The organism is Dyadobacter sp. HNCC25DJ183 (genome assembly GCF_056895175.1).
This window is the reverse complement of record NZ_JBXHAP010000009.1, coordinates 57,672-288,357: the sequence shown is the minus strand read 5'-3', so window position 1 is coordinate 288,357 and position 230,686 is coordinate 57,672. Positions and strand designations below refer to the sequence as shown.

The window sequence follows — 230,686 nt, the reverse complement described above, 5'->3', positions numbered from 1 at the left end:
AACCGGTGGTTTTCCGTACTCTTAGAGCCTTTCCGGTCCTGAATATTGGTACCTATATCATGGCGATTTAGTTCTGAAATTTTCATGCAAAAGAGTCCTGCAGTTTAAATCGGAGATCTGATTCCAGGACCATCAGGTATGTAATAAAACGAACGTTTTTGTAAATAACTGGTTTTCGCAGGTTTTATGCTTAAATCATTGTTTGTATTTTTATATAAAATAACAAAATGTATTAAACCTGATTTTGTTAAGTATTGTAAATAAATCATTGCTGCGCAAGGGTTTCAGCACAAGAGCAGAATTTAGACCTGCAACTTGATGCTTTGATAACGGAAGGTTGTAAGCTAGTCTTTACCGCTAAGATCTTCGGAGTAAATGCGAGTAAGCCAGACTTCGAAAAAGTTGTTAGAATACGCCCGACCTGGTGATGATACTAGTAGTGCAACGGGCAATCCGTTTTTCAATTTATATGAGTGTTGGCCGAACACGAAAGTAACATATACACCAGCAAACAAAAGCAGGACAAGGGTCAGCCCAGGCGAGAGCGAAATCCGGAGGCAGAGCTGAAAGGTAGTGAGCGTTACCATAAAATAGCTTCGGAAGTAGAAGAGATATATGAGAAGACAGCCGGAGTACGGATGAAATTTGAGAAATGTTCAAAATAAAAAGCCAACCTCCATATCTATAAGGATAATTGGTTTAAAATCGGAAAGTGTCACATGTAATAGATTTGATCTATGACCACGTGCGAGCAAATTATACGGTGGTTTTTCTGTACTCTTGGCCTTGGTGATCTTCCTTCCCTCTTAGTTCTCAAATAGCTATTTTCTCCACCTTTAATTTACAGATTAGTGGTACACCAAAACAAATTACTGGATGATTCAGACGGATACGTTAAACTGTACTATTTAGAATGGTAATTAGGTATGTACTGGGTCGAAATTGTCAATGCAGGCCTCAAGAAGAAATTCAGTTGCAATAAAATAGATGCTCAGGAAAGTTTTGTTTCGGCGTCGTGCACACCACTTCCCTAAAAAAGCTATTGCAACTTTTATTGCAACCAAAAGAAAAAGGACTTAGCTTTTTTAGCTAAGTCCTTGATTTTCAAGTGGGCCCACCTGGAATCGAACCAGGCACCTACTGATTATGAGTCAGTTGCTCTAACCGAATGAGCTATAGGCCCTTGTTTACTTTTTATTCTGCCTGGGATCGAAGCGGATCGCCGCCCCGGCAGGCACCTAATGATTATGAGCCTCAGTGGAACTGCGGCCGCCGCGCGGTCAGTTGCTCTAACCTACCGGCCAAACGTTTTTTGTGAGCTATAGGCCCGGCCAAACTTTGGTTTGGAGTGCAAAAATAGCTAAACCGTGCAATTCTCCAAACGATCATAGCAAGAATAACTGCTTTTGTCCGTTGCTTCTTTTATTACTTTTGGGGAAAAATTGGCTTTGAATAAAAGAAAGATAATTAACGATCCCGTTTACGGGTTTATCACTATTTCGTCTGATCTGCTCTATGACCTGGTAGATCATCCGTTTCTGCAACGACTTAGAAGAATCAAGCAGCTCGGGCTTGCCGATATTGTTTATCCGGGTGCATTGCATACGCGCTTTCATCACGCACTTGGCGCAATGCACCTGATGAGCCAGGCGCTCAAAGCCTTACAGGAAAAAGGACACCTGATCTGGCAGTCGGAGCTTGAAGCTGCGCAGGCTGCTATCCTCCTGCATGACCTCGGCCACGGACCTTTTTCGCATGTATTGGAAAGCGTAATGCTGCCCGGTGTGGAGCATGAAGCAATTACCCTTTCGATGATGAAGGAGCTCAACAGGCAAATGGATGGAAGATTAGATATGGCCATTCAAATGTTTGAGGGCACTTACCCGCGCCAGTTTTTTCACCAGATGATTTCCAGTCAGCTCGATATGGACCGGATGGATTACCTCAATCGCGACAGTTTTTACACCGGGGTTATCGAAGGTTCCATTGGCGCAGACAGGCTGATCAAAATGCTTGATATCAGTGGCGACGAACTGGTAGTAGAGGAAAAAGCACTTCTGAGCATAGAAAACTTCCTGCATGCGCGCCGCCTGATGTACTGGCAGGTATATCTCCACAAAACACTCCTGAGTGCGCAGGCAATGCTGACCCAGATCCTTTTCCGTGCCCGGGAATTGACTGCTAATGGCACCATTTTGTTTGCTACACCTGATTTTGAAAGGTTTTTGCACAACAGGTTCAAAATCGAGGACTTCGATTCCGAGCCGGGTTTAATGCAAGCTTTCAACGGATTGGACGATAATGACGTATGGGCTTCTGTGAAAGGATGGAAAACACACGAAGACCTGGTTCTTTCCGTTTTATGCAGAAAGTTGCTGGACCGGGATTTATTTAAAATCCAGTTTTATGATCAGCAGCCTGGTGAAGAAGTGCTGGAACCGCTGCGGAAGCAGTTGCGCAGCGCGGGCGTAAGGGAGGAAGAAATGGATTATTTTTTGATTGAAGGTGAAACCACCAACTGGGCTTACGCCAAAGAACAAGACCCTATCCGCGTGAAAATGAAGAATGGGAATTTGCTCGATATAGCCGATGCATCGGATATTCCGACCATCGAAGCGCTGACTAAGATTGTACGCAAGTACTATGTATGTTGGGCTAAAAATGTATCTTTGCGTGGTTAGCAAGGATCATATCAAGAAGGAGCCGTCATACTAATTTACGCAACATACTCGAAACACATTAGCCGAAAAATATGAAATTTACTGTCAGCGAGATTGCCCAAATGCTTGATGGAACCATTGTTGGAGATGAAAAAATTACAATTGATTCGGCTGCTAAAATTGAAGAAGGGCGTCCGGGCTGCATATCTTTTTTAGCCAACAGTAAATACGAAGCTTACGTTTATTCAACCGGATCTTCCGCGGTTATCGTTAACAAGGACTTTGCTCCCAAGAAAGAAGTTTCGGCTACATTAATCTACGTCGAAAACGCTTACACTGCATTTACAATTCTTCTTGAAGAATATCAGAAACGCCTTGCAAAGAACAAGTCGGGTGTAGAACAACCCAGCTTTATCGGTGAGAACAGTCAGGTAGGCGCTGACGTTTACCGCGGCGCTTTCTCCTATATTGGTAAAAATTGCATTGTTGGTGATAATGTTAAAATCCACCCGCATAGTTTTCTTGGTGACAATGTGACGATCGGGGATAACACGGTGGTCCATCCCGGTGCTCGTATTTATCAGAATACAATTGTTGGTAAAAACTGCGTGATCTCCGCCAATGCGGTAATTGGCAGCGACGGGTTCGGCTTTGCGCCGCAAACCGACGGAAGCTACAAAGCGATCCCGCAGCTTGGCAATGTGATCATTGAAGACGATGTAAGTATCGGGTCCAATACGACGATTGATTGCGCTACAATGGGCTCGACCATTATCCGGCAAGGTGTCAAAATAGATAACCTGGTGCAGATTGCCCATAATGTAGAGATAGGAAAAAATACCGTAATTGCAGCACAGTCAGGTATCTCCGGATCTACGACGATCGGGGAACAATGTGTGATAGCTGGGCAGGTAGGTGTAGTTGGTCACATTTCGGTTGCAAATAAAACCAAGATCGGCGCACAAAGCGGACTTGGCAAATCGGTTAAAAAAGAAGGACTTTCTTTCTCAGGATCTCCTGCGCGGGATTTGAACGAACATCTGAGATCCATGGCGCTGGTAAGAAGGCTGCCTGAAATAGAAGAACGATTGAAAGACCTTGAACGGAAGCAGGAAACCTCTGACTTTCAATAGAATACTGCCGGTACCCCAACAAGCCTTTATGCAGAAAAGGATTTTATATAATGAACGAAAAACAACAAACCATTTCTAGGTCAGTATCCGTCACCGGAGTGGGTTTACATACAGGTGTAGTTGCGACGATGACCTTTGTTCCCGCGCCAGCTAACCACGGATACAAGTTCCAACGCGTTGATTTGCCAGATCAGCCCATTGTAGATGCCGATGTTGACAATGTAGTGGACCTTTCCAGAGGTACTACCATTGAGCAAAACGGAGCCCGCATTCACACAGTTGAGCACACGCTCGCTGCATTGGTAGGCTTACAAATCGACAATGTGCTTATCCAGCTTGACGGTCCCGAGCCTCCGATCATGGATGGCAGCTCCATTAAATTCGTGGATGCGATCATGGATGCAGGTATCGAGGAGCAAAACGCGTACCGCAATTACTTCGAAGTTCCTGAATACGTACACTATATCAATAAAGAAAATGATACGGAGCTGGCTGCATTGCCGCTTTCGGATTACAGGCTGACTGTAATGGTGGACTACAACTCTACCGTAATCAGCAGCCAGCATGCGTCTTTAAACGATATCACACTTTTTAAAGATGAGATAGCAAAATGCCGCACGTTTGTTTTCCTGCATGAGCTCGAAGCCCTATACCGGCAGAACCTGATCAAAGGCGGCGACCTGACTAATGCGATCGTGATCGTAGACAGGGAAGTACGCGACGGCGAGCTGGATCATTTGTCACAGCTTTTGAACAAGCCGAAAGTCAGTGTCAACAAATCAAAAGGCATTTTAAATAATGTTGACCTGCATTATCCCAACGAAATGGCCCGGCATAAGCTGCTGGACCTGATTGGAGACCTTGCACTGGTAGGCCGCCCGATTAAGGCGCAGATCCTTGCTGCGCGTCCGGGTCACGCGGCCAACGTTGCACTTGCCAAAAAGATCAAGAAACTAATCAAGTCCGGAAAAGGGGATATACCTCAATACGACCCCAATAAAGCACCGATATTTGATATCAATCAGATCGGGAACCTGCTTGCGCACCGCTATCCATTCCAGATGATCGACAAGATCATCGCATTGGACGAGAACAGCGTGGTGGGTGTTAAAAATGTGACAATCAACGAGCAGTTCTTTTTAGGACACTTCCCGGGAAATCCTGTTATGCCTGGCGTATTGCAACTTGAAGCAATGGCGCAAACCGGCGGGATCCTCGTTTTGTCAAGTGTACCTGATCCTGATAATTACTGGCCCTATCTGATAGGCATCGACGCCTGCCGCTTCCGCCGTAATGTTTTTCCCGGAGATACCGTTATTTTCAAATGCGAGTTTACATCTCCGATGAAAAGAGGTATTGTAAAAATGAGTGGCCGCGGCTATGTAGCCGGCCAATTGGTATGTGAAGCTGATATGATAGCAAGCCTGGTAAAGAAAAAATGACACCAACCACCTTAGCATACATTCATTCTGACGCGAAAATCGCTCAGAATGTTGAAATAGAACCATTTGCTATGATCCACGCCGATGTTGAAATCGGAGAAGGAACATGGATTGGTTCGCACGCCGTCATTAATTCCGGCGCAAGAATTGGTAAAAATTGTCGTATTTACCCCGGAGCGGTGATTTCTGCTACTCCGCAGGATTTGAAATACAACAATGAATATACACTCACAGTTATTGGTGACAATACAACGATCAGGGAATATGCGACGATCAGCCGCGGGACCGAAGAGCACTGGAAAACAGTAGTAGGCTCCGACTGTCTGATTATGGCTTATGCACACGTAGCGCACGACTGCCGGGTTGGAAGCAATTGCATTATTGGTAACAATGTGCAAATGGCCGGGCACGTACATGTGGGCGACTGGGCTATTGTAAGTGCATTAAGCGCTGTTCATCAGTTTGTGAAGATCGGAGCGCATTCATTTGTGTCCGGTGCTTCGCTCGTCCGCAAGGATGTTCCTCCATTTACAAAAGCAGCTCGCGAGCCGATTTCTTATGTAGGTATCAATTCAGTAGGGTTGCGCAGGAGAGGATACAGCAATGAAAAAATCGTTGAAATCCAGAATATTTACCGGTACATCTTCATGAAGGGGCTGAACAATGCCGAAGCATTACAGAAGATAGAGCTGGAATTGCCGCCTTCAAACGAGCGGGACGAGGTGATCAACTTTATCAGAAATTCGGAGCGGGGCATTATGAAAAGTCCCTTCCAGACAAACGGAGCAAGTGAGACAGAAGCTTAGAATCTGAATGATATTAGTTTAAAGGCGCCTTCAAGGCGCCTTTTTTTATTGTATAACCAACACAGAATCACCTTCCCGCACGGTACCAAGCGTTTTTGCTACCGCATTCTGGCCGAAGAGGATTTTGTTATTGACTTTCCTATAAGTGGATAGCGTTTTCAGCGGCTCAGCGCCTTTCTCTGCTGTTGCCGGATTGATGGTTGTGAGAATGCAGCGCGCGCAGGGTTTTACAATACCGAATTCGAGATCTCCGATCCGGATCGCTTTCCATTGGTCTTCTTCAAATGGAGTACTCCCGGTAATCACCATATTTGGTCTGAAACGTTGCATGGTAACAGGCGCGTCAAGTCTGGAGTTAAGATCATCCAGTGAAGCCTGCGAGATGATCAGGAATGGAAAGCCGTCAGCGAAACTTACGTTTTCATCGTTCCTGGCATATCTGGGGTCTGCTTTGCGCTCAGTTTCTTCGGGCATTTTGACAAGTTCGAGCTTTTGTCCGAACTGCTCGCTTAGCCACTGATCCGCCTCGTCGCTTACGGTAACAGCTTCTACTACATCATCCCAGATCGTCACCGTTCTTGGTTGCTGGGTGACAGGCAGATAGGGTACTGTCAATACATTTTCGGGCTCATTCCTGTTCAATATTTTCAGGCCCTGATCAGTTAACTTAACATCAATCAATGCCATTTTGGATAAAACACGTTGGGTTAAGAACTTCCCGTTTTCATCGATGATCATCCAGCGACGATCATATTCGAGTCCGCGCTCTTCGGTCCTGGCTTCCGGCAGTCTGATCCCGCCCAGGGATTTAACGGGGTATATCCAGATTTCTGACAATTGCATCATTTGATTCAGTACTTTTTCGATAGCTAATTTGCAGGTAGTGAAAGGGGACCTGGGTTCAGAAATCCATTCGCGCGAGCGGACTTACCGTTTGGTCACAAAAATCATTTTCCAGGAACTTGAAGTGCGCGGCAATGGCGATCATCGCCGCATTGTCGGTACAGTATTCAAACGCTGGAATGTAAACGTTCCAGTTCAAGGTCTGGCCCAGCTCGGTTAAAGCTTTCCGAAGTCCCGAGTTGGCAGAGACGCCGCCCGCAATCGCAATTTCCCTGATTCCAGTTTCTCTCGAAGCTTTCTTGAGTTTTTTCAACAGGATATTAACCAATGTAAACTGAATGCTGGCGCAAATATCCGGCAGGTTCTCACTGATGAATGCCGGATTCTCCCGGACCTGGTTTTGGAGGAAATACATAAAGGAAGTCTTGATCCCGCTGAATGAGAAATCAAGCCCCGGCATTTCAGGCAATGGAAAGGAATAAGCGTCAGGGTTGCCGGCAGCGGCATATTTGTCTATCAAAGGCCCACCCGGGTAGGGTAATTCGAGCAGCTTCGCAGTTTTGTCAAAAGCTTCGCCCACAGCATCGTCGCGTGTTTCTCCGATGATCTCCATCTGCAATGGTCCCGACACTTTCACGATCTGCGTGTGGCCGCCACTTACGGTAAGGCAAAGGAATGGGAATGCCGGTTTTGGATTATCGATAAAATGCGCAAGTACGTGCGCCTGCATGTGGTTGATCTCAATGAGGGGAATGCCAAGCCCGAGCGCCATGGACTTAGCGAAAGAGGTACCAACCAGCAGGGCACCCAATAAGCCCGGGCCGCGTGTAAAAGCAATGGCATCCAGGTCTTTTTTTGTTACTTTTGCATCATTCAATGCTTTATCTACCACTGGTAGGATATGTTGTTGGTGTGCACGCGAAGCTAATTCCGGTACAACACCCCCGTATTGTGTGTGAATAAGCTGCGTAGCAACAACATTGGAGCGGATTTCCCCGTTTGTAATTACGGCTGCGGAGGTTTCGTCACACGAAGATTCAATGGCAAGAATATTCATTCTATTGAGTTATTCACAAAATTAAGCATTAACAACAAGATAAGCAGTATCGCCTGCGAAGCTGTATATGTTTAAATTCCTGAAGGCGTTAGGCAATGGTTTGACCGTGGTGATTATCTTCGCGCTTCTGGCGCTGGGTATCCTTACCATCGCATTACAGCTTCCTTCGGTACAAACCTGGGCAGTACAATCCGCTGCCGACCGGGTTTCTTCAAAACTCGGCTATCCCATTACTATTGAGAAAGTTAACATCAAATGGTTTGATGTTGTATCGCTTGAAGGAGTATCTGTAAAGGATAGCAGCCAGCGTGACATGATCGACGTGGGCCGCATTGATGTAAATCTGGATTTACACAATATTATTGAAAATGCCGCGCGCGAAATCCGCCTGGATGAAGTAAATGTGTTTCAGCCCAAAGTGCAGCTGGCCATCGTGCCGGAGTCGGGTTACCTCAATATTGACGGATTTATTGAAAGAATAAACGAGCTCACTGCTCCCGCCGTACCCCGACCCGCGAATGCACCCGAAAACAACACGCCTTTTATCATTGGCAAATCGAAGGTGATAGACGGAACGTTCAGTTATGACGATCCGAGAAGCAAGCGCGACCGGCGGAAAAGGGTTTTTGACTACTCGCATTTCAAGCTTCAACATCTTTATGGCGACCTGAAAAACTTTCTCGTTCAGGGAGATACCATTTCATTTTTGGCCAAAAACCTGAAAACGGTGGATATGCAAACCGGCCTGGAAATGCATGAGCTGGATACCCGCTTTTTGTTTTGTCAAAAGAAAATGGAATTGAAAGAGCTGGATGCGAAAATTGGGCATTCGCGGCTTAAAGACGAGGTAATTTTCTTTTACAACCGCTCGGGAGAACTGGGTGATTTCAATCACAAGATCCGAATGAAAGGGCATTTGATAGGAAGTCACGTTGATTCCCGCGATCTGGGACTGTTTTCCAGTTACATCGATGCTTTGAATGAGAGCTGGGATATTTCAGGGGATTTTAACGGGAAGGTCGACGATTTCATGATTACCAACACGGATCTGCGGTTCGGGAAGAGCAGCAGGCTGGTAGGAGATCTGGGGTTCAAAGGTTTACCGAAGATTGATGGCGTTCAAATGGATATCAGGCTTTCACTTTCCAAGATAGAGCCGACGGATCTTGTGCAGTATTATCCTGAATGGGATATGCACCCGAAACTCGAGAAATTCGGATTGACGCTGCTCGACGGGCATTTCAAGGGTACATTGGAAGACTTTTCCGTAGGTGCAAATGCGTCTTCTTCCATGGGTGAAATCGCGGGCGACCTTGTTTTTCATATTGATGGTCCGAAAACGACGACTTACTCGGGCGAGGTGAAGACCAATCGTTTTGAGCTGGGGAAGTTGCTGGAAGAAGAAGAAACCTGGCAGCAGCTTGATTTTTCGGGCAAGATTTACGGTAGGGGACTTGAATTGCGGTTTGCTTCCACGGACATGAATGCAATGGTAGGCAGGGTAGGTTTCAGGAACTATGATTACCGGAACATCCGTCTCAAAGGAAATTTGCAAAACCAGTACTTCAATGGGCTTGTGAGTGCCAGGGATACGAACCTCGTTTTGAACCTGGAAGGAGAGTTTGACCTGTCCAGGGCGCAAAATTCATTCGATTTGCAGGGTGTGGTAGAAAGAGCAAACCTGGCGCAATTAGGTTTTTCCAAAGAACCGATCACGCTCCGTACCCAGCTGAATGTAAATGTGTCGGGTAATACATTTGACGAACTTACCGGCGATGCCAGATTGCTGAATACCTATTTGTTAATGACAAATCAGGAGCGTAACCTGGTCATGGATACGCTTACTTTCTCTTCCCGGCAAGAGGAACAAAACAGGATTTTAAAGCTTGAAAGCGAATTTCTGACGGCCAAAGTAGAGGGAGACTTTCTGCCTACCCAGTCGTGGAGCGACCTGAACAGGTTAATGGACGAGTACAAGCTTTACTTTTTCGAGAACCAGGCAAATCGCCAGCAATACTACGCCAGCAAGCCCGTACAATCTGTTCAGAAAAGATACCAGATAGATTACGAGCTTGAAACCAGGAATTTGTCCCGCTTTCTGGCATTCTTAAGTCCGGATATCTACGTTTCAAGAGGCGCCAGGCTGGAAGGTGTTTTTAGAATGGATAATACCGCAATCCTGACTTTAAATGCAGTTTCAGACACTTTGCGGTACGGGACTAACCAGTTTGTGAAGTCAGAGCTGGACGTAACTACATCCAAGTTCGTGAACAATGCGGAGGTACTTGCCTCCATTCTGGTCACGTCCGATAAGCAGCAGATGAGCGTGCTTGTTCCGACTGAAAAGCTTGAATTTGAAGGCACCTGGGATGAGGACCATATCGATTTTAATGGTGCATTACATCAGGTGAAAAGTACGAACCAGGCTAATCTCGCGGGAGAGATCAGGTTCTTGCCGGCAGGTCTGGATATCGGGTTTAAAGATTCAAAGCTCAATCTGCTTGACGAAGAATGGAGCGTTCCTTCGCAAAGCCTGATTTCCATTGTAGGCAGGGATATTACCTTATCAAATGTCGGGCTAGTAAGCGGCAAGCAGCGCATCTTTTTGACTGGTGTAGCTTCCGAGAATCCGGAAAAAAGCATGCTGCTCGATATCAGGAATTTTCGGTTAAACAGTCTTAATCCGGTACTGAATACCAAGCTTGCGGGAATCATGGACGGTTCTGCGCGGGTAAAAGATATTTATAACAGCGTGATCCTGGACGCGAGTTTTAACATCGAAAGTCTGGGTTATGCACAGTACGAATTCGGGAATTTGTCGGGAACCGGCGACTGGGACCAGATTACAAGCGAGTTGCAGATCGATGCACAGCTTAGCAAGAATGCGCGACGGGTTTTCAATCTTGTAGGTTCATACAGACCAAAACTGACGGACAATACCCTCGATCTCAAAGCAATTTTCAACCATATTGACTTCAAGGCACTCGAACCATTTGCCGAGGGGCTGGTATCTGATATTGGCGGCCGTGCGCAAGGTACCGTGCTGATCAAAGGTAAGGTAGACGCACCGGTGCTGTCGGGATCATTGATGGTGGAGCAGGGCAGGATGAAGTTCGATTACCTGCAATCGGTGTTTACTTTCAATGACAAGATCAATTTTACCGAAAGTGAAATCACGGTCAATAACATGGTTGTGACGGATACTGATGGCAATACGGCGGCAGTGCGGGGCGGGGTTTTTCACGACGGGTTTAAGTACTTCTCGCTCGGCTTCAATGCGGACCTGAGGAATTTCAAAATTTTAAATACCAATGTAAAAGACAACGATGTGTTTTACGGAACGGCTTATGTTACCGGGCCGGTAGCAGTTTTCGGGCCGATTGACAACCTGAATATTGAAGCGAATGTAACCAGCAACAAAGGCACCAAGATTTACATTCCTCTCGATGGTGCCACAGAAGTAGCTACCCAGGATTATATCCAGTTTGTGAGCAAAATGCCCAAACCCGACAGTACAAGCACCACTACACAAGCGGACTCCATTACCCGGAGCCAGGTTGCGGGTGGTATCAAAATGGATTTCAATTTCAATCTCACTCCTGACGCAACCTGCGAGATTATTTTCGACCGGCAAACAGGCGATATCCTGCGCGGAAACGGATCGGGGCGATTGAACCTGAACATAGATACCCAGGGCGATTTCACGATGGCGGGTACTTACGAAATTGAGCGGGGAGAGTACAACTTCACCTTGCAAAATGTGATTAACAAGAAATTCAATATCAAGCCCGGCAGCCGGATTGTATGGTCAGGAGATCCTTACGGTGCTATTCTGGACGTAAAAGCAGGCTATACCCAGCTGGTTTCACTGGCTGGCGTGCTGCCTAACACAAGTGCTTCCAGTACCAACAACAATGATGCATTGTCGCGCAGGTACCCGGTGGAGGTGACGATCGGCCTCTCGGAAAGGTTGATGTCGCCGCTGATCCGGTACGATTTGAAAATATTGGACAATCCGTCGCTCAACAGGTACCGCGGCGAGCTGGAAGCTTTTCAGAACAAGCTGAAATCTGATGAGCAGGAGCTGAGCCGGCAGGTGAGCAGTTTGCTCGTGGTTAACCAGCTACTTCCCGAGAGTAGCCTGGCGACAGTAGGAAGCCAGAATTTCCTTGGAAGCAGCATCAGCGAGCTGGTATCCAATCAGATCAGCCGCTGGGCTTCGGGTATCAATGAAAATCTGGAAGTAGGCGTGTCCGGGCTCTCACTCGACCAGAATGCATTGAATAACCTGCAACTGCGCTTTTCCTATCGTTTTCTGAATGATCGTTTCAGGGTTACCAGGGACGGGCGGTTTACGTCAGGCGCACAAAGTCAGACAGGGACTACTGCCTACGATGCAGCGAGCCTTTTGGGGGAATGGACATTGGAATACTGGCTCAACAGCCAGGGCTCAGTGCGGGTGAAGGCTTACAACCGGAATGTTCAGAATCCGCTTTCACTGAATAACACAGTGACAACTGGCGGGGTGAGCATGCAGTTTACACACAGCTTTAACCGGTTCAATGCAATGCCAAAACCTTCGGTAAAGATACCTTACGTAATCCCGGCTGATTCTACCCGCCAGGATACTACGGCGAAGAAGCTGATTTCGGAGAAGAATTCGACGCGGTGACCCCTCTTATTCTCCCCTATACCGCACAGCCAATCCGCTGAGCATATATCCTTCACTTTTTACACTTGTATAGTACTTGTACTGCACATGGATAATGGCGTCGGCCCCGATCTTCTGGGCTTTCATCACCAGCCGCGCAGTCAGCAGCTCCTTTGTTTTGGCATCGTTGCCGCGGTACATCATTCTTCTGTCCTGCGTTTGTTCTCTCGTCAATGAATCTTCACTGCTGATTTCAACCACGCCGATCTCCGTATAAGGCCGGTCGACAGTCTGATTTTCGTACAGTACCTCGATGGGATATTTGGTGTTGGTAGAAATGGGAATGCCGCTGGAACAGCTCGACAAAAAGGCTGCTGATAAAAGACTGATAATGCTAAAAGCTGCTTTAAAGGGTTTCATTCTTAATGATTTGAAATAAACATATACACACAAAGGTGGCCAAAATGTTGCAACCGGATCCTCTTACCTTTTATCAGAAAGCCGTTGTTTCATGAAATATTCTGCATTATTTTCAAGCATTGTAAATCTAATTCAATTCACTCTGATATGGTCATGAATTCTAAAAGAAAGGTGGTCGGCTTGCTGCTGTCCACGCTGCTGTCGGCTCCATTGCTGGCACAAACCCTTCCAAAAGGTGTCACGAAAGTGACCTCCGTGGAAGGTATCACAGAGTATAACCTGGAAAACGGATTGAAAGTATTGATGTTCCCCGATCCTTCCAAGCCGACCATCACCGTGAATGTTACATACCTGGTGGGCTCTCGCCACGAGGGATATGGCGAAACGGGAATGGCGCATTTGCTGGAACACCTTGTGTTTAAAGGTTCACCCAAGCATCCGAATATCCCGCAGGAGCTCACCGAACACGGCGCACGCCCGAATGGTACTACCTGGTACGACAGAACCAACTATTTCGAAACGTTTTCAGCTACCGAGGAGAACCTGAAATGGGCGCTCGATCTGGAATCTGACAGAATGGTCAATTCCTTTATTGCTAAAAAGGATCTGGACAGTGAGTTCAGCGTGGTGCGCAATGAATTTGAATCCGGGGAAAACAGCCCGTTTAATGTATTGATGGAGCGGGTGATTTCGTCGGCATACCTGTGGCATAACTACGGGAAGTCTACGATTGGAAACAGGTCTGATATCGAGAAGGTACCGATCGAGAATTTGCAGGCTTTTTACAAAAAATATTACCAGCCCGACAATGCGGTTGTAACTGTTGCGGGGAAAATCGACGAGGCGAAAACGCTGGCAATGGTCAACGAATACTTTGGCAAAATAGCAAAACCTGCACGTACCTTGCCAAAATCGCATACGGTGGAGCCAACTCAGGACGGAGAGCGTTTTGTGGAACTGAAAAGGACAGGCGATGTGCAGTTGCTGATGGCAATGTACCACATCATGCCAGGCTCGCACGCTGATTATCCTGCTATGGAAGTGCTGACCGAGCTGCTCACCACAGAGCCGAACGGGCGGCTTTATAAAAACCTGGTGGATACCAAAAAAGCTTCTTCGGAATTCGGTTTCAGCTTCCAGTTGTATGATCCGGGCTTTGTGCTGTTTGGTGCCGAAGTGTTGAAAGAGAAATCCCTCGACGAAGCGAGGCAGGCTTTTGTGGCTACCCTGGATTCAACTGCATTGCTAAAACCGTCTGCCGAAGATGTGGAGCGGGCTAAAACCACAATCCTGAAAAACTGGGATCTGGAATTTCGTAATTCTGAAAGGGTAGGGTTGAGTATCAGCGAATCCATTGCCACCGGCGACTGGCGGCTTGCATTTTTGTTCAGGGATAATATCCGTAAAGTAACTCCTGACGATGTATTCAAGGTTGCGCAGTATTATTTCAAACCTTCGAACCGCACATTAGGAACATTTACGCCGGATGCAAAACCCGTACGCGCAGAAATTCCCGAGGCGCCCAAAGTGGAAGACCTTGTGAAGAACTACAAAGGAGAAGCGGTGGTAGCCGAGGGAGAGGCATTTGATCCTTCTCCAATGAATATCGAATCGAGAACAACCAGAGTTGAAAAGCCGAATACCATTGAAACTGCATTGTTACCCAAGAAAACACGCGGTAATGTGGTAGCAGCCAGGATCACGCTCCGCTATGGCGATGAAAAAAGTCTGATGAACAAGGCTACGATTTCGGATCTGACGGGATCGATGCTTGATAAGGGGACAAAAACCAAAACGCGTCAGCAGATCAAGGACGAATTTGACAAGCTGAAAGCGCGTGTCAGCTTCTTTGGCGCGAATAACCAGGCAGGTGCGAACATTGAAACAACCAAGGAAAACCTGCCGGCTGTATTGAAGCTGGTTGCCGAAGTTTTGAAAACACCTGCATTTGACGAAAGCGAATTTGAAAAACTGAAACAGGAAGAACTTGCGGGCATTGAATCCCAGAAAAGTGAGCCGCAGGCGATCGCATTTAACCAGTACCGCCGCATTACAAGCCCTTATCCTAAAAGCGATATCCGCTACGTAGGTACATTTGATGAAGATATTGCGAATGTCAAAGCTGCTAAGATTGAAGATATCCGCCAGTTTCACAAGGATTTTTACGGAGCAGGGAATGCATCTGCAACGGTGGTGGGCGACTTTGATAAAGCTGCGGTGGAAAAGATCATCAATGCAGAATTCGGAACCTGGAAAAGCGCGAAGCCATTTACACGGATTGCTTCACCTTACCAGGCTGTAAAAGCCGAAAACAAGGCGCTTGAAACGCCGGACAAAGCAAATGCGATGTTTGTAGCAGGAATGGGAATGCCGCTGCAAGACACGGACCCTGACTATCCCGCATTGATTATGGGTAATTACATGCTCGGAGGCGGATTTTTGAACTCTCGCCTGGCAACCCGCATCCGGCAGAAAGACGGGTTGAGCTATGGTGTAGGATCGCAATTCTCTGCCAGCTCGCTTGACAAAAGCGGCACTTTCATGTCTTACGCCATTTATGCGCCTGAGAATGCGGAGAAGCTTGAAGCTGCATTTAAAGAGGAAATTGACAAGGTGTTGAAGGAAGGTTTTACAGCCGAAGAGTTGAAGGCTGCTAAGTCAGGTTACCTGCAATCGCGTCAGGTAGCACGTTCGCAGGATGCATCTCTGACCAGCACACTGACCAATAACCTTTATCTCAACCGTACCATGCAGTGGGATGCGGATTTTGAGAAAAAGATTGAGGCACTGACTCCCGAGCAGATCAAAGCTGCATTTAACAAGCACATTGATTATAACAAGCTTGTCATTATTAAAGCAGGGGATTTTGAAAAAGCTAAAAAAGGAGCTCCTAATCAAGGCGCACCAGGTAAAATGGGCGGAAGTGAGAAAAAGTAATGCAACCTGAAAGTTGAACAGAAAACCGGCAGCAAAAAGCGCCGGTTTTCTGCTTTACTAGGTGTACATGTTTAACTTTGCGACATTATCTACAAATCAGCGGTATCGAACCCACTTCTTATGAAATCAATCTACGCCATTGTTCTTGCATGTTTTCTGGCTGGAACAAGCCAATATTCCGCACAAGGTCAGACTAAGTCGAAAACAGCGCCACAACCTGCAAAACTTGCGCGGCCAAAGCTGGTAGTCGGCATCGTGGTGGATCAGATGCGCTACGATTATCTGTACCGATACTACGACAAGTACAAGGAAGGCGGATTGAAAAGGCTGATGAATGGAGGCTTCAACTGTCGCAATAACCACTACCACTATGCATTGACGGTGACTGCGGCGGGACACTCTGCGGTGTACACGGGATCAATGCCTGCTATCAATGGGATCATTGGAAATGAATGGTATGATAATGCAGCGCAAAAAGGGGTTTATTGTACCGATGATAATACAGTTGCGACTGTTGGCAGCAGTAATGTTACCGTTGGGAAAATGTCGCCGCGCAATTTGCTGGTGAGTACCGTAACTGATCAGCTTCGCATTGCTACCAACTTCCGCTCAAAGACAATAGGTGTGGCTATTAAAGACCGTGCTTCGATTTTGCCGGCCGGCCACGCCGCAAGCGGTGCATATTGGTTTGATTCAAAAACGGGCAATTTCGTGACAAGCACTTACTATATGCCCGCATTGCCGAAATGGGTTACCGACTATAACAGCTTAAAAAAGCCGGCGGAATATGCCGGAAAAGGCTGGTCAACACTTCTTCCGGTTGATCAATACAGCCAGAGCAGCAAGGATGAGGTGGTTTGGGAAGGTTTGATCACCTCCAATAATAAAACCACTTTCCCGCACGAACTTGTCGGGAATGCAGGCGATGCATTCGGTCCGGTTACTACTTCGCCCTGGGGTAATACGTTGACAAAAGAAATGGCGATCGCTGCTATTAAAGGCGAGAATTTAGGAAAAGGGGCAGATACCGATTTTCTGGCAGTGAGCTTTTCGTCGCCCGACCGCATTGGTCACATGTTCGGTCCCAACTCCGTGGAGCAGGAGGATAATTACCTGAAACTGGATATGGAGTTTGCCGAGCTCTTCAATTTTCTGGATTCCTGGACAGGCAAAGGCAATTATACCGTTTTTCTGACAGCCGATCACGGCGCAATGGACGTTCCGGCTTTTTGGCAGGAGCACAAACTACCCGCAGGTCTTTTAAGCGCAACTGCATTGACGCGCAGCATTGTTAAAGCAATGAACGATGCTTACGGAGAGGCGGACTACATCGCTGCATTCGAAAACTACCAGATCTATTTCAATAAGGCGGTTTTGAAGAAAAAGAAAGTTACGGTTGAAGATGCGTATCAGCTGCTGCGAAATACGGTTTTGTCTGCCGATGGAATAGCCGATATCATCAATCTCAGGGATATCGGAAAGGCGCCTTTGAACACTTATCAGCTTGAATTGTACAAGAACAATATCAATGCAAAACGCAGCGGGGACTTGCAGCTGATCCTCCAACCGGGCTGGTTTGCTTCCAGCTTTGGTACTGGTACTGACCACGGCACACCTTACAATTACGATACCCACGTTCCTTTCCTGCTTTATGGCTGGGGCGTGAACAAGGGTGAAACTCTAAAACGCACCACTATCGCCGATATCGCACCGACAATCGCTGCATTGCTGCACATTTTGCCACCAAGCGGAAATGTCGGGAACCCTGTTGAAGAAGCATTGAAAAAGTAGAATCAAGCGGCTGAAAGTTGAAGTTCAGTTATATAATAGTTTAATCTAAATCCTTATAGTGTGAAAAAAGTAGTTCTCTGCCTGTTGGTAGCATTGGGCGCAAATGCCCAAACTGCCAAGAAAAGTGCCGCAACAAAGCCGGCAACACTTGCCCGCCCCAAACTGGTTGTAGGTATTGTGGTCGACCAGATGCGGTACGATTACCTTTACCGGTATTACGATCAATATACAGAAGGTGGTTTCAAGCGGATGATGAATGAAGGTTTTAACTGCCGGAATAATCATTATCCTTATGCATTGACAGTTACAGCGGCTGGTCACGCTTCGGTTTACACAGGTTCTGTTCCGGCAATTAACGGGATTGTTGGAAATGAGTGGTTTGATCCCATTAAAAAACAGGAGGTATATTGTGTAGAAGACAGTACGGTGAAAACGGTGGGCAGCACTACCGGCAGTGTAGGCAAAATGTCGCCAAAAAATCTGCTTACCAGCACTGTTACAGACCAGCTCCGCATTGCTACTAACTTCCGCTCTAAAACAATAGGTGTCGCTATTAAAGACCGTGGCTCTATTTTGCCTGCCGGCCACACTGCGAATGCAGCCTACTGGTTTGATTCCAAAACGGGTAACTGGGTTACCAGCAGCTTCTACATGGAAGATCTCCCGCAATGGGTAAAGGATTATAATGCGAAGAAAATGCCTTCGGAATACTTGAAAAAAGGCTGGGAGTTGTTGTTACCTGCTGAAAGCTACACACAAAGCTCACCGGACGACGTGGCTTGGGAAGGTAAATTGCCTGGTGCGAAGAAGCCTGTTTTTCCTTATGAGCTTGCTGGCCTGGCAGGGGACGCTTTTGGTGTGGTAACAGATACCCCCTGGGGGAATACGATCACGAAAGAAATGGCGATAGAAGCAATCAAGGGAGAGAAGTTAGGTAAAGGTGCAGATACAGATTTTCTGGCAATCAGCTTTTCTTCAACAGATAAAATAGGACACAGGGTTGGGCCTAATTCCATTGAGCAGCAGGACGATTTTCTTCGTCTCGACCGTGAATTCGCTGATCTTTTCAATTTTCTTGATGGTTGGGTTGGGAAAGGCCAGTATACCGTGTTCCTCACAGCCGATCACGGCGTGGTGGATGTTCCCGGCTTTGCAGCAGAACATAAGCTGCCTTCCGGATTGGTAGATCGCAAGCTGCTTACCAAAACCGTTACCGAGGCATTAAATGAAGGATTCGGAGAAGGTAAGTATGTGATCAGCACGGACAACAACCAGCTGTACCTGGATCATGAATTGTTGAAGAAGAAGAAAATAAGCGTGTCGGATGTTTCGAAGGTTGTAAAAGAGGCGGCATTGACGGTTCCCGGCATCGCAGATGTAATTGATCTCAGCGATATTGGCAAGGCACCTTTGAACACTTATCAGGCCGAGTTGTACAAGAATAATATCAATGCAAAAAGGAGCGGCGATATTCAGGTGCTTTCGCAGCCCGGCTGGTTTTACGGAACTGCAACCGGTACCTCCCACGGAACTCCCTACAACTACGATACCCAGGTACCCTTCGTGCTTTTTGGCTGGGGGATCAATAAAGGCGAAACGGTAAGAAGAACACACGTTTCAGACATCGCCCCCACTATCGCCGCACTGCTGCGCATTCTCCCAGGAAGCGGAAATGTAGGGAATGCGGTCGAAGAGGCATTGAAGAAGTAGAATGTACTTCGGTTGTCGGCCGTCAGCTTAAGTGAATAAAGCTGATAGCTGACAGCCGACTGCCGAAGTTCCCCTAGCTTTCCTCCACAATCAGAACAATTCCTTCTGTTCTTTTAATAACCACTTTGCTGCCTGCCGGGATTGAGTTCTGATTACTGGCAAGTGCTTTCCATTCTGCTCCCCGGTAGTATATCTTTCCTTCCCCATTCAAAGGAATATCTTTAATAACCATGGCAGTCTCGCCTATGAACTCGGTGTAGCCTGTATCACCTGTCCGGTCGAGGAGCCTTCTGGCGTGTTTTCTGAGAACCAGTAGTGAAACGAGGGAAATGGCAGAGAATGCAAGAATCTGACTTTCTGTTGTGGGTAAAACGCCGAGCAGCGTGAGTAATGAAGTGGTTAATGCACCTATTGCAAAAAATACGAATACGAGTAAAATACTGACCAGTTCTGCGAGCAGCATCACCAGTCCAACAATAAGCCAAATTTGGGGCAGCGACAAATCCATACTATTTTTTCTGTTCTGATTTGACAACTGTTAAAGCTGTGGCAATGAGCGATCCCACATCAGCAAGGTTGGCGGGAATAATAAGGGTATTTCCTGCTTTGGCCAGCTTACCGAATTGTTCCACATAATTTTCAGCCACTTTCAGCTGCACTGCTTCCGATCCGCCTTCTGTCTTAATAGCCTCTGCTACGAGCCTGATACTTTCTGCAGTAGCTTCCGCTACCGATCGCAGGGCGGCAGCTTCACCTTCCGCTTCATTGATTTGCCTTAATCTCAAACCTTCTGATTCCAGTACAACCTTTTGTTTTTGTCCCTCAGCCACATTGATAGCAGCCTGCTTTTCTCCATCTGACTGCAGAATGACAGCCCGGCGCTCGCGCTCAGCCTGCATTTGTTTTTCCATTGCATTCAGTACGCTTTGAGGAGGGGTTATATTTTTGATCTCATATCGTAAAACCTTCACGCCCCAACCGGTTGCCGCTTCATCGATGGATTCAACAACAGCCCGGTTGATCGTCATTCTTTCTTCAAATGTTTTATCAAGATCCAGCTTTCCTATCTCGCTCCTCATGGTGGTTTGAGCAAGTTGGATAACTGCAAAAGTGTAGTCTGCTATACCATAAGCCGCCTTCTTCGGATCAATCACCTGAATGAAGATCACACCATCCATGCGCACCTGCACATTATCGCGTGTGATACATATCTGCTCGGGAATGTCGATCGCCGATTCTTTGAGGGTGTACTTATATGCGATCCGATCAAAAAACGGGATAATGAAGTTGATCCCAGGTTGAAGTACTGCGTAGAATTTACCTAATCGTTCCAGGATATAGGCAGTTTGTTGAGGAACTACCTTGACTGTCATCAAAACAGTCAGCACGACGAGAACCAGCAATACAATCAGTGAAGTCATAGCAACTTAGTTAAGGTTTATTGCGAAAATAGCCATAACCAGATAGGGTTGCAATGCTTCTTTGATTAACGTGGCAGAAACTTGCCTGCCGGTTTAATAAAAGGATAGGTGGTGACAGAAATATTAATCTTTCAATATTTCTTTTGAAATTACCATTTTCTGAATTTCACTTGTTCCTTCTCCAATGGTACAAAGCTTGCTATCGCGATAGAACTTCTCAACCGGGTAGTCCTTCACAAACCCGTAACCGCCGAATATCTGGACTGCTTCGTTGGCAACTCGCACGGCAGTTTCAGAAGCGTGGTATTTGGCCACAGAACTCTCCAATGTCACTTTTTTGCCTGCATCTTTCAATGCGCCTGCATGAAATGTGAGTAATGTAGAAGCCTGAATGTCGGTGTGCATATCAGCGAGCTTGAATGCAATTGCCTGGAAATCACAGATTGCCTTCCCGAATTGCCGGCGTTCCCTGGAATAGGCGAGTGCAGCTTCATAAGCACCCAATGCTGTACCCACCGAGAGAGCAGCAATGGAAATCCTTCCGCCATCCAGTATTTTCAGAGATTGTACAAATCCGTCGCCGATCTCTCCCAAACGTTGTGAGTCAGGAATGTGGCAGTCCTCAAAAATCAGCTCAACCGTTTCGGAGGAACGCATTCCAAGCTTATCTTCTTTTCTTCCGGCCGAAAACCCCGGTGTTCCCTGCTCGATGATGAATGCGGTTGCGCCGTGTTTGTCACCGGGCTCGCCTGTTCTGGTAATTACAACGGCCACATCGCCGGTCTTCCCGTTTGTGATGAAATTTTTGGAACCGTTCAATACCCAGCCGTCGCCCTTTCTCACGGCTGTCGTGCGCATATTACCAGCGTCAGAGCCGGTATTTGGCTCTGTAAGGCCCCACGCTCCGACGAATTCGCCGGTAGCAAGCTTCGGTAAGTAGGCAGATTTCTGCGATGCGTTGCCAAACATCAATATATGATTTGTACAAAGCGAATTATGCGCCGCCATGGACAATCCAACCGACGGATCTACTTTGGAGAGCGCAATAATGGCAGTCACATATTCCTGATAGCCTAATCCGGAACCTCCATATTCTTCGGGTACCAGCATACCCATTAAACCCAGTTCACCCAGGTTTTGGAACAATTCTCTCGGAAAATACTGCTGTTCATCCCAGGTCCTGATGTATGGTTTTATATGCATTGCGGCGAAATCCCGCACTGTTTCTTCTATTAAATGGCAGGTTTCGTTCCTTTCAGCCTGCGTGCTCTCCAAATTAGGTGTGTCCATGCGTGTTGTTATTAAATTTTGTATTTACCAATGATAACGAGATTTCGCCCCATTCACTAACCACTAACGAACAAATCGGCAGGGCCGCGGTGAACATTCATTTAAAAAAATTACTTTTGCAACCGGTTGCGTTGGCATTACTTAGATAAATACAATAGATTGCATTAGTATTTTGCTCACGATATACGTTATATAACAATTTTTACATTTTATGAAAATCGCAGTTGTAGGAACAGGTTATGTTGGTTTGGTTACGGGTACCTGCTTCGCCGAAACAGGCAACCAGGTGACTTGTGTCGACATTGACGTTAAAAAAGTAGAACGGTTGCAAAAGGGAGAGATTCCCATTTATGAGCCAGGACTTGATGTGCTTTTCGACCGAAATGTCGCAGAAGGCCGCTTGCTATTTACGACTAACCTTGCCGAAGGGATTAAAGGTGCGCAGGTTATATTCCTTGCTTTGCCAACACCTCCGGGAGAAGACGGATCCGCTGATTTGAAGTATATCCTGAAAGTGGCTGACGATCTCGGCCCTATTCTGGAACAATATGCAGTAATCGTTGACAAAAGCACAGTTCCCGTGGGAACAGCCGAAAAGGTAAGTGCTGCGATTGCAAAAAATGCTAAAATTGATTTCGACGTTGTATCCAACCCCGAGTTCTTAAGAGAAGGTGTTGCGGTTGAAGACTTCATGAAGCCGGACCGCGTTGTGGTTGGTACTACTTCTGATAAAGCGAAGAAAGTAATGGAGAAACTATACGCTCCATTGGTAAGACAAGGTAACCCGGTGATCTTTATGGACGAGCGTTCGGCCGAGATGACCAAATATGCGGCTAACTCATTCCTGGCAATGAAAATTACCTTTATGAATGAGATCGCGAACCTTTGCGAGAAAGTGGGTGCGAACGTAGATGATATCCGTCGTGGTATCGGTACTGACAGCCGCATTGGAAAGCGTTTCCTTTTTGCAGGTATCGGATATGGTGGAAGCTGCTTCCCGAAAGACGTTCAGGCGCTTGCCAAAACTTCAAGGGATTTCAATTATGACTTCCGCATCCTGAAATCAGTAATGGATGTAAATGACGACCAGAAGAAGAAATTGCTTCCGATGATCGAAAATTATTTCAACGGAGACCTGAAAGGAAAAACAATTGCGGTTTGGGGATTGGCTTTCAAACCATACACAGACGATATCCGCGAGGCGCCGGCGCTTGAAAATATCGAAGCGTTACTGGAAGCAGGTGCGAATGTAACTGTTTACGATCCGGAGGCGATGAACAATGTAAAAGGTATTTTGGGAGACAAGATTACTTTCTGCCACACACCTTACGCGGCGCTGGACGATGCAGATGCACTTGTGATTTTCACAGAATGGCCGCAGTTCCGTACACCTGAGTTTGAGAAAATGGGTAAGTTGCTGAAAAATCGGGTAATTTTCGACGGAAGAAACCTTTACGAGTTGGATCAGATGCGTGAAAATGGTTACACTTATTACAGCATCGGACGTGAGAAGGTAGTTCCAGCCTGATCAAGAAGTATTTTAATTTAACTTATCTCATTTTTAATGAAACGTGTATTAATCACCGGGGCCGCAGGTTTTTTAGGCTCACATCTCTGTGAACGGTTTTTAAAGGAGGGAATGTATGTGATCGGAATGGATAACCTGATTACAGGCGATATGCGGAATATTGAGCATTTGATGCCCAATCCGAATTTCGAATTCAACCATCATGATGTAACCAAGTACGTGCACATTCCTGGCGAGCTGGACTACATTATGCACTTCGCTTCTCCCGCCAGTCCGATCGATTACCTGAAAATCCCAATCCAGACGCTGAAAGTAGGCGCGATGGGTACCCACAACCTGCTTGGGCTTGCACGTGTGAAAAAAGCGCGTTTCATTATCGCTTCCACTTCGGAAGTATATGGTGACCCGCTCGTGCATCCGCAGACGGAAGATTATTGGGGACACGTAAACCCGATTGGTCCGAGAGGCTGCTACGACGAAGCGAAAAGGTACCAGGAAGCAATTACAATGGCTTACCACCGTTACCACGAGCTTGAAACCAGGATCGTACGGATTTTCAATACTTATGGTCCGAGAATGCGATTGAATGACGGACGTGTATTGCCTGCATTCATTGGTCAGGCGCTTCGTGGCGAGGATATCACTGTCTTCGGGGACGGAACACAAACCCGGTCTTTCTGTTATGTGGACGATCTGGTAGAAGGTATTTACCGCCTGTTGATGAGCGATTATTCTTTGCCGGTCAACATCGGTAACCCTGGTGAGATTACCATCGGCCAGTTCGCTGAGGAAATCATTAAGCTTACAGGAACTGACCAGAAAGTGGTTTACAAGCCGCTTCCGCAGGATGATCCGAAACAACGTCAGCCTGATATTACCAAAGCAAAAGAGATACTGGGCTGGGAGCCTAAAGTTTCCCGTGAGGAAGGACTTCGAATTACTTACGATTACTTCCGCAGCCTTCCAACCGAGCGGCTTTACGAAGAATCCAATCACCGTGGTTTCGAAGGATTCAGCGCTACGAAATAGATTAAATGAAAAAACCCGCTTCAAGCGGGTTTTTTCATTTATGTAGATCAGGTAAAGTGGTTACACTTCCATGATCTCTTTTTCTTTCGCATTGAAGATCTGCTCTACTTTTGAAATGTAGCCGTCAGTCAGCTTTTGTACGCGGTCTTCGCTTATTTTAACCAAATCCTCCGCAACACCTTCTTTCGTCAGCTTTCTAAGTGAATTATTTGCATCCTGGCGAATGTTACGAATGTTGATCTTCGCTGTTTCAATTTCGTTTTTAGCGCGTTTCACCAGCTCTCTCCTCCGCTCCTCGTTCAAAGGTGGTACCGAAATACGGATCATTTCCCCATCATTTGAAGGCGCAAATCCAAGGTTACCATTACGGATCGCCTTTTCGATTTCATTGATGATCTTCTTTTCAAAAGGGCGGATTGCGATGGTTCTTGCATCCGGCGTGTTGATGGTAGCCACATTCTGCAAAGGAGTCATTGAACCGTAGTATTCGATCTGAAGGCCTTCCAGCATTTGTGGCGATGCTTTTCCGGCGCGTATTTTACCTAATTCGATGATGAGGTGTTTGATAGCGCCTTCCATGGTATCCTTGGCGTCGTCAAGATATAATTCTATTTCTTCCATTGGTTTTTAAAATATGCGGTTCAGCTAGTTGGATATAAGCGTTCCTACCTCTTCTCCCATGACCAGATCGTACAGGTTGCCGGGTTTGTTCATATCAAAAACAATAATTGGCAGGTTGTTCTCCTTACAAAGCGTGAAAGCCGTAAGGTCCATTATTTTGAGGTTCTTGGACAATGCTTCGTCGAAACTCAGCGTGGAATACTTTACGGCAAAAGGGTCTTTTTCAGGATCTGCAGTATAGACACCGTCTACGCGGGTTCCTTTTAAAACCACCTCTGATTCGGATTCAATGGCGCGGAGACCTGCCGTGGTGTCAGTAGTAAAGTATGGATTACCTGTTCCTGCACCAAAAATAACGACCCGGCCTTTTTCAAGGTGACGAATCGCGCGGCGGCGGATCAAGGGTTCACACACCTGTTCCATTTTGATTGCGGACATCAGGCGGGTGTGAATGCCGTGTTTTTCGAGTGAGCTTTGGATCGCCATTCCGTTGATAACTGTTGCCAGCATACCCATGTGGTCGCCCTGAACCCGGTCAATCCCGGACTTTTCAACAGAGGCGCCGCGGAAAATATTGCCGCCCCCGATTACGATCGCGATCTGAACCCCGACATCAGCAATCCTTTTAATTTCCTTTGCGTAATTGTCCAGAATGTTGAAATCAATCACCTGGGCCTTATCGCCACCATTAAGCGCTTCACCGCTTAGTTTAAGTAGTAAACGTTTGTATTTTGGTTCGGGCATGGTATGATATCGGTGTTTTCGGCCGTAAAAATAAGCGGACTGAGTTCAGAATACCAAGTAATTTATTGAAACTCCAATAATACCTGGTTTTTTTCAACTATTTCCCCCGGTGCTACTTTCAATGACTTGATTATGCCGTTTCTGGATGATTTGATCACATTTTCCATTTTCATGGCGACCAGTACAAGCAGGTGGTCCCCCTTGCTGATCTGGTCTCCTTCGGCTACTGCGACGGATTGGATCAGTCCCGGCATAGGGGCTTTGATATTGTTGATTTTCTGGGAAGCGGTGCTTTGAAGACCCATTCCCTCCAAAAGCAGGTCAAGCTGGTCTTTGGCGGATGTGAAATATTCCACGCCGTTGACCAGCAGCCGCGCGGACTTTTCCGCTGCATTCCTTTCAAGGATCTCAACATTATATGATTTGCTGTTCCAGATGATATGAAAACGACCCTGGGCAATGGATACGATATCTCCGTCAAAGAGCTTGTCGCCGATCAGCCAACCATCGCCTGTTTTTTCAACTGCTACCGATCTGTTTTCACCGGTATTAGAGGTATTCCCATTTGAAGCATTGTTGGCAACCGAGACTTTTAACATACCATTACGCTGTAATCGTTGGCGATTTCTTTCAGTATAAAATCAAGTTCATCAAAGGTCATTGCCTCCACCAGCCGCATCCGGTAAGGTTTGAAATGATCCAAACCTTTGAAATAGTTGGTATAATGACGGCGCATTTCGAATACACCTGCCACAGGTCCTTTCCAGCGGATAGAAAATTCGAGGTGACGGCGGCAAACATCCACGCGCTGCTCCATCGTAGGCGGGGCCAGCTTTTTACCCGTTTTCATATAATGTTTGATCTCATTGAAGATCCAGGGGTTCCCAATTGTTGCGCGGCCGATCATGATACCGTCAACGCCAAAACGGTTTTTGTATTCAACTGCCTTTTCGGGAGTATCCACATCTCCATTGCCGAAAATTGGGATCGTGATGCGCGGATTTTCCTTGATCCTGGCGATCAGCGACCAGTCTGCTTCGCCTTTGTACATCTGCACGCGCGTGCGGCCGTGAACCGATAGTGCTTTAATGCCGATATCCTGCAACCGCTCTGCAACCTCCTGCACATTCTTGGTATTTTCATCCCAGCCCAGCCTCGTTTTCACAGTTACCGGCAAATGCGTTGACTTGATCACCGCTTCGGTCATCTTAACCATCTTCGGCACATCCTGTAACAATGCAGCACCCGCGCCTCGGCAAGCCACGTTTTTAACGGGACAACCATAATTGATGTCAATCAGATCAGGATTCACACGCGATGCTATTTCAGCGCAGGATCCCATAGTCTCTACATCACTGCCGAAAAGCTGAATGCCCACCGGCCGCTCGTATTCGAAAATATCGAGTTTCTGCACGCTTTTTGCTGCGTCGCGGATCAGCCCTTCTGACGATACAAATTCTGTATACATCAGATCTGCCCCGTTTTCCTTGCACACTGCTCTGAAAGGAGGATCACTCACATCTTCCATGGGCGCGAGAAGCAATGGGAAATCGCTCAGTTCTATGTTTCCTATCTTGACCATTTCTGTTTGATTGCCGTTTAAACAGCGATTTTACTTAACAGTTTAAACCCTCTTGTTTGTTAAGCGTTTATTTTTAAATTCATAATAAACTGTAAATTTACACCAATTATGCAAAATAGTAATCAGGATCTGGTGGTTTCCCGGGCACCTACTGTGTGGGGCAGTTTGTTGGTTTTGACCGGTTTTGTGCTCATCGGAATGGCGGTGGGGAATATCCTGGCCGTCGTGATCCTGGCGCTGTTTTTCTCTTCCGATCAGGTAGGTGTAACCGTACTTCTCAATCAACTGATTACTACCCCTGCGAAAGTTCATAACGGTTGGTACGCATTAATGGTTTTGCAGGGGACCGTACATTTCTTCTCTTACCTGCTGCCTTCGGTACTTTTCTGGATTTATATTGACAAGAAACCGATACGTGAGGTCAATACCCGGCAGCATCCTTCGCCTGTTATCTGGCTGTTCGCTTTTTTGCTGGTACTTGTATTTATTCCCCTCAACAGCAAGTTTATCGAGTGGAATGCAGCTATGAATTTGCCGGAAGCACTGTCCGGGCTTGAAATCTGGATGCGGCAAAAGGAGGATCAGCTTTCTGTGATGACCGCCTTTTTGACAAACTATAAAACATTCAGCCAGCTCCTTATCGCATTGTTTGTGGTAACGCTTCTGCCGGCAGTAGGAGAGGAGGCGCTTTTTCGCGGTGTAATACAAACGAAACTGCTTAAAGCAACCAACAATCCGCATGTGGCGATCTGGGCTTCTGCCGCAATTTTCAGCGCGATTCATTTTCAGTTTTATGGATTTTTACCAAGAATGATGCTGGGCGCATTGTTCGGTTACCTGTTTTACTGGACAGGCAACTTTTGGGTTGCGGTACTGGCGCATTTTGTAAATAATGGATTTGTGCTGGTGATGATGTACCTGCACAACTTGGGCATGATCGATATCAACATAGAAGAAACCAAATCAATGCCGCTGCTGCTGATTACCGCATCTCTGTTTTTGTCTGCGGGCATTCTCAGGTATATCAGGCAGCTGGGTATGACGGGTGCCGGTTCGGGACGAAGGGGATAATTTTAACTATATTTCAAGAAAATGGATGAGAATTGGATAAAAGCATATCAAAGCTCGCAAATGATCAGGGCAGAGATAGCAAGGGAAATACTCGAGCAAAATGGAATTCCGGCAGTAATTGTCAATAAAAAGGATAGCAGTTATCCGATTTTTGGAATGTGCGAAGTGCACGTTCCTGCCAGTGAACTAGACCGGGCTCAAACGATATTAATGAATGAAGACACAATTAAGCAATCTGAATAACTTACAGCAAAGAACTATAACAGGCTTAGCCGGTGTAATTGTCATAATTGGTTGTATCCTTTACAGTGAACTCACTTTCCTACTGCTTTTTTGTTCCATCAGCTCGCTGACTCAGCTCGAATTTTACAAGCTGCTGGGACTCGATGGAAATCAGCCACTTACATATTATGGTACGTTCTGTGGCACAGTTATGATGTTACTTGCGTACTTGATAGAGCAGGACATTGTTCCGTTTGAAAATTACTTCATTATCAGCCCGCTGCTGTCAATGATCTTCTTTATCAAGCTTTACAAGAAAAATGATCTGAAACCATTTACCAACATCGGTTTCACCTTCTTAGGGATCATTTATGTAGCCCTGCCTTTTTCACTCATTATTGTGATGGCTATGCGCGGCGGACGGTATAATTACGAGATTGTTTTGGGAAGCCTGCTGTTATTGTGGGCCTCTGATATTGGTGGGTATTTTGCAGGGACCAAGTTTGGGAAAAGGAAATTGTTTGAGCGGATTTCGCCCAAAAAATCCTGGGAAGGCGCTATGGGAAGTGCCGCATTCGCTGCCGTTATCGCGTTTGCTTTGGGGCATTATTTCCGTACCTTCGAACCTTGGAAATGGTACTGTATCGGGGCAATAATTGTTGTTCTGGGCACTTACGGCGACCTGGTTGAGTCGCTCTTCAAAAGAAGCATCGCCATCAAAGACTCCGGCAGTAGTATCCCTGGCCACGGAGGATTTCTCGACCGTTTTGACGGACTGCTGCTCTCTGCGCCATTTATTGTTACCTTTTTAAAGTTATTTTCCTGACAATTGAGGCTTTATCAGGTAGCGGGGCAATCCCTTACCAGGCGGCTCGTTTTAAAATCAGGAATGAAATTTTACACGCACTTCTAACAAATAAGGTCTGTCAGTACTGAATATGAAACTTTGAAGACCGCAACATATTACTCCAACGGTTCCAAAGTATAACCTCGAAAGAATGAAACGTAGTTTTTTAATATTGCTGTTGGTAATTGCAGGACTGGTATCGGGCCGCGAGGCGTTTGCACAGGGTGAACAGAAAGCCATTACCTTCTCGGGTATGGTAGTCGGTGGAAAGCAAACCGAAATCCTTCCGGGCGCAACGATCTTTATAGTGAATGCAGGACGCGGTACACTTTCCAGAAGTGACGGTTCATTCACGATTAAGGTATTTCCCGGCGACAGCATTGTTTTTGGCTATGTAGGGTATAAAAATCAATATCACATTGTACCGAGGAACTACAACTCAGATATTTACTCAGCGATCGTAGCATTACGTGAAGATGTCGTAACACTTACAGGCGTAACGATTTATCCTTACTCGACAGAAGAAGAATTCAAAAAAGCATTTCTTGAGTTGAAGTTGCCGGATCAGGCGGACAGGGATGCACTTGCTAAGAGTACCGACCCCGATTATATCAACAGAATGGCGGCCCAGGTACCCAATAATGCACAAACCAACTACCGGTACTCCATGGACCAGTTGATGTTTGGACGTGAGTCTGCCGCAGGCAAGGGGTTTGCAACTACATTCCCATTCCTGAACCCTTTTGCGTGGGCTAACTTTATCAAGTCGGTTAAAAAAGGAGATTTGAAACAAAAAGACTGGCGCAAAGACCTGAATGCTGCTCCGAGGGAAAATATCACCAAGCAGGATTTTATCCCGCCTTCCGAATCTGAAAGCCCCAAGAAAAGCGGTACTAACTAGACAGTACCGCGTACATACTTTTTCAATTCCATTTTAGCTCCGTCAAAAACGGCATAATGCTGTTGCGTAACCCATTCGCCTAAATTAATGTAGCGCGAACGTGCATTTACCTGCATATCAAGCGTGAGGTGGCGGTGGCCAAAAATGTAAAAGTGGTGCGGGTCTTTCAACTCAACCTCTTTGCAATATTGAAAAAGCCACTCATTATCTTCCCCCAAAAAACGCTCTTCTCCTTTATTCACATTTGCCAGGCGGCTGCGCCGGGACCAGGCAGTAGCGATCCAGATCCCGAAATCGGGGTGGGTTATCCTGAAAATCAGCTGGAAAAAAGGGCTCTCGAAAATGCGCTTTAAGAATTTATAAGTACTATCGCCCGGCCCAAGTCCGTCTCCGTGACCTACCAGCACCTTCGTAGTCCCCAGACTAGTCACAAAATCGAAGCTCACCGGGTTCCGGTAAATGGAAGCCCCGATTTCCTGTGTAAGGTACCCCGACATCCACATATCGTGATTTCCGGTGAATATGATGAGTTCAATGCCTTTATCGCTTAGTTCCGCCAGCTTTCCCAGCAACCTTACAAAACCTTTTGGAACAACCGTTTTGTACTCAAACCAGAAATCGAAAAGGTCGCCGACAAGGAAAATAGTCTGCGCATCGTGCTCGATAGAAGCAAGCCAGCTGACGATCAACTTTTCACGCTCGCGGCTGCTGGCAGGTGAAGGAACACCCAGGTGATAGTCGGACGAAAAGTAAATGCGCTTTCCCGGTTGTAATAAAATGGTCCTTGTTTCGAACTTCATGGAATCAATGCAAATGCGGCGCAAGTTACAACGTTCCCATTAAATCAGAAGTGCGTGCACGCTGGACGCTCCATCAAAACGGGTAAGTGCCTGGTTTTTCTTCCGGGCTCTTTTTAGATTGCATACTTTAAACCAGATTTTGAGATGAAAAAGATTTGCAAGGTTCTTGCCTTCATACTGATTATCGCGTGCGCACAGCAAAACGCATTGGCACAAGCTCCAAAGAAAATCGCGGCAGACAAGCAGCGTGCATTGCAATGGAAGCCCGAAAAGGGACAATATTATTTCAGTCACTCACTTGTATTCGACTATCAGAATAAAGCCGATAAAACGAGTGGCAAGCTGAAAATTTACCTGGACCCTGTCACCGGCGCTATGTGTTTCAAAAAGGAGAGCAGTTTTGGTGAAGGTGGAAAAGCATTCGATTTCGTGATCGGATTTCCTGATGGAAAGTACATTTACTGCGGCAAAGACGATAATGGTAAAAAGATCAGGATCAATGAATTGGTGAAAGAATTGAAACCGGATGCGGAAACAAAAGCCGAGCAAAAAGAGAACTTTACAACCTATTGCATTCCGACAGGAAACAAACGCGTTGATTTCGGCTTAACGAGCGAGGAATATGATATCACCTACGCAACTTCCGACAACAAAGACAAAGTGTGGCTCACGCAAACACCTTTCAGTGTGTATCCATTGTACGGAATGGAATTTGTGGAAGGCGCTGTAAGCCTGCCTGTTACATTCGATTATATGCACCTGCTGCAAAGTAATCAGCTGGTAACGGAGATTAGTTCGAAAGATCTGATCCTCACACTGGTCAGCCTGGAAAAAGATCCTTTTCTGGCGGTAACGAAAGATTACCAGGTATTGAAGGTGAATGATTAAAGTATAAACCTGGATTTACATCATTTTGGACACAAATCCAGGTTCTTACATTTATGCATTCTCAGCAAGCTCACGTTCAGCTTTCACTTCTGAAAGCGGCCGCATGTTTGCCGGAATCTCGGGCTCCTGGTCTTCCTCGGAAGTGTACGGGAATACATCCAGAATGGGGGTGAGGTTAATATCTGTAGTTTCGTAAGGGATCAGGAAGTTGCGCATACTTTCATTGATCCGGTCAAGCGCCTGCTGGATGCCGTCTGCATTCACCAGCATGTAGTTCACGATTTTCTTCTCTTTTCCGCTTTTTTCATCAACTGAAAAGTAAATCACCTTGGCTTTGAACCACTGCTCGCCTTCTTCGTAGGCAAACAGGTCGGCCAGGCGCATTCTTGTAATGCTGGTCACACTGAAATCGCTGGCGCCGGTCACAATCTGCTTGTAAAGTCTCGCCTCGGATTCCGTGTAAGAAACAGCATCCACGAGATATACTTCGTTAATTGTTTTCAAGCTTCCAGCCTCATCTTCTTTTTGATACCTGATCTTTCCTAAATACCAGCTTGCCATAAATTTCTTTCGATTGAATTAATAAAGTCTGCAAATGTAGAGGCTTGTGCGAACGTGGCAAAAAAATATGGAGCTAAACTAATAATGCAAAAACGCAGTATGCGTTCTGATACCTACTGTTTAACTTGCAAAAAAATTTAATGATGAAAAAGAACTTAGCTGTTGGGCTGATATTGATAATTGCAGGCATTTTATCCTCTTGCGGAGTCGGCAAGCAGGTTTCCGAAGCCAAAACTTTCGGTGAATGCAAGTACGATATCCGGTCTGTTGATAGTGTTTACCTCGGCGGCATTGATGTACGTGAATTCCGTAATATCCGCAGTTTCAATGATTTTGATCTTGCCAAATATCCGGGTCTCGCATTGGGACTTCTAAGAAAGAATGTTCCCCTGGATCTGCGTGTCAATCTGGATATCACCAATCCTACCAAAAAGCGTGCAGCGATCAACCAGCTTGAATACAAGGTTTTATTGTCGGATAACGAAATTTTCAACGGGTATCTCAGCCAGCTGATCGAAGTAATGCCGGGTACCGGAAGTACGAGAGTTCCCGTAAAACTGAATGCAAATGCGTACCAATTACTGACAAACGATAAAACACGCGACCAGTTTGTCAACATGATCTTGTCACTAACCGGCAAGTCAGACGCAAAACCGACCAAATTCACCGTCAAAGTGAAGCCTACGCTGGATATTGCTGGAAAGCAGGTCGACTATCCCGGCTACATTACATTTGAAAAAGAGATCACAAGCCAGATGATCACAGGGGTGAAATAACCTCCGGTATTGGCAACAACAATCAGACACTATTTTGAAGTTATTTTTAGATAATCCTCACTTATCAGCTTATTTCGGCCTTGTAGTTGCCCTTTTTCTGCTTTTTGGCGCCACGTTTATTGCACCCAAACTGGCAATCGGACGAAAGTGGCTGGCGATCATCCTGATCTTTGTACCGGTTATCTACTTCTTCCTGATACTGGATGCCCACCTGGTCAACATTCCGTTTACCGACGATTTCAACCTGCTTGAAACAGTCGACAAACTCCGAAAAGCGCCGGATTTTCTGACTGCTGCCAAAGCACTTTTTGAACAGGTTAACCAGCATCGCTTTGCGTTCGAGCGCATTGTGATGCTGGTTATGGTGTTTTTTACGGGTACCGTCAACATCAAAGCCCAGATTATCATAGGCGACCTGTTTTTGCTCGGGATTCTTTACATGCTTTTCCAGGCACTCAAAAAGGAGTCCATTCCCTTTTACTATTTCATACCGGTACCCTATGTGCTTTTCAATCTGGTATTTTGGGAAAATGCTTACTGGGGAATAGCGGCGCTTCAAAATACGCCACTCATTTTTTTCGCATTCGTCACTGCCTATGCAGTCGGCCGCGGTGATAAGAAAGGTTTTTACATTGGGTTGCTGGCTGCATTGTTAACGACCTTCACAAGTGGGAGTGGCTTGCTGACGTGGATTATCGGATTTATTATTCTGGCATTCCAAAAGCGCTTTCGCTTGCTGCTGGGCTGGGTGGCTGCGGCAGCTGCATTTGTTTTATTCTATTTTCTGTTTGATTACAATGTGATCCCCGCCAATGGTGACAAGGTTTGGACGCATCCTGTTTTCAACTTCATATTTGCGCTGGGCTTCTGGGGAAATGCCTTTTTTCTCGATGTCCGCCACCCGCTCGTTCCGCAGTTTCATTCAGATCTGATCGCCTGCATCCTGCTTGGCGGCTTCATTTTCCTGGTATTTATCGGCTGGTCGCTCCGTGTTTTTATTAAAAGGCAGCTTGTGTGGAGTGACTGGTTTTTATGGGGGGCAATGATGTTCTCAATGGGAACCGGCGCTATGTTTGTGATCAGCCGGCCGATCAACACATACCTGATGTATGGCGGAAATGTGTTTTCCCGCCGGTATATGATCTTTGGTATCGCGCTGCTTGCTACTGCTTATTTGTGCTTTATTATTTTGATGAAAAATAAAAAACAGCTGTTGAACGTAATCGCGGTACTTTCTGCATTTACCTTTGTTTCGCTTAATTTCATTAGCTACTATTTATCAATCGTGCAAGTCAGGAAAATGCACGACGATCTGGTAATTGATAGTTACTATTGGAAAAACTACAATACTTTCCTGACTGCCGGCGACCGGTTTGGTGATATCCCATTCTGGAACCACCCGACAAGAATGAAAAATCTGGTGAGCTCCCTTGAAGCCAGCGGACTGACCGACTTTTACCAGTTCAACACCATACCCGCGCCCGGGCGACTCCTGACAGAAACTGCCGATACTACTACCAAATTCCAGGGAACATTCGATGCCACTTTTCATTACAGAAATACGGATAACAATGTACCTTCCCGCTATTATCAGTTTACGGCTGTCCGGGATGAAAATTCGCCCGCACCTTCGTATTTTGTACTCGCATCTGCCCGATACAAAGTTGTGCTGCCTGCTGTTCCTGTTCCTGATCAAGCTTCGGAATTGCTGAAAGGCGGTAATTATTACAGCAACAGCTACCGATATTCGCTGTTCAAGTCGAAGTTGCCCGAGGGTATTTACGACGTCTGGCTGATGTACTCCGATCCGTCGGCGACAAACAAATGGAAGTCACTGCCCACCGGAAAACGGGTGAAGATCAATTAACCGCATTAACAGTCTGGCTATGCAGATACTTACCTACAATTTGAATGGGATCAGGGCAGCCCTGAAAAACGGTCTGATTGAATGGTTGAGCCAAAATCCGGCTGATATCCTGTGTTTCCAGGAAGTAAAGGCGACTCCTGACGTAGTTGATTTATCAGGCTTTGAAGCACTGGGTTACGAGCTTATCGGCTGGCATTCTGCGGAAAAGAAAGGGTACAGCGGCGTAGCGATTTTTTCAAAGATCAAGCCCGACCTGGTATCAGCAGGCTGCTCCATTCCGGCGTATGACCGGGAAGGCCGGGTACTCCGCGCCGATTTTGGCGACGTAACGGTGCTCAACTGTTACTTTCCGTCAGGTACCAGCGGTGAGATCAGGCAGGCTGTTAAAATGACTTTTCTGGCTGATTTTTTCATCTGGGCAGAGGAGCTGCGGATAGAGCGGCCTAATCTGATCATCTGCGGAGACTATAATATTGCTCACAATGAAATCGATATCCACGATCCTGTCCGGAATAAAAAGAACTCCGGCTTCCTTCCCGAGGAACGCGCGTGGATGACAAAATGGTTTGGCAGCGGCTACACCGACGCATTCAGGTTTATGAACCCCGATTTACGCCAGTATTCCTGGTGGACTTACCGCGCCGGCGCGAGAGGGAATAACAAAGGCTGGCGTATCGATTATATTTCCGTAAGTAATAGTCTGCAGGATCGTATCATCGCCAGCCGGCAATTCAATGATGCCGTCCATTCAGATCATTGTCCTGTATGGTTGGAAATTCGTTAATACCCTTGGTCCTTTCAAGCCTGCCGTTCCATATTTCCTTCACTCATTTTTTCGTATTTTTGATCAAGCAGCATTTACTCAAATCGTTATGAAACTTGAACTGCCTATGACACTGAAAATGGGAGACTTAATGGACGAGGAGCAATTCTTTCAGCTTTGTCAAATGAATGACACACTAGAGCTCGAAAGGGATTCGCAAGGAAATATTATCGTTATGTCTCCAACAGGATCGTTTACAGGTGGATTTAATTCCAGAATTCTCACTGAGGTTGGTATTTGGAATAAAGAGAATCAGATAGGAGAGTTGTTCGATTCTTCAACTGGCTTTACACTTCCCAACGGGGCGGTGCGCTCGCCGGATGTTTCCTGGATCCGGGAAGAGCGGTGGAATGCATTGACACCGGAACAGCAGGAGAAATTCGCGCCTATCTGTCCGGATTTTGTTATTGAAGTGCGCTCGCTGTCGGATGATTTGAAGTACCTGACCGACAAAATGGACGAATACATGGAGAATGGCGCACAACTTGGCTGGCTGATCGACAGGTTTGAAAAGAAAGTTTACATTTACCAGGCCGGTGCGCCGGTGATCATACGCGAAGGATTAAATGTTAAATTGTCCGGTGAACCAGTGTTGCCGGGCTTTGAGCTCGATCTTGCGGCTGTTATAAAGTAGTTTTTTCTCCCCTAATCAATTCCTTTTGTTCAAATATTTCCTCGTCTACAAACCCTTCGGAATGCTGTCGCAGTTCACACGTGAAGGCGATCATCCCACATTGGCGGACCTTGATTTTGAATTTGCTAAAGATATTTACCCTGTCGGTCGCCTTGATGCAGACAGTGAAGGTTTGCTGCTGCTCACAAATGACAACTTCCTTAAAACAAAGCTTCTAGAACCGCGCAACAAGCACACACGGACCTACTATGTACAGGTAGAAGGTAACATTACCGCGGAGGCTTGCGAGCAGCTTAGCCGCGGTGTGACGATCAGTATCAATGGAAAAGCATACAAAACACTTCCCGCAAACGCGCAGCTGATCGAAGAACCTCCGCTCCCAGAACGAAATCCGCCGATTCGTTTCCGTAAAAACATACCTGCTACCTGGCTCGCGCTCACACTTCGTGAAGGCAAAAACAGGCAGGTGCGAAGAATGACTGCCGCCGTCGGCTTTCCCACGCTCAGGCTTGCGCGCTGGTCGATCGGGAAATTTTCGCTGGCCGACAAAGCCGGAAGTTTTCCTAAGTCCGGGGACGTATGGGAAGTTACGGCCAGTGAAGCCCGGCGCTTCTATGAATGAACAGTTTTGAAGGCTACAAAACCCTGCGCTCAGACTTGGCAAACCGGATAGAAGGCTTAATTTTGTAGATACCTGTTCTTAAAATAAGGCTGATAATTGGCAAAGGCACATAAAGAAACCCCGCTTAACAAACAATACAATCAGATCAAAGCGAAGTATCCCGGGGCATTATTGCTTTTCAGGGTCGGTGATTTTTATGAAACTTTCGGCGAAGATGCAATTCGTGCCTCCAAGATCCTGGGAATCGTTCTTACACGCAGAAACAATGGCGGCGCACACGAAGAGCTGGCCGGTTTTCCACATCATTCATTAGATAACTATTTACCCAAACTCGTACGCGCAGGCGAGCGCGTGGCTATCTGCGACCAGCTCGAAGATCCCGCTACGGCCAAAGGTATAGTGAAAAGGGGGGTGACCGAGCTGGTTACGCCGGGCGTTTCCTACAACGATAATGTACTCGATACCCGCCGGAATAATTACCTGGCAGCAGTTCACTGCGGCGACAATAACCTCTACGGCATTGCTTTCCTGGATATATCGACGGGGGAATTTATGACCTCGCAGGGAAATGCGGCATATATCGACAAAATGCTGCAGGGTTTCTCGCCTTCGGAAGTACTCTTCTGCAAGAAATTTAAACAGGAGTTCAGTCAGCTTTTTGGTGGCAAATACCATACTTTCCAGTTAGAGGATTGGTGTTTTGGTTTTGATTATGGCTACGAACAGCTTACCTCGCATTTTCAGACAACAACCCTCAAAGGCTACGGGATAGAAACATTGCCCCTGGGTATTGTGGCGGCAGGTGTGATCCTGCATTACCTCAAAGAAACCGAACATAAGGAAGTAGCACATATCGGCCGCATTACGCGGCTGGAAGAAGAAAAGTACGTTTGGCTTGACCGTTTTACAGTCCGTAACCTTGAACTCGTTTATGCCCAGCAGGAAGGCGGCGTTCCGCTGATCCAGATTCTTGACCATACAGTGACTCCGATGGGAGCGCGGTTGTTTAGGAAATGGATGGTTTTGCCACTTAAAGAAAAGCTGCCGATTGAAGAAAGGCTGAATATCGTCAGCCACTTTCTCAAACATGAAAGTGTGCACGAGTCTATTCTGCAGAACCTGAAACTGATCGGCGATCTGGAACGTCTGATATCGAAAGTGGCTGTGCGAAGGATCAATCCGAAAGAGTTGGGTCAGCTTAAAAGATCTTTGAACCAGATAATTCCGATTAAAGAGAGTTTATATAAGCTTCTTGAAAAAGAAAAGAAGAAGGCGAAAAAGGATGACGCTGGTGAAGTTGTCTTGCCTTCTGAACTGGAAGTGCTGCTGAAATATGCCGATCAGCTTGCCCCTTGTATCGAGCTGGTTAACAAAATAGAAACGGAGCTCCGCGAGGATGCACCCGTGCTTTCCAATCTTGGAAGGATGATTAAAAAAGGAGTGGACGCCGAGCTGGACGAGTTGCACGCGATTTCGTATGAAGGCAAAGATTATTTGCTGCAACTGCAAAACCGGGAAATAGAGCGTACCGGGATCAGCTCGCTGAAAATCGCTTACAACAAAGTTTTTGGTTACTACCTGGAAGTCACTCACGCGCACCAGAACAAGGTGCCTGCCGAGTGGATCAGGAAGCAAACGCTCGTGAATGCGGAGCGGTACATTACCCCGGAGCTGAAAGAGTACGAGGAGAAGATCATCAATGCAGAAGACAGTATCGCTGCCATTGAATACCGGATATTTAGTGAACTGATCACCGCAGCTACTGAGCAGGTGAATGCAATTCAGAAGAATGCATCTATTATTTCCGCACTGGATGTACTCAGCTCCTTTGCAACCGTAGCACGGAAAAACAACTATGTTAAGCCGCTCATTACCGAAGATAACCGTTTGGACATTCGTGACGGCCGCCACCCGGTGATTGAGCAACAGCTGCCTGTAGGCGAAAGTTATGTGCCCAACGATTTGTACCTGGATGATTCCTCCCAACAGATCATCATCATTACCGGCCCCAACATGGCAGGTAAGTCGGCGTTGCTACGGCAAACGGCGCTCATTGTTTTAATGGCGCAAATGGGCTGCTACGTACCAGCCAAATCTGCTTCGGTGGGACTGGTTGACAAGATATTCACGCGCGTGGGAGCCAGCGACAACCTGAGCCGCGGCGAGAGTACATTTATGGTTGAAATGACCGAGACAGCCAGCATTCTCAATAACCTGAGCGACCGAAGTTTGATCCTGATGGACGAGATAGGGCGGGGGACTAGTACCTACGATGGCGTTTCCATTGCCTGGGCTATCACGGAATACCTGCACAACCAGCACGATTGTCGTCCCAAAACCCTGTTTGCAACACATTACCACGAGCTGAACCAGCTATCCGAGGATTTTCCGCGCATCAAGAATTTCAATGTAGCGGTGAAGGAAGTAGATAACAAAGTCATCTTTCTGCGAAAACTGAAACCCGGCGGAAGCGCGCACAGCTTCGGTATCCACGTGGCGCAAATCGCGGGAATGCCGCAGCCGATTGTTCTTCGTGCCAATGAAATCATGCAGCACCTTGAAAAAGAGCACATGACACAGGAACACAAAAAGAAGATCAAGGAAATACCCAAGAACAATTTTCAGCTCAGCATTTTTGAGCCGGCAGACCCGAGAATAGAGGAGCTTAAAGAAAAGCTTTCTATGATCGACGTGAATACATTGTCTCCCATTGAGGCACTTCTCAAATTGAACGAATTCCAAAAGCTTGTCAAAAAGTAACAACCTTAATCTACCAATTATCTAACCTACAAATCTCCTGCTTCTTTTATGTTATGAAAAATTCAACGCGATTTCAATTGATGGCCATGATGTTCCTCCTCTATTTTATATGGGGATCATGGTATGGGCAAATGAGTAAGTACATGTTTACCGCCCTCAATGCTACCGGGGCACAAGTGGGAAATGCCTATGCCGCTTTTTCAATTGCGCAGATTATTGCTCCATTCTTCGTCGGGATGATCGCCGACAGGTATTTCGCAGCGCAGAAGGTATTGGGAATATTGAGCTTAGCCGGGGCTGTGCTGCTTTATTTTCTTACAGGTGTCACAAATGCTGACAACTTTTTCGGTATCATCCTCCTGTATTGTATTTCTTTCGCGCCGATGATGTCACTTACCACCTCGATTGCCATGCAGCAGGTGACAAATTCTGAAAAAGACTTTCCTGCAATCCGTGTTATGGGAACAGTTTCCTGGATCGTTGTTTCCAATATCATTGGCTTTTACGGGTTCGGTGATAGTGTGATGATCTTCAAGATCTCCATGGTAGCGTCCGCATTACTGGGCGTTTATTCATTCTTTTTGCCTAATACCCCTCCGAAGCCAAGCGTGAAATCGTCTTTTTCCGATATCATGGGACTGGATGCGTTCAAGCTTTTTAAAGACCGCTCGTTCGCGATCTTCTTTATCTCGTCGCTGCTCATTTGTATCCCGCTGTCGTTTTACTATGCAATGGCCAACCCATCGCTTACTGACTCGGGTATGACGAACGTTGAAAACAAAATGTCACTTGGACAAGCTTCCGAAGTTGTGTTCATGTTGCTGATCCCGCTTGCTTTCAGCCGCCTGGGTGTGAAATGGATGCTGGTAGTAGGTTTGATCGCGTGGATCGTGCGCTTTATCGGATTCGGTTTCGGTGATGCCAACAGCGAGTGGCTGCTTTATCTTGCAATTATCCTGCACGGTGTCTGCTATGACTTCTTCTTTGTGACAGGACAAATCTATACTGACAGCAAAGCCGGTGAAAAGTACAGATCTTCTGCGCAGGGCTTGATTTCCATTGCTACCTACGGGATCGGAATGGGGATCGGATCGTGGCTGGCTGGTTTGGTGGCCGATATGTACACGGTGGAAGGTGTGAAAAACTGGACGAGCATCTGGATGGTACCTGCTGCCATCGCGGCTGTGGTGCTGGTTCTGTTTGTTCTGTTCTTTAAGGATAATAAAGTAAGGGCTACTGCTTAGAAGGCAGTAGGTCCCAATGCACAAAAAAGCCCGCTAGCTTCAAGCTGCGGGCTTTTTTAATGCCATTATTAATGATTAATACCAGCTATCATCCTCGTCACGGTCTCCGAAGTGACGCTTGCTTCCGCCGCCGCCTTTCTTCGAAAACTCACCTCTTCCGTAACGACTGTCGATCTTAGCCTTGTTTCCTTGTCCGTTCCTGTCGCTATGCCCGCGGTCATTGCTGCCTGGCTTACGATCCTGGCTGCGGTACCTGTCATTGTTTCCGAAGCTGCTTCCACCGCCAGCAAAGCCACCGCCTCCGAAACTAGGTCCGGCAGCTGGTTTTTTTACTTCCTGATCGTCGTCGTCTTCGTCATCTATGCCACCAGTGCTGGTTTTTTCTCTTGCACCTGTGCTTCTGTTGTCGGTATCGTTGGGTCTTGGCCGGTTAAAGCCTTCTCTCTTAAAGTCAGATCTTGGGGCCGCGCTTCCTCCATAACTTCCGCCTGGTCCGCCCGGTCTTTGCTCTCTCTTCTGGGATTCGTTAACAACTAATGCCCTGCCATACATTTCCGCTCCATTCAACGAGTTGATTGCCAATCTCGCTTCGTTCTCATCGGGCATTTCAACAAACCCGAAGCCTTTGCTTTGACGTGTGATTTTGTCAATGATAATTTTCGCGGAGCTCACTTTTCCAAATTTTTCGAAAGCTTCACGCAGTTCGCTCTCCTTTAACTTAAAAGAAAGACTCCCAACAAAAATGTCCATGAAACGCCTGTTTATATTTGATTTTTAAGGTTATAAATATATTTATTTTAGCTGATAAGCGACAACATTGTTCTTCCCGAAAGTAGGCACGTAAACGACTTTTTTAGCAGCGTCGTAACCAATATCCGCAGAATTCGTTTTATCCGCGCTGGTATCGAGCAATTTCTCTGTGGTACCGTCTGCTTTTACATAATAAACCATTCCAGCCCAGCTCGATACAATGTACTCGCCTGGTTTTACCTGCTCTATTCCATCCGTACTTTTATCCATTCCTTCCGCAATAACGGAGATCTGTTTGGAAGAAGTGAGCTTTTTAAGTGAACCGCTGTCGGCAATAAGCAAATCTGTTCCTACTGCCAGCAATCCGTTTGGTCCGTTAAGTCCCTCGTAGTAGGTAGAAACCTGTCCGTCTTTGATCAAATGGACCTTCTTTGTGCTGGAATCTGAAATGTAAATATTGCCTTTCGAATCGATTGTCACATCGTTCAGGAACTGGGCGCCTTCAACAGTATGTTTCTTAACGATTTTACCCGACTTGATGTCAATTTCAACTACTTCCGTCACGTCTGCTACAAAAAGCCTGGATCCGTAAATGCCCATTCCTTTGGGTGCATTCAAGCCAGATACCCAGTCCGTAGCTACGATCTTTCCGTCAAGGCCCACTTTCGCAATACCTCCTTTACCATCTTTCTCCGCCGGCTTGCCGTCAATCAGTGCGACGTAAAGCAACTTATCCTGCTTACTGAAAAGTACAGATTCAGGAATAGGCAGCTTGGCTTCGGAAGACCAGATCTGGGTAAGAGAATGTTGCGCCTGGGAAGAAAATGCAAGTGCAGAGACTAGAATGGCACTTAAAGTGAGGTTTCTGGTTTTCATTTGTTTTAATTGACAAAAATGAACTAAGGTTTATATTAAATCAACCTTATCAAGGATGAAAGGATGGTTATTTACTTCTTCCTTATCCATTTTACGATCATTATACCAAAGCTAAATAAAAATGCCCACACTGATTAGTCTGGGCATTTTTTAAATTTTTTTCAAAAAAATCGGTGATGCTTATAACCGCCTCACTTTCTCTTTTTTCCTTTCTTCTTTTCTACCACCGGCGCAGCCTGCACTTTCGTGAGATCATTGATCCTGATATTCCTGAATTTAAGAGGAGAACCGTGACCCAGGAAGCCCAAATGCCCCGAAGTTCTTGCAAGTCCGGGATGTTCTTTATGGTCTGGCGTGCCGTTTTTACTTGCTTCCGCCAGGTCGCCGTCGACGATCACGGTTCCATTCAATGTAACCCTGATCTTGGAGCCCTGAACGCGCACTTCTTCGTAGTTCCATTCGCCCATCGGCTTCAAAAAGCCTCTTTTTGCAGGAATAATCCCGTAAGCGGATCCGTGGTACTGGTACTCTTTCAAATCTTTATAAATATCCGCATCGTTGTCCAGGATCTGGATTTCGGTACCTACGTAAGCTGCATCTCCCTGCATTGGCGTTCTGATACCCAGCCCGTTATTGGCGCCGGGAGTCAGCTGGAACTCAAAGCGGAATTCGAAGTCGCTGAACTCGTCTTTTGTATACAAATTCCCGCTTCCGCCTTTCTTAGGATCTACGACCAGCTCGCCGTTTTCAATGAAATAGTCGGTTTTGTTTCCTACCCATTCAAACAGGTTGGCTCCGTCAAAAAGCACTTTAAAGCCTTCCTTTTTCTCTTCGGCCGGCAAAACAAATTCGTTTCTCGGGATCTCACGCACATATACATCGCGGTAGTTGATCTGGTTTCCATGTGCCTGCAATTCGAGTTGTTCTTTGGCAAAAACAGGCAGGTTGCGGTCCCAGTAATTTTCGAGAACCACATTGTCGACTACATTTTCTCCATTCAAATCAACCGAAACGCGGTCGCCGATCATGGTAATGTGGAATGTATTCCAGTCTCCGATTGCATTATCCGCCAGCTTTGAAGGCTTGCTCGGGTTTTTCTGATTGTTATACAAACCGCCTGAACCCACCTGCGCGCCAACATCCACACGCGAAGTGTCCCAGATCTGAACCTGTGGGGTACCTCTCAGGTAAATGCCCGCGTCACCGTCTTTCTGGATTTTCCAATCCACATACATTTCAAAATCACCGTATTGTTTCACAGTGCAAAGGTTATCGCCATGTCCGGAGAAAACGAGTTCACCGTCTTTGGCATACCAGCCTTTTTTCATGATTTCATCCGCCTTGGCCTGTTTCGCCTTCAAAGTATCAGCGCTCATTTTGCCGCGTGCTACCGGATTTTCAACCAGCCCTTTCCAGCCTGACAGATCTTTTCCATTAAACAAAGACACAAATCCTTCACCGGCAGGCAGTTCAGACAAATGCTTTTTAATGGCTTCCAACTGGTAATCACCATCCTTCAATGCTGAAATTGCCTTGGTAATAACATCACGTACTTCGGTGCCATAAAAGTTTTTATTGGCCAATGCAATGCTCGTCACCGCTTGTGCAGCCGACTGGCGGGTTGCGGGCTGATCCAGGTATTTTCCGGCAAACAGCAGTGCATTGAAAGTCCGGTATCTTGCCAGCTCTTTCAAAATCGCCTCTTTCTGCGCGTCTGTCTTGGCTAAGCTCATCGCATCACGCAGCATTAACACTTTCACAGTAGGCGTTTTGGGAGACTTGGCAGCGGCGGATATGTAACCCGAGAATGCAGCTTCGAATTCAGCATTATCCGAAGTCTTTTTCGCGATAGCCAGCAATTCCCTGGCAGCACTTGCATCCGACCATGCAGCCAGCGAGCTGATGGCCATCTTTTTCATTTCTGCGTCCCCTTTTTCGTAAGAAGCCACAACAGACGATAATGCTTTTTTGCCGCCGATGGTTGCCAGCACAGGAAGGTAATTGGCCTGTTTGCCCGCAGACGCAGCTTGCATTTGTTTCAGAACCAGCTCAGTCTGGGAGTTGGTATCACCAGAGCCTTTCACTACCGCACTGATCGCCTGCTGTGTTGCTGTAATATCCGCGGGTGCTGTTTCAGTATTTAAAAGTGAAAAAAGCTGAGGCAGGTCTTTCGGTTCGGCAAGTGATTTTAGCGCTTCGAATGCCGATTTGTGTACGTCAGGATCTGTACTTTTTAATTGCGCCCATACAACCGCCAGTTTCGAGCTGGCTGCCCGTGCAGCCAAAACGTCGATCATCGCTGCCTTGGCAGGGTTGGGAAGTGCAGGCAATGCTTTGGCGATCTGATCCGTTAAACTGGCACCTTTAATGGTAAGCAGGCTGCTTTTTATAGTTTTGATCTCAGCCGCACTGGCTGTTTTGGATACATTGATCAAAGCTGGAACGCTGCTTTCCTGGCCGATTTTCCCGGCGGCCCATATCGCTGCACTTTTAACCCTGGTATCTTTTGATGTCAATGATTTCAGAATGGTGGGCAATGCGTCCTGTGAACCTGCGTGGCCAAGCATGGTAATAATCTCTGCCTGAACCTCCGGCTGCGCGCCCTTCATAGCTGAAAGCCAGGAAGCAGCTCCGTTCGCCATTAAATATTTCTGACCAAGCTTCAATGCCGCCGCACGGTATTCGGGATCAGTACTTTTCATTGCGCTGACAAGCGCAGGCACTGATTCGCGCTTTTTGCTATCCGCGTAAATTTTCAAGGCAGATGATCTTGTTGCTACCTGCTTGGGATCAGGCGTGTTTTTGATCAGTGCAAGTGCCGCTTTCTCAGCAATAGGCGCATTGCCAGTTTTTGCAAGATTGGCGAGGTATTTCAGGTAAACTGCGGTTGCGTCGCTTTCGTCGTAACCATACATCACTTTTTGCGCAGCCAGCATCAACAGCTGTTCCGAAGAAGGTACCGCAATTTCCGACAGGGCGTATAAACTAACCTTTCGTAATGCGAGATCTCCATTTGTCGCTGTTTTCTCGATTTCAGGAGCGGCTTCTTTGAATTTGGTATCACCTAGCGCCTCAATGATCGCGATGCGGGCTGCGCCTTTTGCATTGCCAAGTGCCTGGAACAATGCGCTGCCGGCTGCATTCGAGCCGTTTCTTGCCAGTGCACGGGCAGCCGGACCTGATAGTCGCTCGTCGCTGAGGTAAGATTTCAATGCCTCAACAGACTCATCTTTTCCGACTGTTTGCAGCTGATAAATCAGGAAGTTTTTGCTGTCCGGATCGTTAACCTTTCCGAGTGCTTCACTGTAAGCTTCTGAGGCCGCTTTTCTGGCAGTTTCCTTGCCAGCTTGCGAAGCATAGTAAGTAAAGCCGCCGAGTGCATACTGGATTTTGGTATTATCGCCTTTGCCGAGCGGAGTCAGCATGGAGGCAATCTGAACCAATGCGGGTTTGCCAAGCTGTTCGAGTTCCGTCATGTTTTTCTTCAACCCGGCCTCATTCTGAGCAGGTAACTTTGAAAAAATGACTTCGATCTGATTGGTAAGTGAGGCATTGGTCTGTGCGATCGTCTGCGAAGCAAGCAGGGACGATGCAACAATGGAGTATATAAATTTCTTCATGTTAGAGAAGCCGGTCACTCGGGCCGGCAGCATATATGATATTGGTTTCAGGAATCAGGATTTCGAAGTACCGTGTGTCAAATAGTCCACGGTCCCCGCATTGGCTGGTTGATCAGGCGGTTTGCTCCTTCATCGTCAATGAACTCCTGTTTTTCAGGGTCGAATTTCAGTGAGCGGCCCAGGCGAAGCGCAGCCAGTCCCATATTCACGATCGTGCAGGAACGGTGCCCGTTCTCCTCATTCAGCGCAAACTTCTTGCGGTTTTTGACGGCATCCACAAAGTCGGTAACCTGTGGCTCAGGATCCGGGAATGCGGCCAGTTTCTTTTCAAGATCCGGTATATCCGACTTGAAGTTCGGGTACAATTTGCCTTTCGGACCTTCGATATAGGCTACTTTCTCGTCCTTCGCTTCTCCGTCCAGAATGATCTGGCAACCATCTTCATAAGTATAGGTAATGCGACGCCAGGTACCTACTGCCTCCGTATGCTGCTGAGGTGCATCCACTTCCACGCTCACCGGGCTGGTATCGTCTTTGCCAAGGAAATACTGGATCGGGTCAAGGTAATGCTGGCCCATATCGCCAAGTCCGCCACCATCGTAATCCCAATATCCGCGGAAAGTCTGGTGAACGCGGTGCTCACTGTACGGTTTGTAGGGTGCAGGTCCGAGCCACATCTCGTAGTCGAGGTCTGCTGGTACGGGCTGGGGTGCGTTATTTGTTTTTCCTACCCAATAAAATTTCCAGTCAAAACCGGTATGCTTGCTTACTGTAACCTTCAATGGCCAGCCCAGCAAGCCGCTCTGTACCAATTTTTTAATAGGTTTAACTGGCGTGCGCATTCCGTAGAAATTATCTTCAAAGCGGAACCACGTATTTAGCCTGAAAATCCTTCCATGCTGCTGAACTGCCTCTACCAGTCGCTTTCCTTCGCCAATGGTACGCGTCATCGGTTTTTCACACCATACATCCTTGCCTGCACGCGCTGCGTCTGCTGCGATGATCCCGTGCCAGTGCGGCGGGGTAGCTACGTGTACAATATCCACTTCGGGAAGCTGGATCAGCTCGCGGTAGTCCGAGAAGGTTTTTACGCCTTTGTCGACCATGCTTACAGCAGTTGCAAGATGCTTTTTATCCACATCGCAGAGTGCTACTACTTTAGTTCCGGCATAAGGAATGTGGCCGCAGCCCATGGAGCCGGTACCTACAATAGCCTTGGTGAGCTGATCGCTCGGGGCAATGAAACCCTTGCCGAGCACGTGGCGGGGAACGATAGAAAACGTCGCTATCGTCGCAATGGAGCCTTTGATAAAGTTCCTTCTGGATGCAGAAGTACCTTTCTGTTCTTTCATTGATTAAGGTGATTTAGGAAGAAAATATACAAGTAAGGGGCTTCAATTTAGGTCAATAATCAGAAGAGACCAAAACTGCCGCCGGCTTTATAGGAATACGAACAGTATTTACCGGAATGTGAAAAGTCGGGTTTTTCAGAGCGGGATATTGCCGTGCTTTTTACGTGGCAGCACGTCCACTTTATTTTCGAGCATTTCAAAAGCCACGATGAGCTTTTCCCGGGTTTGTTCAGGGTAAATGACCTCGTCGATATAGCCCCGGTTGGCTGCGAGGTATGGATTTGCAAACTTTTCGGTGTACTCTGCTACCTTCTCGGCCAGCTTTTCCTGGGGGTTTTCAGACTGGGCAATATCCCGTTTGAAGATAATCTCCGCCGCGCCGCTTGCGCCCATCACGGCGATCTCTGCACTTGGCCACGCGAAGTTCATATCTGCACCAATGTGCTTGGAGTTCATCACATCGTAGGCGCCGCCGTAAGCTTTGCGTGTGATAACCGTAATGCGCGGCACTGTGGCTTCGCAAAACGCATACAGCAGCTTTGCGCCGTTTGTTATAATCGCATTCCATTCCTGGTCTGTTCCTGGCAGAAAGCCCGGTACATCTTCCAGTACCAGCAGGGGAATGTTGAAACTATCGCAAAAGCGCACAAACCGGGCTGCTTTTGTACTCGCGTGGATATCCAGCACACCGGCCAGTACCGCCGGCTGATTGGCGACAATACCAATGCTCCTTCCTGCGAGCCGGGCAAAACCCACTACGATATTCTCGGCAAAATGCTCGTGTACCTCCAAAAAGCTGTCAGCATCGGTAATTTCGAGAATGATCTCGCGCATATCGTAAGGCTGGTTGGAGCTGGGCGGGATGATGTTGTTCAATGTCGGCCTCACTTCATTTTGCACATCATAGTGCAGCCTGGGCGCGTCGTCCTCGCAGTTTTGAGGTACGTAGCTCAGCAGCTTCTTAATCGCCAGAAGGCATTCAACCTCATTGGGAGAAACAAAATGCGTTACGCCCGATTTGGAAGCGTGCGTCATCGCGCCGCCGAGTTCTTCGGAAGTTACCTCTTCGTGGGTGACGGTTTTAACCACATTCGGGCCTGTAACGAACATGTAGCTCGTATTTTCAACCATTAAAATGAAGTCCGTGATAGCAGGTGAATAAACAGCTCCGCCCGCGCACGGCCCCATTACCGCTGATATTTGCGGGATCACGCCCGAAGCAAGGGTATTTTTATAAAAGATATCGGCATAACCAGCCAGTGAAAGTACACCTTCCTGAATGCGTGCGCCGCCTGAGTCATTCAATCCGATCAATGGAGCCCCGTTCTTCATCGCCAGGTCCATCAGCTTGCAGATCTTTTCGGCATGCGTTTCTGATAATGAACCACCAAAAACGGTAAAATCCTGTGCAAAAACGTAGGTTAAGCGTCCATTGACCTTTCCATATCCGGTTACCACACCGTCACCGAGATAATGCTCTTTGTCCAGACCAAAATCGGTGCTGCGGTGCGTTACAAACTTTCCTATCTCCTGAAATGTACCTTCATCCACCAGAACCGCGATCCGTTCCCTCGCAGTGAGCTTGCCTTTCTGATGCTGGGCCGCGATCCTTTTTTCACCTCCACCCAGGTCAGCCTCAGCATTTTTCTTGTCTAACAATTCTTTTTCTGAATGGGAGGCTAAATCGGATTTCATGTAATACAGGCGATATAGTTACATTTGTTTTTGAACGGATTATAAATATAGCGGCATTTTACTGATTCGGGAAATTCTACTGACTTATGAGGGCGACTGGATGCCGGGCTTATCTGCTTGCATTATTTTTTCTGCTGATTCAATGGGCTGCACATGCGCAGCCAGCTGGCGGAAAAAGCCGGCTTGACTTTCTTGTTCTGCCATCGCAGGCAAAAAGTACCGCACTCGGCACGCATCATCTCACAGCTTCCGGTAATGATCCCGCCCTTTTTCTCCAAAATCCTGCATTACTGGATTCTTCCAAAAACGACAATGCATCAGTAAACCTGATGCCTTATCTGGCAGATACAAAGTTCCTGAACCTGGCTTATGCACATCGGTCGGGCAAAGCTGTAAATGGTACCTGGGCGGTAGGATTGCAATACCTGAACTACGGTACAATGCAGGAAACAGACAATCTGGGGAATGTAATAGGGGAGTTCAGAGCAGCTGATTACGGGATTTCGGCAGGATATGGACACACCATGGGTGCTTTTTCAGTTGGGGGTACCTTAAAGCTGGTGGGTGCTGCCGTGGAAACTTACCAGACCTGGGGCGCTGCTTTTGACTGGGGCGCATTGTTCAGGCATCCGCAGGAAGATTTTACCGTCGGGTTTGTCGTTAAAAACATCGGGTTTTTAAAACAAAACTACAATGGAGCTACCGAGCCTGTATTGCCGCTCGATATCCGGGTGGGCGCTACCTTCAAACCCGAGTATATGCCCGTCAGGATCTCGCTTACTGCGCATCATCTCAACAGGTTCGATATGGTTTATAACGATCCCGCGCTTTTTTACACTTACGATATCAATGGAAATAAGCTGCCAAGAAAAGTCGGTATCGCCGAAAAGCTTGGCCGGCACCTGTCACTTGGCGCTGAGGCTTTGGTACACAAAAATTTCAGGTTGTTACTGGGTTATGATCACTTGCGAAGACAGGAATTGAGGTTATCCGACAAGGCTGCATTGGCGGGTTTCTCCTTCGGCTTCTGGCTCAGGGTCAAACGGTTTGAAGTCTCTTATGGTCGTGGGCAGTATGTGCCGGGTTTTGGCAGCAGCTCGCTTTCCATTGTAATGAATGTGAAAAAAGGCTTCGCAGACTAGTTCGCAACAACAACTCCCTTTTCCAGTTTCAAAAATCGGGTTACGCAGGAAGGAATTTCGTGTGCGTAATGCGACACATAGATCAAAGTCCGGTCGGGCGTATCACAAACTGCATCTACAACGGACTTGAAGTAGTCGATCGCATCGCTGTCAAGTCCCTGGCAGGGTTCGTCGAGGATCAATAGGGGCGGGTTTTTAACAAGCGCCCGCGCCAGCAGCACCATTCTTTGCTGACCTTTTGATAATTGTGAAAAATCCTTTTCCACCAGTTTTCCTACGTGCAGCAACTCTGCTACCTGATGTACCCTATTAATTTGTTGCTCCGTCAGCTTCTTGAAAAACACGCCTGTTGCGTCGAAAAAACCCGAAGCGATGGTTTTGAAAACGGTTGTGTTGCGAGGGAAATACAGATGCAGCTCCGGCGAAACGTGCCCGATCTTCTGCTTGATATCCCAGATAGAAGCGCCTGCGCCACCTCTTTTCTTGTCAAAAAGATCAAAATCATTAGCAAAACGCTGTGGGTTATCTGCCGTAATGATGCTCAATAACGTTGATTTTCCTGATCCGTTCGCGCCTGACAATGCCCACTTTTCTCCTTTTGCTACTTTCCAGTTTACATTGTCCAGGATCAGGTCGGAGCCGTACTTAACCCGGATATTGCGTAAGTCAAATGCATGCCGGAAGTCTGTAAATGTAGGAGTGCCCAATGCCGCAAGACTTTCGGCTGTGGGTTTGGGCTGAGATGGTCCGGAGGTATTTACATGAAATTCTGCAACCGGCTTTTTAGAGGCAATTTTACCGGCATTCAATTCCAGTACGTGCGTAATGCAGCGTGGGATCTCGGTTGCGGTAGTCGCCATAATAATGGAGATACCTTGCTGCGAAAGCTGCGTTAACGCATTGCGCAGCACTTCCCTTGAATGTACATCCAGGCCGCTGAATGCATTGTCCAGCAACAGTATCCTGGGCTTTTTCAAAAGCGATTTTGCAAGAAGCATTCGTCTGGTTTCGCCATTCGAAAGCGTTACGAAAGGATGATCCAGTAAATGCGTGAGGGAAAGCAGTTCTGCAACCCTTTGCAGTTCTTCTTCGCTCACGGAAGAAGGTTTCAGCTGCACTGATTTTTCATCGATCGTACCCACGGGTTTGAGCTGATCTGTCAAAACCGCCCGCAATGTAGGTGCTCGTTCAGCTTCGTAGGCGTGGAAACGCTGCTGGTAATATTCGGCGCCTGCATTTACAATACGGTTGAAAGAGTAGTCATTGGAAGCAAGTTCCACTGTTTCGCGTAGTGGCTCACTCCATCCGTAGCTGATCTTGCCGGAGAGTACCGGCCATTTGCCCGCAATCACTTCAAGCAGAATCGTCTTACCTGCGCCATTAGGTCCGGTAACCGCCCAATTTTCACCGGTTTCTATATTCCAGTTAACAGCTGATAAAACTTCGGTATCGTATTTTCGAACGGAAACGTCTTGAAGAAGAACTACGGACATGAGCAATTGCGTACTTGATTGGTGCGCAAAGATTACAACTTTGGCCGTAAATGGAAACAAAAAAAGCACTCCTGGCGGAATGCTTTGCGGTTTATAGCCTGCGAATGAATGCTATTGGTGCACTTCCAGATTGAACTCCTTGATCATTGCGGTCGTGAATGCAGACAGGTCGTCGGTAGTGCGGCTGGTTACCAGTCCATTGTTGGTCACCACTTCCTGGTCGATCCAGATAGCCCCTGCATTTTCCAGATCATGGCGGATTGAAACGTAGGAAGTGAGCGTGCGGCCGATCACCACATCCGCGTCAATGAGGATCTGCGGACCGTGACAGATAGCTGCCACAGGTTTTCCATTTACAAAAAATGAACGCACAAATTCAATCGCTTTCTGATTGATTCGTAAAATGTCCATTCCCATTACTCCGCCGGGGATCAGGAGTGCATCATAGTATTCAGGCCGCGCTAGCTGCAGCGGCACATTTACCTTGTATTTTTCACCCCAATCGAGGTGGCTCCATCCCCTTACATTGTCTTTATTTGGGGAGATCAGGTGGGTTGTTGCTCCCATTTGATCTAGGACTTTTCTGGGACAGGCCATTTCGACCTGTTCGAATCCGTCTGCAACAAGAATTGCGACTTTTATTGAATTGAGCGGCTGTAACATGGAATTTTGATGTGGATGAAAGGGTTAGATTATTTAACTATTTAATTGCACAAAAATTATGCCAATCTGGTTATATGCCTTTCAATCTGATTTCAATAATTGGGCGTCGCTCCTGCTACCCACGTGGGGAAAAGTGCGTTCGCAGTTCGCAAGGGGCACAAACAACAAGAGCGACCCGAAAGTCGCTCTTGCATTTTATAACTATTCCTGGATTTAGATCTCTACGCCACCTACGTTTTCAAAGACTAGTTCACCCTGTGCATTCAGCTCCATCATGATCACTGCATCCTTGGCAACCTCGCCACCCAACATCCCTTTTGAAAGCTCATTCAGGATCCTTCTCTGAAGTACACGTTTCAGTGGGCGGGCACCGAATGCGGGGTCAAAACCGTCTTCACCAAGCTTGGTAAGCGCTTCATCCGTAGCTTCCAATGTGATTCCCTGCTCTTGCAGCATCCGTTGAATTCCTTTGAACTGGATATCCACAATCTTACGGATGTTTTTCATTGTCAGAGGTTCAAACAGCACAATCTCGTCTATCCTGTTCAGGAACTCAGGTCTTACCGAAGCTTTCAGCAGGTCAAGAACCGCCTGTTTTGCTTCTTCCACCACCAGCGTATGGTTCCAGCCTTCGTCTTCGGCAAATTTTTCCTGTATCAGGTGGCTGCCAATGTTGGAAGTCATGATAATGATCGTGTTTTTGAAGTTTGCAACGCGACCTTTGTTATCAGTTAACCTACCTTCATCCAGTACCTGCAGCAGGATGTTCCACACATCAGGATGTCCTTTTTCGATCTCATCCAGCAAAATCACGCTATATGGTTTCCTGCGGACTGCTTCGGTGAGCTGGCCACCTTCGTCGTAGCCCACATATCCCGGAGGCGCACCCACCAGCCTGCTTACGGCGTGGCGTTCCTGGTACTCGCTCATATCAATGCGCACCATTGCATTCTCGTCGTTGAACAGGTACTCTGCAAGCGTTTTTGCCAGCTCTGTTTTACCAACACCGGTCGGTCCAAGGAAAAGGAAGCTACCGATCGGGCGTTTGGCATCCTGCAAACCGGCGCGGCTTCTTCTTACTGCATCAGATACCACCCCGATCGCCTCTTCCTGTCCGGCCACGCGCTGGTGCAAATGTGCTTCCAGCTGGAGTAGCTTCTCACGGTCGCTCTGAAGCATTTTGCTTACGGGAATACCAGTCCATTTCGCCACTACTTCGGCGATATCTTCGGGCCTGATCTCTTCCTGCATCAGGCTTTCTGCATTCTCGGAATTTTGAAGGTCGGTCAGTTTTTGCTGTACTTCCGGGATGCGGCCGTAACGTATCTCCGCTACTTTTCCGAAATCCCCGGCGCGTTCTGCCTGTTCTGCTTCAAGGCGCAGCTGTTCGCTTTGCTCTTTTAGCGCCCTGACTTCATTTACCTTGCCTTTTTCATTCTCCCATTGTGCTTTCAAAGTATTCCGTTCTTCACTGAGATCGGCTATTTCCCTGTTCAGCACAGTTTCTTTATCCTTGTTATTTTCCCTCCTGATCGCCTCGCGCTCAATTTCCAGCTGCATAATGCGGCGGTTCAGCTCGTCGAGCTCTTCAGGAACGCTGTCCATTTCAAGCCGCAATTTGGAAGCAGCTTCGTCCATTAAGTCGATCGCCTTGTCAGGCAGGAAGCGGTCGCTGATATACCGGTTTGAAAGCTCCACAGCAGCAATAACGGCATCGTCCTGAATGCGCACACCGTGGTGCAGTTCGTATTTTTCCTTGATACCCCTCAGAATGCTGATCGCGTCAGGGATATTAGGTTCGTCCACCATTACTGCCTGGAAGCGGCGTTCCAGCGCTTTGTCTTTCTCTACATACTTCTGATACTCTTTCAATGTAGTGGCGCCAATTGCGTGCAGTTCGCCTCTTGCCAGCGCGGGTTTCAGCAGGTTGGCTGCGTCCATTGCACTTTCACCGCCACCGCCTGCACCGATCAGGGTATGTATCTCGTCAATGAAGAGCACGATTTCTCCTTCGGAGTCGGTTACCTCCTTGATTACTGCTTTCAGACGTTCTTCAAATTCACCTTTGTACTTGGCGCCGGCGATCAGTAGACCCATATCCAGGGACACAATCGTTTTCGATTTAAGGTTTTCGGGAACATCGCCCTGCACAATCCGCTGGGCCAGACCTTCTACGATCGCCGTTTTACCAACACCGGGCTCACCGAGCAGGATCGGGTTGTTTTTAGTACGTCGACTCAATATTTGTAAAACGCGCCTGATCTCTTCATCGCGGCCGATAACCGGGTCGATCTTGCCAGCTTTGGCCAGTTCGTTCAAATTTTTGCTATACCGTTCCAAAGACCGGTATTTAGCTTCTGCATTTTGATCTTTCACGGGATTGTTTTTTCCTCTAAGTTCTTTAATCGCATTAATCAGCTTCTTCTCCTCAAACCCAAGCTCCTTCATCATATTTGCCGTGGCATCTTTTCCGCTCAGGATACCGAGCACCAGCAGTTCTATACTGATGAATTCGTCGCCAAATTCTTTAAGGTAATTCTGTGCTTTTCCACTGGCTGCGGCCATATCATTTCCCAGATAAGGCTGGCCTCCACTCACGCGGGGATAACCGTCTAGGATCTTTTGAAGGCGGTTGTTCAATACTTCCGAGCTGATGTTCAGCTTGTTGAGCAGGAACAGCGACGTATTAGGGTCCTCTTCCAGAATCGCTTTCAGCACGTGGCCGGTTTCAATCGCTTGCTGCTGATTGCCCTGGGCCATTTGTGCAGCATGCTGAATAATCTCCTGCGCTTTGATGGTATATTGGTTAAAATTCATGGCGTTGATTTCTTTGTAATTGATACAACCTGATTACGAAAAATCATGTGCCGGAACTTAAAATCGGAAATTTTGGCATTGAAAATGTTAAACTCTGTAAAAAGCAGACATTCTGTCAATGTAGCTGATGTTTTGCAGGTAACAAGCGCTTTAAACTGTGTCAATACCAGGGCAAAATAAAAGCTGCCTTTTGAGGGGCAGCTTTTATTTTATAATCAATGATTTAAAGGTCAGTTTGCGTTTTCAGCAGGTCTTCGAGCGTTTCCCGCCTTCTTACCAGTTTGGCCTCTCCATTGTCTACCAGCACTTCGGCCGGCCTGACACGCGCATTGTAATTAGAGCTCATCGTCATTCCATAAGCGCCCGCATTCAGGAATGCAAGTACATCGCCGGGGCGCACTTCGGGCAGCTCGCGATCAGTTGCAAATGTGTCGGTCTCGCAAATGTAACCTACTACATTGTACTGCTTAGGCTCGCCGTTTGGATTGGAAAGATTCAGAATGTGATGGTAAGATCCGTACATCATCGGGCGGATCAGGTGATTAAGTCCAGAATCTACATGCACGAAATTGCGCGCAGGATCCTCCTTCACTACTGTCGTTTTCACCAATAGATAGCCTGACTCACTCACAAGAAATTTCCCGGGTTCAAACCACAATTGGAGCTCGCGGCCGTATTCCTTGCAGAAGTTCCGGAAACGTTCTGAAATGTTTTTACCCAAAAGCGCCATATCCGTCACCGCGTCGCCGGGCAGGTAAGAAACCTTGAATCCGCCGCCCAGATCTATTACCTGCAGATCAGGGAAATGCTTGGCAGTTTCAAAAAGAATGTCAGCTACTTTCAGGAAAGGTTCTGCGTCCTTGATATCGGAGCCGGTATGCTGGTGCAGACCAATGATTTTGATATCGTATTTCTTAACAACTTCAAGTATCTGATCGAGCAGCAAAACGGAGATACCAAACTTGGAATCCGTGTGTGCTGTCATGATTTTCGCATTGCCGCCCGCAGCTACATTGGGTTTAATGCGAATCAGGCAGGGTTTGGTGTTCCCGTAAGTTTGCCCGAACCATTCCAGCAGCGGGATACTGTCCACATTGACAATAGCACCGGCGTCAACTGCCGCTTTGACTTCCTCAAATGGTACACCGCTCGGAGTAAAAGTGACCTGGCTGGCTGTGTAGCCGGCTATCAATCCCATTTCCAGCTCTCCCGGTGAAACCACATCGAGTTCTACGCCGATTGATCGCATCAGGCGAAGGATAGCGAGGTTGGTGTTGGCTTTGCAGGCATACTTGATCTTCATGTTGACGCCCGCAAATGCCTCCTGCAATTCGCGCGCTTTCCGGCGGATTGTCCCGCCATCATATAAGTAAAGCGGACTTCCGTAAGTGTTCAGAAGTTCTGCCGGATCAATTTCCTGAATTGAAAATGTATTTTGTTCTGCGACTTGCATTGAATGAGCTATGGAAAAGGATTTCTGATTGGTGTAGTCGGGGCGGTTATTTGCAATATATATCAAGATAAGCGGCCATTTCCTTTTGAATGGACTCTGCTTCCTGTTTTGCTTTTTGTGCAAAATCCCTATCGTTGCCTGCGTAAATGATGCTTCTCGATGCATTGACGAGCAAGCCGCAACTGCTGTTCATTCCAAATCTGGAAACTTCTTCCAGGTTTCCTCCCTGCGCGCCTACGCCAGGCACGAGCAGGAAGTGATCGGGAACAATGGTGCGTATTTTCTCAAATTCCGCAGCTTGGGTGGCGCCTACCACATACATGATCTTGTCTGGTCCGCCCCATTCCTGCGAGGTTTTCAATACCTGCTTAAACAATGCGGTGCCGCCAACTTCCAGTCGCTGAAAATCAGAACTGCCTGAATTGGAGGTTAATGCAAGAAGGATAACCCATTTATTTTCATATTCCAGGAACGGGATTACCGAGTCGCTGCCCATGTAAGGAGCTACTGTCACCGAGTCGAAGTTCAACCCGGAGGAGTTTGGGTCAAAGAATGTCCGGGCGTACAAGCCGGAAGTATTCCCGATATCCCCGCGCTTTGCATCTGCGATTGTAAAGTGGGATTCCGGAATGTATTCCAGTGTTTTTTGCAGGCTTTCCCATCCTTTTGCACCCATTGCTTCATAAAAAGCAATGTTTGGTTTGTAAGAGACACAGTAGTCAGCAGTTGCGTCAATGATCTGTTTGTTGAATTCAAATACTGGATCAGCGCTTTGGTGAAGGTGTGAAGGGATCTTGCGGATGTCAGTATCCAGGCCCACGCAGAGGTAGGTTTTCTTGGATAGTATCTGCTCGGACAGTTCGTTATAGGTCATGTTTCGGGAAATATTGCGGCGAAATTACAACGTCTGACAATAGATTCATAAATTTGCCTGACAATAAGCTCGCATCCATAATTACTAAGAACAAGATTTTCATGCATATTCGAGAAACATCCATTTCCGGTTTAGTAGAGATTTTCCCACGCATTTTCGAAGATGAAAGAGGGATGTTTTTTGAGTCTTTCAACAAACAGGTTTTTGAAAATCTGGGATTGCCGACCCACTTTGTTCAGGATAATCAATCATTCTCGAAGAAAGGTGTTGTGAGAGGTTTGCATTTCCAGAATGAACCGTTTGCGCAGGGCAAGCTGGTGAGGGTGATATCAGGGATTGTTTTGGATGTGGCTGTTGATATCCGTCCGGATTCCCCAACTTTCGGCCAGTATGAGATATTCGAGCTTCGCGGCGATAAAAACAACTTTGCCTACATTCCGGAGGGTTTTGCGCACGGGTTCGCTGCTGTGGAAGACGCGATATTCAGCTACAAATGCACCAACATATACAATAAGCAGGCAGAGTCAGGGATATTGTGGAATGATCCGGACCTGAACATCAACTGGGGTGTCAGCAACCCGAATGTATCTGAGAAAGATCTGGTATTGCCTACACTCAGATCGCTTTTTCCTGATAAAGTGATCAGCGCCTGATCATTTTTCAAATAGTTCTTCCAGCGCTTTTGAAGCAATTTTTTTAGCTGAGCTTGGGTTCTGTCCGGTAATCAGCCGCTCATCCATTTCAATGAATTCCATAAATGGGATCATTGATTTGGTATAATGCGCGCCGCCTTCTTTGAGCTTGTCTTCCAGGTAAAAAGGTACTTCGCTGACAAAGCTCATCAGCGTTTCTTCCATATTTGAAATGCCTGTCAGGTATTTATCGCGGATCAACTCCGTTCCGTCCGAAAGTTTCACATTCAAAAGCGCACAAACGCCGTGGCTCACCGCCGCAATCATGCCATTATGTTCGTAGACGGATCGGATAATGGCCTGTAATGCAGCATTTTCGGTGAAATCCCACATTGCTCCGTGACCGCCGGTGAAGTAAACAAGACGGTAGTCGGAAGTATGGACCTGCTCGGGGCGAAGTGAATTTTGAAGTTTGTCCCGAAAGTCTTTATCGTGCCAGTAGCGCGCATTGCATTCATCTTTCAGGTCAAAGCTCCTTTCATCAATAGGAATGTTGCCTCCCGCCGGACTGGCAAAATCCATCAGAATGCGCCTCTTTACCATTACATCATAAAAGTGCGTCAGCTCGCTCAGCCACAATCCGGTCTTTGTCGGCTTGGTGGGATAGCTTGCGTGATTTGTACAGATGATCAGGACTTTCATGGCGGCAGCGTGGATGGTTACTGCGCGAAATATACTAAATCCCTGTAAAGCATCGCAGGATTAACCAGTGATTTCAGGAAGATTGGCTAGGATAGTAGCTGGTTTTTATAAGCAAATGCAACTGCCGCTGCTGTGCTTTTTGTACCTGTTTTTTCGAGGACACGAAGCCGGTGGCCTTCCACTGTCCTGACGCTGATAAACAGCTTGTCGCCAATTTCCTGGGTTGACAATCCGTCGCAGATCAATTGCAGTACCTCTTTTTCCCTGGATGAAAGTGCTACATTGCAGGCGTTGGGGAACAGCGGATGTTTGTTTACCTGCCTGTTGACCATTTTCCGGTGCATTGCTTTCGATACAAAGTCGTTGTAATAAAAGCCTTCCTCGTCAACCCGGCGGATTGCTTTTTCGACTTCATCCGGACTTGTGTCTTTCAGCAGGTAGCCTTGTACCCCTTTTTCAAGCATGTGGATTACAAAACGGTCCTCATTGTACATGGACACCACGATCACCTTGATATTCGGAAATCTTTCGAATGCGGCTTCGGTAGCTTGAATTCCGTCCATGACCGGCATTTGCAGGTCCATGAACACAATGTCGGGTGTATTGGCTGGCAGCCGGTCGAGCAATTCCTGACCGTTTGCTGCTTCAAGTATAAATTCAAAGTCGGGAATGCCGCTCAGCATGGATATAAATCCTTTTCTGAATAATTCGTGATCGTCGGCGATGCCCAGTTTAAGCGTTTTCATATGGGTTTATGCATTCACTTTTTCTCTGCGGAAGGGATGTAGCGGCTCGGGTTTGTTTTCTGAAATCGGCATAACAGGAATGCGTGCGCAGGCACTTGATCCTCCTGTTTCCGGTTTTTCGTAGTGGACAGTACCATTTACAATAGCCAGCCGGCTTTCGATACCTAATAATCCCAGTCCCGCCAGGTTGTTTTCTTTGATCTTTTCCGGGTCAAACCCTACTCCATTGTCAGTAACACGCAGCCCGATCATTTTATCGTCAATATCAAGAGAAATTTCGATACTCGAACAGCTCGCATGCTTAATCGCATTGTTGACGAGCTCCTGCATAATGCGGTACAATGTCAGTTCGAGCTTTTGCCCCTGGCGCGGAAATTCGGCTGTGCTGGACTGGAAGGAAATGACCAGATTATTATCTTCTTCTAATTTATCAATAAACTCCTCGATCGCTTCCAGCAAGCCGAAACGTTCCAGCGTAGTAGGTACGAGGTCGCGGGTAATCCGGCGCACGTGCAGGATCGTTTCTTCCACAAGCGACTGCGACTTTTTCATAATCTGCTCCTGCTTCTCGTCATGCGAATTGCTAACCAGCTTGCTCAGCTGATTGAGACTCAGCTTGGTTAAAGAAAGCATGGTGCCGATATCGTCATGAAGATCCTGGGCAATGCGCCTTCTTTCTGTCTCTTCTGAATTGAGCGCGGTATCGAGCAGGAGCCGATTGTAATTTTTTTCTATTTCGCTGATTTTCTTTTCTTCCTCAAACCTTCGTTTCTGGTAGTACATGACGAATGAGATCACAAAAAATGCCATCATCAGCATTGCAATCAATGCTATTAGTAATGCTAGTTTCAGTTCTTCATTGTTCTGCATGCTGCGGCTTGGGAAACTGTGCTATTCCAATGCTAAAAAGAATGATACTTACGCTTTCAAACATATAAGGCACGTAAGTAAAGAAACCAATTTCCAGCCACTCTTCCCATTTGGAAGAGTAATGAAGTACTGGCGCAATAAAAAGAAAACTAGAATAGTAAATCAATAGTCCTGAACATACCCAAAAAAAAGGATAGATCAGCAGGTTTGGGATTTTTAGTGCGCGTATGGTTTTATAGAAATAAAGTAAAACCCAGAATAACATTAAAAGGCTTTCAACTGTTGTCGAGTACAATACCATCCTGTGATTATGCATATCGCTCAGCCAGGGATTTGTACGTAATGTATCCCACACAGAGAAAGCGGTAAACAATGGAATTGATATCAATACCCATTGCTTAAATCTCCTGGTTTCCAGTTCTTTATAGAACAGCAGACTGGAAAGGAAATACCTGATCGGAACATTGAAGTTGTACAGCATCACCGTATTCTTTTTATGTGAAGCCCAATCAAACATTAGAAAGTCAATCATGAACTTGACGATCAGGTAAATTCCGAGGATTAAAAACGTATTGTCCCGGTAAGCTTTTCGCTGCCAGATCAGCACGATCGGCAACAGTGTCAGAAACACAGGAATACTCGCCAGAGGTTGCCTCTTAAAATAGGAGATATAAATCTCTAGCATTGAGCAGCTGTTAAAGAATTAACATTGACGGGGACAGATCGGCCCGCCAACCATCACTTCTTTTTCTGCTGCCATATCTTTCAAACCGCCCGCATGCATGCTTTTGGTCAGGTCCCGACCGTCGGCGCCTACGGGAACGATTACCAGTCTGGCAGTCGATTTCTTGGCTCCATTGCCTCTTACAAGCAGCTGTTCGTCCAATGCATTATCGTCTTCGTCCCGCACCCCGTAATACACCCTGAACCCCACGCAATTGTCACCGTGCAATCCGATGAGCTCATTGAACGTGTGTATTCCAAAAAACTCCGCTTTCACAAAATTCTCGCCTCTTCCTACTATCTCGCGCTCCCTGCTCAAATGAGGTTTGGTCAGTTCAAGCGCGCGTTCAGCTGAAATAAGTTGTCCTTCTTTACCGGTAAATTTTTTGACATCCATAAGAATAATTACTAGTGAGGATTAAAGATTATTTAACATTCGTAAATGTAGACACCGGACTTATCAAGACCAAGCTGTGCATTTCCTATTGATTTAACGGTAGTGTAACTAAGTGTCTGTTAATCAAATGATTTTCGATTATCGTAAATGAAAACACGTAATATTACCTGGTGGATCGGGGAGGATTACCAAATCTGCATTGTAATGTTACCTGACCTGAAAATCAGGGTATTTCACGCTAAAAAAGCAGCTTCTACTAAGATACATTTGTAAAGCGTTAGGAAATGCTTGTCCGCAAGCTTTTCTCATCAGGATTAAAGGGTTAGGTTAATACATTCGAAAGCCGCGAGGGATTTCCTTCGCGGCTTTTTTAGTTATCTTGAAAACCTCAATCACTGATCAAAATGAAACCTACTGTTTTCATAGAATATTGTCCCAAATGCGGCTGGCTGCTTCGCGCTGCGTGGATGGCGCAGGAGCTGCTTACCACATTTGCAGAGGATTTGCATGCAGTAACGCTAATCCCCTCGGAAGTGGCAGGCCGCTATACCGTGCACCTGGACGAAACCTTGGTGTGGGACCGTAAAAGGGAAGGTCATTTTCCAGAGCCCAAAGAGCTGAAACAGAAGATAAGAGATATCATCGCACCCGATCGCGGATTAGGTCATAACGACCGGTAAAGGGGGTATTTCGGACATATTGTCGCTGTGAGGTAAAGCTGACTGCTATTTTGGCGGGTACAGATTTGTTACTCATTTTTTACATTGAGAAAAGCCAGTTGAAAAATATAGTTAAAGTGTTTTGGAATAACAGGTTATTGAGCTTTATCGGCTGTCTGATCTATAAAATTTATCCGTAACTTAATCTTTGGCACGCAGTTTTTCGTTAATGCTTAAAAACTTGTGAACCTAAAACGCGATAGCTATGGAAAGCAAACCGAAAATACCACAGGAGATGTTGATGAATATCGATTTTATCAATACAATCAATGGTGGAATGAGCGAGCCTGCTATAAAGCTTGACAAGGGATCAGAAGGGTTTGAAGTAGTTGTGAAAATTCCTGGCATCGAGGTTGAAGATCTCCAATTGGAAGTAGTGAAGGGGAAGAGAAATACCAATAACCTAAAACTTTTTCACTTGTTACCCATATTTTCACAGGATAACCTTCCCGAAGAAGAGCAATGGAAGACTGTTCGTTTCATCAACACATTCGTCATTCCGGATGGGGTAGATATTGAACATATCTCAGCAAAATATGATGATACCCTGCGTCACCTTGTCCTCTTTTTACCCTATGGAAATGAGCAGGGCGATTATCATCGCAAAGTAGATATTGAACGGTGGTAAGAAACTGAAATTTGTATTAAATAAAGTCACCTGGCAGTTACACTGCTGGGTTTTTTTATGTCCCGCAGGCTGGAAATGCCTAAATTCAGCTTGTATAATGTTGTAGTATTTATCAGAAAGGCACTTTTTGGAAGATTTGTTATTTTAATTGCATTATGCCTACAATAAACATAAAGATATGATAAAGATGAGTTAAAATCTTATTAAATGGAAGCGGGTTATCTTTATCTTAGCACCGATCTTTTTAATTTACCCTCTACAAAACTCAGCGTTATGAAAAAATCAAACATCTTCGCGTACATTGAGCTTACCAAGCTCATGGAAGAGCTTAAAGCGCCCGCAGACGGAATGCTTAAGCAAAAGTTGAAATCCCAGTCCGCTTATTTCAATATCATTGAACCCAGATATTTCTCTGAGGACCTGATTGGCGAATGGGAGTCAATCCTGAGTGTTATCAGGCAAAAAGGAGCTAAAACTGATGGTGACGGAAAGATAATTTCCAATGCAGTGAGCAACACCATTGATCATTTGAGCGAAAAAGAATGTCAGGCATTGGTTGATAAGATCGCAGCCGTGTATGCTCAGGTGAAGAAGGAATTTCAATAAAAGAATGGCGGAGTAATCTATTAAGTACTTACTCCGCCATTTTCGTTAGTTAACGGTGCCTCCGTTCCAGACATCTTTACCGGGCTGTACAAAAGCCAGGCTACCGTCGCGGTCTTCGGCCATTAATATCATTCCCTGACTTTCCATTCCCATCATCTTACGCGGGGCAAGATTCGCCAGGTAGAGTACCTTTTTACCAATTACTTCTTCCGCTTTGAAGTGTTCTGCGATGCCGCTCAGGACTGTGCGCTTTTCAAGTCCGATATCCACCAGCAGTTTGAGCAGCTTCTTGCTTTTCGGCACATTTTCAGCTTCCAGGATCGTCGCGATGCGGATGTCCATTTTGGCAAAATCATCAAATTGTATCTCTGGCTTTACGGGAGTTACGGTTTTGCTTTCCAGCTCATTCATACGTTTTGCATCGTGCAGTTTTTGCACCTGCTTTTCTATGATATGGTCTTCAATCTTTTCAAAAAGTAACTTAGCTTCCAGCACAGGTTGTCCCGCCGGCAGCAGATCGGCTTTCCCTGCATCCGCCCAGGTGCCTTTCAATCCCAGCTGCTCACTGATCTTGGCAGCAGTAAATGGCAGTACCGGTTCCGAAACGATTGCGAGCGAAGCCGAGATTTGCAATGCAATGTTAAGAATGGTATTGACGCGCTCGGGATCTGTTTTGATCACATGCCACGGCTGAGTATCTGCCAGGTATTTATTTCCGAGCCTGGCGAGGTCCATAATCAATGTAAGTGCCTCCCTGAACCTGTAATTTTCCATTGCCTCCGCAATGCGTGCAGGGAATGCTTCCAGCTCTTTCAGTGTATAAGTGTCAATTTCTTCCAGTGCGCCACGGGCGGGGACTTTTCCTTCACAAAACTTGTGGGTAAGTACCACTGCACGGTTGATGAAATTTCCATAAATACCTACCAGCTCACTATTATTGCGCGTCTGGAAATCTTTCCAGGTAAACTCGCTGTCTTTGGTTTCGGGTGCGTTGGCTGTGAGCACGTACCGCAAAACGTCCTGTTTTCCGGGAAGTTCTTCCAGGTACTCGTGCAGCCACACTGCCCAGTTGCGGGAAGTTGAGATTTTATCGCCTTCGAGGTTCATAAACTCGTTGGCGGGCACATTGTCTGCAAGAATGTAGTTTCCTTCTGCCATTAACATAGCAGGGAAAATAATGCAGTGGAAAACGATATTGTCTTTCCCGATGAAATGCACCAGTTTGGTTTCCCCGTTTTCTGCATTGCCAGGCTGCCACCATTTCTGCCAGCCTTCTTCGGTGCCATTTTGTTGGATAAGCCAATCTTTGGTAGCAGAGATATAGCCGATAGGTGCTTCAAACCAAACATACAGCACTTTTCCGTCCGTGTCGGGCAGCGGTACCTGTATGCCCCAGTCCAGGTCGCGTGTCATGGCTCGGGGTTTAAGTCCGTCTTTCAGCCATGACTGGCATTGGCCGAATACATTGGTTTTCCATTCTTTATGCTCATTGATATAACCTTCGATCTGAGGCTGCATCTTATCCAGGGGCAGGTACCAGTTTTTGGTTGCTTTCAAAACCGGACTTGCGCCAGACAATGTCGAGCGCGGGTCTTTTAATTCCAGCGGGCTCAGGGTAGAGCCGCACCTTTCACATTGGTCACCGTAGGCATTGGGGTTAGCACAAACCGGGCAGGTACCAACAATGTACCGGTCCGCCAGGAACTGCTGAGCTGTCTCATCGAAGTATTGCTCCGTGACTTCTTCTACGAATACCTCTTTATCGTACAGGTCTTTGAATATCTGCTGCGATGTTTCGTGGTGGACTTTCTTGCTGGTGCGTGAATAAATATCAAATGAAACTCCTAGCTCTTTGAAAGCGGAGTCTATCTGATTATAATATTTGTCAACAACCTGCTGAGGTGTAAGTCCCTCTTTTTTGGCCCGGATCGTGATAGGGACCCCATGTTCATCGGTGCCACTGATAAATGCTACATCCTTTCCATTGGAGCGGAGATAGCGAACGTATATATCTGCCGGTATGTAACAACCCGCCAAATGCCCGATGTGTATCGGTCCATTTGCATAGATAAGCGCTGCGGTTACGGTATATCTGGCTGGATTTGAAATTTGCATTAGGTAAATATTGAAGTATACTGATAAGTGGGTAACCAAAGGCCGGTGCCCCTTTTTGATCTGCTAAATTAGCCAAAAAAGCTTGCAGTAGAGAGTAGTGGGATGCTCCCCCGGAAGGAATTTTTTTGTCCTTAACATTTCAATCCCGAACTTCGGTCGACATTAAATGACCAATCATGAAAGTTCTTATAACCGGTGCGACGGGTTTGGTTGGCAGTGCTGTTGCCCGTAAGTTTCTTCAAGACAAGCATCAGGTAACTGCATTGGTCAGGCCGGGTACCGACAAAAGCCTGCTTGCTGACCAAATTGAGCAGATCACCTGGGCAGAAGGCGATATCCTTGATCTGAGCTCACTCGAAAAAGCCATTGCAGATGCTGATTTTGTTGTTCATACCGCCGCAGTAGTATCCTTTGTCCCTGCCGACCGCAAGATGATGTATAAGGTTAATGTGGAAGGTACCGCCAACGTAGTCAACGTATGTTTGAAATACCCTGTAAAAAAACTCTGTTACGTCAGCAGCATAGCGGCAATAGGCAGGCCGGACCCAAGGAAAGCAGGGGCGGGAGAGGAAGTGGTACTTGACGAGAATCACCGCTGGGAAAATTCTCCTGAGAATTCTGAATATGCCAAATCCAAATACCTGGGTGAGCTCGAAGTGTGGCGGGGGATTGCCGAAGGTCTGAATGCAGTGATCGTTAATCCGACGCTGATCCTGGGCGGCGGAGACTGGAACAAGAGCAGTACGCAGATATTCAGGTACATATATCAGCAAAAACCATTTTATACAGATGGACTCGCTAATTACGTCGACGTTGAAGATGTAGCAGAGGTAATTGTCAGACTGATACATTCCGACATAGCAGGTGAAAGGTTTTTGCTCAATGCGGGAAGCATTTCTTACAAAAATCTGTTCTTTATGATTGCCGACGCAATGCACAAAAAACGACCTTCATTCCGGGTGGGTACCGGGCTGGCAGGGGTGATCTGGAGGGTTGAGGCAGTGCGTACCTGGCTGCTTGGAACGAAGCCGCTAATTACCAAGGAAACAGCGCGTTCGGCAGCAAGAAAGGTGACTTACAGGAACGATAAGATTAAAAATGCACTCCATTTTGACTTCCAACCGATCGAAAAAACGGTGCAGCGGGTGAGCAAAACTTTGCTCGGGAAGATTTGAAATGCGGGGAATTATTTTATATCTTTCTTTCATTATCATAGTGGTGCGTAAGCCCAAAATTCTAATCTAGCGGTCCGTATGATGGAGAAAAATTTCGGGGAAAGAAAGGATTACATGAAGGAGACATTGCTCAGGTTTGAAAGAATGCTGAAAACCAGCGAGCCGGTTTTTTTTGATTTGGATACGTACGAGAAGGTTACCGTACATTATATAGAAAAAGGAGATTGGGATAAAGCGTTTAAAGCTTGTGAGTTGGGATTGTCGGATTACCCTTATTCCCTCGATTTGCTATTGAATATGGTTCAGCTCCATGCCAACAGAGGCGAGCATGAACTGGCTCAGGAAATTCTGGAGAGAGCTTCCCTTTTTCATCCGGGCGATATTGAAATATCATTTATGCAGGTGGCCATTTCCAATATGATGGGCGAGTATGAAGAAGCCCTCGAACTCCTGGAGAACCTGCTGCACAGAGTAGAAGACAAAGACGAAATATACTTTCAGATCGGGCAGACTTACCAGAACTGGGGTAAATACGAGGATGCGATTAAGTTTTACAAAAGGTCGCTCAGAAATAACCTGAATAACGAGAGCGCATTGTATGAGCTGGCACATTGCCTCGATCTGGTAGGGCAGCTTGAAAGTCACCTTGACTACTATAACGAGCTGGTTGATCGGGATCCGTTTTCACATCATGCCTGGTACAATCTCGGGATCGCATTCAGTAAGCTGGAACGCTATGAAGATGCAGTGAATGCATACGAATACGCGACGCTTGTCAAGGACGATTTTGCTTCCGCTTTTTTCCAGTTGGGTAACTCTTACATGAACCTGGAAAGGTATGAAGACGCCAAAGCGCAATATCTACGCGCCATTGAACTGGAAGGCGAGCAGCCGGAAACCTGCTGCTGTCTGGGTACCTGCTACGAAAAGCTTGGCGAGTACGAAACAGCGATCAGATACTACCGGCAGACCGTTAAGCTGGACAGCCAGTGGGATGACGGCTGGTATGGGCTGGGTATTTGTTTCAGTGAGTTAGGCAGATGGTACGAAGCGGTGGGTTTTCTGCGCAAAGCGATCCAGATTACAGAGCTGAATCCTGATTACTGGCTTGCACTTGCTGAAACGGAGTTCAAGGTAGGTAATGTGATTTCTGCATTTGAAGCGTTTGAGAAAGCGGCAGAAATAGAGCCTTCCAATCCCGATATCTGGCTCAAATGGTCGCATGTGCTTTTTGAGCAAGGTAACTATGCACGTGCTTGCGACCTGCTGCAGGCAGCAATCGACGAAATGCCCGAAGAAGCAGATTTGTATTACAGAATGGCAGTATACCAGATACACGCCGGACAATACCGCGAAGCTTTGGTGAATTTGGAAACCGCATTAACCCTGGATTATGAGGGTCACGTACAACTTTTCGAATTCTTTCCTGATCTTGAAAAACAAAAAGCGCTATTCCGGATTATCGAGCAGTACCGGGAGAAATAAGACCTTTTACAAAATTCCAGCATAAAGCATGGTCAGCTGTGCCGCAATCTGTTTTGCATCAAACTGCGCGACATGCAGCTTTCCGGCTTGAATGAGGTCAGACCTTAAAGATTGGTCAGTCAGTAAACGATTCAGTTGCTGGCTGACCTCTTCTGTTTTCAGGGGATCAGCATACAAACCACCTTTGCCACCTGCTTCTTCCAGACAGGAGCCTTTCGCCGATAAAACCGGAATGCCACTATGCAATGCTTCCAGAATCGGGATACCAAAACCTTCGTACACCGAAATGTAGGCGAATACAGTAGCTTGCTGGTAAAAGGCAGGTAAATGGTCCGAAGGAATGTTATGCAAGACTTTTACACGATTTTGAAGCTTGCTGCGGGCGATACTTTCATTAATTTTGGCCAGATACGGAGTTGCTTTTCCGATTAGTACCAACTCAAAATTCTTTGCATTCGATTGTGCAAATGCCTCTACCAGTCGGTGCTGGTTCTTTCGCTCCTCCAGAGTTCCTACGCACAGCACATAGGGTTTGTTCAGCTGATATTTTTGCAGGATCTCCGCATTTAATCTGTCATCGGAAGGTTGTCTGAAAATGGAACTGCTATCCTGGTAAATGACCTTGATCTTGCCTGGATCTACCTGGTACAAGTCGACCAGATCGCGTTTTGTCTGCTCACTTACAGCAACAACCTCATCAGCCCGCGCACAGGCAGAGCGGAATTTATGCCGGTATATCAGCCTGTCAACAGGTTTAAAAAGATGTGGTAACCGCTCGAAAATCAGGTCATGTATTGTTACTACCGACCGGATGTCCCGCGCTGACAAACCCTGAGGAATTTCATTGCTTAACCCATGAAAAAGTTCCACCCTTTCCTCACTCAATTGCTTTGAAATGCGTGAATAACGCCAGTAGGAGGATAGTTTCTGATCAATCCACGTATCAGGAAAACGGATTGATCCTGAGGGGAATGCGGGGAAAAGATCCTGCGTGTTCCTGGGAGTATAAGCCAGGTATTCATTTGTTTTTTCGTAGCGCAAAAGGGCTTCCAGGATGAACCTGCTGTAATTGCCGAGGCCTGTTTTGTTTGCGAAAGCGCGCTTGGCGTCAAATCCGATATGCATAAGTGGGGATGCAAGGGTTTCCGGGCAAAAGTCTGTAATTTTGTTTATACCGCCGAAAATTATTGGCGGCTATTTTGTGTTAATCAGGAATGAAGAGAAATAACGTTCGTAAGCGGGGCAACCCGGAATCATCCTCCCTTTCACTTACCGAAGAATACCAGATACATACGCTTGCCAACGGAATCAGGATAGCGCATAAGCAGGTTCCGCATACGCAAATCGCGCACTGCGGGATCATGCTGGATATAGGTAGCCGCGACGAATTGCCTTTTCAGCAAGGTTTAGCGCATTTTTGGGAACATATGGCTTTCAAAGGAACCGAAAAGCGTAGTTCTTATCATATCATCAACCGGCTCGAAAATGTGGGCGGTGAGCTCAATGCTTATACAACCAAAGAGAAGATCTGTTTTCATGCATCTGTTCTCGATGATCATTTCGAGAAGGCAATGGATCTGCTTACAGATATAACCTTCCATTCCGTATTCCCCGACAAGCAGATTGAGCGTGAACGGAATGTGATCCTGGAAGAAATGTCCATGTATGTTGACTCGCCAGAAGACGCGATTCAGGACGATTTCGATCAGCTCGTTTTCCCCGAGCATGCTTTGGGAAATAATATACTGGGTACTGCGGAGACGGTCAATTCTTTTGGGCGGGAGCATCTCCACAAATTTATCAATGATAATATAGACACCGAGCGCATTGTGGTGTCGTCGGTGAGCAGACTGCCTTTTTCAAAAATTGTAAAGGTCGCTGAGAAATACCTGGGTGACGTGCCGCATCGGAAAACAACCCGCGTACGTACCCCGCCGGCCGCTTATGTGCCGGTTCAGCAGCAGAAAGAACGTGCTATTTCGCAGGCGCAATGTGCAATGGGGCAACCCGCTTATGCGTTGCTGGACGATAAAAGATTGCCATTCTTTATGCTGGTAAACCTGTTGGGCGGCCCGGGAATGAACTCCCGGTTCAATCTTTCACTGCGTGAAAAGTATGGTTTTGTGTATTCAATCGAAGGGAATTACACACCCTACCTCGATACCGGATTCATGGGGATTTTCTTTGGCACCGAGAAGAAGCAGCTTAACAAAAGCATTTCATTGATTCACAAGGAACTGAAACGCATTCGCGAGGTGCCGCTTTCTGTATTACAGCTGCATCAGACTAAAGTTCAGTTAATGGGTCAGCTGGCGATGTCGGAAGAGAGTAATATGAGCTTTATGCTGATGATGGCGAAAAGTTTGCTGGATACCGGGCGGGTGGATTCACTGCCGGAGATATTCGCAGAAATCGGGCAAATCACTTCTCAGCAATTGCAGGATATAGCGCAGGAAATGTTTAATGAGCAGAATTTCAGCTACCTGACTTTTTTGCCTGAATAACTGTTTAGATGAATGAGAAAAGAGCCGCTGCACAATGGAGCGGCTCTTTTGGTTTATATCAAAACCGGCTCTTTTGCTTCGACCCTGTAATATAAAGTAGAAGCATTGGCAGGATTCAGGATGTTCTTGGCGGCTGTATGAATGTCGGCCGGCGTGAGGTTCCGTATAATTTCCGCATCTGCATTCGCCCAATCCACATTGCCTGCATTAGCGGCAAAGGCCAGGTTCATTGCCCGGTTTAGCAGTTCCACCTCAGAAAACGCGATAGAGGCTTCGGACTGGTTTTTCACTTTCGTCACCTCTTCTTCCGTTGCCCCATTCTCAATAATTTCATGTAAAACCTCGTTGACCGCATTGTCAGCATCTTCCAGTGTTACACCGGGATTAAGGTTCCCTTTGATCATCAAAAGACCTGGATCCAGGGAGGAGGTTACACTCGCATTGATACTATTGAAAAGCGATCTTTCCTTCAAAAGCTTTTGGTACAATCTCGAAGACTTACCACGACCCAAAACGTCACTCAGCAGGTCGGCAGCGTAAAATCCGTCTTCATATCTGCCCGGCATGTGAAACACCTTGATCAGCGAATTGAGAGGGACAGCAGCTGACGTTTCCAGAAAACGTGCCTCTGTCTGTACAGGTTCTTTTGGGATATTCCGCACGTAGGGCGTGCCGGCGGGAATATTGCCGAACCACTTTTCAGCCAGTTGCTGCACCTTCTCGAAGGTAACAGCGCCGGCTACAACCATGATCGCATTGTTGGGTCTGTAAAAGCGAAAGAAGAAGTCTTTCACATCGTCCATTGTTGCCCGCTCAATGTGCTCGATATCTTTTCCGATCGTAGCCCAGCGGTAAGGATGTGCCTGGTAGGCAAGCGGCCTCAATTTAAGCCACATATCCCCGTAAGGCTGGTTCAGGTACCTTTGTTTGAATTCCTCAATCACTACTTTGCGCTGTACTTCAAGCACATTGGGGTCGAAAGAAAGGCTCAGCATTCTGTCGGATTCCAGCCAGAATGCCGTTTCCACATTCTCGGCGGGGAGTGTAATGTAATAATTGGTAATGTCGGGCGAAGTAAATGCATTGTTCTCGCCGCCCACATTCTGCACCGGGATATCGTAGTTGGGAATGTGCTGGGAGCCGCCAAACATCAAATGCTCAAATAAATGTGCAAATCCTGTCCGCTCTTCGTCCTCATCACGTGAACCTACATTGTATAGGATGTTAACAGCCGCCATCGGCGTCGAGAAATCCTCATGTACAAATACTTTCAGGCCGTTGTCCAGCGTAAACTGCTTATAGCGAATCATAATAGTCGATCTGACGAAATTTTTTTGCAGGTACAGGCGGCTAATTTAGACTGCCACAGAAACCCATCACCTGTAATTAGGGTTATAAACAAAGCTAACGTTCAGCTGGGATACCACCAAACCATTTGAGTTAATAGTCTTACCATGCAAAACATATTACGCATACTGTTTTTGTTCCTTTGTAGTTCCATTTCTTTCGATACACAAGCACAATTACTCAACGATCCCGCAACTTTGAAAAATGTTCAGAATAGTCTGGACAAAATTTATAATTATGAGTTTGACGAGGCGGAAACTTTCATCAGCCTGGTAGAAAAGAAGTACCCCGATCATCCCGTCTCCCACATTCTCGATTCCTTTATCCTGTTCTGGAAATACCTTCCCATTAAAGATAACCCCGCGAAATCAAAAGAATACGTCCGCAAGCTGGACCTGTGCCTGCAAGCAATTAACAAGAAGTACGGGAAAAACAGCCTTGATCCGGAAGCTGTCTTTTACACGATGGTTGCCAGGGGTTACCTGGCAATGATGTACAACTACCGTGGTGAAATGATGAATGCAGCAGGGGAGGGGAAAAAGGCTTATAACGCATTTGTAGAAGGGCTCAAACTGATCAGCAAAAACCCTGAGTTCTACTTTACGTCAGGGATGTACAATTACTATGTGGAGGTATATCCGGAGGAGCACCCGATCGTAAAACCTGTTCTGATTTTCTTCAAAAGCGGGGATAAGGCGCTGGGGTTAAAGCAAATGGATCTGGGTACTAAAATGGGTACGATCACCAAAGCTGAGTCTTGCTTTTACATTTCCCACGTGTACCTGAAATATGAATCAAAGCCGGAAAAAGCGGTGAGTTACATGGAAAAGCTGGTGAGCCTTTATCCCAAAAACCCTTTGTTTTTAATGAAGAATATCGAGGCACAGCTGCTTTCCGGGCGATACGATGTTGCCCGGAAAGAGCTTGCTGACTTTAAAAAATATAACTCAGGATTTTACCCGCTCGCCTTCCATTCATTCCAGGGATTACTCGATGAAAAAGCCGAGCGGAATGATGCGGCGGCTCAAAGGGAATACTTACTCGCGCTGAAAGCGCCGCATGACGCCCAATACACCAAAGAGTACCATGCATTTGCTTATGCGGGGTTGGCCAGGATCGCAGCGCGCGCAGGCAACAAGTCGAAAGCAAAGGATTATTATAAAAAGTGCCTCGAAAAAGCCGAGTATCGCTCCGTGATCAAGGAAGCAAAAGCTTTCAAATGATTTATTTCGGGAAAAGACTTTTATCCAGACCCGGAATAATTTTCAATGCGTTTTTATAGTAAAGCTTTTTCAAAACTTCATCAGAAAGCCCCATTCCGTACATTCGCCAGAATGCGTGATACTTTTTGTGATAGGGGAAATATTCGTCTTCGGTTTCAAGTACCCTGAAATAAGTCGCATATTCCGACGGTACCCAGCTGTCTTTTCCAAATAACACCCGGTCCTGGTACTTTTCAAAAAACTTTTTCGCAGTGCGGGGCTGTCTGCCCAATTCCGCAATAACAGCGCCTATTTCAACATACATATTTGGAAACACGACCATCAGGCTGTCCAGCTTTTTCAGGTTGTTGGGATACCAGCCCATGTGCGCGTTGATAAAGGTCGTTTTCGGGTTTTTTCTGAAAATATGGTGTTGTTCCGCAATTAATGAGTCAAATGGAACAGGATCATTCGGGCCGCGTCTTCTTCCGGGGTGTGTTTTAAGTTCGAGCCAGCGTTCATTGTAGCGGTCCATCGGATCCCAAAAAGAAGGGACATCGGCTGTGTGGATCAGAACAGGGATACCCAGCTCACCGCATTTCTGCCAAACAGGCTGCAATCTTGGATCACTTACTGCTACCCTATTCCCCTTGTCATCTTTAATGCCGCTAAAACCCAGGCTTTTGTAAATCTTCAATCCCTTGGCGCCCATTTTTACATCTTCTTCGAGCTGCTTTACTGCTTTCGCACTCCAGTCTGCTTCACCGAAACCTTTGAACTGCAGGTTTGTGAAAACAGCAATGCGTTTAGGTTCGTTTTTAGTGATATTTTGCAGAGCGCCTTTGAGTGTGGCTGTTCCTTCGCTCCATTCCTGTGACCATCCGCGTCCACTCAGATTGACCATAATACCCATGTTCAGACTGTCCATTTGCTTTACCAGTGCTTTCAGATCCTGAGTCGGCATTTGATATTGGTGATTATGAACATCAATAAACGGGAATTTCGCCCTTTTCAAGGGATGCTCTTCCACTTTCAAGGTTGAAATGGGATCGTACTCTTCAAAGCCAAGTGGCTGGGTTACTTGTGAAGGTTCCTGTGCTTTACAGCTGAAAATGAACGCAATGAGGGAAAGCAGAGTAAGGGAAAGGTTTTTCATCATTAAGTTACAGGGATGGAGTCAGATTTAGGTTTGAGAATGTGTTTTTTGAATAGATCAATGCCACGCAATGCGCGGCGATACCTTCTTCCCGTCCCACAAAGCCGATATGCTCGGAAGTAGTTGCTTTGATGGAGATATCTTCCTCCGGAATTGAAATTACCTCTTGCAGGCAAGCTTTCATGGCTGGAATATGCGGGTTCAATTTTGGATTTTGCAAGACAACGGTCACGTCTATATTCCCCACTTCAAAACCTTTCTCTCTGATCATTTCCACGACCTTGGAAAGCAGTATCTTGCTGTCAACCCCTTTCCATTGCGGATCCTTATCTGAAAAATGGTAACCGATATTGCGCATATTAGCTGCTCCCAGCAGGGCGTCGCATATCACGTGACAAATGATATCTGCATCAGAATGCCCTTTTGCGCCATGAGAATGCGGGATCTGAATACCACCCAGCCAAAACGGCCGGCCTTCTTCCAATTGGTGAACATCGTAGCCTTGACCTACGCGAAATGGAAACATATATTTTAGTGAAAATGGAAAATAGTATTTGGTATTCGTAAACTATCGAAGCTTCAAAATATCAATATCTTGTTCAATCCCTTCAAACCTTGCGTCAAAACGGTCAAACCTGTTCATCATTGCTTCCATAAAATGAGCCAAAGTATCTTTGGTCACCATGGTATCTTTGATAACTTCTATATCGGTTGAATTCTTTCTTATAACCTTGATGATATCAAGCAGTGCTTCCTGAAAGCCACCTTGCCGATCACTAAGCTCCATCTGGTTTTCGATCAGTTTGCCCATTGAACCTTCCATTCTGTCCAGTTTCGATGATGTGTGTTTATACCCATCTTCGAGCTGCTCCTGTCCGTTTTCGAGCCTCTCCTGGCCATTTTCAAGCCTTGACTGCCCGATTTCAAGTCGTGCTTGTCCATTTTCAAGCCTAACCTGGCCGTCTTCAAGCCTGTCCAGCCTGAGTAACATGTCCGCGATTAATTCTTCCAGATTACTGATCCTGTCTCTGTCTTTCATGATAATGTGCTTTAAACAAATATAATAATTCTTTACTATCCTATACGGGAAAGAGAGGTCTTGGTAACGGAGGCTAGCTCTAAATTTTTCAAAAAAACACGGATACAGTTGGTGTTTCAAAAATAAGGGCGCACAAAAAAGCCGGAGTACAGGCTCCGGCTCTAATCGAAATACAATATTCTTTCTACCTGGTTTGTTCAACCTGCAATTTCAACCTTTGCAGCTCCTCTTCCTGACTTACTGTTTTGAAGTAGTAGTAAAGCCCGGCGATCAGGAAGATTTTTGAGAGTATGAATACTGCAATGAATGCGGGCCGCCAGAATTTATGGACTTTAATGTGCGTGTCATTTACTTCAACGTCCAGGTACTGCCGGTCTGGTTTCTCGGCATTCGAAAATTCCTGACGCGCTTTTTTGTTACGCGTACTCCTCAGCCTGACAACTTCACGAACTGCCTCCGGTGGTGCTACGGATTCTTTTTCGAAATATTGATTGATACCAGCTTCCAGCTCAACGACATATTCTTCCAGCATTTGGTCGGATTCAACCATTTGCCTGACCTGCGTTTGCTCCTCCTGGTTTGTGAGTCCGAGAAGATGTGCTTCCAGTATTCCGCTTTCTATAAATTCCTGTGTTTTCAATGCGCTAAGCGTTGCCGTTTGTTTTGAAAAAATCGTGGAAGCTGCGAAGCACTTCCGATTTCGTGATGTTTAATTTAACTGCCACTTCATCGGGCGTAAGTCCGCGGCGAAATGCCAGGTCGAATATAACCTGCGGCGTCGGTGTGCCTGAAAAAGGGGCATTGTCTTCTTCGAGTGCCGTCAGCGACGTCAATTTCTTCTTTGCTTCCACTGCCTTTGCGCGTGCCAGCTTGATAATGCAGGCTGCGTAGGAAAACGGATAGCTGTTGCAGGATTGAAGCAGGGGAGATGCAAATACACTTACCAGTACTTCCTGCGCCAAATGCGGTTGTGGAATGATTTGTAAGACAATGCCGTAAGCCATCGCACCAAACTGATCGTAAACTTCGAGCGAACTCAGGTTCCTTTCAGGCTTTAAAACAGGTTGCGGCCCCGCTGCATTGCTTATCCTTTCTAATTCATTCATACTCTACAATTAATTAAACGAAAAGTATTCAATCCTGACTGTAAAAAAAGCCGTGCTGGAAAGAAATAAGAAGGCGCCTTTTACTTGTAATAAGATAACAAGTTAAGGTAAATGTAATAGAATAACATCAATATCTCCAATTTTAAGTCAAAAGTTCTGGCTGGTATTTACGGCTCACGGATGCTTACCTCAGATTGGCTGATCAGCTTGGTTGATAGGCTTTTCGTTGTATACCTTTGTAGTATGACAGATCAAATTGCGGTTATTTTCGATATGGATGGTGTAATATGTCACACCAATCCGTACCATTCCAAAGCTTTTCGTGAATTTTTTTCAAAGCGCAATCTCAGTCCTACCGATGCAGACTTTGCTGCGCATATGTATGGTAAGAGTAACAGCTACATTCTCAGCCATTTTCTTGAAAGGGTAGTGGAAGGGGAAGAGCTTTTGCAGCTTGAAGATGAAAAGGAAAGTTTGTTCCGGAAAATTTACGAGCCTTTTGTAGAGCCGATCAGCGGCTTCGTTTCATTTATTGAAGATTTGAAAAACAATCAGGTCAAACTGGGCGTCGCTACTTCTGCACCGCGGGCTAACCTGGATTTGATTCTGGGCAAAGTACAGGTTATGGATTACCTGGGCTCTGTACTGGCAAGCGAGAATGTGACAAAGCATAAACCTGATCCCGAAGTATACCTGGCTTCTGCCAAAAACCTGGGTGTGCGCCCGGAGCAATGCGTTGTTTTCGAGGATTCGTTCTCGGGGGTTTCTGCGGCGATCAACGCAGGAATGCGCGTTGTCGGGGTTTTAAGCTCACATACTATCGAAGAGCTGCCACCCTGCAATCTGTATATTTCAGATTACCACGAAATGTATTTTGCAAAAGTGAAGGCGCTATTTACCTGATATCAGAATGGCCGCATTGCTTTTACGAAACGGCCTTTGAAGTAATTGGAAAACAGATTGTCTTCTCTCACGCCGCGAGAAGTGGATGCGTGAATGAAAATGATTTCCTGCGGACTTCTCACGTCGGTTACAATGCCGGCGTGGGATACGTAGCCTTCTTTTCCGGCTTCCGGTACAAAAAACAGCCAGTCGCCCGCTTTCAGATCTTTCAATTGACTTACCTCTTGCCCGAATTCCGACTGCTGCCAGGAAATGCGGGGTACTTTCATCCCAATCTCAGAATACACCGAACAGATCAGGCCTGAACAGTCTATCCCGCTCTTGTCATTTCCTCCCGAACGGTAAGGTGTACCTGTGTAAGTTCTGGCTACCTGTACCACCTGAGGGATTTCGGCGGCCGATAAGCTGCCCGGAGTGGAATATGCCGGTTTTGCAGCAGGTCGAGCAGCGGTTCTTGGCGCTGGCTTTCTTGCTGGTGCTTTTGGTGCGGGTTTACGTGAGGTTAAAGTTCTTCTCCCGCTCGTTTTAGCATAGCCCGGTTTCTCAGGTGTTTTGCGGAGGGTATCACAGGAGGTCAGGAGGTTGAGGAATAAAAAGGAAAAGAGAATGGACAGCGTAATTTGCTTCTTCATGCGTAAGCTTTGAATGGAAACAATGTTTAACCAAAAATAGCAAGAAAATATTCTTTTGAGCAGCCAAAGCCGCACTTGCCGGCGGGGAACATCTATATGTAACAACTGTTTCCCAAGCGAAAAATTGTGGCAAATGTTATGTCACTGGCTGCTTTGTAAGTAGTTTTGTTATTGACAGAAATACACATTCAAACCAGATTTACCTCGAATGAAAATAATTTGTGTGGGGCGGAATTATGCAGATCATATCGCGGAGCTGAACAATGCAAAACCTGATGCTCCTGTAATTTTTCTAAAACCCGAAACTGCTCAGCTGCGCCTGGGAGAGCCATTTTTTTACCCTTCATTTTCCAAAGATGTCCACCACGAAGTGGAGCTGGTGGTCAAGATCAACCGCGTTGGCAAAAATATAGAAGAGCGGTTTGCACATAAGTATTATGATGAAATTGGTGTGGGTATTGATTTCACGGCGAGGGACTTACAGTCAGAATTGAAAAGCAAGGGACTGCCCTGGGAGCTGGCAAAGGCATTCAATGGATCAGCGCCGGTTTCGGAATTCGTGCCTGTGTCCGATTTTGAGGATATCCAGAACATCAATTTCAGTCTTGATATCAATGGAGAAATAAAGCAGCAGGGCAATTCGTCGATGATGCTTTACCGGATCAATTACCTGATTTCGTTCGTATCCCGCTATTTTACATTGAAAAAAGGCGACCTGATTTTTACAGGTACGCCCAAAGGTGTGTCTGCCGTGCAGATCGGGGATAAGCTGACTGCATTCATAGAGGGCAAGAAGATGCTTGAACTATTCGTTAAGTAAACCGTATTCTTCAAGTTTATCGGCCAGCTGCGCCGCAATCACCTTCTTTCATGCATTATTGTTTCCGGACAATCGTCCGCATCAGCTTTTTTGCTTTGGGTTTTGCCATTTTTGGCGGGGCTGGATTTGCCCAAAAACTGTCCTACCAGAAAGATTATTACCAGTTTCCGATCCGGCCGGGACTTCCTAATTCGCTTGCAGGCGGACTTGGTGATCTCCGGAGCAACCACTTTCATGCCGGTCTGGATATCCGCACGGAGCAGCGCGAAGGATTGCCGGTTTATGCCGCGGCAGAAGGTTATGTGTACAAAGTAGGTATACAGCGGAGCGGCTACGGCAATGTGATCTATCTCAGGCATCCCAATGGACAAACAACCGTTTACGGCCATTTGTTGAAATTCAGTGAGCCGCTGGCCAGCTACGTCCGGGAAGAGCAATATAAGAAGCAGACTTTTGAGATAGAGCTGTCTCCGGAGGAAGGTAGGTTTGCTGTTAAAAAGGGCGAAGTAATCGCTCTCTCAGGAAACACTGGCGGATCGGCGGGACCGCATTTGCACTTTGAAATCCGCGATTCCAAAAACAATTATCTTAATCCACTGTACTTCGGGTTTAAGGAGATCAGGGATGTAACCCCTCCCAAATTCGTCAACCTCGCCATTCGTCCGCTCGATATCAATGGAAGAGTGAATGGGCAATTTGACAGAAAGGTATATGCGCCTGTAAAGCTTGCTGACGGATCATATCGCCTGAAAGATCCCGTAAGTGCGACAGGAATGATCGGCTTTGATCTTGTAGCACATGATCAGATGACAGGAACGGGCTTCCGGTACGGGCTGCAATGCATTGAGATCAGAATGGACGGTCAGGAGGTTTTTTCTTACAACATCGAAATTTTCCCCAGTACCTCCACCAGGGACTACAACAACCTGATCGATTACGAAACCGAACAGGCGACAGGGCAGCGGTTTCTGAAATGTTATGTTCCTGACGGGAATACTTTTAACCTCTACAAAACCAATGCGTTTCAAGGTAAGCTGAACATTACCGATACGCTGAGCCACGAGGTGAGTATCAGAATTTCAGATTCTTATGAGAATGCTTCCGAGCTGCTGTTTACCATTAAAGGCGAGCCCAGTAATCCTCCTTTGCGGGTAGATACCACAGAGGTGCGCCCCGAGTGGGTTCAAACGGACGTCCAGGAAAATACATTGGTCGTGAAAGCGAAGTATTACCGGAGCACGCTCCCATTTGCGACCTATTTTGTTGATGGTAAGGAAGTCAAAAAGGAGCCGGACCTTTATGCCAGTGACGCAGCTGTTTTTCTGACGGATTTAAGGAAATACCGCCCGGATTCTGTGAAAGTGGCCAATACTACTGTCAAAACTTACCTGAGAAGCCAGATTTTTCCTGCAGTAGCCTCTTCCTACAAAGCGGAAAAGTGGAGTGTGAACTTCAAGAACACCAGTTTATTCGATACCCTCTTCCTGACCGGGCAGCAGAATTTCAATGCTTTGACAATCAACAACCGCGGCACTGCATTGAACGATTACATTTCAGTCGCATTCACGCCCGAGAAAGTACCTGAGAATAAGGAGAAAACGAGAGTTTACAGGTATCTTAATGGAGATTACCGGTTCCTGGGCGGGACATGGAACAATGATCAGATTGAATTTGACACCAGGGAACTGGGTACTTTCGTGATCATGGCAGATACAATGCCCCCGAAAGTACGCCTGACCGAACATAGTAAAACGCGCATTACCGGTTTTATCAGCGATCCTACCTCGGGTATAGAAAGCTTTAATGCTTTTGTAAACGGAGAATGGGTGCTCTTAAACTACGATTATAAAAAAGCATATATATGGTCTGAAAAACTGGACAAGACCAGGCTTTTCGAAGGCGAGCTTGTGCTGGAAGTAAAGGACAGGGCGGGAAATAGTACTATCTTGCGAACAGAAATTACCGAACCGGTTGTTATCCGTAAGAAGGTAAATAAACGTAAAAAGTAAACTATGGCAATTGAGGCAGGAGAACCCGCACCCGCATTTTCAGCAAAAGACCAGGATGGTAACGAAGTAAAACTTTCGGATTTCAAGGGAAAAAAACTGGTTCTTTACTTTTATCCAAAAGACGATACCCCAACCTGCACAACGCAGGCCTGTAACCTTCGGGACAACTACGATGTGTTGATCAAAAAAGGTTATAGTGTGCTCGGTGTCAGTGTCGATGATCAGAAATCACATTTAAAATTCATCAAAAAGCATAACCTGCCTTTCTCGCTTCTTTCCGATACCGATCACCAAATGGTGGAAGCTTATCAGGTTTGGGGCGAAAAAACGAATTTTGGACATACTTATATGGGTATAATCCGCACTACTTTCGTCATTAATGAAGAAGGTGTCATCGAGGAGGTAATCCAGAAGGTAGAGGCCAAAAATCACGCAGGTCAAATTCTTGGTAAAACTGAATAATTATAAGTCATTTTGCCAGTCCGATTAAGCTGACATTTGCCTGGCTAAGTCACTCATCGCGAGGACGGCCGGATTTAACATAGTCCAATAGAAAATCGATAAAAATGGAAATTGAACAACTAGAAAAAGTAGCTTCACAAGTTCGCAGGGACATTGTACGCATGGTGCATGGCTGCCAGTCGGGTCACCCGGGCGGTTCTCTCGGCTGTACCGAATTGTTAGTAGCGCTGTACTTCGAGCGGATGAAACTGAAAGAGGCAGACGGCAAGCCCGTTTTTGATATGAACGGAACAGATGAAGATCTGTTTTTTCTTTCAAATGGCCATATTTCTCCGGTATGGTACAGCACTTTGGCCCGTCGCGGCTATTTCCCGGTTGAGGAAATGGCTACTTTCCGCAAGCTGGATTCAAGATTACAAGGTCACCCGACCACGCACGAGCATTTGGAAGGTATCCGCATTGCATCCGGTTCACTGGGACAGGGAATGTCTGTGGCGATTGGCGCTGCATTGGCGAAAAAGCTGAATGGAGACAAAGGCCTGGTATACGTGTTAATGGGAGACGGCGAGCAGCAGGAAGGCCAGGTTTGGGAAGCAGCTACTTTTGCGCCGCACCACCAGGTTGACAATCTGATTGCATTTATCGATTTGAACGGACAGCAGATCGACGGTCCTACCGTGAAGGTGATGAATAACCTTGATCTTGGTAAAAAATACGAAGCATTTGGCTGGGAAGTGATTTCCATTGAAGAAGGAAATGATATGGCAGCGGTGCTGAAAGGTTTGTACGAGGCAAAAAGCCGCCTTGGTCACGGCAGACCTATTATGGTCCTGCTCCACACCGGAATGGGCTTTGGTGTTGACTTTATGATGGGCAGCCACAAATGGCACGGCGTTGCGCCAAATGATGAGCAGCTGGCAGCAGCACTGGGTCAATTGGAAGAGAGTTTGGGAGACTATTAATATCGGATAACCCAAATTTCTTTAAGCCATTCTATTATTTATAAGATATCAAACTCATGAAAAAATACACCTTCACTGAAAAGAAAGATACCCGCTCGGGTTTTGGTGCCGGAATGCACGTTTTGGGTCAGCAAAATCCAAATGTAGTTGCACTTTGCGCTGACTTGGTGGGCTCTTTGAAGTTAGAGCCATTTATTAAAGAAAACCCTGAACGTTTTGTTCAATGCGGGATTTCGGAAGCGAATATGATCGGTATCTCTGCCGGTTTGACAATTGGTGGTAAAATCCCTTTTGCAACTACTTTCGCCAACTTTGCGACAGGCCGTGTTTACGATCAGATCCGCCAGAGTGTAGCGTATTCTGGCAAAAATGTGAAAATCTGCGCATCTCACGCAGGCTTGACATTGGGAGAAGATGGTGCTACCCACCAGATTTTGGAAGATATCGGGATGATGAAAATGCTGCCAGGAATGACAGTAATCAATCCTTGTGACTACAACCAGACCAAAGCCGCTACCATTGCGATTGCGGAATATGAAGGTCCTGTGTACCTGCGTTTCGGCCGGCCGGTTATCCCTGTATTCACAGATGCAGACCAGAAATTCGAGATCGGGAAAGCGTGGATGGTGAACGAAGGAACTGATGTCAGCATTTTCGCGACCGGCCACATGGTTTGGGAAGCAATCCAGGCTGGCGAGTTGCTGGAAGCAGAAGGTATCAATGCTGAAATTATCAACATTCACACCATTAAGCCGCTTGACGAAGAAGCTGTACTTAAATCTGTGGAAAAAACAGGTTGCGTAGTTACAGCCGAAGAGCATAACCGCATTGGCGGACTTGGTGACAGCGTTGCGCAGGTTCTGGTGAAAAACAAGCTGGCTCCCCAGGAATATGTAGCTGTGGACGATAGCTTTGGCGAAAGCGGAACACCAACTCAGCTTTTGGAAAAATACGGATTAACAGCCAAACACATTGTGGAAGCTGCCAAGCGTGCGATTGCCAGAAAGCAGGCATAACGCATTTACATTATAAAATCAGAAGTTGTTGATAGAGCCCGGTGGGAAGTGAAACACGTCTTTCGCTCCCGCCGGGCTCAATTTTTGTTTGATGAAATGGAAAAATAAACTATTATTGACTTACGTTGATTCCCATTTGAGCGGCAATGCTACCCACGCTGCGCTGGCGAATGAACTTTCAGGTTAGAACCTTTTAAATGTCTGACGAAGAATTATTATCCCTTTTTGCAAATCCGGAAACGCGTCGAAATGCGTTTAATCAGCTTGTACGAAAGTACCAGCAAAAAGTATATTGGCTGGTGCGCAAAATGGTTATCGACCACGATGATGCAAACGATGTTACTCAGGACGTATTCATTAAAGCCTGGACTGCGCTCGAAAATTTTCGGGGAGATGCCAAGCTATACACGTGGCTGTACCGCATTGCCAGTAACGAGGCGATCAACTTTTTGAACAAAAAGAGAAGAAAGTACTTCGTGCCGATTTATGATGTTGAAAACGAACTGGCGGAGAAGCTGGAAGCAGATCCGGAAGTTAGCGGCGATGCGATTCAGCTAAAATTGCAAAAAGCGATATTGAAATTGCCCGAAAAGCAGCGGCTTGTTTTCAACCTTAAATACTTTGAAGAGCTACCGTATGAAGAGATTTCAGAGATAACCGGGACATCAGTTGGCGCATTGAAAGCTTCTTATCACTGGGCTTCAAAAAAAATTGAGGATTATTTAAATGACAATGATTAAACTATTTGCGCCGCAAAGAGTCAAACTTCCGAATAAGTAAAAATTATTAATAACTATGGATAAGGGACGTATACGATTGGAAGATATCCGGAAGGAGGTTCCATTTTCGGTGCCCGAGGACTATTTCGATAAGTTGCCTCAACAAATTCAATCCAGGATACCTGCTGAGCCGGTGCGAAAACCTGTTATCAGTTGGAACTGGCAGCGGGTGACCGGCCTGGTTTCGGCAATGGCGATCATCCTTGTTCTGGTTTGGGTAACTGTTCCCGAGCGGCAGGGATCTCTCGGCCAGGAACCTTTGAGCGATGTGAGCAATGCTTCCATTATCAATTACCTGGAAGAAGAAAATATCAGCTACTATGATTTAAGTGAACATAAAGTTGTTCAAAAAGCTTTTGATACGGACTCAACAGTTTTGTATTATCTGGATGGACTTGACGACGATGTGATCCGTCAGCAAATCCAGGAATCGGTTACTGCACAAGAAACCATCTGACCCTAACAGCATCAAGAAAAAATGAAGGTTAAGCTTATTACCCGGAGATATCTGAACATCCTTTGCGGCCTTGTTATGATTGTGGCCGCAGCTTCCAATGTGAATGCGCAGCATCGGTCAGAAGAAGAAATCAAGAGGATACAGGACGCAAAAGTGGCAATTATAACAAACCGGCTGAACCTGACACCGGAACAGTCGGCAGGTTTTTGGCCTGTTTATAATGAATATTCGCAGAAGCGCCGTGAAATCCACCGCTCTCAACGGAAGATTATCAACGACAAGAAGGCCGAAGGGAAAACCGATGACCAAGTTCTGAATAATCTGAAAGAAGTGCAGGATTTGCGGCAGAAAGAACTGGACCTTGAAAAAGAATACCAGAGCAAGTTTCTGAAAACCATTACAGCAGCCCAGGTTATTGAATTGTATAAAGCGGAACGCACATTCAACGATATGTTGATCCAGCGCCTGAAACAACGTAATTAGCGTACCTGATACATTCGAACTATTACAAAAAGAATCCCACAACCGTGAACCGGTTGTGGGATTTTCTTATAACCGCATTCTGGTTTTAATGGCCTCCAACAGTCTGGACGTCATTGATACCTCTTGTTTCCACGGTAATGTTTCGCAAGGGGGCAGAATGCTTTTTGAAGTCCTGGATAATTTCGAGGACATCATAGTCGATGTTAAGCGACTTGCTACCATCTATGACCACCGTAGCTCCGTCTGGCAGGTTTTCCAGTGTCGCACTGATACTTCCTTTGTTCAGGAAAGTCACTTCTTCCGACAATATCAATGTAATCACCTCACCTTCACGGTGCTGCTCTTTGACATAGTGGTAGGAGTGCTGGTAATTCTTTCTCAGAATAAAGTAGATCGCGACTACCATTCCCACAGCGATGCCTTTGAGCAAATCTGTACTTAGAATGGCGATAATGGTAACTATAAACGGGATAAACTGCTCTTTACCCAATCGGTACATTCCCTGATAAAGCGAGAATTTAGAGAGCTTGTACCCTACCATTAACAGAATAGCTGCAAGAGATGCCAGCGGAATGTAATTCAGGAATTTCGGGATCAATACGGCCGATAGCAGAAGAATTGTACCGTGTATAATGGTACTCATCCGGGTACGGCCGCCTGAGTCGATATTGGCAGAACTGCGCACGATAACCTGTGTTACAGGTAACCCTCCGATCAAACCCGACGTCATATTCCCGATACCCTGCGCAATCAGCTCGCGGTTAGTAGGAGTGCTGCGCTTGAAGGGATCAAGCTTGTCGGTTGCTTCAACAGAAAGGAGTGTTTCAAGGCTCGCTACAATTGCCAGGGTCAACCCTATGGTATATACTTCTACTCTTTGAAAGGCAGAGAAATCAGGTGTTTTGAAGAACCCGAAGAACTCGCGGGCATTTGTTGCAACAGGCAGCTGCACCATGTGTTCGCCTGAAAGCGTCCATGCAGGCATTAATGTGGCATAAACCAGATTTAATGCAACCCCTATCAACACAACAAACAATGCGCCCGGCACAAAGCGGAAAAACTGGATCCGTTTCATGAAAGGCTTGTCGAACAGGATCAGTAATCCGAGCGAGACCGCAGAAATAATGATTGCGCCGGTACTGCTGTACCTTACGGAGTTCCAGATTTCAGTAAACGTATTCTGCCCGTCTTTCTGATTGAATGCCTCATCGCCCATGAAATCTGCATCGTACCCGAAAGCATGAGGGATTTCTTTGAGGATCAGGGTGATACCAATAGCAGCGAGCATTCCCTTGATCACCGATGAAGGGAAATAGTACCCGATGATTCCCGCCTTTAGCAGACCGGCAATAACCTGCAAAGCACCTGCTATGACTACCGCCAGGAGGAAGGCTTCAAAGCTGCCCAACGTTTCAAGCGCATTTAAAACGATCACAACAAGTCCGGCAGCCGGGCCTGCAACACCTAACGAAGATCCGCTGAGCGCGCCTACTACAATCCCGCCTATCATTCCGGCAATAATCCCTGAGAAAAGCAGGTCGGACCTGCCGGTAGAGGCGAGTGCCACGCCGAGGCAAAGTGGTAGTGCCACCAGGTACACGACGAGCCCGGAGGGGAAATCGTATTTGAGGTTGGAGAACAAACTCTTATTTTTCAAAGACATACGACTGATTCGAAAGGATTGTTAGTTTTTATTTTTGTAGTTAGCCTAAACGAGTTGAAGACTTTCCAGCCGGTATACATCCTCAAAATCGTTGGTGTTGCCTGCTGTCACATCAAGGTCTTGCAGGATACCTGAGCCGATGTCGTAAACAACTCCATGAACTTGGAGCGCCTTCCCGTTTGACCAGGCATTTTGTACAATGCTGGTTTTGGCAAGACCACGTACCTGCTCGATCACATTAAGTTCAACAAGTCTGTTGCTGCGCAGTTGAAGATCAGAAATAGCGTTGAGCTCTTTCTGGTGCAGCCTGTAAACGTCTTTGATGTGACGTAACCAGTTGTCGATCAATCCCACCTGCTTGTTGCCCATTGCGGTAAGTACACCACCGCAACCATAATGTCCGCAAACAATAATGTGGATTACACCAAGCACATTCACGGAGTAATCGAGTACGCTCAGCATACTCATGTCTGTGTGGATCACCATGTTGGCGATGTTACGGTGTACGAAGATATCCCCTGGCTGGGTGCCTGTCAGGGCATTTGCCGGAACGCGGCTATCTGAGCAACCGATCCACAAAAACTTAGGACTTTGGCCTTTCGCCAGGTTGTTAAAAAAGTCTGGATTTTCCTGGGTAGTATCGTTAACCCACTTCTTATTGTTTTCAAAAAGCTGCTGATATGACTTGACCATGATCTCTGATTAGTATAAAAATAAAAGGATATAGTCCTAGCTTCGAATGGACAACAATTATCCATAGAATGCTGGAATATTTACTAAATCGGGGGAAATCAGATCAGCTCCGGAGGTGGGGAGAGCAGATTATAAACAATGTCATTCCGAAAACTGATAGCGTACAGGAAGGAGTTTTTCGGTGGAATGGACAGGGAGAAATGGTCGAATTGAACTGCATGATCAGTGAAGAGCTGATCGTCGGTCATTTTTTCAGCTTCCGTCTTTTCATTATCACAGGTACCGGTATCGCAAACCACAGACATTTTGCTTTTGGCAAGCAAAATACTTGCTACATCTGTGGCTTTACAGATGAGAAAGGTCGTAAGCAGTATGAGACAAAGTGTTCTGAGCAATGTATTTCAGATTTGAGGAAGCGAGTTGGTAACGCCTGGTTGGGCTAAAACGTTCTTTCCCAGGTAATTTATTGCAGACGGTGTACAAAATATGTTACTACTGCAATATCAGCGGAGACAAAAAAAGGGCAATGAAGCCCTGTTACTTATTGGTTTTCCAATTCTTTTCATTGTTCTCAAGCCAGCGCCCCACGAGAAATGCGGAACCCAGTAGAACAATATAGAAAACGATCATTATTATTGTCATTCCCATAATTAATCAATTAAATAGACTTTTTTGACTTGGACAAAAATAGGTAAAAAATGCAAATGGAATCTATTTCAACAAAATTTAAAGTACCCCTTTTGTTGACGGCATAAAATCCAAAGCCTTCATATCGCGACGCACAGCCATTTTGATCGCCTTGGCAAAGGCTTTAAAAACAGACTCAATCTTGTGGTGCTCATTATCGCCTTCGACTTTGATATTCAGGTTAGACAAAGACGTGTCCGAGAATGATTTGAAAAAGTGAAAGAACATTTCCGTAGGCATTTCACCGATTTTCTCGCGCTTGAACTCCGCATCCCACACAATCCACGGCCGGCCTGAGAAATCAATGGCTACTTGCGCAAGCGCTTCGTCCATTGGAAGCAGGAACCCATACCTGTTGATACCCCTTTTGTCGCCGATCGCCTGGCGGTAAGCTTCGCCCAATGCAAGTGCAGTGTCTTCAATCGTGTGGTGCTCATCTATGTGCAGATCACCGGCAACGCGGATAGAAAGATCGGCACCTGAATGCCGGGCAAGCTGATCAAGCATGTGATCGAAGAAGCCCAGGCCCGTGTGAATATCGGACCGGCCGCTGCCGTCGAGGTTCAGCTCTATTTTGATCTGTGTTTCTTTTGTATTTCGCTCCACGGACGCAATCCGGGAAGGTAATTTCAAATGTTCATAAATCGTATCCCAGTCCGTTGTGATCAATGCAGTCGCGGATTTCATCTGGTCCGAGATACTGTTATCTGGAAAAGATTCAGCAAACAGAATTGCTTTTGCACCCAGATTTACGGCCAGTTGAACGTCGGTCAGCCTGTCACCGATTACGTAACTGTTCGCAAGATCGTATTCTTCCGTCAGGTAGGACGTCAGCATGGCAGTGCCGGGCTTGCGCGTGGGCAGGTTATCCTCAGGGAAGCTTCTGTCCACGTGGATAGCAGCGAAGTTGATATTTTCACCTGCCAGTGTTTGAAGCATTTTGTTGTGAGCGGGCCAGAAAGTAGGCTCGGGAAACGAGTCAGTCCCCAGACCATCCTGATTGGTTACCATCACCAGTTCGTAGTCAGTTTCTTCTGCTATTTTCCTAAGATTTGAGATCGTTTTGGGTAAGAATTCTAGTTTTTCAAGCGAGTCAACCTGAAAATCGGTTTTTGGTTCTACGATAATCGTCCCGTCCCGGTCAATAAATAGTACTTTTTTCATTCGTCAAATAGTAAGAAGATAGCGGTTATATCCGAACTGCCCGGCTGTGATTTCCTGCAAAGTTCGCAAAGAAAGGGAAATTGAAAAGCTATCAGAGCGAATGTAGGCGAGTTTAACGCATTTATTAAGAATAACAGTGCGCGAGAAATCTTAACTTTGGCTTTCAAACTTGACTTGAATAGGATGTTTACAGGAATTGTTGAAGCACTGGCCGACGTAGTGAAGATGGAGCAGGAGGGTACTAATAAGACATTTACATTGTCTTCTTCCATTGCAACAGAATTTAAAATCGATCAGAGTATCAGTCACAACGGGGTTTGTCTGACGGTGGTAGCAGTTGACGGTACAAACTATCAGGTAACCGCCATTGAAGAAACCCTTTCCAAAACAAATCTGGGAGAGCTGGTGTCAGGCAGCAAGGTCAATTTGGAAAGATGTATGCCCGCCAATGGTCGTTTTGACGGACACATTGTACAGGGGCATGTAGATCAGACGGGCATTTGCACCAATGTGGAAGAAAGAGATGGCAGCTGGCTCTTCGACTTTGAGTACGATAGTGCAACGGGCAATATTACCGTTGAAAAGGGTTCCATTTGCATCAATGGCGTGAGTCTCACGGTATTCAATTCGGAGAAGAATGCATTCAGGGTGGCGATTATACCTTACACTTATTCCTTCACGAATTTTCACTCATTGAGACCAGGCGATTCTGTTAATCTGGAATTTGATATTTTAGGTAAATACATTAAAAGAATTCTTGGCGCTTATACAGTTTAGGATATTGGCTTCTAACATTATTACGTTTATTTTTACCCGTATATCATATTTCGTGCATCAGATACATTCATGGCCAAGATAAGTACGCAGTCCAAAAAGGACCTCTTCATACATATAGGAATAATTGTCTCGCTGCTTCTGGTAATTTTTCTCGGTTTTTTCTTTGTATACCTTCCTTTTACAACCAATCACGGCGAAGCAGTCACCGTTCCTGATCTGAAAAAGAAAAGCGTGGCGGATCTGGAAGAGTTTCTGGATACCCGTGACCTGCGTTATGAAGTGGATTGCACATTTGTTGCCAATATCGCTCCGCTGACCATTATTGCCCAGTATCCGCCTCCGGGAGCGAAAGTGAAAGAAGGCAGGAAGATATATGTGACGGTAGTTTCTAACACAGCCCCGCTGATCAAAATGCCGAAGTTGACGGATATGACGCACAGGAGTGCTCAGCTGCTGCTGAAAAGCGTTGGGCTGGAAGAAGGAAATATCTCCTACGTACCAGATATGGCGCAGAATGCGGTTTTGCGGCAAATGTATAATGGCAAAGAAATTCTGCCCGGCCAGCCAATTACCAAAGGTTCGAAAATCGATCTTGAATTGGGAGAAGGTTTGGGTACGGCACAATTTGAAGCTCCTTCTGTGATCGGAATGCCGCTCGATGAAGCTAAGATTGCGATTATCGGTTCAGGGTTGAAAGTAGGTCAGCAAATGGAGGTTCAGGCCGAAGAAGGTCAGGCGCCGGGATCGGTTGTAAGACAAAACCCTGATGCAGGCAATAATGTGAGAATAGGGGATGTAATTGATCTTTGGGTAACGCCGCAGTCTTTGGAACCAACTGAGAATGAAACAAACCAGCCTGAGCAATAGCCTGTTTAAAATTCAAAAGAAAGTTGCCGTCCTTTTTTGGATACTGCTGCTGGTACAGTGCCAATCTCTCTATGCACAGCTAAGGATTGTGCCGATTGATCAGTCAAATAATACAGATACCAGAAGAGGTAGTGAAGAAAATAACCTGAGAACTGAGGCAGTAACTTTGCCTTTCTTCGATGATTTTTCAACAGCCCGCACTGCATCTCCGGACACAAAGTACTGGCTTCCGGGAAGCGGCGTCTACATCAACAATTCGCTATCTACTTCGCATCCTTCGCGTAATCTGGCCACATTTGATGGACTTAATGCAGCTGGCATACCTTACAACCTGAACAATCAGCTGGGCCAGGGCTTCACTGACACACTGACTTCACAAGCGATTAATCTTGCTGGTAAAACTGCTGCTGACTCGGTTTATCTGAGCTTTTATTGGTCTGCAAAAGGCTTCGGCGAACTACCTGATTCCAGCGATTTCCTGAGCCTGGAGTATTTCAACCGAAATAATCAATGGGTAAATGTCTGGCAGCAGAACGGATTTGAAGCAGATACTACATTCAAACAGCAGTTTGTTGCAATCACAAACGCAGCATATTTGCACGCTGCTTTTCAATTTCGTTTTCGGAGTTTTGGCCGCAATTCAGGCGCTTACGACACCTGGCACCTGGACTATGTGCATCTGGATGCAAAAAGGTCCCGAAAGCAGCCGTACATCTTTGATGTAGCTACCCGCAAGGCGATCTCGCCACTTTTGAAAAGGTACACTGCTATGCCGCTGCGCCAGTATCTTGTTAATCCAGCCGCCGCATTGTCCGACTCTATCAAGACAGACATTGTAAATCATTTCAATAATTTTAATGTCCTCACCAGCACATTTACTTTAACTGACGTAAGATCAGGGAAGGAATTTCAGCGGAATGTGCAAAGGTCGATTTTTGTAGAATCATTGAAATCAAAGACACTGAGTGTAAAGCCTGCGCCTGCGGCTATTAGTGCCCCCGGTGACTCCATTCATTTGTTAGCGAAGTTTTTCATCACAACTACGGACACGATCCCGAATGTCAATCTGAAAAATAACGACACGATTACCTCACGCATTTCTCTAACAGACTATTTTGCATTTGACGATGGAAGTGCGGAGTACGGGATTCAGGTAAATCAGAGATTGGGCCGTGTAGCTGTGCGCTACATTTTGACCAAACCTGATACGATCGGTGGAGTCAGAATGGCGATTGTTCCATTCAACAGGGATGTGGCAGGACAGAACTTTACGATACAGTTTTTAAGCAGTAAAAATGGAAGACCGGACCGGGTTCTGGCACAAAGATCAGCCGCTGCTTCCTACGCATCGGACCGGAACGGATTTGCGGACTACCGGTTGAGCACGCCTGTTGCAGTACCTGATACCTTTTACGTTGGCTGGCAGCAGATCAACGAGCAACCGTTGACCGTAGGTTTTGACAGAAATTCAACATTGGGGAAGGATCATGTTTTCTATAACCTGGGAACCGAATGGGCCAGGGAGCAATCTTTAAACGGAAGTATAATGATCCGTCCGTATCTCGGTGCAAAAGCGCTGGGAGTAGTGACGGGCAGGGAAGAAGTTGCGACTGAGAACTGGTTCTATCCAAACCCAAGTAATGGTACTATCAGCTGGAAGGCTAAAAATTTAAACCAGATCTACATCTATTCAAATGATGGCAAGTTATTAGATACAATTTTGCCGAAACGTGATCAGCAATCGCAGGAGTTGAGGGGATTAAAGGACGGGATTTATATTCTGAAAGCTTCGGACGGGAAACGATCATTTGTACAAAAAATGTTAATATTGAAATAGCTAATCAGTAAACAAATTATCGAAATGGATATAACTGTTGAAGAACTTAAAAAGAGACTGGATGATGGTGAGGACCTTCATTTCTACGATGTACGTGAAGAACATGAGTATGAAGAAGATAATCTGGGTGCTAAATTGATTCCCCTGGGCGAGCTTCCGGATCATCTTGACGAGCTTGAACCATTGAAGAACGAAGAAATCATTATTCACTGCCGGTCAGGCGCGAGAAGTGGCAAGGCTGCCAAATTTCTTGAATCACAGGGTTACACGAATGTGAGAAATGTAACAGGCGGCATTCTCGCCTACCGTGAGCTTGAAGATTGATTAAGGTCAAAAGAAGTAAATGGCGATTTACAAACCTGTAGATCGCCATTTTTTTATGCAGATAGGTGAGTACTTATATATGCACGAATAGTATCATAGTCATCTACGTCGAACCATTTAAAGTTGCCCTGGTGTCGGAACCAGGTGAGTTGTCTTTTAGCGTATCTTCTTGAATTTTGCTTTAAGAGCCGGATCATTTCGGATTCATCGTATTTGTTGTCAAGAAACTCAAATACCTCTTTGTAGCCGACGGTCTGCAAAGCCTGGTGTGAGCGGTAAGGAACCAAGCTTTTTACTTCATCTACTAACCCGTCTTGCAGCATGATATCAATGCGCTTGTCAATTCGGTTATACAGTTCCGTACGGTCGCGATTCACTGCAATGCAAATGGGCTCGAAATCCCTACTTTTCACATTCCTTAATTTGTACTCACTGATTGGCGTGCCGGTTGTATAATATACTTCAAGCGCACGAATCACCCTTTGTGGATTGGATAGCTCGCTGGTAGCAGCAAAACCCGGATCAACAGCAGCAATCTCTTTTTGAAGAACATCCAAGCCTTCTGCGACTAACTTATCAGTTAATTTCTCGCGCAGCCCTGGTGCAGGTGCCGGAAGATCATCCAGGCCTTCCAGTACAGCTTTTATATAGAATCCCGAGCCGCCTGTCATGATCATATAGTCAGAATGCTCAAAATGCGCTTTCAGGAGCTTGATTACATCGCGCTCGAAGTCTCCCGCACTGTATGTTTGCTGAATGGAATGGGAGTTAATAAAATGATGAACAACTTGCCGGAGTTCTTCCGTACTCGGTTTGGCAGTACCGATGTTCAGCTCACGAAAGAATTGACGGGAGTCGGCAGAGATTATTTCTGTATCTAAATCGAGTCCCAATTTCACTGATAATGCTGTTTTTCCAACAGCCGTCGGGCCTGCAATTACGATAAGCTTTTTCTTTCCGGTATTCGGCATTACGAGAAGGATTAGTGACTTTTTTTCTATAATTTATGGGTCAAACTGCTTAGGCTTCGTCACTTTAACAAATCCTTGCGTATTTATTTTAAATCTTTTCTTTTCAATTCACATTCTAAACGTAAACAACTATGTTGAAAAAATTATTACTATTTGCCTGGATCGGAGTGATGGTTCTAGCAGTTAGCAGTTGCGAAGGTCCGGAAGGTCCAGCCGGCCCGAAAGGAGATACTGGTGCAGCCGGCCCCGCGGGTCCTGCTGGCCCTGCCGGTGAAGATGGCGAGGATGGAACGGGCAGTGGTATGTCAGGGTCTGTTATCGCATTTATGGGTGAGATTGAAACCGACACTTCAGGAAATATGATTGTTGGGGACACAGCCTTTTTTGCTGATGCCACCGACGAGGAGATACTTAGTTTCGAGAAGGGGATGTTCCAGGTGTTTTTGAAAGACAATGGCGCTTACTTCCCGGTTCCTGGGTATGTACTTTTTGAAGACGAAGCAATTAGTTACGGCTATTACTACCAGATTGACGGGAATGGTTTGTATTTCCCTATTTTCAGAACTTCTGCGGCAGATAACCCGCAACGTTCATTTGAAGAGGTTCGTGTAGTATTTATCCCGGCTCTCAATGCAGGTAAACAAAATGCGAATGTAAACTGGAAAAATTACGACGAAGCAGTTAAGGCACTTGGTTTGACTGAAGCTGATGTAAAGGTGATCCGCAAGAAGTAACTCACGATCGTTTATAAAAAGAGAGAGCCGAAATCAATCGATTTCGGCTCTCTCTTTTTACTATCATTCTCTTAATATTCCCAGAGACCGTGTTCCAGCTCCATTAACTCTTGTTCGTAATTAAGGGATTTGATCAACGCTTCTTTTTCGCCATTATAGATATCTAAAAACGCTTTATCGTTTGCATTTGAGAACTTGGTGATCCTTCCGTAGAACAAGCGAAGGTCAAATGCGTCAGCCAGGTTCTTGTTTTGCGCTGTGTTATGCGTGTTGTACCAGATATACTTCTTAGGATCGCTTCTGAACAATCTCTCTACGTCTTTGTAGCGGAAAGAAGCAACAGGAATCTCCAAGCCAGTAGCTGTTTGTTCAGCAGGCAGGATGATCGTAAGCGTCTGAATATCGTTGTAAAGTCTTGATCTCTTCTTGTCAAAAGTCCAATCTTCTTTGATCTCCAGAATGCTAAGCTGCTCAGGGAAGTACTCTTCTTCAGTTGCTGCTACCTGCGTGTCAAAAGATGTTGAATCCGGCTTAGGTTGTTCAACTACCGGCGGCTCTTCTTTTGCTACCTGCGCATTTTTAGCACCTTTTTTGGTTGATTTCTTCTTTGGAGGACCCCAGCCATCATCTACCGGCTCGGCCTCTTTCTTTGCAGCTGCACCCCAGCTATCGTCAGCAGGCTGTGCTTGCTTGGCAGGTTCTGCTGCTGGCTTAGCGCCCCAGCCATCATCTGTTTTAGCAGGTGCACCAAATCCTGCGGCGATCTCTTCTGCAGATAATCCCGCAGTTTGATTAGGGATCAGAATACGTTTATGAAGTTCGTCACCCGTGATCTTTGTTGCGCAGGAATCATTTGTATATGCATCAATCAGCCCTGCTTTTGCAGCATCCAATAGATAACGTGTAATCTCATTGTTTTTTGAGAACATGGAAATGTTCTGCTTTTCTTTAAGATCCACCCTTCTCCAAAGCGTCCTTTTCATCATCACATCTCCATCTGCAATAGGACGTGACGAGAAAACATTAGCAGTCGAATCCTCTTTCTCCTGTGCGAATGCAGACCCTGAAATCAGGGACAAGGATAATAAAGACCATGCAATCGTTTTTCCATTCATTCTTCTCATATCGTGCATAAGTTGTATTGTCCAATCAACGACAAAAATAATGTCTTAGTATAAAGTAACCTGGCGAGTTTGGGTTCCCATTTCGACCTCGCTGATTGCACCTTTGAAGTTCTGGCGCTCTACTTTGAGAATCGAAATAACATACCGGTCACCTGGCTGTGCCTGCTGTGCCAGTGAAGAGATAGAACCGCCTGATCCGGAAAGCGTTACACCATTGATACGACGCGAGCCTCTCGCAAGAGATACCTCTATCTGAGACACTCTGAAACGCGCATCCTCAGGCGAGAAGTTCTTAAAGCTTTCGTCAGGAATAGCTACTACCTGAATGCTTCTGGCGCCTGTTGCAGGTGCACCTTTTCTTTCATCAAACGGAGCTCCGTTAACCCTTACTTCCAGTGATGGTTTCGGTACCCTGTTAACTCTGAAAGGCTCCGATCCAAGTACATTGCCCGCATTGCTTACAGTGATGTTCAACTGAGCCCTGTTTGGAACAATAGTAAATTTACCTTTCTGACCGCTTGGGATAATCTCGCCGCCATCTGTCGAGAAGCTAGGAGCCCAAAGAGCGCCTAATGCAGGACTTTGAATACTCAGCTTGTTCGCACAACCAAAGTACAATGGAGGCAGTGTTCCTGTTTCAATCTGGTAAGTTGGCTTCACCACGAAGTATTCCTGGTTCATGGTATAAGTAGTATCTCTTCCTGACGGGGTAGGGATGGTAATCCTTGCCTGAAGTTCACGTTTTGCAAGTCCTTCCGCATTGTATCCGCCACCTTGTGCAGTGAACTCGATTAAACCAATTCCGTTTTCAACTTTCACCGGCGATCCGTTCAAGCTCATTCTTGGGGTGATACCACTTGCCGAAGCAGCGATAAACATCTGACCTTTGAATTTAGTACCTGCAACCACAGTCTTCGCATCTGCACTTACCATAGCAAGTACCCGGTCAAACTTAATGTCGGCAGCACCAACTTTACTTGCGAGATAATTCAAAACTTCACCTTCCATTCTGCGAATATCCGTTTGCTTCTGGCTTAGTACTGCAAGAGCAGCTGCAACAGGAGTTTGCGCGAAGTTCAATTCTGCAAAATCTTTATTACGTTGTTCCTTGTTGCCTTTTGCCACAGGATCCTGATTTCCGTCCAGTGCAAGAGGTTGAAATTTGTTAGGTGTAAGTTGGTTCAATTGTGCAGTAAAGCTGTTGAGGCTTTTCTGCAGCTGGTATGCTTTTCCATTTTTAGCACCTCCCACCATCAATTCTGCTACTTTACCTTCTTCCTGCGGATTTTTAATCGCGCCCTCCTCATTCAAGCCGCCACCTGCACTGGTGATGATTTCCTGCTTTAATGTATTGATCGAATTTGTAATCTCGGATGTGTACTGACGAACCTGGTCTGCTTCCTTTAAAACGGCAAGATCTGCCGAGCGGTTTCCTGCTTTTTCGACAGCCGCCTTTATTTTAAGTACTGTTTCCTGGTTGATTTTATTGGCTGCGCCTGAGGACAGTTCCAAAGAATTGTTCAAGAGAATGAATTTTTCTATAATGGCTGAACTTACCTGCAATGCGAGCATCGCTGTAAGTACCAGATACATCATTCCAATCATCTTTTGACGGGGTGTTTCTTTTCCACCTGCCATATTATTCAGTAATCGGTTTCAGTGATTAAATAATTTAGGGGAGACAAGCTTCTGCAAATTGCAACCTGCAAAAGCTTGTCAGAAGGGTTTTTACGCGTTTCCGCCACGCATTGCAGTAAGCATATTGCCGTAAATGCCATTCAACGAGGAAATGTTGGTTGTCAATTTCGACATTTCACTTTTGAATACTTGTGATTCTTTGGTCGCATCTGCCATATTCTCCATTGCAGCAGTAAGGTTACCGTAGAATGCATTCATCGCTTTCAGGTGTTTTGTAGTATCCTGAAGTTCAAGCTCATAAACTGCGTTTAATGCACCCATGTTCTTAGTGATCTGCTGGAACTGCTCACGGTATGACTGTGCGTCTTTCGTAGCGTCTGCCATAGAAGTCATCGCATTGATAGCAACTCCGTAAGATTTATTCATATCGCTGATCGCTGTTGACGCAGTTTTCACATTTCTTGCGTAATCATTGGTAGCAACAGTTGCATCAGTCAGATCAGTGATTTTACCAACAGTTTCAGAAAGGTTTCTGAATCCTTTGCCAAGGCTGTCAAACACTTCCGGGGAAAGCTTAGCATTGTCAAGCATATTGTCAAGCTTGGCAGTAATGTTGCTGCTTTGGGTTGTTGTGCCACGGGTAATTGCAGGTCCGTTGTAATCGTCAGCAAGCTCAGGATACACTCTTGTCCAATCCGGATCTCTGTCAGTTGACTGAGTCAATGTTTGCAACGCGTAAAGTAAAAAGATGATTACCTCAGTACCCAGACCAAGAGTAAGCATCTCGCTTCCTCCGTCCCAGTGCTGAATTTTAAATAAAGCTCCTAAAATCACGACGGCAGCACCGGCGCTGTATATTGTTGGTACCAGTTTATCCCAAACAAAACTAGGTCCGCTATTCTTAGCCATACGAATCAAAAATGGTTACAGTGAATAAATTGAAATAAATACTATTAGTTCGAGGGGATCGAAAAAAAGAAGCAGGGTATAAAACACTGCTTCTCTTATATATTAATGTTACTACTAACGACGTCTGGCACGGGCACCTCCACGGTCGTTAACATTATCCATCACGCAGCGGAAGCCGATGAAAGCGCGACGTTCAGTTTCATATTCAAAAGTTCTTGTTCCTGTTTGCAGATAGTAAGCAATGTCTTTCCACGATCCGCCTTTTACAACTTTACGAGGCTCATCAGGATTATCGTATTCAGGGTTCATATCCCAAACGATCGCAGTAGCATTGTCAGTATATGCGTCAGAAGTCCATTCAGCCACGTTTCCTGCCATATTGTAAAGACCGAAATCATTAGGATTATATGCGTTTGCAGGACCTGTATATGGATATCCGTCTGCGTCGTAGTTACCTCTTTGTGGTTTGAAGTTAGCAAGAAAACATCCTTTCGCATTCATTGTATAAGGGTTACCCCATGGATACTTCGCAACTGCACGTCCGCCTCTTGCTGCCCATTCCCATTCTGCTTCTGAAGGAAGACGGAAACCTGTAGAATTAAACTGTCCTTCTTTGTTCTGAAAATCGTGAAGAAGATTGGTGCGCCACTTAGAGAAGTATTGTGCAGCAAGCCAGCTTACACCAACAACAGGGTAAGTATCAAATCCCGGGTGCTGATAGTAATATTCCACAAATGGATCTCCATTGGAGTAGGCAAAATCTTTTTTCCAGACTGTAGTATCAGGGTAATACTTGGACATGATTTCTTCTTCGCCCAACACAGATACAGAGTCAACAAGGAGTGCATTCACGAACTGACGATATTCGTTGTTTGTGATTTCAGTATCATCCATAAAGAACGAGCTGATTGTCACACGACGGTTCATGTTGTTCATAGAAGATGCAATATCTTCATCGGCTTGTCCCATTACGAACGAACCCGAAGGGATTACCACCATTCCTGCAGGAGTAGTCTGTTTGAAGCCCTTTCTGGCAGTTGCAGTAATTTCTCCGTTTTGAATACCGCTTTCTTCTTTTCCTCCCTTGCCAAACTTACTCTTGATAAATCCGCAACTCTGCATGAGCATAAGAGCGGCTATCAAAAGCAGACTTTTGACTCCATCCCGATAGAACACTTTCACATTCATAGTGGTTTTGTAAAATTTTAGATAATAAAATGCTAGCCTAAAAACGATAATTGATTCTGTATAGTATAATTGAAAAAGACAAAAAACTAATCTGCTCCGGGCTGATCCAGCGAGTACCGAAGGGAAATAAATGTGCTCCCAAAACTGCTAAATCCAGACTTATCGACTTAACGTAAAGAAAAAGAGAATTGGTATAAGTGTCGATAATTTTACAAATATAAATTAAAGTTTAACAAACCGCCTTAGAGGAAGTAGTTACAGGTTTGTAAAAAACCAAGGTAAATGTGTCAATGCTGGTATTTTAATACTAAAAAATTGAATATTGCAAACTTTCGAGTCGGCAGTTAGAATCTGAATCGTGGTGTCCTGATGATCGTTTTCTTGCCAAACTTAGGAGATGGTAATGCATAGGACAACATCACTTCAAAAGAGGAAGGTGACTTGGTACGGTCGCCGCCTAACACCAGATCATACGCGCCTGATAATCTAAGCGATTGATCCGGAAGCAGGTAAATTCCTCCCATTAATATAAAATAGGTATCCTGCTGCCGATAGGTACCGCCGATCCAGTATCGTTTGTTGTAAGTTACAGTGGCTCCGCCTTCTACCGAAACCGTGCTGATGTCAGATTTTATAAGTACGATGGGCTGTATATCAAGTAAGTAACCCAGTTCTATGTTTACACCCGCATTAAAATATAATGTACGGGGCAGTGGATTGGTGCCTGTTTCTGAACCAAGCTGGTATTTTGGTTTGAGCAGGTGGTTCAAAGATACCCCGGCATAAAATGCATCTGCTTCATACCGTACACCTACTGCAACATCAGGATTTATTTCCGAAATCACACCCGTTTGAATCAATGGATCGTCCGGGTCTCTGGCGCGCAGCTTTCCATAATCAATCGCCTGGCGAAAAAGTCCGGCGCTTGCACCTACCTGAAAATTCCCGCCGGCTAATGGAATGTGGTAAGCAGCAGACAATTTGAAGTCCTGATCTGTGCGTGGCCCGCTGCGATCATTCAGTGCGTAAAATCCAATGCCAAAATTCTTGATCGGCATGCTGAAAGAGAATAGCTGCGTTGACAATGCGCCGCCTTCGTCCGTCAGGTTTGTTCCCTGGTAACCTGCATATTGTGTCCGGTGTGTAAGCTGAAACTTGGTAAGACCATCCGCGCCCGCAGCTGCCGGATTAAGGTAAAGCTGGTTCAAAGAAAATAAACTAAACTGCGCGTCTTTCTGAGCAACAGCAGCAAAGGGAAGCAAAAATAAAATAGCAAGTAACCGGTTATTTTTATTACTCCTTATAGTAAACTTCAAAGTCATACTTTTGGGTTTGTTTAGGGAATCAACCGAAGGTTTTCAGTTTTGATTTATAACGCATATTGCTTAAAAAAATTGATATAAACACAAAAAAGCCCGGGAAATTTTCCAGGGCTTTTTTGTTGAATTTTAAGCTTATATGCCGTTTGCCTGCCTTATATAAAGGTCAAGCGCGCCGGTCATTGAAGGCGCATTTGGTAACGGCGCCTGGATGTCAAGGATAAGGCCTGCATCTTCTACCGCTTTCGCTGTTGTAGGACCAAATGCTGCTATGCGGGTATAGTTTTGTTTGAAGTCAGGGAAGTTGTCAAACAGCGACTTAATACCTGAAGGACTGAAAAACGCAATGATATCGTAATATACGTCTTCCAGATCAGAAAGGTCGGAAGATACAGTCTGATACATGGTAGCCTCTTGAAAGTGGAACTCTTCTGTATCTGCAAATTCCGGAATATCGCTTTTTCTTACGTCAGAACACGGATAAAGAAACTTCTCTTTCTTATGTTTCCGCATCAGTTCAATCAGCTCCGAGGCAGTTTTTGTACCTGTGAAAATCTTTCTTTTCCGGATTACAATGTACTTCTGAAGGTAATTGGCGGTTTGTTCCGAAATACAGAAGTACTTCATCGTTGCAGGAACCTCAATACGTCCCTCGTTGCAAATCCTGAAAAAATGATCAATGGCGTTGCGGCTTGTAAAAATGACCGCTGTGTGATCCAGAATGTTGACTTTTTGCTTGCGAAAGTCTTTGTATGAAACTCCGTCAATTTGAATGAAAGGCCGGAAATCAACTTTGATATTATACTTTCGGGCTAATTCGTAATAGGGTGAATTTTCGTCGGCGGGTCTGGATTGGCTTACTAGCAGGCTGGTCACCTTTTTAAGCCGTTCCTGATCAAAATTGATAGTATCACTCATGTAAAATCCTCATTAGTTTGTTCCAAACTCATCTTTGTCTGATTATAAGGCAAATTTCATACTAACGATGAGCGGGATGATTTCAATAACGCAAAGGTACGAAAATAAATACAGATTAATCAACGCGCCAGGCGGCTTGGTAACCACGTACAATGCAATGAAACGGCCTATATAGAAAAACAGAAAGGGTATTACAATGTATGCCCGCATATCCGGGATCCAGTTCATCTGGTTAAAGCTCATTCCGAAAAAGATTAGAAAGAACGCCCCGTAGAACATGTAAGAGGATTGTATTATTTTGATAAACAAAACATCTACCTGCTTATCAAGATTAAGCATATTTCCAGCCAGCAACATGCAAATGTATTTGACGTAGGTAAGTACAAAAAACAGCGTAGAGATGATCAGAAAGTCGGCGAAGATCATGAGTGTGTTTGATTTCTCCGATAGTATGCTGTTTACCGAAAACAGATTAACCCTGTTACTGGCAAAAAACAGGAGTAAAAAGCTCATCCACATCGCGGTGATGATCGCGAAAAAGATAATTGTATTACTGTAAGGTTTGTTGATTTTCGAAATCTGCTCGCGGGGGTCGCCGTTGAAAAATTCAATGGGGTTGATCAGCCGGATGAATGAGAGTGGGTTCAGGTTGAAAATCCATGCATTCAATATCAGGATCAGTACCAAAGCCAGTACTGCGAAATTACCGAACGGTGAAAATGAAATGGGTTTAATATTAATAAAGCTGGGCCGCGTACTGGTAAGTGTAGCTGCATCAGCGCTGTTTTTTCTGTGGCACAATAACGCCGCTTTGTCCTCAGTTCCCGGACCGCCATAGATCGTGACCAGCAATTCGTCCTTTCTGTAAACTTTAATCAGACTGTCAATGCTGAGCTCCCTCCATTGGCCGGGGTCAATCCGGGATTGCAGTGCACCTTCGATGAACAGGTAGCTCTCCGTTTCGGCTGTCAGCAACAATGCATACCTGCGGTTCTTAACAAGATCAATGTATAGACTTACAGAACGGGAATCCTCGTCAACACCCTGCGAGTAGGGGACGTAGTTTTTATAGGCTGCATTATAAACAAGCCAATCATTCTGGTAATTGTAAACAGGGAAATAGCGTTCGGGGAGCGTGACCTTAGCTGCACTGAATGCAACGGTCGCGAAAAACATAAATGCCGTAAAGAAAGCCCAACTGGTGCGTGTGAATACGGACTTCATAATTATAAAAGGGCGGGGTTTCCCCAGCCCTCTTAAAGGTAGTATGCTTAAATGTAGATTATTTTCTTCCAAGAGCAAGCAGCATCGTTTCGCCGATCAATGCAGGCGATTCAGCAACAAAGATACCTGACTCTTTCATAATTCTGATTTTAGCTTCTGCAGTATCGTCAGCACCACCGATGATTGCACCAGCGTGGCCCATTCTGCGGCCTTTCGGAGCAGTTTGTCCGGCGATAAAGCCTACAACCGGCTTTTTATTACCAGTCGATTTAATATAGTTTGCAGCATCTGCTTCCATGCTTCCGCCGATTTCACCGATCATAACGATCGCTTCGGTTTCAGGGTCATTCATCAAAAGTTCTACTGCTTCTTTGGTAGTTGTTCCGATAATTGGGTCACCGCCGATTCCGATTGCAGTAGTTTGTCCCAGTCCTGCGCGAGTCAGCTGGTCAACCGCTTCGTAAGTCAAAGTTCCTGATTTTGAAACCAGACCAACAGTGCCTTTTTTAAAGATAAAGCCAGGCATGATACCTACTTTACATTCTTCCGCAGTGATTACACCCGGACAGTTAGGGCCGATCAGACGGCAGTTCTTGTTTTTGATATATTCTTTCGCCTGCATCATATCCTTAGTTGGGATACCTTCGGTAATACAAACGATTACGCCGATACCAGCATCAGCTGCTTCCATGATTGCGTCAGCGGCGAAAGCCGGTGGAACGAAAATAATAGCCACGTCGGCTCCGGTAGAACGAACAGCCTGATCAACAGTGTTGAATACAGGTCTTTCCAAATGAGAAAGTCCGCCTTTACCAGGGGTAACACCACCTACGACATTGGTACCATATTCTATCATCTGCTGGGCGTGAAAAGACCCTTCCGAACCGGTAAATCCCTGAACTATAATCTTAGAATTTTTATTAACTAAAACGCTCATGTTGGTAAATCAGTTTTTTTGGTAAAAGTAGAACGAAAAGCACGAAGTAGCAAAATGTAACCAGAATTTGTAAATTGCTTTTTTGACAATCTGATGGGTGTTTATGGATCTACTTAGCAATCCCCATATATTTTCTAATCTCGTTTTAAGCGGCACCAGTTTGTTCATTTTTTTTAGGTATTTCAATAGTCAGCCTGCAGTTACGAAATGGCTTTGGGGTATCTTCTTCTTCAGTATCGCTGCTGTCGCGTTGACGGACCTGCTCGTTTTTGCAGGAGTGGAAACGATGAACCCCGTCCGTGAAATTGCTTCTGCCGGTGAGATGACGCTGGGCGCAATATGCCTTGTGTCGGCATCTTGGTGTCTTTTAATGCGCTATAAGGGCGGGAATTTTCTATTATTTTCAACGGTAGCTCTGGGGTTGCTGCTCTTTTACTGCATCACATGGTTCAGAGTAGAATATGTGGGGTTGATTATAAAGTCCCTTTGCATTTTAGTGACGCTGCTAATCTCCTGTGTGGGTTTGGCCAGCAGGCTGAAAAGCGCGCTTTGGGTCGTTATTTCGATGATGCTCCTGGCATTGGCTACCAAGTCTGGCAAGCTTCCTATTCCAATGGACCCTGTCGATATCAACCATTATATGATGGTTTTGTCAGTGCTGTGCGTAGGCCGGGCTGTGCGCGATCAGTACAAAATCCTCTTCTGACAGATTAGTTTTCAAACAATTGTTAATGAATTGTTTTTTTAAAACACCGTGTCGTAAATTGCACAGGTTAAATTTAATTAAACAAGTATACCTAATACTCATAACATGAAAACGACCAAGTATGGCGTAATGCTTCTTGCCTCAGTTCTGGCTTTCGGAGCAGTTACAATGAACCCTGTTAAGGCTGAGTTGATTTCTGCCGGCACAGTGGTGGACGATGCAAAACAAGTTAAAACCATCGTTATAAAAGGAACTGACGCAATGCAGTTCGATTTGAAAGAGATCAAGGTGAAGGCAGGACAGAAAGTGAAGCTTACCCTTACTCACGCTGGTAAACTTGCAAAAGCTGCAATGGGTCATAACTGGGTTTTATTGAAACCAGGTGTTGACGTTGCGACATTTGGATCGAAAGCTGCGGCTGCCAGAGAAACAGAATACATCCCTGCATCTGAAAAGGCGAGCATCATTGCACATACCAAGCTTGTAGGTGGCGGAGAAAGCGATACGATCGAATTCACAGCTCCTGCAAAAGGTACTTACACCTACATTTGCAGCTTCCCAGGTCACTATGCCCTGATGAAAGGTACTTTCGTAGTGGAATAAGCTATTGATAATATGTTTAACAAGAAAGGCGCTGATAACAGCGCCTTTCTTGTTAAATGAGGTTTTCAGATTTCCGCAAGCTGTTTTTCTATCAGGTCAACCACCTCTGGCCGGTCCCATTGAGAGGCGCCTATTTCCTGCGCCAGGATTTTTCCCTTGTAAATAATGTAAGTCCGCGGAATCGCATTGCCATCAAGTGCGGAAGGATATGCCCCTGTATATTGATAAAAAGGCAGCTGATATCCTTTTCTTTCGATAAATGGGTTAACAGTTGCCGCATCTTCATCGGAGATAATGTAAAAAGCTACATCTTTATGTGACTTGTATTTATCATAAAGCTTTTGAATACCTGGCATTTCCATATTGCAGGGTCCGCACCAGGTCGCCCATACGTTGATGAAAACCAGCTTGTTCTCGTCCATCGCCACAGGCTTTCCTTCCAGGTCTGTCATAGAAGTGAGGTATACCGAGGATGATTCTCCTGCTTCCTGAACGGGTTCCTGATCAGTTGCGACCGGCGCATCGGCGGACTTGAAGAAGGCGAAGTATACGGCCGTGCCGGCAATGATGAACAATAGTGCTACAAGTATTTTCTTTCCCGCTGCTGTCATATCTAAATGGTTTGGTAAGTAGTAGGTTGTGCCAATGGTACCGCCATAAAAGTAACCAATATCCCGGACTATGATTTACAATAATCCGACGCATTTCTTTTTTTGATGCTAAAACGGAATTTGAATACTTTTATAGAATAATTGCAAAATATCTGATTTGAGGAAAAGGTTTACATTCATGAAATTCTTAGTATCTGGCGTCGCATTTCTATTTGCGCTTACCCTGTCTTACCCCATTCTTGCCCAGCGTTCAGCCGCCGAATTCTTTGAAGAAGGAAACACAAAAGCCGGCACGGGCGATTTTAACGGCGCATTGCAGGCTTACTCTACTGTGATATCCATGAGTCCTGAGCACGCGCCAAGCTATTTCAACAGAGGGTTGGCTAAGGCAAATCTGAAAGACCACCGCGGCGCGATACTGGACTACGATAAAGCCATTGAACTCAGTCCGAAAGAGTCTTTGTACTACCAGAGCAGGGGAGTGAGCAAGAGTTTACAGGAAGATTACCGTGCCGCCATCGAGGATTATTCCAAAGCCATCGAGCTAAATCCGGAGGAGCCCAAAGCCTACTACAACCGCGGTGTTAGCTACGCCAAACTTAAAAATCACCGGAATGCATTGACGGATCTCGACCACGCGCTCGCATTGAACCCTGATGAGCTGGCTGCATTGTACGCCAGAGGCAATTGCAAGCAGGATTTACAGGAATACGCAGGAAGCCTCGCCGATTTTACACGTGTAATCGAATTGAGCCCTAAAAGAACGGGCGCTTATGCAGGCCGCGGGTTAGCGAAATTGGAACTCGGGGATTACCAGGGTGCCAGCGCCGATTTTACGCGGGCCATTGAATTAAGCCCAAATGACAGCGAGCTTTATGCAAACAGGGGTTTGGCGAAAAACAAATTAGAGGATTTCGGAGGCGCTATCATTGATTTTGATAAAACCATTCAACTCAACCCGGATCATTTTCAAGCTTATTATGGTCGGGGTTTTTCAAAGGGAAAACTGAATGATCACCGCGGCTCAATTGCAGATCTGACGAAGTCAATCGAGCTTAAAAATACGTATGTAGGTGATCCTAAAAAGATTGTCTATTCCGGGAAGATTAACCGGGAAAAGTTGGACGAACTTCGTGAACAGGTGAAGGAGAATGTGAAAATAGCGGCGCTCACCAATGAGCGTGCCGAAGCTTATTATATCAGAGGAGTTGTAAGAGCGAAAATTGGAGAAACAAAAGCTGCTATTCAGGATCTTACAACAGCAGTAGAGCTTAGTCCAACTTACTCGAATGCATATTTTTCCCGGGCAATGATCCGCTCTGCCAGCGGCGATCAAATGGGAGCTGTACTGGATTTTACAAGTTCCATCAAACTCCGCTCCGACTATCCGGAAGCATATTACCTGAGGGGAATTTTGAAAAACAGCCTGGGTGAAATCAACGATGGTTGTCTGGATCTCAGCAAAGCCGGAGAACTGGGCTATCAGCAGGCTTATAAAGTGATTTCTTCGTTTTGTAATTAGATAGTAAGGGAGGAGGGAAAAAAGTTTGTCAGGGTGACAAAGTAATACAGCTACTTTGTCACCCTGAGCGCAGCCGAAGGGCTCCTTTTAAGCCTTCTTCATATTATCCGCTACTTTCTCCCAATTCACAACATCCCAGAATGCTTTGATGTAATCTGGTCTTTTGTTTTGGTAATGCAGATAGTAAGCGTGTTCCCAAACGTCCAGTCCGAGAATTGGTGTACCTTTTAGTTCGGATACATCCATCAACGGGTTATCCTGGTTTGGAGTAGATCCAACTGACAATTTTCCGCCTTTTGCAACCAGCCACGCCCAGCCAGAACCGAACCGAGTAGTAGCTGCTTTGCCGAACTCTTCTTTAAACTTTTCCAGAGAGCCGAATTGCGCATTAATTGCATCTGAAACTGCACCTGTTGGTCCATTACCTTTTTTCGGGCCCATTACTTCCCAGAAAAATGTATGGTTCCAATGGCCGCCGCCATTGTTGCGGATTGCCGCTGGCGCTTTACCCACAGACTTGATGATTTCTTCCAACGACTTCTTCTCAAACTCAGTCCCTTTCACTGCATCGTTCAGATTTTTCACGTAAGCTGCGTGGTGCTTTCCGTAATGGATTTCCATGGTCATTTTATCAATACTCGGTTCCAGAGCGGCAAAGTCGTAAGGAAGCGGGTTTTGTTTGAATGGCGCCGTTTCCGCCAGTATCATTCCCGAATCTCCGGCAAATGTGTGATTGGCCAATGCTCCGGCAGTAAGTGCTCCACCGGCAAGTGTCCGCAAAAAATCTGTTCTATTCATAACGATTCATTGAAATTGTTATTAATCAATCATAAGCCACCCGACTTATGATACTGCGTCCCAGCGTGATTTCATCGGCATATTCCAGGTCTCCGCCAATGGGTACTCCGCGGGCAATGGTACTTATTTTTACTCCTGTGGATTTAAGCCGCTTTTGTAAATAAAATGCAGTAGTATCGCCCTCCATGGTAGGGCTCAATGCAAGAATAATCTCCTGAACCTGCGCAAAATCCTCCGGGTTCTCAACGCGCCCGATCAGTGAATCGATATGCAGATCGGAAGGACCGATCCCCTCCAAAGGTGAAATGATGCCCCCAAGCACGTGATATAAACCTTTGTATTGATTGGTAGATTCAATGGCAAGTACATCCCGTGTATCCACTACCACACAAATCATGCTTTGATCACGCTTCTGGTTTGCGCAGATATTGCAGTAAATGTCGTCGGCGATATTGTGGCATTTGGCGCAATAAGTGGTTTTGGTACGCATGTCAAGCAGGGCATTCGAGAGAGACCGGGTTTGTTCTTCTTCTCTTTTAAGCAAATGTAATGCCAGCCGCAACGCGGTCTTTTTACCAATTCCGGGAAGTCGGGAGATTTCGTTTACTGCATCCTCAATCAGTTGCGAGGGATAATTCATGTGCGTAAGATTAATGTATTTCGGCTGAAATACCTCTCCGGCAAATTTCGTTCCGCATGCCGGCAAGTTCCTCAAATGCTCCCTCTTTGACGGAACATTTTCCCTTATAATGTATAATGATCGTACATTGTTCAGCCTGCTCGCTCGAATGCCCGCACACCTCTATCAAAGTATCTATGACCCAGTCAAAAGTATTCACATCGTCATTATAAATAACCAGCTTTTTAATGTCGGTGTCAATCGTTTCTTCCAGAATTTCTACATCTGTTTCTGTCAGCGCTTGCATAACAACCAAATTTCTGTTTGATTAGCAAATCTAATTAAAAACGCAGATTATAAGAAGCATTAGGCTTTTAATCCGTCGCTCCATCAATCCCAAACAGCCCCTTTTTTAATGAATCCTTATATCTCGCTGATCATATTGGTAGTCTATTTCGGGATGCTGATTACGGTCTCTATTTACACTTCCAGAGGGGCGGATACGAACACATTTTTTACTGCTAACCGCCAGTCTCCGTGGTACCTGGTGGCATTCGGCATGATCGGAACTTCACTTTCAGGGGTCACGTTTGTTTCAGTGCCAGGTGCAGTTGCCAACATCCAGTTTTCATATTTCCAGGTAGTGATTGGGTATATTCTGGGATACTTTGTAATTGGTACCGTGCTGATGCCGCTTTATTACCGCCTCAACCTGATTTCCATTTACAGTTACCTAGAACAGCGTTTTGGTTTCTGGTCGTATAAAACGGGTTCCGGCTTCTTTTTGCTTTCACGAACAATCGGCTCAGCCGTAAGGCTTTATGTGGCTGCGCAGGTTTTGCAGCTGGCCCTTTTCAAGCCGCTGGGTGTTCCATTTGAGGTGGCAGTCGCAATTACCATATTTCTGATCTGGATTTATACCTTTAAAGGGGGGGTGAAAACCATTATAGTAACAGATACTTTGCAGACTTTCTTTCTGATTACTGCGGTCGTTCTGACGATCGTTTTGGTGTCAAGAGAATTAAATCTGAACGGGATAGGGGATATCTGGAATGCGGTAGACCAGAGCAAATACTCGAAGATCTTCTACTGGGAAACCAATGATCCCAAGAACTTCTTCAAGCAATTCTTTGCCGGCGTATTTATTGCCATTGTAATGACCGGCCTTGATCAGGATCTAATGCAAAAGAACCTCACTTGTAAGAACATAGGCGAGGCGCAGAAGAACATGTTCTGGTTTACAGTCGTGCTTGTGATCGTCAACTTCCTGTTCCTGTCTCTTGGTGCATTGCTTTACGTATATGCAGAAGCGCAGGGTATCCCGGCAACAGCAAAGACAGACGATTTCTATCCGATGCTTGCGCTCAACCACCTTGGGTTACTGGTAGGTATCACGTTCTTGCTAGGCATTACTGCCGCCACTTACGCCAGTTCCGACTCTGCATTGACTGCGCTGACAACTGCATTCTGCATTGATTTCATGAATATTGAAAAGCGGCCAGAGGAAAAGCGCTCATCCATTAAATTCTGGGTGCACATTATGTTCTCTGTGATCTTCTACCTGGTCATTCTAATCTTCAATAGATTGAACAGCAAAGAAGTAATCACAGCCGTTTTTGATCTTGCAGGTTATACCTACGGACCATTACTCGGACTTTTCTCCTTCGGCGCATTTTTGAAAAGACCGGTTAAAGATCGCTGGGTTCCGCTGGTCTGCATTCTGGCGCCCGTTCTGACTTACGTTATCAACGATCACTCAGCTGAGTGGTTTAACGGATATAAGTTCGGGTTTGAAAGATTGATTATAAACGGGCTGATTACCTTCATCGGTCTCTGGATACTTCATGATCCCAAACCCAAGCTCACCGACAACTACGCTTCTTTCAGGTAAGTCTGCTTACGCATGCAAAATAAAACCGCATATTGCTGTAACATTTTAAATGTTCGCTTTCAAGGTCGAATGTTCGGTTCTGAACAACTTCTTGCGGGCTGGTTTTGGAAATGGAAGACCAAGATTAATATTATAGCGGATTGAAAATCAGATATTTATAGATCAAATTTTGTATGTGGAATTTGTAAAAAGGCGAATGTGGCACGTCCTTTTTTATTTAGAGATCAACCATGCAAGTGCATGCGGTCAAACTCTAAATAGCTATTAGCCATGAAAATCTCAAACATTTCAAACCTGTTCTGCGCATTGGCGCTCACTTTGTCACTCGCTTCTTTCACAACTGACAAAAAGAAAAACACAGAAGACAAAGAAGCAAAAGCAGTAGCATTCGACGCAAGTCTTTACAAGATTTCGGATACCAACAAAGTCAGACTATCTGTCAATAAAGGTACCGACGATAAGGTCAAAGTGATTGTAAGGGATAAAGCAGGGAATGTGTATTACTCAGAAGTTTTCAATGACAAAGGTTCCAAATATCGCCGCGTATTCAACCTGGACGAAATGGGAGACGGAACTTACTACTTCGAAATGCACAACAAGAATAACAAATTGGTCAAAGAAGTTCAGATCGAAAGTACCAGCGAAAAGCTGATCTCATTACAATAGGTTTAGTAAGGTTCATTATAAAAACAAACAATCCCGGCCTAGGTCGGGATTGTTTGTTTTTATAATAGTTCTTTTTCCGGGTCCCAGAAGCAGGTTTTCCAGTTCTGAATCCTATTGTTCCTGACAATCACGCCCTCGCTTTCCAGCAATTCCTGCATGGTAGTGGGTGTTTCAAAAAGTGCCGCAGCGGTAAGCTCCCCCTGGCTGTTAACAACTCTGTGGGCAGGAATACCTTCACGTGTATAGCTGTTGCCCATTGCCCAGCCCACCATTCTGGCGCCACGATTGTTTCCCAGGTATTTGGCTATCGCGCCGTAAGAAGTTGCGCGGCCGGCTGGTATCTGCCGGACTACATCATATACGTCGTTGAAAAACGAATTATCTTTTTTCATTGGCTCTTGCCTCTTCCCGCTCGCCTATCTCGTGAGTCAGCTGATCATACCATTGTGTACCATAAGCACGGATCAGCGGCTCTTTCAGGAATTTATAGACAGGCACGCCAAGCTGTTTGCCAAAGTCGCAAGCAGGGCTGCATATAGACCAGCGATCGTAGTTCAATGCGTGAAATTCATCGTATTTTGTAACACGAATAGGGTACAGATGGCAGGAAATCGGTTTTTTATAGCTGATCTTGCCGTCTAGGTAAGCTGCTTCAATACCGCATTTAAGAATGTTATTTTCATCATAAATGGCGTAAGCACATTCTTTCCCATCGATTATCGGAGTTACAAAGTCTCCATCCCAGTCTTTGGTTGAAGTTCCTTGTTCGGCAATGGCCTTTTTACCTGATTCAGTCAGGTAAGGTTCTACCATCGGATATATTTCGTCGAGAATGGCTACTTCCTCTTCGTCAAGCGGCGCACCTGAATCTCCTTCTACACAGCAAGCACCTTTACATTTGTCCAGGTTGCAGACAAATAGCTGGTCTTCGATATCGTCACTGATACAGGTATGGTCAATTAAAATCATGGGTTCTTTTCTACTGCTGAGGTATTTTAAGTTTTTGTCCCACCATAACGCTATTTCCTGAAATATTGTTTACTCTCTTAAGTTCTTCAATGGAAGTGCGATAGGTTTGTGCAATGCGGAAAAGTGTTTCACCGGCGGCAACAATGTGCGTCTGTACGCCGCCACTGATTGCCTGGTTAACAGCTTCATTGTCCGAAGGATTGCCTGCGTCGCGGCGTACACGCAGGCGCTGGCCTACTTTCAGGCGATCCGAATTGCTCAGGTTATTTATTTCAAAAAGCTCCTTAATAGTAAGATTGTAAGCTTTTGAAATGCTGTAAAAGGTTTGTCCACCCTGAACAACGTGGAATTCGGCATTTGGATCAGCCGTCAGTCTGGTCTCTTGCTTGATTTCTTCGGGAGTCTTGAAAGTGGCAGCAGGCTCACTGCGTGTTACCGCAATTCTTTCAGGTGCCGTTTTTTCAGGAGTTGTTTTTTCAACTACTGGTGCAGCTACATTTTCCTTGCCTGCTTTGCTAACGATCAACTTTTGACCCACAACCAGTCTGGCCTGAGCGCCTCTGTTATTGAGATCCAGAAGCTCGCGTAGTGAGAGATTGTATTTGCTTGCAATGCCAAAATAGGTATCGCCCGACACAACTGTATGCGTGGTAGCGGCGCTGGTACCAGCGTCTGTTGAAACTTCTTTTGCTGCATTCTCCTTTGCCGCGCGTTCTTCTGCCGCAGCTCTCTGCCGCGCATATACAGAAGTGGAAGCTGTTGATCGCGTTTCATTTGGTGTAATTACCTTCGACGGACCATCTGCTTTTGCAATCGGGCGTTGCTCCTCCGTAGATTTGAATGACGTATCTGCATTGTCCTGTGTGATGATCACAACCCTGTCGTCAGATTCCTGCATTACAGGTTGCTTCGAAGCAGGATCCACGGCACCGGTTTTGGGTACCGAAGTAGATGCTGTTACCGGAGGCGCTGTTACGGGTGCTGCGGGCGAAGCAGCAGGTGTAGTTGTTTCGGGAGACTTTGTCTCAGCAGGAGCGCCAGTTTCTGTTTTCTCAACCAATACTGGTGTATATTTCTTTCTGCCCGACGGTTTGTCAGGAATGGTATTGGCAGCAGTTACCGGTGTTTTTTCAGGTACAACAGCGATGACAGGATCTTTCGCAGCAGGAGGTGTGGTTTGCGGAGGCGCGATGATCTCGATTGGTTGTTTCTTCGGACGCTTTTTGTCCAGGAACAAAACCTGTCCTGTCTGAATCGGATAGTTCCGGCTGGTAGTGCGGTTATATTTTAAAAGGTTGACAAGGCGCACACCATATTGTTGCGATACACTATGCCAGGTATCGCCAGGCCGCGCGGTGTGGAATGGGGTAGAGGCTTTCTTATGCTTTCTTGATAAATAATATACTTGTCCCGGAACAAGCGGCATTTCTGCCAGCATATCATTGTATTTCATGAATTTAGGAGCTCTGAGCCCGCCCGCCTTGGCTAGTGTTTTAGGCTTTGCACCCGGTGTCGCTTCGATCCCTTTCAGGCCATTGATTTCGTACAATGCAGGACTTTGGGAGGGTGGGGAGGTTTTCCTTAGAACCGGGTAACCCGAATCTTCGTAAACAGAAGCTACGGTAGTTTGCTGTGGCGGCAACGACAATTTTTCCCGTACTTCTGCAACTTGCGCCACCGGTACAGGAATCGTTACGAGATATTCCCTGTCAAATGGAATCTCGTCGTCTACAAGCCAGCGGTTATAATTTTTCAGCTCTGCGGCCGGGATACCGAGCGAACTTGCAATCTGATCCAGCGACTTGCCTTTTCCAAGATCTGACTCGATTAGAACAAATGCATTCGGCGACTTGTACCTTTCTATACCCGCTTCCAACGCAATTTTATGTGCAAAAAATCGGAGCATGTACCGGTCTGTTTTGGCTGTAAGCGTCACTTCACGTGCATAAGCCCAGCTGGCAGGGACAATCTTTTTCACACCGCCTGCTCCCAGGTAATAAGAGTACAATGTAGTTACCCAGTTGTTGAACTGCTGGTTATTCTTCTTTAAATACCAGGCAGCGGCGTGCGTAGAAGAACTGATGTTCTTTCGCTCATCAACTTTATCATCAACCCGGAGGTTCAGCCCGCGCGCTGTTTCAGGTTTGAACTGCCAGTAACCCACTGCATTTGAGGTAGAGACCACATCAGGGCGAAACGAGCTTTCCTGTACCGCAAGGTATTTGAAATCAATGGGCACTTCCTCGTCCATCAAAATACCCTCTACAATGGGAAAATGAAGAATAGCTCTGTCCATTTTCTCTTCCCAGAACTTCTTATTTGACATCAGGCTTTTTACGTCCTCTTCGATCAGGTTTTGGGCGCCTCTGTCAAACTTCACCGTAATTCCTCCGAAAGACACACTTGCAGGTATCTCGGGAGTTTGCGATAAAGACTGACTAACTGTTACAAGCGACAAAATCCACGCAACTGCAAGGTACTTGATGTTTTTAATGAAAGTTCTGGCCATAAAATAGTGGTACTTGACTTACTGATTGTGTGCTTAATTTTTTTGAAGTATCATTAATCCGTCGCGGATTGGCAGCAGCACATTGGAAACGCGGCTATCCTCGTGAACCATACGGTTGAAATCCAGCAACGCTTTGGTGTCTTTGTCCAGCTTAATGCCTTCCTGAATGACTTTGCCACTCCAGAGTACATTATCGGCGATGATGAAACCGCCTTTTCTTACCTTTTCAAGACAAAGCTTAAAATAAGAAGAATAATTGATTTTGTCCGCATCGATGAAAACCAGGTCGAAGGTGTCTTCGAGATCCGGGATCAGATCGAGGGCATTGCCAATTTTATATTTGATGGAGGAGGAATACGAAGAGCGTTCAAAGAAACTGCGGGTAAAAGTTTCAAGCTCTTCGTTGATATCGATAGTAACTAATTGCCCGCCTGGATTCAATCCTTCGCAAAGGCACAATGCAGAGTAGCCGGTGTAAGTCCCGATTTCCAGGATCTTGTCAGGTCTTATCATCTTTGAAATCATTGACAAAAACCTGCCCTGTAAATGCCCGGAAAGCATACGTGGACTGAGAATGTTAGCGTGGGTCTCCCTGTTCAAAGACTTCAGCAACTCACTCTCATTTTCCGTGTGCTCTACGGAATACTCCTCTATTTCCTCTGCCAAAAACTTCATTTAAATAATCCGGACAAAAGAGCCGCCGGCTCAGCCGTTGGCTACAATGCGTTCAAGATAGGTTCCGTAGCCGCTTTTTACGAGAGGCTTGGCGATTTCACGTAACTGGTCTGCTGTAATAAAGCCCATTCTGTAAGCGATCTCCTCAATGCAGCCTACCTTTAAACCCTGGCGTTCTTCTATCACCTGTACAAACTGTCCGGCTTGCATCAGCGACTGGAAGGTACCAGTGTCGAGCCAGGCTGTTCCACGGTTGAGTACGCCTACTTTGAGTTTGCCGCGTTCCAGATATACCCGGTTAACGTCGGTAATTTCCAGTTCACCCCTTGGTGAAGGCGGGATTGTTTTCGCGATTTCAACAACGTCATTATCGTAAAAATACAACCCTGGAACTGCATAGTTTGACTTGGGTGTAGTCGGTTTCTCTTCTATCGAAAGAACATTGTTGGATTTGTCAAACTCTACAACTCCGTAACGCTCAGGATCATGTACCTGGTATGCGAAGATTACGCCACCCTCTGGATCGTTATTGGATTGTAAAAGCTGCGATAAGCCTGATCCGTAGAAAATGTTATCTCCCAGGATCAATGCTACTTTCTCATTTCCGATAAACTCTTCTCCGATGATAAATGCCTGTGCCAATCCGTCCGGGCTTGGCTGCACAGCATAACTGAACTGGCAACCCAGCCTGCTGCCGTCTCCCAGGAGCTTTTCAAAGTGAGGCAGGTCGTGAGGCGTAGAAATAATCAGTATCTCGCGAATGCCCGCCAGCATGAGAATAGACAGCGGATAGTAGATCATTGGTTTGTCGTAAACGGGCATAAGCTGCTTACTTACTGCCAATGTCAAAGGGTGCAACCTGGTTCCGGAGCCTCCGGCCAATATAATGCCTTTCATAAAGTGAGTTCTTTTTTGGGGTGAGCGACCTACTATCCGGAATTATCTTTCCGAATACATTCCGTCGTAGTATTTCTGGTATGTCCCGGAAGTAACGTTATTAAGCCACTCCTGATTGTTGAGGTACCAGTCTACTGTTTTTTCAAGACCTTCGGCAAATTGCAGGGATGGTTTCCAGCCCAGCTCATTGGAAAGCTTGGTTGCGTCGATCGCATAACGCAGGTCGTGGCCCGCACGGTCAGTCACATAGGTGATCAGCTGTGCAGTTTCGCCTTCTTCGCGGCCAAGCTTTTTGTCCATAATGGAGCAAAGCAGCATTACCAGGTCAATGTTTTTCCATTCGTTGTGCCCCCCGATATTGTACGTTTCGCCATTTGCACCATCGTGGAAAATCACATCGATTGCTCTGGCGTGGTCTTCTACAAAAAGCCAGTCACGAATGTTTTCACCTTTTCCATAAACCGGAAGCGGTTTTTTCTGGATGATATTGTGGATCATCAAAGGAATCAGCTTCTCAGGAAAGTGGTTTGGGCCGTAGTTGTTAGAGCAGTTGGAAATCACAACAGGTAACTTATATGTGTTGTGATATGCTCTTACAAAGTGATCAGAAGATGCTTTGGAGGCCGAATAGGGAGACCGGGGATCATATTTGGTTGTTTCCAGAAAGAAAGTACCCGGATCGTGCAGCTCACCATAAACTTCATCAGTTGAAACGTGGTAAAAACGGTGGTTTTGAAGATCTTCTTTCCACGCACTTTTTGCCGAGTTCAACAAGTTTACGGTCCCGACCACATTCGTCATTACAAATGACATGGGATCTGAAATGGATCGGTCGACGTGACTTTCGGCTGCCAGGTGGACAACACCATAAAAGTCATGTTCGGTAAAAAGCTTCTCAATGAACGCAGCGTCCACGATATCGCCTTTTACAAATGTATAGTTAGGTGCGTTTTCAACGTCGCGCAGGTTTTCAAGGTTACCTGCGTAAGTGAGTGCATCCAGGTTGAAAATGTGGTAATCAGGATGGGAAGTGACAAAGCGGCGCACTACATGTGAACCAATAAAACCGGCACCGCCGGTGATCAGGATTTTTTTCATCTATTGAGCAGTTATTTTTAGTTGCCAGTTCCACGCATCGCGCAAGGCGTCTGCCATGGATTTTTCAGCATTCCATTTCATTATATTATTGACTTTGTCCGACTGCGCGTAAATCTTCTCCACATCTCCCTCACGACGCGGTCCAATCGTATAGTTTAATTTCACCCCGTTTACTTCTTCAAAAGTGTTGATCAGCTGTAAAACGGTGTAGCCTTCGCCGGTGCCTACATTGAATACATCGTAGTAGTTGGCTTCTTTTTCTTTCCCCAGCAGTTCCAGCGCTTTTACATGCGCTTTGGCAAGGTCAACCACATGAATGAAATCCCGGATACAAGTTCCGTCTGGCGTGTCATAATCACTGCCAAATACAGTCAGCGATTTGCGGAGACCAGCTGCTGTTTGCGTAATGAAAGGAACAAGATTGCTTGGTACTCCATTTGGCAACTCGCCAATCAGCGCAGATTCGTGGGCACCGATCGGGTTAAAGTATCTGAGCGAAATGGCTTTGATGCCCGGCTTGGAATAGGTATGATCGCGGATGATGTCTTCACCGATCGCTTTCGTATTTCCGTAAGGTGAATTAGCGGGCTTTCGTGGTGTATTTTCGGTAACCGGTATCGCGTCAGGCTGCCCGTAAACCGTACAGGAAGAGGAGAAAACAAAATTCGGGACATTGAACTCCTGCATGGCACGCAAAAGAACCAGAAGCGAGATAATGTTATTTTCGTAGTAGTTTAATGGTTTCTCAACCGACTCGCCTACCGCCTTGTAAGCTGCAAAGTGAATAACCCCGTCAAACTGCTCTTTGGCAAAGAGGTCGCGGATCTGGTCTGCATTGTTACAGTCGATTTCGTAGAATGGAAAGTCCTTGCCTGTAATCTTTTTGATCCCCTCCAGAACACCCCTGTTTGAGTTATAAAGGTTGTCTACAATGACCGGTTCGAAACCTGCTCTATCCAACTCTACAACAGTGTGGGAACCTATAAATCCGGCTCCTCCGGTAACGAGAATTTTCATGCCCAAAATCTAATTTTAATGATTATCGCTGATGTAGCTGCTTGTAAAAAACGCCTTTAAGTATGCAATAAAACAGAATTCAGGGTATGATAACAACTTAAAGTGATTATCTGGGAGTGCTTTTTTTTCCCGGGCAAAAGTAGAAAATTTGGCTTCTATAAAAAAAAAATGTTTTTATTTATCCGTTGGTTGTTAAATGCAGATTTGAGGAAAATGAACCAGAGAGAAATAAAGGCACTGATATCCTTACTTGATGACGAAGATCATGAAGTGAGCCAGCATGTTGAGGGTAAAATCCTGTCACTGGGAGGAAGTGTGATCCCGTTTTTAGAAACAGAATGGGAAGAAAGCTTTAATCCCCACGTGCAAAGAAAAATAGAAGAACTGATCCACGAACTGCAGCTCAGCATTATGATCGAGCGGCTGCAAGCATGGAAAAACGGCGGCGGCCTGGATTTGCTGGAAGGAATGTGGATCATCGCAACCTACCATTATCCCGACCTCTCCATAGAAAAGCTGAAAACCACTATCGAGCAGCTGTATTACGATATCTGGATCCAGTTTCAGGAAGAAATGAATGCGGTAGATCAGATCAAACGCATTAACAGCCTGTTTTTCGGAGTGATGAACTTTGCGGCAAATACCAAGAACTTCCATTCGCCTTCCAACTCAATGGTCAATGTAGTACTGGAAAGCCGCCGCGGTAACCCGATTACTTTGTGTGTGATTTACCTGCTGGTCGCAAGAAAGCTGGGAATGCCGGTGTACGGGGTTAATCTTCCGAACCTTTTCGTGCTAACCTATAAGAGCGAGCAGACCCAGTTCTATATCAATGTATTTAACCGCGGGATCATTTTTTCCAAAACGGATATCGATCATTATATCGCCCAGCTGAATATCAAATCAAAGGAGATCTTTTATCAGCCCTGCACCAATCTTGAAATTGTGCAGCGCGTGTTGCGAAACCTGATCTTGTCTTATGAAAAAACAAGCGAGCAGGATAAAATGCAGGAGATCGAAAAGATATTGAAGTCAACACTCGACGAGCCGGAAGATAACTGATCAGAGTGCGACGGCCAGGCAATGCCCGTCAAACCACCTGATGTGAATTCTGGACTTTACAATTTTGTCTTCGTCTGTCAGTTTTCCTTCTGTCAGTACCTGTCCAACGGAGAATGGCTGAATGCGGATCGCTTCTTTAAAACTGATCTTTTTCTTTCCATACATTTTATAAAGCGCCTCTTTCGCGCACCAGTAAATGCTGAGGCGCGAAATGTCGTTTTCTGCGTGGTCAAATTCTTCGGGAGAGAGGTACTTATTGGCAGTCCGCTGCAACTTTGCGTCACTTTTTTCCATATCAATGCCCACTGCGGCAAGCGGGTTAATTGCTACTGCCACAAATTCAAATGTATGTGTAATGGAGATATGGGATTCGTTGTCGATCAGAAAAGCTTTTCCGTGTTCGTCCTTGTGCAGACCTACATAGGCAATGCCAAACCTTTCCGCAAGGGTTTTGATGAGCATGCGGCTAGCCAGCCATTCCCTGATTTTCTGAGGGTGTGAAATGTTGTTTAACTCTTCGATATTGAAGCGGGTACCCAGATTTTCTCTTAACTCTGATTCAGTTTCCGTTAACTTCCACAGCAGCAGTGTACAGGTTTCTTCGATCATCTCGGAATGAACGAGCGGCATAGTTATTCTGTTTAAAACGGATTGAAGCTTTTTGGGGCTGTTGGCTTTTAGCTATTAGCAGTTAGCTTTTAGCTTTTGGGTGTTAGCTTTGAGTTGGCTCCATTAATTAATACCTAACGGCTAACAGCAAAGGCTAACTGCTAACCACCAAAAAACAATGAACATTCACAAAGTAGATACTTTTTCCGGTCATCGGGATAGTGTTTATACAATAATTTCAGATTCGACTTCCCACGGTTTCTATTCTGCCGGCGGTGATGGATTTGTCATTCAATGGGATCTGAATAAGCCAGACCTGGGCAACCTCGTTGCGCGCGCAGGCACCTCCGTTTATGCGCTCGCCCTCCATCCAGAGGATCAAAAGCTATGGATCGGTCAGAACTACGAAGGAATTCAGCTGCTGGACACCGTAAGTAATAAGATCGAGAAAACGTCAAAGATCACGGCAGCTGCCATTTTTGATATCAAGATCTGGGGCCAAAATGCATTGATTGCTACCGGTGACGGGGTGATCATTGTGGTGGATGTGCCGAGCTTTTCTGTTCGTAAGCACATCAAGGTTTCGGGTAAAAGTGTGCGGTCGATTGCGGTTAATTCGCTTACCAATGAATTCGCAACCGGCGACAGCGAATGCAATGTACATATCTTTGATCTGGACGGTTTTGTTTTAAAAAAGACAATTCAATCACATTCAAACTCCGTTTTCACCGTTAAGTATTCACCGGACGGTCAATATCTTTTCACAACCGGGCGCGATGCGCACCTGAAAATCTGGGATGTAAATGATGCTTATGGTACAGTGGCCGACATTCCTGCGCACATGTACGCCATCAACGACATTGCATTCAGTCCCGACCAGCAATTATTTGCTACCTGCAGTATGGACAAATCGATTAAAGTCTGGGATACTGCAACTTTCAAATTAAAGAAAATCATCGACCGTGCACGCCACGCCGGGCATGGAACTTCGGTGAATAAACTCCTCTGGACAACGTGTGAAAACCAGCTTATATCATGCAGCGACGACCGTATGATATCGGTCTGGAAAGTGGCCGAATAGCATACTTATAATATGGTATTATTGGCAAATACTTTGAAAAATGACACATATATCTTTAACTTACACGACTGATTTTATCTAGTAACAAAGCTTTGAACGCATCATGAAAATATCCGCGATAGAGATACGCAAGCATACTTTTGAAAAGATTTTCAGAGGTTACGACCCGGACGAAGTAGATGCTTTCCTGAATTCACTGTCACAGGAATGGGAGCGATTTTCGAGCGAAAACAGCTTGTTGAAAATGCAGCTCGAATATGCGGAAAAGGAGCTTAGCAAGTTAAAAGACATAGAATCAACGCTATTTCGCACACTGAAAGCGGCGGAAGATACCAGTAAGCTGATTGAGAAAGAAGCACATGAGCTTGCTGAGAAAAGGATTGAAGAATCGAAGTCAACAGCCAGTGATCTGGTGTCGGAAGCAGAATCCAGGACGAGCCAGATTATACGGGAAACCGAAGATCGTTTGAAGCAATTCAAAGAGGATTTTGCAACTGAAATCAAACGGCAGGAACGTGACTTCAAAGCGATTGAAAATTTCAGGGACAACCTTATTGTTCAGCTTACTTCGCTGGCCAATAATACCATAGATACTGTTGAACGTTTTGAGCAGAAATATGATAAGGAATCTGTTCTGAACAAGATGGAGGAAATCAAGCAGCACGTTGCTGAAATTGATATTCCAAAGAAACCCACTTATCAGATTCCCGCTATGGAAGTTGCCAGGGAAGAGGAGCCGGAGGAGCATCAGGCGGAGGTATCTGTGATTTTGCAGGACGATAAACCGGAAGTTGTTTTTGAGATCGCAAAAGAAGAGGAAGAGCCAGAAATCATTCAAGTTGAACCGGAAAAAGAAGAAGAATTGTTGCCCGAAGCGGCCTTTGAACAGGAAGAACTGAATGCGATCGAGGAACCTGAGCCGGTAGCAGTCACAGAGCCGGAACCAGAACCTGTTGAGGAGGAAGTGGTTTACAACAGGCCACGGGAAACAGTAAGAAGCGCTGCCGATGAGGCGAATGAAGCACTGGCTGAAATGCACAGATCAGCTGAAAAAGCGCGCGATTCATCACCGGCGATCAACAGGCCGCGTGAAACTACCCAACCCAAGAAAACGGGCGGTGGAGGTTCATTCTTTGACCAAATCTAATTGACATTGGGAACTATCAGCCTCGAAGGACTTGAATTTTTTGCCTATCACGGATATTATCCCGAAGAGCAAAGGATAGGCAACAAGTACGCGCTCGACATAACAATCACAACTGATTTTTTTAAAGCCGCGCAAGCCGATAAACTCAGTGAAACAGTCAATTACGAAACGATTTATCAGATCGCGTCCAAAGTAATGCAGGAGCCTGCAAAACTACTGGAACACATCGGCTTCAATGTAATTGAGAAGATCAGAGAACATTACCCCCTTGTAGCAAATATCAAAGTGCGAGTCTCCAAGTTCAACCCGCCGGTAGGAGGAGTTTGTACGCGGGCTACTATAACGATGGAAGGATAATAAGAGAGGCAGCCCTAAGGCTGCCTCTCTTATTATCCTTTGTCACCCTGAGCGGACCGGGCCGCCGGGCGGTCGAAGGGAAGAGCACGACGCTTCATTCGAAGGGTCAATACTCGTGAGGAAGCGGAACGTTGATCCGCTCGTTCCATGGCAAACCGTGCTGGTTAAGCAAGTCCATGAACGGATCAGGGTTCAATTCTTCTACATTATATACACCGGGCTTCATCCATTCTTCATTCGTCAGCATCAGCATGGCGCCGATCATTGCCGGAACTCCCGTGGTATAGCTTACAGCCTGTGCGCGTACTTCGCGGTAGCATTCAGCATGGTCGCAGTTGTTCCAAACGTAGTAAGTCTTTTCTTCTCCATCTTCGATTCCCTTGATCTGGCAGCCAATTGAAGTTTGTCCGGAGTAATTTTCTCCCAAAGAATCAGGTGCAGGTAGTACTGCTTTTAAAAATTCGAGCGGCACGATATCCATTCCCTGGAATTTGATGGGCTTAATGCTGGTCATACCTACATTTTCAAGCACATTCAAATGCGTAATGTAAGCTTGTCCGAAAGTCATCCAGAAACGCGCCCGTTTTAGGGTAGGGAAATTCTTTACCAAAGATTCAAGCTCTTCGTGGTAGAGCACGTAGCTTTCCTTTGGACCGATACCCGGATATTCAATGGGTTTGTGAATGGACATTGCAGGGATTTCAATCCACTCGCCATTCTCCCAGTACCTTCCTGGCTGCGTAATCTCGCGGATGTTGATTTCCGGATTGAAGTTTGTTGCAAATGCTTTTCCATGATCTCCCGCATTACAGTCGATAATATCCAGGTAATGCATTTCGTCGAAATGATGCTTATTGGCGTAAGCGGTAAAAACCTGAGTAACGCCCGGGTCGAAGCCGCAGCCCAGAACCGCCATTAAACCAGCTTCTTTAAAACGCTCCTGGTAAGCCCATTGCCAGCTGTATTCAAACTTGGCAACATCTTTCGGCTCGTAATTTGCGGTATCCAGGTAATGTACGCCGGTTGCCAGACAGGCTTCCATGATCGTCAGATCCTGGTAGGGCAATGCTACATTGATCAGTAGCTTAGGTTGAAAACGCTTGATCAAAAGCACTGTTTCGGCTACTATATCTGCATCAACCTGCGCAGTCTGGATAGTAACTCCGTGCATTTCCTGGATTTCAGCGGCAATTTTATCGCATTTGGCTTTGGTGCGGCTGGCCAGCATGATCTCGGTAAAAACATTGCTGTTCATTGCACATTTATGCGCAACAACACTACCAACACCACCCGCGCCAATAATTAGGACTTTCGACATTTTTATATTTTTAAACTTGTCAGGAGACCGGACAAGTTGGTTCATATTTTCGGCAAAGATAAAATGGCGGGCTTATTTTTCAACTTAATTTGCATTCACCAGCTTCATTACCTTTCCATCGCTGTAATTGAGGAAATAAACCTCCCCATTCACATCCTGCCCGAAAGAAGAAATTGACCCCTGGTTTTCCAGGATCAGCGTATTTTCCTTTTTTGCATTACCGTCCATTTCCAGCGCCCAGATCCGTCCGCTCACATAATCGCCGTAAATGTATTTGCCAATCAATGAGGGTACCGCTTTGCCACGATACACATAGCCGCCTGTGATGGATTTATCGCCATTGCTCTGGCTGTAATCGTGAATAGGCTCAACCAAACCTTCCCGGCCGCAGTTTGAGGCTGGATTGTAGCAATCAACGCCCTCTTTCAAGCGCCAGCCATAATTACCGCCTTTGGTAATAATATCAATTTCTTCCCGCTCATTCTGGCCCACATCTCCTGCAAACAGCCTGTTGTTTTCCATATCGAAACTGATCCGCCAGGGATTTCTGAGACCGTATGCGTAAATCTCCGGCAGGTTTCCTTCCGAATTCGTCGCAAATGGATTATCGGCTGGGATACCATAATTGCCTTTTGTAGTTCCATTCACATCCACACGCAGGATTTTACCCAAATGACTTTTCAGGTTCTGCGCATTGTTCTCGGGATCGCCGCCGCTACCTCCGTCACCGGTCGCGATATACAGCAATCCATCTTTCCCGAAATGCATTGAGCCGCCGTTGTGGTTACTATAAGGTTGATTGAAGGTAAACAGTACCGCCTCACTTGCAGGATCAGCCTGGTTAGTTGCCGGGTTAGCTTTGTAGCGTGCGATCGTAGTTTTTAAAGGATTTCCATTGGTATAATTGACAAAAAAGAACCCGTTTGTCTTATAATCTGGGTGGAAAGCAAGACCCAGCAAACCGCGCTCGCCGCCAGAGGTTACCTTACTTTTAATGTCAAGAAAAGTACTGCTGGTGGCTACGGAAGCTGTATTTGCGAAAGTTCTGATCGTTCCTTCCTGCTCGATCACATAGAAGCGGCTGCTGTCGCCCGGCGCCTGGACGAGCTCAACAGGTAAGTTGAATTTCAATGCGGGGAATGCGTCAGCAGAAGTGATCCCGCCTTTCGGGATCTCTGGTACCTCTTGCGTATCAGGGTCTTTGGAAGAACACGCGAGCAGTAAAGTGGCTATTAAGAAAGCATGGGTCAGATGAAGTTTCATATTCAGGACGTTGAAGTTTGTTAGTTCAACTTCCTGTAAATGCTTTTTGTTTTTAAAACTTCCTTTAAATCAAATGTTTCCAGATCACATCGTACACATCAACCGCCTCGATCTCGCTTTTTTCCAGTGGCGAATCGGTAATGCAGATCGGGTAATATTGCCGGGGAACATTGATACTCCCGTGAGAGCCTTTGACCAATGTGGCATCCAGGGGGATTACATCCATCAGGTACCTGAACCCCATTAATTTACGGGCAAGCTTATATCCCGCGCGAACTTTGATCAAAGGGTTTTTCGGGTCCATAAACATTTCAACCGGGTCGTAACCTGGTTTCCGATGGATATCAACCAAATGCGCGTAATCCGGAGCCTTGGCGTCGTCGAGCCAGTAATAGTAAGTAAACCAGCTGTCAGGTTTGGCCATAACCACCAGGTCACCTGAGCGTTCGTGGTCGATATGGTAGGCTTTCTGTGCTTCTTTATCCAGTACCAGGTCAATGCCCGGTGTTTGTTTTAAAACTTTGATAATCCGCTCGCGGACAGACTCATCGTTGATGTAAACGTGCGCAATCTGATGATCGGCTGCTGCAAATGCTTTCGAAGCGCCTGCGTCGAGCAGTTCATACCACCTTTCAGTCCGCACCGAAATGGTACCTTCGTTCCGCAAGATCCGGTTGATGTGGATCGGGTTACTTACAGGATTAATCCCGTATTCAGAAAGCAAAATGATCTTCGCATTTTTGGATTCATAATGCGTCACCAGCTCTTCTACCAAATTGTCGATCTCACCCAGCTCTTTGCTGATTTTCGAGAAATCGGGACCGAATTTTTGAAGGCAGTAATCTAAATGTGGCAGGTAAATGAGCGTAAGTGTCGGATCATGCCTTTTATCAACCCAAATAGAAGAATCCGCAATCCATTTACTTGATTTGATATTCGCATTGGGGCCCCAGAAGTTGAACAATGGAAATTGTCCCAGGTCTTTTTGCAGCTCGTCGCGCAGCTCCGGCGGATAGGCATAGCAGTCGGGTGCTTTTACACCGTCGGCGTGGTACTGCGGTCTTGGAGTTACCGAAAAATCGGCGGTGGAGTACATATTATACCACCAGAACATTTTGGCGCAGGTGAAATGCGGGTCAATGCGTTTGGCAGCTTCCCAGATCTTTTCACCCTTTACCAGCTTGTTAGACTGTTTCCAAAACTTCACTTCCGCATCTTCCCGGTCGTACCAGCCATTTCCCACGATCCCGTTTTCAGCCGGCCATTTACCAGTGATATAGGTACTCTGGGAAGTTGTGGTAACTGCGGGTAAAACGGGCTTTATAGGTGTTAACTGCCGGTCTTTAATGTATTTGGCCAAAAACGGGGTATGTTCTCCGATCAGATTGGCACTTAATCCGACAATGTCGATTACAACTGTTTTATTCATAACTCAAAATTTTCTTCACCCACTCCAGTTCACGCACGATCGACTCACCAATGGGCTTTTGCATATCTTCCGGCAGCACGCCCCAGGTGTAAGTTTCCACTTCCAGATAATCTGAAAACGGGTTCTCTTTATGAATGCCCAGCGTTTTTACAATATCAGATTGGGTAGATTCAAGCACACCGTAGTGATTGACAAAAAGCGGTACGTGAAAATGTACGCGCCATTCTTTTTGATTTTCATTCCAGTCATTCAGCGCGTCTTTCAGGTCAGGGTAGCGCGTTTTGCTCTGGCCTTCATTCAGTGCAACTACCTGGTGCAGGTAAACGGGTTCGTCGAAAGTTTCAATCGCTTTCAGCTTGATCTCTCTCTCATTTTCAAAATTCACCTTCAAAGCGGAGCTCACCTGAATGCGGCCCACCTTGATCCCGACTTCATTTAATGAATCCAGGATATCTTGCGGATCTTCAAAGCCGACAGCCGCGTGGCAGATATCATAGCAAAGCTGAATGTGCCTCAGAACGGCATCAGTAGCCTGCTCATTAGTAAATCCGTACTTCGCGCCCAGGTACTCTTCGGCTCTTAGTAAGAGCGTTTTTTTATACCATTCAACAAAGTCAACTGTGTTATCGAGAATACCGTCCGGCTCCGGCTCTATGTCCAGGTGCAGGTATTTGCCGGTTTCTTTTTCAATGGCGATCAGCGTATCAAGCAGTTCCAGAATGTGAGAAGTAGCCCTTTCTGTCGCCTTATGCTTGTCCTCCTCGGTTTCCCACCAGTAACGGTAAGACAACGGCGGCGTGGAAACTCCTCCGTGCATTCCTTCCGGCAGCAGCTCGGCAAGTATGTTAAACAACCTGACGGTATATTCAAGCCGGTCGATGGTAGTCCAGTCGGGTGCATGTACATCGTCTTTCACGACCACATTATGAAACCCGCCGTAGGGAAATCCATTGATCACAAAAACATATATATCATTTTCCGAAAGCCAGCTTTTAAATACCGCCAGTACTTCGGGTTTGCTCAGTTCAATGGAAGCTTCATTTGCTACGCGCAGACCAAGCCCAAACGGTTGATCGGGTGATAGCTGCTGCTTGATAAATGGCAGGTTATCCCGCAGGGATTGAAAATGGTCAGCCCATTTTTCTCCTGGGTGGATATTGGAGCAGTAAGTTAAATGTCCGTACGGCGTGATCATTATGCGTGAATTATTTTTGAGCTTTCCAGATAATCAACAGATTGTGCGATGATATCTGCGTCCAGCTCGTGTACCTCAACACCTTTGCCAATTCTTTCAAGTAACATAATGGTCAGTCTGCCGCCCAAATGTTCCCTGAACTCATGCAATCCATTCCGCAGGTTGATCTTGTCGTTTTCAGCCAGTTTGGAATGATATAATTCAAAACCCAGCTTATTCAAAACGTCCAGAATGCGGGTCAGGTCTGCCTCCGCGAGCATACCGATTTTTGTGGCATATACACAATCCAATGCAATACCAATTGCCACCGCTTCTCCGTGCCGAACCTGGAAATCAGTGAGATACTCTAATTTATGTGCAGCCCAGTGCCCAAAATCCAGGGGCCGGGAAGAGCCGAATTCAAACGGGTCGCCGCCTGCAATGTGATCGGTGTGCATTTCGGCGCAGCGATGGATCAGGTAAGCCATTACTTGCTCGTCGCGGGCCGCCAGTGCTTCTGCATTTGCTTCAATCCATTCAAAAAAAGCGGCATCCTTGATCAATGCAACTTTAATTGCCTCTGCAATGCCGGCGCGCCAGTCTCTGTCATCTAGTGTCCGCAAAAAAGTAAGATCATTGAAAACAGCCACAGGAGGCGCAAATGTGCCCAGGAAGTTTTTCTTTCCACGGAAGTTAATACTGTTTTTAACACCAACCCCTGAGTCGTTTTGTGCTAAAACAGTAGTTGGAATGCGGATCAGCTTGATACCCCGGTGTGAAACTGCCGCAGCGTAACCTACCAGATCGAGTACCGCGCCACCGCCTATCCCAATTACAAAAGAATGGCGGTCGATACCGTGTACGTCAACGGCTTCTACCAGACTTTCAAATAATGCAGGATCATTCTTGCAAGCTTCGCCCCCAGGTATGATCATGATGTTAGCAGCAAGCTGGATCTGAGGTACTGCTGTTGTAAAGTACATTTTGATCTCCTCGGAAAGTGTCGGATGAAATGCGGCGAAGCCTTCGTCCACAATAACCAATGCTTTTCTTTGAAAACCTTCTTCGGAAAACCGGATAAAAAAGTCTTTCAGCAAAGGATTATTTACGCTGAATAAATGCTGTGTGAAGTACACCGCATAATTATATTCTATTTGGAAACGCTGTTGTATGGTTTGCATTGAAAAAGACATTGAATGCAATATGGGTTTATTTTAATACTAAGTTACGGCGAAAACCCGGGCGAGCAGCATAGACAGCGGCAGTAATGCGAGTACAGCCAGGCCAAGCGGCAGCAAACCAAAAGCTACGCAGTAAGAGGCATTCATCACAATAAGCGAAATGACCCCCGCTTTCACCGCCTTGCCGATCAACGGACCAACCGGATTTTGCATTGCATTCCATAACGGCCGGCCAATCAGCCAGGCATGCAACAAAACGAATGGAATTGTGAACAATATATTTCCTTCCCGACCGGCAATCGTCAGCTGAGCGGCAAGTACAATCGCGTAAAGCAATGCAGCTATATATAACGTACGCTTTTTCCCGCCATGTACTTCGTCCTGACTGATCATCGTAATCGCAAAAATGTAAGCGATAGGCAGCAATGCGATCCAACCATATTTTTGAAATGACTCGGGTATCACACTCATTCCAAGAATGAGATTGGCACCCCGGCACATACCCATTGTAAGCGGGCCCATGAATGCGTGGTGTTTGGCAAAACGATTATACAAAATCGTCAGCAGTGCGATAATAATAGCAATAAGACCGCTTAATCCGCTGAAAAGTGCTGCGGATAGCATTCCAAATACCAGCAGGGAAATGCCCATGAAAGTAGCCGAAACAAGCGGTACTTTGCCACTTGGGATTGGTCTTTCCGGGCGTTCGATACTGTCGAGCTTGGCATCGAAGACATCATTCATCACCACGCCGCCTCCGTACAATCCTAATGTGGAAGCAACCAGCAATGCAGGTGAGGAATCAGAAAAGGTAAATTGTGCGATCGCAAGGCCAGCGAGAATGTCGGCAATAGCGGTGACCAGGTTAGCCGGGCGCGTTAGTTGTAAATAGGGTTTTATGCTGCTCACGTTACCGGATCACTAGGGATTCTTTGACAGGGGCGGGCTGCTGGCCGCCGCGCAGAATGCTGTTTCCGTGAAACTTTGCAGTCTGGTCGACCTCGTAGCCGTTTTCAAAATCACTTACATCAATCTGTCTGCTTTTACCAAAAGCATCGATCGCATTCTGGTAAGTTACCTGCCGGATCGCCTCGTCTGAAATCCCTTTCATTTTCATCAATGCAGCTGTTTTCGGAATAGCGAGCGGATCGGAAATCCCCCAGTCGGCTGCGGAGTTGATCATAATGCGTTCGGGACCATATTGTTCCACTACTTTTACCATCCGTTCATTTCCCATTTTGGTAAAAGGATAAATCGTGAATGCAGCCCAGAAGCCCTGGTCAAGCACGCTTTTCACGGTTTCTTCATTGTTATGGTCTACAATCACCCACGAAGGATCAATGCCGTGCTCGATCGCGATCGCCATGGAGCGTTCGGTACCTTTCTTTTTGTCGCGGTGCGGCGTGTGGATCTGCACCGGCAGCTTGGCTTCTTTGGCCAGTTCGAGTTGCAGTCTGTAATACTTTTCCTCAGCCGGTGTCTGATCATCAAAACCAATTTCACCGACACCTACGACACCTTCTTTGTATATATAAAGCGGTAAAATTTCCATTACCTGCTCGGCAAGCGGCTCATTGTTTGCTTCGCGGGAGTTTAATCCCATCGTACAATAATGCTTGATACCGAACTGAGAGGAGCGGAATCTCTCCCAGCCTACCAGACTGCTGTAATAATCTTTGAAGCTCGAAAGCCCGGTGCGCGGCTGGCCGACCCAGAAAGCAGGTTCAATCAATGCAACGATCCCCGCCTGGTGCATGGCCTGATAATCGTCGGTAGTGCGGGAAACCATGTGGATATGCGGATCAAAAAAGCGCATTCCTTTGATCAGGTCACGGTAATCGTTCCAGGCAATATCGCGGTGCGCGGCTGCTGTCTCATCGCTTTCTTCAAAGTGCGAAGGATTAGGCGCGGCTTCATTGGGGTTTAAGCACATAATTATGAATGTTCAAGTTGGGTCCAGGTCAGTTCACCTGATCTCACAGATTTTTCGAGATCTGTATATTTAGCCAAAAGGTATTTCGCATTCGGCAGGGAAGATTCAGAGCAGGCTAATGCTGCCGCCTTCCGGTCGTCGCTGTTCTGGGATTCAAAAAGGTGCTGCATGTCAGCGAGCAAAGCCTGGTTCATAAACTTGCCCACGAGCCGCCAAACTTGCGGACCTACACTCCGGCCGGCTGCCCATCGCTCATGCGCAAAATCGGACAGTGTCATCGCCAGCTTTTCATTGGCCCTGTTTTCCAGTCCCTCGATCAAATGAATAGGCTTGTCGTTGAAGATGGTTTTCAGCACCAGCTGGTTCCAGGCGAGTTCGTTGAAATACTTTTCGGGATAGGGGTTATGCAGCGCAATCGCATCAAACACAAATCCCATATTGGAGCGAACCGCATCTGTAGCCCTGAAAAGCCACTGATCGGGGTAGGAGAGCAGCGGCAATGCCGCATACAATGCAACCAGCTCGTTCATTTCGGCTGTGTCAAAAAGCGTTTCGATGTTTTTGACGTACTCACTTTTGTCCGAAGGATCCAGCTGGGTCAACAACCACACGCGGCTCAAACGCACGAGCGACCAGTTATTCATTGAAAAGCCAGGTATCTCCGTATCGAGCGACCATTGTTCGTCTTCGGATACCTCCACGATTTTCTTGGCAAGAAAGCGCGGGGCTGCTACGAAAGCGGTCATTAATTCAAGAGGTGCAGCAGATCCTTTTTGCTGTAACCATTCGGATTCCGTAGCAGAAGTGTTCCGGCTGATTATCTCCCAAAGCTTTTGCTTAACTATGTCAGACATTTTTTTAAAGGAAAACGGACTTAAATGCCAGCAGGCAAATCAGTAAGGTTTCGGGTTGTTTTAGTATAAATGTTTATTTCACTTTATAAAGTTTCCCTAACAACTATTATAACGGTTTGATGTGGCTGGAAAACTCATTTTACGCGTTTGAGGCTTCAATTTTAATTAAAAACTAATGTGAGACGAATGATATCCGTCATTTTCAAAAGTCAAATTCCTTGATCTCCGGATCATTCAGGAGCTGCCTGGTGAGCTCATTGTGATGCTTCTCGGAACCCTGTAAAGTCCAACTACCGGTTATTTTATCTCCAACCCGGCTTTGCTCTCCGCGTAAGATGGTCATATCAAGTTCTTTGAACATATCCTCGTACACTTTGAGCGATTGCTGCTGATAAATGCAGACAAGTCTGTAATTACGGATCTGGCTTCTTTTGCGGATAAACTTTTGAACGGGGGCAAGGATGACCAGCGACATACCTGAAATAACAAAGCAAGCGAAAGTTGCCTCATAATAACCCGCTCCAATCCCCATCCCAACAGCCGCTGTGACCCACACGATAGCCGCGGTAGTAATACCTACTACGCGGTTGTTTTCCCTGAAAATGATCCCCGCACCGATAAAGCCGATGCCGGTAACGATATTGGCGGCGATGCGGCCGGCGTCGGAACTTACCTTAATGGATAGCAGTGTAAAAAGGGTAGAACCCACCGCGATCAGGATCATGGTTCGCAGGCCGGCGGACTTGCTCCGGTACTCGCGCTCTGCGCCGATGATAGCGCCGAGGAAAAAGGATAGCAGCAGTTTATAAATGTCTTCAGGAAAGAATTCCATGCAATGCGTTTTTATATCGCCCCAAACAAAAAGCCGGAAAGATCAGAATCTCTCCGGCCGGCAAATTAAATGACTTTTTATCACGCGCTGCCAGTTTTTCTTTCAACCCAATGTATCAGTTTTTCTGCCTCCTCCAATCCTAACCTTGCGAGCGCGGCGCTCTTGGCTCCGTCATAAGCCATATCCAGATGTAAAACCTGGTAGGCGGTCATAAATGAATTAAGCATCTTTTTGTCAGCCTGCGAAAGATGCTGTTTATACCAGTCAACATCTTTTCTTCCGCGTGTTTTCTTTCCAAAAATTTCATCGAGCACCAGCAAAATACCTGTGTAGGCTGTGTGCCCGGCCATTTTTACATACTTCTGGTCTTGGAAATAACCATCTTCTTTACGCGCCTTTTCACTCAAAATCTGCTTTGCATTCGCCAGATAGCGTCTGGCTTCTTCAATGGAATCGGAGGTGTTTTCTTTCATGAGTGTATGTTTGGTTTTTGTTCAAAGATAGCAAAATAGCAAAGTTAGCTATTCATTAATTCCTCAATCTCCTCAGCTTCCAAAGGAATATCTGCCATGAGATCAATGTTGCCGGTTTCGGTGATCAGAATGTCGTTTTCGAGGCGGATACCCAGGCCTTCTTCACGAATGTAAATGCCTGGCTCACAAGTTAACACCATTCCAGGTTCGAAGCGGCGGTACTTATTGCCGACGTCGTGGATATCGAGTCCGAGGAAATGTGATGTTCCATGCGGAAAGTACTTTTTGTAAGCCGGCCAGTCCGGGTCCTGTTTTTCAATGGCTTCCTTCGAGAGCAGCCCAAGACCGATCAGCTCGCTTTCCATTACCTTTCCCACTTCGCGGTGGTATTCGTCCCAGATATTCCCACTGACAAGCATTCCCTTTGCAGCTTTGAACACGAGCAGTACAGCATCGTACACATCACGCTGCCTTTTGGTAAACCGCCCGTTAACGGGAATACTCCTGCTCAGATCTGCCCCGTAATTGGCGTATTCGGCAGCTACATCGAGTAATATAATGTCACCGTCCTTGCAAGGCTGGTCATTTTGAATGTAATGTAAAACACACGCATTTGCGCCAGATGCAATAATGGGCTGGTAAGAAAATCCTTTGGAGCGGTTTCGGATAAACTCGTGTACAAGCTCAGCCTCAATCTCAAACTCGTGCACGCCGGGTTTCACAAATTTAAGTACACGCTCAAAACCCGACCTGGTAATTGCGCAAGCTTTTTGAAGTAATTCCACTTCAATCGGATGTTTCGTCGCGCGCAACTGGTGCATGAGCGGGGCGGTTCGCAGGAGGGTATGCAGCGGGTATCTCTCCCTGAAATCACGCACAAAACGCCCGTCCCGGCTTTGCACCTGCGAATCATTCCGGGTATGTTCGTTGGTATTCAGGTAAACATTTTCAGCTTCAAAAACGATGTTTCCAAATACAGTTTCAAACTGGTGCGTCCAGAAGATCGACTGGATACCGGTTACCTCCTTTGCTTGTTCTTTCGTCAGCTTTTCACCTTCCCAAACCGCAATCAGCTCATTGGTTTCACGCAAAAACAGCACTTCCCGGAACTTCGGGTCGGGGTGATCCGGAAAAATAAGGAGCATCGTTTCTTCCTGGTCCGCGCCGGTCAGATAAAATAGGTCTGCGTTCTGTTTGAAGCCCATTGTGCCGTCTGCATTGGTCGGCATAATGTCATTTGAATTCAAAATAGCGAGTGATTTTGGCTTCATTAACTGGGTAAGGCGGCGGCGGTTTTCTATAAACAGGGCTTTATCAATACGGTCGTAGCGCATGGTCGGTTATTTTTTGTAACTCTAATTTAATTTGTAAAATTACGTTTAACTTGTTCTATCATTGCGGATAACTGCGGCATAACATTTCGGGTAAAAGAAGTGTAGCTGTAATCCGTTTTTCAGATACCAAATAAAGAATACCTAACTGATTTTCGTTCATGAAAAGATTGCTTCTGATTGCATTTGTCCTGATCCCTGTTGCCTTATCAGCATCTCCCAAGTACTGGATTTATTTGAAAAACAAAGACTTAGGAACCTCACCGGCGGTATCTCGGCAAACATTGGAAACTCGCCAAATGCTCGGTCTGGCACTATCGGACGAAACAGACTTGCCTGTCCGGGCAGATTACGAACAAGCTTTGAAGGCGCAGTCAGTGCATATCATCAACCGCTCAAAATGGTTGAATGCAGTTTCAGCAGTGCTGAGCAGCGAGCAGGCTATGAAGGTGCGGGAACTGGATTTTGTGAAGGAAGTGGTGCCTATTGACCCCGGCTTTTATGTTGCCAAAACCCAGCCCATTGAAAAAGCACAGATGGCTCCGGTGATGTCGCAGGTTCAGGCCAGTGCATTTCTGAAAGAAGGTATTACTGCCAAAGATGTTACCATTGGCGTAATTGATGCAGGCTTTTACGGAGCAGATTCATCCCTGTCACTTACCCAGATTTTTTCCAACAAAAGAATTTTAGCGATACGCGATTACGTAAAACCGGGCCGCCCGGGCGAATTGCTTTTCAGCTCTGCTGAGAGTTTTTCTGATATGCACGGTACCGAAGTAATGGCGGCGATTGCCGGTGTCGATTTCCAGGATGAAATCCAGTACGGAATGGCAACCAATGCGAAATTTTATCTAGCGCGTACCGACTACTCCATGCGTGAATACCGCGGCGAGGAAGACAACTGGATCGCTGCAATGGAATGGATGGACAGCCTCGGTGTTCGTCTGATCAATACTTCACTGGGTTATGCCAAAGGTTTTTCAGATCCGAAAGAAAACTATATCCCTTCCCAAATGGATGGGAAAACAAGCGCGATTACGCGTGCTGCGCAAATTGCTTCCGATAAAAAAGGAATAATGCTGATCGTTTCGGCGGGTAATGAAGGGGATGATAAAAGCTGGGGGATCGTATCCGCGCCTGCGGATGCAAAAGGAGTACTTTCGGTAGGCGCAACCAACGGAAAGCTCTGGAACAGGATCGGGTACAGCAGTGTAGGTCCCGAGTTTTTATCTTATGTTAAACCCAATGTTTCCTGCTTTTCACTGTACGGTACCTCGCTTTCGGCGCCTGTAATTACCGGGTTTGCTGCCTGCCTTTTACAAGCAAATCCAAAGCTGACGAACAAGGAGCTGATTTCACTGATTGAGAAATCGTCGCATTTATATCCTTACGGAAACAATTTTGTGGGATACGGCGTGCCGCAGGCTTCCCGTGCGCTGGCACTTGCAAAAGCGCCTTACCTGCCTGACAATGCTAAACTGGTCAAAGCCAAAGGCCGCAGCTGCGATGTGGAAGTTACCAGTGCTGACTCGCTCGTGGCTGTTTACAGAAAGAAAACGAACAAGGATGTGCTGTCACAGCAGGTTGCCAAGGTGCAAAATGGAAAAGTGTCCCTCAAACGTCAGAATGGGGAACACTTTACAACGATCGACCTTAAAGACAATGTGATTGAAGTAGAATGGGACTAAGGTGACTTGCGGAGGCGCGCTTCTTCGAGGTCCAGCTCTCTTTCTTTTGTTTTGATCAATTCATCTGCGCAGGCTCTTTCCTTGCGCAGCTTTATTATTTCCCCACGCTTTACTTCAATAATTTCCAGGAGCATTTTGCGGTATTTGCGGACAGTAGTTCTGTTGGAATCATCATTCGTGTGCAGGAATTTGCTGTCCGCCATTTCTATAATTTTTTCGTAACGGTCTTTCAAAAGGCGGAAAGGCTCGAACTCTGCAATTTCTCCGTCGTAATTGGATTTCATATAGTCGAGGCTGACAGTAGCGAGCCGCGAGTTCATCATCGCATTCTGCTCTTCCATATTCTCGCCGTCGTCTTCGATTTTCAGCCAGCGGATAATCAATGGAAGACTAAGCCCCTGCAACACAAGGGTAAAAAGTATCACCACAAACGTAATAAACAGGAAAAGGTCACGGTGCGGGAAAGCTGCGCCGCTGATCGTTAATGGAATAGCAAGCGCAGAGGCCAGGGATACCACGCCGCGCATTCCGCTCCATGCTACAATGAACACCGGTTGCCATTTCGGCCTTGGCTCTCCTTCACGGATAGACCTGAAAAGGACGCGCGGTAGGTAAGTTGCGGGAAATACCCAGATAATGCGGATTATGATGGTGAGCAGGCTGATAATCACAGCGTAGGAAATTACTTCTGTGACAGTATAGCTGCCGAGGCCGAGCATTACTTCGGGCAATTGCAAACCGATCAGGATAAAAACAATACCGTTGAGCAGAAATATGACCGTTTCCCACACGTAGTTGGTCTGCATGCGGGACTGGTAGGTGAAAAGTTCGTGGGAACGGAAACTGAGGAAAAGTCCGCCGCTTACCACGGACAAAACGCCTGAATAATGATAATGCTCTGCGGCAATGTACATCAGGTAAGGAGATATGAATGTAAGTGCGGTGTCAATGCTGGGGGTGGTTGGAAAAAACCGGTGAACTACGTACAAAACGTGCGCAATAGCCAGACCGATCAGTATCCCCATTACTGCTACCATCAGAAAATCGACGCCTGCTTTCCAGAATACAAACTGCCCCGAAGCGACTGTAGCAAGAGCAACCCGGAAAACGATCAGGGAGGATGCATCGTTTACAAGGCTCTCACCTTCCAGGATTGTCACAACTCTTTTCGGTACTTTCAAACCCTGCAAAACAGAAGTAGCAGCCACAGCGTCGGGAGGGGAGATAATGCCACCGAGTACAAATCCCATTGCCAGCGTAAAGCCGGGAATCAATGCGTGTGAAACATAGGCTACCGCAGTGGCTGTGAAGAAAACAAGTCCGAATGCGAGCAGTGAAATCGGCCTTTTGGCAGACCAGAAATCTTTCCACGAAGTGTTCCATGCAGCACTGTAAAGCAGAGGGGGAAGGAATATCAGAAACACCCAGTCCGGCGCCAGTTCGAGCATGGGCATACCGGGGATGAAGCTGATCAGTAAACCGGCAATAACCAGGAATATAGGGTAAGAAACACCAATTTTTTCGCTTACCATCGTAAGCATTGCAACCACAAAAAGCAGGGAAATTATAAGGAGTAGATTGTCTTGGATCATATTAAGAAATAGAGGTTCGGGGATATAAAAGTATGCAATTCATTCGTTTATCATTATGAAACTTTTGCGTGTGGTCGAACACGCAATTTGAATTTTTGGTTTTACATTAGCAGAAAAATTGCAGTTTTGATTATCTTTATTGCCTCACTTTATGTTGAATCTGTGGCAGTATACTTAAAAAATTAAATTTTCGGTAAATCTATCACCTAATCCCTATTAACAATGAGTACTTCTCGAAGAGATGTCCTGAAAATGGCGGGAATGGCGTTTGCTGGCGGCGCGCTTCCGGCTGTTACCATTCTCAACCCCAACCGTGCTTTTGGCGGTGTCAACAGCGAAACTTTAAAGATTGGTTTGATCGGTTGCGGTGGTCGCGGATCGGGCGCTGCTAATCAGGCTTTGAAAGCTGATCCGAATGTTGTTCTTCACGCAGTTGGAGATATCTTCAAAGATAAAATGGATGCTTCACTTGCTAACCTGACCAAGATTCACGGTCCGAAAGTAAAAGTAGAGGAAGGTAATAAGTTTATCGGGTTTGACGCGTATAAGAAAGTGCTCGAATCGGGCGTGGACGTAGTGCTTCTTGCAACTCCTCCTCACTTCCGTCCTGAGCATTTGACTGCTGCTATCAATGCAGGTAAGCACGTATTTTGCGAAAAACCGGTGGCAGTAGATGCGCCGGGTGTGCGGAAAGTACTTGACGCAGCAAAATTGGCAAAACAGAAAAACCTTTCTTTGATGTCAGGTTTCTGCTGGCGCTACCACGAGCCTAAACGCGCAAGCTTTTCCAGGATACTGGACGGCGCGGTAGGTGATATCACAGCGATTTACAACACTTATGACACGGGTACACTCTGGTCGTTCCCCCGCGTAGCAGGCTGGTCCGATGCGGAATATGTGCTTCGTAACTGGACTTACTACACCTGGCTTGCAGGTGACCACATCGTGGAGCAGGCTGTTCATAGTATCGATATGATGTCGTGGGCAATGGGCGGTAAGCTGCCGGTTTCGGCAGTAGGTACAGGCGGTCGCCAGGTACGTACTGATTCGCTGTTCGGAAATATCTTCGACCATTTCTCGGTTGTTTATGACTACGACAATGGCGTAAAAGGTTTCCACCATTCGAGACAGCAGGCTAACTGCGAAAACAGCTACCTCGTACAAACATTGGGTACCAAAGGAAGTGCAATGGTAAACTGCGCACGGAACGTACACGAAATTACAGGCGCTAAACCCTGGAAATACGAAGGTGTTCAGAACGATATGTACCAGACTGAGCACAACGAGCTTTTTGCTTCAATCCGTAGCGGCAAGCTGATCAACGACGGAGAATTTATGGCGCACAGCACCCTGATCGCGATCATGGGTAGAATGGCGGCATATACCGGAAAACGCATTACCTGGGAAGATGCAATGAACTCTTCCGAAAAGCTGGGCCCTGACGCTTACAGCTTTGACATGAAACCACCGGTTGTTGAGGTGGCTAAACCAGGTATCACTGCATTCTCCTGATATTTCATGCAGCGTAGAGAATTTCTCAAAAGTGCGGCCGTAGCTACCTCAGCTATGGCCGTTACTTCATCTGTGGTGTCCGGTGCGGCATTGCAGAATGCACCTTTGGCCAAACCCATGATCAAGAAGAGTTTGAAATGGGGAATGGTGAAAGAGGATTTGTCAATAATGGACAAATTTAAACTGCTTAAAGATCTGGGTTACGACGGTGTGGAACTTGATTCACCCGACGATAAGCTGACCATGAAGGAAATTCTGGCAGCCCGTGACAAAACGGGACTGGAACTTCCCGGAACGGTCAACTCCATGCACTGGAAACTTCCGCTATCAGATCCTGATCCTAAAAAGCGTGAGGAATGCGTCAAGTCCATTGAAAAGGCATTGATCGATACCAAAGCAATGGGCGGAACTACTGTATTGGTGGTGCCCGGCGTAGTAAATGCAACAACGACTTATGCCGAAGCTTACGAACGTTCGCAAAAGGAAATCAGGAAACTGCTTCCGGTTGCTGAGAAGACGGGCGTGAAGATCGCATTTGAAAACGTCTGGAACCAGTTTTTGCTGAGTCCATTGGAAGCGGCCCGTTTTGTAGACGAGTTCAAGCACCCGATGGTTGGCTGGTATTTTGATGTGGGCAATGTGCTTCGTTACAGCTGGCCTGTTTCGTGGATCGAAGCGCTTGATAAACGTATATTGAAGCTCGACCTGAAAGAATTCAGTTTCAAAAAACAGAATGAACTGGGTTTGTGGAAAGGCTTTGATGTGGAATTCATGGAAGGCGATTGCAACTGGGCCGAAGTGAATAAAGCATTGACAAAAATCGGCTACTCAGGCTGGGCTTCTGCCGAAGTTTCAGGCGGAGACAGAAAGCGCCTGCTCACGATCCGTGAGAAAATGGACGAAGTTTTCAACGCTTGATTTACGAGTGTTACAAATAGTAGGAAAAGCCCGGTGTATGCCGGGCTTTTCCTACTTCTTCACCTTGTACCGCGTTCGCGCGTAGTGCCTGATCGTTGAAATTTTCAGCTGGCCCTGGTCGATCTTCACCAGTTTGTATTCTTTGAACTCTCCCGTTTTGTCCAAAAAACCTATAATGCAGGATTGGTCTTCCTTGCCTTTCCGGATCTCGACTTTTGGCATAATCCCGAAATTGGGCACCTTCAATGTGTCTTCCGCATCGAGTGCCTTGTACGTCATCTTGATCAGGAAGTTGAACGTCGCTTTTGTTTCGTAAACTTCTACCGCGAACTTAAAGTCATTCAGGGGATCTTTCACTTTCTCGCTGTAAGTAGCAACCGGCAACTTTTGCACTTCGGTGCGTTCCAGGGCAATTGTATCATTCACAACTTTTTCGCCGCCATCGCCTGTGCTGCCTGAATCAGTTTGTCCATTGCATGCGTACAGTAGTACCAGGACAATCAGGTAACAATACTTCATGGAAAATTGAGGTTTGGTTTGAGATGAGTTCCTGCTTTGCAATATACTTTTGTTATTTGCATTAAATGCAATATTTTACTTACTGCATTGTAAACAAACCATTACCAAACCTGCCTCTTTCCCGCGCTTAAACCATGGCATTGAACTATATTTTTGTCGGCTTCTTCGTCATAGCCTTTGCAGTCGCTTTCCTGAAATTCATACTCACCGGCGATGTGCAGACTTTCAAAGAGGTGACGGAAGGAATGCTGAAAATGGCCGAGGTAGCAGTAATGGACATTGCACTGCCGCTTACCGGGGTGATGACATTCTTTTTGGGGATTTTGAATGTGGGTGAAAAAGCCGGAATTATTAACCGGCTCGCACGGATTATCGGTCCGTTCTTCAATAAGCTTTTTCCCGAAGTGCCGGAAAATCATCCCGCTCACGGACAGATGATCATGAATTTCTCGGCCAACTTTCTTGGTCTTGATAATGCAGCTACTCCTTTCGGTCTCAGGGCAATGCAAAGCCTGCAAGAGCTCAATCCGGTGAAAGATACCGCTTCCAATGCGCAGATCATGTTCCTGGTGCTGCATACTTCCGGTTTGCAGATCATCCCGCTTTCCATTATTGCACAGCGGGCAATTCTCGGCGCTGAAAGTCCTTCGGACGTTTTCATTCCCTGCGTGGTGGGTACTTACATTACCACGGTTGTTGCGATGATCATTACAGCTGCCTGGCAGAAGATTAACCTGTTCAATCGCACTATCCTGCTCTGGCTCGGGTCTATCACTGCATTTCTTGCATTTACGCTCTGGTACCTTTCGGGTTTGCCCAAAGAACAGATTGAAAAAATCTCCATTTTCGTGGGTAATTCGGTGTTGCTAGCCGTAATCGCTGGGTTTCTGGGGGTGGCTTTGTATAAAAAAATCAATGTCTTTGAATCCTTTATTGATGGTGCCAAGGCGGGTTTTACTACTACTGTCACCATTATTCCTTATCTGGTCGGGTTGCTGGTGGCAATCAGTGCATTCCGGGCCTGCGGTGCAATGGACTATTTGATCGACGGTTTGAAATACCTTTTTGCGCTCACGGGGATGAACACGGATTTTACCGATGCTTTGCCGGTTGCATTGATGAAGCCGCTGAGCGGCAGCGGCGCGCGCGCATTAATGATCGACGCGATGAAGGAATTCGGGCCAGACTCGTTTGTCGGCAGGTTGGTTTGTATATTTCAAGGCTCGGCCGACACAACGCTGTACATTGTCGCACTATACTTTGGCTCAGTAGGAATCAAGAACACCAGGTATGCGATTGTAGCCGGCCTGATAGCAGACTTTGTCGGAGTTGTCGCGGGGATCTGGCTTGGATACTTATTTTTTCATTGATAATAAGACCTTTTCGTTATTGCCCTTTTACACTTATATGCAACCGTCCGTACAAAATGGATGGTTGTTTTTTATGCTAAACGCTAATATTGATTAACTAACTCTGGACGGCCCATGTTAAAATCGTTACGTAATTCTGCACTATCGTTCTTCCTCGTTTGTGCAATTGTTCCAGTTGAAGCTACCTTCGCGCAAAAAGATGTAAATCAGCCCGCTAACACCTATTCTCTTGAAGATTGCATTCGCATTGCGCTTGAAACAAATCCGCAGATCAAACAATCGGAGCTGACAGTCCAGTCCAACGACAACATTTACCAGCAATCCAAATGGCAGCGCTGGCCGAGTATCAGTTTCAGCGCCGGACAGGGTTTTAGTTTTGGTAGAAATATTGACCCTTTTACCAACCAGTTTGTCCAGCAGAATATCAGCTCCAATAACTACCAGCTGGGCGGTCAGATTACCCTTTTCAACGGGTTTCAGATCAAAAACAATATCAAGTTCAACAATGCAAACTACCAGGCCAGCGCCAAAGACCTGGATGCCACGCGGAATGATATCATGCTGAACGTGGCGCTGTCTTACCTGCAGGTAATTACCAATCAGGAACTGATTGAAGTGGCGCAGTTACAGGTTAATGCGTCCCAGTTACAGGTAGACCGTACTGCAAAGCTGGTAGAGGCAGGTACCCTCGCCGAGAGCAATCTGCTCGACTTGAAAGCTCAGCTCGCCAACGATGAGCTTACCCTGGTAAATGCCCAGAACAACCTCGAAACCGCCAAGCTCAATTTGAAACAATACATGAATATGCCCGGCAGCGAGCAGATCAATGTGGTTAAAATTGAAGTGAAAGACCCGACTTTGCAGGCTTACAATGCCACGATCCAGGAAATTTATGAAACTGCATTGAACAACCTCCCGCAGATGAAAGCGGCAAATCTGCGCATTGAAGCAGCTAAAACAAACGTGGATCTCGCACGCGGAGCAGGAATGCCCTCGCTTACATTGAGCGGTGGAGTTTACACAACGTTTTCAAGTGCCGCTCCAAAAGAGCGGTTTGTTTCCGATGGTTCGGGAGAGTCGATTACCGAGGTAGTATCCAATACCGACTACATTCTTTACAACGACGAGCAGTTACCGATTGTACAAAAGGTACGGACACCGAACGGTGCATTGCGGACCTTTACTTACCTCGACCAGCTGAACTTCAACAGAAACTCGGCGATAAATCTGAACCTGAACATTCCGATTTTTACAAATTTCAGGGTCAAATACAACGTTGCGAATGCCAAGATCCAGCAAAAAACCTACGAATACCAGGCGCAGCAGGTTCAGCTGACAATCCGCAAGAATGTGGAGCAGGCTTATATTGATATGACCAATGCAGCGAAGAGATATTCTGCAACGGCAAATCAGGTGAGGGCATTGCAGGAAACATTCCGCGTGTCGCAGGTGCGTTTTGATGTAGGCGCCATTAACTCCGTTGAATTCAATATTGCCAAAGCCAATCTCGACCGCGCAAATGGTAATCTGGTCCAAACCAAATACGACTATGTGTTCAGGACCAAAATCCTGGATTTCTATATGAACCGCCCGCTTTCAGATTTCTGATCGCATTAACCCATTCCACAATCAACCAATCATTGTAATCTAAAATAGCATGGCACGTAAATCTTCAAAACGAATCTGGTGGATTACAGCTGGTCTTGTCGTACTGCTCGCAGTTGGTCTCTTCGGGGCTAAAAAGGCGGGATACATCGGCAAGCCGAAAACCACGGAGGTTGAATATGCAACTGTGGGGAAATCGGATATTGTGGAGCGCGTGACTGCGTCAGGTAAAGTGCAGCCCGAAGTGGAAGTGAAATTAAGTCCCGATGTTTCCGGTGAAATCATCAGCCTGAATGTTGCAGAGGGTGATTCAGTGGTAAAAGGACAGCTGCTTTTGAAGATCCGGCCGGATAACTACGAATCCCTGATGGCGCGCGCGCAGGCAGCTGTGAATTCCAGCAAAGCCAACTATGAGCAAACCAAAGCAATGGTAGCCCAGGCAGAAGCAAGATTGATCCAGGCCAAAGCCAATTTTGAAAGGAACAAAAAGCTGTATAGCGACAAGGTGATATCTGCGGCAGATTTCGAGCAGTTCTCGTCGACTTTCGGCGTAGCGCAGCAGGATGTAGAGTCTTCAAAAGCCAATGTTTCGGCTGCCCTTTTTAATATCAAGAGTGCCGAGGCTGGTTTGCGTGATGCAGCCGAGAACCTTCGGAAAACCAGCATTTTTGCGCCCGTAAGCGGCATTATATCTCTGCTGAATGTGGAGGCAGGCGAGCGCGTCGTGGGAACTTCGCAAATGGCCGGCACCGAAATGATGCGCATTGCCAACCTTGCCAACATGGAAGTGCGGGTAAATGTTAATGAAAACGACATTGTGCGCGTTTCGCTTGGCGACACCGCCGAGATTGACGTAGATGCATACAGCGCATCGGGACGGAAGTTCAGGGGAGTGGTGAAAGAAATTGCCAACACAGCAGCCGGACTTGCATCCGCTTCGAGCACTTCCGTAGCAAGTACTTCTGCGGATGCAGTAACGGAATTTGAGGTAAAAGTGAAGATCCTGAATGAATCATTCAGTGACTTAATGGGATCGCGGTCTAAGAAATCTTACCCTTTCAAACCCGGAATGACAGCTTCGGTGGACATCATTACCGACCGCAAGAATGGTGTGGTTTCGGTGCCGATTGCTGCCGTGACAACACGTAGCAACACGCCGCCGGCCGGCGCGGCCGCAGGACAGCCGCAGGAAAATGAGGGATCGGAAGAAAACAGTAACAAACCCAAGAAAGAGGTTGCTATCAAGGAAGTTGTGTTTCTGGACGTGAATGGAAAAGCTGAGATGAGGGAAGTAAAAACCGGTATCAGCGACTTTGAAAATATTGAAATTTTGTCCGGACTGAAAGCGGGTGACAAGATCATATCGGGACCATACATTGCTGTGTCGAAAAATCTGAACAATGGAGATCTGGTCGAGAAAAAGAAAGAAGAGGTGAAAAAAGACGATAAAAAATCAAATGAAAACGGGAACTGATACGTTCTAAAAAAGTAATAAGTTCGATTTAGTTTAGGTTAAAAAGGAAAATCCTTGCGGCTTTGCTGCAAGGATTTTTTATTTTGACCCGGAAACTTCCCACTTTTAGGGGCTGGCTGCCGACATTTGCTTTATTCCATGGCGCCGGTTTTGAAGCATTTATTTCATGAGTCTTTTAAATGGAGTTAAAATAGCCGTCATAGGCGGCGGTAGCTGGGCCACTGCGCTGATTAAGATCCTGTGCGAACAAAATAACGTGCAGATCAGGTGGTGGCTTCGTAATCAGAACGATATCGATCACATACGCAAGTACCACCACAATCCGAGCTACCTCAGCGACGTGGTACTGCAACCCCGTAAAATCAAGGTTTTCGAGAAAACAACAGACGCGGTCAAAGGCGCAGACTATGTGATCCTGGCTGTACCCGCCGCTTTTATCGAAGATGCATTGCACGATCTGACCTTAAAGCACCTGCAAGGCAAGCGCATTGTTTCCGCAATCAAGGGGATGATCCCCGGACAAAATATCCTGATCACCGACTGGGCTTCCGAGCGATTCGGTATCGCATTGAGTGAAACCTGCGTGATTGCCGGTCCGTGCCACGCTGAGGAAGTAGCGCTTGAAAAGCAATCATATCTTTCCATAGCTTCTACCGAGTGTCCGGCGGCAGAGGATTTTGCAAAATTAATGACCTGCCGGTACGTTGCGGCTAATCCGTTAGACGATCTGTACGGAGTAGAGTACGCTGCGATCATGAAAAACATCGTCGCACTTGCCTGCGGGATCACGCACGGGCTCGGCTATGGCGATAACTTTCAGGCTGTACTGGTTTCCAATGCAATGCAGGAAATCGGGAACCTGGTCACTGCACTGGACAAACGCGAGCGCAACCTGAGCTCTTCGGCTTACCTGGGCGACCTTCTTGTTACCGCTTATTCGCAGTTCAGCCGCAACAGGCTTTTTGGAAATATGATCGGGCGCGGATATAGCGTAAAAGCGGCCCAATTGGAAATGAAGATGATTGCAGAAGGCTATTACGCGACGAAAAGCATTTTTGAGATCAACAAGCTTTATCAGGTCAACCTGCCGATTACCCACGCTGTTTACAGGATTTTGTATGAGGAGCACGCGCCGGGACTGGTGATGGATGATTTGAAGAAATTGCTCAAGTAAGTAGCCTGATCCGGCTTCGTGCCGGTATCTTTTTTACCATTCTTACACCATCAATTCATTATGCGGATTAAACAAAATATCGCTACTGGCATTACAGCTGCTCTTTTATTCGGAACAGTATTGCTCACTTCCTGCAATTCCAAAAAAACCGACAATGCACAAAAAGCCGAATCCGATACGCTTGCATCAGAAAAGGAATTCGTTTTCGGCGATAATCGCCCATTTCCACAATGTCACGCTTCCACGCTGGTGCGGCTCAATGATGGCGAGTTTCTGATTGCCTGGTTTGGGGGAACGGAAGAGAAAAATCCTGACGTGGGTATCTGGTTGTCGAAAGGGCGGCCCGGTAAGTGGAGCACTCCGGTAGAAGTAGCCAAGATCCGCGAAGATGCGCATTGGAACCCTGTTTTACAAAAAACCGCAGACGGTAAAGTTTATCTGTATTTCAAAGTAGGGAAAGAGATCGCGCATTGGGAAACCTGGGTGAAAACTTCCGACGACAATGGAAATACGTGGTCAGAAGCGTATGAACTGGTGAAAGGCGACAAGGGCGGGAGAGGCCCGGTTAAAAACAAGCTGATTGAACTGTCAAACGGCGACTGGCTGGCTGGCTCTTCCAATGAAGTGAACCGCTGGGAAGTATTTGTCGACAGAAGTACAGATAAAGGTAAAACCTGGAAGGCAAGCCCGTACTTCAAAATTGATACAACAGAAATCAAAGGCAAAGGAGCAATCCAGCCTACTTTATGGGAGTCGGAGCCGGGTAATATTCACATGCTTGTACGTACCACCGGTGGTGTGATCGGAAGAAGCGATTCAAAGGATTTTGGTAAAACCTGGTCCGAGATCAAGAAAACCAGCCTGCCAAACCCGAATAGCGGAATTGATCTCGCCAGGCTGACAGACGGTACATTGGTACTCGCCTATAATCCCGATAATGAGAACTGGGGTTCCCGCTCGCCATTGTCGCTGATACTTTCTTACGACAATGGTAAAAACTGGACTGACAAAACAGATATCGCAACAGGTAAAAAGGAAGACGAATATTCCTATCCGGCGATTATCAGCTTCGGCGACTCTGTAGCAGTTACCTATACCTATAACCGCCGGAAAATTGCTTTCTGGTCGGGTAGCAAGAAGGATATTATAGAACTGTCAAAGAAGGGAAAAAACTAGTAACCCATTAAATCCAGGTCGTAAGATTCGAACATCTCGACTTTCTTACCCATCTTCTTCTGGATGATCTTAAAGTGGTGCACGTCTTCGGGACAGATCAGCGAAATGGCCTGTCCCGAAGCTTCCGCCCTTCCCGTGCGGCCGATCCGGTGCACATAATCTTTGGGTGAACGCGGCAGCTCAAAATTGATCACGTAAGGAAGGAATTGAATGTCAATACCCCGCGCCACTAAATCGGTGGCAACCAATACCGTCAGCTTTCCTGATTTGAATTTGTTCAAAGCCTCCGTTCTTGCACCCTGGCTCTTTTTGCTGTGCATCGCCATAGTCTGAATGCCGTTTTTGTTGAGCTTGTCTACCAGATTATCCGCAGTTCGCGTGGCTGAAACGAAAACCAGCACCTGCTGCATTGCCTGGGTTTTGATCAGGTATCTCAGCAACGGGCCGCGCCGGTCGGGATCGACGAAATAGGCAGATTGCTTGATCTGGTCAATATTTTGCTCTTCTTCTGCAATTTCAATGCGGACAGGATCTTTGAGCTGTGTTTTATTAATCTGGTCGATTTCATCACCGAGCGTGGCTGAGAACAGAATGCTCTGGCGCTTTTTTGGAAGCAGAAAGAAGATATCCTTCATTTCTTCCGCGAATCCCAGGTTCAGCATTTTGTCGGCTTCGTCGAGGACGAGGATCTGCGTTTGTGAAATATTAAGTGCTTTGTAAGAAAGCAGATCAAGCAGGCGGCCAGGTGTGGCGACAAGGATTTCAACTCCCTGGAGTCCGATCATTTGCGGGTTAATAGAAACCCCGCCATACACCGCCATTGTCTTCACTTTCCGGGGCAGCCGCTCTCCAAAAGTCTGAAAAACAACACCAACCTGTACAGCCAGCTCCCTTGTTGGCACCAGTATCAATGCAGAAATATGCCGGTTTGCAGCGGCCGGTTTATTTTGAAATAACTCAAGAATCGGTAAAACAAAACTGGCAGTCTTTCCGGAACCGGTCTTGGCAATGCCCAGAACATCGTTACCCTTCAAAATAGCAGGAATAGCAGCTTCCTGAATGGGGTAAGGTTGAGTATAATTCTGTTCAGCAATTGTTTTTAGTAATGGTTCAGACAAGCCAAGTGATTCGAAAGACATAAGTATTCAGCCAGTTAATCGATTTTTAAAAAGAGGGCAAAGATACCATTACCTGCAAACATATTGGTCAAAACGTCTGCCTCGAAATGATATCCAGTATCACAAACATATATTCCTGATAACATGTCTTACAATCGCCGGGAGTTTTTACAGCAGTTAGGATTGGGTGCGCTGCAATTAGGTGTTTTGAGTTCAATCCCGGCATCTTCCTGGGCCGGTGCGCTTTCCTACGGTCAGTTACCCCGCAGCTCGCCTGAATCCCAGGGTATATCGGCCAAAGGTATCCTCGACTTTGTGAATGCAGTGGAATCTGAAAAATTGAATTTACACAGTTTAATGGTTCTGCGGCAAGGGAAAGTAGTTGCGGAAGGCTGGTGGGCGCCGTATAATCCTGAACTGAGACATACGCTGTATTCGCTCAGCAAAAGCTTTACTTCCACGGCCATTGGTTTGGCTGTTGCAGAAGGAAAACTGAAAGTGGATGATAAGGTAGTGTCCTTTTTTCCGAACGAAAAGCCGGCTACGATCAGTGAAAACCTGGCGGCAATGCGGGTGAAAGACCTGCTTACCATGTCGACCGGGCACGATAAGGATACCACAGCCTCTGTCAGGGAATCAAAAGAAAAAAGCTGGGTGAAATCGTTTCTTGCATTGCCTGTGGAGCACGCGCCCGGTACGCACTTCGTATACAACAGCGGCGCTACCTACATGCTTTCTGCCATTATTCAGAAGTTGACGGGCCAAACCTTACTTCAATATCTGAAACCGCGGCTGTTTGATCCGCTGGTGATTGAAGGAATGGACTGGGAAGTGGATCCGAACGGGATTAATACCGGTGGCTGGGGGTTGCGGGTTAAAACGGAAGATATCGCCAAGTTCGGTCAGCTGTACCTGCAGAAAGGGGAATGGAATGGAAAACGGCTCATTCCGGCTGCCTGGGTAGAGGAAGCGACGCGCTCGCACATTCAATCTAAGGGCGGCTCCCGCCCACAGGAGGAAAACGACTGGCTGCAAGGTTACGGATATCAGTTCTGGCGCTGCCGCAATGGAGCCTATCGCGGTGATGGAGCTTACGGACAATATTGCATTGTGCTGCCCAAAGAAGATATGGTGGTAGCGATCACGAGTGAAACGGGCAACATGCAGGCGATCCTTGATCATGTATGGAACAATATCCTGCAATCGGTGAAAGGCACCAGAGTGCCTTCGGACAGGCAGGAAGTAGCTGAGCTGCAAAAGAAGCTGGCCTCACTGGCGCTCCCGCAAACAGCCGGTAAACCTACGTCGGAGCTGGCGGCGAAGCTTAAAGAGAAAAGCTTTAATGTGGCAGAAAATAGTTTGAAAATCAGTAAGGTATCTTTTGATTTTGATAAAGGCTGGTGCCTTTTCCGGGTGAAAGATGACCGTGGTGAGCACCTTGTGGTAAATGGGATTGGGAATTGGAAAGTAGGGTTGACAGACCTTTCCACAATGCCGCTCAAACTGGTACTAACCCCGGTACCCGGCGAAACGAAGACCAAAGTGGCCTGCAATGGAGCCTGGGTCGACGACAGTACCTTTGAAATGACGTGGCGGTTTATAGAAACTGCACATTATGATACGGTCCGTTGCAAGTTTGAGGGTGAGAATGTGCAAATCGAGTTCAAAAGAAGTTTAGCAATACTTGGCAATACCAAAGATCAGCGGCCTGTGCTGACCGGGAAAATGATTGCTTAATCCTGTTTTTAACCAAAAACCATTTATGAAAAAGAACATTATCGTTAGTCTTTTGCTTGTCCTGGCAGCATTTACTTCGCAAGCTCAGAAGTTCAGACCGCTGGATAAAAGTCCGCGTGATATCGCCTACTTCCCCGACCATTTCGCCCACGACCGGAAAGACGGGGAAAAGGCACTTGTTAAAGTAAGTTACAGCCGCCCGGCTTTAAAGGGCAGAGAGGTATTTGGCAAGCTCGAAGCTTACGGAAAAGTGTGGAGGACCGGCGCAGACGAAGCGACAGAGATCAAGTTTTATCAGGACGCAACTTTTGGCGGCAAGAAAGTAAAGGCAGGTACTTACTCGCTGTTTACCATTCCCGGCGAGAAAGAATGGACTGTGATACTCAGCTCCGATCTGGATTACTGGGGCGCTTACAAATACAAAGAGGCTAATGATGTACTTCGGGTAACAGCAGCTCCGAAACCTGCGGCAGCTCCGATCGAAAACTTCTCCATTGTTTTTGAGAAAGTATCCGATACTTCGGCGAAGATGTTCATGGGCTGGGACAAGACGGTGGTTGAAGTTCCGGTAACGTTTTAATCCGGGTCGCATATTGGCATAGTTCTTTCTCTTGTTTGTAGTTACACCAAGCCAAGAGGAAGATGGATGACATAAATGATAGTATTCAGGCGTTTTTCGAGGATTATGAAAAGCGGTTCGAAGAAGGTTTGGCAGGGAATGCAGTTGCAGAAGATACGGCAAAAGCTTTCGCTGAATTTTTTGTAGAAGCAAGTCCGGCAGGAGTTTCAGGCGGGAAAAATGACGCTCAGTTTTTGGAGGCTGTTCCAAAAGGCTACGAGTTTTACCGGTCAATAGGTATAAATAAAATGGAGATCAGGCAGGTAGATATAACCGAACTGGACGATCTGCATTACCTGGTCGATGTTCGTTGGCAATCGCTTTATATGAAGGATGGCGACGAGGGTACCATTGAATTCAGTGTTATCTACTTCCTGCAGCATTTAAATGAGACACTTAAAATATTCGCTTATATCACAGGCGATGAGCAAAGAATTCTGAAACAAAGCGGACTGATATAGATTTCCGGCTGGCATTATTATTGCAAAGGCAGGTTGAAGGTTGACAAACCGCAGCCTGCCTTTTTCGCTAAAAACCAAACCAGTATGAACATCAGAAAACTCGCCGCGATATATGTGCTGGCCGCATTTACCGTGGCCGGATGCAACAGTAAAGTCAGTGACAAAGAAAAAGAGGAAGCCGCTAAGTCCGGCCCCGATTCTGCCAGTACCGAAACGGGCAGCCTCACTTTACCAGCTCCATTTACAACAGAGTCAGTAGAGAACCGCCCCGACGAAGCAGGCTGGCCGGAAGGCAAAATGCCTGTTGCTCCTGAGGGTTTTGTGGTTACCAAATTTGCAGACAAGCTAGATAGTCCGCGCTGGACTTACCAGGCGCCAAACGGAGATGTGTTCGTGGCAGAGTCAAATACGAAGAAAAGTGCCGACAGGATTACTTTGTTTCGTGACGTCAACAAAGACGGGAAGCCCGAAATCAGGGAGATATTCATGGAAAAGCTCAACAAGCCGCTGGGAATGCTGGTGTTAAACAACTACTTCTATGTAGCCAATACCGACGGTGTTTTCAGATATGCTTACAAGCCGGGTGATACCAAGATCACGAGCAAAGGTGAGAAGATCGTTGAGCTGCCAGCAGGCGGTTACAATAACCACTGGACCAGAAACCTGCTTGCGAATGCAGACGGATCGAAAATCTACATTTCAGTAGGTTCTGCCAGTAATGTAGCTGATCACGGGATTGATGAAGAAAAACGCCGGGCCAATATCCTGGAAGTAAATCCGGATGGAAGCGGTGAAAGGGTTTTTGCAAGCGGACTGAGAAATCCCGTCGGAATGGATTGGGCACCGGGCAGCAATGTATTGTGGACTGCCGTAAATGAAAGAGATAAGCTGGGCGATGACCTCGTACCTGACTATGTGACGAGTGTAAAAGAAGGTGGATTTTATGGCTGGCCTTATGCTTATTTCGGCCAGAACGAAGATCCGAGAAGAAAAGGAGAGCGGCCTGATTTAGTTAAAAAGACCATTGTGCCCGACGTGCCTGTGGGTTCGCACACTGCATCCCTCGGGTTGGCTTTTTACGATAAAACAAAATTTCCGGCCAAGTATCAGAATGGTGCATTCATCGGGCAGCACGGATCTTGGAACCGGTCTAAAATCTCGGGATATAAGGTTGTCTTTATCCCATTCAAAGGCGGAAAACCTGCCGGAGAGCCAGAGGATTTCCTGACTGGATTCGTAGAAAGTGAAAAGAAAGTGTACGGTCGCCCGGTTGGGGTAACTGTGCTGGAAGACGGTTCAATGCTGGTCAATGATGATTCGGGAAATACAATCTGGCGCGTAGCCAGCAAGTAAGAGAGCATAAATAGGATAGTACAGCGGCCGGGTTTTACACCCGGTCGCTTTTTTTATTTTCAGATAAATTCAGAAAGATTAGGAAAATTATACCGATCGGTATAATTTTGTAACATCAACTGAATAAATGAATGAGCAAGGCAGAACGGACACGGCAATTTATCATCGAGAAAACGGCACCAATCTTCAATGTGAAAGGTTTTGCCGGGACTTCCCTGAATGATATCATCCATGCAACCGGGCTGACCAAAGGTAGTATCTACGGTAATTTCGAGAACAAAGACGATGTGGCGCTGGCCGCATTTGACCATAACATCAAACGCATGTTCTCGGCCATTTCAACTGAAATGGATAAGAAAGCTACTTACAAGGAGAAGCTGATGGTGTATGCAGATATTTACGAGAACTTCTTTCATCACCCGTTTCCGTCCGGCGGCTGCCCTATCCTGAACACATCCACCGAAGCCGACGACACCCATCCCGAGCTAAAACAAAGAGCCGCAACAGCGATTACCAACTGGAAAAATGCAGTATCCAACCTGATCAAAAAAGGCATAGCGACAAACGAGTTCAATGCGAAGGTGGATCCCGACGAGGCAGCGATCAGTATTGTTGCATTGATCGAGGGCGGTATTATGATCGGGAAGGTGACTGGGAAACTGAACTACCGGAATGCGATTATGAAGTCTGTCAGAAAAATGATCAACGATTTACGATAAAAAATTTTACCTATTAATATACCGATCGGTATATTAATTTTTAACAATCAGAAATGTAAAACAATGAAGACCACAGGAAACACAATTTTGATCACAGGAGGAAGTGCCGGTATCGGCTTTGAGATAGCAAAGGCTTTTTCGGAAAGCGGAAATCACGTTATTATCACCGGCAGGGACGGGCAGCGACTTGCCAACGCAGCTTCTCAGCTGAAAAATGCGACACCGATCGTCTCTGATGTATCGGATAAGAATGCAGTGGACGCATTGGTGAAGCAAATCCAGGCCGACTTTCCCGAGCTGAATGTAGTGGTGAACAATGCAGGACGTGCTTATTACTATAAACTGGACGGTGAACAGGATGCTGCAACTCTTGCCGAAGAGGAAATGCTGACCAACTATTTGTCCGTGATCCGGCTGAACCAGGCGCTGCTGCCTGTGCTGAAAAATGCGCCTGAGGCGGCGATTGTAAACGTGTCCAGTATCGCGGTGATTGCGTCCAATCATTTGCTTTCCACTTACGCAGCCAGCAAAGCCGCATTGCATTCGTATTCGCAGTCGCTCCGCATTACACTGGAAGAAAGCCCGGTTAAAGTATTCGAGCTGATGCCGCCTCTTGTCAACACGGAATTTTCTCAGGAAATCGGCGGCGCAAATGGTATACCGCCCAAGGAGGTTGCTGACGCGCTTATTCATGCTTTTGAATCGGACACTTTTGAAGTGCGCGTTGGTCGCACGGAATCGCTGTTTCAACTATACTTGAGCTCTCCGACCGAGGCGCTACGGGCGATGAATCCGGATGCAAAATTTTAATCACGCCGGTTTCGGCGGTCTTTGAGAAAGCAGATATATACGCAGAATGATGGGACAAAAAATAGCTTTTGCAATGCTCATGGGAATCATTACAACGGGTGTGATTTCGTTTACTTTGATTTCCGTAAATATTGGATTTGTTGCCAATTTTTTGGTGATTTGGCTGAAATCTTGGAGCCTGGCCTACTTGCTTGTTGTCCCTGTGATACTCGTTGTTGGTCCCTGGGTGCAGAAGCTTGTGGCAGTTATGTTCAAAGATGCAGTGACTGAGGAGTTTGAATGATCATCTCCTGAGTCTTCGAAAACGTTTTAAATTTTTATGAAAAGAGTAGTTGTTACAGGACTGGGAGTGATTTCTCCCCTGGGGAATTCGGTGGGCGAATTCTGGGAAAATATTGTGAATGGTAAAAGCGGTGCTGCTACTATCACGAAAATGGATGTTTCCAAGTTTAAAACGCGGTTCGGCTGTGAAGTCCGGGACTTTAACCCGGAAGAATTCATTGAAAAAAAGGAACTGAAAAAATACGATCTGCATACGCAATACGCGATCGCAGCCTCGGATATGGCGATCAAAGATGCGGCACTGGATTTTGAGACAATGGACATCACAGACCGCTACGATGTAGGTGTGATCTGGGCGACAGGAAATGGCGGAATGGGTACGTTTGAAGACCAGCTGCTTGAATTTCATGCATCCAACGGAGTGCCGCGTTTCAGTCCGTTTTTTATTCCGAAAATGATCGTGGATATCGCAGCAGGTGTGATTTCGATCCGCCACAAGCTGCATGGTCCCAACTATTGTACCGTATCTGCCTGCGCATCTTCCAACACTGCATTGATCGCCGCCTTTGATACCATCAGAATGGACAAGGCGAAAGTGATGGTAGCGGGAGGTTCGGAAGCTGCCATTATTTATTCTGCACTTGGCGGTTTTGGCGCTGCACAGGCACTTTCAAAGCGAAATGACGATCCCGCAACTGCTTCGCGGCCGTTTGACAAAGACCGCGACGGGTTTGTAATGGGTGAAGGTGCTGCCGCATTGATCCTGGAAGATCTTGAATTTGCAGTTGCAAGAGGGGCAAAGATTTATGCTGAAATCGTAGGTGGCGGAATGGCAGCAGACGCTTACCATCTTACCGGAACCCCGCCCGACGGAATGGGTGCTGCGCTGGGAATGCGGAAAGCATTAAAAGAAGCAGGTATCACGCCCGACAAGATCGATTACGTGAATGCCCACGCTACTTCCACAGGGTTGGGCGATATGAGCGAGCTGAACGGGATCAAGGAAGTTTTTGGTGATCATCCGGTGGCTATCAGTGCGACTAAATCCATGACCGGACACTTACTTGGAGCGGCCGGTGCGGTGGAAAGCATCGTTTGTGCGCTCTCTGTCCAAAATGATATTATTCCGGGTACAATCAACACCCAAAACCTGGACGAACATGTGCCTGAGGGAATGAATATCATTCTCGGCGAGTCAGTGAAGCAGACCGTCAACTATGCGCTGAACAATACATTCGGCTTCGGCGGCCACACTGCCACGTCTATTTTCAAGAAATATACTGCTTAGAAGTTATCCGTTAGCTCCGTAAGTACCTCAACTACCCCGTTTTCATCGTTGCTTTTGGCGATGAAACGGGCTATTTTTTTGATATCCGGATGCGCATTTGCCATTGCATACGAGTATCCGGCCTTTCCGAGCATTTCCAGATCATTCAGATAGTCGCCGAATGCCATTGTTTGTTCCGGAGTGATATTGAATTTTTCCTGCAAAACCTCCATCGCGCGGCCTTTATTGGCTCTTTTGTCCGAAATATCCAGCCAGATCGGGCCCGATACTTTCACTTTTAAAATATCTTCATACTTCTTGTAATGTGGGTAGCTGTTCGCTTCTGATCCGGCCAGGTCGCACACCGTAAATTTAAGAAACTGGTCGTCCTTCACTTCGAGTAGGTCTTCAACGATCTCGTATCTTTCAAAGTAGAGTTTCAGGTGATCTATAAATTCCGGCTCGTCATTTTCCACATAAGCTTTTTTCTTGCCGCAAATGATCGGGTAAGTATCCGGAATGCCGCGTGAAGTGGTCACCAGCTCTCTTACAATCTCTGGATCAGTAGCCTGCACGTGAATTTCCTCATCTTTAAAAACCACGTAGCTTCCATTCTCGGCAGCAAAAATCACCTCATCACAAACTTTCTCCAGTGTTTTGGTAAGATTGAAATACTGCCGCCCGCTTGCCGCCACGAAAATGATCCCGTGGTCTTTTATTTTCCTGAAAATAGGGTAAAACGATTCGTGGAGTTCGTGTTTGGAGTTCAGAAGCGTACCGTCCATATCGGTCGCGATCAGCTTGATGTCGGAAAAATTCATACCGGTTTTTAATGTAATTACCTGATTAATCAAGGCAAATGCACCGGCTTAGGTTCCAGTCCGACTTTGTTTTTTAGAAAAGGCGGTATCGGGCGCCGAGTCTGATCACGTCCATGTAAGCTTCTGGGTTACCGCCGTCATAATGTCCCATCCAGTTTTTCAACCCATAAGAATATCCCGCCCGGAAGCTCAGTTTGTCTGAACCTAATTCCACCTGTAACCTCGGCCGGAAGTCGAGCCCCGGGATAATGTCTGTGTTATTGTAAGACCTTTTTATGAAATCCGTGACCGTGAGTTTATGGTAACTATCGAGTCCGATCCCGAAATCAGCGCCGCCTGAAACTGCAATGTGGAAGTCTTCATTTACATTAAACTGATAGCCTATATGTGGGAAAATATTGGCGAAATGATTGTAGCTGATGCTTTTGCCATCGACCTGCATGATCATATCGTCAAGCTGCAATTCAGTGAGAGAAGCCTTTGTCCTCAAAAGTTCATAGCCCAGATCCAGCCCGAGCAGTACATTGCTTTTGAACTGCCTTTGAAGTATGAACCCGGCTCCGTAAGAAACTGCATTTTTAGCGCCGAAGGAATTTGCCTGGCTTCCTTCACACCTGCAAAACGGTCCGCCTGTACTGAGCGAGGTTGTTTTGACGGTCGATTCCCCGCGAAATGCACCCAGGCCGCCATTGAGGTAAACGGATAGCGAAGTTTTTTGCGCCAATGCAGGTTGCACGCAAAGAGAGAAGAGGAGCAGGTAGATCAGTTTCATAGGGTTAGTTTTAAGTGGTTACAAAAGCATGAGTTTGCCGGGAAGAAAATGGTTGGAATGACCGGAAACTTAATATTGCAGTGAATGGTGTTACAAATTTCTCCGGCAGCGAAACCCGCATCCCGTTTTTGCTGTTGAAAAACTACCGGTGCACCCGGGCTGACTTCTTTGTTGCATGAAATTCTCAAAATACTACCTAGCTGCCTTCATTTCCTTTGTGATCTGGGGGTTTTTCAGTTTAGCGCTCAAACCGCTTGCCGCCTACGCTTCGCTTGATATCCTTTTCTACCGCGTTTTTCTTTGTGCGGTGATCATGGCGGTGATCAGTTTTTTTGTGAGGGTCAAAGTTTTGAAGGAAAACACCAGACTGCTGCGCGCATTACCTGCCAAACAGAGATTCCGGGCGGTGTGGCTCACCTTGCTGGGAGGTATATTGCTGACTGCCAACTGGTTTTTCTTTATTTACGTGATGAACCACATCAGCATCAAAGCGGCTTCTTTCGCTTACCTGGTTTGTCCGATTATGACAACTGTGATTGCTTATTTTGTGTTGAGTGAAAAGTTAAGTAAATGGCAGTGGGTGGCGGTAGGGATCAGCATTTTCAGCTGTTTGCTACTGTCTTTCAATAGCATAGCCGATATCGCTTACAGCCTCATCGTGGCAGGTTCTTACGCGCTCTACCTGGTCAGTCAGAGGAAGAATGTTGGTCTGGATAAATTTCTGGTGTTGACTGTTCAGATCCTGTTTTCAGCGTTACTCTTGCTTCCATTTTATCCGGCATATAGCGAAGGTATCCCTACCGAAATATCCTTTTATGCATTGATTTTGGTCATCGCGGTCCTGTTTACCATTGTGCCGCTTTACCTGAACCTGTATGCATTGCAGGGCGTAACTTCATCTACAATGGGCATTTTGCTTTACATTAACCCACTGATGAACTTCGCGATCGCATTGCTTTATTATCATGAAAACATCAATTCTATTCAGATCATCGGCTACTCGCTGATTCTGGTTTCCATTGTTGTTTTCAATGAAAGGTTCATCTTCGGCCGGCGGCGGACTGCGCTGGTTTAAGGTTTTTGGTAAATGCTGGAATAGATAAATTTCCGGTACCAGAATGCCGTGAAAATAGCGTGGTAACCTGACTTTTTGAAAAGAGAGGTGGTGTCGGGAAGCTGACCTGCTTCTACTTCAGAGAAAAATTTGAAGAACAGATACATTGATTTGAGCAGCCACGTTTTCCACGACCGGCTGCTTTTTTTATCAATATAAAAATCTGTAAAAAGCCACTTACCGCCCGGTTGAAGCAGCTTATCCAGCTTTTGAAAAATCCGGTCGGCTTTCTCCTGCGTGAAGTTGTCAAAGAGAAATGCTGTGATAACTACATCAAAATGCGACTTCGCGGCATAATCCTCTATCGCTGAATGCACAAATGTGACCGCGCTTTTCCCGGTAAACCGCTTTTCAGCCTTTCGGATCATTTTTTCGGAAATCTCCACATAAGTAATGCGCAGTCCGGCGGGGTACCGTTCTGCGATTGCTTCCAGTATGCCACCGGTGCCGCCTCCCGCGATCAGGATGTTTGCATGTTCGGGAATGTAGGGGATTAGTGCCTGCTGCGCCTGTATCTGTGCATTCCGGAACACTATCCTGCTCAGGGGATCGTAAAACCAAGCGACGCGATCGTAGTTGTTTTTCACTGCGCAGGCATTTTTAGTTTGTGAAAAAGCTTCCTGCAATGCCGCAAATGGCTTTTACCAACAATAATCCGTCGATAACAATCAGGTAAAACAAAACGCTTTTTGGTTTCTGCAGCGTAAATGCAACAGCCAGCAGACTGACAAACGGGAGGAGATTAAAGAGGATAGTAGGCGTACCCAGGTGGCGGAACAACGCGAATGTAAGGTAGGAAACCAGTCCGACCAGCAGTAGCGGTACCAGCACATACAATATCGTTTTCCGCAGCCCAAAACGCACAGCGAAGGTTTTCAGCTGAATGTTGGCATCGTCGGCGTAATCCTTCATATCGAACATAATTGCATTCACCGTGCAGAACATCCAGTTTTTTACAAATAACCAGAACATGAATATCGGTTCCTGAACTGACACACCCTGTTCAATTTTCAGCATGGTGATCGGGAAAATATTGACAAATCCTGCCCAAACAAAGCCAATCACGAAAGCTTTAAGCCAGCCTGTATTTCTCAGATTGAAGGAGATCACCGACTTGGGAAGCAGCCCGTAATACAACAATGCAGCCAGCGGTACCGCCATCAACACGAGCCAGTTGAGCAGCGGCAGGTGCCAGAGCTTTGAAAAATCCTTTACCAGAAACCAAACCGCCAAACCTGTGCAGATCGTAAAAAGAACGATTTGACTGCCCCGAATAAAATGATAATGCGTGCGGTACCATTCTGTCCGGGGGTTATTTGAAAACGAAGAGCTTGGAGCGGTGGAGTAGGCGATGGTGTAGTAAAAGACCGTGGCGCAAAAAATCAGGATATAGTAGGGAATGGAATTAAATGGCAGATCCAGCTGAAATATCGTTTCCAGCGACAATGCGACAGCAAGCGCGCCGACAAAGTAGTTGGCAAAAAAGATAAAAGCTGTCAAACGCCTGATCATCACAAATAGCAGTTTTCTGCCTGATTATAGAATTGTAATAACGACTTAGAATTTTCCAAGACCACGTCCAAACCTCACGGGTATTTTATACATTAGTTTTACCAATCATTGTTAAATCAACATTATGAAGAAAATTTCCCTGATACTGATCTTAACCCTTCACGTATTTGTCAGCTTTGGTCAAAAAGACCCTGTTGTTGAAAATATCGTTAAAGAAGCAACAGATAATTCACAACTGGAAAAGCTGGCGCACGAATTACTGGATGTAATCGGTCCACGCCTGGTGGGCTCGCCGCAAATGCAGCAGGCGCACGAATGGGCAGTCGAAAAATACAAAGGCTGGAACATCACCGCAAAAAATGAGAAGTGGGGAGAATGGCGCGGTTGGGAGCGGGGCGTGTCGCACATTGACATGGTGGCTCCGCGCGTAAAGTCGCTCGAAGGAATGCAGCTGGCATGGAGCCCGGGCACGGGAGGGAAAACGGTTGTAGCCGACGTGGTCATTCTGCCGGATGTAGCCGATTCAGTGGCATTCCAGAAATGGCTGCCTTCGGCGAAAGGTAAGTTTGTGATGATCAGCATGAACCAGCCCACCGGCCGCCCAGACTATAACTGGGAGGAATTTGCGACGAAAGAGTCTTTCGAAAAAATGAAAAAAGACCGTGATGCAAAAACCGAAGCCTGGGCAAACCGCATTAAAAAGAGCGGGTATAACGCACGTACACTTCCTGTTGCACTTGAAAAAGCAGGCGCGGCGGGTATTGTAATGAGTTATTGGTCAAAAGGTTTTGGTGCAAACAAAATCTTCGGTGCCTATACCAAGAAAATCCCGACTGTGGACATTTCTCTTGAAGATTACGGCTTGCTGTACAGGCTGGCTGAATCGGGACATACACCTAAAATCAGCGTAAGAGCCGATGCGAAAGAAACCGGCGTAGCACAGACATTCAACACGATTGGTGAAATCAAGGGTACTGAAAAACCCAATGAATATGTAATGCTTTCAGCGCATTTTGACTCCTGGGACGGAGGTACCGGCGCTACCGATAATGGTACCGGAACCATTGTAATGATGGAAGCCATGCGTATCCTGAAAAAAGTGTATCCGAATCCAAAACGTACGATCCTGGTTGGTCACTGGGGAAGCGAGGAGCAGGGCCTTAATGGTTCGCGCGCATTCGTGGAAGATCATCCCGAGATCGTTCAGAATATCCAGGCGCTTTTTAACCAGGATAATGGAACGGGCCGGGTCGTGAGCTTGCAGGGACAAGGCTTTCTGAATTCTTACGACTACCTCGGCCGCTGGCTTTCGAAAGTACCTGAATCGATCAAAGCACCTATTGATACCCGTTTTCCGGGCGCACCAGGCGGCGGCGGTTCCGACTTTGCTTCATTCGTTGCAGCAGGTGCACCTGCATTTTCACTGAGCTCATTGAACTGGTCGTACGGAACTTATACCTGGCACACCAATCGCGATACTTACGATAAGATCGTTTTTGACGATGTAAGAAGCAATGCGATACTGGCTGCGATCATGGCTTACCAAGCCAGCGAAGATCCGGCAAAAGCATCGCGCGACAGAGTAATATTGCCACTCAACTCCAAGGGAGAGCCGGGTACCTGGCCTGAGCAAAGAAAGGCCACGCGGAAGGGAGGTATGGAGTAGGGGCTTCGGCGGCCCAGTGGGCTCAGCCTGACAACGCTTCGACCGCCCGGCGGCCCGGTCCGCTCAGCGTGACAAGGGCTTGGGTGTTTTGTTGAAATCTTTGAATAGAACGAATATGCGGATAGAACAGGTTTTTGGAGGGGATGAGGCTGTGCTTGTTGTGCGGAGTTTTGAGCAGGGGGCTGGGCCTGAAAACCAGTCTATGTTCAGGGGGGAGAAGGGGGAGTTATGGTGGTTTTCTTCGAATGAGCTTTGGCTTGGACTGGGGAAAGAGCCGAAGCTGCCTTCAATCATCAGGATCTTCCGGTCGCTTTTCTTCAAGCGGAAGGATCGTTGGCCGGAGCATATTATTCTGGATGCAAAAGGAAGAAGCCCGGAATGGATTGAAAATGCAATTATCGGGATGATCCTGGGAGGGTATAACCTGCAACTCTATAAGTCAGAGCCGAAACCTTCCAGCAAATTCTTTTCAGACGGCTTGTTGCAGATCCTGACGGAAGATGGCGTTTCGATCGGAGCGGTAATCTCTTCGGGACAGAAAACGGCATTGGTGCAGCTCCGCATCATGGACCTGATGAATGCACCCGGAAACTATAAAACGCCCACGATACTCGGAGAATGGGCTATAAAGTCAGGCAAGGAAAACGGATATAATGTTTCAGTTTTTGATAAACAGAAACTCGAAGAATTGGGAATGCATGCATTGCTGGCAGTAAGCAAGGGCAGTGCAGAGCCTCCCGTGATGATCTTGTCTGAATATGTGCCGGCGAGCTATACCAAAACAGTTGCATTGGTAGGAAAAGGTGTCACTTTCGATACAGGTGGCATTTCTATCAAACCTCCTGCCAATATGCATTTGATGAAAAGCGATATGGGCGGTGCGGCTGCGGTACTTGGGGTGGTGGAACTTGCAGCCCAGCTTCAACTTCCTGTCCGCATAATCGGCGTTATACCATCTACCGAAAATGCGGTTGACGGCGCTGCAATGAAACCTGGTGATGTAATCAGTTCCTATTCCGGTAAAACCATTGAGGTGATTGATACGGATGCGGAAGGCCGCCTGATCCTCGCTGACGGACTTAGTTATGCTGTCCGCAATTTCCAGCCCGATATCCTGATTGATCTCGCAACATTGACAGGAAGTGTGATCCAGACGCTCGGTTACGAAGCGGCTGGTCTTTTTACCCCGAATGATAACCTCGCAGCTGACCTGGCCAATGCAGGAGAAGCAACAGGTGAGCGCTTGTGGCGTTTGCCGGTCTGGGATGAATACAAGGAAGAAATCAGTTCGGATATTGCTGATGTAAAAAATTACCACGGCAAGCCGCTGGCCGGTGCGATCGTGGCCGCCAAGTTTCTGGAAGCATTTACAGATTCCCACAACGCGTGGGCACATCTTGACATTGCGGGAATGGCGTTTGGTGATACGGAGTATGCGCCTGGCAGGGCAGGTACCGCTTATGGGATCCGTCTTTTGAGGCATTACCTGGCTGCATTGAGCCAGCAGCAGACTTTGCTGGTCTGTTTTTTGCTGTAATGTCACTCAAATTTAACCGTGGCTTTACTTGCCAGACTGCTTCTTTTTGCTAGATTTACCAATGCTACTTTCCATCATCACCAGTTGTTTATGGTCCGACCTCTGACATTTCTATGCATTTCTACTTATTTCAAAGGCAACGACTTTCTCAGGGCTTGTAAAGAGGCGGGGAATAAAGTGTTTTTGATCACCGCCAAAAAGCTTGAAGACAAACCCTGGGCGCGTGAGGCTGTGGATGAGTTTTTCTACGTGCAGGAAAGCGAGGATGGAACATACAATATGTCGGAAATTATCAACGGACTGGCTTATGTAATGCGAAGCAGGCCCATTGACAGGGTAGTAGCACTGGACGATTTTGATGTTGAAAAAGCAGCACATATCCGCGAATATTTCAGGATCCCCGGAATGGGGCAAACTACGGGTCGGTATTTCCGTGACAAGCTCGCGATGCGCACCAAAGCAGCTGAATCCGGGATTCTGGTACCCGCATTTTCAGCCCTTTTTAATGATGATCAAATCAATCAGTTCATTGAAAAGTATGCGGGTCCTTGGATGATCAAGCCACGTTCGGAAGCATCTGCGACGGGGATCAAAAAGCTGGAAACTGCGGAAGAACTCTGGGATACCATTCACCAACTGGGCGACAAGCGGCACGCATACCTTGTGGAACAGTTTAAGCCCGGCGACGTTTACCACGTTGATTCGATTTCGTACAACGGCAGGGTTATCTTTTCGTGGAACAGCAAATACCTGGCGCCTCCATTTGATGTCGCGCACGGAGGAGGGATATTCAGGTCGGTTACCGTTCCTTTTGACTCTGCCGAGGATCACGCGCTTGAAACGCTTGCCATTGACCTGTTAAAAGCATTTGGCCTGAAACACAGCGCATCGCATACGGAAGTGATCCGCTGTTATGACGATGGTAAATACTATTTTCTGGAAACATCTTCACGCGTAGGCGGCGCCAATCTTTCGGAAATGGTCGATGCTTCATCAGGGATCAATCTCTGGAAGGAGTGGGCCAAAATGGAAACTGCCGAGGCAAAAGGTGAAAATTATAAGCTTCCGCCAGTTCGCAAAGAGTATTCAGGCATTATCATATCACTCGCGCGGCAGGAATGGCCGGATATATCGGTTTTTAATGATCCTGAGATTGTCTGGCGGATGAATGAGCCTTACCACGTCGGACTGGTTGTCCGCTCCAAATCCCACGATCGTGTCATTGAGCTGCTGGATAAATATGCAGTAATTATCCAAAATGATTATCACGCCTCCGCACCTGCACCCACGCGGCCCACGCATTAGTTTGACTTCTACTTTATCGTGTGCGAGGAAGCTTTCTATGGTGGTTATCTGCGTTTCTCAATACTGCTCAAAGTAGTAAATCTATTGTTTACTGCATACGAAGCCTGCTTGATTCAGCAAACGCCTGGAATGAGTCTACATATTCGGCGCTCATGAAGTGCTTTGTTGGATATTGGGAATTAATCTATTTTAAATTCAATGCAGGTGTGACTAACTGATAGATTGAGCGTCTAAATAATAGATCAATCTATTTTGTAGCATGACCAAACCTGACGAGCGGGACCTTTTTCTATCTGTTAAACGTCTGATCGATGACAGCAAAGATCGCCTGGCAGCGACCATAAACGCTTCATTGACGACACTGTACTGGCAGGTAGGAAAGAAAATTAGTTCTGAGATTTTAGGTACAAAGCGTGCAGATTATGGAAAACAGACTATTATTCTGTTGGCTCAAAGATTAGTACTGGAATATGGGAATTCGTTTTCAGAAAAGAATCTTAGAAGAATGGTGCAGTTTGCCGAAGCTTTCCCTGACAGCTCAATTGTCGTATCACTGATACGACAATTGAGCTGGACGCACATTCTAGTGATTTTGCCAATGACAGATACGATTAAGCGGGATTTTTATATACAGATGTGCGTACACGAGCGCTGGTCTGTCCGAACGCTTCGTGAACGGGTAAATTCAATGTTGTTTGAACGAACCAAAATAAGCCATAAGCCAGCGGAAGCTATTATCAGTGATTTAGCATTGCTTGGTGCTGAAAGCAGGGTAAACCCGGATCTGGTATTTCGCGATCCATACATTCTGGATTTTCTGGGTTTGTCAGGAAACTATTCAGAGAGGGACCTGGAAAATGCGATTATAGCCGAGCTTCAAAAATTCATGTGTGAAATGGGGACAGACTTTGCCTTTCTAGCAAGGCAGAAGCGCATTTCGAGCGACAATCTGGATTATTACATCGACCTTCTTTTTTATCATAGACGAATGAAGTGCCTGATTGTAGTTGACTTAAAGATTGGAGAATTTGAGGCAGGCTATAAAGGTCAAATGGAGCTATATCTAAGGTATCTTGAAAAGTATGAAGTTATAGAGGGTGAAAACCCGCCAATAGGGTTGATTCTATGTACTGGCAAAAAGGAGGAACACATTGAGCTGCTGCAACTCGAAAAAAGTAATATTCGCGTTGCAGATTATTTGCTTAGCACGCCTTCTCAGAAACTTCTGCAACAAAAATTACAGAAAGCGATCGAAGTAGCTCGGCGTAAGTTGGCTTTGGAAGCGTAATAAGACAAATCTGCTGTTACCAAGAATTGAAGCCTGCGTCAGCCAGCCGCATTAAACAAGCTCAGCTTTGGCAACGAACATTTTTAGCGTTGCTGCTGCTCCGTTTTGTTTCAGAGATTGTAAATGGGCTGCGATAGTTGAGACGAGGGGTTCGGTTTTGCTCAGGTCTTTGCCCCAGATTGATGATTCTTTCAGGATGCTTTTTACCATATCGTAAAGCGAGCTCATTTGCCATTTTTGGTGAAAGAAGGCGGCTTTTTCATCGTTGATCAGGTAGTATTCACCATTTATCTGGCCATAGAACTGATCACCGTCCTTTCTCGCGGGCTTCATGTACCAGATGTAAGCAGCGTAGCCAAATGCGACGTGCTCGGGAAATGTACCCCGGGTTTTTTCAAAATTGGAGAATACCGGCACCACGCGCGCAAGTATTTTTGCAGAGTAATTCTGAGTGATGTTCAGCCATTGATGCTGAATGTGCAGATTTTTAAAACGCTCAATTACCTGCATACTGAATGTTGCTGCAAGCCAGTCGGGAAGCGGGTAAGGAATGGCGGGTGCAATTTCTGTCAGCATCAGGTCGGTAATGAATGCAGCAAAGTCCGGGTTTGACATTGCTCCTGCCACTGTTTTGAAGCCGCACAAATGCGCCAGCCCGCCGCCAAGTGTGTGTGCGCCATTGAGTAAACGCAGTTTCAGCTCACGGTAAAGCTCAATATCAGGTTCAATCACCAATCCTTCATCAATTCCGTAAAAGCCAATTTTTTGCCTGATTGTCTCATCGCCTTCTATCGCCCACAAATGATAATGTTCGGCTGTGATCAGCAGTTCGTCCTGGTAGCCCAATTCTTCTTCAAGGAGTTTATGTGTGGTTTCTTCCGGCTTGCCAGGCACAATGCGGTCTACCAGTGAGTTGCAAAAGTGGTTATGCTGCTCAATCCAGTCGATAAACGCGCCTTCGAGCCCATTCCGGTGGGCGAGTTCCAGAACGATCGCTTCCAGCTTGCGGCCATTATCCGTAATCAGTTCAGTCGGGATAATCACTACGCCACGCTCCGGGCTGCCTGAAAACGCAACATAACGTGCATACAGGAAAGCCAGCAGTTTGCCCGGAAATGAAACAGGCGGCCACTGGTAAATATCATCCTGCACCAGCTGAATGCCCGTTTCGGTGGTATTGGAAATGACAATGCCGATAGCCGGATTGCGGGCCAGGTCTAATACCAGCGACCATTGCGTTTTCGCATTGATCACGCGGCTGATCGCTGAGGATATGATATTCTCGGCGGCAGGTTTTCCATTGATGGTACCTCTCGTGCACAAGGTATAGAGGTTATTTTGCCGCTCAAATGCTTTCAGGTCGCCTTTGTTGGTTGATTTTACAACTACAATCCGGCCGTTGAAAACACCTCGTCTGTTAGCTTTATCAATGAAGAAATCCGCAAGTCCACGCAGGAACGCGCCGGTGCCGAACTGAAGAACTTTCTCGGGCAGCTGAAATACGGTGTCCGGAGGTACGATCACGCCCGGATGGTTTCTGAGCTGGCGGAGTTTTTCCCTGAAAAGGTAGTTCATGGCAGTGGGGTTTTTGGTTTGGCGGCGGCGGAAGTCGGCTGCTGGTTTTGCAATTCGGGTTTGTCTTTTTCGGGGTAAGACCTAAATTTAGCGTCTGTTCTACTACGACTACACCTGAACGAGTTTAGACTGAATTATTAGAAATATCAAATACCAAATTGTCTTTTTTTGTGCAATCGTTATCGGGAACGTTGCCAGCAAGTAAGACAGGACCCTAACCTTATCCTCTGTTTACCCTATCATTAGTGATTTAGCATTCAATCTGTTAGATGCTGATTGCCGGGTTTTGAATAAAATTTGTACTAAACAAACTTTCTTTTGGAAGCAATTACAATCAAGGATATTGCGAAGGCACTTAACCTGTCAACATCGACTGTTTCCCGTGCACTAAGAAACAGCTATGAGATCAATACCGAGACAAAGCGGCTGGTAATGGAGTATGCCGAGCGGATGAATTACCGGCCTAATCCGATTGCATTGAGCCTGAAAGACAGTAAAAGCAAGTCAATAGGCGTGATTATCCCTGAAATTGCCAACCATTTCTTCTCGCAGCTTATCAATGGAATAGAGTCAATCGCTTATAACCTGGGTTACCACGTTGTTATTTTTCAAAGTCACGATTCTTATGAACGTGAAGTGGCTAATACCAACTACCTGGTTTCTAGGAAAGTAGATGGACTTCTTGTTTCGCTTGCCAGTCTGACTACCAATCTGATCCACTTTCAGGAACTGATGGAGAAAGGGCTGCCCATTGTTTTCCTGGACAGGGTACCCAAAGAAATTGAAACGCATAAGGTTGTGGCCGACAATTTTGCCGGGAGCTACGAGGCCACGCAGCATCTGATACTCAGCGGAAGAAAGCGCATCGCGCATTTGACAAGTCCGATCTATCTCTCTATCACAACCGAGCGGCTGGCTGGTTACAAGCAGGCGCTGGAAGATTATGGTATCCCATTTGAAGAATCATATGTAAAATACTGTCAGTACGGAGGTAAAGTAGTGAGTGAAAATGAAGCTGCTGTTTTGGAAATGCTGAATTTGCCGGAGCCGCCTGACGCTATTTTCACTGCGAGCGACAAACTTACGACAGGATGTATGTCGGTACTTCAGCAACGGAAAATCAGAATTCCCGAGGAGATCGCGATTGTGGGTTTTACCAATATCAGCGTAGCCGAGCTATTGAATCCGCCCCTTACCGCCGTTGTGCAGCCCGCCACTGAAATGGGCCAGCAGGCAGTAGAGCTGCTGATCAGACTGATTGAACATCCCGAACGGACAACGGAATTTGAGATACGCTCTCTGAAAACTTCACTGATCACGCGACAGTCTTCTACCGGGATTTTGTAATTTCGGTTTGCATTAATTCTCATATAAATGATCAGTCTTCCGGTTGGCGACGCGCTCTTCAACTATCGTGTTGCGGGCGTAGCCATTTTGAATGGAAAAATCCTGTTGCATAAAACACCTTCCGACAACTTCTGGAGTCTTCCTGGCGGGAGGGCAGAGATCTTTGAGTTTGCCAACGATACATTGGCCAGGGAAATGCTTGAAGAGACCGGAATGCAGGTGGAAGTGGGTGAAATGCTATGGGTATCCGAGAATTTCTTCCAGTATACCGGGACCCGTTATCACGAAATAGGTTTTTATTTTCAAATGCAGATACCCGGTTTGCAAAGTCAGTCCGACTTCCTTGGCAGCGAAGGTGCCGAGGATCTTTTGTTTAAATGGATCGATGTGAGTGAATTGCAAAACGAGCGCATTTATCCTGCATTCCTGGCGGAAGAACTGGCGATGAGCCCGCTCAGGATGAAGCATTTTTCATCCGGTTTCATTGATCTTGATCAGTAGTCTTATCTAATTTCTATTCTCATGTTTTCGACTTCGAGGTTGAAATCGAAGCTGCCTCATGTAGGTACCACGATTTTTACAAAAATGTCCAGGCTTGCTGAGGAGCAGCAGGCGATCAATCTTGCACAGGGTTTTCCTGAATTCGACTGTTCGCCCGAATTGCAGAAGCTCGCAGACAAATACATCAGATCCGGTAAAAACCAGTATGCGCCAATGGCCGGTGTGATGTCATTGCGGGAGGCTATCTCAAAGAAAACGTGGGAAGCTTCGGGGCGCGAATATCATCCTGAGACTGGAATTACCATTACCAGCGGCGCGACGGAAGCTTTGTACGTGGCAGTTTCCACGATCGTGCATCCGGGCGACGAGGTGATCGTTTTTGAACCCGCTTATGATAGTTATGTACCTGTGATTGAGCTGAATGGAGGCGTGCCGGTATTTGTAACACTGGATCCGCAGTATGAATCCGTTAATTGGGCGGCAGTCGTTTCTGCGATCACGGAGCGGACAGTGGCTATCATGATCAACACGCCGCATAATCCCACCGGAAATGTGTGGACTGAAACAGATATGCGGCAGCTAGCTGCATTGGCGGAGCAGCACAATCTGTATGTGATCAGCGACGAGGTTTATGAACACATTGTTTTTGACGGTCGCAGGCACATTTCGGCAGCTTCTATACCTGCTTTGGCTGAGCGGACATTTTTATGCGGTTCTTTCGGGAAGACTTTTCATACGACAGGCTGGAAGCTGGGTTACTGTCTTGCACCAGCCGCATTGACTGCCGAGTTCCGGAAGATTCACCAGTTTCTGGTTTTTAGTGTAGTTACCCCATTTCAGTTTGCCGTAGCCGAATACCTGAACGAACCGGCGCATTATCTGACACTCTCTGCATTTTATCAGCAAAAGAGAGACTTGTTTCTGAATGCAATTGAGGGGATCGGATTTATTTCAAAACCTTCGCAAGGCACCTTTTTTCAAAATGTTTCCTACGAAAATCTGTCTGACGAAAATGATGTTACACTTGCCGAAAGGTTGACAAAAGAAGCCAAAGTTGCTTCCATTCCAGTTTCAGCCTTTTACGCAAATCCTGCCGGGTACCAAACGCTGCGTTTTTGTTTTGCCAAAAACGATGAGACTATCCTGAGCGCGGCGGAGAAACTGCGGAAGGTCGTTTGGTGAACACGAAAAAAGTCGTATCTTGGTGTGACAAAATTCGGATATGAAACAGATACAGTATCAACAACCCGATAAAATATCTCCCATACGCATTGCTGCCGAGCCGGAGGTCATGTATATGGCGCGCCCAAAGATCAGCGAGTTTTCGGTTTCCCAATTTCAGGATCTTTGTACAAAGCTGTTGTTTACCCAACAGGAATGGGCGGATATAATGCACATCAGCGATCGTACTTTACAGCGGTATTTAAAAGATCAAAAGCCTTTCGAGGGGCTCTATGCAGAACATTTGTACCAGCTCGAAAACATGGCCGATCTGGGATTGCATGTTTTTGGTCAGGCACGGGTGCTCGAACAATGGCTCCGAACTCCACGGACAGTACTGGGCGAGCAGCAGGATTTTGCTACTCTCCAATCTTTCTGGGGTGTCAAACAGATCGCCAATGAGCTGGGCAGGATAGAGCACGGGGTGTATATATGATCGTATACAGGCTTGCAGCGAGAGAGTACATTGAAGATCTGAGTGGGACCGGGGCGAAGTTGTTTGGAGGAAGGTGGAACCCGGTCGGAAATGCGTGCATTTACACGAGTTCGCACTGCTCTCTGGCGTTATTGGAAAAGTTTGTCCATGCCAATCACAAGGAAAATATGCAGCGCATTGCACTGCTGCGGTTGGAGATCCCTGACGATGACAGCCTGATTTTTCACACCGATACCAAGCTGCTTAAAAGTTCATGGGCAGAAGATATCGCCTACTCGCAGTGGATAGGGGAGCAGGTACTGAGTGATGCTGCTGTCATCGCGTTTTCAGTCCCGTCGGCAATTGTACCCGGAGAGCGTAATTATATCCTCAATCCACGTTCCAAAGAATTCAACAAAATCAAAATAGCCTCCATATCAGATTTTGAAACTGATTTCCGGCTTTTAAGCAAGCTGCTTACCTGATTTTATTTCTTGAAAAGTAATGCTTTGATCGGCTGAATTTTGCTGATGATCAGCGTTGGGATCAGGAGGATTAATCCTGAAATAACCACGGTCGCGATATTGACCATGAGGAAAATGGGCCAGTCGAAAACAATGGGTACGGTATCCATATAATAGTTAACAGGATCGAGTTTGATAAGCTTGAACTGATATTGAAGCCAGCAAATCAGTAATCCCGTTGCATTGCCAATAAGCAGCCCACGACGTACCATATACAACCCTACCCGGAAAAATACGCTGCGGATTTGTACATTCGGACTGCCCAGCGTCTTCAATAAGCCGATCAGCGGGGTTCGTTCCATGATCATCACCAGCAGGATGGAAATCATGTTAAAGCAGGCTACGAACAGGATCAAAGTAAGGAATACGGCGGTATTGCGATCGAGCAGGACGAGCCAGTCGAAAATTTGCGGGAAGGTACTTGTTACTTTTTGCAGATAAAGTCCCGGAGGAAGCTCGGTGCGCAGGCGGTTTGCTACCATATCCAGGTCCTGGAAATCTTTCAGGTATATTTCATAGGTACCTACTGAATCTTTTCCCCATCCATTTAATCGCTGAACAAGTCCGATATCGCCGATGATCAGATTGTTGTCAAACTCTTCCATTTGCGTATCGTAAATGCCGCAAATGGTCAGCTTTCTCGGTCGCGGCGGATTTTGCAGCGAGTACATAATCACATCATCGCCTGTTTTCAGGCGCATTTCTGTTGCGATTTTCCGGCTGATCAGTATTTCAGAAGAATAGCCGTATTTGACAGAAGAGGAATCCTGGTGTCCGATCAGCCGGCCTTCCCTAAGGCTGCTTTTGAAAGTTTGCCAGTCATAATCTTTCCCCACACCTTTCAGAACAACTCCCTTGATTTCTTCCGGCGTTTTCAAAATCCCCGATTTGTGAGCGACTGCCTGCCAGCGTGCTACCTGCGGGATTTGGGGCAAGGCCAGCGACACAGGGTTGGGTATCCCCATTGGGCCTTCTTCATAGGTATTGCCCTGCGAAAATGCATTGATGTTGATATGCGCACCGAAGAGGAAGATCTTTTGCTGGATCGTTTGCTTAAATCCAAGCAACACTGCAAATGCGATGATACCTACTGCAATCCCGATGGCAATACTGGCAACTCCAATCCTGGAAACGGTTGCAGAAAACGAACCAGCCTCGTTGTTACGGATTCTTTTGGCTATAAAGGAGGGGAATTGCAAGAGGAATCAGTTGGTTGATTTTGACGTTGACAAAAATAGGGAAAAACTTAACCGGTACGAAAAGGCAAATTTTATTAAGTTGCCGGCATGTAGTTTTTAGAAGAAACGAAAAACGACACTAACTGAACAAGTTTTCATGCCATTAATCAAAGTAGCTTCCGGAACTGTCAACCAAACGCCGATGGCGTGGGAATCCAATACCAGAAATATCATCGGTGCGATCGAAGAGGCGCGGCGACAGCAGGTAAGCCTGCTCGTTTTGCCTGAACTGTGCATTACAGGCTATAATTGCGACGACTACTTTTTTGCTCCTGACCTGGTAGTGCAGGCGGAACGCTGTCTGCTTGAAATCGTTCAGGAAACAGCAGGAATGATCGTGGCGGTAGGACTTCCCGTGCGGCACAATAACAGTATCTACAATGCAGCCTGCCTGATCTCGAACAAACAGATAGCAGGCTTTTATTGCAAGCAGAACCTGGCCAATAACGGCATACACTACGAAGCGCGCTGGTTCAGGCCGTGGGTTCCGGGTATGGTGGAAAGCATTGAAGTGAATCAGATGTTTTACCCGATCGGTGATGTGATTTTTGACGTAGCTGCCGGGCCGATACAAGGCGGTTCTCATGGGGTGAAAATCGCGTTTGAAATTTGTGAAGATGGTTGGGTATCCAATCGTCCGGCGCGCAGGCATTACGAGCGGGGCGTGGATATTATCCTGAATCCAAGTGCAAGCCATTTCGCATTTAATAAGTTTTTGACAAGAGAAAAGCTGGTTGTTGACGCTTCCAGAGCATTTTCCTGCAGTTATATCTATACCAATTTGCTCGGTAACGAGGCAGGCAGGGCGATTTATGATGGCGATGCAATGATCGCGACAAATGGTGAGCTATTGGCGTCGAGCCAGCGGTTCAGCTATGCCGATTACCAGATTACCACCGCGGTTATTGATACCGAAAATACAAGGCTTGGTCAGGTACAGAGCAAAATTGCAATCCCGCAGAAAGACCGAACCTGGCGTGTTCCGGCGCGGTTTGACTTCCCGGACATTGAACCTGTCCTACCACAGGTGCCGGATATCGAGCCTTTTGAAAAAGGTGGCGCATTAAAAGAAGAGGAATTTGCGAGGGCAGTTTGTCTGGCGCTGTTTGACTACCTTCGGAAAAGCAGGTCTAACGGATTTACTATTTCACTTTCGGGTGGCGCTGATTCCTGCGCCTGCACTGCACTCTGCGGACTGATGATCCGGCTCGCCGATGAAAGTATCGGAATGGACAAGCTGAAAGAAAAGCTGTCATATATCAAGGAAATACAGGATGCGCAAACAGAGGAAGATCTCGCGCGGGCTTTGATCCACAACATTTATCAGGGCACGGAAAACAGCTCCACAGATACATTGGAGTCGGCACAGTCGCTCGCTGAATCCATTGGTTCTACTTTCTATAACGTCAATATAAACGGGCTGGTAGAAACCTATAAGGGGTTGATCGAGGAGCAGATCGGGCGCCAGCTTTCGTGGGAGCAGGATGATATTGCATTGCAGAATATCCAGGCAAGGGTACGCGCCCCGGGTGTGTGGCTGCTGACTAATTTGTCTAATCACCTTCTGCTTGCTACTTCCAACCGGTCAGAGGCGGCAGTAGGGTATGCTACCATGGACGGAGATACTGCGGGAAGTATCAGTCCGCTGGCGGGTATCGACAAGCATTATCTGCGGCAGTGGCTTCGCTGGCTGGAAACAACGGGTTGCGAGGTGAAAGGAAAACACATAAAAATTGAGGGATTGAGAAAAGTGAACAGTCTGCAACCTACTGCTGAGCTGCGTCCGCTTGCCCAAACCCAGACGGACGAGGCGGATTTAATGCCTTATGAGTTTTTGAATGAACTTGAAAAGCTGGCGATCCGCGATAAGAAATCGCCGCTTGAATGTTACAGAAACCTGCATGTACGCTACAAAGGGTTATATACCGATGAGCAGCTGCTCGGCTGGACAGAGCGCTTTTTCAAGCTTTGGAGCCGCAATCAATGGAAGCGGGAAAGGTATGCACCGTCTTTCCACCTGGACGATCTGAACCTCGATCCAAGATCCTGGTGCCGCTTTCCGATCTTGTCAGGAGGGTTCGAGAAAGAACTGGAAGAACTGCGGGCTTTTGCAGGAGGCAATGCGATGCAGAATGGACGGAAGCGGATCGGCTTTTAATTGTGACAAAAACGGAATCCTGCCTGTACGCCGGCCCAGTGGTAGATATTTTGCTGCGGGCCAGGCGCAGGTCCGATCCAGGCTGGCCTTAATCCTTTTTGTTCTTTGGTTTGAAGTACGCCTGTTTGATCAGAAACGAGGAGGCTGAGTGCAGGACCTGCAAACAATGCGAACTTCTTGCCGAGTTTCTTTTCTATCGAAACAGAAAACCGGAATACACCTGTGTCAATTTCCTCGGGTTCCTGACCTTTGAAGAGCAAGACACTGCCAGTGAGGTCTGCATTGACGGCCCAGCCTTTGCCTAGTCGCTGCGCTGTCCCGAAGCCGTAGCCCAGACTTGCCATCGGCTTATCAGGTTCCAGTCCATTGAAGCTGAGTGTAAAAATGTTGTAAAATCTGCTTACACCCGTTTTGAAAGTTGCATTGAAATAGTTGAATTCATCGGTTGAAAATTCGTATCGCCGGTAGCCATTTTTTCGCACCCAGCTGAATAGTCCGAAAGGTACTTTTGCACTTGAATTAGCATAGTTGATCGTGCCGATCTGGTGGCCGGAGCGGACTGTATTTGCAAAATTGTAACCTAATGAAAGCTGGTACCCGTCAAGAACACCTACAACCACGTTTCCGACGCCTGATAGCTGGAAACCTGAGAAACTGCCACCCGTGAAGTTGATCAGGTTAGAGCCCTGAAATCCATAAAAATCGCCCAGTGTCAGGTTCAGGACGTTGGCGTATTGAAATCCATTCACATTATTTCCTACAATGTTGCTTACCCCGGCGAGCTGGAAACCTTTTACATTGCCTCGCACCACATTGATCAGGCTTCCGACTTCAAGTTTGTTAACTCCCAGGGAATAGCCGGCGATGAGGTTAATGGAAAAATTATTGACAATATTCCCGCTCAGAGCGTGGTTGGTGCCCATAAATGGTAAAACCGACGCCTGAAAGGGCCGGTACAAGGTGTCTTCAATGTTGCGGGTGTGAATTGCCTGCCTGGCCGAAGCAAATGCACTGACGAACTCGCTCTGGACCTTTTGGTAAGTTTTGACCAGACGCTCATAATCTTTACCACCAGTCTGACTGGTGTCTGTTAATGCCAGTGTAGTTGAATCCGGCTGGGCGGGATACTGTGCGCGGGGTACCGCAATTTTGTGGTGCAGCGAATCGGATCCTGATTTTAAAAGCGCCAGGGTTTTAGGAGAAATCGGCCTCAGCGTATCGGGATTAAGCTTGATTTGAAGGTAAGTATCCTGTTTTGGCGAAATGGAAATCGTTTTCCCGACATAATCTTCTTTCCTTACTTCCAGGCGGATCAGCGAAGCCCGGGCTGGCAGCCGGATTTTATAATAACCATATTGATTACTAACTGTGGATGCAAGCGTAGCCGATTCATAGATACTCGCATTGGCCAGCCTGCGCCCCGTACTGTTGTCGATAATGTACCCATTCAGGTCAAAATTCTCAGGCTCTTCGTCTTGCTCAGGTTCTTCTTTCTTTTGCAGGATAATGTATTTCCGCCGTTCCTTGAATGTGATCTTATTCCTGAAAAGCAAGGTCAGAATCTCCCTGACACTCTGGTTGGTTGCATTGATCGATACCTTCGATTTGAAGTCGAGAATGTCGGGGTTGTAGGAAAAACTAAAACCGCCCAGGTTACCGATTTGCTGTAAAGTCTGGTCGAGCGGCTGATTGTTAACGCGGAGTGTAATGCGTCTTTCCAGTAAATCCTGCGCGGATAATGCGTTGGCATACACTGCGTGAATAGTGAACAGGAAAATGAGGTTGCGTAAAGTTTTAATTCCCAACGTCGCGCTGTTTAGGTAACTACTGACAACCGTTTCCATCCAGCCAGTACACTTTCCCTTCTTTTCTCAGATCAAGATCCAGCGTTTCGGCGATCACCGAAAGCGTGGCATCGAGCGGTTCTTTCTCGAATCTGATCGTAAGGCGGCATTGCGCGATTTGCTGGTTGCTGAGGCGAACATCTACATGGTAACCGTCGCGGATCGTGTTGATTACCTCGTTGAGGTTGGCTGCATTGAAATCGAAAACCTGTGTGCGGTAACCAATAATGTTCATGTTCGCCTGCAAGCTCCTGATAGAATCGGCAGATACCTCTGCGCCTTCGCCTTTTACAAGCTCGATTTTTTTCGAAGCTTTGCTTACCTGTACTTTGCCGGTCGCCACATCCACGCGCACAGGCGATTTTTCATAGGCTTTTACATTGAAAGAGGTTCCCAGAACGCGTATTTCGGTACCATTTGCATTGATTATAAATGGATGAGCCTTATCCGGTTTCACCTCAAAAAATGCTTCTCCCTGCAACGAAACCGTTCTCAAATCCCCATTAAACTGCTCCGGATATGTAATGGAAGAATTGTAGTTTAAGAACACTTTGGTACCATCAGGCAGAAGCTGCTCTTTGGTATTGTTAACCGTAGAAACTGTAAGCGGCTCAGCATTTCTGTTTTTGATCAAAAACCAGCCAAATGCGAGCGCAAGTAACGCAACTGCTGCCGCGGCCAGGATCGTCGTCGGGAATCTCCGCTTTGCAGCCGGTCGCTGATCAAAGCTGATCTGTCGGGCGTCGCGGGGCACTTCCAGTGGCACGCTGGTTTCGCGTACCTCGTCCATTCTCTTCCTGACTTTCTTCCAGGCGAGGTCGGTATCCACTTTCTTGCGCGGCACGGCGGCTGCGTGCATCCAGATAAACCGGTAAGCAGCCAGTTCCTGCTGATGAACGGGAGAGCTCGCAAGCCACATTTCCACTGCATTGATCTCGTCTTCGGTTGCGGTTTCGCCGAGGTACCGTGCCAACAGCTCTTCCGATATGTTTTCATGAAAATCGCTCATGGTAACTTTCCGGTTAGCTGTTCAACAATCATATATAGTGCCCACCACATGGAAGGAAGGTAATCGGCCAGTTCCAGGCGGAGCATTTTCAGTGCTTTTCCTATTTGGTTTTCGACGGTTTTAATAGATATACCGAGTTGGTCGGCTATTTCCTGGTATTTAAGTTCTTCGAAGCGGCTCATCCTGAATGCTTTCTGACACTGTTCGGGGAGCTTGCGTACTGCGAGTTCAATCCGCTCCTCCAATTCATTCGCGTGGATTACCTCTGTTACCGATTCGTAGGATTCACTTGAAACATATAAGGTATGCTCGCGGTGCACTTCCCGCACGGATGCGTGCTTAAACCTGTTCAGACAATGATTATGAACGGCGCGGTACAGGTATGATTTCAGTGAAAGGGTAATTTCAAGATCCTCGCGTTTCTCCCAGATATTCACGAAAACGGTTTGCACGACTTCCTCGGCCTCCTCCTCGTCTTTGAGGAGAGAGCCTGCATAACTGCAAAGGCGCGGATAATACTGGCGAAAGGTCTTTTCAAAAGCCTGTTCATCGCCCCGCCTGATTGCAGCAACTATATCTGGATCGGAAGAGTACACCGATATCTGTTTTTGATTTTCGGTCAAAAATAGATAATCTCTTCCGATTAGCGGTTCCGGATATGTAAGAGCGGTTGCTGTCAAGTCTTAATTCTTTTTAACAGGACAACCTAACCGAGCGATACCCCCATTGAAAAAGAAATTTTTTTGCGGAGATAGGGGGATATGGGGGCGGTACTTGTCAATGCTCCATCAAGTCATCATTTATTAGCTATGAAAAAAGTCATTATCTCCGTTTTCCTGGCAGCTTTTTGCCTTCAATCCTGCGTTTACGTCGAATCCGACGACAATATTCCGCCTCGTGGAACAAGTACGCGCACTTACGATTTCAAGAATTTTGACGAGTTGGAAATGGGCGATGCATTCCGGGTAAATGTAGTCTCAGGATCCTCATTCGCTGTCTCGGCCACCGGCGAGCTGAACGATCTCGACGATCTCCACATTTTTGTACAGGATGGAAAGCTTGTGGCCCGTTACGAAGACTACAGTCGTAACAGGAAAAGAATGGACATCGACATTGTGATGCCGGATATCGAAGAGGCCAACTTTTCCGGCGCAGTGCACGCAGGTATTGAAAATTTCGAAAATCTGCCTTCCCTGAAAATCGAGCTTTCAGGTGCGTCGCAATGTGAATTTGATGGATCAGCGCGAGAAATGGAGTTCAATCTTTCAGGTGCGTCGAAGTTGAATTTATTCGGTGAAGCCAAATTCCTCGACGGAGAATTGTCCGGTGCGTCGCAGCTTTTCGCATTTGGCCTGCCGGTGGAAGAATCCGATCTGGACTTATCAGGCGCGAGTAAGGCAGAAATTTTTGCTACCAAAAAGCTGGTTGTGGAAGCAAGCGGAGCAAGCCAGGTCCGCTACAAAGGAAATCCTGAAATCCGGCAGGATTTGTCGGGCGGCAGCACATTGCGGCCCGAATAGGCTCACTTGATCATTCCGTATCTGGCGCGTGCCTGGCTCTTTGACATACCGTCAAAATGCCACCATTCAGTCGTATTTACGCGAAATCCTGCCTCTGTCATTACTTTTCTCAGGAGCTGACGGTTCTCAATTTGCCGGACCGTCAGCTTTCCTGCACTTAACATCTGCTGCTCCGAACGCGGATAGGCAAGCGGACCAAAAAAGTCGAATTTGGTGCCCATATCAATCGGCTGCCCTCTTTCATCAGCTACTGTCAGGTCTATCGCGCAACCGAAGTTGTGGTTTGATCCGATCTTCGGATCGGCCACGTACATTGTTTTCTTACCTGGCGGAATTTTCAGATCGTCCAGCGCATACCATAGTGCGTATTGTGCAGTATTGGGCCGGGCCGCATCGTAGACGAGCAACTTGTAGCCGGGCTTTAATTTGGCGAGCGATTTGCTTGCATTGCCGAGCCTGCGCGCCATTTCGGGTTGGAGATAAGCGCGGGTAAGCTCGCCGTAAATGTCCTTTTTCAGGAAATTGTCAGTAGTGGAATATTTAAGCTCGACCAGTATGTTGGGGTCAGTCTTCTGAATATTTACAAGTCCCTGGCTGATCATTCTCCGCTCAACTTCGGGCAGATCTGATTGTGCGAAAAGCTGGAATGAAATAGCGAGTGACAGGATTAATGTACTTTGTATTTTACCAAACATAAAAAAATGAATACCTCTGCGAGAAAATGCAAAGATATTCATTTGAGATAACCCCGCTCGTAAAAGCGGCATATACTGTGATGCCGGGGCCTAGTACCTGTTGATATTGATGCTGGTCAACCCGCCTTCGAAATTGATGGTAATTTTCTTGGATGAGCTGCTGTAACCTGCCGAGCGGTACAATCCGTTGCTCACTTTCTCTAAACCTTCAATGCTCTTTGCATTCAGCGCACCGTCAATTTTGAGCTCGCAGCCTACTGATTCGGGGATATCGATGGTAACAGAGGCTACGCCAGCTTCTATGTCAATATGTGAACTGGCCAGCTTGTCGCCCATTTTAATGTCCATATCTGCGACTCCGGTACTTACTTTCAGTTTTTCAACTTTGTAGTTACTGAAATCAAAGTTGCCTTTCCCTGCTCCGATCCCCAGATCGATGTTCCAGACAGGCTTTTCGTTGAGCTGGATTTTGGCCTGGTTTGAGATTTCGCCATTCTTGATCTTCACATTTCCGTCTTCCATTTTCAGGTTCACCGTTGCCGAATTTTCAAGCTTGTTTACGGAAGTATTTGACAGAAAGCCTACAATGTTACTCTTGGTATTGGCCTCAAAAAGCTTGGCAGTATTTCCTTCCAGCCTGAATGAACCCGCTCCGCCTTCGAGGTTGAAGTTGGCCTTCTGGATAAAATCCTCCATTTCATATTTGTAAGATCCATTGATTGGCCGGCCATTACTACGCTCAGGACGCTCGCTTTGATAATCTTCATCCTTGTCATTGTTGTCTTCCTCGTCGCCATTATGGTGCTCATCGTGATAGCTCAGATCTTCATCGTCGTGGTCGTAATCGTCCCAGCCGAAGTTCCAGTTGTTGCTGTGCCTGTCAAATGCATTGTTGGTTTTGTTCATGATACCACCAAAAACGGCCAGTGTGATCAGCAACGCCACAAGGCCACCTGCGCCAGACTGGCGATCCTTTCCGATCGCGAGCAAAAGAGCGCCTGCCAGGATCAGCAGCACGGGCCAGAAGGGAAGTATTTCATCCCAGTTCACGTGCAGGACGTTCAGGTTACGGAGCAGCCAGATCATTCCGAAAATGATCAGAACACCGCCCCATACTATGCCTCTTGAATTTTTCATGTTCTAGATATTTGATCTGTTTGAGATATCTGAATGAAGGTAATTGCGCAACAAAAGCAAACCGCCGGTTGTAATCAGGATAATCGGCCAGAAAAAGCGTCCAAAGTCGAATGCGGTTAATTCTTCTACGAGAAACAGCGAGCCTGCAACAATCAGGATAACGCCCCAAAAGATGTTTTTAAAGTTCATGGCTATGTTTATTTAAATGTAATTCTGTGAGTTTGAAAAGCTGCATCAATTTACTTTAATGATCGGATCGTCGCCATCGGCTTTCGGTGATTCAGGATCTTCCGGGAAATGCGGACCGGAACTTGTTCTTGGCGTGTTAAATGGCGTATAAGGCTGTGGCTCAGGCTCCGGGCTTACCGGTGTGATCGGGTCAGCCGGCGGTGGCGTTGTCGGGTATACTGTATTCGATTTGCTCTCATTCTGCTTGTCACGCTGACGAAGGATCAGGAACGCACCAATCGCGATGAATGCAACCGGCCAGAAATATCTTTTAAGCTCATACCAGATCGGGAAATCGTCCAGCAGCATTACCGCACCAAATACAACCAGCACTCCGCCGAGGATCATTACCGTTTGATCCGACGTTTTCTTGTTGAATAGTGGTTCGGGAGCTCCATTGGGATCCGTAGTGGTACCGTAGTAAACAGCCGGTCCGGTAGGCAGTACCGCCCAGAGAATGATGTAAATCAAGCCTGTCCAGCCAAAGCTCGGTGGAATGGGCAGCAGCAGCATTACTACGAATAATACCCTGATAATTACAACATCTATCTGAAAATATTGGGCAAGTCCGGAAGCTACTCCTCCAAAAACAGCTTGCTCAGGGATGCGGTGCAATTTCTTTTCCATTGTTAGTTTAGCGTTTATTTGTATTCAAAGGTAGTGGGTAATACAAGATACTGTAAACCGGGAAAGTATTATCGGTAAAACGACGTGTTAAGCGGATATTTTCAGTGAAAACGAAAAAATAGGTGGGATAAGTAATGCTATTGTTCTTCCAGTGCTTCCAGAATGTCCATCATACTGCCGAAATCCTTGTAGCCAGGCCGGATTTCTTCGCTGCCGCGCAATGCAATTCCTACATTACCAGGCAGGTTGTTCAATGCAGTCAATGCAAATTCATCGTCAAAACCAAAGCCCACCAGGATAGGGTGCTCGCTGGCAAGTGCGGGTAAAATTTGCAGCCAGTTGTTGGTTAATGGCGCATTTTCGTCACTTTCCAGCAGGAAATGCGAGGCAGCACCTTCGTACCTGTCCAGCAGTGACTGGATTTCGTCAGCTTCATATAAATCCACGCTGATTCGCAGGATAAGCGGCAGGCCGAGTTCGCTTTTCATGTAGCCCAGCAAACCGGAATGTTCCACCTGCACGGCGTGGACGGGATAGTTATTCAGTTTGGCAAAAATGGATTCTGCATTGTTGTCCGCAGTTTCGGCGACCAGTGTAACGCCGGCGAGCCAGGAACATATATCTTCAAACTTCTTAGGTGAAATGTAATTGGGAGAATCTTCATCAATAGAAAAACCAAGCATTTCGACTCCCATTCCGGCGCAATAACGAGCATCGGATAAATTGGTAACATTGCTGATTTTTACTGTTCTGGTTAGCATTGGTATGTACTGATGTTCAAATATTAGTTAATGTTTCAACTTCCCGGAATAAAGTTGCTCAACAGGAAAAATAAGATCCCAGTCTTTTCCCCAAACAACATTTCCCCGCTCGATTTTAAATTTCCTGAAATGCTTTAAATCCTTGTATTTGTCAAATTGAGGATGCGAGTTGTAGGTTAGAAAGTCTTCAAAATCAATGACTTTTTCTGTATTGTCAGAAAACTTTACCAGTAATCGGTAATCTGACAAATAATCCGCGCCAGTAACTGTAAGAGTCAGAGTCATATTCGCTTGGTGATTTTGGTGCTCTTTATCTTCTTTCTTAAAACAAAATAATCAGTCCATTTGCTGACAATTTCCTCCGTATATATCTCAACAATTTTCTCTGCGTCACGCAGCTGGGCCGCGGGCAAAGGCAGCTTTCCTGTGGATTTTCGAATCTCAATCTTCTTTAAAGCCCCATTTTCAAAGTAGAACTCGAACACGCTTTCGAATTCGTTGTAAGAAATATGTACATGAATGGGAAGGTGTTCATTCGAATAGAAATAAAACACAAGTCCGAAATATTCCAGAATTTTTGGCATTGGATATAGTGGTGTATAAAGCTCAAAACTAGCAAAAAAGATCCGCAACTGAACAAAAAAGAGCACCAGGAGATACCGGTGCTCTTTTTGTAAATGCAGCTAATGCGGCTCTTACTTCGCCGAAAACTTGTATTTCGTTGTAGTCTCGTAAGTGTCGCCTGGTTTCAGGACAGTTGAAGGAAACTGTGGCTGATTGGGAGAATCAGGATAATGCTCTGTTTCGAGGCAAAAGCCGAATCTCTTGGTGTAAGTAGCGTTTTTGCCTTTCAATGTTCCGTCCAAAAAGTTACCCGAATAGAATTGAACAGCAGGTTCTGTGGTGTAGACTTCCATAAACCGGCCGCTTTCAGGCTCTTTGACAGTAGCGAAAAGCATTAAGCCAGGCTCTGTTCTTTTAAGTACCCAGCAGTGGTCATAGCCGCCGCCATTCTTGATCTGTTCGTCTTCTGTTTTGTTAATCCCCGCGTTAATTTTCACTGGCTTACGGAAGTCGAAAGGTGTGCCTTCCACTGCTCTCAGCTTTCCGGTAGGAATTAGCGTGGCGTCCACGGGTACAATGCTGTCGGATGCAAGGGAAACTTCGTGATCGAGGATATCCCGTTTCAGTCCCGTCAGGTTAAAGTACGAGTGGTTTGTCAGATTAAGTACGGTTGTCTTGTCGGTAGTAGCTCTGTACTTAATGGTCAATGCATTGTCATTGTCCAGAGTGTAAGTAACTTTCACATTGAGGTTGCCGGGATAACCTTCTTCCATATCCTTGCTCACGTATTCCAGCTGAAGTCCCACAATCGAATCTTCCTTGATCTCGGTTGCATTCCACAATACTTTGTCAAATCCTTTTTCACCGCCGTGAAGCGAGTTCGGACCATTGTTGATCGCGAGTGAATACTCTTTTCCTTCCAGGGTAAACTTGCCTTTCGCGATCCTGTTACCATAACGTCCAACCAGCGCGCCGAAAAACGGGTGCCCGGCCAGGTACGGTTGCAATGAGTCAAAACCAAGTACTACGTCGGTCCATTCCCCTTTTTTATCAGGTGCAGTCAGTTTGGTAATAATACCGCCGTAGTTGGTAATGTTGACGGTCATCCCGTTTCCGTTTGTGAGCGTGTACAGGTCTGCTTTCTGACCGTCGGGCAGTTCGCCAAAAGTTTCTTTGGAAATTGTGCTTATCATTTTTTCTTCCTTCTTTGTTTGAGAGCAGCTGAAAATGCCGAAGCCGACCAGTGCGGTGAGTAAAATGGGGAGTTTTTTCATAATAAAAGGTTAGAAGTTTGCGTCAGTAAGTTTCGGTCAGCTGATAATTTCCTCGGTACCGTCCGTGATTTTTACGCGATAGCAGGGTAAATCAATGTTGTATTCTTGTTTGTAAGCCTGTTTCATTTGTTCTTCAAAGGCTGCTACCGCATTTTTCTTTACCAGATTAATGGTACAGCCGCCGAATCCTCCGCCCATCATCCGGGCACCGAGTACATTTTCATTGTCGCTCGCTTGCAGAACCAGGAAGTCCAGTTCGGGACAGCTTACCTCATACTCGTGTTGAAGACCATCGTGGGTTGCATACATTTTTTTGCCAAAATCCACCAGATTGCCTTGTACCAGCAGATCGCAGGCATCTTGAACGCGCTGTATTTCCTCGGTGATGAATTTGCACCGGCGGTATACCACATCACCCAGCTCGTCGCGGTGTGCTTCTACGAGCGAGGGAGTTGCGTCGCGTAAACTGCGAACTGCCGGATCATATTTTTGCAAAATGGAAACTCCTTTTTCGCATTCGAGGCGGCGGGTGTTGTACTCAGAGCTTGCGAGTGAATGCTTTACGCTGGTATCGCAAAGTACCAGCAGGTAATTGTCCATTGGGAATGGAAAATATTCGTATTCCAGTGAGCGACAGTCGAGCCGGATCACCTGCTCCTGCTTTCCGAATGCAGATGCGAACTGGTCCATAATCCCGCATTGCACGCCCACATACTCATTCTCCGCCTTTTGCGACATTTTCACTACACTGAAACGGTCCAGTCCGAGGCTGAAAATTTCATTTAACCCAAAAAGGAGACAACATTCCAGTGCAGCAGAGGAGGACAATCCGGCGCCTACCGGAACATCGCCGCCGAATGCCGCCTGAAAGCCGCCTATTTTCAAGCCTTTTTTATGGATCTGCTCAATAATACCGATCTGGTAATGCGGCCAGGAAGCTGCTGGTTTGGAAAGATCGTCGAGGGAGAAAGAGTACGTTTCATCAAGATCTGCTGCATACAGGATCACCTGTTCATCTTCACGCGGACTGATTACGAAGTACACAGCCTTATCAACACTCGCGGGCAGTACAAACCCATTGTTATAGTCGGTATGTTCCCCGATCAGGTTAATTCGTCCCGGTGACCTGAAAACTCTTACCTCATTCCCGGTACCGAATTTTTGGAAATACTTATCCTTAACTGCTTCTGATATATTTGATTCCGAATCTGTCATTGTAGGTTTTTATTAAAAATCAATAACCTCTGAAAAGGTCAACTTCATTGGCCGGGCTTCCTCCGTTTTCTATTGCAAAAATGTTATTGAGGAATAAATCTACTTTGCCCATATGCTCATTCCTGTGGCCGCCGCCGGTATGTTGTGTCAGGATCACATTCGGCATTTTCCAGAGCGGGTTATCCGAGGGAAGTGGTTCCAGCTCGGTAACATCCAGCACCGCACCGTCCAGCTGTCCTGAATTCAGCACCTCCATCAGTGCTTTTTCATCTGTGGTACTGCCTCTTCCCACGCTTGCGTACACGCTCGTCTTTTTCATTTTGGAAAAAAACTCGGCATCTGCGAAATGGGTAGCTGTGCCAGGCAATGTATTGACTACCAAATCCGCATTCGGAAGTTCTTCCAGCAGTTCTTCGCGGCTGTGCAGGTCGGCGTCGGGGGAGGTGCGCGCCATCATGTGGGTCGTACAGCCAAGTCCTTTCAATATCGCATTTACTGCCTGCCCGATCGTGCCGGCGCCGAGTATGATCGTATTTTGGTTATAAAGCAATTTCAGGTCCGTACGCAGTTTTGATCCCACCCATTCCGATTTTTGTTTGAGCAGCGTGAGTGTATCCAGTCCCCTGTACAATGCAAGTATTCCTCCCACAATAGTTTCGGCGCACGGACGCGCAAACCAGTCGCCCATATTCGCCACTTTCACACCCTCCGGAAGAGGAATAGTACTGTATTGATCAAATCCTGCCGAATCGAGCTGCCAGAATTTCAGCTTCTCCGGTTTTTGGTTAAACCATTCTCCCGGCGGGTTACCCAGGATATATTCGGCCCCAAGAAAGTAACTCATTGCCTCGTCCTGGCTCGTACTATCTGTTCGGTATCGGATCGTGTGCTCAGGCAAAGTTTCGGTCAGCTTACTCCTTAGTGAAGCGTCCAGCGTAGCGTGGCAGTAAATAGTCATTTTATTTCGTGGTTTGAAAAGCAAGGTAAAATGATTTCTCTGAATTCTGATTGGCAGGGCAAACTAGCCCTTCCCTTTCCTGCGGTCCAGGTCGGCTAAAATCTTGGCAGCCCTCGACTTGAATGCAGCACTTTCAAATGAAAGCCGCTCTTCGATTGCGAATTTTAGCTCCGTTCTCAGCTCGGGATAAATGCGGGAAAGACGATGCGCGATTGTAAGCGAAAAAGCCCGCACCGCAATTGCAGACTGCCTGTCCTGAATAATCCGGAACGCAGTTTCAATGAGTTCCGCATGAAATTCTTCCGGGACGGGTACACATTCCAGAATGCGCGCACTGTTCCGCAGCACTGCATTATGTACATCAGTGCGTCCGAGCTGTTGCACGAGCGTTCCTGTAAAAGGTTGTACCAGCTCAGCGTTTTTACGTGCCGCAATGCTCAAACTGTGTGCAGCCCGTTGTACAAGCAGCGGATCTTCCGACAAAAAACACGCGAACAATTCGCGAAAAGTCTCCGGCGAAGACGCAGCATATTCTGCAATAACAACTGCTTGTTGTTTGCTTAACCGCTCGCCTGCCAGTAATTCAGCTTTGATTTCCATCTTATCTGAAAAGAAAGAATGCTCCGCTTGACGGCAGAGCATTCAAAAAAGGAAAAGAAAGTGGATTTCTATTTGTTGTCGCCCACCATATCCTCAGGTTTTACCCAGGCGTCAAACTCATCAGGGGTAAGGTAACCCAGTGCAACAGCCGTTTCTTTAAGTGTTGAGCCGTTTTTGTGCGCAGTTTGTGCGATTTCTGCTGCCTTGTAATATCCGATCCTGGTATTCAATGCGGTTACCAGCATCAATGAGTTATTGACGTGTTTTTTAATGTTTTCATGCAGCGGTTCGATACCTACTGCGCAGTTGTCATTGAAAGAAACACAGGCATCGCCGATCAGCCTGGCTGAATGCAGGAAGTTGTACGCCATTAAAGGTTTGAAAACATTCAGTTCAAAATGTCCGTTTGATCCGCCGATACCGATTGCCACATCATTACCCATTACCTGCGCAGCTACCATCGTGATCGCTTCGCATTGTGTCGGGTTTACTTTGCCCGGCATGATCGAGCTTCCCGGCTCGTTATCCGGAATATGGATTTCTCCGATTCCCGAGCGCGGGCCTGACGAAAGCATGCGGATATCGTTTCCAATTTTCATCAGACTTACCGCTACTGTTTTCAATGCGCCGTGTGCTTCCACAATCGCATCGTGTGCAGCCAGGGCCTCAAACTTGTTTTCGGCAGTTATAAATGGAAGACCAGTGAGCGTGGCAATGTGACGCGCCACATTTTCTGAATATCCTTCCGGTGTATTAATTCCCGTACCTACTGCTGTTCCGCCCAGGGCAAGTTCAGAAAGGTGGGCGAGTGAATTATAGATAGCACGAAGTCCGTGGTCGAGCTGGGAAGCATATCCGGAAAACTCCTGGCCGAGTGTCAGCGGAGTTGCATCCATAAAATGCGTACGACCGATTTTAACCACATTCCTGAAAGCTTCCGCTTTTGCTTTCAATGTATCCCGCAGCTTTGTAATGCCGGGAATGGTTACGTCCACGAGTATTTTATAGGCTGCAATGTGCATTGCAGTCGGGTAGGTATCATTTGAAGACTGTGATTTATTCACATCGTCATTCGGGTGAAGGAACTTGGTTTTATCAGCCAGCTCGCCGCCCTGCAACACGTGCCCGCGGTAAGCAATTACTTCATTGCAGTTCATATTGGACTGCGTACCCGAGCCGGTTTGCCACACTACGAGCGGGAACTGGTCGTCGAGCTGCTCGGTCAGGATTTCGTCGCAAACCTGTCCGATCAGATCGCTTTTTTCCTTTGGCAGCACGCCAGCCTCGTAGTTCGTAATCGCCGCGGCCTTTTTCAGGTATGCAAATGCCTTGATAATCTCTTTCGGCATTTTGTTGATATCCTGTGCAATCGGGAAGTTTTGGATTGAGCGTTGCGTTTGAGCACCCCAGTATACATGAGCGGGTACCTGCACTTCGCCCATGGTATCTTTTTCTATACGGTATTCCATTTTATTTTTTTAGTAGGATAAAAATGAATTGGATTGAAAGGTAAAGTTAGGTTCGGGCTTTTAGTTTTTGTTGTTTTTTGAAGGATAAATGTTAAGCTCTTTGAAAAGAATGGTTAGATTGGCGGCCTTCAAAAACGAATATAAGCTGCAATGGTACCCAAGATCAGTATCTATCCCGACTACAATGCAATGAGCCAGGCGGCTGCCGACCGTGTGATCGCACTCCTGACCAGAAAGCCCGATTCAGTCATCTGTTTGCCTTCGGGGAGCACGCCGCTTGGGATGTTCCGTGCATTGGCAGCAGCCAACCAGAAAGGAGAAGTTGACTTTTCTAAATGCATTTACATTGGCCTTGATGAGTGGATCGGTCTGGGTGCAGGTGACGAGGGTAGCTGCCGGGACCTGCTCGATAGAGATTTTCTGAAACCAATTGGTTTTCGTGAAAACCAGGTTGTGTTTTTTAATGGAAAAGCAATGGACCCGGAGGCTGAATGTACCAGGGTAAACAAGATAGTGGAAAGCTTCGGCGGACTCGACCTGATTGTTCTTGGAATAGGAATGAACGGGCATCTGGCATTGAATGAGCCGGGAACACCCTGGGATACCTATGCGCATATTTCCGAGCTTGACCCGCTGACTGCCGAGGTCGGACAGAAGTATTTCAACAAACCCACTCCGCTCACGGGGGGGATCACTGTTGGTATCAGGCATATTCTGGAAGCAGAAACAGCCATTCTGATTGGCTCAGGAGGTGCAAAAGCCCAGGTTATCGCACGTGCATTAGCTTTCCCGGTAACCGCCGACTTTCCCGCTACCGTTTTGCAAAACCACATGAATGCAGAGTTTATCCTGGATGAAGAGGCAGGAAGCGGATTGAAATAAATAGCAAAATGTGTTTAACTTTATATATCATGTTAATATAAGTTATTGCAAATGGAAGCTGTATCGAAAGATAAGGAAAGAATTATGCTGGATGTCTCGGTAACTAGCACGCAAAAGGATGCATTGATGACCATACTAAGAGCTTTGGATATTGAAGTGAAGGAACACATCCTATTGGAGGAAGAAGAGGATTTAGCACTTGGAATTGCTATGGAAGAGGGAAGGAAAGAAGGGATTGCTGACTCAAAAGAAAAACAGGAATTCGAAGCTTACCTCTTTAGTAAGTAATATGGAGTATGAGTATGCAAAATCCTTCATCAAAGATGTAAAGAAACTACCTGTGGAAGTCAAGGTGCAGTTGCAGGGTTTGGTTGACAAGATCCGGTTGGCCCATAGGTTTGAACAGGTTACCAATGTTAAGAAGATGAAAGGGTTTTCAAATGCCTTTCGTATCCGGATTGGAGACTATCGGGTTGGTATTTTCGTTGAGGGCGACATTGTGATATTTACAAGAATACTACACAGACGAGAGATATACCAATATTTTCCATGATTAAAATGGCTTCAAAAAATCACTTTTGGAGCCATTTATTTTTGGGTTAAAAAGATAAAATATCCCTTGCTCGGAAGAAATTTTCCTCGTTTCACTTAAATAGCGGCGCATTTTTCCGGCGCGGTCTTTCCTTTCTAAATTTGACCAGTTCTTTGTGAACGCCCGTCAATCGGGGTAGTGGTTTTGCTTTTGGAACCCTCAGCCAAATACAGCAAACTAAAAAGGAACCGTGTGCAAATCACGGGCAGTCGTGCTACTGTAAATATCAGTTCCGGAATATAGGAACAAGTTTTTACCCAGGTGTCCCATTATTGTAAATGTCCATTTAAAAGGCATGTGCGACGAGAAGGGCGGTGAAAATGATATAAGCCAGGAGACTTGCCGCTACTCTCAATGTCCATTCTCTCACGGTTGGAGGCTGGTCAGGCATTGATTTACCAGACATATTTCAAAGATGAACCTGCGAGCAGACTTGGCGCTGCGGCCGGGCAATCTCACTTGTGTTACGTACCGGTTAAAGTCGGGACGGGGGTGTTTTCAAAGGGTTTTTATTAACTCTTAAACACAAATGCTATGTTATCACACAATCTCGGCTACCCGCGCATCGGAAGTCGGCGTGAACTGAAAAGGGCCAGCGAAAAGTTCTGGGCAGGTAAAATCGACCGCGACGAATTGCAGAAAGTCGCACGTAAAATCCGTCATGAAAACTGGAATGCGCAGAAGGCGGCGGGTATCAGCCTAATTCCGTCCAATGATTTCTCATTGTACGATCAGGTACTCGACACTTCGCTGATGGTAGGTGCAGTACCCGAACGTTACCACCAGCTGATCGATGGGAAGTCGAACAAGGAACTTGAACTTTACTACGCCATGGCGCGCGGATACCAGCGCGACAATCACGATATAAAGGCAATGGAAATGACGAAGTGGTTTGATACAAACTACCATTACCTCGTGCCGGAGTTTACCAAAAATCAACAGTTCAGAAGGTATTCCGACAAAGTGCTGCTGGAATTTGAAGACGCATTGCAAAAGGGAATTTTGACAAAACCAGTTTTGCTGGGCCCGGTTACCTACCTGTTGCTGGGGAAAGAAAAGGAGGAAGGCTTCGATAAAATTGATTTGATTGAAAATCTGCTGCCGGTTTACATTTCTGTTCTGGAAGAGCTCGCCGCAAGAGGCGTGGAATGGATACAGCTCGATGAGCCTGCATTGGTACTTGACCTGTCGGCAAAGCAACAGAAAGCTTTTGAATCAGCATATTCCGAAATCAGAAAGGCAGTTCCCGGATTGAAATTGCTGGTTGCGACCTACTTTGGCGAATTAGATGATAACGTAAATACCGCTGCCGGCTTGCCGGTAAATGCATTGCACATTGATCTGACAAGAGGCGCCGGATCCTTTACAGCTTTGCTGGCTCACAAAGACTTTGTAGATTCTGCACGCCTGCTTTCGCTGGGCGTTGTTGATGGGAGAAATATCTGGAAAAATGACTACTCCAAATCGCTGGCATTCATCGATCAGGCGGCTGAGGTACTCGGGAAAGACCGCCTGCTCATTGCGCCTTCCTCATCGCTGCTCCATAGCCCGTGCGACCTCGAACTGGAACAGGATGAAACGGTTCTAATCCCGGAGATCAAAAACTGGATGTCATTTGCAAAGCAAAAGTTGTCGGAAGTGACCGAAATCGCCCGACTGGCGGAGATAAATTGGAGTACTGATCCCGCATTCATTGCTAACCAGGAGACAATTGAAAGCCGCCGCAATGCCACTTTGATCCATAAGCAGGAAGTGAAGCGCCGCCTTTCGCAGGTAAATGAAAATGATTTTAACAGGCAAAGTAGCTTTTCGGAAAGGCAGCAGATACAACTGGAAAAATTGAAGTTGCCGATGTTTCCTTCAACAACGATTGGGTCATTCCCCCAAACTGACGAAGTACGTTTGCTACGTGCTAATCTGAAAAAGAATGCATTGACTCAGGAAGAGTACGAGAGCCGCATCCGGGAAGAAATCATTAGCTCGCTGCGCTGGCAGGAGGAACTTGGAATTGACGTGCTGGTACATGGCGAGTTTGAGCGGAATGATATGGTCGAATATTTTGGTGAGAGCCTGTCGGGTTTTGTTTTTACGCAAAATGGCTGGGTACAAAGCTACGGCAGCCGCTGTGTGAAGCCGCCTGTTATATATGGTGACGTGGAGCGGCCGGAAGCTATGACGGTCAAATGGTCGGCATTCGCACAGGCCAACTCTGAAAAGCTGGTCAAAGGAATGCTCACAGGCCCGGTTACGATTTTGCAATGGTCGTTTGTACGCGACGATCAGCCCAGGAAAAACACTGCATTTCAGATCGCGCTGGCTATTCGCGACGAGGTAGTTGATCTTGAAAAAGCGGGTATCAAAGTAATACAAATCGATGAACCGGCTATTCGGGAAGGGCTTCCATTGAGGAAGGCTGATTGGTCGGGTTACCTCAAATGGGCGGTTGACGCATTCAGGCTCAGTGCTGCCGGAGTGGCCGACCAGACGCAGATCCACACGCATATGTGTTATTCAGAGTTCAATGATATCATCGATTCCATTGCGGCAATGGACGCGGATGTCATTACAATTGAAACTTCGCGGTCGCAAATGGAGCTGCTGGACGCATTTGCAAACTTCAATTACCCCAATGAAATCGGCCCTGGCGTGTACGATATCCACTCACCGCGCGTACCTACTGTTGACGAGATGGTGCTTTTACTTGAAAAGGCATTGAAAGTCATTCCAGCCAGAAACCTTTGGGTTAATCCGGACTGCGGCCTGAAAACCCGAAAATGGCCTGAGACGGAGGCTGCTTTGCGAAATATGATCCTGGCAGGTAACTTGCTGCGAGAAAGATACGGGTAGTTGGATATTGTCATTTGGGTCATTAATTGTCATTGATTGTCATTCTTTGTTATCAGAGACCAAGAAGGCAATCAATGACCACAAATGACGACAAATGACAATCAATAACAATCAACGACCAAACTCAACATCCCCCACTAACTTAAAACCAAGTACAATTGAACATCCAGGAAAAAATCAAAGCTTCGGAAACGCGCGTTTTTAAAACCGTTTTCCCAAATAATACAAATCACTACGACACACTTTTCGGAGGAACTGCATTGTCGATGATGGACGAAGTTGCATTCATCGCAGCCACCCGTTTTTCCAGACTCCGGTGCGTTACCGTATCGTCTGACCGCATTGATTTTACGCACCCGATCCCCGCTGGAACGATCATCGAGCTCGTTGGCAGAGTGGAGACTGTGGGCAATACCAGTATGAAGGTTCGGGTTGATATTTTTGTTGAAAAGATGTACGAGGAAGGCCGTGAAAAGGCAGTAACAGGCATTTTTACGTTCGTAGCACTCGATGAAGATCACAAGCCGGTCAAAATATTAAGCTGAATTTTTACCAATTAATCGCGTTCTTTGGTAGTTATATTTTGGCACACATGCAAAAACAGCAGGAGTACATTTCTCAACTTGATGGGCTGAGGGCATTTGCAGTTGCCCTGGTTGTCTTGTTTCACTGGTTTCCCGAGGGTGAGGGTATCAATGTAATTGCAAACGGTCCGGTGGGAGTTACATTGTTCTTTGTTTTAAGCGGTTTTCTGATCACGCGGATCCTGCTTGCGAGCCGGAATTACCTTGCTTCTCACGGGCTTGCTGCTACTTACAAGAATTTTATGCTGCGGCGTATGCTGCGCATTTTTCCGCTCTATTATCTCACATTACTGGTAATTTGGAGCATCCGGTACATTGATTTTTTTCCAAAAATCCCGAGTCAGCTTTACTATAATCCTGCTTACTACCTGCTTTACATTTCCAACTTCCTGATCGAGAAGCTCCACGATTGGTCTGACGTGCTTTCTCCATTCTGGTCGCTGGCGGTTGAAGAACAGTTTTATATATTCTGGCCTTTTGTAGTGTTGACAGTACCTCTGCGCTACATGCGGGGAACGTTGATCGCCACGGTTGTGCTGGGTATTGCCTCCCGGGCAATTCTGGGTTCTTTCGGATACAGCGAAGGAGTGTTGATGCCAACCTGTCTTGATGCATTTGGTTTGGGAGCTATCTGGGCTTATGTCAGCTATTTCGACAAATCAGTAGTTAAGTTCCTGAAAACCCTGAATGTACTGGCTGTAATTGGGCTCGGTGTATTTCTGTTTATCTGTTTTAATAACGACGAATCCTGGCTGAAAACGTTGTTTTTCAGAACTTCCATGTCGCTTTTCTGTCTGTACCTGGTTGCCAAAGCGAGTTATGGGAAAGGTTTTCCCTCTATCATTGGAAGTATCCTCGATAATGCATTTATGAGGCACATTGGTCGGGTGAGCTACGGACTTTACGTGTACCACATGCTGGTACCGACACTTGTCGTACCTTTTATCGTGAAGGTACTTAACCGCTACCTGCACATCACGCTGACTTTCTCAGAGAACTCCCTTAAACTGGTTAGCCTGGTTGTCCTCATTTTGCTGGCGACAGCTTCCTGGTACATCTTCGAGGCGCCATTTATCAAGCTCAAAAAGTACTTCCAGCTAAGTCGCGTGAAACCTTCTGCTACTGTCAGTCCTGTCTCGGAATAGATTTCAATCGCGCATTCCTTTGTGTTTTTCCATTTAATAGCTTGCATTCGCCGATCACTCATTTGACCCAGCGCTGTATCTGACTCCGACTAGTTTTGGAGATCATTATAATTGTCAGCATCGCCGAATGACTTATTCAAGGCAAATTTTCCTCATAGCTACGTACTGTATTATACTGCTGTTACTAACCGAAGTTCTGTTGCGGTTAGCCTTGACTTGCTATGAATTCGACTTTTTCCGTCCCTCTGATAGTATCTACAATAAGTTTTACGCCAGTCTTAAACCACTCATACGCGCAGAAATAAAAAGTGATGATCAAGTCAAAGATATTCTGATTTTGGGAGGTTCAGTAGTCAGTCCAGCCTGGTCTCGCCTTGAAACACGTTTGGATAGCATTTTGACTAAAAGCTATCCTGGTCATTGTAACTTTTCAGTTTACAACGCAGCCATGCCGGCTCATACTTCACTTGATAACCTGTACAAATATCAGCTCCTGGAAAAACAGCGGTTTGATCTGGTTATATTCTATGAGGCAATTAATGAAACCCGAGCCAATAACATAGCCATAAAAGATTTTAAGTCAGACTATTCACATATTAAATGTTACGAGGAGATCCGCCTCTTACGCGCACATCCGGAAATTAATTGGTCCGTCATTCCCTATCTGATTGACAAGGGGGTGCATGAAATAAGCGATCTCATTAGTGGAAAAGAGTATATCAATTATCAGGATGTTGATAAGAGGTACAAGGCTTTTGGTGCAGATATCAAGACTGCCGCATCTTATCGCGATAACGTTACTGGCATCATTAATCTTGCATCGCGTCGTGGTGACAGATTGCTCTTACTTAGCTACGCGCATTTCTTTCCACCAAGAGCAAAACTAACAGGTGATTCTACCGATGGTGCCCATTTCGCAAAATGCAGATTTGCTACTCCGGTAACACTTTGGGGCGATCCGGACCAAGTGCACAAAGGAATTGATGCTCATAATAAAGAGCTAATCAATCTCAGCCACAGAAACTCAGTTCTTTTCATGGATATGGAAAATGCGCTGCCGCAAGAACCTGCGCTTTTCTGTGATGTTTGCCATTTGAGCGAGGCAGGTGCGCAGCGGTTTGCAAAAGAGCTGGCAAGCTACATCATCAGTAAAAAGATACTTGACTGAATAATTAACCTAACTATCAGCTTATTACACACACTTGATGAAGATTTTAGGCATTTCCGCTTTTTATCACGACTCTGCTGCCGCGTTGATCGACAATGGTGACATTGTAGCCGCGGCGCAGGAAGAACGGTTTACAAGAAAAAAGCACGATCCATCTTTTCCCTCCAATGCAGTCAGGTTTTGTCTTGAATATGCAGGATTGTCTGTGGATGAGCTGGATGCAGTTGCTTTTTACGATAAACCTTTATTGAAATTTGAGCGGCTGCTTGAAACCTATTACGCTTTTGCGCCAAACGGCTTGCGGTCTTTTCTGACGGCAATGCCCGTTTGGCTCAAAGAAAAGATGTTTTTGAAGAGGTTGATCAACGAGGAACTGGTTAAGCTGGGGTACAGCAAAAAGAAGAAGCTGAAACTCGTCTTTCCCGAACATCACCTGTCACATGCAGCCAGTGCATTTTATCCGTCACCGTTTAAAAAAGCAGCCATTCTTACGATCGATGGCGTAGGGGAGTGGGCTACCGCTTCTATCTGCAGCGGGGATGGAAAAGATATCTCCATTCTCAGAGAAATGCGCTTTCCGCATTCACTCGGCCTGCTCTATTCTGCATTTACCTATTTTCTAGGTTTCAGGGTCAATTCCGGTGAGTACAAACTGATGGGACTGGCACCTTATGGAAACGCGGCCTCGTCAGATATACAGAGATATGAACGGCTCATCCTAAGTGAGTTAATTGATTTGAAAGAAGACGGTTCGATCTGGCTTAATCAGGAATACTTCGATTATGCTACTGGCTTGAAAATGGTCAATGAAGCAAAATGGGAATTCCTGTTTGGAGTCAAAAAAAGAGACCCCGAGGATTCTCTGGAAGCACAGCACTGCAATCTGGGTCTGGCAATTCAGAACGTAACCGAGCAGATTGTTCTTAAGATGGCAGCCGAAGCGAAGCGGCTTACAGGCGCGGAATACCTGTGTCTCGCGGGCGGAGTAGCATTGAATTGTGTGTCAAATGGGAAGCTGCAAAAGTCGGGGATATTCAAGGATATCTTCATCCAGCCTGCGGCCGGAGATGCGGGCGGTGCTCTGGGTGCTGCACAAGCTGCTTACCACATCTATTTTGGTTGTGAACGAGATATTTCGTGGACCGGTGACGCATTGCAGGGTTCTTATCTGGGTCCTACATTTTCGGACCTGGAAGTTGAACTGACGGCGAAGAAATACAAAACGGTCTACACTCATTTTCAAAAGTTCGAGGCGCTCACTGCCCAGGTAGCTGCTATTCTGGCAGAGGGCAATGTAGTGGGTTGGGTACAAGGAAGAATGGAGTTCGGGCCGCGCGCTTTGGGCGCGCGCAGCATTCTGGGCGACCCGAGGAATGCAGAAATGCAGAAGAAGCTCAATCTGAAAATCAAATACAGGGAATCCTTTCGTCCGTTTGCACCTTCGGTACTTGCAGATGAATGCGCTGACTTCTTTGATTTTGATGGCATATCTCCCTATATGTTGCTGGTGCATCCTGTCAAAGAGCGCCTGCGAAAATCCGTGCCGGCAAACTACGCATCAATGGATCTTCGAGAGAAGCTATATTATCAAAGATCAGAACTCCCCTCGATTACGCACATTGATTATTCCGCAAGAATTCAAACTGTACATAAAACAACCAACCCGCGTTACTACGACCTGATCCAGGCATTTAAACAATTGACTGGCTGTCCGGTACTTGTAAATACCAGCTTTAACGTACGTGGAGAGCCCATTGTTTGTACTCCAAATGATGCTTACAGATGCTTTATGCGCACTGAGATGGACTATTTGGTGGTCGGTAATTATTTGTTTGACAAAAAGCAGCAACCGGAATGGACTGAAAAGGACGGGTGGAAAGAAGAGTTTGTACTGGATTAACCCTCATGCAAAATGGCTCAAAATAATGGCATCTAAAATCTTTACCAGTGTTGTCCGCATCTTGTTCCTGGGATTGCTGTTTGTATTCCTTTTTTACCCCGACAAGTTTTCTATCAAATTTGATTACCCCGGTTATCCGCAAGCCGACAGCTGGCACGTGCGGCTGGCGAAACTCGCATGCTGGTTCCTGTTAATGGTTGAGCTCATCCGTATTTTCTACTATGGCGTGGTTAAGCGGAATGCAAAGGAGCTAACTGCCCGTGTTGCTACAATTCTTACAACCCTTGTTCTGGTGTTGATTATTCTGGAAATGACATTTATGTACATTCCGCAAAGTCATGAAGGAGTGCTTTCAAAAGCTTCACAGATCTGGTGGGAGAAATACTGGACACCCGTAAACTCGCTGGGTTACCGTGATAACGAAATCAAGAATGAGAACGGCAAAAAGAAAATCCTTGTGATCGGAGATTCGTTTGCGGCTGGCCACGGCCTGAATAATGTGAATGAGCGCTTTTCGAATATCCTGGAAGCGAAACTCGGAACAGACAGGTACACAATCTATAACCTTGGAATGTCAGGTGCGGATACCCGCGACGAAGCAAAGCGTTTGTACGATTTTCCTGTTAAGCCTGACATTATCATTCTTCAATATTTCCCCAATGATATAGAAAAGGCTGGCCGCGATAAAGGTCTTTTGCTGACAGGAGCAGAGCCTTATGCAGATCTCAAAGGTCCAATGGCGACGATCATAAAGCGGTTTTATTTGCCCAATTTCATTTACTGGCAACTTCCGCATATCGGTGTAAGCACTTTTGAAAATTTTGTGCACGCAGCATATACGGATACCACAGTCCTGAGCACACACCTGAAAGACCTCTCAGCAATGCTTGCCTACCGTGATTCTACAAAAGCACAGATGTACGCAGTCTTCATACCATTCCTTTTTCAAGTAGATAAAAGCGCTGGTGAAACCAGAGCTGTGGTAGAATACCTGCAGTCAAAGAATGTAACAATCGTCGGCATTAACGACGGGATCAAAAAACTACCGGGGAAGGAAAGAGTGGTTGGTGAAAATGATGGTCACGCGAGTGCGGCGATCAACCAGCTCATTGCCGATAGGCTCTACGCAGCCATTAGCAAGCATTAACTGCTTTGGAAGCGACTGCAATACAGCATACATAAATTTAAAACGACAAACGAATGGATTTTCTGACTGATTTATTTGCATTTATGAAGGAGCGTAAAAAATGGTGGCTTGCTCCTGTAATCATTGTTTTGCTCCTGATTGGTATCCTGGTCGTAATCGGAGGAGGTTCAGCGGCAGCTCCATTTATTTATACCTTATTCTAACACTTCGATGACTGTACCTGATAAGTCGGAGCACGCAAAAGCACAGTTGGTAATTGTCACCGGCCTTATTCTGATCTTCTATTTTTTTAAACAACCAGCTATACTGGCTGCTGCGGCCATCGTCGGAATGGTAAGTTTACTTATTCCGCCTGCCGGTGAGATCATTGTAAAATGCTGGTTTAAAATCGCGGAGGTACTGGGAAAGATCAATGGCGCCATTTTGCTCACGGTAATCTTTTTCATAGTACTTATCCCCGTCGCTTTGATAGCGCGGATGAATAGAAAAGATGCATTGGCGCTCAAACGAAGACAGTCCGGGTCTCTCTTCCATGAAAGAAACCACAAGTATGGCGCCAAGGATCTTGAAAATGTATGGTAATTGGGTTTTGGTTGTAAAAGAAAGAGCCTGGTTTCAGGCTTTTTTCTTTCTGCATGCTCTATCGTAAAGTAATTGCAGCATCCCGTCTTTCAGACCCACATCGGGTACGTGAATGATTTCCGCCCCTGCCCACTTCATTGCTGAGGTGTAAATATCTCCCGCAGGAACAATTACGTCGGCTCTGTCGGGATTGAGTTGCAGCTTGTTGATCCTTTCTTCTAGTGAAAACTGGGAAATGTACTCTTTCATTCTCTCAATTTCTTCCAGACTAGTGGAGCTTTCGGTAAGCTTAGAAGACAAATCAAAAAGCTTATTGATGTTACCACCCGTTCCAACTGCCTGAATAGGCTGGCTGTAGTCGACATGCTGGTTGATCCACTCTTTGATTTTCTGCCACGAATTCTTGGATTCTTTTCCTTCAAGAAGCCTCACAGAACCCAGTTTGAAGGATTTTGCAAAAGTCTTTACACGGTCTTTGTACAAGTTCAACTCCGTGCTGCCGCCGCCCACGTCAATGTGAATATACTGACCCTCACCCAGTGATTTGACAACGACATTGTTAACAAGCTCAGCTTCACGTTGTCCGTCAATGATCTGAATGTGAATGCCGGTGCGGTTTACAATCCGGTCGCGGACTTCATATCCGTTTTCGGCCTCACGCATCGCAGATGTGGAGCACGCCATGAAATCATCTACTTCGTGCAGTTCCATGAGGAGCTGGTAAGCAAGCATCAGTTTCATCATGCGGTCTTCACTCTGTTCCGTGATCCGGCCCTGAGTAAAAACGTCATGGCCTAAACGAAGCGGGAAACGTACATATTCAACCTTTTTGAAGCGGGAAACGCCGCCGTCATGCAGTACAGAGGAAATCTGCATGCGGGCACCATTGGATCCTATATCTATTGCAGCGAATTTCAAGGAAACGTATTATAGGGGAGTAAATAAAAGCCAAAAATAGAACTTTCACGAACACATTGTACGGGTGCCCGTGAAAGTTAAAGCTGTTTTATCTACATTTTGCCGCCTATCTGATACAGAAGCTTCAACTTTACACCCGGTCCGGTAGTATGGCTAAGGGGAGTCAGAGGGGTAAAGTAAGTGTAAACATAACCTTCGGCCTGTACTACAATCGGGTGCCAGGTTTTCTCAATTCCTACAGAGAAGTTGACCGAGCTGACAGCAGGTACTTTGGTCTTTTTATCAAATTCGTTTTTGAAGTACTCTTTGTTCGGCGCAATGCAATCGAATGAAACTTTTTCTTTGGACGAGACCGTCACATTGGTACCAACTCCGGCGTAGTAAGCCCAGTTGTCTTTCAGATTGTTCCGGAATGCGACTGTAAGCGGGATCTGGACAAGCGTCGGATTTACTTTAATGTTAAACACATCCAAAGCGAGCGGTACATCTCCCGGGTGCGATCGCTTGAAATCCTTACGTACTTTCTCCCTGAATATCTTTTCTGAAATAAACTCCATTGGTTTTACTTTCAGCCAGCTTATCCCTGCCGTGATCGAGAACTTCCTGGCCACCAGTACCTCGCCCACAACTGACTTCGCAGTTCCGTTTGCTTCCATTTGAATACCTCCCCCAAACCGGTAAGGTGCTTTAATGTCAAGCTTCGGGACTATATTATCCGCCTTCGCGGTCCTTTCCACTTTTTTGTCAGCAATGGTACTGACTTTTGCAATTTGAACATTGTTCCAGTTGATCGCTCTTTGTACCTGTCTGGTAGAGAGCCTGTTTGCCAAATCATAGTTCATCTTTCTTGAAAGCGCATTGCCACTATTTACATTCAGCGGGGACTTAGACGAGAGTACAGTGAAATATTCACGAGATACCGCGGCAGGTGGTACTTCGTCCGTACCGCTCATGCCGGAAGCTGCATATTGCCTCTCGCTGTTTGCAGAGCTCTCAGCAACTTCGGATTTTTTACGATGTGACAGGTAAGGTTCAGAAGTCCGGGTATTTGCATTAAAAGCGTAGGAATTCTCAGTGAAGCGAGCTGCATTTTCCCGCACAGCCACCTGGTAACTCTGCCTGTCTTGATCCGCATCTGCTTTTTGCACAATGTAAATGGTATCCGCTTTCGCAACCTGAGCGGGTTGTTGTTTGATCACTTCGATCTGCTCCTGCAGGTTTTTTACGTCTGCAAGCAGGCTGTCATTTTGTGATAGCTGGTTTACGTAAAGAAACGCCATTACCGCCGTTACCGAAGCTGCGGCGGCATATCCGATCCATGAACTATATTGTTGCCAAAAACTCGGTGGCGTGTGCGCATGCATGTAATTCTGCATTCTGGCCCAATCCGCTTCCTGAAAGTCTGGTTGGATACTCTCTAATTTCCGGCGTATAGTTGTTTCAAATTGATTAGTTTTCATTTCCTCTGAATGACTTTACGGCCCAATCGCTTGGAAAGAGATGTGGGTAATATTGTTTTATTAAATGCTGCAACCGGGCTCTTGCACGAACATAATGCGACCGGACTGTGGCCTCATTGATTTGCAGCAGATCTGCAATTTCCCTGTGATTGTAGCCATCGACTACATATAATAAAAAGACGTTTTTATAAACAGGCTTGATTTTCTGGATCAATGCAAGTATTTCTTCTGCTGTAATCTGCGAGATTACATCTTCTTCAAACTTCGGATAAGGCGCATCTTCCAATGCAATCATATCCTCGCTGTGCTTTTTATGTTTGCGATAATAACTGATCGCCGTATTCACCATGATAGTCCGCAACCAGGCTTTAAAGGGGTGGTTCGGATCATATTTTTGCAGATTATTAAAGACTTTCAGGAAGCCTTCATTCAAAACTTCCTCGGCTTCTTCTGTGGAGGCAGTGTAACGAAGGCAGATACTTTTAGAATAGCCGAAAAACTGTTTATAGAGATGCCGCTGCGCCTGGTTGTTACCCGCAATGCACGCAGCTACGACAGATTCGAAGTCGTTCTCATTAAAGGATATTTTTCTTCCAAATAGCAACGTCAGGGTATCAAGATTGTCAGGGATCGCATTCTTAATGTCAGTTACGTGGGTAGCTGAGCTTATGTTGCAAAAAATTACAAAAAAGTTAACGCTGTTTAAAATCAGGATTTTAGTCAGGAAAGTGACTGGTGGGAGATCAAAAGTGCCTTTCCGTGCAACAGTGGAGGAAATACCAGCGTAATCCCATTTAAAGCACCGGCTAACTGATGAAGCTGACGCCTCGGCGAGATGAAATTTTAACTTTTTATAACATTTGAAGACCTTTTGTTAGGGGTGAGTTGGAATACGGCCCGGGATCTTTCGGGGCCGTATTTATTTTTTGCTGGCGAGCATTTCCAGCGCCGAGGAATTCTTGATTTCGCCCATCACAAACAAGCTGTGCGTACTCCCAATGTTATCCAGGGAGCCAAGTTTCTGCATTAAAAATTGCTGATACTGCGACATATCGTCGACTACTACTTTTAATAAAAAATCGTAGTCGCCCGAAATGTTGAAGCATTCCATTACCTCGGGCATCGCCGTAACAGCCTTGACAAATCTTTCGCCCATATTCTTAGAATGTTCTTTGAGCGCGATATTGCAGAAAGCCATTAACTTTTTCCCGACTTTCTCACGGTCGACCAGCGCGACGTACTTCCGGATCACGCCTTCCTTCTCTAATCTTCTTACCCGTTCGTAAACCGGCGTGTAAGAAAGATTGAGCTTTTCGGATAATTCGCGTGTTTTCAGGGTCGCATCCTGTTGCAGCAAATGCAGGATTTTGGCATCTGTTTCGTCCAGATTATACATAGATAGAATATCTTTATTCACTTCAACTAACCTTCGAATATAGATAAATAGTGTATCGAATGTCAAATAGGTAGATGTTTAGTCTAATATTTTTTGTTTTATTGAATAAAAAATCTATTGACTTAAATTTGTCTCTTGTAAAGTCTGCTTCCGGCGGATTAATCATGAACTCATCAAAATATTACATAAATGATAGCAACTGAAAAGGCGGATATTCGCGAGATTCTTAAAAACCGCATTCTTGTATTGGATGGAGCTATGGGTACGATGATCCAGCGGTACAAGTTGGAGGATCACGATTACCGCGGCGACCGTTTTGCCGATTGGCCGCAGGATGTGAAAGGAAACAATGATTTACTTTCCCTGACTCGACCAGATATCATCAAAGAAATTCACGCCGCTTATTTTGAAGCAGGCGCAGATATCGCCGAAACCAATACTTTCTCCGGTACTGCCATCGCGATGGCAGATTACGGAATGGAAGAGCTGGTTTACGAACTGAACTACGAATCGGCACGGCTGGCGCGGGAAGTAGCCGACGAGTTCACCGAGCGTGAGCCTGATAAGCCAAGATTTGTGGCCGGTTCAATGGGCCCTACCAACCGGACAGCCTCTCTTTCGCCCGATGTAAACAATCCAGGTTACCGTGCAATCAGCTTTGATCAGCTGGTTGAGGCTTATTATGAGCAGATTAAAGGATTGACTGACGGTGGTTGTGACTTGTTGCTTGTAGAAACCATCTTCGATACATTAAATGCAAAGGCAGCGCTTTTCGCAATTGACCAGTTTTTTGTTGATGCAAAAAATGGCAAGGTAGAGCGGCTTGATTCCTGGAAGAATGTACCTGGCGAATCGCTACCGGTCATGATCTCAGGAACAATTACCGACGCATCGGGCCGCACGCTTTCCGGGCAGACTACGGAAGCGTTTCTGACTTCAGTTTCGCATTTACCATTACTTTCTGTCGGCTTGAACTGTGCATTGGGTGCTGATTTAATGCGTCCCTATGTTCAGATCCTGGCGAAGGAATCTCCATTTTATACATCGGCTCACCCGAACGCCGGCTTGCCGAACGAAATGGGGGAGTATGATGAATCGCCGGAGCAAATGGGTGAGGTAATCGACGGGTTTTTGAAGGATAATCTGATCAATATCATCGGAGGCTGCTGCGGAACTACGCCCGATCACATCAGGGTGATCGCAGATCTTGCGAGGAAACATGCACCGCGTTCATTGCCGGTAGCTGAAACAGTCATGAAGCTATCGGGTCTTGAACCGGTTAAAATCAATAAGCTGACGAATTTTGTAAACATTGGCGAGCGTTGCAACGTAACAGGATCGAAGAAGTTTGCAAGGTTGATTCGTGAAGGCAAATATGATGAAGCTTTGTCCATTGCACGCGAGCAAGTGGAAAGTGGCGCGCAGATAATTGACGTCAATCTCGACGAAGGTATGATCGACGGGGTAGAGGCAATGAAGACTTTTGTAAACCTCATTGCCTCAGAACCGGATATTTCCAAAGTGCCGCTGATGATCGATTCCTCAAAATGGGAGGTGATCGAATCGGGACTTAAATGTGTGCAAGGTAAGTCCATTGTAAACTCAATCTCGCTGAAAGAAGGAGAGGAGAAGTTTAAAGAATCGGCCCGGACTGTGCTGCGGTATGGCGCCGCAACAGTGGTAATGGCGTTTGATGAACAAGGTCAGGCCGATAATTTTGAACGTCGCTGCGAAATTTGTTCAAGAGCTTACAGGATTCTGGTCGATGAAGTTGGCTTCCCTGCTGAGGATATCATTTTTGACCCAAATATCCTGACCGTTGCTACGGGAATGGAGGAGCATAACAATTACGCGGTTGACTTTATCAATGCAGTTCGCTGGATCAAGGAAAACCTGCCACATGCAAAAGTTTCAGGCGGGGTGTCCAATGTGTCTTTCAGTTTCCGCGGAAATGAGCCTGTGCGCGAAGCTATCCATACTGCATTCCTGTACCACGCGATCAAGGCTGGTCTGGATATGGGTATCGTGAATGCAGGCCAGATTGGTATCTACGATGAAATTCCGAAGGATGTTCTGGAGCTGGTGGAAGATGTGCTGCTTAACCGTCGCCCGGATGCAACTGAGCGGCTGGTAACTTATGCCGAAACAGTTAAGGATAAAGGAAAATCGCAAAGCGGCCCGGATTTGAGCTGGCGGCAGTTGCCGATTAAGGAGCGGATATCCCACGCATTGGTAAAAGGGATCTCTGATTATATAGACGAAGATATTGAAGAATGCCGCCACCTGTTCACCCGGCCTTTGGAAGTGATTGAGGGACCTTTGATGGACGGAATGAGCATTGTGGGAGATCTTTTCGGAGAGGGAAAAATGTTCTTGCCGCAGGTTGTAAAGTCTGCGCGGGTGATGAAAAAAGCGGTGGCTTATTTGCAGCCTTTTATTGAAGCCGAAAAGAGCGAAGGAGGAAGTTCAGCGGGCAAAATCCTGCTGGCGACAGTAAAAGGAGATGTGCACGATATCGGTAAAAACATCGTAGGAGTAGTGCTTGGTTGTAACAACTACGAAATCATCGATTTGGGGGTAATGGTGCCCACAGACAAAATCCTGGCGGCGGCGGAAGAACATAATGTAGATATTATCGGATTGTCGGGACTGATTACACCTTCGCTGGATGAAATGGTAGGTGTAGCAAAAGAAATGGAGCGCAGAAAGCTGAAAACACCTCTTCTGATCGGCGGAGCGACTACTTCACGCATTCACACAGCTGTAAAAATTGATCCGAATTATTCCGGTCCGGTTATTCACGTACTGGATGCTTCGCGTTCGGTTCCGGTGGCGGGCAAATTGATCCAGAGCGAGAAAAGCCAGGCAGATGTACTCGCAGATATTAAAGCGGAATATGCCAAATTACGCGATGATCATGCCAAAAGAGGTGGTGAAAAAGCGCATATCAGCATTGAAAAAGCGCGTGAGAATAAAGCGAAGATCAATTGGAGTGAATTCACAGCAACGAAACCGCAGTTCTTAGGAACACGCGTTTTCGATGATTACGATCTGGCGGATATTGCAAAATACATTGACTGGACACCATTCTTCCAAACCTGGCAGCTGCACGGGAAATATCCCAAGATATTTGAAGACAAGGTGGTAGGGCAGGAAGCAATGAAATTGTACGAAGATGCTGCAGTGTTACTGGGCGAAATCATTCGTGATAAAACGCTCAAAGCAAAAGCAGTGGTCGGCTTCTGGCCGGCAAACTCCATTCAGGACGATATCGTGCTGCATAGCTTCGAGGAAGAGACACGGGAGGTTCCGTGTGAGCGGCACGGTTCGCACAATCACATTGAGTACAGAATTAGCCAGCACGCGGAAGAAAATCTGAATGCAGGAGAGCTGGTGGCAGATACCGCGGCGGTTTTGCATCATTTACGCCAGCAAAGTCAGAAAGCTTCCAATCTGCCAAACTATTGTCTGTCAGATTTCGTAGCGCCATTGGAAAGCGGCCACCAGGATTATATCGGAGGGTTTGCAGTGACTGCTGGAATCGGCATTGAGCCGCTGATTGAGAAATATGAAAAAGACCACGACGACTACAACAGTATCATGATCAAAGCGCTTGCGGACAGACTGGTGGAAGCGCTTGCGGAGCTGATGCATGAAAAGGTGAGAAAGGAACTGTGGGGTTATGATAAAAGTGAAAGCCTTTCCAATGAAGAGCTGATCAAAGAAGCGTATAGAGGTATCCGTCCCGCGCCGGGCTATCCTGCCTGCCCTGATCATACCGAGAAAAGAATGCTCTTTGACCTGTTGAAAGCAGAGGAAATCGGCATTGAGCTGACAGAAAGCTTTGCAATGTATCCTGCAAGCAGTGTAAGCGGCTGGTATTTTTCACACCCCGAAAGCAGGTATTTCCCGGTAGGGAAAATATTTAAAGATCAGGTTGAAGATTATGCCCGCAGAAAGGAGATGTCTGTGGAGGAAACGGAAAAATGGCTGTCTCCTGTTTTAGGATATTAATCTGTTAAGCTTCAAGCATTTTTCAAAGGGATGTGGATTTATTCACGTCCCTTTTTTATTTGGGAATAATATACTTTTTCAACGCTATACGCGTATTTAAATGGAGCATCGAGCAATAAACAGGTATTTATACTCTATTTTCTCAATATTTTACAGTAGATATTTGTCTAATTGAAGTAGTAAATAGTTTATTAGCCATGAAAAGAAATATCTCAGTCTTCATCCTCCTGATTCTGCTTGCATCTTCATTTAAATACAGAACCAAGGCAAGAGAAAACAGCCAGCCATTTTTGCCTGATCGTTTAAGAAATATGGTTCCCGCAAAACCTGCGGAACAGAATACATTTGAAGCTGCGGTAACTAAAATGCAGCAGGCAAATCTTGAAATGGCAAAAGGTAATCCCGAACTTTTTAAATCATTGTGGCTCCAAAGTGATGATGTAACATTTTTCGGCGACAACAGGAATGCTGAACTCAAAGGTTGGAATGCAATATCAGCCAGCCTCGACTCAGCCAAAAAGCCTGTTTCTGCTGATATCACTTATACCTTCGAAAAAATTGCCAGCGACGAAGGTGATTTGCAGGCTTACTTAATACAAAAAGAACATTACAAACCTGCGGATGGAAAGTCCAGGGATTTGCAGGTGACTGTCGTTTTCCGGAAAGACAATGGTGAATGGAAAATCGTTCACCGCCACGCAGACAGCATCTTACCCGGTAAGAAATCAGACGAAATTGCTAAATAATTGCGCTGAGTCCTGATATTTAATTCGGCGTAGCACATACCGATATTTTGTTGTTATTTTTGCACCTTTGGCTAAAAAGTGACGACACAATATTTATGGAAAGATTTACAGGACTGCTCGGTATTGTGCTGATCCTCGGCATTGCATTCGCAATGTCAAACAACAGAAAAGCAATTAATTACCGTACCGTTGGCGTGGGTCTTGCGTTGCAGTTCGGTTTGGCAGTCTTCATTCTCCGAACGGATATTGGCCAGGCAGTCTTTCAATGGCTGGGTGAAAAAGTACAGAAGCTCCTTTCGTTTTCAGACAAGGGAGCTGATTTTGTTTTTAGCACACTGGTAAGGCCCGATCTCATGCAGCGCGCATTCGGTCCCGGTAACGACTTCGTTTTCTTCTTCAAGATTATCCCTACCATCATTTTTGTTGCTGTTCTCGTGAATATGCTCTATCACCTCGGGATCATGCAACGATTGGTATCTTTCATCGCAAGAGGTGTTTACTGGCTGATGGGCGTGAGCGGGGTAGAAGCACTTTCCAATGTAGCAAGTACATTCGTGGGCCAGGTTGAGGCGCAAATTATGATCAAGCCTTACCTGAAAAATATGACCAATTCGGAGTTAATGGCTTCGATGACAGGTAGCTTCGCCTGCATTGCAGGGGGAGTTATGGCGGTTTACATCTCTTTGGGAGTACCCGCGCCTTATCTGATCGCGGCGAGTTTGATGGCGGCGCCCGGCGCATTGGTCATTTCCAAAATCGTCTTTCCCGAAACACTGCAGTCTGATTCGAAAGGTGCTGTGAAACTGGAAATCCAGAAAACGCACGCGAATTTGCTGGATGCAATTGCAGGCGGCGCAAGTGAAGGCTTGAAAGTAGGATTCAATGTGATTGCGATGCTGATCGGCTTTATCGCATTGGTTGCATTACTGGATTATCTGCTCGGCTACATAGGCGGACTTTTCTCGTTTCCGCAACTCAGCTTCAACTTCGTTTTAGGGAAAGTATTCTCGGTTTTTGCGTGGGCGATGGGAGTGCCTGCGAAAGACATTGAAACAGCAGGCTCTTTGATGGGGACCAAAATGGTGATCAATGAATTTGTAGCATATCTTGACCTGGTTAAGGTAAAAGATAGCCTTGACCAGAAAACCATCGTCATCACCAGTTTTGCATTGTGCGGCTTTGCAAATTTCAGCTCCATCGCCATTCAGGTAGGAGGAATTGGCGAGCTGGCCCCCACGCGGCGCGCTGATCTTGCGCGGCTGGGCTTCAAAGCATTGATATGCGGTACACTGGCTTCTTACATGTCTGCTACATTGGCCGGCTTGTTGTTATGATTTGGTAAAATCCGGTTCCTGATTTTCATGTTGGCACAGATATTTCTGACCTGTTTTCAAATTAACAGCACAGAAACGCTACTCCATGAAAAATATCAAACTGTATTTCTCTATCATCAAGGAAAGCTTTAACGAGTTTATGAACGATAGCGGGCTCAAATTGAGCGCAGCGCTTTCGTACTATACCATATTTTCACTGGCACCGATGCTGCTTGTGATCATATCGGTTTTCAGTATCTTTTTTGGTAAAGATGCCATTCAAGGTGAGCTTTTTGGTCAGATCAGCGGACTGGTAGGCGCGAGTGCTGCCCAGCAGTTACAGGAAATCCTGAAAAATGCAGAGCTCTCCAACAAATCGGGAATGGCGGCGGGGATCGGGATTGTCACGCTGCTGATCGGTGCAACCGGGGTTTTTGCTGAAATGCAGGACTCCATTAACTATATCTGGTCCATCAAATCCAAGCCTAAGAAAGGGTGGCTGCAATACCTTAAAAACAGGCTGATCTCATTTTCGATGATACTTACCCTGGGCTTTTTGCTTGTGGTATCACTGGGAGCAAGCGCGTTGGTGGATGTATTAAGCAACCGTCTCGAACGCTATTTTTCGGAAGCTTCCGTAGTGCTCTTCTACATTGTTAACCTTGCATTGGTACTTACCATTATTACATCCCTGTTTACAGTGATCTTCAAGATTCTTCCGGACGGTGAATTGAGATGGAAAGAATGCATGGTAGGGGCAGGATTTACTGCTATTCTCTTTCTGATCGGGAAATTCGTGATCAGCTTTTACCTGGGTAAGTCGGATCTTGGGGCAGCTTATGGTACCTCAGCTTCCATTGTAATCCTGCTCACCTGGATTTATTATTCGTCTATCATCCTCTATTTCGGAGCTGAATTTACCAAGGTATACGCCCGGCTGGACGGAGTAGGCATTACGCCGAATCACCACGCCGTATTGATTGTGAGGCAAGAACTTGACGAAGATACAGGAAAGGTAGTTTCCTGAAAGGCATAAAAAAGGTGCCTCTTGCATTTGCAGGAGGCACCTTTTTTACTTTGTAAATCTATTTGATAACCATTTCGAATGGCATTCTGGCTTGCATTCCCCCCATGTTCATCAGCTTCTTGTACATCTTCACGTAAGGCGCCAATTCACCCAGGTTTTTTGCAGTTACTTTCTCTTCTTCGTCTCCTATCATCTTATTGAAAAACTCATCAAGAGGTTTTTTCTTTTCGGGATAATAACGCACGCGGTAATCTCCTTCTGATAGCTTCGCCGCTTTCGCAGCTATTTTGACCGCATCATCGACGCCTCCAAGTACGTCAACCAAACCGTTTTGCTTTGCTTCCACACCCGACCAAACCCGGCCCTGAGCGAGGCTCTTCAATTTTTCGACCGACATTCTGCGGCCCTGCGCTGCTTTTCTTGTGAAAGTTTCGTAACCCTCATTTACACTTTTCTGAATCATCGATTTTTCAAATTCAGTCATTTCGCGCGTTGCAGTAGGCCAGTCAGCGTGCGGGCTTGTACCTACGCCGTCGAAAGTGATACCCAGCTTGTTGTTCATGAAATCGGTTACATTGAATACAAGCCCGAAGATCCCGATTGAGCCGGTGATGGTATTAGGTTGGGCAACGATCGTATCACAGCCCATCGCCATATAATATCCACCCGAAGCTGCTACATCAGACATGGAAGCTATTACTGGCTTTTTCTTGGCAGTAAGCTGAATTTCACGCCACATAATATCGGAAGCAAGCGCACTGCCGCCCGGAGAATTGATCCTGATCACAACCGCTTTGATCTTGTCGTTTTCGCGGATTTCTTTCAGCTCTTTTACAAACTTGTCAGATCCGATATTATCATCACCGCCGTCGCCGCTGGTAATTTCACCCTCAGCTACCAACACACCAATGCGTTTGTTGAAATCGCCTTCTTTCACTTTGGCGGGCCCTTTCAGGTATTTGCTCACGCCCACGTAGGAGATACTCTTCTTCTCTTCAACTTTCAGCTCCTTTTTGAGGTACGATTCCAGCTCGTCCTGGTAACCCAGGTTTGTAATGAATTTGTTGTTCAAAGCGGCTTTTGGATTTTCTACACCAAGTGAGTCAGCCAGGTTTTGCAATTGCGGAACGGGGATTCCTCTTGATGCCGAAATATTTTTAAGGAAGTTGCCATTAATGGCGGTAATAAGCTCGGAAGACTGCTTTTTGCTCGCTTCGCTCATATCCGAGCGTGTAAACATTTCAATCGCGCTCTTGAATTCACCTACCCTGAAAACAAGTGGTTTTACGTCCAGCTTGTCGAATGTACCTTTGAAAAAGCTGTATTCTACCGAAAGTCCATTCCATTCAATGCCGCCTACGGGGTTCAGGTAGATCTTATCAGCTACCGAAGCGAGGTAATATCCTTTTTCGGAGTAGGATTCAGCATAGGTAACGATGAATTTCTTTGATTTTTTAAACTCCGTCAGCTGGTGCCTGATTTCCTCCAATGTAGCCCAGCCTGCTTCCGGGCTGTCTGTTTTCAAATATATTCCTTTGATTTTATCGTCAGCCTGGGCGTTTTTCAAAGCTTCCAGAATGTCTTTCAAACCCACCACATCATTGTTACCACTGAACATTCCGCCAAAATCAGAAAAAGGATTGTCAACACCCACTTCCTGGATTGGCTGGTTTAAGTCAAGTTTTAGGACTGATTTATCATTGATAACAACTTCTTCATCAGACGAAAACATGGAGCCTATGCCGACCAGAATTGCGAAAGACAAGAAGAAAAAGAGGATGATGCCCACGAATGTGGCGAGCACGTACTTAAAGAACTGCAGCATTTTATATTAACGGTATGAAGTTTTCATTTAAAGATACGTAAGGAACAAAAATATGTAGTAATTGTGCGGCGATGCGGGAGAAATATTGTCAAAAGGTCGAACGCTATTTTAAGTGGTTTATAAGCTCTGGTAAAACTTTTAAGCGCGCCCCACAAGTATTACAAACCCCGATTCAGTATTTTTGAAAAAAACAATGGAGATGAAAAAGACCCTCATTTTAGTCCGTCACGCCACCGCCGAGGACCAGACTTTCAGAACACGCGATTTTGACCGCAACCTGAATAATAAAGGGCTCGCAGAAGCTGAGTTAATGGGAAAATGGCTGGCCGATTCGAATGTAAGGCCGGATATTTTCATTTCGAGCCCGGCTTCAAGGGCATTTAAAACAGCGGAGATTTTTGCAAAACAGCTGGGGGTTAATGTAGCTTCCATCAATTCACGCGCCGATATCTACGACGGCGGACCAAGAGCATATCTTACTTCGGTGAATGCAGTTTCTGAGGATTTTTCAACACTTATCCTTTTCGGCCATAATCCGGACATAACCTATTTTGCCGAATACCTGTCGGGTTCAAATATCGGCTCGATGAAGAAATCAGGGATTGCTTTTATAGAGTTCAAAGAGCAGAAATGGGAGGAGATATCAGCCAAAACAGGCGATTTGATTTTGTATAAAACACCAAAACAAGTCGGGGGAATTGAGTAAAATGGAAACATCAAACAGAAACCGGCGCATTTTCATTATCGTATTTATAGCATTCGTAGCACTCTTTGCCTACATATCCTATGATATGTCGAGCCGCACTACAGCTCCCTGGAACAAGCCCAAGCAACTGAACCGCGCATTACCCGGAGCAGCCCCTGACGCGGATTCCCTCAAACTGGATTCGCTCATGCAGGAAGTCGAGTAACAATCAGCCCCTGGGATGGAATTCCTTTACGATCTGTTTGAGATAATCCCTGTCCAAATGCGTGTAAATCTCGGTGGTGGTAATGGATTCGTGGCCGAGCATTTCCTGCACCGCCCGCAAGCTCGCGCCTCCTTCGATCAAATGCGTAGCAAAAGAATGACGAAAAGTATGCGGACTTACATTCTTTTGAATACCGGCTTTTTCGGCAATGTGTTTGATCATTAAAAAGATCATCACCCGCGAGAGCTGCCCGCCTCTCCGGTTCAGGAAAACAATGTCGCCGCTCTCCTTATCAGGTGCAATTTCATTCCGGACGTGTTCGAGGTAAATCTGCGTGTACTTAATTGCCTCTTTCCCAATAGGTACCAGCCTTACCTTGTCGCCTTTTCCTAAAATCCGCAGAAAGCCGATATCAAAGTAACAATGGGTAAGCAGCAAGCCTGTAAGTTCTGACACCCGTAACCCGGAGCTGTACAGTACTTCAATGATCGCCCGGTTTCGGGTACCTTCCGGAGTTGAATGGTCGATCGCCCCGAGCATGGATTCTATCTCTTCATAGGAAAGCACATCAGGCAATTTGCGTGGAAGGCGCGGGGATTCCAGCAGCTCTGTCGGATCGTCGGTTATCTCATTTTCGAGCACCAGATATTTGAAAAAAGCTTTGATACCCGACAGCATTCTGGCTTGTGAATGCGCCGCAAGTCCAAGTTCGGCGAGGTATTTTAAAAAGGCGGTCAGGTGTGTCTCCTCTATTTTCCCGGGAGCAAGGTTGATTCCGGCCAGGGTAACAAACTCTTCCAGTTTCTCCACATCACGGACGTAAGCGTCCACCGAATTGCCCGATAGCGCGCGTTCCAGCCGCAGGTAGTTTTTGAAATGTTTAATGTAGCTTTGCCACATAGCAAGAAGAAAATTTAATCTGCACGAATCAATGAAAAAGATATTGATCCTGAATGGTCCCAATCTAAATCTTTTGGGCAAACGTGAACCTACAATTTACGGCAGCCAGTCATTTGAGGATTATTTTGAAACACTAAAAGGTACATTCCCTGGCGTAGAACTGCATTACTTCCAATCCAATCACGAAGGCGCGCTCATTGATAAAATACACGAAGTAGGTTTTACATTCGATGGTATCATCATCAACGCAGGCGGACTGACGCATACTTCCATTGCATTGGCAGACGCATTATCGTCGGTAACAACCCCGGCCATCGAGGTTCACATTTCCAACATTCACGCAAGAGAATCCTTCCGTCACCACAGCTACCTCACATCAAGATGCAAAGGAATGATCTGCGGGCTGGGACTGAGGGGTTATGAGTTGGCGGTTGCTTGGTTTGGGTTTTAATGAGTGAATGAGTGAATGAATTTCACTAACTAAAATATTCAGTCATTCACTCATTCAAAATTACCTGAAAACCGCATTGCTGAAAAGGATCTTTCCATTGTAGAGCATGGCGCGGAAAACGGGATCGTCCATCATGTAGATAACCTGGCCGCGTCCCATTTCCTGTACACCCAGGATCAATGTGTTTTTAAGCTTACCGCTCATTTTATTACCTACAAAACCCGCTTTATAGCTCGTTTCTGTCAGGTATCCTACATTCCAGCCGTCTTTCAGATACTCGCGCTCGTAAGCATCCCTTACGAGAGTAGTGTATTCTTTTGAGCAACCAAATGAGAGTGGGTGAGTTTCGTCCATGGTGAGCTGGAACATGCTGCCAGGCGAAGAATCGCTCGCATCCTCACGCTCCTGATCGCCGTACTTTTTAAAGAAGTCTGCGTCTTTTTTCTTTTCTGAAAACTTCTTGCTGAGATTGAATCCAGGCTTGTTCAGGAAAGCATCCGTGGAGCCTTCCATTGCGATCAGTTTTCCGCCATTTTTTATCCAGCTTTGCAAGGCTTCCAGCTGCTTTTCGCCAAGGATATCCCCATATCTTCCATCCGGCAAAATCAGAACGTCAATTTCACTCCATGGAAGCGAAGAGAGCCTGGTTGCATTGACAATGGTGACCGGATATTTGATCTGCTGCTCAAAATAATGCCACACTGCACCGAACGACGTGGCTGAAATACCTTCGCCGCTTACCGCCACAACTTTCGGCGCGTTAATGGAAGCAACATGGTCATCGCCAAAATCCGCCCCTGAGGTTACCATACCTGTTTTGACAGGAGTAAGCTTTACAAAGTGCTTTGTTGCCAGCGAGGTCACGATTTTATCAAAATCAGCCCGCTCATTTCCTTTTTTTGTAATGATCAATGTGCCTGCCTCAAATGACTGCTTTTCAATTTCGAAGGGAATATTAGAGGTTTTTACCATAAAGCCGTTTTTGAGCAGCTCAGCCAGGAAAACAGCATCGCCGAATTCTGACCATTTAGCTACATAAGCATATACAGGAAAACCCGGGATCGCATTCTCTGTTTTTTCGGGCTGATAGGTTGCCGGAACGAGCTTTTCTTTCAGTCCGTAAGCTTTCAATCCAAAAATATATGACAAGCCCCAGCTCGTAACATCATAGGTAACCGAATCTTCCAGTACCGGCTTAGGTTCGAAAAGTACCCGGAGCAGGTTCGATTTCGGCTGAAATGCGCTGATCAGCAAATCATTATTTTCAATCTTAACAGACTCGTCAACAGAACTGCTCAGCTCCGTTCCTTTTACGGAGGCAGACTTTCCGGCAATCCCATAAGAGATACCCTGCTTGCTTAGCCAGTTGCCGAAATACCTGATGCGCTCTTCGTGTCCCTTTGTTTTTATTACGTAAGTCTTGAAGTTGCCCGCGGGTGCTTTTGCCGCATTATCGTGGTATTTGATAAACTCGTTAACGATCTTCTCTTTTTGTGACAAAACAGCTTCAAGCGTGGCCAGCGTGGTTGCATAGTGATGCGAAATGCGGCTTTTGAGTGTCAGCGTATCGTGCTCTTCCTTGCGTTCGATGCCGAGGCCGGCTCTACCGCCACCACCTTGCTCGTAAGTCACGCCCACAGCGCCATTAACGGTCGGCCAGGTATCTCCGTAGCTCGGATAGAAGAGATCGTAGTTGTATTTGGTAAAATAGGCCCAGTTGTTTTTGTCAAAATATTTGCGGCAGTACTCACCGATCAGGTCGTTAAACTGTCGTTGCCACGCTGTAATGTCTTTGTGAAAGGGTTTTGCAGCAGGAGGGAAGTAGTAGCTCCTCGAAGGACCCATTTCGTGGAAGTCGGCATGAAAATGCGGCATCCATTGATTGTACAGCGCAATCCGCTCCTGCGTTTCTTTCTGTGTTTGCCAAGCCCAGTCGCGGTTCAGATCGAAGAGGTAGTGATTAAACCTGCCGCCGGGCCAGGGTTCGTCGTGCTCCAATGCGAATGGGGTTACATCCGGAACTGCATTCTGGACCCGGTTATACCATTGCGAGTAGCGCTCGTATCCGTCGGGATTAATGCAGGGATCCACCATGATGACAAGGTTTTTCAGAAAATCCTTCGTCAATGCATTGTCCTTGTTGAGCAGCTCATAAATTACCTGCATGCTGGTGTTGGCAGAAACCGATTCGTTTCCGTGCACATTATAGCTCAGCCACACGATCGGCGGAACGCTCGCATCGGGCTTGCCTTCCAGCAGACCAATGCTTTTAAGATGATTTTGCCGGATCGATTCCAGCTTGCTCATATTTTCCGGTGACGAGATAAATGCAATCATCAGCGGCCTTCCCTCATTGGTTGAACCGTACTGCACCAGTTTCATCCGGTCCTGGTTCTGGGATTGGAGCAAAGTGAAGTACTGGGTGATCTGGCTATGAAAAGCAAACTTGGAACCAAGCTGAAATCCGAGGTGCTGTTCGGGTGTTGTATTTTGGGCAAAGACGGGGATTGCAGAAAAGGCAAGAAGAAGAACGCGGATATATTTTATCATAGGAGCAATTAGAAGAAATGCATAGACCCAAATTTAGAAAGTTACCCGTTTGGAATGTTAATCGCAGTTGAATAAAAAAAAGTTTACGGCAGAACGCGCTGATAATGAATTGATAAAAAAATAAGTGAATTTTATTTGCGTACAGAAGTTGCTTTTTAGAAATCGAGCCTGCATCTTTGCACCACGTTTTCGGAAAAGGGAAGCGGAAAAGTGAAAGAAAGTGCAAAAAAGCGCGCGAAGTAGGAGACCAGTCGGCCCATTCGTCTAGCGGTTAGGACACGACCCTTTCACGGTTGAAACAGGGGTTCGATTCCCCTATGGGTCACAAAACCGTGCGAAGTCAAGCACTTTCAATCACTACAAAAACCGTCTTGTTTCAAGGCGGTTTTTTTGTTTTCTACTATTAGAAGTTTTTTGGAGCTTCGATCTCTACTGATCGCGCTTGCCAGCCTCTCCTCCACATTCCCTCCCATTGTGCCTTTCGTACATTGCTGTTATCCCCTGGATAACTATTCGGCAGATTCTTGTTGTATTTTGTCTTCTTTCCTTCCGCGATGCTGCATGCCCCACAAAATGTGCCTGGACAGAATCCAATTTTATTCTACATATTTGGGAAATACTTATATTGTATTGTAGTATATTTGACTCAAACAGCTGAATAACTTTCCAATAATTTCACAAATAACTCACATTATTATTGCTCACTAATTTTTACACTCTATGAATTTTTTATTGAAATTGGCCCTTGCGGGTGGATTTATCAGTCCATTGGCAGCGGCTCCGCATAGTGCGACGGGAGAGCTGGTCACAAGCACAGAAGCGGTTATCGTGACAAGCACGGAGGAGAAAAACAAAGAAACTATCAAGAAGGATTTGATAGAACTCGCTGGCCAGGCTTCCTACACAATCAAAAATCCTTATGCAGAGGCGGTAGACAAACCGTTTACCATCGAAGCAAAAACAATGGATCAAATGCCGGCTCCGCTGGCAACCAAAGTAACCTGCGGAACACGGAACGGTCAGCCGGTTGTGTGGACTGACGGTGAATACCTTGGTCAAACAAACGATGGCAAGCAAGCATACACCAAGATCGTTGAAAACCGGATTTACTTCAACTGGGGTGGTACCGTGGCCGACAACATCTTTGTTCTGTTTTACCTGGATCTTGGCAAGTTTCCTAACACTACCGATAATGACGCGCTGATCAAACAATGCGTAAACCCGGTCGATCCGAGTACAGCTGCGAATAATTTGCTGGGAAAAACAAATGATGGAAGAATTACCTGCAACGGCCTTGTCATGGAAAACGGCGAGCTGCTGGGTACGTTTGTAGACAATGGTGCATATACTTACCAGTACACGAAGTACGTAGATGGTCGCCTGCGTGTGATGATCAAACAAGGTGCAGATGATACTCGTACTGACAACTATTCAATGGGACTGCTGCCTGAGACAATCAATGGCACAAAAGGATATTTGAGCGATAAATGGAGAGGCAGGCTGACACTCGAAATGGTGAACGGCTGCTACTGGCCAATTGTACCTAAGTCTGCGACTCCGCTTGTTGAAAATAACTGTCCGGCAAACCCCACTGTCTCGGGTATTTCGGCTATCCAGCAAACCTCATTGCGCTTTACGTTTACAGGTAATGGTATCAGCGCTCTGAAGTGGCGGATCAAGTCAGGCAACTCGGTTCTCCGGGATGGTACTACACCTGATCTGGGTACTAATAAAACGGTAAATCTTAGCTATGGTTCGTTAAACCCTGGTAACTACACGCTGGAAATAGAAGGTGCAAGCTGTACTTCTGGTACTGCTTCACGTCAGTTCACCATTCAGGAGCCTGTTGTTGTTATCCCTGACTGCCAGGGCGGCCCTTCTGTAACCACATTGAGAAATTTGTCTTCGACTGGTCTTACAGTTGATTTTGCCGGCACGAACCTGCGCAATTTCTCCTGGCGGATCCTTGAAGGAGCTTCCTCGGTTGCAAATGGCAGTACTGGTGTGCTTAACTCAAATACAGCAAACATTTCATACAACTACCTGCAAAACGGAACCTACACCTTCGAAATGAAGGCGCTGGATTGCAAAGCTGCATCTGTTGCTACTAAAAACTTTACGTTGTCAGGAGATACCCGGCCTACTTGCAAAAGAGGTCCTACTTTGCAGACACTGCTGAGTTCCGATGAAAGAAGTTTATCGTTCCTGTTTGACGGAGACGAAGTTTATTCGATCAACTGGAAAATTATGGCGGGCAACAATGCAATTCGTCAGAGCAGCGTATCGCCTCAGAACAACCACCCGGTAATCCAGTATGATCAGCTTCAAAACGGATCGTATACAGTTATGATCGAAGGCGGCAGCTGCAAATCCGATGTGTCAAGCGCGAGTTTCACCATCGGGCCGCTACCTATTTATGTAGCCAATTTTGTTGGAGAAACTGTTGAAGAAGGTGTTAAGCTTTCGTGGGAAGTTGTTTCAGAGCAGGATGGAAAAGAATTCGAAGTAATGCGTTATGATTCTGAAATGAAGAATGCGGAAGTGCTCGGCAAAGTTTCTCTTTCAGATCAGCGCACTGGCTGGTACCATTTTGTAGATCAGAGCCCGCTGCTGGGTATCAATTACTATCAGCTGAAACAGATCGATGTGGACGGTACCTTCACGAAAAGCAAGATTGTTTCTGTGAACCCGGGTATTATCAAAGGAACTGTAGTTGCTCCAAATCCTGCACAGGATTATGTTGACCTTCAATTTTCTTCACGCACGTCCGGAAAGTCAGAAGTTGTGATTTACAATGCTGCGGGAGTGGCAATCGGAAAATCACCCATTCAGATCTCGGAAGGAAAGAATGTACATCGTGTTAATATAAAGAGACTTGTTAATGGAAGCTATTTCATGAAAATCTCCCACAATGGAGAGTTGTCAAGTTTGCGCTTCACGAAAATGGATTGATTTAGTTGAGAGTAATGCAAAAATCCGCTCTGTATAGAGCGGATTTTTTATGTCCTGACAGTCCGCAACCAACTCCGGATTACCGGGATTGTATTTCATCTTCCTTCCACCATGGCCGCCAGGTTTGATCTCCGTCGAGGTTCACTTTTTGACCGATAAGGGGAGTTACCAGCGGCATATTTTGTTTACCTGCTTCGGCCACTGCTCTTTGAATGGGCTCATTCCAGTCATGCAATGCAAGTGAAAACTTAGCCCAGTGTACAGGCATTAACTTCTTTGCATTCAATTCTTTGGCAGCAAGTACAGTTTCTTCCGGCATCATGTGAATGTATTTCCATGCTTCATTGTATTGGCCGCATTCAAGTAAAGCCAGGTCGAAGCCGCCAAATTTCTCACCAATCTTCTTGAAATGATGGTCATAGCCTGAATCTCCTCCGATGAAGATCTTATGTTTTGGAGTTTGTAAAACCATTGAAACCCACAATGCCGTGTTCCTGCTGAATTCCCGGCCTGAAAAATGGCGCGCCGGCGTGATGTGTATATTGAAGCCGTCGCCCAGCACAGCTGTCTCGTTCCAGTCTTTCTCGATGATCTTAGCAGGCTCATAGCCCCAGTATTCAAAATGCTCTCCTGTTCCTAATCCGGTAATTACCTGTTTTACTTTCGATTTCAGCTTCAAAATCGTCTCATAATCCAGGTGATCATAATGGTCGTGAGAGATGAGCAGGTAGTCAATTTCGGGCAGGTCAGCGACCGAATAAATGTCCGTGCCTTTGAAAGAGGGAGTTGTGAAGGTAACAGGCGAAGCATGCCCGCTCAGCACAGGATCGACCAGGAATTTCTTGCCGTCGATCTGCATAAAGTAGGAAGAATGCCCGAACCAGACCAGGATATTCTCTGCCGGATCGAGGTGCAGTAAATCCGTTTTCTGGGAGGGAATCGGCGCTGGCGGTACGTTGAGCTTACTTTTTCCAAAGAAAAAATTGACCATTACCTTCAAGTAGCTCGCACCTTCGGCAAGCGCGGGCGTATTGCTTTCATTCTGGAACTGTCCGTCGCGATAATGAGGTGATTGTTTGATCCTTTCCAGTCGCGCACCGGTAGGCTTTCTTCCAAACTGAGGTTGTTTCATAAACATAAATACACCCAATACCAGCAGCACAATAAATATCATCACAATTCTTTTAAGTCGTTTCATTCAGGTTTTACCAGGAAGGTAGAAAGATTTGAGTGCGTCAACCACTTTCTTACGTATTTTTGGTTAGCACATTCGTACTCCATAATTATCCCTTATGAAAATAAGTTTCCTCAGCAGCTTTTTGCTTTTATGTTCGTTAGCTGCATTGGCTCAAAATGCGGTTCTTCCTGATACAGGTTGGGTTAGGAATAACTACATCAAGACGGAACAGTACATTACCATGCGGGACGGTATTAAGCTTTTTACCGCGATATATACGCCTAAGGATTCTTCTCAGACTTTCCCGATCTTAATGCAGCGCACTCCCTATTCGGTGCGGCCGTATGGTGTCAACAGTTACAGAAAGAGCCTGGGGCCGAATGCGTATCTGATGCGCGACAAATACATTTTTGTTTATCAGGATGCGCGCGGCAGATATAAAAGCGAGGGGACATTTCGTGAAATGACCCCGGCAATCGACAATAAGAAGAGCAACAAAGATGTAGACGAGTCTAGCGACACTTATGATACCATTGAGTGGCTTTTAAAGCATACCAAAAACAACGGGAAAGTAGGGCAGAGCGGAATTTCTTTTCCGGGTTACTACTCGTCGGCTGCGTTGCCCGACGCCCATCCTGCGTTGGTGGCAGTATCGCCGCAGGCACCTATGTCCGATGAATTTATCGGCGACGACTGCTACCACAATGGCGCTTTCTTTCTGATGGATAACTTTGGTTTTTACAGCGGCTTCGACGGGAAGAAAAGCGCTGACGGGCAGAATTACGACAGCCATTTTCAGGTAAGTTTCAACGATGCTTATCAGTACTTTCTGGATTTTGGTCCATTGAAAAAAACGAATGCAGCACCTTACTTCGCAGATCCCAACAGCATCTGGCGACAAACAACCGCACACCCGGTTTACGATGAGTTCTGGCAGTCCAGAAATATCAAAAACCATTTGAAAAACATCAAACCGGCAGTTTTGGTAGTAGGTGGCTGGTTTGATGCAGAAGATTTATATGGTGCATTAAAAACGTATGCGGCCATTGAAAAACAAAGTCCGGGCAATAACAACAGGCTCGTAATGGGGCCCTGGACACACGGTGGCTGGGCTGCGCCGCAATGGAAATCCTTTGCGCAGTATCAGTTCGGAGGTGATGTAAATAAATATTTTCAGGAGGATATCGAAACCAGTTTCTTCAATTTCTATCTGAAAGGAAAAGGGAATTTCGATCTGCCGGAAGTGACGGTTTTTGAAACCGGGACTAATCAATGGAAGAACTACGATGTTTGGCCACCCAAAAACAGCCGGCCGACGCCTTACTTTTTTGATGAGAAGGGAAAATTGTCAGTTTCAAAGCCAGCCGCTGCAAAGAGTGCAAGTGAATACGAAAGTGACCCGGCCAAGCCAGTACCGTACACGAATGTAATCGGTCGCGGCAGGAACAATGAATACATGGCCGAAGATCAGCGGTTTGCCGGACGCAGACCGGATGTACTTAGCTTTCAGTCGGACTCGCTGACGGAAGATCTGACATTGACCGGAGAGATCGTAGCCAATCTGATGGTTTCAATGACGGGCTCTGATGCAGATTTTATCGTCAAGGTCATTGATGTTTGGCCTGCAAATACCACGGTTCCGGCGACGAAAGAAGGCGAAAGGCCCGTTCAAATGGGCGGGTACCAGCAGATGGTCCGGGCGGAAGTGCTAAGAGGAAAGTTTCGTAACAGCTTTTCAAAACCAGAGCCTTTTACGAAGGATAAGATTGAGAAAGTAACCGTGAAGCTGAATGAAGTAGCACATACTTTCAAAAAGGGCCACCGCGTGATGGTACAGGTTCAAAGCAGCTGGTTTCCATTGGTTGACCGCAACCCGCAGAAATTCATGAACATCTTTGAAGCCGCAGAAGCGGATTTTCAAAAATCGAGAATTAGAATTCACCACGATTCAAAAAACAGCAGCCACGTTATCCTGCCTGTGTTGAAATAACGACCTTCGGCCACATAACATGAGAAAATTACCCGGAAGTATTGCCGCTGCCTGGCTGCTCCAATTGCTGCTAACATGCACTGCATTGGCTCAAAGTTCTGCTTTCAAGGTGCTTGCGATGGCGGAACCGGGCGGGCATCATATCGAGTATTCCAAAAGAGCAAGAATCTGGCTCGACTCACTGGCTTCAAAAAACAACTTTTCGGTCGTTTATATTGATAAAACTGATCCGATTAATGAAGTCTACCTCAGTCAGTTCCAGCTGATAATACAGCTGGATTACGTTCCTTATGCCTGGAAGCCGGAAGCTGCTGCTGCATTTGAGAAGTACATTCAGGAAGGAAAAGGCGGGTGGATCGGATTCCATCATGCCACCTTGCTCGGGGAGTTCGATGGGTACAAGATGTGGCCCTGGTTCTCCGGGTTTATGGGCGGTATCCGGTACAAGAATTATATAGCCACGTTCGCGGCAGCAACAGTGCAGGTTGAGCAACGTCATCACCCGATAATGAAGGGAGTACCTGTCTCTTTTTTGGTTGAGAAAGAAGAATGGTATACCTATGATAAAAGTCCCCGGCCCAATGTGGAGGTACTGGCGAGCGTCGACGAGTCAAGCTATTCTCCCGATTCGCGCATTAAAATGGGAGATCACCCGGTGATCTGGTCGAATCCGAAAGTAAAGGCCCGGAATGTATACATTTTCATGGGACATTCTCCGGTCTTGTTTGAAAGCGAGGCGTACAAGCGACTTTTCATCAATGCGATTTTCTGGGCAGCCGGGCGGTGACCTAGTTTATGCCTTTTCTTTTCTTATAGTCAAGGTACCGCTGGTTATATTCCTTCAATTCAGCCTCTTTGAAGCTTTTTTCATAGCGTTCAGGCAAGTTAAGCCGCTCTTTCATCTGTAATGTGTTCGAAAGCTCGGTCAGGATATTCGTACCGCGATCGTCCTTTTCCAGGTCAAATGCGTCATATAAATCTCCATTGACTGTGTAAGCTTTAAAGGAAAGCTTGTTTTTGTCTATCGTGATCGCCTGATAAAGCTGCGTATTGGAAGCTGCCCTGTCCATCCAGTCCTGCAAACCGATATCGTACATTTTCGGTCCGCTTACCGACACTACATAAATAGGGCCGTCGGGCTTTTTCCGGCTTTGTCCCACAGGCATATTGATACCGCGCCCATAAGTGTGATCGTGGCCCTGCAGCACAATGTCGACTTTATGTTTCCGGTACAAAGGCTCCATTTTATCGCGCCATTCGTCATTGTCGCGGCCTTGCTTGGTGGAGTAAATGGGGTGATGGTGAACAACTACCGTCCATCGTTGCGGATTATTGCTTACTACTTTTTCAAACCATTCTGCCTGCTCGTCGCGCGACTTCTTGCCCGAAGTAGCTTCTTCGGAATTCAGGAAAATAAAGCGGCTTCCCTGGTAATCGATGTAATAGGCCGTTTCTTTTAAATCTTCGGGTCCATTCTCGGGCAATGCAAACTGTGGCCGCCAGTGTTTGGAAACCCTTTCTTTCAGTCCGTCCCTGTAATATTCATGGTTACCCGGAACAGCCAGATTGGGCACCATTCCATTGATCCAGCCGCCCGCTTCAAACCACTCACCCCATTCATAATCGTTATTGGACCTGTTGATCAGATCCCCTGCGTGGATCATGAAGTTGGCTTTCGGCAGCGTAGTAAAAGCGCCGCGTACCGCTCGCGACCACAAACTTCTGACATCATTTTGCGCATCTCCGAAGTACAGGAATGAAATAGGTTGCTGCTGGTCGGAAGCAGTAGTGAAGTGAAACCACTCACTCCAGTTCTTCCCGTCCCCCACACGGTAAACGTACTGGGTAGCAGGTTTCAGGTTGGTAAAATTGACTTCGTGGTACAATGCAGCGTGCTCCTCAAAGACCACCGGCTGCGTTAATGCCTTAACAATCGTAGCCTTATCTTGAAAATCCGGCGAAGGGTCGGCTTCATGAATGGCCGCAACAGCTTCTTTGATTGTCGTATCTGTACGCCAGTTGACCGCCTGGGAAACCGCAGGACTTCCTTTATAACCCAGAATGATCCGGTCCGGAAATGCAGTCGGATGATAAACTTTATTCTGAGCAAATGTACTGGAAGTAGAAATTAGCAGCAGCAGGAACGTAGCTGGAATTTGGGTCAAAAAGCGAAAATGCATCATAGTCGGTTGTTTCACTACAATGATACCATTTTGCGAGAGGATAGGACTACTGAGGCGGGCTGATTTTATGGTTTGGTAATGTTGCTAGTAATCCTGCGGTAGGTGTTGCAAACGCATATTAGTCGGCAGATTTCAGTGCAGCAGGTAACATCAAAAGGAATGGCATTGCAGCTTCAAAATTCAGCTGCTCATAGAAGATACCCAGCTTATTCAGGTTCTTGTAGTACTCTCCCACTTGCTGGTAATAGTATTTTTCGGATTGCACATACCATGCATTAGAACCTAGCTTTGCCGCTAAAAACCACTTTTCCAGTAACCTTCCCGCTCTTCCGTTTGCATCATTAAACGGGTGAATACAAACGAATTGCAGGTGAATCCAGGAGGCATAATAAAATACCTCTTCCAGCGAGAGTTCCCTTGCAAGCAAACTGGTTATATCATCCCAAAGCTGCTGCATTTCGGTTTGTACTATGTGAAACGGCGCGGCTTCAAACTGAATCTTTCCCGATTGATGTTCAAGTACAAGCATTTCATTCCGGCGATAAACTCCCCGCCACTTTTCCGGGAGTAAATGCTGTGAAATAATCGTATGTGCATTCAGGAAATTTTCAGAGGTAAGATGGTTTTCCTTCGCAAACAAATAGGCTTTAAAAAGATCATTCGGTTTTTCGGTCAGCTCCGGAAGGTATTCTATATTCTGTAACTTATGTTTCAGGTAACTGTCAACTTCCATTGTCTCACCTTCTATCTTAGACGAGGAAATAACTGCTACCGACGTGTAGAATGTAAAGCTATTGGGAGAAAGGCTGGCATTCTGAATTTCGTCAAACGCAAGTGACAAGTCGAAATCAATCAGTTGGAGGTATTTTTCTAAAAACTGTTCTGGTAGGACTTTCATACCCGGTGTTGCCGACGAATGTAAATGTTTTAAAAAGGAACAATAATAGGTAATTCCTGTTCTTTTCAATGGTAACCTTAACTTTGTATTAAAAAGAAACTGCCGCTTTGCAACAGAAAACACTCTTCATCACACCACCTTTTACTCAGCTCAATACACCTTATCCGGCTACGGCTTATTTGAAGGGGTTTTTGAATACGCTGGGGCGGGAATCTTATCAGGCTGATCTTGGCATTGATGTGATTTTGGAGCTGTTTTCTGCGAAGGGACTTCGGCGGCTTTTTCAGCAACTTGACGATTCCGACGCGGAGCTGACTGACAATAGCTTTCGCATTTACTCGCTCCGCGATGAATATATCAGCACGATAGATCCCGTTATCCGCTTCCTGAAAAATAATAATCCGACGCTTGCCCACAGCATTTGCGACAGAAGTTACCTGCCCGAAGCCAGTCGCTTTCAGCAGTTGGAAGATATGGACTGGGCTTTTGGTACAATGGGCATTCACGATAAAGCCCGGCATCTCGCAACGTTATATCTTGAAGATCTTGGTGACCTGATCCAGGAAGCAATTGACCCGCATTTTGGTTTCAGCAGATATGCCGAGCATTTAGGCAGATCAGCGACAAGCTTCGATGAAATGGAAGAAGCACTGGAACAACCTGATACCTTGCTCTCGCAGATCTTAAAAGACGTTTTGGCGCGTAAAATGCAGCAGTACCAGCCTGACCTGGTGTGCATTTCAGTGCCTTTTCCAGGTAACCTGTATGGCGGCTTTAAATGCGGGCAGTATTTGAAAGAGCATTATCCTGCTGTTAAAATCGCAATGGGCGGCGGTTTTCCTAATACGGAATTACGCACATTGAGAGAGCCACGCGTTTTCAATTACATTGATTTTGTGTGTCTCGATGACGGAGAGGCGCCACTTCTTTCACTGCTCGACTATATTGATGGAAACAGGGCAATCGGAGAAATGAAGCGCGTTTACTCGCGTGTGAATGGAGCGGTAGTGTACCACAATGGCGCGAAGGAGCGTGATGTGGCGCAGCGGGATACGGGAACTCCGGATTACAGCGACCTGCCGCTTCATGATTATCTGTCGGTAATCGAGATAGTAAATCCAATGCACCGCCTTTGGAGCGACGGTCGCTGGAACAAGCTTACGCTGGCCCATGGATGTTACTGGGGCAAATGCTCGTTTTGCGACATTTCCCTGGATTATATCCGTCGATACGAACCTATGACGGCTGCTCTATTGTGTGATAGGATTGAAGAAATCATTGCGCAAACCAATCAAAATGGATTCCACTTCGTCGACGAGGCCGCTCCACCTGCATTGCTGCGCGACCTGGCGCTGGAAATAATCAGGAGAAAGCTGACGGTGGTTTGGTGGACCAACATCCGGTTTGAAAAGAATTTTACACACGATCTTTGTCTGCTGTTGAAAGCTTCCGGCTGCATTGCAATTTCCGGCGGGCTGGAAGTGGCTTCTGACCGTCTGCTGGAAAAAATGAAAAAGGGTGTGACAGTAGCTCAGGTTGCGCGCGTAGCTGATGCATTTACGCAGGCCGGGATCATGGTACATGCTTATTTAATGTACGGTTTCCCGACACAAACCGCACAAGAGACAATTGATTCCCTGGAAATGGTCAGGCAGCTGTTTCAGGCTGGCATTGTGCAGTCCGGGTTTTGGCACCGCTTTGCGATGACGGCGCACAGTCCCGTCGGACTGCATCCCGAAGAATTTGATGTCATGCGAATCGGGCCTGAAAACGGGCATTTTGCCAATAATGACCTCGAACACCACGATCCGCTTGGGGCTGATCACGAACGTTTTTCAGAAGGATTAAGGAAGTCGCTTTTTAATTACCTGCACGGGGTTTGTCTGGATTTTCCACATTCACGCTGGTTTGATTTCAAGGTGCCTGTTACCTCGATACCACCTAACTATATTGCAAAGAGCATCAGCGCGCTTCCGGAGTCGGCAGCCCGGCCCAATGCGGTTATTGTTTGGTTGGGAAGCTTACCTGAAATGGCTGTTTTTGAAGAAAAGCGAGGCAATCGCGTTGTCGAACTTGCTGAGCTGGTATTTTATAATAAGAAGAAGGAATGGGCAGTTGAAGCCGATGTTCCTGTTGCTGACTGGCTGGTTGAGATTTTTCCTAAGTTGCTGATCAGTAATTCCGAACCAATGCTTTTCGAGCAATTCGCCCGACAATATGAAGCAGCAGGTTTAGGGGATTTTGATCAATTCAGAAAAACCAAAACCTGGCTGGACTTGAAGAATGGCGGTATGTTGGTTTTATAGTAAGTGCTTTCAGTACTTTAAAACCTGAAAATCCGAGAGGTCATCATTGAATGTGGTAAAAACAGCGGGGTAGCCTATCTCAATTTTGCCTATCTGATCAGCTAAACCCAGTGCCTGTGCGGGCCGGATCGTAGCCATTTCAATCGCTTCCTGCAAAGGTATTCCCACGATCTGAACTGCATTCCTTACTGCATCTGCCAGGGAAATGGTAGCACCTGCCAGATTTCCATCCGAATTGGTGTACCGCCCATTTTTCAGGTAAGCATCAAATTCGCCCCATTTAAACTCGGTCACTTTCTCGCCGAGAAACAATGCATCTGAGATCAGGAATAATTTATCTTTCTTGATTTTATAAGCAACACTAGCCGCGCCGAAATCGCAATGCACACCATCAATAATCAAGGGAGCATACACGGATTCTGTATCAAATGTAGCACCCACAAGTCCGGGCGAGCGGTGGCCAAATGCGGACATTGCATTGTACAAATGCGTTACCAGCTGAATTCCCTGTCCAAAAGCCTTCACCGCTTCATCATAAGTTGCGTTCGAATGGCCGGCGGAAACAATTATCCCCGAGTCAAGGAGCATCCGGATCTGGTCTTCCGTAAACATTTCCGGCGCAATCGTGATCAACCGGATTATACCTTTTCCAACAGCAATAATCTCCTCCAATTCCGCATTCGTCGGTTTTCTGACGAACTCCGTGAGGTGGGCGCCGCGCTTTATCGGGTTCAGAAAAGGGCCTTCCAGGTGCATTCCGAGTACTCCAGAACCTGGATTCTTTTCCATATAGCTCCGCGTTGCTTCAATTCCTTTCAGAATGTTCGTGTGCGGAGAAGTTAT

At 46.3% G+C, this 230,686-nt stretch carries 213 protein-coding genes, 2 tRNA genes and 1 riboswitch (1 of these 216 running past the window's edge); of the genes, 107 read left to right on the top strand and 108 right to left on the bottom strand.

Features of this window, described 5'->3' with window-relative positions:
- Positions 1-1,109 precede the first annotated feature (1,109 nt).
- A tRNA-Ile gene (locus AC1XTG_RS22935) sits at positions 1,110-1,183 on the bottom strand.
- Positions 1,184-1,448: 265 nt separating this feature from the next.
- Here AC1XTG_RS22935 and AC1XTG_RS22930 point away from each other — a divergent pair.
- From AC1XTG_RS22930 to lpxA, 4 genes are all read left to right on the top strand, one after another.
- Positions 1,449-2,681 (top strand): HD domain-containing protein, encoded by a 1,233-nt coding sequence (locus tag AC1XTG_RS22930; RefSeq protein WP_484843575.1) that lies wholly within the window; start codon positions 1,449-1,451, stop codon positions 2,679-2,681.
- A 71-nt stretch (positions 2,682-2,752) separates the two neighbouring features.
- The gene (gene lpxD, locus AC1XTG_RS22925; protein ID WP_484843574.1) at positions 2,753-3,793 is read left to right on the top strand and encodes a UDP-3-O-(3-hydroxymyristoyl)glucosamine N-acyltransferase; all 1,041 of its coding nucleotides are present in this window, start codon (positions 2,753-2,755) and stop codon (positions 3,791-3,793) included.
- A gap of 50 nt (positions 3,794-3,843) precedes the next feature.
- The gene (locus AC1XTG_RS22920; RefSeq protein WP_484843573.1) at positions 3,844-5,235 is read left to right on the top strand and encodes a bifunctional UDP-3-O-[3-hydroxymyristoyl] N-acetylglucosamine deacetylase/3-hydroxyacyl-ACP dehydratase; all 1,392 of its coding nucleotides are present in this window, start codon (positions 3,844-3,846) and stop codon (positions 5,233-5,235) included.
- A complete protein-coding gene (gene lpxA, locus AC1XTG_RS22915) occupies positions 5,232-6,041 on the top strand; it encodes an acyl-ACP--UDP-N-acetylglucosamine O-acyltransferase (RefSeq protein ID WP_056286290.1) in 810 nt (269 codons plus the stop codon). Before AC1XTG_RS22920 ends, lpxA begins: the two co-directional genes overlap by 4 nt.
- Positions 6,042-6,086: 45 nt before the next feature.
- On the opposite strand, the gene AC1XTG_RS22910 is transcribed toward lpxA, so the two are convergent.
- A complete protein-coding gene (locus AC1XTG_RS22910) occupies positions 6,087-6,887 on the bottom strand; it encodes an MOSC domain-containing protein (protein WP_310589201.1) in 801 nt (266 codons plus the stop codon).
- A 55-nt stretch (positions 6,888-6,942) separates the two neighbouring features.
- On the bottom strand, positions 6,943-7,941 hold the full coding sequence (gene tsaD, locus AC1XTG_RS22905; RefSeq protein WP_484843572.1) for a tRNA (adenosine(37)-N6)-threonylcarbamoyltransferase complex transferase subunit TsaD: 999 nt from the start codon (positions 7,939-7,941) through the stop codon (positions 6,943-6,945).
- Positions 7,942-8,008: 67 nt separating this feature from the next.
- Between tsaD and AC1XTG_RS22900 the strand changes: the two genes are divergently transcribed.
- Entirely contained in the window at positions 8,009-12,613 is a 4,605-nt protein-coding gene (locus AC1XTG_RS22900; RefSeq protein ID WP_484843571.1) for a translocation/assembly module TamB domain-containing protein, read from the top strand.
- A gap of 6 nt (positions 12,614-12,619) precedes the next feature.
- Here AC1XTG_RS22900 and AC1XTG_RS22895 read toward each other — a convergent pair whose 3' ends face one another.
- On the bottom strand, positions 12,620-13,012 hold the full coding sequence (locus AC1XTG_RS22895; protein ID WP_484843570.1) for a hypothetical protein: 393 nt from the start codon (positions 13,010-13,012) through the stop codon (positions 12,620-12,622).
- A 153-nt stretch (positions 13,013-13,165) separates the two neighbouring features.
- On the opposite strand from AC1XTG_RS22895, the gene AC1XTG_RS22890 reads away from it, so the two are divergent.
- The 3 genes from AC1XTG_RS22890 to pafA (AC1XTG_RS22880) all read left to right on the top strand — a co-directional run bounded on the left by AC1XTG_RS22890 (position 13,166) and on the right by pafA (AC1XTG_RS22880) (position 19,450).
- Positions 13,166-15,949 (top strand): M16 family metallopeptidase, encoded by a 2,784-nt coding sequence (locus AC1XTG_RS22890; RefSeq protein WP_484843569.1) that lies wholly within the window; start codon positions 13,166-13,168, stop codon positions 15,947-15,949.
- Between the two features lie 120 nt (positions 15,950-16,069).
- Positions 16,070-17,740, top strand: coding sequence for an alkaline phosphatase PafA (pafA, locus tag AC1XTG_RS22885; RefSeq protein ID WP_484843568.1), 1,671 nt, complete (start codon positions 16,070-16,072; stop codon positions 17,738-17,740).
- A 60-nt stretch (positions 17,741-17,800) separates the two neighbouring features.
- Positions 17,801-19,450 carry an alkaline phosphatase PafA gene (pafA, locus tag AC1XTG_RS22880; RefSeq protein WP_484843567.1) on the top strand — a complete coding sequence of 550 codons (1,650 nt, stop codon included), beginning with the start codon at positions 17,801-17,803 and terminating at the stop codon, positions 19,448-19,450.
- Between the two features lie 73 nt (positions 19,451-19,523).
- Here pafA (AC1XTG_RS22880) and AC1XTG_RS22875 read toward each other — a convergent pair whose 3' ends face one another.
- The 3 genes from AC1XTG_RS22875 to AC1XTG_RS22865 all read right to left on the bottom strand — a co-directional run bounded on the left by AC1XTG_RS22875 (position 19,524) and on the right by AC1XTG_RS22865 (position 22,161).
- On the bottom strand, positions 19,524-19,958 hold the full coding sequence (locus AC1XTG_RS22875) for an NfeD family protein (protein WP_484843566.1): 435 nt from the start codon (positions 19,956-19,958) through the stop codon (positions 19,524-19,526).
- Between the two features lies 1 nt (position 19,959).
- On the bottom strand, positions 19,960-20,871 hold the full coding sequence (locus AC1XTG_RS22870) for an SPFH domain-containing protein (RefSeq protein WP_056286268.1): 912 nt from the start codon (positions 20,869-20,871) through the stop codon (positions 19,960-19,962).
- A gap of 123 nt (positions 20,872-20,994) precedes the next feature.
- Positions 20,995-22,161 carry an acyl-CoA dehydrogenase family protein gene (locus AC1XTG_RS22865; protein WP_484843565.1) on the bottom strand — a complete coding sequence of 389 codons (1,167 nt, stop codon included), beginning with the start codon at positions 22,159-22,161 and terminating at the stop codon, positions 20,995-20,997.
- A 211-nt stretch (positions 22,162-22,372) separates the two neighbouring features.
- On the opposite strand from AC1XTG_RS22865, the gene AC1XTG_RS22860 reads away from it, so the two are divergent.
- The gene (locus tag AC1XTG_RS22860; protein WP_484843564.1) at positions 22,373-23,689 is read left to right on the top strand and encodes a UDP-glucose dehydrogenase family protein; all 1,317 of its coding nucleotides are present in this window, start codon (positions 22,373-22,375) and stop codon (positions 23,687-23,689) included.
- A 36-nt stretch (positions 23,690-23,725) separates the two neighbouring features.
- On the top strand, positions 23,726-24,718 hold the full coding sequence (locus AC1XTG_RS22855) for a UDP-glucuronic acid decarboxylase family protein (protein ID WP_484843563.1): 993 nt from the start codon (positions 23,726-23,728) through the stop codon (positions 24,716-24,718).
- 60 nt (positions 24,719-24,778) lie between these two features.
- On the opposite strand, the gene frr is transcribed toward AC1XTG_RS22855, so the two are convergent.
- From frr to dusB, 4 genes are all read right to left on the bottom strand, one after another.
- Positions 24,779-25,339 carry a ribosome recycling factor gene (gene frr / locus AC1XTG_RS22850; protein ID WP_056286258.1) on the bottom strand — a complete coding sequence of 187 codons (561 nt, stop codon included), beginning with the start codon at positions 25,337-25,339 and terminating at the stop codon, positions 24,779-24,781.
- A gap of 24 nt (positions 25,340-25,363) precedes the next feature.
- Positions 25,364-26,083 (bottom strand): UMP kinase, encoded by a 720-nt coding sequence (gene pyrH, locus AC1XTG_RS22845; protein ID WP_056286255.1) that lies wholly within the window; start codon positions 26,081-26,083, stop codon positions 25,364-25,366.
- Between the two features lie 62 nt (positions 26,084-26,145).
- Complete coding sequence (locus AC1XTG_RS22840; protein WP_484843562.1) at positions 26,146-26,682, bottom strand: acyl-CoA carboxylase biotin carboxyl carrier protein subunit; 537 nt, start codon at positions 26,680-26,682, stop codon at positions 26,146-26,148.
- On the bottom strand, positions 26,676-27,665 hold the full coding sequence (gene dusB / locus AC1XTG_RS22835; RefSeq protein ID WP_484843561.1) for a tRNA dihydrouridine synthase DusB: 990 nt from the start codon (positions 27,663-27,665) through the stop codon (positions 26,676-26,678). Before dusB ends, AC1XTG_RS22840 begins: the two co-directional genes overlap by 7 nt.
- 108 nt (positions 27,666-27,773) lie before the next feature.
- On the opposite strand from dusB, the gene AC1XTG_RS22830 reads away from it, so the two are divergent.
- The 4 genes from AC1XTG_RS22830 to AC1XTG_RS22815 all read left to right on the top strand — a co-directional run bounded on the left by AC1XTG_RS22830 (position 27,774) and on the right by AC1XTG_RS22815 (position 30,706).
- Positions 27,774-28,736: a CPBP family intramembrane glutamic endopeptidase gene (locus AC1XTG_RS22830; protein ID WP_484843560.1), complete on the top strand. Its 963-nt coding sequence runs from the start codon at positions 27,774-27,776 to the stop codon at positions 28,734-28,736.
- 21 nt (positions 28,737-28,757) lie between these two features.
- Positions 28,758-28,979, top strand: coding sequence for a putative signal transducing protein (locus AC1XTG_RS22825; RefSeq protein WP_056286245.1), 222 nt, complete (start codon positions 28,758-28,760; stop codon positions 28,977-28,979).
- On the top strand, positions 28,951-29,784 hold the full coding sequence (locus AC1XTG_RS22820) for a phosphatidate cytidylyltransferase (protein ID WP_056286243.1): 834 nt from the start codon (positions 28,951-28,953) through the stop codon (positions 29,782-29,784). The genes AC1XTG_RS22825 and AC1XTG_RS22820 overlap by 29 nt, the downstream gene beginning before the upstream one ends.
- A 172-nt stretch (positions 29,785-29,956) precedes the next feature.
- Positions 29,957-30,706 (top strand): carboxypeptidase-like regulatory domain-containing protein, encoded by a 750-nt coding sequence (locus AC1XTG_RS22815; RefSeq protein ID WP_056286239.1) that lies wholly within the window; start codon positions 29,957-29,959, stop codon positions 30,704-30,706.
- Here the strand turns inward: AC1XTG_RS22815 and AC1XTG_RS22810 are convergent.
- On the bottom strand, positions 30,703-31,506 hold the full coding sequence (locus AC1XTG_RS22810) for a UDP-2,3-diacylglucosamine diphosphatase (RefSeq protein WP_484843559.1): 804 nt from the start codon (positions 31,504-31,506) through the stop codon (positions 30,703-30,705). The genes AC1XTG_RS22815 and AC1XTG_RS22810 overlap by 4 nt on opposite strands.
- Positions 31,507-31,650: 144 nt before the next feature.
- Between AC1XTG_RS22810 and AC1XTG_RS22805 the strand changes: the two genes are divergently transcribed.
- Positions 31,651-32,394, top strand: a complete 744-nt coding sequence (locus tag AC1XTG_RS22805) for a hypothetical protein (RefSeq protein WP_484843558.1) — start codon at positions 31,651-31,653, stop codon at positions 32,392-32,394.
- 51 nt (positions 32,395-32,445) lie between these two features.
- Here the strand turns inward: AC1XTG_RS22805 and AC1XTG_RS22800 are convergent, their stop codons facing one another.
- Positions 32,446-32,955: a DUF4494 domain-containing protein gene (locus tag AC1XTG_RS22800; RefSeq protein WP_056286232.1), complete on the bottom strand. Its 510-nt coding sequence runs from the start codon at positions 32,953-32,955 to the stop codon at positions 32,446-32,448.
- Between the two features lie 143 nt (positions 32,956-33,098).
- Here AC1XTG_RS22800 and AC1XTG_RS22795 point away from each other — a divergent pair, with 143 nt between their 5' ends.
- The 7 genes from AC1XTG_RS22795 to AC1XTG_RS22765 all read left to right on the top strand — a co-directional run bounded on the left by AC1XTG_RS22795 (position 33,099) and on the right by AC1XTG_RS22765 (position 41,681).
- A complete protein-coding gene (locus AC1XTG_RS22795) occupies positions 33,099-33,731 on the top strand; it encodes a hypothetical protein (RefSeq protein WP_056286229.1) in 633 nt (210 codons plus the stop codon).
- A 34-nt stretch (positions 33,732-33,765) separates the two neighbouring features.
- The gene (locus AC1XTG_RS22790; protein WP_484843557.1) at positions 33,766-35,598 is read left to right on the top strand and encodes a hypothetical protein; all 1,833 of its coding nucleotides are present in this window, start codon (positions 33,766-33,768) and stop codon (positions 35,596-35,598) included.
- A 19-nt stretch (positions 35,599-35,617) separates the two neighbouring features.
- Entirely contained in the window at positions 35,618-36,382 is a 765-nt protein-coding gene (locus tag AC1XTG_RS22785) for an exodeoxyribonuclease III (RefSeq protein WP_484843556.1), read from the top strand.
- Between the two features lie 88 nt (positions 36,383-36,470).
- Positions 36,471-37,055: a Uma2 family endonuclease gene (locus AC1XTG_RS22780; RefSeq protein ID WP_056286223.1), complete on the top strand. Its 585-nt coding sequence runs from the start codon at positions 36,471-36,473 to the stop codon at positions 37,053-37,055.
- A gap of 25 nt (positions 37,056-37,080) precedes the next feature.
- A complete protein-coding gene (locus tag AC1XTG_RS22775) occupies positions 37,081-37,677 on the top strand; it encodes a pseudouridine synthase (protein ID WP_484843555.1) in 597 nt (198 codons plus the stop codon).
- 96 nt (positions 37,678-37,773) lie between these two features.
- On the top strand, positions 37,774-40,437 hold the full coding sequence (gene mutS / locus AC1XTG_RS22770) for a DNA mismatch repair protein MutS (RefSeq protein ID WP_484843554.1): 2,664 nt from the start codon (positions 37,774-37,776) through the stop codon (positions 40,435-40,437).
- 53 nt (positions 40,438-40,490) lie between these two features.
- Positions 40,491-41,681: an MFS transporter gene (locus tag AC1XTG_RS22765; RefSeq protein WP_484843553.1), complete on the top strand. Its 1,191-nt coding sequence runs from the start codon at positions 40,491-40,493 to the stop codon at positions 41,679-41,681.
- A 75-nt stretch (positions 41,682-41,756) separates the two neighbouring features.
- Here AC1XTG_RS22765 and AC1XTG_RS22760 read toward each other — a convergent pair whose 3' ends face one another.
- From AC1XTG_RS22760 to AC1XTG_RS22740, 5 genes are all read right to left on the bottom strand, one after another.
- The gene (locus AC1XTG_RS22760; RefSeq protein WP_056286214.1) at positions 41,757-42,431 is read right to left on the bottom strand and encodes an RNA recognition motif domain-containing protein; all 675 of its coding nucleotides are present in this window, start codon (positions 42,429-42,431) and stop codon (positions 41,757-41,759) included.
- 42 nt (positions 42,432-42,473) lie between these two features.
- A complete protein-coding gene (locus AC1XTG_RS22755) occupies positions 42,474-43,307 on the bottom strand; it encodes an SMP-30/gluconolactonase/LRE family protein (RefSeq protein ID WP_484843552.1) in 834 nt (277 codons plus the stop codon).
- Between the two features lie 191 nt (positions 43,308-43,498).
- Positions 43,499-46,927: a 3-keto-alpha-glucoside-1,2-lyase-like domain-containing protein gene (locus AC1XTG_RS22750; protein ID WP_484843551.1), complete on the bottom strand. Its 3,429-nt coding sequence runs from the start codon at positions 46,925-46,927 to the stop codon at positions 43,499-43,501.
- A 77-nt stretch (positions 46,928-47,004) separates the two neighbouring features.
- A complete protein-coding gene (locus tag AC1XTG_RS22745) occupies positions 47,005-48,279 on the bottom strand; it encodes a Gfo/Idh/MocA family oxidoreductase (RefSeq protein ID WP_484843550.1) in 1,275 nt (424 codons plus the stop codon).
- A 135-nt stretch (positions 48,280-48,414) separates the two neighbouring features.
- Positions 48,415-49,974, bottom strand: a complete 1,560-nt coding sequence (locus AC1XTG_RS22740; protein WP_484843549.1) for an acyl-CoA carboxylase subunit beta — start codon at positions 49,972-49,974, stop codon at positions 48,415-48,417.
- An 86-nt stretch (positions 49,975-50,060) separates the two neighbouring features.
- On the opposite strand from AC1XTG_RS22740, the gene porQ reads away from it, so the two are divergent.
- Positions 50,061-51,116 carry a type IX secretion system protein PorQ gene (porQ, locus tag AC1XTG_RS22735; protein WP_484843548.1) on the top strand — a complete coding sequence of 352 codons (1,056 nt, stop codon included), beginning with the start codon at positions 50,061-50,063 and terminating at the stop codon, positions 51,114-51,116.
- On the opposite strand, the gene AC1XTG_RS22730 is transcribed toward porQ, so the two are convergent.
- Both AC1XTG_RS22730 and AC1XTG_RS22725 read right to left on the bottom strand, forming a co-directional pair.
- Positions 51,113-52,609: an ATP-binding cassette domain-containing protein gene (locus AC1XTG_RS22730; RefSeq protein ID WP_484843547.1), complete on the bottom strand. Its 1,497-nt coding sequence runs from the start codon at positions 52,607-52,609 to the stop codon at positions 51,113-51,115. The two genes, porQ and AC1XTG_RS22730, sit on opposite strands and share 4 nt — an antisense overlap.
- Positions 52,610-52,720: 111 nt before the next feature.
- A complete protein-coding gene (locus AC1XTG_RS22725) occupies positions 52,721-53,206 on the bottom strand; it encodes a type 1 glutamine amidotransferase domain-containing protein (RefSeq protein WP_409012526.1) in 486 nt (161 codons plus the stop codon).
- 124 nt (positions 53,207-53,330) lie between these two features.
- On the opposite strand from AC1XTG_RS22725, the gene AC1XTG_RS22720 reads away from it, so the two are divergent.
- Positions 53,331-53,489, top strand: coding sequence for a hypothetical protein (locus AC1XTG_RS22720; RefSeq protein ID WP_484843546.1), 159 nt, complete (start codon positions 53,331-53,333; stop codon positions 53,487-53,489).
- Here the strand turns inward: AC1XTG_RS22720 and clpB are convergent.
- The 3 genes from clpB to pyrF form a co-directional block, all read right to left on the bottom strand.
- A complete protein-coding gene (gene clpB / locus AC1XTG_RS22715) occupies positions 53,486-56,089 on the bottom strand; it encodes an ATP-dependent chaperone ClpB (RefSeq protein ID WP_484843545.1) in 2,604 nt (867 codons plus the stop codon). The genes AC1XTG_RS22720 and clpB overlap by 4 nt on opposite strands.
- Before the next feature lie 223 nt (positions 56,090-56,312).
- Positions 56,313-57,542, bottom strand: coding sequence for a diaminopimelate decarboxylase (gene lysA / locus AC1XTG_RS22710; protein ID WP_484843544.1), 1,230 nt, complete (start codon positions 57,540-57,542; stop codon positions 56,313-56,315).
- Positions 57,543-57,588: 46 nt separating this feature from the next.
- Positions 57,589-58,416 carry an orotidine-5'-phosphate decarboxylase gene (gene pyrF / locus AC1XTG_RS22705; RefSeq protein ID WP_484843543.1) on the bottom strand — a complete coding sequence of 276 codons (828 nt, stop codon included), beginning with the start codon at positions 58,414-58,416 and terminating at the stop codon, positions 57,589-57,591.
- Between the two features lie 101 nt (positions 58,417-58,517).
- On the opposite strand from pyrF, the gene rfbC reads away from it, so the two are divergent.
- A complete protein-coding gene (gene rfbC / locus AC1XTG_RS22700; RefSeq protein WP_056286189.1) occupies positions 58,518-59,069 on the top strand; it encodes a dTDP-4-dehydrorhamnose 3,5-epimerase in 552 nt (183 codons plus the stop codon).
- Here the strand turns inward: rfbC and AC1XTG_RS22695 are convergent, their stop codons facing one another.
- The 5 genes from AC1XTG_RS22695 to AC1XTG_RS22675 form a co-directional block, all read right to left on the bottom strand.
- Complete coding sequence (locus AC1XTG_RS22695; RefSeq protein ID WP_484843542.1) at positions 59,070-59,750, bottom strand: type 1 glutamine amidotransferase domain-containing protein; 681 nt, start codon at positions 59,748-59,750, stop codon at positions 59,070-59,072.
- A gap of 86 nt (positions 59,751-59,836) precedes the next feature.
- Entirely contained in the window at positions 59,837-60,496 is a 660-nt protein-coding gene (locus AC1XTG_RS22690; protein WP_056286180.1) for a response regulator transcription factor, read from the bottom strand.
- A 6-nt stretch (positions 60,497-60,502) separates the two neighbouring features.
- Positions 60,503-61,366, bottom strand: a complete 864-nt coding sequence (locus AC1XTG_RS22685) for a sensor histidine kinase (RefSeq protein WP_082489214.1) — start codon at positions 61,364-61,366, stop codon at positions 60,503-60,505.
- The gene (locus AC1XTG_RS22680) at positions 61,353-62,051 is read right to left on the bottom strand and encodes a hypothetical protein (protein WP_484843541.1); all 699 of its coding nucleotides are present in this window, start codon (positions 62,049-62,051) and stop codon (positions 61,353-61,355) included. Before AC1XTG_RS22680 ends, AC1XTG_RS22685 begins: the two co-directional genes overlap by 14 nt.
- Before the next feature lie 18 nt (positions 62,052-62,069).
- Positions 62,070-62,486: a hypothetical protein gene (locus AC1XTG_RS22675; protein WP_056286169.1), complete on the bottom strand. Its 417-nt coding sequence runs from the start codon at positions 62,484-62,486 to the stop codon at positions 62,070-62,072.
- Positions 62,487-62,633: 147 nt separating this feature from the next.
- On the opposite strand from AC1XTG_RS22675, the gene AC1XTG_RS22670 reads away from it, so the two are divergent.
- The 4 genes from AC1XTG_RS22670 (at position 62,634) to AC1XTG_RS22655 (ending at position 64,439) form a co-directional block, all read left to right on the top strand.
- Positions 62,634-62,759, top strand: a complete 126-nt coding sequence (locus AC1XTG_RS22670; RefSeq protein WP_255356505.1) for a hypothetical protein — start codon at positions 62,634-62,636, stop codon at positions 62,757-62,759.
- 131 nt (positions 62,760-62,890) lie between these two features.
- Entirely contained in the window at positions 62,891-63,166 is a 276-nt protein-coding gene (locus tag AC1XTG_RS22665; RefSeq protein WP_484843540.1) for an Rdx family protein, read from the top strand.
- 244 nt (positions 63,167-63,410) lie between these two features.
- A complete protein-coding gene (locus AC1XTG_RS22660) occupies positions 63,411-63,833 on the top strand; it encodes an Hsp20/alpha crystallin family protein (RefSeq protein ID WP_056286162.1) in 423 nt (140 codons plus the stop codon).
- A 273-nt stretch (positions 63,834-64,106) separates the two neighbouring features.
- Positions 64,107-64,439 carry a hypothetical protein gene (locus AC1XTG_RS22655; protein WP_484843539.1) on the top strand — a complete coding sequence of 111 codons (333 nt, stop codon included), beginning with the start codon at positions 64,107-64,109 and terminating at the stop codon, positions 64,437-64,439.
- A 45-nt stretch (positions 64,440-64,484) separates the two neighbouring features.
- Here the strand turns inward: AC1XTG_RS22655 and metG are convergent, their stop codons facing one another.
- Positions 64,485-66,554: a methionine--tRNA ligase gene (gene metG, locus AC1XTG_RS22650; RefSeq protein ID WP_484843538.1), complete on the bottom strand. Its 2,070-nt coding sequence runs from the start codon at positions 66,552-66,554 to the stop codon at positions 64,485-64,487.
- Between the two features lie 176 nt (positions 66,555-66,730).
- Here metG and AC1XTG_RS22645 point away from each other — a divergent pair, with 176 nt between their 5' ends.
- Both AC1XTG_RS22645 and AC1XTG_RS22640 read left to right on the top strand, forming a co-directional pair.
- Positions 66,731-67,729 (top strand): NAD-dependent epimerase/dehydratase family protein, encoded by a 999-nt coding sequence (locus AC1XTG_RS22645; protein ID WP_484843537.1) that lies wholly within the window; start codon positions 66,731-66,733, stop codon positions 67,727-67,729.
- A gap of 78 nt (positions 67,730-67,807) precedes the next feature.
- Positions 67,808-69,214: a tetratricopeptide repeat protein gene (locus tag AC1XTG_RS22640; protein WP_056286148.1), complete on the top strand. Its 1,407-nt coding sequence runs from the start codon at positions 67,808-67,810 to the stop codon at positions 69,212-69,214.
- A gap of 6 nt (positions 69,215-69,220) precedes the next feature.
- Here AC1XTG_RS22640 and AC1XTG_RS22635 read toward each other — a convergent pair whose 3' ends face one another.
- Positions 69,221-70,339: a glycosyltransferase family 4 protein gene (locus AC1XTG_RS22635; protein ID WP_484843536.1), complete on the bottom strand. Its 1,119-nt coding sequence runs from the start codon at positions 70,337-70,339 to the stop codon at positions 69,221-69,223.
- An 89-nt stretch (positions 70,340-70,428) separates the two neighbouring features.
- On the opposite strand from AC1XTG_RS22635, the gene AC1XTG_RS22630 reads away from it, so the two are divergent.
- Complete coding sequence (locus AC1XTG_RS22630; RefSeq protein WP_056286142.1) at positions 70,429-71,718, top strand: M16 family metallopeptidase; 1,290 nt, start codon at positions 70,429-70,431, stop codon at positions 71,716-71,718.
- A gap of 53 nt (positions 71,719-71,771) precedes the next feature.
- Here AC1XTG_RS22630 and AC1XTG_RS22625 read toward each other — a convergent pair whose 3' ends face one another.
- The gene (locus AC1XTG_RS22625; RefSeq protein WP_056286141.1) at positions 71,772-73,028 is read right to left on the bottom strand and encodes a M16 family metallopeptidase; all 1,257 of its coding nucleotides are present in this window, start codon (positions 73,026-73,028) and stop codon (positions 71,772-71,774) included.
- 144 nt (positions 73,029-73,172) lie between these two features.
- Between AC1XTG_RS22625 and AC1XTG_RS22620 the strand changes: the two genes are divergently transcribed.
- Positions 73,173-74,288, top strand: coding sequence for a tetratricopeptide repeat protein (locus tag AC1XTG_RS22620; protein WP_484843535.1), 1,116 nt, complete (start codon positions 73,173-73,175; stop codon positions 74,286-74,288).
- 1 nt (position 74,289) lies between these two features.
- Here the strand turns inward: AC1XTG_RS22620 and AC1XTG_RS22615 are convergent, their stop codons facing one another.
- From AC1XTG_RS22615 to AC1XTG_RS22595, 5 genes are all read right to left on the bottom strand, one after another.
- Positions 74,290-75,423 carry an amidohydrolase family protein gene (locus AC1XTG_RS22615; RefSeq protein WP_484843621.1) on the bottom strand — a complete coding sequence of 378 codons (1,134 nt, stop codon included), beginning with the start codon at positions 75,421-75,423 and terminating at the stop codon, positions 74,290-74,292.
- Between the two features lie 7 nt (positions 75,424-75,430).
- The gene (gene ispF / locus AC1XTG_RS22610; RefSeq protein ID WP_484843534.1) at positions 75,431-75,949 is read right to left on the bottom strand and encodes a 2-C-methyl-D-erythritol 2,4-cyclodiphosphate synthase; all 519 of its coding nucleotides are present in this window, start codon (positions 75,947-75,949) and stop codon (positions 75,431-75,433) included.
- A 42-nt stretch (positions 75,950-75,991) separates the two neighbouring features.
- Positions 75,992-76,462: a hypothetical protein gene (locus AC1XTG_RS22605; protein ID WP_484843533.1), complete on the bottom strand. Its 471-nt coding sequence runs from the start codon at positions 76,460-76,462 to the stop codon at positions 75,992-75,994.
- A 184-nt stretch (positions 76,463-76,646) separates the two neighbouring features.
- Positions 76,647-77,102 carry a hypothetical protein gene (locus AC1XTG_RS22600; protein WP_484843532.1) on the bottom strand — a complete coding sequence of 152 codons (456 nt, stop codon included), beginning with the start codon at positions 77,100-77,102 and terminating at the stop codon, positions 76,647-76,649.
- Positions 77,103-77,106: 4 nt separating this feature from the next.
- A complete protein-coding gene (locus tag AC1XTG_RS22595) occupies positions 77,107-77,568 on the bottom strand; it encodes a sigma-70 RNA polymerase sigma factor region 4 domain-containing protein (protein ID WP_484843531.1) in 462 nt (153 codons plus the stop codon).
- Positions 77,569-77,811: 243 nt separating this feature from the next.
- Here AC1XTG_RS22595 and AC1XTG_RS22590 point away from each other — a divergent pair, with 243 nt between their 5' ends.
- On the top strand, positions 77,812-78,471 hold the full coding sequence (locus AC1XTG_RS22590; protein WP_484843530.1) for an HAD family hydrolase: 660 nt from the start codon (positions 77,812-77,814) through the stop codon (positions 78,469-78,471).
- Between the two features lie 2 nt (positions 78,472-78,473).
- Here AC1XTG_RS22590 and AC1XTG_RS22585 read toward each other — a convergent pair whose 3' ends face one another.
- Positions 78,474-79,103 (bottom strand): C40 family peptidase, encoded by a 630-nt coding sequence (locus AC1XTG_RS22585; protein ID WP_056286113.1) that lies wholly within the window; start codon positions 79,101-79,103, stop codon positions 78,474-78,476.
- A 208-nt stretch (positions 79,104-79,311) separates the two neighbouring features.
- On the opposite strand from AC1XTG_RS22585, the gene AC1XTG_RS22580 reads away from it, so the two are divergent.
- The 8 genes from AC1XTG_RS22580 to AC1XTG_RS22545 all read left to right on the top strand — a co-directional run bounded on the left by AC1XTG_RS22580 (position 79,312) and on the right by AC1XTG_RS22545 (position 86,091).
- Positions 79,312-79,923 (top strand): fumarylacetoacetate hydrolase family protein, encoded by a 612-nt coding sequence (locus AC1XTG_RS22580; RefSeq protein ID WP_056286109.1) that lies wholly within the window; start codon positions 79,312-79,314, stop codon positions 79,921-79,923.
- Between the two features lie 50 nt (positions 79,924-79,973).
- Complete coding sequence (locus AC1XTG_RS22575; protein ID WP_484843529.1) at positions 79,974-81,932, top strand: M23 family metallopeptidase; 1,959 nt, start codon at positions 79,974-79,976, stop codon at positions 81,930-81,932.
- A 3-nt stretch (positions 81,933-81,935) separates the two neighbouring features.
- Positions 81,936-82,394, top strand: a complete 459-nt coding sequence (gene bcp / locus AC1XTG_RS22570; RefSeq protein WP_484843528.1) for a thioredoxin-dependent thiol peroxidase — start codon at positions 81,936-81,938, stop codon at positions 82,392-82,394.
- A gap of 104 nt (positions 82,395-82,498) precedes the next feature.
- Entirely contained in the window at positions 82,499-83,356 is an 858-nt protein-coding gene (locus tag AC1XTG_RS22565) for a transketolase (RefSeq protein WP_484843527.1), read from the top strand.
- A 56-nt stretch (positions 83,357-83,412) separates the two neighbouring features.
- Positions 83,413-84,372 (top strand): transketolase family protein, encoded by a 960-nt coding sequence (locus tag AC1XTG_RS22560; RefSeq protein ID WP_484843526.1) that lies wholly within the window; start codon positions 83,413-83,415, stop codon positions 84,370-84,372.
- Between the two features lie 197 nt (positions 84,373-84,569).
- Positions 84,570-85,112, top strand: coding sequence for an RNA polymerase sigma factor (locus tag AC1XTG_RS22555; protein WP_056286094.1), 543 nt, complete (start codon positions 84,570-84,572; stop codon positions 85,110-85,112).
- Between the two features lie 55 nt (positions 85,113-85,167).
- Complete coding sequence (locus AC1XTG_RS22550) at positions 85,168-85,608, top strand: hypothetical protein (protein WP_056286091.1); 441 nt, start codon at positions 85,168-85,170, stop codon at positions 85,606-85,608.
- A 21-nt stretch (positions 85,609-85,629) separates the two neighbouring features.
- Positions 85,630-86,091 (top strand): hypothetical protein, encoded by a 462-nt coding sequence (locus AC1XTG_RS22545; protein ID WP_484843525.1) that lies wholly within the window; start codon positions 85,630-85,632, stop codon positions 86,089-86,091.
- An 85-nt stretch (positions 86,092-86,176) separates the two neighbouring features.
- Here the strand turns inward: AC1XTG_RS22545 and AC1XTG_RS22540 are convergent, their stop codons facing one another.
- From AC1XTG_RS22540 to hisB, 4 genes are all read right to left on the bottom strand, one after another.
- Positions 86,177-87,754, bottom strand: coding sequence for a SulP family inorganic anion transporter (locus AC1XTG_RS22540; protein ID WP_484843524.1), 1,578 nt, complete (start codon positions 87,752-87,754; stop codon positions 86,177-86,179).
- A gap of 45 nt (positions 87,755-87,799) precedes the next feature.
- The gene (gene can / locus AC1XTG_RS22535) at positions 87,800-88,447 is read right to left on the bottom strand and encodes a carbonate dehydratase (protein ID WP_484843523.1); all 648 of its coding nucleotides are present in this window, start codon (positions 88,445-88,447) and stop codon (positions 87,800-87,802) included.
- 98 nt (positions 88,448-88,545) lie between these two features.
- Positions 88,546-88,842: a hypothetical protein gene (locus AC1XTG_RS22530; RefSeq protein WP_056286079.1), complete on the bottom strand. Its 297-nt coding sequence runs from the start codon at positions 88,840-88,842 to the stop codon at positions 88,546-88,548.
- Positions 88,843-89,173: 331 nt separating this feature from the next.
- On the bottom strand, positions 89,174-90,298 hold the full coding sequence (gene hisB / locus AC1XTG_RS22525) for a bifunctional histidinol-phosphatase/imidazoleglycerol-phosphate dehydratase HisB (protein ID WP_484843522.1): 1,125 nt from the start codon (positions 90,296-90,298) through the stop codon (positions 89,174-89,176).
- A gap of 183 nt (positions 90,299-90,481) precedes the next feature.
- Here hisB and AC1XTG_RS22520 point away from each other — a divergent pair, with 183 nt between their 5' ends.
- From AC1XTG_RS22520 to AC1XTG_RS22505, 4 genes are all read left to right on the top strand, one after another.
- On the top strand, positions 90,482-91,075 hold the full coding sequence (locus AC1XTG_RS22520) for a riboflavin synthase (RefSeq protein ID WP_484843521.1): 594 nt from the start codon (positions 90,482-90,484) through the stop codon (positions 91,073-91,075).
- A gap of 69 nt (positions 91,076-91,144) precedes the next feature.
- A complete protein-coding gene (locus AC1XTG_RS22515; RefSeq protein WP_056286069.1) occupies positions 91,145-91,942 on the top strand; it encodes a PASTA domain-containing protein in 798 nt (265 codons plus the stop codon).
- The gene (locus tag AC1XTG_RS22510; RefSeq protein ID WP_484843520.1) at positions 91,917-93,779 is read left to right on the top strand and encodes a T9SS type A sorting domain-containing protein; all 1,863 of its coding nucleotides are present in this window, start codon (positions 91,917-91,919) and stop codon (positions 93,777-93,779) included. Before AC1XTG_RS22515 ends, AC1XTG_RS22510 begins: the two co-directional genes overlap by 26 nt.
- Positions 93,780-93,803: 24 nt before the next feature.
- A complete protein-coding gene (locus AC1XTG_RS22505; protein WP_056286066.1) occupies positions 93,804-94,103 on the top strand; it encodes a rhodanese-like domain-containing protein in 300 nt (99 codons plus the stop codon).
- Positions 94,104-94,156: 53 nt separating this feature from the next.
- Here the strand turns inward: AC1XTG_RS22505 and miaA are convergent, their stop codons facing one another.
- On the bottom strand, positions 94,157-95,074 hold the full coding sequence (gene miaA, locus AC1XTG_RS22500) for a tRNA (adenosine(37)-N6)-dimethylallyltransferase MiaA (protein WP_484843519.1): 918 nt from the start codon (positions 95,072-95,074) through the stop codon (positions 94,157-94,159).
- Positions 95,075-95,205: 131 nt separating this feature from the next.
- Between miaA and AC1XTG_RS22495 the strand changes: the two genes are divergently transcribed.
- Positions 95,206-95,808 carry a hypothetical protein gene (locus AC1XTG_RS22495; RefSeq protein ID WP_056286061.1) on the top strand — a complete coding sequence of 201 codons (603 nt, stop codon included), beginning with the start codon at positions 95,206-95,208 and terminating at the stop codon, positions 95,806-95,808.
- A gap of 71 nt (positions 95,809-95,879) precedes the next feature.
- On the opposite strand, the gene porN is transcribed toward AC1XTG_RS22495, so the two are convergent.
- The 8 genes from porN to sucD all read right to left on the bottom strand — a co-directional run bounded on the left by porN (position 95,880) and on the right by sucD (position 105,065).
- Entirely contained in the window at positions 95,880-96,941 is a 1,062-nt protein-coding gene (gene porN, locus AC1XTG_RS22490; protein WP_082489212.1) for a type IX secretion system ring subunit PorN/GldN, read from the bottom strand.
- A 36-nt stretch (positions 96,942-96,977) separates the two neighbouring features.
- Complete coding sequence (gene porM, locus AC1XTG_RS22485) at positions 96,978-98,570, bottom strand: type IX secretion system motor protein PorM/GldM (protein ID WP_082489211.1); 1,593 nt, start codon at positions 98,568-98,570, stop codon at positions 96,978-96,980.
- Between the two features lie 90 nt (positions 98,571-98,660).
- Positions 98,661-99,479: a type IX secretion system motor protein PorL/GldL gene (porL, locus tag AC1XTG_RS22480; protein WP_484843518.1), complete on the bottom strand. Its 819-nt coding sequence runs from the start codon at positions 99,477-99,479 to the stop codon at positions 98,661-98,663.
- A 114-nt stretch (positions 99,480-99,593) separates the two neighbouring features.
- Entirely contained in the window at positions 99,594-100,667 is a 1,074-nt protein-coding gene (porK, locus tag AC1XTG_RS22475; protein WP_056286052.1) for a T9SS ring complex lipoprotein PorK/GldK, read from the bottom strand.
- A gap of 344 nt (positions 100,668-101,011) precedes the next feature.
- Positions 101,012-101,989, bottom strand: coding sequence for a PorP/SprF family type IX secretion system membrane protein (locus AC1XTG_RS22470; protein ID WP_484843517.1), 978 nt, complete (start codon positions 101,987-101,989; stop codon positions 101,012-101,014).
- A gap of 132 nt (positions 101,990-102,121) precedes the next feature.
- Entirely contained in the window at positions 102,122-102,904 is a 783-nt protein-coding gene (locus AC1XTG_RS22465; protein ID WP_484843516.1) for a uroporphyrinogen-III synthase, read from the bottom strand.
- Positions 102,905-102,946: 42 nt separating this feature from the next.
- Complete coding sequence (locus AC1XTG_RS22460) at positions 102,947-104,128, bottom strand: DUF4271 domain-containing protein (protein WP_484843515.1); 1,182 nt, start codon at positions 104,126-104,128, stop codon at positions 102,947-102,949.
- Between the two features lie 58 nt (positions 104,129-104,186).
- Entirely contained in the window at positions 104,187-105,065 is an 879-nt protein-coding gene (sucD, locus tag AC1XTG_RS22455) for a succinate--CoA ligase subunit alpha (protein ID WP_056286040.1), read from the bottom strand.
- A gap of 160 nt (positions 105,066-105,225) precedes the next feature.
- On the opposite strand from sucD, the gene AC1XTG_RS22450 reads away from it, so the two are divergent.
- The gene (locus AC1XTG_RS22450) at positions 105,226-105,771 is read left to right on the top strand and encodes a hypothetical protein (protein ID WP_484843514.1); all 546 of its coding nucleotides are present in this window, start codon (positions 105,226-105,228) and stop codon (positions 105,769-105,771) included.
- 105 nt (positions 105,772-105,876) lie between these two features.
- Positions 105,877-106,374: an azurin gene (gene azu, locus AC1XTG_RS22445; RefSeq protein WP_056286034.1), complete on the top strand. Its 498-nt coding sequence runs from the start codon at positions 105,877-105,879 to the stop codon at positions 106,372-106,374.
- Positions 106,375-106,439: 65 nt separating this feature from the next.
- On the opposite strand, the gene AC1XTG_RS22440 is transcribed toward azu, so the two are convergent.
- On the bottom strand, positions 106,440-106,985 hold the full coding sequence (locus AC1XTG_RS22440; protein WP_056286031.1) for a TlpA family protein disulfide reductase: 546 nt from the start codon (positions 106,983-106,985) through the stop codon (positions 106,440-106,442).
- A 178-nt stretch (positions 106,986-107,163) separates the two neighbouring features.
- On the opposite strand from AC1XTG_RS22440, the gene AC1XTG_RS22435 reads away from it, so the two are divergent.
- Positions 107,164-108,507 carry a tetratricopeptide repeat protein gene (locus tag AC1XTG_RS22435; RefSeq protein WP_056286028.1) on the top strand — a complete coding sequence of 448 codons (1,344 nt, stop codon included), beginning with the start codon at positions 107,164-107,166 and terminating at the stop codon, positions 108,505-108,507.
- An 87-nt stretch (positions 108,508-108,594) separates the two neighbouring features.
- Here AC1XTG_RS22435 and AC1XTG_RS22430 read toward each other — a convergent pair whose 3' ends face one another.
- From AC1XTG_RS22430 to AC1XTG_RS22420, 3 genes are read right to left on the bottom strand one after another with little or no spacing between them, the layout of a single operon-like run.
- The gene (locus AC1XTG_RS22430; RefSeq protein ID WP_056286026.1) at positions 108,595-109,305 is read right to left on the bottom strand and encodes a superoxide dismutase; all 711 of its coding nucleotides are present in this window, start codon (positions 109,303-109,305) and stop codon (positions 108,595-108,597) included.
- 25 nt (positions 109,306-109,330) lie between these two features.
- On the bottom strand, positions 109,331-109,945 hold the full coding sequence (recR, locus tag AC1XTG_RS22425; protein WP_484843513.1) for a recombination mediator RecR: 615 nt from the start codon (positions 109,943-109,945) through the stop codon (positions 109,331-109,333).
- 10 nt (positions 109,946-109,955) lie between these two features.
- Positions 109,956-110,231 (bottom strand): ATP-dependent Clp protease adaptor ClpS, encoded by a 276-nt coding sequence (locus tag AC1XTG_RS22420; protein WP_056286020.1) that lies wholly within the window; start codon positions 110,229-110,231, stop codon positions 109,956-109,958.
- 108 nt (positions 110,232-110,339) lie between these two features.
- On the opposite strand from AC1XTG_RS22420, the gene AC1XTG_RS22415 reads away from it, so the two are divergent.
- Positions 110,340-111,815 carry a sodium:solute symporter gene (locus AC1XTG_RS22415; protein WP_484843512.1) on the top strand — a complete coding sequence of 492 codons (1,476 nt, stop codon included), beginning with the start codon at positions 110,340-110,342 and terminating at the stop codon, positions 111,813-111,815.
- Positions 111,816-112,085: 270 nt separating this feature from the next.
- Entirely contained in the window at positions 112,086-112,481 is a 396-nt protein-coding gene (locus AC1XTG_RS22410; protein WP_056286013.1) for a hypothetical protein, read from the top strand.
- A 59-nt stretch (positions 112,482-112,540) separates the two neighbouring features.
- Here the strand turns inward: AC1XTG_RS22410 and AC1XTG_RS22405 are convergent, their stop codons facing one another.
- The 7 genes from AC1XTG_RS22405 to galE are packed head-to-tail and all read right to left on the bottom strand — an operon-like array spanning position 112,541 to position 119,646.
- Entirely contained in the window at positions 112,541-112,873 is a 333-nt protein-coding gene (locus AC1XTG_RS22405) for an MGMT family protein (protein ID WP_484843511.1), read from the bottom strand.
- Entirely contained in the window at positions 112,860-113,450 is a 591-nt protein-coding gene (locus tag AC1XTG_RS22400; RefSeq protein ID WP_056286005.1) for a DUF3109 family protein, read from the bottom strand. The genes AC1XTG_RS22405 and AC1XTG_RS22400 overlap by 14 nt, the downstream gene beginning before the upstream one ends.
- Before the next feature lie 10 nt (positions 113,451-113,460).
- A complete protein-coding gene (locus tag AC1XTG_RS22395; RefSeq protein WP_484843510.1) occupies positions 113,461-115,959 on the bottom strand; it encodes a LysM peptidoglycan-binding domain-containing protein in 2,499 nt (832 codons plus the stop codon).
- Between the two features lie 33 nt (positions 115,960-115,992).
- Positions 115,993-116,634, bottom strand: a complete 642-nt coding sequence (locus tag AC1XTG_RS22390; protein WP_056285999.1) for an O-methyltransferase — start codon at positions 116,632-116,634, stop codon at positions 115,993-115,995.
- A 30-nt stretch (positions 116,635-116,664) separates the two neighbouring features.
- Positions 116,665-117,531 (bottom strand): glucose-1-phosphate thymidylyltransferase RfbA, encoded by an 867-nt coding sequence (rfbA, locus tag AC1XTG_RS22385; RefSeq protein WP_056285996.1) that lies wholly within the window; start codon positions 117,529-117,531, stop codon positions 116,665-116,667.
- A gap of 42 nt (positions 117,532-117,573) precedes the next feature.
- A complete protein-coding gene (rfbB, locus tag AC1XTG_RS22380; RefSeq protein WP_484843509.1) occupies positions 117,574-118,629 on the bottom strand; it encodes a dTDP-glucose 4,6-dehydratase in 1,056 nt (351 codons plus the stop codon).
- The gene (gene galE / locus AC1XTG_RS22375) at positions 118,630-119,646 is read right to left on the bottom strand and encodes a UDP-glucose 4-epimerase GalE (protein WP_484843508.1); all 1,017 of its coding nucleotides are present in this window, start codon (positions 119,644-119,646) and stop codon (positions 118,630-118,632) included.
- Positions 119,647-119,859: 213 nt separating this feature from the next.
- Between galE and AC1XTG_RS22370 the strand changes: the two genes are divergently transcribed.
- On the top strand, positions 119,860-120,708 hold the full coding sequence (locus AC1XTG_RS22370) for a transglutaminase-like domain-containing protein (RefSeq protein WP_484843507.1): 849 nt from the start codon (positions 119,860-119,862) through the stop codon (positions 120,706-120,708).
- On the opposite strand, the gene AC1XTG_RS22365 is transcribed toward AC1XTG_RS22370, so the two are convergent.
- Positions 120,709-121,338 (bottom strand): 4'-phosphopantetheinyl transferase family protein, encoded by a 630-nt coding sequence (locus AC1XTG_RS22365; RefSeq protein WP_056285986.1) that lies wholly within the window; start codon positions 121,336-121,338, stop codon positions 120,709-120,711.
- A 157-nt stretch (positions 121,339-121,495) separates the two neighbouring features.
- Here AC1XTG_RS22365 and AC1XTG_RS22360 point away from each other — a divergent pair, with 157 nt between their 5' ends.
- The 3 genes from AC1XTG_RS22360 (at position 121,496) to folB (ending at position 123,902) form a co-directional block, all read left to right on the top strand.
- On the top strand, positions 121,496-122,398 hold the full coding sequence (locus tag AC1XTG_RS22360) for a WD40 repeat domain-containing protein (RefSeq protein ID WP_484843506.1): 903 nt from the start codon (positions 121,496-121,498) through the stop codon (positions 122,396-122,398).
- A 103-nt stretch (positions 122,399-122,501) separates the two neighbouring features.
- The gene (locus tag AC1XTG_RS22355; protein WP_484843505.1) at positions 122,502-123,545 is read left to right on the top strand and encodes a DivIVA domain-containing protein; all 1,044 of its coding nucleotides are present in this window, start codon (positions 122,502-122,504) and stop codon (positions 123,543-123,545) included.
- A gap of 6 nt (positions 123,546-123,551) precedes the next feature.
- The gene (gene folB / locus AC1XTG_RS22350) at positions 123,552-123,902 is read left to right on the top strand and encodes a dihydroneopterin aldolase (protein ID WP_056286586.1); all 351 of its coding nucleotides are present in this window, start codon (positions 123,552-123,554) and stop codon (positions 123,900-123,902) included.
- 106 nt (positions 123,903-124,008) lie between these two features.
- Here folB and AC1XTG_RS22345 read toward each other — a convergent pair whose 3' ends face one another.
- The 11 genes from AC1XTG_RS22345 to AC1XTG_RS22295 all read right to left on the bottom strand — a co-directional run bounded on the left by AC1XTG_RS22345 (position 124,009) and on the right by AC1XTG_RS22295 (position 135,693).
- Positions 124,009-125,265, bottom strand: a complete 1,257-nt coding sequence (locus AC1XTG_RS22345; protein WP_484843504.1) for a saccharopine dehydrogenase family protein — start codon at positions 125,263-125,265, stop codon at positions 124,009-124,011.
- Positions 125,266-125,304: 39 nt separating this feature from the next.
- Positions 125,305-126,483, bottom strand: coding sequence for a PQQ-dependent sugar dehydrogenase (locus AC1XTG_RS22340; protein ID WP_484843503.1), 1,179 nt, complete (start codon positions 126,481-126,483; stop codon positions 125,305-125,307).
- Positions 126,484-126,547: 64 nt separating this feature from the next.
- Positions 126,548-127,912, bottom strand: a complete 1,365-nt coding sequence (locus AC1XTG_RS22335) for an alkaline phosphatase family protein (RefSeq protein WP_484843502.1) — start codon at positions 127,910-127,912, stop codon at positions 126,548-126,550.
- Positions 127,905-129,107, bottom strand: coding sequence for a metabolite traffic protein EboE (gene eboE / locus AC1XTG_RS22330; RefSeq protein ID WP_484843501.1), 1,203 nt, complete (start codon positions 129,105-129,107; stop codon positions 127,905-127,907). Before eboE ends, AC1XTG_RS22335 begins: the two co-directional genes overlap by 8 nt.
- A complete protein-coding gene (locus AC1XTG_RS22325) occupies positions 129,107-130,267 on the bottom strand; it encodes a 3-dehydroquinate synthase (RefSeq protein WP_484843500.1) in 1,161 nt (386 codons plus the stop codon). Before AC1XTG_RS22325 ends, eboE begins: the two co-directional genes overlap by 1 nt.
- Positions 130,268-130,306: 39 nt before the next feature.
- Entirely contained in the window at positions 130,307-131,176 is an 870-nt protein-coding gene (gene eboC / locus AC1XTG_RS22320; RefSeq protein WP_484843499.1) for a UbiA-like protein EboC, read from the bottom strand.
- Position 131,177: 1 nt separating this feature from the next.
- Positions 131,178-132,200 carry a TatD family hydrolase gene (locus tag AC1XTG_RS22315; protein ID WP_484843498.1) on the bottom strand — a complete coding sequence of 341 codons (1,023 nt, stop codon included), beginning with the start codon at positions 132,198-132,200 and terminating at the stop codon, positions 131,178-131,180.
- Positions 132,201-132,202: 2 nt separating this feature from the next.
- Complete coding sequence (locus tag AC1XTG_RS22310) at positions 132,203-133,054, bottom strand: EboA domain-containing protein (RefSeq protein WP_484843497.1); 852 nt, start codon at positions 133,052-133,054, stop codon at positions 132,203-132,205.
- 202 nt (positions 133,055-133,256) lie between these two features.
- Positions 133,257-133,886, bottom strand: a complete 630-nt coding sequence (locus AC1XTG_RS22305; protein WP_056285951.1) for an MgtC/SapB family protein — start codon at positions 133,884-133,886, stop codon at positions 133,257-133,259.
- A gap of 80 nt (positions 133,887-133,966) precedes the next feature.
- On the bottom strand, positions 133,967-134,359 hold the full coding sequence (locus tag AC1XTG_RS22300; protein ID WP_056285949.1) for a DUF5618 family protein: 393 nt from the start codon (positions 134,357-134,359) through the stop codon (positions 133,967-133,969).
- A gap of 44 nt (positions 134,360-134,403) precedes the next feature.
- Complete coding sequence (locus tag AC1XTG_RS22295) at positions 134,404-135,693, bottom strand: aminopeptidase P family protein (protein ID WP_484843496.1); 1,290 nt, start codon at positions 135,691-135,693, stop codon at positions 134,404-134,406.
- 158 nt (positions 135,694-135,851) lie between these two features.
- Here AC1XTG_RS22295 and AC1XTG_RS22290 point away from each other — a divergent pair, with 158 nt between their 5' ends.
- Positions 135,852-137,378, top strand: a complete 1,527-nt coding sequence (locus tag AC1XTG_RS22290) for a S8 family serine peptidase (RefSeq protein ID WP_484843495.1) — start codon at positions 135,852-135,854, stop codon at positions 137,376-137,378.
- Here AC1XTG_RS22290 and AC1XTG_RS22285 read toward each other — a convergent pair.
- Positions 137,375-138,970, bottom strand: coding sequence for a Na+/H+ antiporter (locus tag AC1XTG_RS22285; protein WP_056285940.1), 1,596 nt, complete (start codon positions 138,968-138,970; stop codon positions 137,375-137,377). The two genes, AC1XTG_RS22290 and AC1XTG_RS22285, sit on opposite strands and share 4 nt — an antisense overlap.
- 252 nt (positions 138,971-139,222) lie before the next feature.
- Between AC1XTG_RS22285 and AC1XTG_RS22280 the strand changes: the two genes are divergently transcribed.
- Positions 139,223-140,482, top strand: a complete 1,260-nt coding sequence (locus AC1XTG_RS22280) for a Gfo/Idh/MocA family protein (protein WP_056285937.1) — start codon at positions 139,223-139,225, stop codon at positions 140,480-140,482.
- Positions 140,483-140,488: 6 nt separating this feature from the next.
- The gene (locus AC1XTG_RS22275) at positions 140,489-141,400 is read left to right on the top strand and encodes a sugar phosphate isomerase/epimerase family protein (protein ID WP_056285934.1); all 912 of its coding nucleotides are present in this window, start codon (positions 140,489-140,491) and stop codon (positions 141,398-141,400) included.
- Positions 141,401-141,451: 51 nt separating this feature from the next.
- Here AC1XTG_RS22275 and AC1XTG_RS22270 read toward each other — a convergent pair whose 3' ends face one another.
- Positions 141,452-141,919, bottom strand: a complete 468-nt coding sequence (locus AC1XTG_RS22270; RefSeq protein WP_056285931.1) for a hypothetical protein — start codon at positions 141,917-141,919, stop codon at positions 141,452-141,454.
- A 134-nt stretch (positions 141,920-142,053) separates the two neighbouring features.
- Here AC1XTG_RS22270 and AC1XTG_RS22265 point away from each other — a divergent pair, with 134 nt between their 5' ends.
- The 5 genes from AC1XTG_RS22265 (at position 142,054) to AC1XTG_RS22245 (ending at position 148,718) form a co-directional block, all read left to right on the top strand.
- Positions 142,054-143,289 carry a nucleoside recognition domain-containing protein gene (locus AC1XTG_RS22265; RefSeq protein WP_056285929.1) on the top strand — a complete coding sequence of 412 codons (1,236 nt, stop codon included), beginning with the start codon at positions 142,054-142,056 and terminating at the stop codon, positions 143,287-143,289.
- Between the two features lie 114 nt (positions 143,290-143,403).
- Entirely contained in the window at positions 143,404-144,897 is a 1,494-nt protein-coding gene (locus tag AC1XTG_RS22260) for a TolC family protein (protein WP_056285927.1), read from the top strand.
- A 49-nt stretch (positions 144,898-144,946) separates the two neighbouring features.
- On the top strand, positions 144,947-146,368 hold the full coding sequence (locus AC1XTG_RS22255) for an efflux RND transporter periplasmic adaptor subunit (RefSeq protein WP_484843494.1): 1,422 nt from the start codon (positions 144,947-144,949) through the stop codon (positions 146,366-146,368).
- 166 nt (positions 146,369-146,534) lie between these two features.
- On the top strand, positions 146,535-147,542 hold the full coding sequence (locus tag AC1XTG_RS22250) for an NAD(P)H-dependent glycerol-3-phosphate dehydrogenase (RefSeq protein WP_056285922.1): 1,008 nt from the start codon (positions 146,535-146,537) through the stop codon (positions 147,540-147,542).
- A gap of 60 nt (positions 147,543-147,602) precedes the next feature.
- The gene (locus AC1XTG_RS22245) at positions 147,603-148,718 is read left to right on the top strand and encodes a sialidase family protein (protein ID WP_484843493.1); all 1,116 of its coding nucleotides are present in this window, start codon (positions 147,603-147,605) and stop codon (positions 148,716-148,718) included.
- Here AC1XTG_RS22245 and AC1XTG_RS22240 read toward each other — a convergent pair.
- Complete coding sequence (locus AC1XTG_RS22240) at positions 148,715-149,857, bottom strand: DEAD/DEAH box helicase (protein ID WP_484843492.1); 1,143 nt, start codon at positions 149,855-149,857, stop codon at positions 148,715-148,717. The genes AC1XTG_RS22245 and AC1XTG_RS22240 overlap by 4 nt on opposite strands.
- A 123-nt stretch (positions 149,858-149,980) precedes the next feature.
- On the opposite strand from AC1XTG_RS22240, the gene AC1XTG_RS22235 reads away from it, so the two are divergent.
- The 8 genes from AC1XTG_RS22235 to fabF all read left to right on the top strand — a co-directional run bounded on the left by AC1XTG_RS22235 (position 149,981) and on the right by fabF (position 157,105).
- Positions 149,981-151,573 carry a serine hydrolase domain-containing protein gene (locus AC1XTG_RS22235; RefSeq protein ID WP_484843491.1) on the top strand — a complete coding sequence of 531 codons (1,593 nt, stop codon included), beginning with the start codon at positions 149,981-149,983 and terminating at the stop codon, positions 151,571-151,573.
- Positions 151,574-151,598: 25 nt separating this feature from the next.
- Positions 151,599-152,153 carry a DUF2911 domain-containing protein gene (locus AC1XTG_RS22230; protein ID WP_056285915.1) on the top strand — a complete coding sequence of 185 codons (555 nt, stop codon included), beginning with the start codon at positions 151,599-151,601 and terminating at the stop codon, positions 152,151-152,153.
- Between the two features lie 62 nt (positions 152,154-152,215).
- Complete coding sequence (locus AC1XTG_RS22225) at positions 152,216-152,653, top strand: hypothetical protein (protein ID WP_056285913.1); 438 nt, start codon at positions 152,216-152,218, stop codon at positions 152,651-152,653.
- 84 nt (positions 152,654-152,737) lie between these two features.
- Positions 152,738-154,006 (top strand): PQQ-dependent sugar dehydrogenase, encoded by a 1,269-nt coding sequence (locus AC1XTG_RS22220; RefSeq protein WP_056286576.1) that lies wholly within the window; start codon positions 152,738-152,740, stop codon positions 154,004-154,006.
- A gap of 131 nt (positions 154,007-154,137) precedes the next feature.
- Positions 154,138-154,725 (top strand): TetR/AcrR family transcriptional regulator, encoded by a 588-nt coding sequence (locus AC1XTG_RS22215; protein WP_484843490.1) that lies wholly within the window; start codon positions 154,138-154,140, stop codon positions 154,723-154,725.
- 63 nt (positions 154,726-154,788) lie between these two features.
- Complete coding sequence (locus AC1XTG_RS22210) at positions 154,789-155,535, top strand: SDR family oxidoreductase (protein ID WP_484843489.1); 747 nt, start codon at positions 154,789-154,791, stop codon at positions 155,533-155,535.
- 46 nt (positions 155,536-155,581) lie between these two features.
- On the top strand, positions 155,582-155,818 hold the full coding sequence (locus tag AC1XTG_RS22205; protein WP_229238642.1) for a DUF2798 domain-containing protein: 237 nt from the start codon (positions 155,582-155,584) through the stop codon (positions 155,816-155,818).
- Between the two features lie 36 nt (positions 155,819-155,854).
- Positions 155,855-157,105 (top strand): beta-ketoacyl-ACP synthase II, encoded by a 1,251-nt coding sequence (fabF, locus tag AC1XTG_RS22200; RefSeq protein ID WP_056285905.1) that lies wholly within the window; start codon positions 155,855-155,857, stop codon positions 157,103-157,105.
- Here the strand turns inward: fabF and AC1XTG_RS22195 are convergent.
- Positions 157,102-157,905 (bottom strand): HAD family hydrolase, encoded by an 804-nt coding sequence (locus AC1XTG_RS22195; RefSeq protein ID WP_484843488.1) that lies wholly within the window; start codon positions 157,903-157,905, stop codon positions 157,102-157,104. The genes fabF and AC1XTG_RS22195 overlap by 4 nt on opposite strands.
- A gap of 73 nt (positions 157,906-157,978) precedes the next feature.
- Positions 157,979-158,677: an outer membrane beta-barrel protein gene (locus AC1XTG_RS22190; RefSeq protein WP_484843487.1), complete on the bottom strand. Its 699-nt coding sequence runs from the start codon at positions 158,675-158,677 to the stop codon at positions 157,979-157,981.
- Between the two features lie 175 nt (positions 158,678-158,852).
- Between AC1XTG_RS22190 and AC1XTG_RS22185 the strand changes: the two genes are divergently transcribed.
- Positions 158,853-159,752, top strand: a complete 900-nt coding sequence (locus tag AC1XTG_RS22185; RefSeq protein WP_484843486.1) for an EamA family transporter — start codon at positions 158,853-158,855, stop codon at positions 159,750-159,752.
- On the opposite strand, the gene AC1XTG_RS22180 is transcribed toward AC1XTG_RS22185, so the two are convergent.
- Positions 159,749-160,378: a class I SAM-dependent methyltransferase gene (locus AC1XTG_RS22180; RefSeq protein ID WP_484843485.1), complete on the bottom strand. Its 630-nt coding sequence runs from the start codon at positions 160,376-160,378 to the stop codon at positions 159,749-159,751. The genes AC1XTG_RS22185 and AC1XTG_RS22180 overlap by 4 nt on opposite strands.
- A gap of 13 nt (positions 160,379-160,391) precedes the next feature.
- Positions 160,392-161,303, bottom strand: a complete 912-nt coding sequence (locus AC1XTG_RS22175) for a UbiA family prenyltransferase (RefSeq protein WP_056285893.1) — start codon at positions 161,301-161,303, stop codon at positions 160,392-160,394.
- 124 nt (positions 161,304-161,427) lie between these two features.
- Here AC1XTG_RS22175 and AC1XTG_RS22170 point away from each other — a divergent pair, with 124 nt between their 5' ends.
- From AC1XTG_RS22170 to AC1XTG_RS22155, 4 genes are all read left to right on the top strand, one after another.
- On the top strand, positions 161,428-162,969 hold the full coding sequence (locus tag AC1XTG_RS22170; RefSeq protein ID WP_056285891.1) for a M20/M25/M40 family metallo-hydrolase: 1,542 nt from the start codon (positions 161,428-161,430) through the stop codon (positions 162,967-162,969).
- A gap of 115 nt (positions 162,970-163,084) precedes the next feature.
- Entirely contained in the window at positions 163,085-164,506 is a 1,422-nt protein-coding gene (locus AC1XTG_RS22165; protein ID WP_484843484.1) for a leucyl aminopeptidase family protein, read from the top strand.
- 90 nt (positions 164,507-164,596) lie between these two features.
- Entirely contained in the window at positions 164,597-165,811 is a 1,215-nt protein-coding gene (locus AC1XTG_RS22160) for an ATP-grasp domain-containing protein (protein WP_484843483.1), read from the top strand.
- Positions 165,812-166,070: 259 nt separating this feature from the next.
- Positions 166,071-167,099 (top strand): PDDEXK nuclease domain-containing protein, encoded by a 1,029-nt coding sequence (locus tag AC1XTG_RS22155; RefSeq protein WP_056285884.1) that lies wholly within the window; start codon positions 166,071-166,073, stop codon positions 167,097-167,099.
- 51 nt (positions 167,100-167,150) lie between these two features.
- Here AC1XTG_RS22155 and AC1XTG_RS22150 read toward each other — a convergent pair whose 3' ends face one another.
- Positions 167,151-168,674, bottom strand: coding sequence for a tagaturonate reductase (locus AC1XTG_RS22150; RefSeq protein WP_484843482.1), 1,524 nt, complete (start codon positions 168,672-168,674; stop codon positions 167,151-167,153).
- A 318-nt stretch (positions 168,675-168,992) separates the two neighbouring features.
- Between AC1XTG_RS22150 and AC1XTG_RS22145 the strand changes: the two genes are divergently transcribed.
- The 5 genes from AC1XTG_RS22145 to AC1XTG_RS22125 are packed head-to-tail and all read left to right on the top strand — an operon-like array spanning position 168,993 to position 172,643.
- A complete protein-coding gene (locus AC1XTG_RS22145; RefSeq protein ID WP_056285878.1) occupies positions 168,993-170,021 on the top strand; it encodes a LacI family DNA-binding transcriptional regulator in 1,029 nt (342 codons plus the stop codon).
- A gap of 27 nt (positions 170,022-170,048) precedes the next feature.
- The gene (locus AC1XTG_RS22140; protein ID WP_484843481.1) at positions 170,049-170,522 is read left to right on the top strand and encodes an NUDIX hydrolase; all 474 of its coding nucleotides are present in this window, start codon (positions 170,049-170,051) and stop codon (positions 170,520-170,522) included.
- Positions 170,523-170,543: 21 nt separating this feature from the next.
- Entirely contained in the window at positions 170,544-171,704 is a 1,161-nt protein-coding gene (locus AC1XTG_RS22135) for a methionine aminotransferase (protein ID WP_484843480.1), read from the top strand.
- Between the two features lie 40 nt (positions 171,705-171,744).
- A complete protein-coding gene (parS, locus tag AC1XTG_RS22130; protein ID WP_484843479.1) occupies positions 171,745-172,179 on the top strand; it encodes a type II RES/Xre toxin-antitoxin system antitoxin in 435 nt (144 codons plus the stop codon).
- On the top strand, positions 172,176-172,643 hold the full coding sequence (locus AC1XTG_RS22125) for an RES family NAD+ phosphorylase (RefSeq protein WP_484843478.1): 468 nt from the start codon (positions 172,176-172,178) through the stop codon (positions 172,641-172,643). The genes parS and AC1XTG_RS22125 overlap by 4 nt, the downstream gene beginning before the upstream one ends.
- A 2-nt stretch (positions 172,644-172,645) precedes the next feature.
- Here AC1XTG_RS22125 and AC1XTG_RS22120 read toward each other — a convergent pair whose 3' ends face one another.
- Positions 172,646-173,881, bottom strand: coding sequence for an ABC transporter permease (locus AC1XTG_RS22120; protein ID WP_484843477.1), 1,236 nt, complete (start codon positions 173,879-173,881; stop codon positions 172,646-172,648).
- Between the two features lie 136 nt (positions 173,882-174,017).
- Here AC1XTG_RS22120 and nadE point away from each other — a divergent pair, with 136 nt between their 5' ends.
- Entirely contained in the window at positions 174,018-176,078 is a 2,061-nt protein-coding gene (gene nadE / locus AC1XTG_RS22115; RefSeq protein ID WP_484843476.1) for an NAD(+) synthase, read from the top strand.
- Here the strand turns inward: nadE and AC1XTG_RS22110 are convergent.
- From AC1XTG_RS22110 to AC1XTG_RS22100, 3 genes are read right to left on the bottom strand one after another with little or no spacing between them, the layout of a single operon-like run.
- Positions 176,075-177,883, bottom strand: coding sequence for an STN and carboxypeptidase regulatory-like domain-containing protein (locus AC1XTG_RS22110; RefSeq protein WP_484843475.1), 1,809 nt, complete (start codon positions 177,881-177,883; stop codon positions 176,075-176,077). The two genes, nadE and AC1XTG_RS22110, sit on opposite strands and share 4 nt — an antisense overlap.
- Positions 177,884-177,902: 19 nt before the next feature.
- Entirely contained in the window at positions 177,903-178,931 is a 1,029-nt protein-coding gene (locus tag AC1XTG_RS22105) for a FecR domain-containing protein (protein ID WP_484843474.1), read from the bottom strand.
- On the bottom strand, positions 178,928-179,554 hold the full coding sequence (locus AC1XTG_RS22100; protein ID WP_056286562.1) for an RNA polymerase sigma-70 factor: 627 nt from the start codon (positions 179,552-179,554) through the stop codon (positions 178,928-178,930). The genes AC1XTG_RS22105 and AC1XTG_RS22100 overlap by 4 nt, the downstream gene beginning before the upstream one ends.
- 186 nt (positions 179,555-179,740) lie before the next feature.
- Between AC1XTG_RS22100 and AC1XTG_RS22095 the strand changes: the two genes are divergently transcribed.
- Positions 179,741-180,451 carry a head GIN domain-containing protein gene (locus AC1XTG_RS22095; protein ID WP_484843473.1) on the top strand — a complete coding sequence of 237 codons (711 nt, stop codon included), beginning with the start codon at positions 179,741-179,743 and terminating at the stop codon, positions 180,449-180,451.
- A gap of 2 nt (positions 180,452-180,453) precedes the next feature.
- On the opposite strand, the gene AC1XTG_RS22090 is transcribed toward AC1XTG_RS22095, so the two are convergent.
- The 12 genes from AC1XTG_RS22090 to fumC form a co-directional block, all read right to left on the bottom strand.
- Positions 180,454-181,146 carry a M15 family metallopeptidase gene (locus tag AC1XTG_RS22090; protein WP_484843472.1) on the bottom strand — a complete coding sequence of 231 codons (693 nt, stop codon included), beginning with the start codon at positions 181,144-181,146 and terminating at the stop codon, positions 180,454-180,456.
- A 90-nt stretch (positions 181,147-181,236) separates the two neighbouring features.
- Positions 181,237-182,283 (bottom strand): LiaF transmembrane domain-containing protein, encoded by a 1,047-nt coding sequence (locus tag AC1XTG_RS22085; RefSeq protein WP_056285855.1) that lies wholly within the window; start codon positions 182,281-182,283, stop codon positions 181,237-181,239.
- Positions 182,284-182,286: 3 nt separating this feature from the next.
- The gene (locus tag AC1XTG_RS22080) at positions 182,287-182,472 is read right to left on the bottom strand and encodes a LiaI-LiaF-like domain-containing protein (protein WP_056285850.1); all 186 of its coding nucleotides are present in this window, start codon (positions 182,470-182,472) and stop codon (positions 182,287-182,289) included.
- Between the two features lie 45 nt (positions 182,473-182,517).
- Positions 182,518-183,138, bottom strand: coding sequence for a PspC domain-containing protein (locus AC1XTG_RS22075; protein WP_056285846.1), 621 nt, complete (start codon positions 183,136-183,138; stop codon positions 182,518-182,520).
- A gap of 137 nt (positions 183,139-183,275) precedes the next feature.
- Positions 183,276-183,899, bottom strand: coding sequence for a hypothetical protein (locus AC1XTG_RS22070; protein WP_056285844.1), 624 nt, complete (start codon positions 183,897-183,899; stop codon positions 183,276-183,278).
- A 27-nt stretch (positions 183,900-183,926) separates the two neighbouring features.
- Positions 183,927-184,184 (bottom strand): DUF2442 domain-containing protein, encoded by a 258-nt coding sequence (locus AC1XTG_RS22065; RefSeq protein ID WP_056285841.1) that lies wholly within the window; start codon positions 184,182-184,184, stop codon positions 183,927-183,929.
- Entirely contained in the window at positions 184,181-184,483 is a 303-nt protein-coding gene (locus tag AC1XTG_RS22060; protein ID WP_056285840.1) for a DUF4160 domain-containing protein, read from the bottom strand. Before AC1XTG_RS22060 ends, AC1XTG_RS22065 begins: the two co-directional genes overlap by 4 nt.
- A 111-nt stretch (positions 184,484-184,594) precedes the next feature.
- Positions 184,595-185,737: an aldose epimerase family protein gene (locus AC1XTG_RS22055; protein WP_484843471.1), complete on the bottom strand. Its 1,143-nt coding sequence runs from the start codon at positions 185,735-185,737 to the stop codon at positions 184,595-184,597.
- Positions 185,738-185,773: 36 nt separating this feature from the next.
- The gene (gene galK, locus AC1XTG_RS22050) at positions 185,774-186,952 is read right to left on the bottom strand and encodes a galactokinase (protein ID WP_484843470.1); all 1,179 of its coding nucleotides are present in this window, start codon (positions 186,950-186,952) and stop codon (positions 185,774-185,776) included.
- Between the two features lie 19 nt (positions 186,953-186,971).
- Positions 186,972-187,910, bottom strand: coding sequence for a D-2-hydroxyacid dehydrogenase (locus AC1XTG_RS22045; RefSeq protein WP_484843469.1), 939 nt, complete (start codon positions 187,908-187,910; stop codon positions 186,972-186,974).
- A 63-nt stretch (positions 187,911-187,973) separates the two neighbouring features.
- Complete coding sequence (locus tag AC1XTG_RS22040; protein WP_484843468.1) at positions 187,974-188,510, bottom strand: hypothetical protein; 537 nt, start codon at positions 188,508-188,510, stop codon at positions 187,974-187,976.
- Between the two features lie 68 nt (positions 188,511-188,578).
- Positions 188,579-189,979 (bottom strand): class II fumarate hydratase, encoded by a 1,401-nt coding sequence (fumC, locus tag AC1XTG_RS22035; protein WP_484843467.1) that lies wholly within the window; start codon positions 189,977-189,979, stop codon positions 188,579-188,581.
- A 150-nt stretch (positions 189,980-190,129) separates the two neighbouring features.
- Between fumC and AC1XTG_RS22030 the strand changes: the two genes are divergently transcribed.
- The 11 genes from AC1XTG_RS22030 (at position 190,130) to AC1XTG_RS21980 (ending at position 200,826) form a co-directional block, all read left to right on the top strand.
- Complete coding sequence (locus AC1XTG_RS22030) at positions 190,130-190,861, top strand: 6-phosphogluconolactonase (RefSeq protein WP_484843466.1); 732 nt, start codon at positions 190,130-190,132, stop codon at positions 190,859-190,861.
- Between the two features lie 51 nt (positions 190,862-190,912).
- The gene (locus tag AC1XTG_RS22025) at positions 190,913-191,149 is read left to right on the top strand and encodes a hypothetical protein (RefSeq protein ID WP_484843465.1); all 237 of its coding nucleotides are present in this window, start codon (positions 190,913-190,915) and stop codon (positions 191,147-191,149) included.
- Position 191,150: 1 nt separating this feature from the next.
- Positions 191,151-191,414 carry a type II toxin-antitoxin system RelE family toxin gene (locus tag AC1XTG_RS22020; RefSeq protein ID WP_484843464.1) on the top strand — a complete coding sequence of 88 codons (264 nt, stop codon included), beginning with the start codon at positions 191,151-191,153 and terminating at the stop codon, positions 191,412-191,414.
- Between the two features lie 161 nt (positions 191,415-191,575).
- Positions 191,576-191,814, top strand: a riboswitch (cobalamin riboswitch).
- Positions 191,815-191,987: 173 nt separating this feature from the next.
- Positions 191,988-194,300, top strand: coding sequence for a 5-methyltetrahydropteroyltriglutamate--homocysteine S-methyltransferase (gene metE, locus AC1XTG_RS22015; RefSeq protein WP_484843463.1), 2,313 nt, complete (start codon positions 191,988-191,990; stop codon positions 194,298-194,300).
- Between the two features lie 158 nt (positions 194,301-194,458).
- On the top strand, positions 194,459-194,845 hold the full coding sequence (locus tag AC1XTG_RS22010; protein ID WP_056285819.1) for an acyl-CoA thioesterase: 387 nt from the start codon (positions 194,459-194,461) through the stop codon (positions 194,843-194,845).
- A 47-nt stretch (positions 194,846-194,892) separates the two neighbouring features.
- A complete protein-coding gene (locus AC1XTG_RS22005) occupies positions 194,893-196,029 on the top strand; it encodes an acyltransferase family protein (RefSeq protein WP_484843462.1) in 1,137 nt (378 codons plus the stop codon).
- A 199-nt stretch (positions 196,030-196,228) separates the two neighbouring features.
- Positions 196,229-197,197 carry an SGNH/GDSL hydrolase family protein gene (locus AC1XTG_RS22000; RefSeq protein ID WP_484843461.1) on the top strand — a complete coding sequence of 323 codons (969 nt, stop codon included), beginning with the start codon at positions 196,229-196,231 and terminating at the stop codon, positions 197,195-197,197.
- Between the two features lie 37 nt (positions 197,198-197,234).
- On the top strand, positions 197,235-199,097 hold the full coding sequence (locus tag AC1XTG_RS21995) for a carbamoyltransferase family protein (protein ID WP_484843460.1): 1,863 nt from the start codon (positions 197,235-197,237) through the stop codon (positions 199,095-199,097).
- Positions 199,098-199,122: 25 nt separating this feature from the next.
- Entirely contained in the window at positions 199,123-200,244 is a 1,122-nt protein-coding gene (locus tag AC1XTG_RS21990) for an SGNH/GDSL hydrolase family protein (protein WP_484843459.1), read from the top strand.
- A gap of 53 nt (positions 200,245-200,297) precedes the next feature.
- On the top strand, positions 200,298-200,447 hold the full coding sequence (locus AC1XTG_RS21985) for a DUF5989 family protein (protein ID WP_169739265.1): 150 nt from the start codon (positions 200,298-200,300) through the stop codon (positions 200,445-200,447).
- A gap of 7 nt (positions 200,448-200,454) precedes the next feature.
- Positions 200,455-200,826: an SxtJ family membrane protein gene (locus tag AC1XTG_RS21980; protein WP_484843458.1), complete on the top strand. Its 372-nt coding sequence runs from the start codon at positions 200,455-200,457 to the stop codon at positions 200,824-200,826.
- A gap of 33 nt (positions 200,827-200,859) precedes the next feature.
- Here AC1XTG_RS21980 and AC1XTG_RS21975 read toward each other — a convergent pair whose 3' ends face one another.
- The 4 genes from AC1XTG_RS21975 to AC1XTG_RS21960 all read right to left on the bottom strand — a co-directional run bounded on the left by AC1XTG_RS21975 (position 200,860) and on the right by AC1XTG_RS21960 (position 204,600).
- A complete protein-coding gene (locus tag AC1XTG_RS21975) occupies positions 200,860-201,744 on the bottom strand; it encodes a Ppx/GppA phosphatase family protein (RefSeq protein WP_056285796.1) in 885 nt (294 codons plus the stop codon).
- A 92-nt stretch (positions 201,745-201,836) separates the two neighbouring features.
- Positions 201,837-203,204, bottom strand: a complete 1,368-nt coding sequence (locus tag AC1XTG_RS21970; protein ID WP_056285792.1) for a hypothetical protein — start codon at positions 203,202-203,204, stop codon at positions 201,837-201,839.
- The gene (locus AC1XTG_RS21965; protein ID WP_056285789.1) at positions 203,194-203,808 is read right to left on the bottom strand and encodes an RNA polymerase sigma factor; all 615 of its coding nucleotides are present in this window, start codon (positions 203,806-203,808) and stop codon (positions 203,194-203,196) included. Before AC1XTG_RS21965 ends, AC1XTG_RS21970 begins: the two co-directional genes overlap by 11 nt.
- A gap of 315 nt (positions 203,809-204,123) precedes the next feature.
- Positions 204,124-204,600 (bottom strand): Lrp/AsnC family transcriptional regulator, encoded by a 477-nt coding sequence (locus AC1XTG_RS21960; RefSeq protein WP_056285785.1) that lies wholly within the window; start codon positions 204,598-204,600, stop codon positions 204,124-204,126.
- Between the two features lie 189 nt (positions 204,601-204,789).
- Here AC1XTG_RS21960 and metH point away from each other — a divergent pair, with 189 nt between their 5' ends.
- The 4 genes from metH to AC1XTG_RS21940 all read left to right on the top strand — a co-directional run bounded on the left by metH (position 204,790) and on the right by AC1XTG_RS21940 (position 211,700).
- Complete coding sequence (gene metH, locus AC1XTG_RS21955) at positions 204,790-208,614, top strand: methionine synthase (RefSeq protein WP_484843457.1); 3,825 nt, start codon at positions 204,790-204,792, stop codon at positions 208,612-208,614.
- Positions 208,615-208,811: 197 nt separating this feature from the next.
- Positions 208,812-209,360, top strand: a complete 549-nt coding sequence (locus tag AC1XTG_RS21950; RefSeq protein ID WP_484843456.1) for a YybH family protein — start codon at positions 208,812-208,814, stop codon at positions 209,358-209,360.
- 95 nt (positions 209,361-209,455) lie between these two features.
- On the top strand, positions 209,456-210,694 hold the full coding sequence (locus AC1XTG_RS21945) for a NupC/NupG family nucleoside CNT transporter (protein ID WP_484843455.1): 1,239 nt from the start codon (positions 209,456-209,458) through the stop codon (positions 210,692-210,694).
- A gap of 85 nt (positions 210,695-210,779) precedes the next feature.
- Positions 210,780-211,700: a YihY/virulence factor BrkB family protein gene (locus AC1XTG_RS21940; RefSeq protein WP_484843454.1), complete on the top strand. Its 921-nt coding sequence runs from the start codon at positions 210,780-210,782 to the stop codon at positions 211,698-211,700.
- A gap of 58 nt (positions 211,701-211,758) precedes the next feature.
- On the opposite strand, the gene sppA is transcribed toward AC1XTG_RS21940, so the two are convergent.
- Positions 211,759-213,525, bottom strand: coding sequence for a signal peptide peptidase SppA (sppA, locus tag AC1XTG_RS21935; RefSeq protein ID WP_484843453.1), 1,767 nt, complete (start codon positions 213,523-213,525; stop codon positions 211,759-211,761).
- Between the two features lie 199 nt (positions 213,526-213,724).
- Between sppA and AC1XTG_RS21930 the strand changes: the two genes are divergently transcribed.
- Both AC1XTG_RS21930 and AC1XTG_RS21925 read left to right on the top strand, forming a co-directional pair.
- On the top strand, positions 213,725-214,231 hold the full coding sequence (locus AC1XTG_RS21930) for a SixA phosphatase family protein (protein ID WP_056286553.1): 507 nt from the start codon (positions 213,725-213,727) through the stop codon (positions 214,229-214,231).
- A gap of 1 nt (position 214,232) precedes the next feature.
- Positions 214,233-214,436: a hypothetical protein gene (locus tag AC1XTG_RS21925; protein ID WP_484843452.1), complete on the top strand. Its 204-nt coding sequence runs from the start codon at positions 214,233-214,235 to the stop codon at positions 214,434-214,436.
- A 3-nt stretch (positions 214,437-214,439) separates the two neighbouring features.
- Here AC1XTG_RS21925 and xerD read toward each other — a convergent pair whose 3' ends face one another.
- Positions 214,440-215,336 carry a site-specific tyrosine recombinase XerD gene (xerD, locus tag AC1XTG_RS21920; protein WP_484843451.1) on the bottom strand — a complete coding sequence of 299 codons (897 nt, stop codon included), beginning with the start codon at positions 215,334-215,336 and terminating at the stop codon, positions 214,440-214,442.
- Between the two features lie 31 nt (positions 215,337-215,367).
- On the opposite strand from xerD, the gene aroQ reads away from it, so the two are divergent.
- A complete protein-coding gene (aroQ, locus tag AC1XTG_RS21915) occupies positions 215,368-215,787 on the top strand; it encodes a type II 3-dehydroquinate dehydratase (protein WP_484843450.1) in 420 nt (139 codons plus the stop codon).
- 60 nt (positions 215,788-215,847) lie between these two features.
- Here the strand turns inward: aroQ and AC1XTG_RS21910 are convergent, their stop codons facing one another.
- Positions 215,848-218,337 carry a M14 family zinc carboxypeptidase gene (locus AC1XTG_RS21910; RefSeq protein ID WP_484843449.1) on the bottom strand — a complete coding sequence of 830 codons (2,490 nt, stop codon included), beginning with the start codon at positions 218,335-218,337 and terminating at the stop codon, positions 215,848-215,850.
- Positions 218,338-218,590: 253 nt separating this feature from the next.
- Here AC1XTG_RS21910 and AC1XTG_RS21905 point away from each other — a divergent pair.
- Both AC1XTG_RS21905 and AC1XTG_RS21900 read left to right on the top strand, forming a co-directional pair.
- Positions 218,591-218,662 (top strand) — tRNA-Glu (locus AC1XTG_RS21905).
- Between the two features lie 395 nt (positions 218,663-219,057).
- Positions 219,058-221,289 carry a T9SS type A sorting domain-containing protein gene (locus AC1XTG_RS21900; protein ID WP_484843448.1) on the top strand — a complete coding sequence of 744 codons (2,232 nt, stop codon included), beginning with the start codon at positions 219,058-219,060 and terminating at the stop codon, positions 221,287-221,289.
- A 79-nt stretch (positions 221,290-221,368) separates the two neighbouring features.
- Here AC1XTG_RS21900 and AC1XTG_RS21895 read toward each other — a convergent pair whose 3' ends face one another.
- Positions 221,369-222,487: an MBL fold metallo-hydrolase gene (locus tag AC1XTG_RS21895; RefSeq protein WP_484843447.1), complete on the bottom strand. Its 1,119-nt coding sequence runs from the start codon at positions 222,485-222,487 to the stop codon at positions 221,369-221,371.
- 94 nt (positions 222,488-222,581) lie between these two features.
- On the opposite strand from AC1XTG_RS21895, the gene AC1XTG_RS21890 reads away from it, so the two are divergent.
- Together AC1XTG_RS21890 and AC1XTG_RS21885 are read left to right on the top strand one after the other, a co-directional pair.
- Positions 222,582-224,456, top strand: a complete 1,875-nt coding sequence (locus AC1XTG_RS21890; RefSeq protein WP_484843446.1) for a CocE/NonD family hydrolase — start codon at positions 222,582-222,584, stop codon at positions 224,454-224,456.
- Between the two features lie 19 nt (positions 224,457-224,475).
- Positions 224,476-225,243 carry a ThuA domain-containing protein gene (locus tag AC1XTG_RS21885; protein WP_484843445.1) on the top strand — a complete coding sequence of 256 codons (768 nt, stop codon included), beginning with the start codon at positions 224,476-224,478 and terminating at the stop codon, positions 225,241-225,243.
- A 1-nt stretch (position 225,244) separates the two neighbouring features.
- Here AC1XTG_RS21885 and AC1XTG_RS21880 read toward each other — a convergent pair whose 3' ends face one another.
- Together AC1XTG_RS21880 and AC1XTG_RS21875 are read right to left on the bottom strand one after the other, a co-directional pair.
- Positions 225,245-226,639 (bottom strand): purple acid phosphatase family protein, encoded by a 1,395-nt coding sequence (locus AC1XTG_RS21880; protein ID WP_484843444.1) that lies wholly within the window; start codon positions 226,637-226,639, stop codon positions 225,245-225,247.
- A gap of 118 nt (positions 226,640-226,757) precedes the next feature.
- Positions 226,758-227,537, bottom strand: a complete 780-nt coding sequence (locus AC1XTG_RS21875; RefSeq protein WP_484843443.1) for a Fic family protein — start codon at positions 227,535-227,537, stop codon at positions 226,758-226,760.
- A gap of 107 nt (positions 227,538-227,644) precedes the next feature.
- Between AC1XTG_RS21875 and AC1XTG_RS21870 the strand changes: the two genes are divergently transcribed.
- Positions 227,645-229,843: a B12-binding domain-containing radical SAM protein gene (locus AC1XTG_RS21870; RefSeq protein ID WP_484843442.1), complete on the top strand. Its 2,199-nt coding sequence runs from the start codon at positions 227,645-227,647 to the stop codon at positions 229,841-229,843.
- 9 nt (positions 229,844-229,852) lie between these two features.
- On the opposite strand, the gene nagA is transcribed toward AC1XTG_RS21870, so the two are convergent.
- Positions 229,853-230,686, bottom strand: the 3' portion of a protein-coding gene (gene nagA, locus AC1XTG_RS21865; RefSeq protein WP_056285740.1) for an N-acetylglucosamine-6-phosphate deacetylase. Its footprint extends 276 nt past the window's final position; the window shows 834 of its 1,110 coding nt (coding positions 277-1,110); its start codon lies beyond the right edge, outside the window; it ends in the stop codon at positions 229,853-229,855.

Bases quoted from the DNA above. Each gene is read 5' to 3' on its own strand.
- lpxD (WP_484843574.1), top strand. From the start codon at position 2,753: ATGAAATTTACTGTCAGCGAGATTGCCCAAATGCTTGATGGAACCATT.
- AC1XTG_RS22920 (WP_484843573.1), top strand. From the start codon at position 3,844: ATGAACGAAAAACAACAAACCATTTCTAGGTCAGTATCCGTCACCGGA.
- lpxA (WP_056286290.1), top strand. From the start codon at position 5,232: ATGACACCAACCACCTTAGCATACATTCATTCTGACGCGAAAATCGCT.
- AC1XTG_RS22910 (WP_310589201.1), bottom strand. From the start codon at position 6,887: ATGATGCAATTGTCAGAAATCTGGATATACCCCGTTAAATCCCTGGGC.
- tsaD (WP_484843572.1), bottom strand. From the start codon at position 7,941: ATGAATATTCTTGCCATTGAATCTTCGTGTGACGAAACCTCCGCAGCC.
- AC1XTG_RS22900 (WP_484843571.1), top strand. From the start codon at position 8,009: ATGTTTAAATTCCTGAAGGCGTTAGGCAATGGTTTGACCGTGGTGATT.
- AC1XTG_RS22895 (WP_484843570.1), bottom strand. From the start codon at position 13,012: ATGAAACCCTTTAAAGCAGCTTTTAGCATTATCAGTCTTTTATCAGCA.
- AC1XTG_RS22890 (WP_484843569.1), top strand. From the start codon at position 13,166: ATGAATTCTAAAAGAAAGGTGGTCGGCTTGCTGCTGTCCACGCTGCTG.
- pafA (WP_484843568.1), top strand. From the start codon at position 16,070: ATGAAATCAATCTACGCCATTGTTCTTGCATGTTTTCTGGCTGGAACA.
- AC1XTG_RS22875 (WP_484843566.1), bottom strand. From the start codon at position 19,958: ATGGATTTGTCGCTGCCCCAAATTTGGCTTATTGTTGGACTGGTGATG.
- AC1XTG_RS22870 (WP_056286268.1), bottom strand. From the start codon at position 20,871: ATGACTTCACTGATTGTATTGCTGGTTCTCGTCGTGCTGACTGTTTTG.
- AC1XTG_RS22865 (WP_484843565.1), bottom strand. From the start codon at position 22,161: ATGGACACACCTAATTTGGAGAGCACGCAGGCTGAAAGGAACGAAACC.
- AC1XTG_RS22860 (WP_484843564.1), top strand. From the start codon at position 22,373: ATGAAAATCGCAGTTGTAGGAACAGGTTATGTTGGTTTGGTTACGGGT.
- AC1XTG_RS22855 (WP_484843563.1), top strand. From the start codon at position 23,726: ATGAAACGTGTATTAATCACCGGGGCCGCAGGTTTTTTAGGCTCACAT.
- frr (WP_056286258.1), bottom strand. From the start codon at position 25,339: ATGGAAGAAATAGAATTATATCTTGACGACGCCAAGGATACCATGGAA.
- pyrH (WP_056286255.1), bottom strand. From the start codon at position 26,083: ATGCCCGAACCAAAATACAAACGTTTACTACTTAAACTAAGCGGTGAA.
- AC1XTG_RS22840 (WP_484843562.1), bottom strand. From the start codon at position 26,682: ATGTTAAAAGTCTCGGTTGCCAACAATGCTTCAAATGGGAATACCTCT.
- dusB (WP_484843561.1), bottom strand. From the start codon at position 27,665: ATGGTCAAGATAGGAAACATAGAACTGAGCGATTTCCCATTGCTTCTC.
- AC1XTG_RS22830 (WP_484843560.1), top strand. From the start codon at position 27,774: ATGCAAAATAGTAATCAGGATCTGGTGGTTTCCCGGGCACCTACTGTG.
- AC1XTG_RS22825 (WP_056286245.1), top strand. From the start codon at position 28,758: ATGGATGAGAATTGGATAAAAGCATATCAAAGCTCGCAAATGATCAGG.
- AC1XTG_RS22820 (WP_056286243.1), top strand. From the start codon at position 28,951: ATGAAGACACAATTAAGCAATCTGAATAACTTACAGCAAAGAACTATA.
- AC1XTG_RS22815 (WP_056286239.1), top strand. From the start codon at position 29,957: ATGAAACGTAGTTTTTTAATATTGCTGTTGGTAATTGCAGGACTGGTA.
- AC1XTG_RS22810 (WP_484843559.1), bottom strand. From the start codon at position 31,506: ATGAAGTTCGAAACAAGGACCATTTTATTACAACCGGGAAAGCGCATT.
- AC1XTG_RS22805 (WP_484843558.1), top strand. From the start codon at position 31,651: ATGAAAAAGATTTGCAAGGTTCTTGCCTTCATACTGATTATCGCGTGC.
- AC1XTG_RS22800 (WP_056286232.1), bottom strand. From the start codon at position 32,955: ATGGCAAGCTGGTATTTAGGAAAGATCAGGTATCAAAAAGAAGATGAG.
- AC1XTG_RS22795 (WP_056286229.1), top strand. From the start codon at position 33,099: ATGAAAAAGAACTTAGCTGTTGGGCTGATATTGATAATTGCAGGCATT.
- AC1XTG_RS22785 (WP_484843556.1), top strand. From the start codon at position 35,618: ATGCAGATACTTACCTACAATTTGAATGGGATCAGGGCAGCCCTGAAA.
- AC1XTG_RS22780 (WP_056286223.1), top strand. From the start codon at position 36,471: ATGAAACTTGAACTGCCTATGACACTGAAAATGGGAGACTTAATGGAC.
- AC1XTG_RS22765 (WP_484843553.1), top strand. From the start codon at position 40,491: ATGAAAAATTCAACGCGATTTCAATTGATGGCCATGATGTTCCTCCTC.
- AC1XTG_RS22760 (WP_056286214.1), bottom strand. From the start codon at position 42,431: ATGGACATTTTTGTTGGGAGTCTTTCTTTTAAGTTAAAGGAGAGCGAA.
- AC1XTG_RS22755 (WP_484843552.1), bottom strand. From the start codon at position 43,307: ATGAAAACCAGAAACCTCACTTTAAGTGCCATTCTAGTCTCTGCACTT.
- AC1XTG_RS22750 (WP_484843551.1), bottom strand. From the start codon at position 46,927: ATGAAGAAATTTATATACTCCATTGTTGCATCGTCCCTGCTTGCTTCG.
- AC1XTG_RS22745 (WP_484843550.1), bottom strand. From the start codon at position 48,279: ATGAAAGAACAGAAAGGTACTTCTGCATCCAGAAGGAACTTTATCAAA.
- AC1XTG_RS22740 (WP_484843549.1), bottom strand. From the start codon at position 49,974: ATGAAATCCGATTTAGCCTCCCATTCAGAAAAAGAATTGTTAGACAAG.
- porQ (WP_484843548.1), top strand. From the start codon at position 50,061: ATGAGGGCGACTGGATGCCGGGCTTATCTGCTTGCATTATTTTTTCTG.
- AC1XTG_RS22730 (WP_484843547.1), bottom strand. From the start codon at position 52,609: ATGTCCGTAGTTCTTCTTCAAGACGTTTCCGTTCGAAAATACGATACC.
- AC1XTG_RS22725 (WP_409012526.1), bottom strand. From the start codon at position 53,206: ATGGCCTGTCCCAGAAAAGTCCTAGATCAAATGGGAGCAACAACCCAC.
- AC1XTG_RS22720 (WP_484843546.1), top strand. From the start codon at position 53,331: ATGCCAATCTGGTTATATGCCTTTCAATCTGATTTCAATAATTGGGCG.
- clpB (WP_484843545.1), bottom strand. From the start codon at position 56,089: ATGAATTTTAACCAATATACCATCAAAGCGCAGGAGATTATTCAGCAT.
- lysA (WP_484843544.1), bottom strand. From the start codon at position 57,542: ATGCAAGTCGCAGAACAAAATACATTTTCAATTCAGGAAATTGATCCG.
- pyrF (WP_484843543.1), bottom strand. From the start codon at position 58,416: ATGACCTATAACGAACTGTCCGAGCAGATACTATCCAAGAAAACCTAC.
- rfbC (WP_056286189.1), top strand. From the start codon at position 58,518: ATGCATATTCGAGAAACATCCATTTCCGGTTTAGTAGAGATTTTCCCA.
- AC1XTG_RS22695 (WP_484843542.1), bottom strand. From the start codon at position 59,750: ATGAAAGTCCTGATCATCTGTACAAATCACGCAAGCTATCCCACCAAG.
- AC1XTG_RS22690 (WP_056286180.1), bottom strand. From the start codon at position 60,496: ATGAAAACGCTTAAACTGGGCATCGCCGACGATCACGAATTATTCAGA.
- AC1XTG_RS22685 (WP_082489214.1), bottom strand. From the start codon at position 61,366: ATGCAGAACAATGAAGAACTGAAACTAGCATTACTAATAGCATTGATT.
- AC1XTG_RS22680 (WP_484843541.1), bottom strand. From the start codon at position 62,051: ATGCTAGAGATTTATATCTCCTATTTTAAGAGGCAACCTCTGGCGAGT.
- AC1XTG_RS22675 (WP_056286169.1), bottom strand. From the start codon at position 62,486: ATGGATGTCAAAAAATTTACCGGTAAAGAAGGACAACTTATTTCAGCT.
- AC1XTG_RS22670 (WP_255356505.1), top strand. From the start codon at position 62,634: ATGAAAACACGTAATATTACCTGGTGGATCGGGGAGGATTACCAAATC.
- AC1XTG_RS22665 (WP_484843540.1), top strand. From the start codon at position 62,891: ATGAAACCTACTGTTTTCATAGAATATTGTCCCAAATGCGGCTGGCTG.
- AC1XTG_RS22660 (WP_056286162.1), top strand. From the start codon at position 63,411: ATGGAAAGCAAACCGAAAATACCACAGGAGATGTTGATGAATATCGAT.
- AC1XTG_RS22655 (WP_484843539.1), top strand. From the start codon at position 64,107: ATGAAAAAATCAAACATCTTCGCGTACATTGAGCTTACCAAGCTCATG.
- metG (WP_484843538.1), bottom strand. From the start codon at position 66,554: ATGCAAATTTCAAATCCAGCCAGATATACCGTAACCGCAGCGCTTATC.
- AC1XTG_RS22645 (WP_484843537.1), top strand. From the start codon at position 66,731: ATGAAAGTTCTTATAACCGGTGCGACGGGTTTGGTTGGCAGTGCTGTT.
- AC1XTG_RS22640 (WP_056286148.1), top strand. From the start codon at position 67,808: ATGATGGAGAAAAATTTCGGGGAAAGAAAGGATTACATGAAGGAGACA.
- AC1XTG_RS22635 (WP_484843536.1), bottom strand. From the start codon at position 70,339: ATGCATATCGGATTTGACGCCAAGCGCGCTTTCGCAAACAAAACAGGC.
- AC1XTG_RS22630 (WP_056286142.1), top strand. From the start codon at position 70,429: ATGAAGAGAAATAACGTTCGTAAGCGGGGCAACCCGGAATCATCCTCC.
- AC1XTG_RS22625 (WP_056286141.1), bottom strand. From the start codon at position 73,028: ATGATTCGCTATAAGCAGTTTACGCTGGACAACGGCCTGAAAGTATTT.
- AC1XTG_RS22620 (WP_484843535.1), top strand. From the start codon at position 73,173: ATGCAAAACATATTACGCATACTGTTTTTGTTCCTTTGTAGTTCCATT.
- AC1XTG_RS22615 (WP_484843621.1), bottom strand. From the start codon at position 75,423: ATGAAAAACCTTTCCCTTACTCTGCTTTCCCTCATTGCGTTCATTTTC.
- ispF (WP_484843534.1), bottom strand. From the start codon at position 75,949: ATGTTTCCATTTCGCGTAGGTCAAGGCTACGATGTTCACCAATTGGAA.
- AC1XTG_RS22605 (WP_484843533.1), bottom strand. From the start codon at position 76,462: ATGAAAGACAGAGACAGGATCAGTAATCTGGAAGAATTAATCGCGGAC.
- AC1XTG_RS22595 (WP_484843531.1), bottom strand. From the start codon at position 77,568: ATGAATGAATTAGAAAGGATAAGCAATGCAGCGGGGCCGCAACCTGTT.
- AC1XTG_RS22590 (WP_484843530.1), top strand. From the start codon at position 77,812: ATGACAGATCAAATTGCGGTTATTTTCGATATGGATGGTGTAATATGT.
- AC1XTG_RS22585 (WP_056286113.1), bottom strand. From the start codon at position 79,103: ATGAAGAAGCAAATTACGCTGTCCATTCTCTTTTCCTTTTTATTCCTC.
- AC1XTG_RS22580 (WP_056286109.1), top strand. From the start codon at position 79,312: ATGAAAATAATTTGTGTGGGGCGGAATTATGCAGATCATATCGCGGAG.
- AC1XTG_RS22575 (WP_484843529.1), top strand. From the start codon at position 79,974: ATGCATTATTGTTTCCGGACAATCGTCCGCATCAGCTTTTTTGCTTTG.
- bcp (WP_484843528.1), top strand. From the start codon at position 81,936: ATGGCAATTGAGGCAGGAGAACCCGCACCCGCATTTTCAGCAAAAGAC.
- AC1XTG_RS22565 (WP_484843527.1), top strand. From the start codon at position 82,499: ATGGAAATTGAACAACTAGAAAAAGTAGCTTCACAAGTTCGCAGGGAC.
- AC1XTG_RS22560 (WP_484843526.1), top strand. From the start codon at position 83,413: ATGAAAAAATACACCTTCACTGAAAAGAAAGATACCCGCTCGGGTTTT.
- AC1XTG_RS22555 (WP_056286094.1), top strand. From the start codon at position 84,570: ATGTCTGACGAAGAATTATTATCCCTTTTTGCAAATCCGGAAACGCGT.
- AC1XTG_RS22550 (WP_056286091.1), top strand. From the start codon at position 85,168: ATGGATAAGGGACGTATACGATTGGAAGATATCCGGAAGGAGGTTCCA.
- AC1XTG_RS22545 (WP_484843525.1), top strand. From the start codon at position 85,630: ATGAAGGTTAAGCTTATTACCCGGAGATATCTGAACATCCTTTGCGGC.
- AC1XTG_RS22540 (WP_484843524.1), bottom strand. From the start codon at position 87,754: ATGTCTTTGAAAAATAAGAGTTTGTTCTCCAACCTCAAATACGATTTC.
- can (WP_484843523.1), bottom strand. From the start codon at position 88,447: ATGGTCAAGTCATATCAGCAGCTTTTTGAAAACAATAAGAAGTGGGTT.
- hisB (WP_484843522.1), bottom strand. From the start codon at position 90,298: ATGAAAAAAGTACTATTTATTGACCGGGACGGGACGATTATCGTAGAA.
- AC1XTG_RS22520 (WP_484843521.1), top strand. From the start codon at position 90,482: ATGTTTACAGGAATTGTTGAAGCACTGGCCGACGTAGTGAAGATGGAG.
- AC1XTG_RS22515 (WP_056286069.1), top strand. From the start codon at position 91,145: ATGGCCAAGATAAGTACGCAGTCCAAAAAGGACCTCTTCATACATATA.
- AC1XTG_RS22510 (WP_484843520.1), top strand. From the start codon at position 91,917: ATGAAACAAACCAGCCTGAGCAATAGCCTGTTTAAAATTCAAAAGAAA.
- AC1XTG_RS22505 (WP_056286066.1), top strand. From the start codon at position 93,804: ATGGATATAACTGTTGAAGAACTTAAAAAGAGACTGGATGATGGTGAG.
- miaA (WP_484843519.1), bottom strand. From the start codon at position 95,074: ATGCCGAATACCGGAAAGAAAAAGCTTATCGTAATTGCAGGCCCGACG.
- AC1XTG_RS22495 (WP_056286061.1), top strand. From the start codon at position 95,206: ATGTTGAAAAAATTATTACTATTTGCCTGGATCGGAGTGATGGTTCTA.
- porN (WP_082489212.1), bottom strand. From the start codon at position 96,941: ATGCACGATATGAGAAGAATGAATGGAAAAACGATTGCATGGTCTTTA.
- porM (WP_082489211.1), bottom strand. From the start codon at position 98,570: ATGGCAGGTGGAAAAGAAACACCCCGTCAAAAGATGATTGGAATGATG.
- porL (WP_484843518.1), bottom strand. From the start codon at position 99,479: ATGGCTAAGAATAGCGGACCTAGTTTTGTTTGGGATAAACTGGTACCA.
- porK (WP_056286052.1), bottom strand. From the start codon at position 100,667: ATGAATGTGAAAGTGTTCTATCGGGATGGAGTCAAAAGTCTGCTTTTG.
- AC1XTG_RS22470 (WP_484843517.1), bottom strand. From the start codon at position 101,989: ATGACTTTGAAGTTTACTATAAGGAGTAATAAAAATAACCGGTTACTT.
- AC1XTG_RS22465 (WP_484843516.1), bottom strand. From the start codon at position 102,904: ATGAGTGATACTATCAATTTTGATCAGGAACGGCTTAAAAAGGTGACC.
- AC1XTG_RS22460 (WP_484843515.1), bottom strand. From the start codon at position 104,128: ATGAAGTCCGTATTCACACGCACCAGTTGGGCTTTCTTTACGGCATTT.
- sucD (WP_056286040.1), bottom strand. From the start codon at position 105,065: ATGAGCGTTTTAGTTAATAAAAATTCTAAGATTATAGTTCAGGGATTT.
- azu (WP_056286034.1), top strand. From the start codon at position 105,877: ATGAAAACGACCAAGTATGGCGTAATGCTTCTTGCCTCAGTTCTGGCT.
- AC1XTG_RS22440 (WP_056286031.1), bottom strand. From the start codon at position 106,985: ATGACAGCAGCGGGAAAGAAAATACTTGTAGCACTATTGTTCATCATT.
- AC1XTG_RS22435 (WP_056286028.1), top strand. From the start codon at position 107,164: ATGAAATTCTTAGTATCTGGCGTCGCATTTCTATTTGCGCTTACCCTG.
- AC1XTG_RS22430 (WP_056286026.1), bottom strand. From the start codon at position 109,305: ATGAATAGAACAGATTTTTTGCGGACACTTGCCGGTGGAGCACTTACT.
- recR (WP_484843513.1), bottom strand. From the start codon at position 109,945: ATGAATTATCCCTCGCAACTGATTGAGGATGCAGTAAACGAAATCTCC.
- AC1XTG_RS22420 (WP_056286020.1), bottom strand. From the start codon at position 110,231: ATGCAAGCGCTGACAGAAACAGATGTAGAAATTCTGGAAGAAACGATT.
- AC1XTG_RS22415 (WP_484843512.1), top strand. From the start codon at position 110,340: ATGAATCCTTATATCTCGCTGATCATATTGGTAGTCTATTTCGGGATG.
- AC1XTG_RS22410 (WP_056286013.1), top strand. From the start codon at position 112,086: ATGAAAATCTCAAACATTTCAAACCTGTTCTGCGCATTGGCGCTCACT.
- AC1XTG_RS22405 (WP_484843511.1), bottom strand. From the start codon at position 112,873: ATGAAAAAAGATAATTCGTTTTTCAACGACGTATATGATGTAGTCCGG.
- AC1XTG_RS22400 (WP_056286005.1), bottom strand. From the start codon at position 113,450: ATGATTTTAATTGACCATACCTGTATCAGTGACGATATCGAAGACCAG.
- AC1XTG_RS22395 (WP_484843510.1), bottom strand. From the start codon at position 115,959: ATGGCCAGAACTTTCATTAAAAACATCAAGTACCTTGCAGTTGCGTGG.
- AC1XTG_RS22390 (WP_056285999.1), bottom strand. From the start codon at position 116,634: ATGAAGTTTTTGGCAGAGGAAATAGAGGAGTATTCCGTAGAGCACACG.
- rfbA (WP_056285996.1), bottom strand. From the start codon at position 117,531: ATGAAAGGCATTATATTGGCCGGAGGCTCCGGAACCAGGTTGCACCCT.
- rfbB (WP_484843509.1), bottom strand. From the start codon at position 118,629: ATGAAAAAAATCCTGATCACCGGCGGTGCCGGTTTTATTGGTTCACAT.
- galE (WP_484843508.1), bottom strand. From the start codon at position 119,646: ATGAAAATTCTCGTTACCGGAGGAGCCGGATTTATAGGTTCCCACACT.
- AC1XTG_RS22370 (WP_484843507.1), top strand. From the start codon at position 119,860: ATGAACCAGAGAGAAATAAAGGCACTGATATCCTTACTTGATGACGAA.
- AC1XTG_RS22365 (WP_056285986.1), bottom strand. From the start codon at position 121,338: ATGCCGCTCGTTCATTCCGAGATGATCGAAGAAACCTGTACACTGCTG.
- AC1XTG_RS22360 (WP_484843506.1), top strand. From the start codon at position 121,496: ATGAACATTCACAAAGTAGATACTTTTTCCGGTCATCGGGATAGTGTT.
- AC1XTG_RS22355 (WP_484843505.1), top strand. From the start codon at position 122,502: ATGAAAATATCCGCGATAGAGATACGCAAGCATACTTTTGAAAAGATT.
- AC1XTG_RS22345 (WP_484843504.1), bottom strand. From the start codon at position 125,265: ATGAACCAACTTGTCCGGTCTCCTGACAAGTTTAAAAATATAAAAATG.
- AC1XTG_RS22340 (WP_484843503.1), bottom strand. From the start codon at position 126,483: ATGAAACTTCATCTGACCCATGCTTTCTTAATAGCCACTTTACTGCTC.
- AC1XTG_RS22335 (WP_484843502.1), bottom strand. From the start codon at position 127,912: ATGAATAAAACAGTTGTAATCGACATTGTCGGATTAAGTGCCAATCTG.
- eboE (WP_484843501.1), bottom strand. From the start codon at position 129,107: ATGATCACGCCGTACGGACATTTAACTTACTGCTCCAATATCCACCCA.
- AC1XTG_RS22325 (WP_484843500.1), bottom strand. From the start codon at position 130,267: ATGCAAACCATACAACAGCGTTTCCAAATAGAATATAATTATGCGGTG.
- AC1XTG_RS22315 (WP_484843498.1), bottom strand. From the start codon at position 132,200: ATGTGCTTAAACCCCAATGAAGCCGCGCCTAATCCTTCGCACTTTGAA.
- AC1XTG_RS22310 (WP_484843497.1), bottom strand. From the start codon at position 133,054: ATGTCTGACATAGTTAAGCAAAAGCTTTGGGAGATAATCAGCCGGAAC.
- AC1XTG_RS22305 (WP_056285951.1), bottom strand. From the start codon at position 133,886: ATGGAATTCTTTCCTGAAGACATTTATAAACTGCTGCTATCCTTTTTC.
- AC1XTG_RS22300 (WP_056285949.1), bottom strand. From the start codon at position 134,359: ATGAAAGAAAACACCTCCGATTCCATTGAAGAAGCCAGACGCTATCTG.
- AC1XTG_RS22295 (WP_484843496.1), bottom strand. From the start codon at position 135,693: ATGCGCTACGACCGTATTGATAAAGCCCTGTTTATAGAAAACCGCCGC.
- AC1XTG_RS22290 (WP_484843495.1), top strand. From the start codon at position 135,852: ATGAAAAGATTGCTTCTGATTGCATTTGTCCTGATCCCTGTTGCCTTA.
- AC1XTG_RS22285 (WP_056285940.1), bottom strand. From the start codon at position 138,970: ATGATCCAAGACAATCTACTCCTTATAATTTCCCTGCTTTTTGTGGTT.
- AC1XTG_RS22280 (WP_056285937.1), top strand. From the start codon at position 139,223: ATGGCGGGAATGGCGTTTGCTGGCGGCGCGCTTCCGGCTGTTACCATT.
- AC1XTG_RS22275 (WP_056285934.1), top strand. From the start codon at position 140,489: ATGCAGCGTAGAGAATTTCTCAAAAGTGCGGCCGTAGCTACCTCAGCT.
- AC1XTG_RS22270 (WP_056285931.1), bottom strand. From the start codon at position 141,919: ATGAAGTATTGTTACCTGATTGTCCTGGTACTACTGTACGCATGCAAT.
- AC1XTG_RS22265 (WP_056285929.1), top strand. From the start codon at position 142,054: ATGGCATTGAACTATATTTTTGTCGGCTTCTTCGTCATAGCCTTTGCA.
- AC1XTG_RS22260 (WP_056285927.1), top strand. From the start codon at position 143,404: ATGTTAAAATCGTTACGTAATTCTGCACTATCGTTCTTCCTCGTTTGT.
- AC1XTG_RS22255 (WP_484843494.1), top strand. From the start codon at position 144,947: ATGGCACGTAAATCTTCAAAACGAATCTGGTGGATTACAGCTGGTCTT.
- AC1XTG_RS22250 (WP_056285922.1), top strand. From the start codon at position 146,535: ATGAGTCTTTTAAATGGAGTTAAAATAGCCGTCATAGGCGGCGGTAGC.
- AC1XTG_RS22245 (WP_484843493.1), top strand. From the start codon at position 147,603: ATGCGGATTAAACAAAATATCGCTACTGGCATTACAGCTGCTCTTTTA.
- AC1XTG_RS22240 (WP_484843492.1), bottom strand. From the start codon at position 149,857: ATGTCTTTCGAATCACTTGGCTTGTCTGAACCATTACTAAAAACAATT.
- AC1XTG_RS22235 (WP_484843491.1), top strand. From the start codon at position 149,981: ATGTCTTACAATCGCCGGGAGTTTTTACAGCAGTTAGGATTGGGTGCG.
- AC1XTG_RS22230 (WP_056285915.1), top strand. From the start codon at position 151,599: ATGAAAAAGAACATTATCGTTAGTCTTTTGCTTGTCCTGGCAGCATTT.
- AC1XTG_RS22225 (WP_056285913.1), top strand. From the start codon at position 152,216: ATGGATGACATAAATGATAGTATTCAGGCGTTTTTCGAGGATTATGAA.
- AC1XTG_RS22220 (WP_056286576.1), top strand. From the start codon at position 152,738: ATGAACATCAGAAAACTCGCCGCGATATATGTGCTGGCCGCATTTACC.
- AC1XTG_RS22215 (WP_484843490.1), top strand. From the start codon at position 154,138: ATGAGCAAGGCAGAACGGACACGGCAATTTATCATCGAGAAAACGGCA.
- AC1XTG_RS22210 (WP_484843489.1), top strand. From the start codon at position 154,789: ATGAAGACCACAGGAAACACAATTTTGATCACAGGAGGAAGTGCCGGT.
- AC1XTG_RS22205 (WP_229238642.1), top strand. From the start codon at position 155,582: ATGATGGGACAAAAAATAGCTTTTGCAATGCTCATGGGAATCATTACA.
- fabF (WP_056285905.1), top strand. From the start codon at position 155,855: ATGAAAAGAGTAGTTGTTACAGGACTGGGAGTGATTTCTCCCCTGGGG.
- AC1XTG_RS22195 (WP_484843488.1), bottom strand. From the start codon at position 157,905: ATGAATTTTTCCGACATCAAGCTGATCGCGACCGATATGGACGGTACG.
- AC1XTG_RS22190 (WP_484843487.1), bottom strand. From the start codon at position 158,677: ATGAAACTGATCTACCTGCTCCTCTTCTCTCTTTGCGTGCAACCTGCA.
- AC1XTG_RS22185 (WP_484843486.1), top strand. From the start codon at position 158,853: ATGAAATTCTCAAAATACTACCTAGCTGCCTTCATTTCCTTTGTGATC.
- AC1XTG_RS22175 (WP_056285893.1), bottom strand. From the start codon at position 161,303: ATGATCAGGCGTTTGACAGCTTTTATCTTTTTTGCCAACTACTTTGTC.
- AC1XTG_RS22170 (WP_056285891.1), top strand. From the start codon at position 161,428: ATGAAGAAAATTTCCCTGATACTGATCTTAACCCTTCACGTATTTGTC.
- AC1XTG_RS22165 (WP_484843484.1), top strand. From the start codon at position 163,085: ATGCGGATAGAACAGGTTTTTGGAGGGGATGAGGCTGTGCTTGTTGTG.
- AC1XTG_RS22160 (WP_484843483.1), top strand. From the start codon at position 164,597: ATGGTCCGACCTCTGACATTTCTATGCATTTCTACTTATTTCAAAGGC.
- AC1XTG_RS22155 (WP_056285884.1), top strand. From the start codon at position 166,071: ATGACCAAACCTGACGAGCGGGACCTTTTTCTATCTGTTAAACGTCTG.
- AC1XTG_RS22150 (WP_484843482.1), bottom strand. From the start codon at position 168,674: ATGAACTACCTTTTCAGGGAAAAACTCCGCCAGCTCAGAAACCATCCG.
- AC1XTG_RS22140 (WP_484843481.1), top strand. From the start codon at position 170,049: ATGATCAGTCTTCCGGTTGGCGACGCGCTCTTCAACTATCGTGTTGCG.
- AC1XTG_RS22135 (WP_484843480.1), top strand. From the start codon at position 170,544: ATGTTTTCGACTTCGAGGTTGAAATCGAAGCTGCCTCATGTAGGTACC.
- parS (WP_484843479.1), top strand. From the start codon at position 171,745: ATGAAACAGATACAGTATCAACAACCCGATAAAATATCTCCCATACGC.
- AC1XTG_RS22125 (WP_484843478.1), top strand. From the start codon at position 172,176: ATGATCGTATACAGGCTTGCAGCGAGAGAGTACATTGAAGATCTGAGT.
- nadE (WP_484843476.1), top strand. From the start codon at position 174,018: ATGCCATTAATCAAAGTAGCTTCCGGAACTGTCAACCAAACGCCGATG.
- AC1XTG_RS22105 (WP_484843474.1), bottom strand. From the start codon at position 178,931: ATGAGCGATTTTCATGAAAACATATCGGAAGAGCTGTTGGCACGGTAC.
- AC1XTG_RS22095 (WP_484843473.1), top strand. From the start codon at position 179,741: ATGAAAAAAGTCATTATCTCCGTTTTCCTGGCAGCTTTTTGCCTTCAA.
- AC1XTG_RS22090 (WP_484843472.1), bottom strand. From the start codon at position 181,146: ATGTTTGGTAAAATACAAAGTACATTAATCCTGTCACTCGCTATTTCA.
- AC1XTG_RS22085 (WP_056285855.1), bottom strand. From the start codon at position 182,283: ATGAAAAATTCAAGAGGCATAGTATGGGGCGGTGTTCTGATCATTTTC.
- AC1XTG_RS22080 (WP_056285850.1), bottom strand. From the start codon at position 182,472: ATGAACTTTAAAAACATCTTTTGGGGCGTTATCCTGATTGTTGCAGGC.
- AC1XTG_RS22075 (WP_056285846.1), bottom strand. From the start codon at position 183,138: ATGGAAAAGAAATTGCACCGCATCCCTGAGCAAGCTGTTTTTGGAGGA.
- AC1XTG_RS22070 (WP_056285844.1), bottom strand. From the start codon at position 183,899: ATGCTAACCAGAACAGTAAAAATCAGCAATGTTACCAATTTATCCGAT.
- AC1XTG_RS22065 (WP_056285841.1), bottom strand. From the start codon at position 184,184: ATGACTCTGACTCTTACAGTTACTGGCGCGGATTATTTGTCAGATTAC.
- AC1XTG_RS22060 (WP_056285840.1), bottom strand. From the start codon at position 184,483: ATGCCAAAAATTCTGGAATATTTCGGACTTGTGTTTTATTTCTATTCG.
- AC1XTG_RS22055 (WP_484843471.1), bottom strand. From the start codon at position 185,737: ATGAAAAAACTCCCCATTTTACTCACCGCACTGGTCGGCTTCGGCATT.
- galK (WP_484843470.1), bottom strand. From the start codon at position 186,952: ATGACAGATTCGGAATCAAATATATCAGAAGCAGTTAAGGATAAGTAT.
- AC1XTG_RS22045 (WP_484843469.1), bottom strand. From the start codon at position 187,910: ATGACTATTTACTGCCACGCTACGCTGGACGCTTCACTAAGGAGTAAG.
- AC1XTG_RS22040 (WP_484843468.1), bottom strand. From the start codon at position 188,510: ATGGAAATCAAAGCTGAATTACTGGCAGGCGAGCGGTTAAGCAAACAA.
- fumC (WP_484843467.1), bottom strand. From the start codon at position 189,979: ATGGAATACCGTATAGAAAAAGATACCATGGGCGAAGTGCAGGTACCC.
- AC1XTG_RS22030 (WP_484843466.1), top strand. From the start codon at position 190,130: ATGGTACCCAAGATCAGTATCTATCCCGACTACAATGCAATGAGCCAG.
- AC1XTG_RS22025 (WP_484843465.1), top strand. From the start codon at position 190,913: ATGGAAGCTGTATCGAAAGATAAGGAAAGAATTATGCTGGATGTCTCG.
- AC1XTG_RS22020 (WP_484843464.1), top strand. From the start codon at position 191,151: ATGGAGTATGAGTATGCAAAATCCTTCATCAAAGATGTAAAGAAACTA.
- metE (WP_484843463.1), top strand. From the start codon at position 191,988: ATGTTATCACACAATCTCGGCTACCCGCGCATCGGAAGTCGGCGTGAA.
- AC1XTG_RS22005 (WP_484843462.1), top strand. From the start codon at position 194,893: ATGCAAAAACAGCAGGAGTACATTTCTCAACTTGATGGGCTGAGGGCA.
- AC1XTG_RS21995 (WP_484843460.1), top strand. From the start codon at position 197,235: ATGAAGATTTTAGGCATTTCCGCTTTTTATCACGACTCTGCTGCCGCG.
- AC1XTG_RS21990 (WP_484843459.1), top strand. From the start codon at position 199,123: ATGGCATCTAAAATCTTTACCAGTGTTGTCCGCATCTTGTTCCTGGGA.
- AC1XTG_RS21985 (WP_169739265.1), top strand. From the start codon at position 200,298: ATGGATTTTCTGACTGATTTATTTGCATTTATGAAGGAGCGTAAAAAA.
- AC1XTG_RS21980 (WP_484843458.1), top strand. From the start codon at position 200,455: ATGACTGTACCTGATAAGTCGGAGCACGCAAAAGCACAGTTGGTAATT.
- AC1XTG_RS21970 (WP_056285792.1), bottom strand. From the start codon at position 203,204: ATGAAAACTAATCAATTTGAAACAACTATACGCCGGAAATTAGAGAGT.
- AC1XTG_RS21960 (WP_056285785.1), bottom strand. From the start codon at position 204,600: ATGTATAATCTGGACGAAACAGATGCCAAAATCCTGCATTTGCTGCAA.
- metH (WP_484843457.1), top strand. From the start codon at position 204,790: ATGATAGCAACTGAAAAGGCGGATATTCGCGAGATTCTTAAAAACCGC.
- AC1XTG_RS21950 (WP_484843456.1), top strand. From the start codon at position 208,812: ATGAAAAGAAATATCTCAGTCTTCATCCTCCTGATTCTGCTTGCATCT.
- AC1XTG_RS21945 (WP_484843455.1), top strand. From the start codon at position 209,456: ATGGAAAGATTTACAGGACTGCTCGGTATTGTGCTGATCCTCGGCATT.
- AC1XTG_RS21940 (WP_484843454.1), top strand. From the start codon at position 210,780: ATGAAAAATATCAAACTGTATTTCTCTATCATCAAGGAAAGCTTTAAC.
- sppA (WP_484843453.1), bottom strand. From the start codon at position 213,525: ATGCTGCAGTTCTTTAAGTACGTGCTCGCCACATTCGTGGGCATCATC.
- AC1XTG_RS21930 (WP_056286553.1), top strand. From the start codon at position 213,725: ATGAAAAAGACCCTCATTTTAGTCCGTCACGCCACCGCCGAGGACCAG.
- AC1XTG_RS21925 (WP_484843452.1), top strand. From the start codon at position 214,233: ATGGAAACATCAAACAGAAACCGGCGCATTTTCATTATCGTATTTATA.
- xerD (WP_484843451.1), bottom strand. From the start codon at position 215,336: ATGTGGCAAAGCTACATTAAACATTTCAAAAACTACCTGCGGCTGGAA.
- aroQ (WP_484843450.1), top strand. From the start codon at position 215,368: ATGAAAAAGATATTGATCCTGAATGGTCCCAATCTAAATCTTTTGGGC.
- AC1XTG_RS21910 (WP_484843449.1), bottom strand. From the start codon at position 218,337: ATGATAAAATATATCCGCGTTCTTCTTCTTGCCTTTTCTGCAATCCCC.
- AC1XTG_RS21900 (WP_484843448.1), top strand. From the start codon at position 219,058: ATGAATTTTTTATTGAAATTGGCCCTTGCGGGTGGATTTATCAGTCCA.
- AC1XTG_RS21895 (WP_484843447.1), bottom strand. From the start codon at position 222,487: ATGAAACGACTTAAAAGAATTGTGATGATATTTATTGTGCTGCTGGTA.
- AC1XTG_RS21890 (WP_484843446.1), top strand. From the start codon at position 222,582: ATGAAAATAAGTTTCCTCAGCAGCTTTTTGCTTTTATGTTCGTTAGCT.
- AC1XTG_RS21885 (WP_484843445.1), top strand. From the start codon at position 224,476: ATGAGAAAATTACCCGGAAGTATTGCCGCTGCCTGGCTGCTCCAATTG.
- AC1XTG_RS21880 (WP_484843444.1), bottom strand. From the start codon at position 226,639: ATGATGCATTTTCGCTTTTTGACCCAAATTCCAGCTACGTTCCTGCTG.
- AC1XTG_RS21875 (WP_484843443.1), bottom strand. From the start codon at position 227,537: ATGAAAGTCCTACCAGAACAGTTTTTAGAAAAATACCTCCAACTGATT.